Origin of the sequence: Mesorhizobium sp. B2-4-15 (assembly GCF_006658505.1) — a bacterium.
Classification (GTDB): Bacteria; Pseudomonadota; Alphaproteobacteria; order Rhizobiales; family Rhizobiaceae; genus Mesorhizobium.
In genome coordinates this window covers 166,111-386,490 of the sequence record NZ_VFUZ01000001.1, presented here as the reverse complement: position 1 = coordinate 386,490, position 220,380 = coordinate 166,111, and the positions used below count along the sequence as shown (strand labels likewise).

At 63.4% G+C, this 220,380-nt stretch carries 224 protein-coding genes, 2 tRNA genes, 3 pseudogenes and 1 riboswitch (2 of these 230 cut by a window edge); of the genes and pseudogenes, 107 read left to right on the top strand and 122 right to left on the bottom strand.

The genetic code is table 11. From position 1 onward, the window contains the following. From FJ930_RS02000 to FJ930_RS01990, 3 genes are all read left to right on the top strand, one after another. Positions 1-356, top strand: the final stretch of a protein-coding gene (locus FJ930_RS02000; RefSeq protein ID WP_141834195.1) for an electron transfer flavoprotein subunit beta/FixA family protein. 394 nt of this gene lie to the left of the window's left edge; the window shows 356 of its 750 coding nt (coding positions 395-750); its start codon lies off the left edge, out of view; its stop codon occupies positions 354-356. 24 nt (positions 357-380) lie between these two features. Next, positions 381-1,310 carry an electron transfer flavoprotein subunit alpha/FixB family protein gene (locus FJ930_RS01995; RefSeq protein WP_141834192.1) on the top strand — a complete coding sequence of 310 codons (930 nt, stop codon included), beginning with the start codon at positions 381-383 and terminating at the stop codon, positions 1,308-1,310. Between the two features lie 207 nt (positions 1,311-1,517). After that, positions 1,518-2,396, top strand: a complete 879-nt coding sequence (locus tag FJ930_RS01990; RefSeq protein WP_140610529.1) for a 3-hydroxybutyryl-CoA dehydrogenase — start codon at positions 1,518-1,520, stop codon at positions 2,394-2,396. Positions 2,397-2,463: 67 nt separating this feature from the next. Here the strand turns inward: FJ930_RS01990 and FJ930_RS01985 are convergent, their stop codons facing one another. From FJ930_RS01985 to FJ930_RS01975, 3 genes are all read right to left on the bottom strand, one after another. Next, positions 2,464-4,386 carry a PAS domain S-box protein gene (locus FJ930_RS01985; protein WP_246676786.1) on the bottom strand — a complete coding sequence of 641 codons (1,923 nt, stop codon included), beginning with the start codon at positions 4,384-4,386 and terminating at the stop codon, positions 2,464-2,466. 221 nt (positions 4,387-4,607) lie between these two features. Continuing rightward, positions 4,608-5,246 (bottom strand): NrsF family protein, encoded by a 639-nt coding sequence (locus FJ930_RS01980; protein WP_140742762.1) that lies wholly within the window; start codon positions 5,244-5,246, stop codon positions 4,608-4,610. A gap of 1 nt (position 5,247) precedes the next feature. Further along, positions 5,248-5,799, bottom strand: a complete 552-nt coding sequence (locus FJ930_RS01975; protein WP_140742764.1) for a sigma-70 family RNA polymerase sigma factor — start codon at positions 5,797-5,799, stop codon at positions 5,248-5,250. 345 nt (positions 5,800-6,144) lie between these two features. Between FJ930_RS01975 and FJ930_RS01970 the strand changes: the two genes are divergently transcribed. The 3 genes from FJ930_RS01970 to FJ930_RS01960 all read left to right on the top strand — a co-directional run bounded on the left by FJ930_RS01970 (position 6,145) and on the right by FJ930_RS01960 (position 9,985). Beyond that, positions 6,145-7,152 carry an iron ABC transporter substrate-binding protein gene (locus tag FJ930_RS01970; RefSeq protein WP_141834189.1) on the top strand — a complete coding sequence of 336 codons (1,008 nt, stop codon included), beginning with the start codon at positions 6,145-6,147 and terminating at the stop codon, positions 7,150-7,152. Positions 7,153-7,325: 173 nt separating this feature from the next. Further along, positions 7,326-8,906, top strand: coding sequence for an iron ABC transporter permease (locus tag FJ930_RS01965; RefSeq protein WP_181763251.1), 1,581 nt, complete (start codon positions 7,326-7,328; stop codon positions 8,904-8,906). Then, entirely contained in the window at positions 8,903-9,985 is a 1,083-nt protein-coding gene (locus tag FJ930_RS01960) for an ABC transporter ATP-binding protein (protein ID WP_141834183.1), read from the top strand. The genes FJ930_RS01965 and FJ930_RS01960 overlap by 4 nt, the downstream gene beginning before the upstream one ends. Before the next feature lie 138 nt (positions 9,986-10,123). On the opposite strand, the gene FJ930_RS01955 is transcribed toward FJ930_RS01960, so the two are convergent. From FJ930_RS01955 to FJ930_RS01940, 4 genes are all read right to left on the bottom strand, one after another. Continuing rightward, the gene (locus FJ930_RS01955) at positions 10,124-11,224 is read right to left on the bottom strand and encodes a sn-glycerol-3-phosphate import ATP-binding protein UgpC (RefSeq protein WP_141834178.1); all 1,101 of its coding nucleotides are present in this window, start codon (positions 11,222-11,224) and stop codon (positions 10,124-10,126) included. Positions 11,225-11,237: 13 nt separating this feature from the next. Then, positions 11,238-12,152 (bottom strand): ABC transporter permease subunit, encoded by a 915-nt coding sequence (locus tag FJ930_RS01950; RefSeq protein WP_141834175.1) that lies wholly within the window; start codon positions 12,150-12,152, stop codon positions 11,238-11,240. Positions 12,153-12,159: 7 nt separating this feature from the next. Continuing rightward, positions 12,160-13,044: a sugar ABC transporter permease gene (locus tag FJ930_RS01945; protein WP_141834173.1), complete on the bottom strand. Its 885-nt coding sequence runs from the start codon at positions 13,042-13,044 to the stop codon at positions 12,160-12,162. A gap of 153 nt (positions 13,045-13,197) precedes the next feature. Beyond that, a complete protein-coding gene (locus tag FJ930_RS01940; RefSeq protein ID WP_141834170.1) occupies positions 13,198-14,550 on the bottom strand; it encodes an extracellular solute-binding protein in 1,353 nt (450 codons plus the stop codon). Positions 14,551-14,818: 268 nt separating this feature from the next. On the opposite strand from FJ930_RS01940, the pseudogene FJ930_RS01935 reads away from it, so the two are divergent. Continuing rightward, positions 14,819-15,093, top strand: a pseudogene (locus tag FJ930_RS01935) (EAL domain-containing protein); the annotation flags it as partial. A gap of 8 nt (positions 15,094-15,101) precedes the next feature. Here FJ930_RS01935 and FJ930_RS01930 read toward each other — a convergent pair. Next, on the bottom strand, positions 15,102-15,779 hold the full coding sequence (locus FJ930_RS01930) for a TlpA disulfide reductase family protein (protein WP_141834167.1): 678 nt from the start codon (positions 15,777-15,779) through the stop codon (positions 15,102-15,104). A 36-nt stretch (positions 15,780-15,815) separates the two neighbouring features. Between FJ930_RS01930 and argH the strand changes: the two genes are divergently transcribed. The 5 genes from argH (at position 15,816) to FJ930_RS01905 (ending at position 22,668) form a co-directional block, all read left to right on the top strand. After that, positions 15,816-17,216, top strand: a complete 1,401-nt coding sequence (gene argH, locus FJ930_RS01925; protein WP_141834163.1) for an argininosuccinate lyase — start codon at positions 15,816-15,818, stop codon at positions 17,214-17,216. 116 nt (positions 17,217-17,332) lie between these two features. Beyond that, the gene (locus FJ930_RS01920) at positions 17,333-17,539 is read left to right on the top strand and encodes a lipoprotein (protein ID WP_140613079.1); all 207 of its coding nucleotides are present in this window, start codon (positions 17,333-17,335) and stop codon (positions 17,537-17,539) included. Positions 17,540-17,608: 69 nt separating this feature from the next. Then, positions 17,609-18,877, top strand: a complete 1,269-nt coding sequence (gene lysA, locus FJ930_RS01915) for a diaminopimelate decarboxylase (protein ID WP_141834160.1) — start codon at positions 17,609-17,611, stop codon at positions 18,875-18,877. A 47-nt stretch (positions 18,878-18,924) separates the two neighbouring features. Then, a complete protein-coding gene (locus tag FJ930_RS01910) occupies positions 18,925-19,863 on the top strand; it encodes a threonine/serine dehydratase (RefSeq protein ID WP_141834157.1) in 939 nt (312 codons plus the stop codon). A gap of 210 nt (positions 19,864-20,073) precedes the next feature. Then, positions 20,074-22,668, top strand: coding sequence for a TIGR02302 family protein (locus tag FJ930_RS01905; protein ID WP_141834154.1), 2,595 nt, complete (start codon positions 20,074-20,076; stop codon positions 22,666-22,668). A gap of 232 nt (positions 22,669-22,900) precedes the next feature. Here the strand turns inward: FJ930_RS01905 and FJ930_RS01895 are convergent, their stop codons facing one another. Next, positions 22,901-23,530: a glutathione S-transferase family protein gene (locus tag FJ930_RS01895; RefSeq protein WP_141834150.1), complete on the bottom strand. Its 630-nt coding sequence runs from the start codon at positions 23,528-23,530 to the stop codon at positions 22,901-22,903. Positions 23,531-23,637: 107 nt separating this feature from the next. Continuing rightward, positions 23,638-24,498 carry a LysR substrate-binding domain-containing protein gene (locus tag FJ930_RS01890; protein ID WP_140742794.1) on the bottom strand — a complete coding sequence of 287 codons (861 nt, stop codon included), beginning with the start codon at positions 24,496-24,498 and terminating at the stop codon, positions 23,638-23,640. A gap of 225 nt (positions 24,499-24,723) precedes the next feature. On the opposite strand from FJ930_RS01890, the gene FJ930_RS01885 reads away from it, so the two are divergent. Next, entirely contained in the window at positions 24,724-25,671 is a 948-nt protein-coding gene (locus tag FJ930_RS01885; protein WP_141834148.1) for a DMT family transporter, read from the top strand. On the opposite strand, the gene FJ930_RS01880 is transcribed toward FJ930_RS01885, so the two are convergent. The 3 genes from FJ930_RS01880 to FJ930_RS01870 form a co-directional block, all read right to left on the bottom strand. Beyond that, positions 25,672-26,043 (bottom strand): response regulator, encoded by a 372-nt coding sequence (locus FJ930_RS01880; protein WP_141834345.1) that lies wholly within the window; start codon positions 26,041-26,043, stop codon positions 25,672-25,674. It lies immediately after the preceding gene. Between the two features lie 118 nt (positions 26,044-26,161). Further along, positions 26,162-26,704 (bottom strand): hypoxanthine phosphoribosyltransferase, encoded by a 543-nt coding sequence (gene hpt, locus FJ930_RS01875; protein ID WP_140613087.1) that lies wholly within the window; start codon positions 26,702-26,704, stop codon positions 26,162-26,164. Positions 26,705-26,726: 22 nt separating this feature from the next. Next, complete coding sequence (locus FJ930_RS01870; RefSeq protein WP_141834145.1) at positions 26,727-27,371, bottom strand: hypothetical protein; 645 nt, start codon at positions 27,369-27,371, stop codon at positions 26,727-26,729. Between the two features lie 252 nt (positions 27,372-27,623). On the opposite strand from FJ930_RS01870, the gene ftsE reads away from it, so the two are divergent. The 3 genes from ftsE (at position 27,624) to FJ930_RS01855 (ending at position 30,107) form a co-directional block, all read left to right on the top strand. Further along, positions 27,624-28,283, top strand: coding sequence for a cell division ATP-binding protein FtsE (gene ftsE / locus FJ930_RS01865; RefSeq protein ID WP_027041732.1), 660 nt, complete (start codon positions 27,624-27,626; stop codon positions 28,281-28,283). Further along, positions 28,276-29,262 carry an ABC transporter permease gene (locus tag FJ930_RS01860; RefSeq protein WP_141834342.1) on the top strand — a complete coding sequence of 329 codons (987 nt, stop codon included), beginning with the start codon at positions 28,276-28,278 and terminating at the stop codon, positions 29,260-29,262. The genes ftsE and FJ930_RS01860 overlap by 8 nt, the downstream gene beginning before the upstream one ends. A gap of 122 nt (positions 29,263-29,384) precedes the next feature. Continuing rightward, on the top strand, positions 29,385-30,107 hold the full coding sequence (locus FJ930_RS01855; protein ID WP_141834142.1) for a YdcF family protein: 723 nt from the start codon (positions 29,385-29,387) through the stop codon (positions 30,105-30,107). 18 nt (positions 30,108-30,125) lie between these two features. On the opposite strand, the gene FJ930_RS01850 is transcribed toward FJ930_RS01855, so the two are convergent. Together FJ930_RS01850 and FJ930_RS01845 are read right to left on the bottom strand one after the other, a co-directional pair. Then, positions 30,126-30,755 carry a pyridoxamine 5'-phosphate oxidase family protein gene (locus FJ930_RS01850; RefSeq protein ID WP_141834139.1) on the bottom strand — a complete coding sequence of 210 codons (630 nt, stop codon included), beginning with the start codon at positions 30,753-30,755 and terminating at the stop codon, positions 30,126-30,128. A gap of 85 nt (positions 30,756-30,840) precedes the next feature. Continuing rightward, positions 30,841-31,311, bottom strand: coding sequence for a DUF1348 family protein (locus FJ930_RS01845; protein ID WP_141834136.1), 471 nt, complete (start codon positions 31,309-31,311; stop codon positions 30,841-30,843). A 119-nt stretch (positions 31,312-31,430) separates the two neighbouring features. On the opposite strand from FJ930_RS01845, the gene FJ930_RS01840 reads away from it, so the two are divergent. Together FJ930_RS01840 and FJ930_RS01835 are read left to right on the top strand one after the other, a co-directional pair. Next, entirely contained in the window at positions 31,431-32,333 is a 903-nt protein-coding gene (locus FJ930_RS01840; protein ID WP_141834132.1) for a LysR family transcriptional regulator, read from the top strand. Between the two features lie 122 nt (positions 32,334-32,455). Further along, positions 32,456-33,244, top strand: coding sequence for a 1-acyl-sn-glycerol-3-phosphate acyltransferase (locus tag FJ930_RS01835; protein WP_141834129.1), 789 nt, complete (start codon positions 32,456-32,458; stop codon positions 33,242-33,244). A gap of 22 nt (positions 33,245-33,266) precedes the next feature. On the opposite strand, the gene FJ930_RS01830 is transcribed toward FJ930_RS01835, so the two are convergent. From FJ930_RS01830 to FJ930_RS01820, 3 genes are all read right to left on the bottom strand, one after another. Beyond that, the gene (locus tag FJ930_RS01830) at positions 33,267-33,893 is read right to left on the bottom strand and encodes a LysE family transporter (RefSeq protein ID WP_141834126.1); all 627 of its coding nucleotides are present in this window, start codon (positions 33,891-33,893) and stop codon (positions 33,267-33,269) included. An 88-nt stretch (positions 33,894-33,981) separates the two neighbouring features. Beyond that, the gene (locus tag FJ930_RS01825) at positions 33,982-34,929 is read right to left on the bottom strand and encodes an aldo/keto reductase (protein WP_141834123.1); all 948 of its coding nucleotides are present in this window, start codon (positions 34,927-34,929) and stop codon (positions 33,982-33,984) included. Between the two features lie 125 nt (positions 34,930-35,054). Beyond that, positions 35,055-35,576 carry a gamma-glutamylcyclotransferase gene (locus FJ930_RS01820; RefSeq protein ID WP_141834120.1) on the bottom strand — a complete coding sequence of 174 codons (522 nt, stop codon included), beginning with the start codon at positions 35,574-35,576 and terminating at the stop codon, positions 35,055-35,057. Positions 35,577-35,726: 150 nt separating this feature from the next. Between FJ930_RS01820 and FJ930_RS01815 the strand changes: the two genes are divergently transcribed. Then, positions 35,727-36,725, top strand: coding sequence for a DUF2125 domain-containing protein (locus tag FJ930_RS01815; RefSeq protein WP_141834119.1), 999 nt, complete (start codon positions 35,727-35,729; stop codon positions 36,723-36,725). A 7-nt stretch (positions 36,726-36,732) separates the two neighbouring features. Then, positions 36,733-37,662: a sugar kinase gene (locus FJ930_RS01810; protein WP_141834117.1), complete on the top strand. Its 930-nt coding sequence runs from the start codon at positions 36,733-36,735 to the stop codon at positions 37,660-37,662. A 7-nt stretch (positions 37,663-37,669) separates the two neighbouring features. Here FJ930_RS01810 and FJ930_RS01805 read toward each other — a convergent pair whose 3' ends face one another. Then, positions 37,670-38,605 carry a prephenate/arogenate dehydrogenase family protein gene (locus tag FJ930_RS01805; protein ID WP_181763250.1) on the bottom strand — a complete coding sequence of 312 codons (936 nt, stop codon included), beginning with the start codon at positions 38,603-38,605 and terminating at the stop codon, positions 37,670-37,672. A 21-nt stretch (positions 38,606-38,626) separates the two neighbouring features. Next, a complete protein-coding gene (gene hisC, locus FJ930_RS01800; protein WP_140742820.1) occupies positions 38,627-39,736 on the bottom strand; it encodes a histidinol-phosphate transaminase in 1,110 nt (369 codons plus the stop codon). Positions 39,737-39,872: 136 nt separating this feature from the next. Then, positions 39,873-39,950, top strand: a riboswitch (SAM riboswitch). A gap of 90 nt (positions 39,951-40,040) precedes the next feature. Here hisC and FJ930_RS01795 point away from each other — a divergent pair. From FJ930_RS01795 to FJ930_RS01780, 4 genes are all read left to right on the top strand, one after another. Next, positions 40,041-41,210 carry a homoserine O-acetyltransferase gene (locus tag FJ930_RS01795; protein WP_141834111.1) on the top strand — a complete coding sequence of 390 codons (1,170 nt, stop codon included), beginning with the start codon at positions 40,041-40,043 and terminating at the stop codon, positions 41,208-41,210. A 58-nt stretch (positions 41,211-41,268) separates the two neighbouring features. Continuing rightward, positions 41,269-41,883, top strand: a complete 615-nt coding sequence (gene metW / locus FJ930_RS01790; RefSeq protein ID WP_141834108.1) for a methionine biosynthesis protein MetW — start codon at positions 41,269-41,271, stop codon at positions 41,881-41,883. A 76-nt stretch (positions 41,884-41,959) separates the two neighbouring features. Beyond that, a complete protein-coding gene (locus FJ930_RS01785; RefSeq protein ID WP_246676785.1) occupies positions 41,960-42,949 on the top strand; it encodes a glycosyltransferase in 990 nt (329 codons plus the stop codon). 350 nt (positions 42,950-43,299) lie between these two features. Beyond that, the gene (locus FJ930_RS01780) at positions 43,300-44,235 is read left to right on the top strand and encodes a glycosyltransferase family A protein (RefSeq protein WP_141834106.1); all 936 of its coding nucleotides are present in this window, start codon (positions 43,300-43,302) and stop codon (positions 44,233-44,235) included. 86 nt (positions 44,236-44,321) lie between these two features. Here the strand turns inward: FJ930_RS01780 and FJ930_RS01775 are convergent, their stop codons facing one another. Both FJ930_RS01775 and FJ930_RS01770 read right to left on the bottom strand, forming a co-directional pair. Continuing rightward, a complete protein-coding gene (locus FJ930_RS01775; RefSeq protein WP_141834103.1) occupies positions 44,322-46,148 on the bottom strand; it encodes an ABC transporter ATP-binding protein/permease in 1,827 nt (608 codons plus the stop codon). 129 nt (positions 46,149-46,277) lie between these two features. Further along, positions 46,278-47,066, bottom strand: coding sequence for a methyltransferase domain-containing protein (locus tag FJ930_RS01770; protein ID WP_140742836.1), 789 nt, complete (start codon positions 47,064-47,066; stop codon positions 46,278-46,280). 140 nt (positions 47,067-47,206) lie between these two features. Between FJ930_RS01770 and gloB the strand changes: the two genes are divergently transcribed. Together gloB and FJ930_RS01760 are read left to right on the top strand one after the other, a co-directional pair. Beyond that, the gene (gene gloB, locus FJ930_RS01765) at positions 47,207-47,974 is read left to right on the top strand and encodes a hydroxyacylglutathione hydrolase (RefSeq protein ID WP_141834100.1); all 768 of its coding nucleotides are present in this window, start codon (positions 47,207-47,209) and stop codon (positions 47,972-47,974) included. A gap of 124 nt (positions 47,975-48,098) precedes the next feature. Next, positions 48,099-48,539 (top strand): cupin domain-containing protein, encoded by a 441-nt coding sequence (locus FJ930_RS01760; RefSeq protein WP_141834097.1) that lies wholly within the window; start codon positions 48,099-48,101, stop codon positions 48,537-48,539. On the opposite strand, the gene FJ930_RS01755 is transcribed toward FJ930_RS01760, so the two are convergent. Genes FJ930_RS01755 through FJ930_RS01745 form a run of 3 tightly spaced genes read right to left on the bottom strand, consistent with a single transcriptional unit; the run spans position 48,536 to position 50,994 of the window. Beyond that, complete coding sequence (locus FJ930_RS01755; RefSeq protein ID WP_141834094.1) at positions 48,536-49,210, bottom strand: lysoplasmalogenase; 675 nt, start codon at positions 49,208-49,210, stop codon at positions 48,536-48,538. The two genes, FJ930_RS01760 and FJ930_RS01755, sit on opposite strands and share 4 nt — an antisense overlap. After that, positions 49,207-50,163 (bottom strand): EamA family transporter, encoded by a 957-nt coding sequence (locus tag FJ930_RS01750; protein WP_141834090.1) that lies wholly within the window; start codon positions 50,161-50,163, stop codon positions 49,207-49,209. Before FJ930_RS01750 ends, FJ930_RS01755 begins: the two co-directional genes overlap by 4 nt. A 42-nt stretch (positions 50,164-50,205) precedes the next feature. Then, positions 50,206-50,994 carry a DUF3108 domain-containing protein gene (locus FJ930_RS01745; protein WP_141834087.1) on the bottom strand — a complete coding sequence of 263 codons (789 nt, stop codon included), beginning with the start codon at positions 50,992-50,994 and terminating at the stop codon, positions 50,206-50,208. 259 nt (positions 50,995-51,253) lie between these two features. Between FJ930_RS01745 and rpmB the strand changes: the two genes are divergently transcribed. The 3 genes from rpmB (at position 51,254) to FJ930_RS01730 (ending at position 53,172) form a co-directional block, all read left to right on the top strand. Then, the gene (gene rpmB / locus FJ930_RS01740) at positions 51,254-51,550 is read left to right on the top strand and encodes a 50S ribosomal protein L28 (RefSeq protein ID WP_140500766.1); all 297 of its coding nucleotides are present in this window, start codon (positions 51,254-51,256) and stop codon (positions 51,548-51,550) included. A gap of 162 nt (positions 51,551-51,712) precedes the next feature. Beyond that, positions 51,713-52,393, top strand: a complete 681-nt coding sequence (locus FJ930_RS01735; protein ID WP_141834084.1) for a queuosine precursor transporter — start codon at positions 51,713-51,715, stop codon at positions 52,391-52,393. 80 nt (positions 52,394-52,473) lie between these two features. Beyond that, entirely contained in the window at positions 52,474-53,172 is a 699-nt protein-coding gene (locus FJ930_RS01730) for a spermidine synthase (protein ID WP_141834081.1), read from the top strand. 6 nt (positions 53,173-53,178) lie between these two features. Here FJ930_RS01730 and FJ930_RS01725 read toward each other — a convergent pair whose 3' ends face one another. From FJ930_RS01725 to FJ930_RS01710, 4 genes are all read right to left on the bottom strand, one after another. After that, positions 53,179-54,204 carry an esterase-like activity of phytase family protein gene (locus FJ930_RS01725; RefSeq protein WP_141834078.1) on the bottom strand — a complete coding sequence of 342 codons (1,026 nt, stop codon included), beginning with the start codon at positions 54,202-54,204 and terminating at the stop codon, positions 53,179-53,181. Further along, a complete protein-coding gene (gene cobT / locus FJ930_RS01720) occupies positions 54,201-56,099 on the bottom strand; it encodes a cobaltochelatase subunit CobT (protein WP_141834075.1) in 1,899 nt (632 codons plus the stop codon). Before cobT ends, FJ930_RS01725 begins: the two co-directional genes overlap by 4 nt. Positions 56,100-56,109: 10 nt before the next feature. Beyond that, entirely contained in the window at positions 56,110-57,096 is a 987-nt protein-coding gene (gene cobS, locus FJ930_RS01715) for a cobaltochelatase subunit CobS (RefSeq protein WP_056576002.1), read from the bottom strand. 123 nt (positions 57,097-57,219) lie between these two features. After that, entirely contained in the window at positions 57,220-57,849 is a 630-nt protein-coding gene (locus FJ930_RS01710; RefSeq protein WP_141834072.1) for a J domain-containing protein, read from the bottom strand. A gap of 178 nt (positions 57,850-58,027) precedes the next feature. Here FJ930_RS01710 and FJ930_RS01705 point away from each other — a divergent pair, with 178 nt between their 5' ends. After that, a complete protein-coding gene (locus FJ930_RS01705) occupies positions 58,028-58,330 on the top strand; it encodes a BolA family transcriptional regulator (RefSeq protein WP_141834069.1) in 303 nt (100 codons plus the stop codon). 41 nt (positions 58,331-58,371) lie between these two features. On the opposite strand, the gene FJ930_RS01700 is transcribed toward FJ930_RS01705, so the two are convergent. Both FJ930_RS01700 and FJ930_RS01695 read right to left on the bottom strand, forming a co-directional pair. After that, entirely contained in the window at positions 58,372-59,928 is a 1,557-nt protein-coding gene (locus tag FJ930_RS01700) for an acetolactate synthase large subunit (RefSeq protein ID WP_141834065.1), read from the bottom strand. 184 nt (positions 59,929-60,112) lie between these two features. Continuing rightward, complete coding sequence (locus FJ930_RS01695; RefSeq protein ID WP_141834062.1) at positions 60,113-60,913, bottom strand: alpha/beta hydrolase; 801 nt, start codon at positions 60,911-60,913, stop codon at positions 60,113-60,115. Positions 60,914-61,089: 176 nt separating this feature from the next. On the opposite strand from FJ930_RS01695, the gene FJ930_RS01690 reads away from it, so the two are divergent. From FJ930_RS01690 to FJ930_RS01680, 3 genes are read left to right on the top strand one after another with little or no spacing between them, the layout of a single operon-like run. Beyond that, a complete protein-coding gene (locus FJ930_RS01690) occupies positions 61,090-63,039 on the top strand; it encodes a PrkA family serine protein kinase (protein ID WP_140742879.1) in 1,950 nt (649 codons plus the stop codon). Positions 63,040-63,058: 19 nt separating this feature from the next. Further along, complete coding sequence (locus FJ930_RS01685) at positions 63,059-64,369, top strand: YeaH/YhbH family protein (RefSeq protein WP_141834059.1); 1,311 nt, start codon at positions 63,059-63,061, stop codon at positions 64,367-64,369. 11 nt (positions 64,370-64,380) lie between these two features. Further along, a complete protein-coding gene (locus tag FJ930_RS01680) occupies positions 64,381-65,925 on the top strand; it encodes a SpoVR family protein (RefSeq protein ID WP_141834056.1) in 1,545 nt (514 codons plus the stop codon). A gap of 33 nt (positions 65,926-65,958) precedes the next feature. Here the strand turns inward: FJ930_RS01680 and FJ930_RS01675 are convergent, their stop codons facing one another. From FJ930_RS01675 to FJ930_RS01665, 3 genes are read right to left on the bottom strand one after another with little or no spacing between them, the layout of a single operon-like run. Further along, entirely contained in the window at positions 65,959-66,849 is an 891-nt protein-coding gene (locus FJ930_RS01675) for an HlyC/CorC family transporter (protein WP_141834053.1), read from the bottom strand. 1 nt (position 66,850) lies between these two features. Next, complete coding sequence (gene aroB, locus FJ930_RS01670) at positions 66,851-67,987, bottom strand: 3-dehydroquinate synthase (protein WP_141834050.1); 1,137 nt, start codon at positions 67,985-67,987, stop codon at positions 66,851-66,853. Further along, complete coding sequence (locus FJ930_RS01665) at positions 67,984-68,592, bottom strand: shikimate kinase (protein WP_141834046.1); 609 nt, start codon at positions 68,590-68,592, stop codon at positions 67,984-67,986. The genes aroB and FJ930_RS01665 overlap by 4 nt, the downstream gene beginning before the upstream one ends. Positions 68,593-68,803: 211 nt before the next feature. On the opposite strand from FJ930_RS01665, the gene FJ930_RS01660 reads away from it, so the two are divergent. From FJ930_RS01660 to FJ930_RS01640, 5 genes are all read left to right on the top strand, one after another. After that, positions 68,804-68,956 carry a hypothetical protein gene (locus tag FJ930_RS01660; protein WP_027059000.1) on the top strand — a complete coding sequence of 51 codons (153 nt, stop codon included), beginning with the start codon at positions 68,804-68,806 and terminating at the stop codon, positions 68,954-68,956. Between the two features lie 55 nt (positions 68,957-69,011). Next, a complete protein-coding gene (locus tag FJ930_RS01655) occupies positions 69,012-69,929 on the top strand; it encodes a site-specific tyrosine recombinase XerD (protein ID WP_141834043.1) in 918 nt (305 codons plus the stop codon). 98 nt (positions 69,930-70,027) lie between these two features. Continuing rightward, positions 70,028-70,978 carry an acetyl-CoA carboxylase carboxyltransferase subunit alpha gene (locus tag FJ930_RS01650; protein ID WP_141834040.1) on the top strand — a complete coding sequence of 317 codons (951 nt, stop codon included), beginning with the start codon at positions 70,028-70,030 and terminating at the stop codon, positions 70,976-70,978. Positions 70,979-71,218: 240 nt separating this feature from the next. Beyond that, positions 71,219-72,538 carry a murein L,D-transpeptidase family protein gene (locus FJ930_RS01645; protein WP_141834036.1) on the top strand — a complete coding sequence of 440 codons (1,320 nt, stop codon included), beginning with the start codon at positions 71,219-71,221 and terminating at the stop codon, positions 72,536-72,538. A gap of 9 nt (positions 72,539-72,547) precedes the next feature. Then, positions 72,548-72,787 (top strand): sulfurtransferase TusA family protein, encoded by a 240-nt coding sequence (locus FJ930_RS01640; protein ID WP_140742895.1) that lies wholly within the window; start codon positions 72,548-72,550, stop codon positions 72,785-72,787. 232 nt (positions 72,788-73,019) lie between these two features. Here the strand turns inward: FJ930_RS01640 and FJ930_RS01635 are convergent, their stop codons facing one another. Both FJ930_RS01635 and FJ930_RS01630 read right to left on the bottom strand, forming a co-directional pair. Further along, the gene (locus FJ930_RS01635; protein WP_141834033.1) at positions 73,020-74,132 is read right to left on the bottom strand and encodes a GTP-binding protein; all 1,113 of its coding nucleotides are present in this window, start codon (positions 74,130-74,132) and stop codon (positions 73,020-73,022) included. 3 nt (positions 74,133-74,135) lie between these two features. Then, positions 74,136-75,299: a D-alanyl-D-alanine carboxypeptidase family protein gene (locus FJ930_RS01630; protein ID WP_141834030.1), complete on the bottom strand. Its 1,164-nt coding sequence runs from the start codon at positions 75,297-75,299 to the stop codon at positions 74,136-74,138. Positions 75,300-75,535: 236 nt separating this feature from the next. On the opposite strand from FJ930_RS01630, the gene FJ930_RS01625 reads away from it, so the two are divergent. The 3 genes from FJ930_RS01625 to FJ930_RS01615 all read left to right on the top strand — a co-directional run bounded on the left by FJ930_RS01625 (position 75,536) and on the right by FJ930_RS01615 (position 77,777). Continuing rightward, the gene (locus FJ930_RS01625; protein ID WP_141834028.1) at positions 75,536-76,699 is read left to right on the top strand and encodes a M20 aminoacylase family protein; all 1,164 of its coding nucleotides are present in this window, start codon (positions 75,536-75,538) and stop codon (positions 76,697-76,699) included. Positions 76,700-76,782: 83 nt separating this feature from the next. Beyond that, positions 76,783-76,859 (top strand) — tRNA-Arg (locus FJ930_RS01620). Positions 76,860-77,354: 495 nt separating this feature from the next. Further along, positions 77,355-77,777 carry a hypothetical protein gene (locus FJ930_RS01615; protein WP_141834025.1) on the top strand — a complete coding sequence of 141 codons (423 nt, stop codon included), beginning with the start codon at positions 77,355-77,357 and terminating at the stop codon, positions 77,775-77,777. Between the two features lie 380 nt (positions 77,778-78,157). On the opposite strand, the gene FJ930_RS01610 is transcribed toward FJ930_RS01615, so the two are convergent. Together FJ930_RS01610 and FJ930_RS01605 are read right to left on the bottom strand one after the other, a co-directional pair. Then, positions 78,158-78,511, bottom strand: a complete 354-nt coding sequence (locus tag FJ930_RS01610) for a cupin domain-containing protein (RefSeq protein ID WP_140691636.1) — start codon at positions 78,509-78,511, stop codon at positions 78,158-78,160. Between the two features lie 135 nt (positions 78,512-78,646). After that, positions 78,647-79,657, bottom strand: coding sequence for a sugar-binding transcriptional regulator (locus FJ930_RS01605; protein WP_141834022.1), 1,011 nt, complete (start codon positions 79,655-79,657; stop codon positions 78,647-78,649). Between the two features lie 157 nt (positions 79,658-79,814). Between FJ930_RS01605 and FJ930_RS01600 the strand changes: the two genes are divergently transcribed. Beyond that, a complete protein-coding gene (locus FJ930_RS01600) occupies positions 79,815-80,615 on the top strand; it encodes a hypothetical protein (RefSeq protein ID WP_141834019.1) in 801 nt (266 codons plus the stop codon). Positions 80,616-80,638: 23 nt separating this feature from the next. Here FJ930_RS01600 and ptsP read toward each other — a convergent pair whose 3' ends face one another. The 5 genes from ptsP to FJ930_RS01575 form a co-directional block, all read right to left on the bottom strand. Then, positions 80,639-82,624: a phosphoenolpyruvate--protein phosphotransferase gene (ptsP, locus tag FJ930_RS01595; protein WP_141834016.1), complete on the bottom strand. Its 1,986-nt coding sequence runs from the start codon at positions 82,622-82,624 to the stop codon at positions 80,639-80,641. A 159-nt stretch (positions 82,625-82,783) separates the two neighbouring features. Continuing rightward, on the bottom strand, positions 82,784-83,164 hold the full coding sequence (locus tag FJ930_RS01590) for a PTS glucitol/sorbitol transporter subunit IIA (protein WP_141834013.1): 381 nt from the start codon (positions 83,162-83,164) through the stop codon (positions 82,784-82,786). A 27-nt stretch (positions 83,165-83,191) separates the two neighbouring features. Then, on the bottom strand, positions 83,192-84,193 hold the full coding sequence (locus tag FJ930_RS01585) for a PTS glucitol/sorbitol transporter subunit IIB (RefSeq protein ID WP_140742913.1): 1,002 nt from the start codon (positions 84,191-84,193) through the stop codon (positions 83,192-83,194). A gap of 16 nt (positions 84,194-84,209) precedes the next feature. Further along, positions 84,210-84,977: a PTS glucitol/sorbitol transporter subunit IIC gene (locus FJ930_RS01580; RefSeq protein WP_140608745.1), complete on the bottom strand. Its 768-nt coding sequence runs from the start codon at positions 84,975-84,977 to the stop codon at positions 84,210-84,212. A gap of 52 nt (positions 84,978-85,029) precedes the next feature. Beyond that, complete coding sequence (locus FJ930_RS01575; protein WP_140742915.1) at positions 85,030-85,467, bottom strand: transcriptional regulator GutM; 438 nt, start codon at positions 85,465-85,467, stop codon at positions 85,030-85,032. Between the two features lie 190 nt (positions 85,468-85,657). Between FJ930_RS01575 and FJ930_RS01570 the strand changes: the two genes are divergently transcribed. Next, positions 85,658-86,299 (top strand): hypothetical protein, encoded by a 642-nt coding sequence (locus FJ930_RS01570; protein ID WP_140742917.1) that lies wholly within the window; start codon positions 85,658-85,660, stop codon positions 86,297-86,299. A 106-nt stretch (positions 86,300-86,405) separates the two neighbouring features. Beyond that, positions 86,406-87,080: an HAD family phosphatase gene (locus tag FJ930_RS01565; protein WP_141834010.1), complete on the top strand. Its 675-nt coding sequence runs from the start codon at positions 86,406-86,408 to the stop codon at positions 87,078-87,080. A gap of 4 nt (positions 87,081-87,084) precedes the next feature. On the opposite strand, the gene FJ930_RS01560 is transcribed toward FJ930_RS01565, so the two are convergent. The 5 genes from FJ930_RS01560 to FJ930_RS01540 form a co-directional block, all read right to left on the bottom strand. After that, the gene (locus FJ930_RS01560; protein ID WP_140742921.1) at positions 87,085-88,260 is read right to left on the bottom strand and encodes a DUF930 domain-containing protein; all 1,176 of its coding nucleotides are present in this window, start codon (positions 88,258-88,260) and stop codon (positions 87,085-87,087) included. Positions 88,261-88,473: 213 nt separating this feature from the next. Then, the gene (locus FJ930_RS01555; protein WP_141834007.1) at positions 88,474-89,889 is read right to left on the bottom strand and encodes a pyruvate dehydrogenase complex dihydrolipoamide acetyltransferase; all 1,416 of its coding nucleotides are present in this window, start codon (positions 89,887-89,889) and stop codon (positions 88,474-88,476) included. 3 nt (positions 89,890-89,892) lie between these two features. After that, the gene (locus tag FJ930_RS01550) at positions 89,893-90,891 is read right to left on the bottom strand and encodes an alpha-ketoacid dehydrogenase subunit beta (protein WP_140742925.1); all 999 of its coding nucleotides are present in this window, start codon (positions 90,889-90,891) and stop codon (positions 89,893-89,895) included. After that, positions 90,891-91,919: a thiamine pyrophosphate-dependent dehydrogenase E1 component subunit alpha gene (locus FJ930_RS01545; protein WP_140742927.1), complete on the bottom strand. Its 1,029-nt coding sequence runs from the start codon at positions 91,917-91,919 to the stop codon at positions 90,891-90,893. Before FJ930_RS01545 ends, FJ930_RS01550 begins: the two co-directional genes overlap by 1 nt. Before the next feature lie 2 nt (positions 91,920-91,921). Then, positions 91,922-93,250: an NAD(P)H-dependent oxidoreductase gene (locus tag FJ930_RS01540; RefSeq protein WP_140742929.1), complete on the bottom strand. Its 1,329-nt coding sequence runs from the start codon at positions 93,248-93,250 to the stop codon at positions 91,922-91,924. 298 nt (positions 93,251-93,548) lie between these two features. Between FJ930_RS01540 and FJ930_RS30270 the strand changes: the two genes are divergently transcribed. Next, positions 93,549-93,788, top strand: coding sequence for a phosphopantetheine-binding protein (locus FJ930_RS30270; protein ID WP_246676784.1), 240 nt, complete (start codon positions 93,549-93,551; stop codon positions 93,786-93,788). Here FJ930_RS30270 and FJ930_RS01530 read toward each other — a convergent pair. The 3 genes from FJ930_RS01530 to FJ930_RS01520 form a co-directional block, all read right to left on the bottom strand. After that, positions 93,733-94,488, bottom strand: coding sequence for a phosphodiesterase (locus tag FJ930_RS01530; protein ID WP_141834004.1), 756 nt, complete (start codon positions 94,486-94,488; stop codon positions 93,733-93,735). The genes FJ930_RS30270 and FJ930_RS01530 overlap by 56 nt on opposite strands. A 25-nt stretch (positions 94,489-94,513) precedes the next feature. Beyond that, complete coding sequence (locus FJ930_RS01525) at positions 94,514-95,584, bottom strand: LacI family DNA-binding transcriptional regulator (protein ID WP_141834001.1); 1,071 nt, start codon at positions 95,582-95,584, stop codon at positions 94,514-94,516. A 289-nt stretch (positions 95,585-95,873) separates the two neighbouring features. Beyond that, positions 95,874-96,662, bottom strand: coding sequence for a 3-hydroxybutyrate dehydrogenase (locus tag FJ930_RS01520; RefSeq protein WP_141833997.1), 789 nt, complete (start codon positions 96,660-96,662; stop codon positions 95,874-95,876). A gap of 258 nt (positions 96,663-96,920) precedes the next feature. On the opposite strand from FJ930_RS01520, the gene FJ930_RS01515 reads away from it, so the two are divergent. Both FJ930_RS01515 and FJ930_RS01510 read left to right on the top strand, forming a co-directional pair. Further along, positions 96,921-97,709 carry an acetoacetate decarboxylase gene (locus tag FJ930_RS01515; protein WP_140742935.1) on the top strand — a complete coding sequence of 263 codons (789 nt, stop codon included), beginning with the start codon at positions 96,921-96,923 and terminating at the stop codon, positions 97,707-97,709. Further along, positions 97,702-98,862 (top strand): patatin-like phospholipase family protein, encoded by a 1,161-nt coding sequence (locus FJ930_RS01510; protein WP_140742937.1) that lies wholly within the window; start codon positions 97,702-97,704, stop codon positions 98,860-98,862. The genes FJ930_RS01515 and FJ930_RS01510 overlap by 8 nt, the downstream gene beginning before the upstream one ends. A 412-nt stretch (positions 98,863-99,274) precedes the next feature. Here the strand turns inward: FJ930_RS01510 and FJ930_RS01505 are convergent, their stop codons facing one another. After that, complete coding sequence (locus FJ930_RS01505) at positions 99,275-100,885, bottom strand: inorganic phosphate transporter (protein WP_141833994.1); 1,611 nt, start codon at positions 100,883-100,885, stop codon at positions 99,275-99,277. Between the two features lie 105 nt (positions 100,886-100,990). On the opposite strand from FJ930_RS01505, the pseudogene FJ930_RS01500 reads away from it, so the two are divergent. Beyond that, a pseudogene (locus FJ930_RS01500) lies at positions 100,991-101,185 on the top strand (PfkB family carbohydrate kinase); the annotation flags it as partial. Between the two features lie 31 nt (positions 101,186-101,216). Here FJ930_RS01500 and FJ930_RS01495 read toward each other — a convergent pair. From FJ930_RS01495 to FJ930_RS01465, 7 genes are all read right to left on the bottom strand, one after another. Further along, on the bottom strand, positions 101,217-101,912 hold the full coding sequence (locus tag FJ930_RS01495) for an SDR family oxidoreductase (RefSeq protein WP_140742941.1): 696 nt from the start codon (positions 101,910-101,912) through the stop codon (positions 101,217-101,219). A gap of 1 nt (position 101,913) precedes the next feature. Next, entirely contained in the window at positions 101,914-103,317 is a 1,404-nt protein-coding gene (locus FJ930_RS01490) for a GH1 family beta-glucosidase (RefSeq protein ID WP_141833991.1), read from the bottom strand. Next, complete coding sequence (locus FJ930_RS01485) at positions 103,298-104,947, bottom strand: amino acid ABC transporter permease (RefSeq protein ID WP_141833988.1); 1,650 nt, start codon at positions 104,945-104,947, stop codon at positions 103,298-103,300. The genes FJ930_RS01490 and FJ930_RS01485 overlap by 20 nt, the downstream gene beginning before the upstream one ends. Before the next feature lie 65 nt (positions 104,948-105,012). Then, positions 105,013-105,759: a transporter substrate-binding domain-containing protein gene (locus tag FJ930_RS01480; RefSeq protein WP_141833986.1), complete on the bottom strand. Its 747-nt coding sequence runs from the start codon at positions 105,757-105,759 to the stop codon at positions 105,013-105,015. Between the two features lie 22 nt (positions 105,760-105,781). Beyond that, positions 105,782-106,852, bottom strand: coding sequence for a LacI family DNA-binding transcriptional regulator (locus tag FJ930_RS01475; RefSeq protein WP_141833983.1), 1,071 nt, complete (start codon positions 106,850-106,852; stop codon positions 105,782-105,784). A 219-nt stretch (positions 106,853-107,071) separates the two neighbouring features. After that, positions 107,072-108,085: an amino acid ABC transporter substrate-binding protein gene (locus FJ930_RS01470; RefSeq protein ID WP_141833980.1), complete on the bottom strand. Its 1,014-nt coding sequence runs from the start codon at positions 108,083-108,085 to the stop codon at positions 107,072-107,074. Positions 108,086-108,203: 118 nt separating this feature from the next. Further along, positions 108,204-111,260 (bottom strand): aminotransferase class III-fold pyridoxal phosphate-dependent enzyme, encoded by a 3,057-nt coding sequence (locus FJ930_RS01465; protein WP_141833977.1) that lies wholly within the window; start codon positions 111,258-111,260, stop codon positions 108,204-108,206. Positions 111,261-111,390: 130 nt separating this feature from the next. Here FJ930_RS01465 and FJ930_RS01460 point away from each other — a divergent pair, with 130 nt between their 5' ends. Further along, entirely contained in the window at positions 111,391-111,831 is a 441-nt protein-coding gene (locus tag FJ930_RS01460; RefSeq protein WP_140742955.1) for an Lrp/AsnC family transcriptional regulator, read from the top strand. Positions 111,832-111,959: 128 nt separating this feature from the next. Here FJ930_RS01460 and FJ930_RS01455 read toward each other — a convergent pair whose 3' ends face one another. After that, positions 111,960-112,493: a TetR/AcrR family transcriptional regulator gene (locus tag FJ930_RS01455; RefSeq protein ID WP_141833974.1), complete on the bottom strand. Its 534-nt coding sequence runs from the start codon at positions 112,491-112,493 to the stop codon at positions 111,960-111,962. 145 nt (positions 112,494-112,638) lie between these two features. On the opposite strand from FJ930_RS01455, the gene FJ930_RS01450 reads away from it, so the two are divergent. Next, positions 112,639-113,979, top strand: coding sequence for an efflux RND transporter periplasmic adaptor subunit (locus tag FJ930_RS01450; protein ID WP_141833970.1), 1,341 nt, complete (start codon positions 112,639-112,641; stop codon positions 113,977-113,979). After that, positions 113,976-117,059, top strand: coding sequence for an efflux RND transporter permease subunit (locus tag FJ930_RS01445; RefSeq protein WP_141833968.1), 3,084 nt, complete (start codon positions 113,976-113,978; stop codon positions 117,057-117,059). The genes FJ930_RS01450 and FJ930_RS01445 overlap by 4 nt, the downstream gene beginning before the upstream one ends. 210 nt (positions 117,060-117,269) lie before the next feature. On the opposite strand, the gene FJ930_RS01440 is transcribed toward FJ930_RS01445, so the two are convergent. Both FJ930_RS01440 and FJ930_RS29925 read right to left on the bottom strand, forming a co-directional pair. Continuing rightward, positions 117,270-117,725, bottom strand: a complete 456-nt coding sequence (locus tag FJ930_RS01440) for a L,D-transpeptidase (RefSeq protein ID WP_141833966.1) — start codon at positions 117,723-117,725, stop codon at positions 117,270-117,272. Between the two features lie 262 nt (positions 117,726-117,987). Continuing rightward, entirely contained in the window at positions 117,988-118,242 is a 255-nt protein-coding gene (locus tag FJ930_RS29925) for a hypothetical protein (protein ID WP_181763249.1), read from the bottom strand. A gap of 184 nt (positions 118,243-118,426) precedes the next feature. On the opposite strand from FJ930_RS29925, the gene FJ930_RS01430 reads away from it, so the two are divergent. Then, the gene (locus tag FJ930_RS01430; RefSeq protein ID WP_141833960.1) at positions 118,427-118,594 is read left to right on the top strand and encodes a hypothetical protein; all 168 of its coding nucleotides are present in this window, start codon (positions 118,427-118,429) and stop codon (positions 118,592-118,594) included. A gap of 70 nt (positions 118,595-118,664) precedes the next feature. On the opposite strand, the gene FJ930_RS01425 is transcribed toward FJ930_RS01430, so the two are convergent. After that, a complete protein-coding gene (locus FJ930_RS01425; protein WP_141833957.1) occupies positions 118,665-119,351 on the bottom strand; it encodes a response regulator transcription factor in 687 nt (228 codons plus the stop codon). A 45-nt stretch (positions 119,352-119,396) separates the two neighbouring features. Here FJ930_RS01425 and FJ930_RS01420 point away from each other — a divergent pair, with 45 nt between their 5' ends. Then, the gene (locus FJ930_RS01420; RefSeq protein ID WP_181763248.1) at positions 119,397-120,170 is read left to right on the top strand and encodes a response regulator transcription factor; all 774 of its coding nucleotides are present in this window, start codon (positions 119,397-119,399) and stop codon (positions 120,168-120,170) included. A gap of 77 nt (positions 120,171-120,247) precedes the next feature. Next, positions 120,248-122,335: a sensor histidine kinase gene (locus tag FJ930_RS01415; protein ID WP_246676783.1), complete on the top strand. Its 2,088-nt coding sequence runs from the start codon at positions 120,248-120,250 to the stop codon at positions 122,333-122,335. Between the two features lie 117 nt (positions 122,336-122,452). On the opposite strand, the gene FJ930_RS01410 is transcribed toward FJ930_RS01415, so the two are convergent. After that, on the bottom strand, positions 122,453-122,863 hold the full coding sequence (locus FJ930_RS01410) for a hypothetical protein (RefSeq protein ID WP_141833954.1): 411 nt from the start codon (positions 122,861-122,863) through the stop codon (positions 122,453-122,455). Between the two features lie 348 nt (positions 122,864-123,211). On the opposite strand from FJ930_RS01410, the gene FJ930_RS01405 reads away from it, so the two are divergent. Continuing rightward, positions 123,212-124,414, top strand: a complete 1,203-nt coding sequence (locus FJ930_RS01405) for an aromatic ring-hydroxylating dioxygenase subunit alpha (RefSeq protein WP_141833951.1) — start codon at positions 123,212-123,214, stop codon at positions 124,412-124,414. Between the two features lie 169 nt (positions 124,415-124,583). Here the strand turns inward: FJ930_RS01405 and FJ930_RS01400 are convergent, their stop codons facing one another. Then, positions 124,584-126,002 (bottom strand): aminotransferase, encoded by a 1,419-nt coding sequence (locus tag FJ930_RS01400; RefSeq protein WP_141834330.1) that lies wholly within the window; start codon positions 126,000-126,002, stop codon positions 124,584-124,586. A 268-nt stretch (positions 126,003-126,270) separates the two neighbouring features. On the opposite strand from FJ930_RS01400, the gene FJ930_RS01395 reads away from it, so the two are divergent. From FJ930_RS01395 to FJ930_RS01385, 3 genes are read left to right on the top strand one after another with little or no spacing between them, the layout of a single operon-like run. Beyond that, positions 126,271-127,188 (top strand): ABC transporter permease, encoded by a 918-nt coding sequence (locus FJ930_RS01395; RefSeq protein ID WP_141833948.1) that lies wholly within the window; start codon positions 126,271-126,273, stop codon positions 127,186-127,188. Next, on the top strand, positions 127,185-128,006 hold the full coding sequence (locus FJ930_RS01390; RefSeq protein WP_141833945.1) for an ABC transporter permease: 822 nt from the start codon (positions 127,185-127,187) through the stop codon (positions 128,004-128,006). Before FJ930_RS01395 ends, FJ930_RS01390 begins: the two co-directional genes overlap by 4 nt. A gap of 52 nt (positions 128,007-128,058) precedes the next feature. Beyond that, positions 128,059-129,132, top strand: coding sequence for an ABC transporter ATP-binding protein (locus FJ930_RS01385; protein WP_141834327.1), 1,074 nt, complete (start codon positions 128,059-128,061; stop codon positions 129,130-129,132). Here the strand turns inward: FJ930_RS01385 and FJ930_RS01380 are convergent. The 4 genes from FJ930_RS01380 to FJ930_RS01360 form a co-directional block, all read right to left on the bottom strand. Further along, a complete protein-coding gene (locus FJ930_RS01380; protein WP_181763247.1) occupies positions 129,096-130,406 on the bottom strand; it encodes a flavin monoamine oxidase family protein in 1,311 nt (436 codons plus the stop codon). The genes FJ930_RS01385 and FJ930_RS01380 overlap by 37 nt on opposite strands. A gap of 515 nt (positions 130,407-130,921) precedes the next feature. Continuing rightward, a complete protein-coding gene (locus tag FJ930_RS01370) occupies positions 130,922-132,004 on the bottom strand; it encodes an ABC transporter substrate-binding protein (RefSeq protein ID WP_140742979.1) in 1,083 nt (360 codons plus the stop codon). A gap of 25 nt (positions 132,005-132,029) precedes the next feature. Beyond that, on the bottom strand, positions 132,030-132,743 hold the full coding sequence (gene betI / locus FJ930_RS01365; RefSeq protein WP_141833939.1) for a transcriptional regulator BetI: 714 nt from the start codon (positions 132,741-132,743) through the stop codon (positions 132,030-132,032). Positions 132,744-132,749: 6 nt separating this feature from the next. Beyond that, positions 132,750-133,034 carry a hypothetical protein gene (locus tag FJ930_RS01360; RefSeq protein WP_141833936.1) on the bottom strand — a complete coding sequence of 95 codons (285 nt, stop codon included), beginning with the start codon at positions 133,032-133,034 and terminating at the stop codon, positions 132,750-132,752. Between the two features lie 200 nt (positions 133,035-133,234). Between FJ930_RS01360 and FJ930_RS01355 the strand changes: the two genes are divergently transcribed. From FJ930_RS01355 to FJ930_RS01340, 4 genes are read left to right on the top strand one after another with little or no spacing between them, the layout of a single operon-like run. Beyond that, positions 133,235-134,854, top strand: a complete 1,620-nt coding sequence (locus FJ930_RS01355) for an NAD(P)/FAD-dependent oxidoreductase (RefSeq protein ID WP_141833933.1) — start codon at positions 133,235-133,237, stop codon at positions 134,852-134,854. Further along, positions 134,841-136,406 carry an NAD(P)/FAD-dependent oxidoreductase gene (locus FJ930_RS01350; RefSeq protein ID WP_141833930.1) on the top strand — a complete coding sequence of 522 codons (1,566 nt, stop codon included), beginning with the start codon at positions 134,841-134,843 and terminating at the stop codon, positions 136,404-136,406. The genes FJ930_RS01355 and FJ930_RS01350 overlap by 14 nt, the downstream gene beginning before the upstream one ends. Positions 136,407-136,453: 47 nt before the next feature. Then, complete coding sequence (locus FJ930_RS01345) at positions 136,454-137,692, top strand: aminomethyltransferase family protein (protein ID WP_141833927.1); 1,239 nt, start codon at positions 136,454-136,456, stop codon at positions 137,690-137,692. A gap of 2 nt (positions 137,693-137,694) precedes the next feature. Then, positions 137,695-137,952, top strand: coding sequence for a hypothetical protein (locus FJ930_RS01340; RefSeq protein WP_141833924.1), 258 nt, complete (start codon positions 137,695-137,697; stop codon positions 137,950-137,952). Between the two features lie 6 nt (positions 137,953-137,958). On the opposite strand, the gene FJ930_RS01335 is transcribed toward FJ930_RS01340, so the two are convergent. The 4 genes from FJ930_RS01335 to FJ930_RS01320 form a co-directional block, all read right to left on the bottom strand. Further along, the gene (locus tag FJ930_RS01335) at positions 137,959-139,017 is read right to left on the bottom strand and encodes a dipeptidase (RefSeq protein ID WP_141833921.1); all 1,059 of its coding nucleotides are present in this window, start codon (positions 139,015-139,017) and stop codon (positions 137,959-137,961) included. Positions 139,018-139,162: 145 nt separating this feature from the next. Then, entirely contained in the window at positions 139,163-139,462 is a 300-nt protein-coding gene (locus FJ930_RS01330; RefSeq protein WP_141833918.1) for a GNAT family N-acetyltransferase, read from the bottom strand. A 2-nt stretch (positions 139,463-139,464) separates the two neighbouring features. Beyond that, positions 139,465-140,085, bottom strand: a complete 621-nt coding sequence (locus tag FJ930_RS01325; RefSeq protein ID WP_141833915.1) for an alpha/beta hydrolase — start codon at positions 140,083-140,085, stop codon at positions 139,465-139,467. Between the two features lie 4 nt (positions 140,086-140,089). Next, positions 140,090-141,022 carry a VOC family protein gene (locus tag FJ930_RS01320; protein WP_141833912.1) on the bottom strand — a complete coding sequence of 311 codons (933 nt, stop codon included), beginning with the start codon at positions 141,020-141,022 and terminating at the stop codon, positions 140,090-140,092. A gap of 228 nt (positions 141,023-141,250) precedes the next feature. On the opposite strand from FJ930_RS01320, the gene FJ930_RS01315 reads away from it, so the two are divergent. After that, positions 141,251-142,828 (top strand): alkaline phosphatase family protein, encoded by a 1,578-nt coding sequence (locus tag FJ930_RS01315; RefSeq protein WP_141833909.1) that lies wholly within the window; start codon positions 141,251-141,253, stop codon positions 142,826-142,828. Positions 142,829-142,922: 94 nt separating this feature from the next. Here FJ930_RS01315 and FJ930_RS01310 read toward each other — a convergent pair whose 3' ends face one another. After that, positions 142,923-144,203 carry a PRC-barrel domain-containing protein gene (locus tag FJ930_RS01310; protein ID WP_141833906.1) on the bottom strand — a complete coding sequence of 427 codons (1,281 nt, stop codon included), beginning with the start codon at positions 144,201-144,203 and terminating at the stop codon, positions 142,923-142,925. 281 nt (positions 144,204-144,484) lie between these two features. On the opposite strand from FJ930_RS01310, the gene FJ930_RS01305 reads away from it, so the two are divergent. Next, a complete protein-coding gene (locus tag FJ930_RS01305) occupies positions 144,485-145,405 on the top strand; it encodes a diacylglycerol kinase family protein (RefSeq protein WP_141833904.1) in 921 nt (306 codons plus the stop codon). 29 nt (positions 145,406-145,434) lie between these two features. Here the strand turns inward: FJ930_RS01305 and FJ930_RS01300 are convergent, their stop codons facing one another. Beyond that, the gene (locus tag FJ930_RS01300) at positions 145,435-145,608 is read right to left on the bottom strand and encodes a hypothetical protein (RefSeq protein WP_140608839.1); all 174 of its coding nucleotides are present in this window, start codon (positions 145,606-145,608) and stop codon (positions 145,435-145,437) included. Between the two features lie 138 nt (positions 145,609-145,746). On the opposite strand from FJ930_RS01300, the gene FJ930_RS01295 reads away from it, so the two are divergent. Next, positions 145,747-147,279 carry an HWE histidine kinase domain-containing protein gene (locus FJ930_RS01295; RefSeq protein WP_141833901.1) on the top strand — a complete coding sequence of 511 codons (1,533 nt, stop codon included), beginning with the start codon at positions 145,747-145,749 and terminating at the stop codon, positions 147,277-147,279. A 35-nt stretch (positions 147,280-147,314) separates the two neighbouring features. Here FJ930_RS01295 and FJ930_RS01290 read toward each other — a convergent pair whose 3' ends face one another. The 3 genes from FJ930_RS01290 to FJ930_RS01280 form a co-directional block, all read right to left on the bottom strand. Beyond that, on the bottom strand, positions 147,315-147,773 hold the full coding sequence (locus FJ930_RS01290) for a hypothetical protein (protein ID WP_141833899.1): 459 nt from the start codon (positions 147,771-147,773) through the stop codon (positions 147,315-147,317). Between the two features lie 11 nt (positions 147,774-147,784). Beyond that, the gene (locus FJ930_RS01285) at positions 147,785-148,111 is read right to left on the bottom strand and encodes a DUF883 family protein (protein ID WP_140608845.1); all 327 of its coding nucleotides are present in this window, start codon (positions 148,109-148,111) and stop codon (positions 147,785-147,787) included. A gap of 117 nt (positions 148,112-148,228) precedes the next feature. After that, complete coding sequence (locus FJ930_RS01280; RefSeq protein WP_141833896.1) at positions 148,229-148,987, bottom strand: Crp/Fnr family transcriptional regulator; 759 nt, start codon at positions 148,985-148,987, stop codon at positions 148,229-148,231. On the opposite strand from FJ930_RS01280, the gene FJ930_RS01275 reads away from it, so the two are divergent. Beyond that, on the top strand, positions 148,957-149,517 hold the full coding sequence (locus tag FJ930_RS01275) for a response regulator (protein WP_348642202.1): 561 nt from the start codon (positions 148,957-148,959) through the stop codon (positions 149,515-149,517). The genes FJ930_RS01280 and FJ930_RS01275 overlap by 31 nt on opposite strands. Before the next feature lie 29 nt (positions 149,518-149,546). Here the strand turns inward: FJ930_RS01275 and FJ930_RS01270 are convergent, their stop codons facing one another. Then, positions 149,547-150,098, bottom strand: coding sequence for a sigma-70 family RNA polymerase sigma factor (locus tag FJ930_RS01270; protein ID WP_013892668.1), 552 nt, complete (start codon positions 150,096-150,098; stop codon positions 149,547-149,549). A 4-nt stretch (positions 150,099-150,102) separates the two neighbouring features. Beyond that, entirely contained in the window at positions 150,103-150,306 is a 204-nt protein-coding gene (locus tag FJ930_RS01265; protein ID WP_140608848.1) for a NepR family anti-sigma factor, read from the bottom strand. 219 nt (positions 150,307-150,525) lie between these two features. Here FJ930_RS01265 and FJ930_RS01260 point away from each other — a divergent pair, with 219 nt between their 5' ends. From FJ930_RS01260 to FJ930_RS01240, 6 genes are all read left to right on the top strand, one after another. Then, entirely contained in the window at positions 150,526-151,320 is a 795-nt protein-coding gene (locus FJ930_RS01260) for a response regulator (protein WP_140743010.1), read from the top strand. A gap of 191 nt (positions 151,321-151,511) precedes the next feature. Next, positions 151,512-151,676 (top strand): DUF1328 domain-containing protein, encoded by a 165-nt coding sequence (locus tag FJ930_RS01255; protein ID WP_010911886.1) that lies wholly within the window; start codon positions 151,512-151,514, stop codon positions 151,674-151,676. 182 nt (positions 151,677-151,858) lie between these two features. Continuing rightward, on the top strand, positions 151,859-152,893 hold the full coding sequence (locus FJ930_RS01250) for a PAS domain-containing sensor histidine kinase (RefSeq protein WP_141833893.1): 1,035 nt from the start codon (positions 151,859-151,861) through the stop codon (positions 152,891-152,893). A 139-nt stretch (positions 152,894-153,032) separates the two neighbouring features. Then, positions 153,033-153,209, top strand: coding sequence for a hypothetical protein (locus FJ930_RS29920; protein WP_181176380.1), 177 nt, complete (start codon positions 153,033-153,035; stop codon positions 153,207-153,209). Positions 153,210-153,389: 180 nt separating this feature from the next. After that, positions 153,390-153,716, top strand: a complete 327-nt coding sequence (locus FJ930_RS01245; RefSeq protein ID WP_141833890.1) for a hypothetical protein — start codon at positions 153,390-153,392, stop codon at positions 153,714-153,716. A gap of 83 nt (positions 153,717-153,799) precedes the next feature. Then, complete coding sequence (locus FJ930_RS01240; RefSeq protein ID WP_140608856.1) at positions 153,800-154,045, top strand: YMGG-like glycine zipper-containing protein; 246 nt, start codon at positions 153,800-153,802, stop codon at positions 154,043-154,045. 92 nt (positions 154,046-154,137) lie between these two features. Here FJ930_RS01240 and FJ930_RS01235 read toward each other — a convergent pair whose 3' ends face one another. The 3 genes from FJ930_RS01235 to FJ930_RS01225 form a co-directional block, all read right to left on the bottom strand. Further along, on the bottom strand, positions 154,138-155,760 hold the full coding sequence (locus FJ930_RS01235) for a CHASE domain-containing protein (protein WP_141833887.1): 1,623 nt from the start codon (positions 155,758-155,760) through the stop codon (positions 154,138-154,140). 150 nt (positions 155,761-155,910) lie between these two features. Beyond that, positions 155,911-156,711 (bottom strand): ATP-binding cassette domain-containing protein, encoded by an 801-nt coding sequence (locus FJ930_RS01230; protein ID WP_141833884.1) that lies wholly within the window; start codon positions 156,709-156,711, stop codon positions 155,911-155,913. A gap of 11 nt (positions 156,712-156,722) precedes the next feature. Next, positions 156,723-158,078 (bottom strand): sugar ABC transporter permease, encoded by a 1,356-nt coding sequence (locus FJ930_RS01225; protein WP_141833881.1) that lies wholly within the window; start codon positions 158,076-158,078, stop codon positions 156,723-156,725. Between FJ930_RS01225 and FJ930_RS01220 the strand changes: the two genes are divergently transcribed. Continuing rightward, positions 158,077-158,307 carry a hypothetical protein gene (locus FJ930_RS01220; protein ID WP_141833878.1) on the top strand — a complete coding sequence of 77 codons (231 nt, stop codon included), beginning with the start codon at positions 158,077-158,079 and terminating at the stop codon, positions 158,305-158,307. The two genes, FJ930_RS01225 and FJ930_RS01220, sit on opposite strands and share 2 nt — an antisense overlap. A gap of 15 nt (positions 158,308-158,322) precedes the next feature. Here FJ930_RS01220 and xylF read toward each other — a convergent pair whose 3' ends face one another. Beyond that, entirely contained in the window at positions 158,323-159,363 is a 1,041-nt protein-coding gene (gene xylF / locus FJ930_RS01215) for a D-xylose ABC transporter substrate-binding protein (protein ID WP_140743024.1), read from the bottom strand. Between the two features lie 272 nt (positions 159,364-159,635). Between xylF and FJ930_RS01210 the strand changes: the two genes are divergently transcribed. Continuing rightward, a complete protein-coding gene (locus FJ930_RS01210; RefSeq protein WP_141833875.1) occupies positions 159,636-160,880 on the top strand; it encodes an ROK family protein in 1,245 nt (414 codons plus the stop codon). Positions 160,881-160,892: 12 nt separating this feature from the next. Here the strand turns inward: FJ930_RS01210 and phoB are convergent, their stop codons facing one another. The 7 genes from phoB to FJ930_RS01175 all read right to left on the bottom strand — a co-directional run bounded on the left by phoB (position 160,893) and on the right by FJ930_RS01175 (position 170,869). Further along, positions 160,893-161,582 carry a phosphate regulon transcriptional regulator PhoB gene (gene phoB / locus FJ930_RS01205; protein ID WP_032917568.1) on the bottom strand — a complete coding sequence of 230 codons (690 nt, stop codon included), beginning with the start codon at positions 161,580-161,582 and terminating at the stop codon, positions 160,893-160,895. Between the two features lie 108 nt (positions 161,583-161,690). Next, the gene (phoU, locus tag FJ930_RS01200) at positions 161,691-162,398 is read right to left on the bottom strand and encodes a phosphate signaling complex protein PhoU (protein ID WP_140608868.1); all 708 of its coding nucleotides are present in this window, start codon (positions 162,396-162,398) and stop codon (positions 161,691-161,693) included. Between the two features lie 25 nt (positions 162,399-162,423). Next, positions 162,424-163,227, bottom strand: a complete 804-nt coding sequence (gene pstB, locus FJ930_RS01195) for a phosphate ABC transporter ATP-binding protein PstB (RefSeq protein WP_140765961.1) — start codon at positions 163,225-163,227, stop codon at positions 162,424-162,426. After that, positions 163,224-164,075 (bottom strand): phosphate ABC transporter permease PstA, encoded by an 852-nt coding sequence (pstA, locus tag FJ930_RS01190; protein ID WP_140608872.1) that lies wholly within the window; start codon positions 164,073-164,075, stop codon positions 163,224-163,226. The genes pstB and pstA overlap by 4 nt, the downstream gene beginning before the upstream one ends. A gap of 3 nt (positions 164,076-164,078) precedes the next feature. Beyond that, complete coding sequence (gene pstC, locus FJ930_RS01185; protein ID WP_140743030.1) at positions 164,079-165,068, bottom strand: phosphate ABC transporter permease subunit PstC; 990 nt, start codon at positions 165,066-165,068, stop codon at positions 164,079-164,081. 64 nt (positions 165,069-165,132) lie between these two features. Then, positions 165,133-166,191 (bottom strand): phosphate ABC transporter substrate-binding protein PstS, encoded by a 1,059-nt coding sequence (gene pstS / locus FJ930_RS01180; protein WP_140608876.1) that lies wholly within the window; start codon positions 166,189-166,191, stop codon positions 165,133-165,135. 532 nt (positions 166,192-166,723) lie between these two features. Next, positions 166,724-170,869 carry a PAS domain-containing protein gene (locus tag FJ930_RS01175; protein WP_141833872.1) on the bottom strand — a complete coding sequence of 1,382 codons (4,146 nt, stop codon included), beginning with the start codon at positions 170,867-170,869 and terminating at the stop codon, positions 166,724-166,726. A 207-nt stretch (positions 170,870-171,076) separates the two neighbouring features. On the opposite strand from FJ930_RS01175, the gene FJ930_RS01170 reads away from it, so the two are divergent. Further along, positions 171,077-171,406, top strand: coding sequence for a hypothetical protein (locus tag FJ930_RS01170; RefSeq protein ID WP_246676782.1), 330 nt, complete (start codon positions 171,077-171,079; stop codon positions 171,404-171,406). Positions 171,407-171,474: 68 nt separating this feature from the next. On the opposite strand, the gene FJ930_RS01165 is transcribed toward FJ930_RS01170, so the two are convergent. Continuing rightward, positions 171,475-171,711, bottom strand: a complete 237-nt coding sequence (locus FJ930_RS01165) for a hypothetical protein (RefSeq protein WP_140608882.1) — start codon at positions 171,709-171,711, stop codon at positions 171,475-171,477. A 400-nt stretch (positions 171,712-172,111) separates the two neighbouring features. Between FJ930_RS01165 and FJ930_RS01160 the strand changes: the two genes are divergently transcribed. Further along, the gene (locus FJ930_RS01160; RefSeq protein WP_140699521.1) at positions 172,112-172,327 is read left to right on the top strand and encodes a hypothetical protein; all 216 of its coding nucleotides are present in this window, start codon (positions 172,112-172,114) and stop codon (positions 172,325-172,327) included. 139 nt (positions 172,328-172,466) lie between these two features. Here FJ930_RS01160 and FJ930_RS01155 read toward each other — a convergent pair whose 3' ends face one another. The 7 genes from FJ930_RS01155 to FJ930_RS01125 form a co-directional block, all read right to left on the bottom strand. Further along, a complete protein-coding gene (locus FJ930_RS01155; RefSeq protein WP_140743036.1) occupies positions 172,467-172,838 on the bottom strand; it encodes a cell envelope integrity protein TolA in 372 nt (123 codons plus the stop codon). Beyond that, entirely contained in the window at positions 172,835-173,065 is a 231-nt protein-coding gene (locus tag FJ930_RS01150; RefSeq protein ID WP_141833866.1) for a hypothetical protein, read from the bottom strand. The genes FJ930_RS01155 and FJ930_RS01150 overlap by 4 nt, the downstream gene beginning before the upstream one ends. A 60-nt stretch (positions 173,066-173,125) precedes the next feature. Beyond that, complete coding sequence (locus FJ930_RS01145; protein WP_141833863.1) at positions 173,126-173,956, bottom strand: glutathione S-transferase family protein; 831 nt, start codon at positions 173,954-173,956, stop codon at positions 173,126-173,128. 21 nt (positions 173,957-173,977) lie between these two features. Then, positions 173,978-174,559: a VOC family protein gene (locus tag FJ930_RS01140; RefSeq protein ID WP_140743042.1), complete on the bottom strand. Its 582-nt coding sequence runs from the start codon at positions 174,557-174,559 to the stop codon at positions 173,978-173,980. Between the two features lie 709 nt (positions 174,560-175,268). Next, a tRNA-Glu gene (locus tag FJ930_RS01135) sits at positions 175,269-175,343 on the bottom strand. A 90-nt stretch (positions 175,344-175,433) separates the two neighbouring features. Beyond that, positions 175,434-175,841: a VOC family protein gene (locus tag FJ930_RS01130; protein WP_141833860.1), complete on the bottom strand. Its 408-nt coding sequence runs from the start codon at positions 175,839-175,841 to the stop codon at positions 175,434-175,436. A 13-nt stretch (positions 175,842-175,854) separates the two neighbouring features. Beyond that, positions 175,855-176,238, bottom strand: coding sequence for a fimbrial protein (locus tag FJ930_RS01125; protein WP_140749143.1), 384 nt, complete (start codon positions 176,236-176,238; stop codon positions 175,855-175,857). A 26-nt stretch (positions 176,239-176,264) separates the two neighbouring features. Here FJ930_RS01125 and FJ930_RS01120 point away from each other — a divergent pair, with 26 nt between their 5' ends. Together FJ930_RS01120 and rpoH are read left to right on the top strand one after the other, a co-directional pair. Beyond that, positions 176,265-177,335 carry an RluA family pseudouridine synthase gene (locus FJ930_RS01120; RefSeq protein WP_141833857.1) on the top strand — a complete coding sequence of 357 codons (1,071 nt, stop codon included), beginning with the start codon at positions 176,265-176,267 and terminating at the stop codon, positions 177,333-177,335. 211 nt (positions 177,336-177,546) lie between these two features. Further along, positions 177,547-178,458 carry an RNA polymerase sigma factor RpoH gene (gene rpoH, locus FJ930_RS01115; protein ID WP_027053961.1) on the top strand — a complete coding sequence of 304 codons (912 nt, stop codon included), beginning with the start codon at positions 177,547-177,549 and terminating at the stop codon, positions 178,456-178,458. 172 nt (positions 178,459-178,630) lie between these two features. On the opposite strand, the gene FJ930_RS01110 is transcribed toward rpoH, so the two are convergent. The 4 genes from FJ930_RS01110 to FJ930_RS01095 form a co-directional block, all read right to left on the bottom strand. Next, positions 178,631-179,491 carry an MBL fold metallo-hydrolase gene (locus tag FJ930_RS01110; protein ID WP_246676781.1) on the bottom strand — a complete coding sequence of 287 codons (861 nt, stop codon included), beginning with the start codon at positions 179,489-179,491 and terminating at the stop codon, positions 178,631-178,633. Between the two features lie 156 nt (positions 179,492-179,647). Next, positions 179,648-180,307, bottom strand: a complete 660-nt coding sequence (locus FJ930_RS01105; RefSeq protein WP_140749152.1) for a peroxiredoxin — start codon at positions 180,305-180,307, stop codon at positions 179,648-179,650. Between the two features lie 213 nt (positions 180,308-180,520). Beyond that, positions 180,521-180,886: a cell division protein ZapA gene (locus tag FJ930_RS01100; protein ID WP_140608902.1), complete on the bottom strand. Its 366-nt coding sequence runs from the start codon at positions 180,884-180,886 to the stop codon at positions 180,521-180,523. Positions 180,887-180,896: 10 nt separating this feature from the next. Beyond that, positions 180,897-181,169 (bottom strand): DUF4164 domain-containing protein, encoded by a 273-nt coding sequence (locus FJ930_RS01095; RefSeq protein WP_006200774.1) that lies wholly within the window; start codon positions 181,167-181,169, stop codon positions 180,897-180,899. Positions 181,170-181,430: 261 nt separating this feature from the next. Between FJ930_RS01095 and tkt the strand changes: the two genes are divergently transcribed. From tkt to FJ930_RS01060, 7 genes are all read left to right on the top strand, one after another. Beyond that, positions 181,431-183,422 (top strand): transketolase, encoded by a 1,992-nt coding sequence (tkt, locus tag FJ930_RS01090; protein ID WP_140749155.1) that lies wholly within the window; start codon positions 181,431-181,433, stop codon positions 183,420-183,422. Positions 183,423-183,578: 156 nt separating this feature from the next. After that, positions 183,579-184,589: a type I glyceraldehyde-3-phosphate dehydrogenase gene (gene gap, locus FJ930_RS01085; RefSeq protein ID WP_141833851.1), complete on the top strand. Its 1,011-nt coding sequence runs from the start codon at positions 183,579-183,581 to the stop codon at positions 184,587-184,589. 196 nt (positions 184,590-184,785) lie between these two features. After that, entirely contained in the window at positions 184,786-186,669 is a 1,884-nt protein-coding gene (locus FJ930_RS01080) for a potassium/proton antiporter (protein WP_141833848.1), read from the top strand. 156 nt (positions 186,670-186,825) lie between these two features. Then, entirely contained in the window at positions 186,826-188,022 is a 1,197-nt protein-coding gene (locus tag FJ930_RS01075) for a phosphoglycerate kinase (protein ID WP_140749164.1), read from the top strand. Between the two features lie 282 nt (positions 188,023-188,304). Next, on the top strand, positions 188,305-189,330 hold the full coding sequence (locus FJ930_RS01070) for a class I fructose-bisphosphate aldolase (RefSeq protein WP_140749167.1): 1,026 nt from the start codon (positions 188,305-188,307) through the stop codon (positions 189,328-189,330). Positions 189,331-189,502: 172 nt separating this feature from the next. Then, positions 189,503-190,243, top strand: a complete 741-nt coding sequence (locus FJ930_RS01065) for a thioredoxin family protein (protein ID WP_141833845.1) — start codon at positions 189,503-189,505, stop codon at positions 190,241-190,243. A 62-nt stretch (positions 190,244-190,305) separates the two neighbouring features. Beyond that, positions 190,306-191,019 (top strand): SGNH/GDSL hydrolase family protein, encoded by a 714-nt coding sequence (locus FJ930_RS01060; protein ID WP_140749173.1) that lies wholly within the window; start codon positions 190,306-190,308, stop codon positions 191,017-191,019. 27 nt (positions 191,020-191,046) lie between these two features. On the opposite strand, the gene FJ930_RS01055 is transcribed toward FJ930_RS01060, so the two are convergent. Continuing rightward, entirely contained in the window at positions 191,047-191,208 is a 162-nt protein-coding gene (locus tag FJ930_RS01055) for a hypothetical protein (protein ID WP_140749176.1), read from the bottom strand. A 114-nt stretch (positions 191,209-191,322) separates the two neighbouring features. Beyond that, on the bottom strand, positions 191,323-192,276 hold the full coding sequence (locus tag FJ930_RS01050) for a ring-cleaving dioxygenase (RefSeq protein ID WP_141833842.1): 954 nt from the start codon (positions 192,274-192,276) through the stop codon (positions 191,323-191,325). Positions 192,277-192,598: 322 nt separating this feature from the next. On the opposite strand from FJ930_RS01050, the gene FJ930_RS01045 reads away from it, so the two are divergent. From FJ930_RS01045 to FJ930_RS01030, 4 genes are all read left to right on the top strand, one after another. Then, positions 192,599-192,766, top strand: a complete 168-nt coding sequence (locus tag FJ930_RS01045; protein ID WP_140613532.1) for a hypothetical protein — start codon at positions 192,599-192,601, stop codon at positions 192,764-192,766. 128 nt (positions 192,767-192,894) lie between these two features. Beyond that, positions 192,895-193,485: a DJ-1/PfpI family protein gene (locus FJ930_RS01040; RefSeq protein ID WP_141833839.1), complete on the top strand. Its 591-nt coding sequence runs from the start codon at positions 192,895-192,897 to the stop codon at positions 193,483-193,485. 66 nt (positions 193,486-193,551) lie between these two features. Next, positions 193,552-193,941, top strand: coding sequence for a hypothetical protein (locus FJ930_RS01035; RefSeq protein ID WP_141833837.1), 390 nt, complete (start codon positions 193,552-193,554; stop codon positions 193,939-193,941). Positions 193,942-194,115: 174 nt separating this feature from the next. Further along, a complete protein-coding gene (locus tag FJ930_RS01030) occupies positions 194,116-194,835 on the top strand; it encodes a YafY family protein (protein ID WP_140760859.1) in 720 nt (239 codons plus the stop codon). Positions 194,836-194,895: 60 nt separating this feature from the next. Here the strand turns inward: FJ930_RS01030 and FJ930_RS01025 are convergent, their stop codons facing one another. From FJ930_RS01025 to FJ930_RS01015, 3 genes are all read right to left on the bottom strand, one after another. After that, on the bottom strand, positions 194,896-195,588 hold the full coding sequence (locus FJ930_RS01025; protein WP_140748472.1) for a DUF1013 domain-containing protein: 693 nt from the start codon (positions 195,586-195,588) through the stop codon (positions 194,896-194,898). Positions 195,589-196,172: 584 nt separating this feature from the next. Then, on the bottom strand, positions 196,173-196,313 hold the full coding sequence (locus FJ930_RS01020; protein ID WP_064987068.1) for a DUF1127 domain-containing protein: 141 nt from the start codon (positions 196,311-196,313) through the stop codon (positions 196,173-196,175). 294 nt (positions 196,314-196,607) lie between these two features. Continuing rightward, positions 196,608-197,618 carry an NAD(P)H-quinone oxidoreductase gene (locus FJ930_RS01015; RefSeq protein ID WP_141833834.1) on the bottom strand — a complete coding sequence of 337 codons (1,011 nt, stop codon included), beginning with the start codon at positions 197,616-197,618 and terminating at the stop codon, positions 196,608-196,610. Positions 197,619-197,740: 122 nt separating this feature from the next. On the opposite strand from FJ930_RS01015, the gene FJ930_RS01010 reads away from it, so the two are divergent. From FJ930_RS01010 to FJ930_RS01000, 3 genes are all read left to right on the top strand, one after another. After that, on the top strand, positions 197,741-197,935 hold the full coding sequence (locus tag FJ930_RS01010; protein ID WP_141833831.1) for a DUF1192 domain-containing protein: 195 nt from the start codon (positions 197,741-197,743) through the stop codon (positions 197,933-197,935). A gap of 87 nt (positions 197,936-198,022) precedes the next feature. After that, on the top strand, positions 198,023-199,270 hold the full coding sequence (locus FJ930_RS01005; RefSeq protein ID WP_141833828.1) for an MFS transporter: 1,248 nt from the start codon (positions 198,023-198,025) through the stop codon (positions 199,268-199,270). A gap of 31 nt (positions 199,271-199,301) precedes the next feature. After that, positions 199,302-199,565: a metalloregulator ArsR/SmtB family transcription factor gene (locus tag FJ930_RS01000; RefSeq protein WP_027031521.1), complete on the top strand. Its 264-nt coding sequence runs from the start codon at positions 199,302-199,304 to the stop codon at positions 199,563-199,565. A gap of 35 nt (positions 199,566-199,600) precedes the next feature. Here FJ930_RS01000 and FJ930_RS00995 read toward each other — a convergent pair whose 3' ends face one another. From FJ930_RS00995 to FJ930_RS00975, 5 genes are all read right to left on the bottom strand, one after another. Continuing rightward, positions 199,601-200,062 (bottom strand): SRPBCC family protein, encoded by a 462-nt coding sequence (locus FJ930_RS00995; RefSeq protein ID WP_141833825.1) that lies wholly within the window; start codon positions 200,060-200,062, stop codon positions 199,601-199,603. Further along, positions 200,059-200,340, bottom strand: coding sequence for a hypothetical protein (locus FJ930_RS00990; protein WP_348642701.1), 282 nt, complete (start codon positions 200,338-200,340; stop codon positions 200,059-200,061). Before FJ930_RS00990 ends, FJ930_RS00995 begins: the two co-directional genes overlap by 4 nt. 13 nt (positions 200,341-200,353) lie before the next feature. Beyond that, positions 200,354-200,689: a metalloregulator ArsR/SmtB family transcription factor gene (locus tag FJ930_RS00985; protein ID WP_141833822.1), complete on the bottom strand. Its 336-nt coding sequence runs from the start codon at positions 200,687-200,689 to the stop codon at positions 200,354-200,356. A gap of 5 nt (positions 200,690-200,694) precedes the next feature. After that, positions 200,695-201,351, bottom strand: a complete 657-nt coding sequence (locus tag FJ930_RS00980) for a glutathione S-transferase family protein (protein ID WP_141833819.1) — start codon at positions 201,349-201,351, stop codon at positions 200,695-200,697. Positions 201,352-201,449: 98 nt separating this feature from the next. Further along, positions 201,450-202,304 carry an alpha/beta hydrolase gene (locus FJ930_RS00975; protein ID WP_141833815.1) on the bottom strand — a complete coding sequence of 285 codons (855 nt, stop codon included), beginning with the start codon at positions 202,302-202,304 and terminating at the stop codon, positions 201,450-201,452. A 91-nt stretch (positions 202,305-202,395) separates the two neighbouring features. On the opposite strand from FJ930_RS00975, the gene FJ930_RS00970 reads away from it, so the two are divergent. The 3 genes from FJ930_RS00970 (at position 202,396) to FJ930_RS00960 (ending at position 203,853) form a co-directional block, all read left to right on the top strand. Continuing rightward, positions 202,396-202,917 (top strand): helix-turn-helix domain-containing protein, encoded by a 522-nt coding sequence (locus FJ930_RS00970; protein WP_140748493.1) that lies wholly within the window; start codon positions 202,396-202,398, stop codon positions 202,915-202,917. Positions 202,918-202,994: 77 nt separating this feature from the next. Continuing rightward, positions 202,995-203,228 (top strand): hypothetical protein, encoded by a 234-nt coding sequence (locus FJ930_RS00965; protein WP_140748496.1) that lies wholly within the window; start codon positions 202,995-202,997, stop codon positions 203,226-203,228. Between the two features lie 193 nt (positions 203,229-203,421). Next, complete coding sequence (locus tag FJ930_RS00960) at positions 203,422-203,853, top strand: heme-binding protein (protein ID WP_141833812.1); 432 nt, start codon at positions 203,422-203,424, stop codon at positions 203,851-203,853. 3 nt (positions 203,854-203,856) lie between these two features. Here the strand turns inward: FJ930_RS00960 and FJ930_RS00955 are convergent, their stop codons facing one another. From FJ930_RS00955 to FJ930_RS00940, 4 genes and pseudogenes are all read right to left on the bottom strand, one after another. Then, positions 203,857-204,258, bottom strand: coding sequence for a hypothetical protein (locus FJ930_RS00955; protein WP_140748503.1), 402 nt, complete (start codon positions 204,256-204,258; stop codon positions 203,857-203,859). A gap of 152 nt (positions 204,259-204,410) precedes the next feature. Further along, a pseudogene (locus tag FJ930_RS00950) lies at positions 204,411-204,545 on the bottom strand (arginase family protein); the annotation flags it as partial. A gap of 59 nt (positions 204,546-204,604) precedes the next feature. After that, entirely contained in the window at positions 204,605-204,787 is a 183-nt protein-coding gene (rpmF, locus tag FJ930_RS00945) for a 50S ribosomal protein L32 (RefSeq protein WP_008834724.1), read from the bottom strand. 140 nt (positions 204,788-204,927) lie between these two features. Next, positions 204,928-205,689: a transglycosylase domain-containing protein gene (locus tag FJ930_RS00940; RefSeq protein ID WP_140748506.1), complete on the bottom strand. Its 762-nt coding sequence runs from the start codon at positions 205,687-205,689 to the stop codon at positions 204,928-204,930. A gap of 220 nt (positions 205,690-205,909) precedes the next feature. On the opposite strand from FJ930_RS00940, the gene FJ930_RS00935 reads away from it, so the two are divergent. From FJ930_RS00935 to FJ930_RS00925, 3 genes are all read left to right on the top strand, one after another. Then, entirely contained in the window at positions 205,910-206,827 is a 918-nt protein-coding gene (locus FJ930_RS00935) for a polyprenyl synthetase family protein (RefSeq protein ID WP_141833809.1), read from the top strand. 55 nt (positions 206,828-206,882) lie between these two features. After that, positions 206,883-207,638 carry an SDR family oxidoreductase gene (locus FJ930_RS00930; RefSeq protein ID WP_141833806.1) on the top strand — a complete coding sequence of 252 codons (756 nt, stop codon included), beginning with the start codon at positions 206,883-206,885 and terminating at the stop codon, positions 207,636-207,638. Positions 207,639-207,752: 114 nt separating this feature from the next. Then, the gene (locus FJ930_RS00925; RefSeq protein WP_141833802.1) at positions 207,753-210,089 is read left to right on the top strand and encodes a response regulator; all 2,337 of its coding nucleotides are present in this window, start codon (positions 207,753-207,755) and stop codon (positions 210,087-210,089) included. A gap of 6 nt (positions 210,090-210,095) precedes the next feature. Here FJ930_RS00925 and FJ930_RS00920 read toward each other — a convergent pair whose 3' ends face one another. From FJ930_RS00920 to FJ930_RS00905, 4 genes are all read right to left on the bottom strand, one after another. Beyond that, entirely contained in the window at positions 210,096-210,872 is a 777-nt protein-coding gene (locus FJ930_RS00920) for a Stf0 family sulfotransferase (protein ID WP_246676780.1), read from the bottom strand. Positions 210,873-211,053: 181 nt separating this feature from the next. Beyond that, on the bottom strand, positions 211,054-211,911 hold the full coding sequence (locus FJ930_RS00915; RefSeq protein ID WP_141833797.1) for a lytic transglycosylase domain-containing protein: 858 nt from the start codon (positions 211,909-211,911) through the stop codon (positions 211,054-211,056). A gap of 5 nt (positions 211,912-211,916) precedes the next feature. Continuing rightward, positions 211,917-213,170 carry a flavodoxin-dependent (E)-4-hydroxy-3-methylbut-2-enyl-diphosphate synthase gene (gene ispG / locus FJ930_RS00910; protein ID WP_141833795.1) on the bottom strand — a complete coding sequence of 418 codons (1,254 nt, stop codon included), beginning with the start codon at positions 213,168-213,170 and terminating at the stop codon, positions 211,917-211,919. 337 nt (positions 213,171-213,507) lie between these two features. Next, positions 213,508-213,687 (bottom strand): YdcH family protein, encoded by a 180-nt coding sequence (locus tag FJ930_RS00905; protein ID WP_140608175.1) that lies wholly within the window; start codon positions 213,685-213,687, stop codon positions 213,508-213,510. 240 nt (positions 213,688-213,927) lie between these two features. On the opposite strand from FJ930_RS00905, the gene FJ930_RS00900 reads away from it, so the two are divergent. Next, a complete protein-coding gene (locus FJ930_RS00900; protein ID WP_140748526.1) occupies positions 213,928-214,131 on the top strand; it encodes a YdcH family protein in 204 nt (67 codons plus the stop codon). Positions 214,132-214,142: 11 nt separating this feature from the next. On the opposite strand, the gene FJ930_RS00895 is transcribed toward FJ930_RS00900, so the two are convergent. After that, positions 214,143-214,931 carry an IclR family transcriptional regulator gene (locus tag FJ930_RS00895; RefSeq protein ID WP_141833793.1) on the bottom strand — a complete coding sequence of 263 codons (789 nt, stop codon included), beginning with the start codon at positions 214,929-214,931 and terminating at the stop codon, positions 214,143-214,145. Positions 214,932-215,099: 168 nt separating this feature from the next. Between FJ930_RS00895 and FJ930_RS00890 the strand changes: the two genes are divergently transcribed. The 8 genes from FJ930_RS00890 to FJ930_RS00855 all read left to right on the top strand — a co-directional run. Further along, positions 215,100-215,930 carry a transporter substrate-binding domain-containing protein gene (locus FJ930_RS00890; protein WP_181176553.1) on the top strand — a complete coding sequence of 277 codons (831 nt, stop codon included), beginning with the start codon at positions 215,100-215,102 and terminating at the stop codon, positions 215,928-215,930. Positions 215,931-216,008: 78 nt separating this feature from the next. After that, a complete protein-coding gene (locus FJ930_RS00885) occupies positions 216,009-216,674 on the top strand; it encodes an amino acid ABC transporter permease (RefSeq protein WP_141833791.1) in 666 nt (221 codons plus the stop codon). Position 216,675: 1 nt separating this feature from the next. Then, a complete protein-coding gene (locus FJ930_RS00880; protein WP_141833789.1) occupies positions 216,676-217,326 on the top strand; it encodes an amino acid ABC transporter permease in 651 nt (216 codons plus the stop codon). A gap of 4 nt (positions 217,327-217,330) precedes the next feature. Further along, positions 217,331-218,125 carry an amino acid ABC transporter ATP-binding protein gene (locus tag FJ930_RS00875; RefSeq protein ID WP_141833788.1) on the top strand — a complete coding sequence of 265 codons (795 nt, stop codon included), beginning with the start codon at positions 217,331-217,333 and terminating at the stop codon, positions 218,123-218,125. Positions 218,126-218,193: 68 nt separating this feature from the next. Beyond that, positions 218,194-218,655, top strand: coding sequence for a RidA family protein (locus FJ930_RS00870; protein ID WP_140748538.1), 462 nt, complete (start codon positions 218,194-218,196; stop codon positions 218,653-218,655). A gap of 25 nt (positions 218,656-218,680) precedes the next feature. Then, positions 218,681-219,886: an aminotransferase class V-fold PLP-dependent enzyme gene (locus FJ930_RS00865; protein ID WP_141833786.1), complete on the top strand. Its 1,206-nt coding sequence runs from the start codon at positions 218,681-218,683 to the stop codon at positions 219,884-219,886. Between the two features lie 137 nt (positions 219,887-220,023). After that, positions 220,024-220,284 (top strand): hypothetical protein, encoded by a 261-nt coding sequence (locus FJ930_RS00860; protein WP_141833784.1) that lies wholly within the window; start codon positions 220,024-220,026, stop codon positions 220,282-220,284. A gap of 46 nt (positions 220,285-220,330) precedes the next feature. Further along, on the top strand, positions 220,331-220,380 hold the 5' portion of the coding sequence (locus FJ930_RS00855) for a sigma-70 family RNA polymerase sigma factor (protein WP_141833782.1). It continues 490 nt past the right edge of the window; only the first 50 of its 540 coding nucleotides appear in the window; it begins with the start codon at positions 220,331-220,333; the stop codon falls past the right edge of the window.

The following is a 220,380-nucleotide window of genomic DNA, read 5'->3' as shown; positions in this document are numbered from 1 at the left end:
CGGCCCTGCTCGGCTGGGCCCAGGGCACCTTCGCTTCCAAGGTGGTGCTCGAAGGCGACAAGGCCAAGGTGACGCGCGAAGTCGATGGCGGCCTGCAGACGGTGGAGCTGAAGATGCCGGCGATCGTCACCGCCGACCTTCGCCTCAACCAGCCGCGCTACGCCTCGCTGCCCAACATCATGAAGGCCAAGAAGAAGCCGCTCGACGAGAAGAGCCCGGCCGACTACGGCGCCGACGTCAAGCCGCGCCTCAAGGTCATCAAGACCGAGGAGCCCGGCGGCCGCAAGGCGGGCGTCAAGGTCAAGAGCGTCGCCGAACTGGTCGACAAGCTCAAGAACGAAGCCGGCGTGTTGTAAGCGATCGGGAAAGGAACAGATAAAATGGCAATTCTCCTCATCGCCGAACACGACAACGCCACCCTTTCCGACCAGACCGCCAAGGCGCTCTCGGCTGCATTGCAGATCGGCTCGGACGTGCATGTGCTGGTAGCCGGCAAAGGCGCCAAGGGTGCAGCGGATGCAGCCGCCAAGCTCAAGGGCGTCAGCAAGGTGCTGCTCGCCGAGGCCGACGAACTCGCCGAACGCCTCGCCGAACCGACGGCGGCTCTCGTTGTGTCGCTCGCGGGCGGCTACGACACCATCATCGCGCCTGCGACTTCCACCGGCAAGAATGTCGCCCCGCGTGTCGCGGCGCTGCTCGATGTCGCGCAGGTGTCCGAGATCATTGAGGTCGTTTCGCCTGATACCTTCAAGCGGCCGATCTATGCCGGCAACGCCATCCAGACCGTGCAGTCCACCGACGCCAAGAAGGTCATCACCGTGCGCACCGCCTCCTTCCAGGCGGCTCCCGAGGGTGGCTCGGCCGCTGTCGAGACCGTCAAGGCCGCGGCCAATCCCGGCCTGTCCACCTTCGTCGAGAACAAGCTGTCGGATACCGACCGTCCGGAACTGACCTCGGCCAAGATCATCATCTCGGGCGGCCGTGCGCTCGGCTCCTCGGAGAAGTTCCAGGAGGTCATCCTGCCGGTCGCCGACAAGCTCGGCGCCGCCGTCGGCGCATCCCGCGCGGCCGTCGATGCCGGCTACGCCCCGAACGACTGGCAGGTCGGCCAGACCGGCAAGGTCGTGGCTCCCGATCTCTACATCGCTGTCGGCATCTCCGGCGCCATCCAGCACCTCGCCGGCATGAAGGACTCCAAGGTCATCGTCGCCATCAACAAGGACGAGGAGGCACCGATCTTCCAGGTTGCCGACTATGGCCTCGTCGGCGATCTCTTCGTTATTCTGCCGGAGTTGCAGAAGGCGCTTTGACGCTCTCTGCCAAAGCGTATTAAATTGTCAGGGGTGGGGTAGACTAAGTCGCCCCGCCCTTTTAGTTTGCGCTGCACAAAAAGCAGGCCAGAAAGGCTTAGTGCAATTCCAGCAAACGCGCAGCGGTTTGCGTCAGGGATTGCGGGAAAAACAAAAGATGGGGCGTTTTCGCGTTTCAAGCGGAAAGCTCCGGACGGGATCGGGGTAATGAGCAAGATCGAGACGATCGGCATCATTGGCGCGGGCCAGATGGGCGGCGGCATCGCCCACGTCTCCGCGCTTTCAGGCTACAAGGTGCTGATCTACGATATATCGCCTGACCGTATCGAGAAGGGCATCGCCACCATCAGCGGCAACATGGCCCGCCAGGTGGGGTCAGGCAAGCTTGACGAGAAGCTGCGCAACCAGGCGATGGCGCGCATTGCGTCGGCACCGGCCATGGCCGATCTTGCCGGCGCCGATCTGGTGATCGAGGCGGCGACCGAGGACGAGACGGTCAAGCGCAAGATCTACGCCCAGCTCTGTCCGCAGCTCAACCCCGAGGCCATCTTGGCGACCAACACCTCGTCGATCTCGATCACGCGGCTTGCCGCGCAGACCGACCGGCCGGAGCGTTTCATCGGCATACATTTCATGAACCCGGTGCCGGTGATGAAATTGGTCGAGCTGGTGCGCGGCATCGCCACCGAGGACCAGACCTTCGAGGCCGCCAAGACCTATGTGAAGCAGCTCGACAAGACGATCACCGTCTCGGAGGATTTCCCGGCCTTCATCGTCAACCGCATCCTTCTGCCGATGATCAACGAGGCGATCTATACTCTCTATGAAGGCGTCGGCACGGTCGATGCCATCGACACCGCCATGCGGCTCGGCGCCAACCACCCGATGGGGCCGCTGCAGCTTGCCGATTTCATCGGCCTCGACACCTGCCTGTCGATCATGCAGGTGCTCCATGACGGCCTGTCGGATTCGAAGTACCGCCCTTGCCCGCTGCTGGTCAAATATGTCGAGGCCGGCTGGCTCGGCCGCAAGACCGGGCGCGGCTTCTACGACTATCGCGGCGAGCACCCCGTTCCGACGCGCTAGTCAAAGTCGAGAAATGGAAGGTTCGGCGTTTCGGTGAAACGATGAACCGCTCCGACGCGTTCGCGTCCTACGATGCCACGGCGAACGGCTTGGGCGGTTCCGACCTGTCATTCACGAGGCTGCCATCCGGCGCCACGGAAAGGCATCCGCGGCCGGCCGCCTTGGCCGCATAGCAAGCGGCGTCGGCCCTCGCGATGATCTCATCGACTTCGCCGCTATTGGCGCGGATCGCCGCCAGCCCGATACTGGCGCCGATCGCATGCGGCCGGCCGTCCCAGGTGAAGTTCAGGCCGGCTATCGCATCGATTATGGAACGCGCCGCGATCCTGGCGCCCGCGATCGAGCCTGATTTCAGGATGACGGCGAATTCGTCGCCGCCCAGGCGTGCGACGATGTCTTCAGGGCCAAGCACGCCGCGCACTGCCTCGGCGACCCGCTTCAGCAGGGCGTCTCCAGCGGCGTGGCCGCCGGTGTCGTTGACCAGCTTGAAATGGTCGAGATCGATGAACATGAACTGGTGGCCGCCCCCAGCCATCGTGCCGTCCTCCTTGCGCGCCTGCTCGACCAGTCCTTCCATGGTGCGGATGAAGCTCGAGCGATTGGCAAGGCCGGTCAGCGCGTCATGCGCGGCGGCATGGGCAAGCTGCCTCTGCAACGCACGCGCATCGGTGAAGTCCTGGAAGACGATGACAAGGCCGCAGAATTCATTGCGCTCGTTCATGATCGGCGACACGACCTGACGGATGCTGCAGCGTGTGTGGTCGCGGCGGATCAGCACGGCCCGGCTGTTCTGGTCGGAGGGCGCCTCCGCGCCGATTGCGGGCCGCGTCGCGCCGATCCTGTGGCCCGTCTCCTCGTCAACCGCCCAATAGACATGACCGAGCGTCTTGCCGAGAGCGGCCTCGCCGGAAACACCGGTCAGCTTCTCGGCAACAGGGTTCATGAAGGTCACACGGTTCGCCGCATCGGTGCAGATGACGGCATCGCCGATCGACTGCAGCGTCACCCTCAGCCGCTCCTTCTCGTCGGCCAGCATTGCCGCCGACATCGTCAGGCGCTCTTCGGCCTCCTTGCGCCGGGTGATGTCGGTCAGGCTGCCAATCGCCCGGATCGGCCGTCCGTCCTCGTCGCGCTCGATGGCTTTGCCGAGGTCGAGGATCCATATCCAGTGACCGTCCTTGTGGCGCATCCTGAACTCGGCTTCGAAGAACGGCGTCTGGCCATTAAGATGCGCGCGGTCCGCTTCGGCGACGGTCTGGCGGTCGTCGGGATGGATCATCGTCAGCCAGCGGTCCGGATCGCCGTCGAGTTCGCCTTCCTCGAAACCGAGCATCTTGACCCAGGTCGAGGAATAGGTCGTGCCGCCCTTGCGCCTGTCGAAGTCCCAGACACCTTGACCCGCGCCGGCGAGTGCGAAATTCCAGCGCGTTTCGGCTTCGGCAATGCGCGCCTCGGCCTGCTTGCGCGCGTCGATGTCCTCGATCTGCGAGACGAGATAGAGCGGATGCCCGCCTTTCTCATCGCGGATGACGGAGCCGGCAAGGCGCGCCCAGACGGGTGTGCCGTCCTTGCGCAGATAGCGCTTTTCGAAGTGGAAGGCGTTGACGTTGCCCGCCCTCATGGAGTCCATCGTTTCCCGCCCGATATGCAGATCGTCGGGATGCGTGATCTGGAAGAAGGTCAGCGCCTCGATCTCCTGGCGGCTGTAGCCAAGCATGGCGGCAAAGGCTGGATTGGTCTGAAGGATGCGCCCGTCGAGCGCCACGATGGCGATGCCGATCGCCGAGTCCTCCATGGCCCGGCGGAAGCGCTGTTCGCTCTCCGCGATCTGGCGCCGGTCGTCGGAGATGCGAACGATAAACAGGTAAGCGAAGAACAGCGCGCATACCGTCAACGCGACCGATATTTGAAGACAAAGTCTCAGTGCTTCCGCGCCAAGGTTCAGCCTCGACACCACGAACGGGGCCCCCACCACGGCAAGAGCGGCCACAAGCAACGCCAGCGCTGCATGTTTGTGGAGCCTCGGCCCGATCAATCCCCGCAATATCACGACCCGTGCCACCCCCGTGGGCAATCGCTTTTTCCCGTCAAAACCCTGAAGGATCGATTTTAAGGAAAGGTTGCGCCGGGGTACTTGCGATGGGCAACCGGCAAACAATTGCCGGCATGATTAAGGATCAGTGTGCACGGCTTGCGCTTGCTTGGAGTGCGCTACCAGCGCACGAAAAAACGCCCGCCAAGCGCACCAAGCAAAGCGAGAGCCGCGATCGCGATCGTGTACCAGGTGGCGACAAAGAGCGGCGAGTCGTCGAAACAGTGTGCGGCATAGAAGGTCGCCGCCAGCCCACCGGCAAGCAACCCCGCCACCGCGCCGGCGAGCACCGGCCGTGTCGGCGCGCCATAGCGCAGCATCCACAGGAAGATGGCCAGCGGGCCAATGCCGATCAGCGGGATGAAGCTCATGCAGATCATCATGTTGGAGCCGATCATCCTGGTACTCCAATCGGCCTCGGGCACCGCGAACAGTTCCAGAACCACCGCCACCGCGACCAGCAACGGCGCGGCTATCATCCCCGCCATTGCCCGGCCTGTCGCCGCACCCGGCGTCGAAAGGGCGCGGATCGAGGCGAAGGCGCTGATGGCGAGCACGATGGTGAAAACAAACTTGGACAGGAAGCGTATCGTGTGCGCGGCCGCCATGAAATCGGGGCGCGGACCGATCGTCGACAGGAAAACGATTGCGGCGATCACGGCGGCCACGCCGGCAGCCAGCCACCAGGCCGGGCGCAATGGCATCGCCGTGCTGCGGGCATCGGCGTCGAGCGCCTTGATGAGATCGTCCGTCCTCATGTCATTCCCGCCCGAATCGCCCCTGGCCGAATCGCTTGGCGATCGCGGCGAGCCCACGGTGCAGCGACACGCGCACCGCCGTCTCGCTGATGCCGAACTTCGCCGCCGTCTCGCCGATAGAGCGGCCATCCACCGATATGGACGACACCACGGACCGCTGAGCTGGCGGCAGCCCGTCCAGCGCCCGATTGATATCGCGCTCGCTGACGGTCTCGGTCTCCGGTTCGGCGAATGTCTCGGCAATGTCGTCGACATCGATCTCGATGCGCCGTCCGCGGCGCCGGAATGCATCGATCAGCTTGAAGCGCGCGATCGCATAGACCCAGGGCAGCACCGGCGCGTCCTGGCGCCAGGTGTGCCGTTTAACATGAATGGCCAGCAAGGTTTCCTGCACGACATCCTCGGGATCGACCCCGCCCTGCACGATCTTGCGCCTGACAAAGCCGCGCACCAGCGCGGCAATTCGGTGGAGAAAGTCGGCATAGGCCTTTTCATCTCCCGCGATGGCGGCTCGCAACAGCCGGGAAAGCTCGGCCTCGTCCTTGCCGCTCACAAGAGTTCACTCCCCGGTTTTCGCGCCTCGGCGCTGATTTGTTACGTGGCCGGCGAAATAATGTCCAAGCCAAACTACGGGCAAGTCACGAAAGTGTGCGGGATAGCCCACCGGAATGCCAGGCCGAATTGTCGGACTCTCCGATCGCCACGGCCCGTTGACGCAAGGTAGACCCTAAGCGGTATTCCAGAGCGCGGCCACCGGTCCCCCGTATCGGGTGATACCCGTCAGTGACGTCTTGACACGCGAAACCGTGATCCGCCGGACGTCTTTCAATCTTGACTAGTGCATTCATGATTTGATACTCGGGCGCATCCGCAATGCGGGAAACCCGAGGAGCACCTTATGAAATTCCCCCTTCTTGCCCTTGCCGGCGCCACGGCACTTGCAATCGGCCTGATCGCCGGACCGGCGATGGCCGAAGATGCTGGCATTATCGTGTACAACGCCCAGCATGAAAGCCTCGCCAAGGAATGGGCGGAAGGGTTCACCAGGGAAACCGGCATCAAGGTCACCTTGCGCAATGGCGGCGACAGCGACTTCTCCAACCAGATCGTCGCCGAGGGTGCTGCTTCGCCCGCCGACGTCTTCCTGACGGAGAATTCGCCGGCCATGGCGCTGGTCGAGAATGCAGGCCTGTTCGCCCCGGTCGATGCCGACACGCTGGCCCAGATTCCGCAGGACTTCCATCCGGCAAGCGGCAAGTGGGTCGGCGTTGCGGCGCGCAGCACCGTTTTTGCATACAACAAGACCAAGCTGACCGCCGACCAGCTGCCGAAGTCGATGCTTGATCTCGCCGATCCGAGTTGGAAGGGCCGTTGGGCCGCCTCGCCGTCGGGCGCCGATTTCCAGGCCGTCGTCAGCGCACTTCTGCAGCTCAAGGGTGAGGCCGCTACCGCCGATTGGCTGAAGGCGATGAAGACGAACTTCACGGCCTACAAGGGCAACAGCACGGTAATGAAGGCGATCAACGCCGGCGAGATCGAGGGCGGCGTGATCTATCACTATTACTACTTTGGCGATCAGGCCAAGACCGGTGAAAACAGCAAGAATGTCCAGCTGCACTATTTCAAGAACCAGGATCCGGGTGCGTTCGTGTCGATTTCCGGTGGTGGCGTGCTCGCCTCGAGCAAGCATCCGAAGGAAGCACAGGCCTTCCTGAAGTGGGTCACCGGCAAGGGCGGCCAGGGCGTTCTCAAGAACGGTGACTCCTTCGAATACGCGGTCGGCAAAGGTGCCGAATCCAATCCGAAGCTGGTGCCGCTGGCCGATCTGCAGGCGCCCAAGGTGGATCCGACAACCTTGAACTCGAAGAAGGTCACCGACCTGATGACGGCAGCCGGCTTGCTTTAGTTATCGTTCGTCCTAAAAGGACACCAACCGTGCTCCCGCCGGAATTCATTTTCGGCGGGAGTGCTTTTGTTTTTCGAGATGGCATTCGTCGATGACGACACGCTGTATTCCCGACCGCGATTGCGGTCCTTCGATTGCTGCCACTGGGCGGCAACGGCGCGGTGCCTGACCTGATGCAGTCCGCGATCGATCTCGCACACTCGGGCCTGCCTGCGCGTACGGGCCGAAAGGCTCGGCGGCGGACGGCGCCGTGGCTCGTCACCGCCGCCATCTTCGTCTCCCTTCTGTCGCTGCTGCCGCTTGCCTTCATCATATGGGTCGCGGTGCAGACCGGCTGGGACACCGTATTGGCATTGGTTTTCCGGCCCCGCGTCGGCGAACTGCTGGTCAACACCGGCCTGCTGGTGCTGCTGGCCGTGCCGATCGCCATCATCCTGTCGGTGACGCTGGCCTGGCTGACCGAACGCAGCGACCTGCCCGGTGCCCGTTTCTGGTCCTGGCTGTGCGTGGCGCCCCTCGCCATTCCCGCTTTCGTCCACTCCTATGCCTGGGTCACCATGGTGCCCGGGCTGCACAGCCTGTGGGCCGGCGTGCTGGTGTCCGTGATCGCCTATTTCCCCTTCCTTTATCTGCCGGTCTCGGCGGCGCTGCGCCGCCTCGATCCCGCCCTGGAGGACACGGCTGCGGCACTTGGCCTTGGACCCTGGCGGGTGTTCTGGCGTGTCGTGTTGCCGCAGCTCAGGCTCGCCATCTGCGGCGGCTCGCTGCTGGTCGGATTGCACCTGCTGGCCGAATACGGCCTCTACGTCTTCATCCGCTTCGATACTTTCACCACGGCGATCGTCGACCAGTTCCAGTCGACCTTCAACGGACCGGCCGCCAACATGCTGGCCGGCGTGCTGGTATGTTGCTGCTTTGTGCTTCTGGGCCTCGAAGTGCTGGTACGCGGCGAGGAGCGTTATGCCCGTGTCGGCTCCGGCGCGGCGCGCTACCAGCAACGCAAGAGCCTCGGCCGCGCCACCATTCCGAGCCTCGCCTTGCTTATGGTCATCACGCTGCTGGCGCTTGGCGTACCGTTCATCACCATCGGCCGCTGGCTCGTCGCCGGCGGCGCCGATGTCTGGCGTCTCGATGAAATTGGCCTGGCGCTCGGCCAGACGCTGTTCCTGTCGCTTGCCGGCGCGTTGCTTGCAACGGTCGCCGCCATGCCGATGGCCTGGATATCGATCCGCGCGCCGGGACCGTTGCAGCGCCTGCTGGAGGGTTGCAACTACATCGTCGGCTCGCTACCGGGTATCGTCATCGCGCTGGCGCTGGTCACCATCACCGTGCGCGTCGCCCTGCCGCTCTACCAGACCCTGTTCACCATCCTGGTCGCCTATGCACTCATGTTCCTGCCGCGTGCCCTGGTCAGCCTGCGCGCATCGATCGCCCAGGCACCGGTCGAGCTCGAACGCGCCGCGTCCAGCCTTGGCCGGCGTCCGCTCGACGCGCTCTGGTCGACGACGATCCGCCTGTCGGCGCCCGGCGCCGCGGCCGGCATGGCGCTGGTGGCGCTCGGCATCATGAACGAACTGACCGCGACCCAGATGCTGGCGCCGAACGGCACCCGCACGCTGGCAATGGCGTTCTGGTCCTACAGCGGCGAGATCGATTACGCCTCGGCGGCACCTTACGCCCTCATCATGGTGGCGATGTCGCTGCCTTTGACCTGGCTGCTCTATGTCCAGTCGAAACGGATGGCCGGACGATGAGCTTTCTCGAAATCAGCGGCCTGAAAAAGCACTACGGCCCGGTCGCGGCCCTTGACGGCGTCGACCTCAATGTCGCCAGCGGCAGCCGCACGGCGATTGTCGGCCCGTCCGGCTGCGGCAAGACGACCCTGCTGCGGCTTATCGCCGGCTTCGAGGCGCCGGACCAGGGCCGCATCGTGCTCGACGGCGAGGTGCTGGCCAATGGTGGTGCGGCTGTCCCGGCGCATCGCCGCGGCATAGGCGTGGTGGCGCAGGACGGCGCCCTCTTCCCGCATCTGACCATTTCGGACAATATCGGTTTCGGTATGGACCGCGGCGCGGACAAACGTGCCGAGCGCATCATCGAACTCGCCTATATCGTCGGGCTGGACAAGGCGATCCTCAAGCGCCGCCCACACGAACTCTCCGGCGGCCAACAACAGCGCGTGGCGCTCGCCCGCGCCATGGCGATGAAGCCGCGGCTGATGCTTCTCGACGAGCCGTTCTCGGCGCTCGACACCGGTCTGCGCGCTTCGATGCGCAAGGCGGTGGCCGAGCTTCTGGAAGCGGCCGGCATCACCACCATCCTGGTCACGCACGACCAGGCCGAGGCGCTGTCCTTCGCTGCCCAGGTGGCGGTGATGCGCGAAGGCAAGTTTTCGCAGGTCGGCACGCCGCGTGAGCTCTATTTCAAGCCAAAGGACAGGATGATCGCCGAATTCCTCGGCGACGCCATCATCCTGCCGGCAAGCGTCTCGGGCGGCTTCGCCACCTCTCCGCTGGGCCGCATCGCCGTCGACACGTCAGACAACAGGGATGTCGCCCGCATCATGCTGCGGCCGGAGCAGATCGGATTGAAGAGGACATCGCGCGAGGGCATGTCGGGCACACCGGAGATGCTGTTTGGCGAAGTGGTGGAATCCGAATTCGCCGGCTCGATGTGCACCATCGCGGTGCGCCTGATGAACAATCCCGACCCGCCGGACGCCGCCGCCATCGGCAACACGCCGTTGATCCTGCGCAAGCCGGGCATGGACGCACCTGCGGTCGGAGAGATCGTGCGGCTCACCGTGTCGGGAAAGGCGCATGTGTTTACCTGAACGGCTGAAAGCTTGATGGCGCCGCGCCGGGCGTGCAGTGGCAAGATCAGTCGTTGAAGCGTTTACCGGGCTCGACCCGAGCAGATCGGCCACCGCCGGAGAGCCGGATCCGTCACGGCGGTGATGACGTTTCGCAAATCAGAGTGCCGGCTCGGGAATGGACGCCTTGAAGACATCGAGGCGGCTTCCCGTCTCCGGCGAGAAGAAATGCATGTCGTCGGGCGAAAGCTTCAGGCCGACCGTGCTGCCCGGCTCCGGGTGCACGGCTTCCGATGTCATCACCGAAAACGGCGCGCCGTCGAGATCGACATAGATGACCCTCCCGGCGCCCAGTTCCTCGACGAGGTCGACGGTGGCGTTGAGCGCGCCGGCGGTGCCCGGCGCCACCAGCCGTACGGCTTCGGGCCGGACACCCATCGCGACCTTCGAGCCGACCGGCAAGCCGGCGCGGGCGATCGTCAGGTGGCGGCTGCCGCCGAGCAGCGACAACCCGTCGAGTTCGACGGTGCCTTCCAGGATATTCATCGCCGGCGCGCCGACGAAGGTGGCGACGAAGCGGCTGGCGGGCCGGGTATAGATTTCACCGGGCGTGCCGACCTGCTCGACGCGTCCGGCATTCATCACCACCAGCCGGTCGGCAAGCGTCATCGCCTCGACCTGGTCGTGGGTTACGAAAACGGAAGTGGCGTTGAGCCGGCGGTGCAGCTTGCGGATTTCAGAGCGCATCTGGACCCGTAACTTGGCGTCTAGATTGGACAGCGGCTCGTCGAACAGGAACACTTTCGGTTCGCGGATCATGGCGCGGCCCATGGCGACGCGCTGCCTTTGGCCGCCGGAAAGCGCCATCGGCTTGCGGTCGAGCAGATGTTCGAGCTCCAGGACCCGCGCCACTGCCTGGATACGCTGGGTGCGTTCGGCCGCCGGAACGCCGGCGACCTTCAGCGAATAGCCGATGTTCTGGGCGACGCTCATATGCGGATAGAGCGCGTAGTTCTGGAACACCATGGCGCAACCACGCTCGCGCGGCTCGAGCTTGTTGACGACCGTATTGTCGATGGCGATCGTCCCGTCGGAAATCTCTTCCAGGCCAGCGATCATCCGCAGAAGCGTGGATTTGCCACAGCCGGACGGTCCCAGGATGACGACGAATTCGCCCGAGGCGAAGTCGAGGTCGACGCCGTGCACGACCTGCGTCTTGGCGTAGTTCTTCTTGACGCCGCGAATTGCGATGGAGGCCATTTCCTGTCTCCTGTTATTTCTCGGTGGCAATCAGGCCGCGCACGAACCAGCGCTGCATCAGCACCACCACGATCAGCGGCGGCAGCATGACGATCAGCGTGCCCGCCATGGCGATGTGCCATTCCGGCGCGCCGCCGACATTGGGGATGAGCTGCTTCAACTCGGTAACCGCAGTCGCATGTGACTGGTCGGTGGTGATAAGCAGCGGCCATAGATACTGGTTCCAGGCCCATAGGAACATGATGGTACCCAACGCGGCCATGTTGTTGCGCGACAGCGGCAGCAGGATATCGATGAAGAAGCGCAATGCGCCGGCGCCGTCCATGCGCGCGGCCTCGGTCAGTTCATCGGGTACCGTCAGGAAGAACTGGCGGTAGAGGAACGTGCCGGTGGCCGTGGCGATCAATGGCATGATCAGGCCGGTGTAGGAATTGAGCAGTCCGAGACTGAATGAGACCTGTACGCCCGACACTTTTTCGATCAACCAGCTCAGGCCCGTCACATCGAGGATGGCCTGGTAGGGCGACAGCACATTAGCGACGACCGCGTAGGTCGGCACGATGCGGACTTCGAGCGGCAGCATCAGTGTGACGAAGATCAGCCAGAAGATGAACGTGCGCCCGGGGTAGCGGAAATAGACGATCGAAAAGGCGGTGAGCGCCGAGATGATCACTTTGCCCGCCGCCACGCCGGCAGCCATGATAAAACTGTTCAACAGCTTGGGACCGAGATCGGCTGTCGTCCAGGCCGTCCTGATGTTGATCCAGAAGTCGCTGCCAGGCAGCAGCGACATCGGCACGTCGTTGACGTCCTTGAGGTTGTGCGACGCGGCGATCGCCACGACCGCGAATGGGGCGACGCAGAAGACGAAGCCGACGAACAGGATCAGATGCGTGAAGAAATTGAGAAACGGAGTGCGCTCGACCATATCTATCTCACCTGTAGTGCACGCGCCGCTCGATGAAGCGGAACTGGAAGATGGTGAGCACGATGATGAGCAGCATCAGTATGATGCTCTGCGCGGCGGCGCCCGAATAATCGAGGCCTTTGAAGCCATCGGAATAGATCTTGTAGACCATCAGGTTGGTCGCGTTTGCGGGACCGCCGGCGGTCATGATGTCAACGATGCCGAAGGAATCCTGGAAGCTTTCGGTGATGTTGATGACCAGCAGGAAGAAGATCGTCGGCGTGATCAGCGGGAACTGGATGTCCCGGAAGCGCCTGATGACGCCGGATCCATCCATCGCCGCCGCCTCGATCAGCGAACGCGGGATGGCCTGGAAGGCGGCGAGGAAGAAGATGAAGTTGTAGCCGACATATTTCCAGGAGAAGGCGACGATGATCGAAGCCATGGCATCGGCGCCGTCAAGACCGGGGTCCCAGAAACCGGGCCAGACCTGGTTGACGACTGCCATGAAGCCGGCCTCCGGCGCCAGGATGAAGCGGAACGCCATCGCCAGCGCCGGCGCGGCGATGCCATAGGGCCAGATCAGCACCACGCGATAGAGGCGAGAGCCGGCGAGCTGGCGGTCGGTCAAGGCGGCGAGCACCAACGCAATGAACATCGCAAGGCCGGTGCTGATCCCCGCAAAGACAAGGCTGGCGGTGATCGAGTTCCAATAATCGGCGTTGGCCAGGATCGAGCGGAAATTGTCGAGCCCGACCCAGATATTGCCGCCGCCCCAGGGCTGTTGCAGCGTCAGCGACCAGTACACGGCCTGGCCTGCCGGCCAGTAGAAGAACGTGAAGATCAGAAGGAGCTGCGGCACCGCGAACAGGATGCCGATCGTCGATCTGCTGAAGGTAACGCGTTTTTCCATCGGTCCGTCGATGCCGCTTCACAGCTAGCTTGGAGCAAGGGTGAGATTAATATGCGAAACGGCCGCCCGTCGACCCAAGCATGATCCCGAAAGTGGAAACCGTTTTCGGAAGTGATCACGCTCGGAGCACGGGCGGCCTTTGGCATTCGGCTATCAGGGCAGGGTCTTGCCCGGATAGGTCTGCTGGAAGCGATCGAGGATGGCGTCGCCGTTCTTGACCAGCGTGTCGAGGCCCTCCTGGACGCTGACCTTGTTGGCGAAGATCGCCTGCATCTGCGTGCCGAACTCGGCGCGGATCTGGGTAAAGTTGCCCAGGCGCACGCCGCGGGTGATTTCGGTCGGCTCCGAGGCGGTCAGGCTGGCGATCGCGACTTCACGGCCCTTATAGGGCGCCTTGTCGTAGAAGCCGTCGGCCTTCATGTAGTCGAAGCCCGACTTGGTCACAGGGATGTAGCCGGTATTGGTCGACCAGAACAAAGCGGTCTTGGGGTCGTGGATGAAGTTGAGGAAGGCGGCCGCGCCCTTGTATTCGGCGTCCGACTTGCCGGAGAGCACCCACAGCGAAGCGCCGCCGACGAGCGAATTCTTGCGCGCGGTGCCGGCATAGACCGGCAGTTCGGCGACATCCCACTTCATGCCTTCCTTCTGGGTCCTGCCGACGGTGCCGTGGTCGCCGACGGAGGTCAGGATCATCTGGCAGGTGCCGGAGGCGAAAGCCTGGACCATGTCCTGGCCGAGGTCCTTCGACTTGATCTTGATCAGGCCGGCATCATACCACTTCTTGAGGTCGGTGACGTACTGGACGAATTTGGTCTTGTTGACCTCCAGGCGGGCATCGAGCCCGTCATAGCCATTGTTCTTGGTGGCGATCGGCTGATTGTGGATCGCGGAGAACTGCTCCATCAACTGCCAGCTTTCGTTGGCCGAGATGTTGATCGCCATCGGGCATTCGTAGCCGGCGTCCTTCATCGCCTTGAGGTCGGCGCCGACATCTTCCCATGTCTTCGGCGCTTCGGTCTTGCCGATCTTGGCGAAGGCGTCCTTGTTCCAGTACATCAGCGCGGTCGAGGAATTGAACGGGAAGGACAGCATTTCGCCTTTCGAGGTGGCATAGTAGCGTGCGATGCCGGGGAAATAGTCGGCATAATCGATCTTGTAGCCGTTTTCTTCCATCAGCTTGTCGGCGGGCTTGTAGGCGCCCGACAGCATCATGGTGGCGGTGCCGACGTCATAGACCTGGACGATGGTCGGCTGCTTGCCGGCACGGAAGGCGGCGATGGTGTTCTGCAGCGTGGCGTCGTAATTGCCCTGGCTGGTGCAGACGACTTCGTAGTCCTTCTGCGACTCGTTGAAGTTCTTGCACATCGTGTCGACGACGCGGGCGAGGTCGCCCGAAAGGCCGAACCAGAAATCGAATTTTACCGGTTCTGCAAAGGCAGGCATCGCCAGCGCGGTACCGAGCGCACCGACGGCAAGGGCAGCGAGGCCCCGCTTGATCATGGTCATGGTTTTTCCCTCTTGAATGACTGGTGACAAGGGTCTTGCGCAAGTCCTTGCCCGCTCTCTTAGAGAAGGTATGTGACAGTTCTGTTGTGGCTCCCAGGCCTTTGCACAGCTGTTCGTTCCTTCCCCTCGGCGGCTTGGCCGGCATGAAAGTGTCACACCGGCGGCTTAGGGAGCCAGGGTGATCGTCGTGGACGTAAAGCCCAAGACGGATCACCATGATTAGCCGGCTAAATGGATGATGAAATGCTGCTGGTGCAGCAGCTGACGCACGAACGGCCAGCTCGCGGCAATCGTGCGCGCTGTGCTGAGGCTGGGACGTGGGCTCGGCATGCCTGTGCTGGCGGGGGCGTCGAAACGCTTGGCGAGTTGAAGTTCCTGGACGCGGAGCCCTGCGAGATCGGCCAAGGTTACTATCTTGGCAAACCGGCGCCGATCGAGGCGTTCGACGACCTGACCGGCAACGGCAAGCATACTCCGGTGCGCGCCGCTGACCAGCAGGACGGCAACCTTGTATTGCTCAAGCCAAGCGTGCGCTCAGCCTAGCTTCTTGCTCACGATCCCAGAGCCGTCTCGATCAGCCGCTTGGCGTCAGGTCCCGACCATTCGGCCGGACCGTTCATGTGGGCGATCAGGCAGCCTTCGCCGTCGATCAGCATGGTGACCGGAAGGCCGAGCGCCAGGCCGCGCGCCTTGAGGTCGTTGAAAAGCGTCATGGTCGAGTCCCGATAGTAGCCGAGGGTCTGGACGCCGGTATCCTTGAGGAACTTCTTCGGCTTCACATCGTCGCCGGCATCGACATTGACGGCGACGACCTGAAACGCGTCGCTGCCTTTCTCCTTCTGCAGTGCATCGAGCGCCGGCATTTCAGCCCGGCAAGGCGCGCACCATGTGGCCCAGAGGTTGAGCAGCACCGTCTTTCCAGCATGGTCGGCAATCGTCATCGGCTTGCCGTCGGGGCCTTTGAAGGCGAGGCTCTTCATCGATTGCGGCGGATCCGCGGGCAAAAGTGCCGCGACCTCGCCCGTGGCCGCGGCCGCGATCTTCTTGGCGCGGTCGCTCTTGGCGGCGCAGGCGACGTCGTTGCCATTGCTGGCGGCCACCTGCGCTGGTGCGTTGTTGCCAGACCGGCTCTCGCTGACATATACCGCGACCGCGCCGGCCAGCACTCCCGCCACCAGGGCGGCGAGGATCAGGCGCGGGGCCGGGAAAAATCTGTTTCCGTCTGCCATTTTCTCAAAACTGCTCCGAAGCACGGGTTTATAGCGATGAGCGACAAGAAGACCAGCAACCAGATGTGGGGCGGACGATTTGCCTCGGGTCCGGCCGCGATCATGGAAGCGATCAACGCGTCGATCTCGTTCGACCGCAAGCTCTACGCGCAGGACATCAGAGGTTCGATCGCTCACAGCGAGATGCTGGCGCAAACGGGCATTATTTCGGCGGCCGATCAAGAAAAAATCGCTCACGGGCTGAACACGATTCTGAAAGAGATCGAGGCCGGCACCTTCGAGTTCTCGACCAAGCTGGAGGACATCCACATGAATGTCGAGGCTCGCCTCGCCGACCTGATCGGTCCGGCTGCCGGCCGGCTGCACACCGCGCGCTCGCGTAACGACCAGGTGGCGGTGGATCTGAGGCTCTGGGTCAAGGACGAGTGTTTTCGCGTCGCCGAAGCGCTGAAAGGATTGATCAGGGCATTGCTGGATCGGGCCGAGGAGCATGCGGCGACCGTGATGCCGGGCTTCACCCACATGCAGGCGGCGCAGCCGGTGACGTTCGGCCATCACTGCATGGCCTATGTCGAGATGTTTTCGCGCGATCTGTCGCGCGTACGCGACGCCATCGAACGGATGGATGAAAGCCCGCTGGGCGCCGCCGCCCTTGCCGGCACCAGCTTCCCGATCGACCGCCACCAGACCGCCAGGGCGCTTGGCTTCCGCGAACCGATGCGCAATTCGCTGGACAGCGTTTCCGACCGCGATTTCGCGCTGGAATTCTTGAGCCTGGCGGCGATCTGCGCCACGCATCTGTCGCGGCTGGCCGAAGAGATCATCATCTGGTCGACGCCGCAGTTCGGCTTCATCAGGCTGTCGGATGGTTTCTCCACCGGCTCCTCGATCATGCCGCAGAAGAAGAATCCCGACGCCGCCGAACTGGTGCGCGGCAAGACCGGACGCGTCAACGGCCATCTGGTCGGCCTGCTGACGGTGATGAAGGGCATGCCCTTGACCTATGGCAAGGACATGCAGGAAGACAAGGAATCGGTGTTCGACGCCGCCGAGACGCTCGACCTGATGCTGGCGGCCATGACCGGCATGGTCTCGGACATGACGGTCAACACAGCGGCGATGAAGAAGGCCGCCGGCTCCGGCCACGCGACCGCCACCGACCTTGCCGACTGGCTGGTGCGCACGCTCGGCCTGCCCTTCCGCGAGGCGCATCATGTAACCGGCCGCGCCGTGGCGCTGGCCGAGGAGAATAAGGTGGGCTTGGAGAGGCTGTCGCTGGAGGACCTGCAGTCGATCAACCCCGGAATTACTTCCGATATCTTCTCGGTGTTGGCGGTGCAGAACTCGGTCAAGAGCCGCACCAGTTTCGGCGGCACGGCGCCGTCGGAGGTGAGGAAGCAGATCCGCGCCTGGAAAAGGCGCATCGCCAAGGCGTGATGCCGGATATTGCGACGAGCAATATCCGGATGTTGCGATCAGCAATATCCGGGGTGCAATGCGCTGAGAACTCGGCTAAAAGCGGCGGCTGGCAAACGTTTCGGACGGATGGATCGATGACCGGAAGCAGGATTTTGGTGACGCTGACGCTTCTGGCGGCTCTTGCCTCCGTGACCGCCTGCGGCCGCAAGGCCGGCCTCGACACGCCCTACGAGGCGGCCGTTCAGGCGCGCAAGGATGCCGAGAGGGCCAAACAGCCCCTGCCGCCGGAGCCGGAAAAACCGGTCCGGGACAAGAAGTTCATTCTCGATCCGCTGATCTAGAGCCGATGGGATCGGGTCAGGTCTTCCAAACCCGATGTCGTCGTGCTCCAACTTTCCGGAACCATTCTCGTGAACCATTTCGACTACCGCGACGGCGTGCTCCATGCCGAGGACGTGGCAATCCCTGATATCGCCGCTCAGGTCGGCACGCCATTCTACTGCTATTCGACGGCCACCTTGACCAGGCACTACCGGGTATTCGCCCAGGCCTTTGCCGGGCTCGACGCGCTTGTCTGCTACGCCATGAAGGCCAACTCCAACCAGGCCGTGCTGCGGACCCTGGCCAAGCTCGGCGCCGGCGCGGACGTGGTCTCGGAAGGCGAATTGCGCCGGGCGCTGGCCGCGGGCATCCCGGCTGGCAAGATCCTGTTCTCGGGCGTCGGCAAGACCGCGCGCGAAATGGACTTCGCCCTCGAAGCCGGCATTCTTTGCTTCAATGTCGAGTCGGAACCCGAGCTCGAATTGCTGTCGGCCCGCGCCACGGCGCTCGGCAAGGTGGCGCCGATCTCGCTGCGCATCAATCCCGATGTCGACGCCAGAACCCACAAGAAGATCTCCACCGGCAAGGCCGAGAACAAGTTCGGCATTCCATGGCAGCGGGTGCGCCAGGTCTATGCCCGCGCCGCAACGCTTCCGGGCATCAAGGTCACCGGCATCGACACCCACATCGGCAGCCAGATCACCGAATTGCAGCCCTTCGACGACGCCTTCGCCCTGCTGGTCGACCTGGTCGGCGCTTTGCGCGCCGATGGCCATGCTATCGAGCATGTCGACCTCGGTGGCGGCCTCGGCATTCCCTATCGCGTCGACAACAGCCCGCCACCTTTGCCCGACGCCTATGCCGAGATCGTCAGGAAGCACGTCGCCAAGCTGGGCTTGAAGGTGATGTTCGAACCGGGCCGGCTGATCGTTGGCAATGCCGGCATCCTCGTCTCGGAAGTGATCTTCGTGAAGGAAGGCGACGCGAAGAACTTCCTCGTCGTCGACGCCGCCATGAACGACCTGATCCGGCCGACGCTCTACGATGCCTTCCACGACATCAGGCCGGTCGTGCAGCCGCCGGCCGACACGCCGCGCATGATGGTCGACGTGGTCGGCCAGGTCTGCGAGACCGGTGACTATCTCGGCCTCGACCGCGACCTGCCCAGGCTGAAGGCCGGCGATCTCGTTGCCGTGTCCACCGCCGGCGCTTACGGCGCCGTGCAGGCCGGCACCTACAACACCCGCCTGCTGGTGCCGGAGGTACTGGTCGACGGCGACCGTTTCCACGTCGTGCGCCCGCGCCTGACCTATGACGACCTGATCGGGCTGGATTCGGTGCCCGGCTGGCTGAAATAGCCCAAAGACCTGCCCTACCCAAGACCTGCCCGATAGGGGAGAGAACCATGTCAGACAACACCGTTACACGCGAACGCATTGCCGCGATGGAACCGCGCATCCGACCCCATGTGCGCCACACGCCGGTGCTGCGCGTCGACATGGCCGATTTCGATCGCCCGCCCCTGGCGATCGACCTCAAGCTGGAATGCCTGCAGCATTCCGGTTCGTTCAAGGCGCGCGGCGCCTTCACCAATCTTCTGGAGCGGCCGATTCCCGAGGCCGGCGTCGTCGCCGCTTCGGGCGGCAACCATGGCGCCGCCGTCGCCTACGCCGCCATGCGGCTCGGCCACAAGGCGACCATCTTCGTTCCCGAAGTGAGCCCACAGGCGAAGCTGGAGCGCATTCGCGGCTATGGCGCCGACCTGGTCGTCGGCGGCGCGCGCTATGCCGAGGCACTGGCCGCCAGCGAACGCTTCGCCGAGCAAACCGGCGCCTTGCAGATCCATGCCTTCAACCAGGAGGAAACGCTGATCGGCCAGGGCACGCTCGGGCTCGAGATCGAGGAGGACCTGCCTGAGATCGACACGCTGCTGGTCGCCGTCGGCGGGGGCGGCCTGATCGGCGGCATCGCCGCCTGGTATGCCGGCCGCATCCGCATCGTCGCCGTCGAGCCCGAGGGCGCGCCGACGCTTCATCGCGCCTTCGAGGCCGGGCATCCTGTCGACGCGCCGGCGGAAGGCATCGCCGCCGATTCCCTGGCGCCCAAGCGCGTCGGCGAAATGATGTTCCCGATCGCCGAAGCCTTCGTCGAGCGCTCCATCCTGGTCAGCGACGACGACATCATTGCCGCGCAGAAGGCGCTGTGGAACCGGGTGCGCATCATCTCCGAGCCGGGAGGTGCCGCGGCCTTCGCCGCGATCCTGTCCGGGCGCTACACGCCAGCATCGGGCGAACGGGTCGCCGTGCTCGTCTGCGGCGCCAACGCAAACCCGGCCAATTTCTGAGCGCAACCATTTCGGCCGGGTTCACTTTTTTCAAACCGCCTCGTCTTTGCCGTGTTTGCTGGTATTCTTCGACTCGTGAGGCTTGGGTTATCCTGCCCGGCCCACAGCATGATCCCGAAAAGTGGACTCCGGGTTTCGACAACAGATCATGCTCAACGAGATGGGGCTCCATCCCGGTTCGTTACGGGAGGGACGCTCTTGGAAGGGCCGATGACGGAACGACCCACCTTCAGCAGCAATCGCGGACTGGCCGGACGCCTGGCCTTGAGCCGGCTGGCGACGCGGGTCTCGATGGTGGTCGAGCGCGGTTGGCCGCTGCTGCTTCCGCTGGTCATCGTCGCCTGCCTGTTCCTCAGTGCTTCCTGGTTCGGCATTTTCTCCCGGCTGCCGGATGCAGTACGCATCGGCCTTGTCGCCGCATTCGGCTTGGCAGGGCTTGCGGCACTCTATCCACTGCGCTTCTTCCGCGTGCCCGGTGCCGCCGAGGTCGACCGCCGCATCGAGGCCGCCAACAACCTGCTGCACAGCCCCGTCCTGACGCAGTCCGACCGGCCAAGCGGCCGGGAAAGCAGCTTCTCGCAAGCGCTCTGGCGCGAGCATCAGAAGCGCATGGCCGCAAAGCTCGACAGCCTCGGCGCCGACGTGCCGCGCACGCGGGTGCCGGAGCGCGACCCCTGGGCGCTGCGCGCTGTAGCCGCACTTTTGCTCGTCACCGCCTTTGCCTTCTCCTTCGGGCCGACGGGTGGCCGAATAGGCGACGGGTTCAGCGCCCGTGGCATGCACGACGCCCTACCGCCGCGCATCGACGCCTGGGTGACGCCGCCGGCCTATACAGGCAAGCCGCCGATCTTCCTGACCGCCGATGCCAACCAGGCGACGCCGACGTTTCATGTCCCCGAGGGCAGCGACGTCTCCTTGCGCGTCACCGGTGGCTCGGGCGAGGAAACGCTTGCCTATGCCGACAAGGATGGCAGCGCGCGCAGCATCGATCCGGCCAGCCCTCAGGCCGCCTCGGCCAAGCCGGCCACAAGCCCGGCGGTGCCGTCAAAGGTGCGCCAGTTCACCGGCAAGCTGACGAGCGACGGCACGTTGACGCTGAAATCGGGCGGGGACGAACTCGGCCGCTGGGCCTTCGCCGTGATCCCTGACAAGCCGCCGCAGATCCGCTTCGTCGGCGAGCCCAAGCGCGCCGCCAATGGCGCTTTCGAACTCAACTACCAGATCGACGACGACTATGGCGCCGCCACCGCCAAGGCGGTCTTCGCGCTGGCCGATCCGCAAGCGCCGGGTGCGCATCCGCTCTATGGCCCACCCGATATGCCGCTGACGCTGCCGCGCCGCGGCGGCAAGTCGAATGCCGCCAGGACCACGAAGGACCTGACCGAGCATGTCTGGGCCGGCAGCAGCATCAGGCTGACGCTGGTCGCCACGGACGACGCCGGACACACCGCGTCCAGCGAGACCAAGACGCTGGTAATGCCCGAGCGGCCGTTCGCCAATCCGTTGGCGCGGGCGGTGATCGAACAGCGCCGCCTGCTGGCGCTCGACGCCAATGCCAAGCCGCACGTGCTCGACCTGATCGACGCCATCACGCTGCGGCCGGAAGACACATTCGACACCATGTCCCACTACCTCGCCATCATGAGCGCGCGTAGCCGGCTGAAGCTGGCGGAAAACGACGATCAGCTGCGCGGCGAGGTCGCCTATCTCTGGGAAATCGCGCTCGGTATCGAGGAGGGCAATCTCTCGGCCGCCGAAAAGCGGCTGCGCCAAGCGCAGCAGGCGCTGCAGGACGCCATCAAGAACGGTGCCAGCGACCAGGAAATCGAGAAGGCGATGAAGGAACTGCGTGAGGCGATGAACCAGTTCCTGCAGGAATTCGCCGAACGCGCCAAGCAGAACCCGAATGCGCCGCAAATGCAGCAGAACGGCCAGGAACTGCGCCAGAGCGACATCGATCGCATGATGGACCAGATCGAGAACCTGGCGAAGTCGGGCGACCGCGACAAGGCGCAGCAATTGCTGTCGCAGTTACAGGACATGATGAACAATCTCCAGGCCGGCCGTCAGCAGCAGGGCGGCGAGCAGGACAGCCAGATGCGCCAGCAGATGGACAAGCTCGGCGAGATCCTGCGGCGCCAGCAGGAGATGATGAACGATACTTTCCGCATGGACCAGATGCAGCGCGGCGAGCGCCCGCGCGGGCAGACCCCCGACGAGCAGCTTGGACAAGGCAGTGGCGAGAATCAGGACAGGCAGGGTCTCGGCCAAAACCAGGATCCGCGCTCCAGGCAAAAGCCGATGACGCCGCAGGAATTCGCCGAAGCGCTGAAGCAGTTGCAGGAAGGCCAGGGGCAGCTGAAAAGCGATCTCGAGCAGCTGAAGAAGGGCCTCGAAGGCATGGGCATGGAGCCCAACGAGGGATTTGGCGAGGCCGGTAAATCCATGGGCAGCGCCGAGCAGGCGCTCGGCGAAGGCCAGGGCGACGAGGCGGTCGGTCACCAGGGCCGGGCGCTTGAGGCGCTGCGCAAGGGCGCCAAGGACATGATGAAGCAGATGCAGGCCATGCAGGGCGACCAGGGCGGCAGCCAGGAAGGCGGCCGCCAGCAGAATGCCGACCGCGATCCGCTCGGCCGGCCACGCGCCAGCCAAGGCCCCGATTTCGGCGATTCGGTGAAAGTGCCCGACGAGATCGACGTCCAGCGTGCCCGTCAGATACTGGAAGCGATCCGCAAGCGGCTCGGCAATGCGCTGAGCCCCGATATCGAGCGCAGCTATCTCGAACGGCTATTGGAGCTGAAGTAGAGCAATACCAGAAAAAGTGTGAGACCGTTTTCCGTCCGGAATTGCGTCAACAGCAAAAGAGATGGAGCGGGTCGGCATTTCCGTGAACGCTGACCGCTATGGGAATCGTCGCCCTCCATCCGGCCCGGGCCGTCCTTCAAGAAACACCACGGAAAACCCGCGAGGTGGTCGCCGGTCCATTCGGCAACCGGCTGCATTTCCATCAAGACGGATCCTGAAGCGGAAGAAGCCGTCAGCGGCTGTCGAGCATTCCGGCCGACTGCGCCATCTCATATTCCCTTCGCGAATAGCGCTGGAATGCCGGACGGGCGGCAAGGCGATCCATATAGGCTCGGAAGACCCGACGCTCGGGCAGCACGCGCAGCACGTTTGTCGCAAAATGGACGCCACTGCCGATTTGCGTGTCTGCCGCCGTAAACTTGTCGCCGGCGATATACGGCCGCGACGAAAGCGTCTTCTCCAGATTGGCAACCATCTCGGAGAAGGACCCGTAGGAATAGCGGCTGCCCATGAATTCTTTGCCATGTGCCTTGGCGGCCACCACTGGATCCAAGACGGAATCCGAATAGACCAGCCAGGTCAGATAGGTGGCCCGTGCACGATCGCCGATGGCGGGCGCGAGGCCGGCTTCGGCGAAGGTATCGGCGAGATAGATGGTTATCGCGGCGCGTTCGGTGATGATGGTGCCATCGTGGTCGATGGCCGGCACCTTCTTGTTCGGCTGGATTGCCCGGTAGGATTCGGGAACGCCCTCTTTCGCTCGGATGTCGACGCGCGAGAATTCGAACGGCACACCGAGTTCCTCAAGCAGCCAATGGACGCCGGAGGCACGTGACCAGGGGTTGTGGTAGAAGATGATCATTCATCATTCTCCAATTGGCGATGGGCCTTTCTATCATGCGGCTCCTGACACCTTTCCGTCAGGACGGACAACAGAGGACGCGAAGCGGCGGCGGTCGGCCGAAGCATTCAGACACCTTGCCTGAACGCTTCCCGGATCGCCTCTTGCATGCCGTCGATCGCCTCGCCGGATGCGTTCGGGTTGCGATGCATCACCACATTCGAGGAATCGATGGCGCCGAACCCATCGACGGATGACAACTCACGGCAGCCGTCCGGAATGTTGCTGCGCGAAATCGGCGCGATCGCCAACCCCGAGGTGACGGCAAGCTTCAACCCGCCATTGGTGTCGCTCGTATAGGCGACACGATAGGCAAGGCCGCGCTGCTCCAGCGATTTGATGGCGAAGTCCTTGCACCAGCCTGCCCGGTTGTAGAGGGCGATCGGCACCGGACGTTCTTCATGCATGTGATGCAGGTTCGAGGTCACCCAGACGGTCGGATCGTGCATCAGCACCTCGCCGCCGGACGGATCCTGCCATTCGAACACCACGCACAGATCGAGTTCACCGGCGGCGAGCGCCGCGATCTGTGCCCCCGAATGCGCGTAGCGGACGGTAACCTCGACCTGGGCGTGGCGTTTCGAAAACGCGCCGAGCGCGCGTGACAAGATGGCGAGGCCATATTCCTCGGGAATGCCGATGCGCACCGGCCCGCCCAGCGGCGCCGCGGCGATCGACGCCGCCGTCTCGTCGAGCAGCGAGACGATGCGGCGGGCATTGACGATGAGTTCGCCGCCCCGCCGCGTCAGCACGACGCCACGTGAACCGCGCTCGAACAGGCTGTCGCCGACCAGTCCTTCAAGCTTTTTCATCTGCATCGACACGGCCGACTGGGTGCGGCCCGCCTGCTCCGCCGCCTTGGTGAAATTGCCGACCTCGGCAATGGCCACGAAGGTGCGCAGGAGATCGCTGTCGAGGGTCGGCCGCATGGAAATCCGCCATGAGAAAATTTGATTGCTGGTATCATTCCAATTCGTTTGCAACATGTCAAACGCCGAACGATAGTCGCCTCACCCATTGGATATGCGGCTGCCAAACCAGCCGCGGACCAATCTAAAGAGTCCTCACTCGTGCCCGCTGCCCGAAACGGTGGCGGGTTCTTTTTGATCCGGAGTCGGACGCTTCGGATCGTACGCGCAGGAGCCTGAACGCAGATGCACAATAGGATGGTGGGTGGCATCCTGAGCCTGTGTCTGGGTGTGCTGGTCTTTTCGCTGCAGGACCCGCTGGTCAAATCCGTGTCGAGCGGTTACCCGGTGACCGAGGTGATGGCGATCCGTTCGGTCGTCGCCTTGCCTATCCTGATCGTTCTCGTCCACGCCGATGTCGGCCTGCGGGCGATCCTGTCGAAACGGTTCGGCCTGCTGACGGTGCGTGCCTTCATCCAGTTCACCTCCTACACGATGTACTATCTGGCCATCGCCGCCCTGCCGCTGGCCGACGCCGTTGCGCTCTATTTCATGGCGCCGCTGTTCATCATGGCGCTGGCCGGACCGTATCTTGGCGAGCGCGTCTCCTGGCAGACGCTGGCGACCGTACTGATCGGGCTGCTCGGCGTAGTCGTGATGGTGCGGCCCGGCGCCGGGCTGTTCGACGGGGCAGCGCTGTTGTCGTTGGGCTCGGCGGCGCTCTACGGCTTCTCGCAGCTGATGACGCGCAAGATCGGCGACACCGAATCGTCCACGGTCATGGCCTTCTATCAGAACGGCGCTTATCTCGCCGGCGCCGCCCTGGTTGCCGGCGCGTTTCATCTTGCCGGCGTAACCCACGCCGTTCATCCAAGCCTGGAGTTTCTGGTGCGGCCGTGGATATGGCCGATGCTGCCGGATTTCCTCAAGATGGCCGCTTGCGGTTTCGTCGCGTCGGCCGGCATGATCCTTTTGTCGCAGGGCTACCGGCTGGCACCGGCCAACCGCGTCGCCACCTTCGAATATACCGGCATCCTGTGGTCGCCGCTCTGGGGTTTTCTGTTCTTCGCCGAAGTACCCCGGCCGACCACCGTGATCGGTGCCGCCCTCATCATCGGCGCCGGCCTGCTGGCGCTCAACGCGGGGCGACGCCGGAGCACTGCACCCGCGCTCGCCGCCACCGATCCTGCCTGATCAGGCGAAGCAGATCAGCGCCTTATCCACGCGAGAACGGATCTCGGCCAGTGTGAACGGCTTCTGTACGACATCGAGGATGATGCCGTTCAGTTCCTCGGCGCGCTCGCGCTGGTCGGCATAGCCGGTCATCAGCATGATCTTCATCGCCGGGAAAAGAGCGGCCGCCGCGATCGCCATCTCGATGCCGTCCATCTCCGGCATACGGATATCGGAGACGACGAGGTCGTAAGCGCCATTCGCGGCCCGGATCAGCGAAAGGCCCTGAGCACCATCTGCCGCGATATCGATTTCGTGGCCGGCGCGTTCGAGTGCGCGGGCTGCGAGGGTGCGGACGGACTCATCGTCCTCGACGATCAGAAGCTTTGCCATGCCGGCATATTTGGCGGGCAAAAGTTGACTTTTCCTGAAAGCCCCGGCGCTCGACCGGGCTAATTTTCCTGGCGCCGTTAAGACCTTTTTCAGAATTCGACGGTGCGATGCACCGGCCTCACGCATCGCCTTTCACAACACCCACGAACGGCAGTTCGCGAAACGCGTGGGCGACGTCCATGCCGTAGCCGACGACGAAATAATCGGGGCAGTCGAAGCCGACATAGTCGGCATTGAGCGCTGTCTGGCGGCGCATGCGCTTGTCGAGCAGCACGGCGATGGAACAGCTCCTGGCGCCACGCGACAGCATCAGGTCGCGCGTGAAGGTCAGCGTCTTGCCCGATTCCAGGATGTCGTCGATCAACAGCACGTCGCGGCCGGCAACCTCGTTGTCGATGTCGCGCAGCACCCTCACCTCGCCACTGGTGGTGCCGGCGCCGTAACTGGAAATGAAGATGAATTCGACCTCCGGCGACAGGCCGACATCGTGCATGGCGCGGATCAGGTCCGCCGCGAAGACGAACGAGCCTTTCAGCACCGAGATCACCAGCAGATCATGGTAGTCGTGCTCGGCGATCTCCTTGGCGAGCTCGAGATTGCGCCGCGCGATCGCCGATGCCGAAAACAGGACTTCGATGTCCTTGTTGCGTACGATGGGCATTGATGGCCTTCCCGATGATCGCCTACTCGGCGAAAGTGACCAAAACGGTTCTTACGCCGTTCTTAGGCACGTCGAGCCGGCTGGCAAAGCCGAATCTTTCGCCCGAGGCCAGCGCGTGGCCGGATGTCCCCAACGTATAGCGGGTTGTGCGCCCGTCATTGCCCGTCACCCGGATTTCGAGCGGCGGCAGGGTCGCCGGACCCGTCCCGTCATTGGCGGCCTCGCCATCGACGAACAGCACAGGGTTCGCGCCGGAGGCGTCGACCCGCGAGGTGACGCCTGAAATGGTCAGTGCCGAAGCTTGCGCGCCGGTCAGGAGCGGCGCCTGGCGCACCAGCGCATGCCCACCGGAGATCCAGAAGGCGGCAAGGGCGGCGCCGATGCCGGCGATCCAGAAGATCGGCCCGCCGCGCGAGGCCGGCGGCCGCTCCGCCGGCGCCTCTGGCTTGCGTAGCATATCCATGCCCTCCACGGGCGGCGTGACAATCGGGCGCGGCTGCGGTGGTTTGGCTTGCGTGGCCGCGACTGTCCGCGGCATCACGACATAATCGGCATCGACGATATCGGGCGCCGGACCGCGCACGATCCGGTCCGCCACGGCAATTGCCAGCGGATCGGTCATGATTTCGCCGGAAACCGGGCGCGCGGTTCGCTCGTCAGCCGTCATGGCCCAGTATTGCACCTGTTCGCTTTTCGTTTCTTTTGCGTAAACACAAATGGTTAACGTTTCCCCACCGGAGCCCTCGTGACGCGCCGAAAGAGCATAGAAATTAACCGCCGGTTAACCATGCCGGCCGATGGTCTTTTCCCAGAATGGGCCGGCTCGCCGCCGGCAGAGCAAAGAGGTGGAGCATGATGTCGTCCGAGAGCCGCTTCACACTTTTCGGCATCATGCTCTAGGAATTTCAGGTCATCGAAATTGATTCGCTTCGAAAATGTCGGCCTCCGCTATGGCATGGGTCCGGAAATCCTCCGCGACATTTCCCTGCATATACCGGAGCGCTCCTTCCAGTTCCTGAGCGGCCCTTCGGGCGCCGGGAAGACGACCTTGCTGCGCCTGCTCTTCATGTCGCTGAAACCGACGCGCGGCCTGATCACCATCTTCGGCAAGGACCGCTCGCGCATCTCGCGCACCGAACTGCCGCATCTCAGGCGCCGTATCGGCGTGGTGTTCCAGGACTTTCGCCTGCTCGACCACATGACGACCTATGAGAATGTCGCGCTGCCGTTGCGCGTGCGCGGGCGCGAGGAAGCGAGCTACCGCACCGACGTCACCGAACTGTTGAAATGGGTGGGGCTGGGCGAGCGCATGCATGTGCTGCCGCCGGTCCTGTCGGGCGGCGAGAAGCAGCGCGCCGCGATCGCGCGCGCCCTGATCGAACAGCCCGAGATCCTGCTCGCCGACGAGCCGACCGGCAATGTCGATCCGCCGCTGGCGCGCCGACTGCTGCGGCTGTTCATCGAGCTCAATCGTCTCGGCACCGCCGTGGTCATCGCCACGCACGATCTTGGCCTGATGGAACAGGTCGACGCACGCCGCATGATCCTGGCCGGCGGAAGGCTGGATGTCTATGACTGAGCTGTCCGCCGAACACCTGGAAGACCGTGACGCCGAGGTGAGCGAGGCAAGGCCGCGCTCCCAGCGCCGGATGGCGCCGATCGTGCCGGCGCAGAACATCGCCGGCCGCGCGCTGATCCTGGTCATCGCCATCATGACCTTCCTGTCCTGCCTCACCTTCGGCGCTGTGACGCTGGTGCGCGACACCGCTTCGGTCTGGGAGAACCAGATCTCGCGCGAGGCGACGATCCAGATCAAACCGGTCGATGGCCTCGACATGGAGGCCGCCCTTGTCCAAGCCTCGCGGATCGCCGGCGAATTCCCCGGCGTGAAGTCGACAAAGATCATCGACCGCGAAGCCACGGCAAGGCTTCTCGAACCGTGGCTGGGTTCGGGCCTCAACATCGACGACCTGCCGGTGCCGCGCCTGATCATCGTCACCATCGACGAGAACAGCCCACCCGACTTCGCCGCCATGCGCGCCGCGATCGCCCCGAAGCTGCCGAGCGCATCGCTCGACGATCACCGCACCTGGGTCGACCGGCTGGTGGCCATGGCCCGCACCACGGTGACCATCGGCATCGCCGTTCTGGCGCTGATGCTGTCGGCGACCGTGCTGACCGTGGTGTTCGCAACCCGTGGCGCCATGGCCGGCAATGGTCACATCATCGAGGTGCTGCATTTTGTCGGTGCCGAGGCGCGGTTCATCGCGCGCGAATTCCGCCGGCATTTCCTGGTCACCGGCATGAAGGGCGCGGCCGCCGGCGGCGCGGCGGCGGTGCTGGTCTTCATCGTCTTTTCCTGGTGGTCGTCGCGCAACATGGCGACGCCCCAGGCCGATCAGGCAACCGCCCTGTTCGGCAATTTCGCCATCGGCTCGGCGGGCTATCTCGGGGTGGTCATGATGGTGCTGGTGATCGGCGCGCTGACGGCGGCGACCTCGCATGCCACCGTCGTGGCCTATCTCAGCGACATCGACGTTCGCCAACCCGATGCATGAAAAAGGGGACGCGTTTTTTGGGCCGACGGCCGGGATGAACGCAGAACGATCACGGATGGAGAATTTGCGTAACGCAAAGTGCGACTTTTACCTACCAAAGGCCGCATTTCGGGATTAACCATATGGCTATGGACGTGCGGGATTCGACCGGAACGGTTGGACAGATGCCGGTGGTGGCTCGTTCGCGCGCCCACGGCAGGGTCAGCCGTTTACGGAGCGCCCTGCGTGCCTCCGCCCTCTCCCTCCTGATCCTCGCAACATTGTTTGCCGGCGGCTTCGGCTGGTTTGCCAACAAGGTCAGCCACTTGACCACGCCAGCCAACCCGGCCAAGGCCGATGCCATCATCGTGCTGACCGGCGGCCAGTCCCGCCTCGACGCCGCGATGGACCTGCTGGCGTCCGGCAAAGGCGAGCGTCTCCTGATCAGTGGCGTGCACCCTTCCGCCAGCCGTCGCCAGCTGCAGGCCGCGACCGGTGGCGACAAGAAGCTGTTTTCCTGCTGCGTCGACATCGACCGCGCCGCGCTCGACACGATCGGCAATGCCGAGGAAAGCGCCAAATGGGTCGAAAGCCATGCCTACAACACGGTGATCCTCGTCACCAACAACTACCATATGCCGCGCAGCCTGCTGGAAATGGGCCGGTTGCTGCATGGCGCCAAGCTGGAACCTTATCCGGTGGTCAATGCCAATCTCGACAATGGTGGCTGGCTGACCAAGCCGCAGGCCCTGCGCGTGCTGTTCACCGAGTACAACAAATACCTGTTGGCGCTGGCACGCGGCATCGTACCGGTGAAGCAGACGCCCGACGGCCTCGCACTGGCCGAGACCGCGGCTGGCGGCTGAGCCCTCGGCGCTGCATCATCACGCTTCGTCTCTCCCTTTCGACGCCTTCAGGCGCATGACCTCCTGCTCGAGCTGTTGAATACGCCTGTCCCGTTCGCCGAGTGCCGCCGCCACATCCGCTGCCTCGAAACGCTGCGGAATATGTTGCGGGCAATTGGCGTCCCAGGCCGAAACCGTGAACAGGATGACCTGCTCGGGACGCGCCTTGTAATCCTGCGGCATCAGCCTCGCCGTCAGTTCGGCATCGTTTTCGACGACTCGAGCCGTGCCCCAGACCTTGATACGCTGGCGCAGCATATAGTCGATCAGGAACAGGAAGGCGCGTGGGTTGTCGGCTAGGTTGCCCTGCGTGATGAACTGCCTGTTGCCCGAAAAATCGGCGAAGCCGATCGTCTTCTCGTCCAGCACCTTGAGAAACCCCGCCGGCCCGCCGCGATGCTGGATGTAGGGCTGGCCATCGCCGTTGGCCGTCGACAGAAACACGCTGGTCTGCGCTTCGATGAAGGCGGCAAGGTCCGGCGTGATATCAGCCTGCCAGCCGCCGCGCTCCTCGACTCGGGCGTAAGACTGGCGCGACCCTTTGCGCGCCTGGATCGCCTTGACCGTCGGCGTAAAGGCGACGTCGCTGATGAATGCATGCGCGGTCATCGAAAGCCTCCTTGGCCCCAACGGAGCTTGCGGCAATTGACGCAACTCTGGACGGAAGACGGTTTCCAGACTTCCTGGAGTTGCTCTAAAGCCCCAGTTCAGACAATGCTGGATGGTCGTCCGGGCGGCGGCCGAGCGGCCAGTGATATTTGCAGTCGGCCTCGCTGATCGGCAGGTCGTTGATGCTGGCAATGCGCAGGCGCATCAGCCCGTATTCGTCGAACTCCCAGTTCTCATTGCCATAGCTGCGGAACCAGGAGCCGCTGTCGTCGTGCCATTCATAGGCGAAGCGCACGGCGATGCGGTTGCCGTGGAACGCCCAGACCTCCTTGATCAGCCGGTAGTCGAGTTCACGTGTCCATTTGCGCGTCAGGAAAGCTTGGATCGCATCGCGGCCCTGCAGGAACTCGGAGCGGTTGCGCCAGCGGCTGTCGGTCGTATAGGCGAGCGCGACACGTGCCGGGTCACGCGAGTTCCACGCATCCTCCGCCATGCGCGCTTTCAGCGCAGAAGTCTCAGCGGTGAAGGGCGGAAGCGGGGGGCGGCTCTCAGACATCGCGGTTCCTTCGTTAATAGGGCCGCCTATGCGAGCCGTCTCATCAGATGTAAGGCCTTCCATCATTTAAATGCAGATGGCATATTCGCAACCTATCCTTCCACTTTCTGGAAGCCGTAATGGATCGTCTCGAAGCCATGTCACTCTTTGTAGCCGTGGTGGAGGCCGGCAGCCTTTCCGCCGCGGCCCGCCGCTTCGGCATTCCGCTGGCGACCGTCAGCCGCAAGGTTTCGGATCTGGAGCGCCATCTGAACACCCGGCTCCTGAACCGCTCGCCGCGCCGGCTGACGCCGACCGATGCCGGCGAGGCCTATCTTGCGGCCTGCCGACGCATCCTCGACGATGTCGGCGAGGCGGAACGCGCGGCGGCGGGCGAGTACAGCGCGCCGACCGGTGAACTTGCCATCACCGCCCCGGTCGTCTTCGGCCGCCTTCATGTGCTGCCGGTCGTCACCGGCTTTCTCGCCGCTTATCCCGACGTCAACATCCGCCTTACCCTGGCGGACCGCATAACACAGCTGGTCGAGGACCATTTTGATCTCGCTCTCCGCATCGGCCAATTGCCCGATTCGAGCCTTGTCGCCCTTGGCGTCGGCGCGATCCGCCGCGTCGTCTGTGCCAGCCCTGGCTATCTGGCCGAGCACGGCACGCCCATGACCTTGGGCGATCTGGCCGCCCACAGTTGCGTCACCTTCGAGGGGCTTGCCTCCGCCGCCCAATGGACCTTCGCCAGAGGCAAGACGGAAGTCACGGTTCCGGTCCGCTCGCGGCTTCAGGTCAACACCGCCGAAGCGGCGATCGATGCCGCGATTGCCGGCGTCGGGCCGACGAAGGTGCTCTCCTATCAGGTCGATGCCGCGGTGCGGTCGGGCATGTTGTGCATCCTGCTGGGGGAATTCGAGCCGGAACCGTGGCCCGTCAGCCTGGTGCATGCGGGCCACGGCCTGCTGCCGGTCAAGCTGCGGGCCTTCCTCGACTTCGCCGCCCCGCGCCTGAAGGAGCGGCTGGCGCGATTGGGATAGCGGGACCCTATGCCGGCCACCCGGGCGGGCCTTGCTCCAGCTCGGTCGGGACACGCCTGGGCCATTTCCTTTTTCCCCCCGCTTGGTGTAACCAACGCACACTTCCTCACCGGACCTCGCCCATGCTCTATGTCAGATCGCTGGCGTTCAACTTCGTTTTCTACGTCAATCTGATCGTCCAGATGATCCTCTGGACGCCCTACTATTTCCTGTCGCCCCGTCACCGCGCCTGGTTTGTGCCGAAATTCTGGTCGCGCACCTGCATGTGGCTCTATGACAAGATCGCCGGAACGAGGAACGACATCACCGGGCTGGAAAACCTGCCCGAAGGCTCTTTCATCCTTGCGCCCAAGCACCAGTCGTTCTGGGACGCGATCGCTTTCTTCCCTTTCCTTCAGGACCCGCTCTACATCCTCAAGCGCGAGCTGACCTGGATCCCTTTCTTCGGCTGGTACATCATGAAGATGCGCATGATCCCGGTTGATCGCGGCAGCCGCTCCAAAGCCCTGAAGGCGGTGGTCGCGGCGACCAAGGAAGAGATGGCGCGCAATCCGCGCCAGTTGATCATCTATCCCGAAGGTACGCGCCGCGCGCCGGGCGACGAACCCGCCTATAAATACGGCATCGTCGAAATCTATACGCAGCTTGGCGTCCCGGTGGTGCCGGTGGCCCATGTCGCCGGCCTCTATTGGCCGCGCCGCAAATTCCTGCGCTATCCCGGCACCATCAAGGCACGTTTCCTGCCGCCCATACCGCCCGGCCTGAGCAAGGACGAGTTCATGGCGCGGCTGATCGGCGAGACGGAAGCCGCCTGCGACCAGCTTCTTGTCGAAGCGTCGCGCGCGTCCAACCCGCCGCCCTTGCCGCCGACGGCGGTGAAAAGGCTGCGGGATCTCGGCGCGAAAGCCTGAAGCGAAGGCTCCAGCCGAATAATCAGCCAAACACGGCCAGCGCCGTGGTCAGCACCAGCGTCGCGGCAAAGACCAGATTGATGATCCGCGAGGCCGCCGGCCTGCGCAGTATACCTGAGAACGCCGCCCCGGCGACGAGCCACAGGGCGTGGATGGCAACGATCATCAGCGCGAGAACACCGAGCCTCGTCCAGAGGCCAAGCCCGGCATCGCCCTCGCTCGAAGAAGCACCGGCGAACACGGCAGCGATCGCCACGAAGGCTTTCGGGTTGGCGACCGCCAGCAGAAACCCGGCCAGCCATGTCGGGCGCGACACCTCGGCCGCGCGTGCCGCCAGCGGCGGCGCCGTGGCGATCCTGAAGGCGAGATAGAGGATGTAGGTCGCCGACGCGGCGGCCAGCAACAGCGCCAGCCTCGGCATCGAGGCAAGCGCCGCCGTCACCCCGGTGGCCACGACCAGCAGCACGGCGATCGTGCCCAGCACGATCCCGCAGGTGTAGCGCAACGAGTGGCGCAGGCCGAAGGCGGCGCCAGCGGCGGTGACGCTTATCGTTGCCGGCCCCGGGCTGCCCATGACGACCGTGGCGGCAAGCACCAGTGTTATAAGCTGGCGCCAGGGGTCCGGCTGCAAAAGAAGCGGTTCGACCATTGCACCCTCCGTCCTGTCTCGTGCGAAGGACGGTATGGCAAGACTTGAGGGTGGTCTTGGACGTTCGTGCGCGGTGGCGCGGGAAACTTCAGCCGCTGGCCCTGTCGAGTTCGGCGATATCGTCGGCGGTCAGTTTCAGCGACGCCGCCTTGATCAGACTGTCCATCTGGCTTGGCTTGGTGGCGCTGGCGATCGGCGCGGTGACGCCAGGCCGCGCGATCGCCCAGGCAAGCGCGACTTCCGCTTGCTTGGCCGAATGCCTGGCCGATACCGCATCGAGTGCCGCAAGGATGCGCATGCCGCGCGGGTTGAGATAGTCCTTCACCCCGCCGCCACGGGGGCTTTGGTCAAGATCGGCCTCGCTGCGGTACTTGCCGCTCAGGAAACCCTTGGCGAGGCTGAAATAGGTAATCACACCGATATCCTCGGCCACGCACAAATCGCGCAGCGGCCCATCGAACGAAGAGCGATCGTAGAGATTGTATTCCGGCTGCAGCACCTCATAGCGCGGCAGGCCGCGCAGGCTCGCCACATCGAGTGCCGCCCGCAACTGGCCGGCATCGAGATTGGAACAGCCGATATGGCGGACCTTGCCCTTGGCGAGCAGCTTCTCATAGGCACCGAGGGTTTCCTCATAGGGCGTGGTCGGATCCGGCCAGTGCGACAGATAAAGATCGATGACATCGGTCCGAAGGCGTTCCAGCGACGCCTCGACGGCCTTTTCGATATAGGCGGCGGAGAGGTCCTTGTGGCCCTGCCCCATATCCGAGCCGACCTTGGTGACCACCACGACCTTGTCACGGTTGCCGCGGTCTTTCATCCAGTTGCCGATGATGGTTTCGGACTCGCCGCCCTTGTGGCCCGGGACCCAACGCGAATAGGCGTCCGCCGTATCGATGGCATTGAGTCCGGCCCCGACGAAGCGGTCGAGCAGGTCGAAAGAGGTTTTCTCGTCGGCGGTCCAGCCGAAGACGTTGCCGCCCAGGACCAGCGGCGCGATGGAAAGGTCGGTGCGACCGAGACGGCGTTTCTGCAAGGCGGATCTCCGTGATGGTTGGGGACGGGGCGGATGTCGCCCGCGGGCTGAGGGTTCGGAGCCTAACCTAGGTCTTGACCCATCGAGGTCAAAGCCCTGGCGGCCTTTTTCCGCCGAGCCAAGGCTCACAAAGGCGCGACCTGGTGCGCAACATCCTCCAGCCAATGATCGCGGATGCCCAGCGCTTCCAGATGCTTCAGAGTACTGAAGACATAATCCTCGTTGTTGCCGGATTGGCCGACCGCGCCGCGCACCACGGCCGCCGCATCGGCGGCTGCCAGCGCACCGGCATATTGCTCGTGCTTGCGGTCGACGATGTAGGTAACCGCTTCGACCATATCGCCGCCGTCGAGCCGAATCTTGAGCGTACGCTCGAGATAGACGCTTGTGACGAGTTCGCGCTCGCGCAGATAGGCAATGACCTCGTCGCGCAAATCGCCGGGCACACGGTATGCAAGGCCGACGCAGGAACCGCCATGGTCGAGACCGAGCACCAGTCCGGGCCGCTGGCGCGTACCGCGGTGCACGAAGGAATAGACACAGAGCGAGCGGCGATAGCCGTGCAGGTGCGCGCGCCGTGTCTCGATATGTGCGAAACCCGGCCGCCAGATCAGCGAACCATAGCCAAACACCCAAAAATCGCCCATATCGCCGCGCCTGATTGCAAAAAGAATGGCAACACCGCACTGGAGACCGGTGTTTTTTCCGCCCGTCTCCGTCTACCTATCTCTGTCTACCTACTGTTGTCGGAATCGAGAGTCCGTCCACAACAACCATGCGTTAATGAGAGCCGAAGCATGACGTCAAGTGACGAACGCCAACCTGGTAACCGTCGCCGCCTGTGGTGGCTTGCGGCGTTCGTCGTCGTGCTGTTCGCCATCTACAGCGCCGGCTGGTTCTACCTGGCCAACAGGGTCAGGACCGAAGCCGACAAGGCGGTCGCCACGCTCAACAAGAGCGGCATCCAGGCCGGCTGCGCCAATCTCCAGGTCAGCGGCTATCCCCTGAGCTTTACCGTCTCTTGCGATAACCTAGCCTACGAGGACGATGCCAAGAACATCGCGGCCTCGTCCGGCTCCTTCAATGCCGTCGCGCAGATCATCCAGCCCTTGTCCCCGGTCGCCGATCTGCGCGGTCCGCTCAGGACCTCCGCCCCCGGCATGGTGCCGCTGTGGATCGACTGGGACAATCTGCAGGCCAACGTCAAACTGTCATGGCCGCTGCCCCGGCGCATTTCGCTGCAGGCGGAAGGCCTGTCCGGCCAGACCGATCCGGCCGACGACACCGATCCGGTGGAACTGTTCAGCGCCGGCAAGGCATCAGGCCAGTTGCAGCCGAACGGCCAGGACGTCGACTACGTCGGCAGCTTCACCGATCTCGAGATCGACCCCGACGCGATCGGCGGGCGCGTGCTTCCGGCGCTCGATGCCAGCGGCGACGCCACGCTGAAGAATGGGGTCGCGCTGATCGGAACGCAGGTGAAGAGCCTGCGCGGCCAGAAGATCGAGATCCGCAACCTCGACCTGTCGTCGGGCACGGCGCGGGTTACCGTGTCTGGGCCGCTGTCGGTTGACGCCGAAGGCCTGGTCGATGCCGAGCTGATGATCAGGATCAAGGATCCGAAAGCCGTGGCGACCATTCTTGCCAGCGCCATACCCGAACAGAAGAACGCCATCGAACAGGGCTTTGCCGCTCTCGCTCTGCTCGGCAAGGAACCGTCGATGCCGCTGAAGGTGGTCAAGGGCAAGGCAGCACTCGGCTTCATCCCTCTTGGCAAGATCAAGCCGGTGCAATAGCGCTGCCATGGCAAAACCCGTGAAGCTCCTGAGTGTCGGAGCGCTGACCCTGGACATGATCCTGCGGGTCGAGACCTTGCCCGGCCATCAGGGAAAGTTCATCGCATCGGACGGCGTCCAGATCGCCTCCGGCATGGCCGCGAGCGCAGCCTGCGCCGCGCATCGCCTCGGCGCCGAAGTGTCGCTATGGGCGAGCACCGGCGACGATCCGGCCGGCGATCAGCTGATTGCCGGAATCGAGGCCGAAGGGGTCGATTGCAGCTACGTGCGCCGTGTCGGCGGCGCCCGCTCGGCGCTGGCATCGATCCTTGTCGACGCGCATGGCGAACGCATCATCGTGCCGTTCTATGACAGCCGGGCCCAGGCCGATCCCGAGACGCTGCCGTTTACCGACGTGACGGCATTCGATGCCGTGCTGGTCGACGTGCGCTGGCCGGGTGCGGCGGCACTTGCCCTCAAGGCGGCACGCGCTGCCGGCCTCCCGGCAATTCTCGACGCCGATACGTCGCCGCTGGCGGTGCTGGAGCAGTTGTTGCCGCTAGCCTCTCACATCGTCGCCTCCGAACCGGCGGTCCGCATCATATGCGGCCAGGCGCTGGACCTGGAGACCGCTTGCCATGAACTCGCCTCCCGCACCGATGCCTTCGTCGCCGTCACCGGCGGCGCGGCAGGCACATGGTGGTTCGACCGCTCGACCCGAATTGTTCGCCATGTCGCGACGCCAAAGGTCAAAGTGGTGGACACGCTGGCCGCAGGCGACGTTTATCACGGCGCCTTTACGGTGGGACTGGCGGAAGCCATGCCGATAGAGAACGCCCTGCGCTTTGCCAGTGCGGCCGCCGCGCTCAAATGCCAGCGCTTCGGCGGTAGGCTGGGCGCGCCGGAGCGAACCGAGACGCTGGCAATGATGGAGGCCCACTGGCCCGCCCAAGCCTGAGAACCTGCTATGTTTTCGCCGGGTGCTCGACCGCTTGACGCCCGAAGTCGGGCGCGTCGATGTCCTGGCCCGCTTCGATGATCGAGCGGCGCACGGCACGGGTACGGGTGAACAGGTCGAACAGCTTGTCGCCGTCGCCCCAGCGGATCGCCCGCTGCAGGAACGCCAGATCTTCCGAGAACCGCGCCAGCATCTCGAGGATGGCATCCTTGTTGTGGAGGCACACGTCCCGCCACATGGTCGGGTCGGAGGCGGCCAGACGCGTGAAGTCGCGAAAGCCGGAGGCGGAATATTTGATCACTTCCGTCTTGGTCACCGACTCCAGATCGTCGGCGGTGCCGACGATGTTGTAGGCGATGATGTGCGGCAAATGCGAGACGATGGCCAGCGTCATGTCGTGATGCTGCGGGTCCATCGTGTCGATGTTGGTGCCGCAACGGCGCCAGAATTCCGACAGCCGTTCCAAAGCACCCGCATCGGTGTCCGGCAGCGGCGTGAAGATGCACCAGCGGTTGTCGAACAGATCGGCGAAGCCTGCATCCGGCCCGGATTTTTCCGTACCCGCCAACGGGTGGCCGGGAATGAAATGCACGCCGTCGGGCACATGCGGCTGCATCTGCGCGATGACGGAGGCCTTGGTCGAGCCGACATCGGTGAGGATCGCACCCTTCTTCAGGGCCGGCGCGATCTCCTGCGCCACCGCGCCGGATGATCCGACCGGCACCGAGACGATGACCAGGTCGGCGTCGCGGACCGCTTCCTTCGCGTCGGTGGTGTAGGAATCGCCGAGGCCCAGTTCCTCGGCCCGCTCGAGCGTGGCGGCGCTGCGCGTCGAGATGGCGACATGGCGGGCCAGGCCCTCGCGGCGGATGACGCGGGCCAGCGACGAGCCGATCAGGCCGATGCCGACCAGCGCGATCTTTTCAAACATCGGTGATGTCATGGCGTTCCAGCTTTTGGCGTTCTAGCTTTTCAGAAATGTCGTGAGCGCGGCGACGACGCCGCGATTGGCCTCTTCGGTGCCGACGGTCATGCGCAGCGCGTTCGGGAAGCCATAGCCGGAAACGCGCCGCAATATATAGCCGCGCGCGGTCAGGTAATCGTCGGCCGCCGCCGCGGAATGCTTCTGGTCGTCCGGGAAATGGATGAGGATGAAATTGCCGACGCTGGGCGTCACCCGCAGCCCAAGCCCGGTCATCTCGTCGCTCAGCCAGGCGAGCCAGGTCTCGTTGTGCGCAACGCTGCGCTCGATATGGGCGCGGTCGCGGATCGCGGCGATGCCGGCCTCGATCGCGGTGGCGTTGACGTTGAAGGGGCCGCGCACGCGGTTGATGGCGTCGACGATGTGCATCGGCCCATACATCCAGCCGATTCGTGCCCCGCCCAGGCCGATCTTGGAGAAAGTGCGGGTCATCACCACGTTCTCGGCGCTGCCGGCCAGCTCGATGCCGGCTTCATAATCGTTGCGGCGGACGTATTCGGCATAGGCCGCGTCGAGCACCAGAAGCACATTCCTTGGCAGGCCGGCATGCAGGCGGCGCACCTCCTGGAATGGCACATAGGTGCCGGTCGGGTTGTTGGGATTGGCGAGGAACACGATTTTCGTGCGCGGCGTGACGGCGGCCAATATCGCGTCGATGTCGGCGCGTTCGTCGGTCTCCTTGACCACGACCGGCGTGGCGCCGGCCGATTGGATGTAGATCTTGTAGACCATGAAGGCGTGTTCGGTGAAAATGGCCTCGTCGCCCGGCGCCAGATAGGTCTGCGCCAGCAGGCCGAGGATCTCGTCGGAGCCGTTGGAACAGATGATGTTCTGGGGGTTGAGTCCATGCACTTCGGCGATTGCCTCGCGCAGCCGCCTCGCGGTGCCATCGGGGTAGATGTCGAGCCTGGCGGCAACCTCACGGGCGGCCTCGATGGCCTTTGGTGACGGGCCGAGCGGATTCTCGTTCGACGACAGCTTGTGGACCTTGGCGACACCGGCGGGTGCCGTACTCTTGCCGGGCACATAGGCATCTATGGCCATGATGCCCGCGCGCGGGGTTGGACGTGCCTGATCCGGTGTCTGGTTCATTTTTTGCAAAATCCGTCGAAAATGCCTTCATCGGAAGGCCGCAGCGGAAATACAAGTCGTGGCCCGCAATGTCGAGAGGCGGCAGTGGGGCCAGCGGCCGGCATTGACGGCAAGGCGGGCGAGTTCTAGAACAGCAGCGAACTTCCGTGGTGATTTGGCCGGTCGGCTTGCAGCCACGTTAAACAATTCGCTAAAGGGCCGTTTGCGTGACGTAACCGGCTTGCGAAGGCAATGCCGGTTTTTTGTTGTCCGTGACCGGCCGGACGAACGCATCGGCGGCGCTCGGTGCAGCAAGAGAGACGTGATGGCCGCTCAGCGCGCAGGAAAGACCAACAACGAGGCCGACCAGCCGTCGAGCCCGGTGTTGCGTTTCGGGCCCGACAAGCCGCTCAAGCTCGACGCCGGCACGCTGCTGTCGCCGTTCCAGATCGCCTACCAGACCTATGGCACGCTCAACGATGCCCGCTCCAATGCCATCCTTGTCTGCCATGCGCTGACCGGCGACCAGCATGTCGCCAACACCAATCCGGTGACCGGCAAGCCGGGCTGGTGGGAAGTGCTGATCGGCCCCGGCAAGATCATCGACACCAACCGTTTCTTCATCATCTGTTCCAACGTCATCGGCGGCTGCCTTGGTTCCACCGGCCCGGCTTCGACCAATCCCGCCACCGGGAAACCCTATGGGCTCGACCTGCCGGTCATCACCATTCGCGACATGGTGCGTGCGCAGCAGATGCTGATCGACCATTTCGGCATCGAGAAACTGTTCTGCGTGCTCGGCGGCTCGATGGGCGGCATGCAGGTGCTGGAATGGGCGTCGAGCTATCCCGAGCGCGTCTTTGCAGCGCTGCCGATCGCCACCGGCGCCCGCCATTCCTCGCAGAATATCGCCTTTCACGAGGTTGGCCGCCAAGCCGTCATGGCCGATCCGGAGTGGCATGGCGGCAAATATTTCGACTATGGCAAGCGCCCGGAAAAGGGGCTGGCGGTGGCGCGCATGGCCGCCCACATCACCTATCTCTCGGAAGCCGCCCTGCACCGAAAATTCGGTCGCAACTTGCAGGATCGAGAAGCGCTGACCTTCGGCTTCGATGCCGACTTCCAGATCGAAAGCTATCTGCGCCACCAGGGCATGACCTTCGTCGATCGCTTCGATGCCAATTCCTATCTCTATATGACCCGCTCGATGGATTATTTCGACATCGCCGCCGACCATGGCGGCAGGCTGGCGGACGCCTTCGCCGGCACCAAGACCCGCTTCTGCCTGGTGTCCTTCACGTCAGACTGGCTGTTTCCGACCGAGGAGAGCCGCTCCATCGTGCACGCGCTCAACGCAGCCGGCGCCTCGGTGTCCTTCGTCGAGATCGAGACCGATCGCGGCCATGACGCCTTCCTGCTCGACGAGCCGGAACTGTTCGCGGCCATCAACGGCTTCATAGGCTCGGCGGCGCGCGCCAGGGGGCTGAGCGCATGACCCAGGAGAATTGCGGGCTTGTCCGTCCGGGATCATGCGCCGCACAGGAGGCGACTTCATGAGCGTCAACGGCAGCCAGCGTGTCGACCTGGAGGTCGTCGCCAACCTCATCCCACCCCAGTCCCGCGTGCTCGACGTCGGATCAGGCGACGGCTCATTGCTCGAATTGCTGCAGGACACCAAGCAGGTCGACGGCCGCGGGCTGGAACTGTCGCAGCGCGGCGTCAACGAATGCGTGGCGCGCGGCCTCTCGGTCATCCAGGGCGATGCCGACAAGGACCTCGAATTCTATCCCGACAAGGGCTTTGACTTCGTCGTTTTGTCGCAGACCCTGCAGGCCACCCGCAACCCGAAGCTGGTGCTCGACGAACTGCTCAGGATCGGCAACCGGGCGATCGTGTCTTTCCCCAATTTCGGCCATTGGCGGGTACGCCTGTCGCTGTTCGTCAAGGGCCGCATGCCGGTGACCAAGGACCTGCCCTATTCCTGGTACGACACGCCCAACATCCATTTCTGCACCATCCGCGACTTCGTCAATCTGTGCGAGGAGCTTGGCGCGACGGTGGAAAAGGCAACCGCGCTCGACGCCAACGGTCAAAGGATCGGCCTGTCGATGCCCTGGTGGTTCTGGAATTTCTTTGGCCAACAGGCAGTATTTTTGCTGAAGCGATAATGGTTGATATCTGGATTTCTTCGTGCTCCTAAGGGGTTGCTTGAATTCTTGACGCTGTAACGGGATCTCTTGGATCGTGCCGCTAAATTCCCCGAGCTATTCCCTGGTCCTGGAAATGGAGAACGCCAGGTCGGTCGACCTGGAAGAGGTCAGCGTCGGGCTGACTGCCTTGGCGCGCGAAATCGGCGCTGTTTCTTCGCTGGGTTTTGCTAGGCCACAGGTCGTTATCTCCCATGGCGGAGACGATGCTGATACACTTTTGCTGAGAAGCAATATCGCATCTGCGGCATCGCAGCTGGAGCAGGTAGCCGACTTGATCTTCGCCGCATGCCCCGGCGGACGGTACTACGACCTTAAGAACAACGGCATTCCAGCAACCGATGGCGATGTCGTCATCTTTACAGACTCCGATACGGTCGTGGAATCTGGATGGCTCTCAGCCATGCTCGGTCCATTTCAAGATCCAGCGACCGTCGCTGTAAATGGTTACACCTACCTTTACTACGACGATTTCATGTCGAGAACGTTTGCGCTGATCTGGTTTTTCCCAATGGCGCAAAAGGACACCCGCTTTGCTTCGAAACGGGCGATAAACGCCAACAACGTGGCTTTTCGCCGCGACTGGATTGCCAATCACCCCTTTCCCGAAAACAATGGTTTCAAGGTTTCCTGTACGCTCCTGATGCGTGCGCTTGAGCGCGACGGCCACAAGCTCGTGAGCACCAATGCGCGCGTCTATCATCATCCGCCGCGCGGCTGGCGATTCTTCCGCTGGCGCGCATTGGTGACCGGCCGCGATGCCGACCGGAAATTTAGAGAACTGGGGAGTCCCCGTCGTGGCCGCCGGATCGCAAAGTCGTTCAGCCGGTGGCTGACCATGTCCTGGCGTACAGCACGGCGCGTCATACGGCATGCCCGGCAGACGGGAATGCCGGTCTGGCAAATTCCAATGTCGCTGCTTGTCGGCCTGGCATTCTACAGTTTGGCATTTTGGGGCCAGTTCAGCTTGGCCGCGGGTCTTGTCCGTGACGAGATTGAAGTTCTGCCCGACTTTGCGGGCGGATGAACACATTCACGCGCAAAACCGACGGCACCAAAACAGCAACCGCAATCGTTCCTATCCCAGAATATCCATGGCCTTGTGTGGATTTTCGAGCCAGCGCCATCTTCGCTTCGGCGGTTCGCAAGCATGGCGGGCGGCGATGGTGTTGCACTTGAAGCGCTCGGCACGGAATTCGTCACTCCTCGCGGATTGAGCCTCGGTGCGATGGGGGTGACATGGGCGGCTGGTTTTTGTACCCTTCGAACGAATACGAAGAGGATCACGGAAGGGGGACGTCCGATCCATTTGACCATCCTGAAGATCGAAAGAACTGGCAGGACGCGCATTGTTGCGCTGGAACCGGCTGACGCGGCATGACCGGGAAGATGGAATACTCTCCCCTCATCACGGTCATCACGCCGACCCACAACCGGCGCGAAACGGTGTTGCGTGCCGTGGAAAGCGTGCTTTCCCAGAGCATGCCGAAGCTTGAGCATATCGTCGTCGACGATGGTTCCACCGATGGCACGGAGGAGACGCTGGCCCGCATCAGCGATCCGCGGCTGATCTATGTCGGCGCGAAATGGCGAGGCGCCAACGCCGCGAGGAATGCCGGAATCGAGCGTGCGCGGGCACCGGTGGTGACATTCCTTGATTCGGACGACGTCTACCTGCCGCATCGGCTTGAGCGCACCCTGGCCCGGTTCGATGAAGATCCGGCGCTCGAAGTGCTGATCAGCTCATATGTTTCCGTGAAGGGCGGCCGCGCCACCAATTGCGTCAACCCCGAGGCCTTCGTGAGCCCCATGATGCTCGAGCGGACGCTTGTGGCGCAGACGATCTTCATCGCCGGATCCGCGATAACCGCCCGCCGCGAGGCCTTGCTGGCAATCGGCGGCTATGACAGCGACATTACCAGGATGCAGGACCGGGAGCTGCTGCTGCGCTTGGCGCGGCGGTGCGGCGCGCAATTGTCCAGGGATATCGACTGGACGAAATACAATTCGCAGAATTCGATTTCGCGCCGCCGCGGCGGCTATGTTGAAGCCTATGCGAACCTGATGGACAAGCATCCGTATATCGCCCACACCTATCCGCACATCCCGCCCTACATGGTTTCGCGGCAGATCATTGCCGATGTTCTCAGGGGCCGGATACCGGAGGCCTTCGATGGCTACATGGCCAACCGCTCGTCGAAGGCGCTTGGCTATTCGCTTCCGGAGCTGATCAACGGTTATGTCTGTGGCCGGCGTTGGCGCCGCGATCTCTATAATGAGTTTCGCGACACGTTTGGCGCCCGGCCTGCCTGATTGTCTCTCGCCCAAAAGGGCCAGCGGACTTTGAGGCAACGACATGCACGACAAGTCCCCGCGATCCTACCGGTTCCGAAAGCAGTCTACTTCTTGCGGCGGGTGGCGACAGGCGGCGGTTCGATGGCGCCAGCCCTGACGCGGGCAGGCTTCAGCGCAGGCGCGCCGGAATCCTTCACAATTGCCAAGCCGCGCGGAAAGAACTGATTGTTGTGCTGACCCCGCCCGATGTTAAGGATGGCCGCTTCCGGCAAATGCTTTTCCAGCACCAACAACACCCGCCTCAGCGTGGGGCCATCGAACGCGTCCATCGCTTCGTCAATGATCACCCATTTCGGTTTGCGCAAGGCGAGCCTTGCGAAGGCAAGCGAACGCTGTTCGTCATCGCCCAGCTCACGCTCCCAGCGGGCCGTCCGATCCAGCGAAGACGACAGTCGTCCGAGACCGACTTCGGCAAGCACCGCCGAAATCTCGGCATCGCTGGCCGGAGCAACCCCGTTCGGATGATCGAGGACCTCGCGCAGCGTGCCGGCCGGGAAATACGGGACGCGCGGCACGAAGATGGGGGCTTCTCCCGCCGGCATGCCGATCTTCCCGCTTCCCCAGGGCCACAGGCCGGCAATGGCACGGAAGAACAGCGTCTTGCCGGCGCCCGGCTCGCCGGTGATCATCACACGCTCGCCGGTTCGGATTTCGACATGCTGGTCGGCAAGCTTGGCGCATCCTTCCGGCGAGGCCACCTGGAGGTTCTCGAAAGTCATGCTGCCATTCGCGTTCTCGCTGAAGGTGATGCGTTTTTCCGTGCCATGCAGCGCATCGGTCTCGACGAGCGCGATGCGGAAGTCGGCGACGCGCATCAGCGTGGCGCGCCAGTCGGCGATGCTGCCGATGTTGTTGATGAACCAGCGCAACGAGGAGTGGACCTGGTTGAAGGCCCCTACCGCCATCATCAGCCCGCCGAAGCTGATGTCGCCGGAGAAATAGACTGGCGAGGCGACGAGGATCGGCGCCACCACGGTGATCCAGCCATAGGTGTCGGTCACCCAGGATAGGTTGATCTGGGCGGTATAGATGCGCCGCATGGCGCCCAGAACCGTGCCAAGGTCGAGTTCGAGCCGCCGCTTGGCGTCGGCCTCGCCATGGTACAGGGCGATGGCATCGACATTCTCGTTGACGCGCACCATAGAGGAGCGCAGCTCCGCTTCCCTTGTGTACCGGTCGCTGTTGAGATGGATCAGCGGTCGCCCGACCAGCCAGCTCAGCCAGGAGGCGGTGCCGGCATAGAGGAACGCGGCCCAGACCATGTAGCCCGGTATGGCCAGCGACCAGCCGTTGATGTGGAACACAAAGCCCGAAGACAGTTCCCACAGCACGCCGACGAAGGACACAAGCAGGATGAGCGACTGCAGCAGGCCGACGCCGAGATCCGTCGACAGGTCGGAAAGATGCGCCGCGTCCTGCTGCATGCGCTGGTCGGGATTGACCCCGATGGCGCCGGCATTGGCCAGCCGGAAGGCGCGCGCCGGCCGCATCCACTGGTCGATCAGGTCCAGCGTCAGCGCCTCGCGCAGCTTCAGCCGGATCATCTGGTTGAGCCACGTCTGGCCGATATTGAACACCAGAAGCCCGCCAGCGATCATTGCGAAGACAAGAAGCTGGTGCAGAAAGGCCGCCATGTCCCTGCGCGCCAGCGCGTCGTAGAAAGGCTGGTTCCAGCGATTGAGTAGCACCTGGCCGACCGATGTCGCGATGATGACGGCCATGATGCCGACCGAAGTCCACAGCAGCCACTTGCGAACCGGCGATCCCACCAGCGCCTGCTTGATCGTCGTCACCTGATCCCGCAGGCTGCTGGTTTCGACGGCCGCAACCACCGGCCGGGAGTGGACAGCGTTGTCTGGTTGATCAGCCATACCCAATGTCCTTGCGTTCAGAAGCGATGCTGAAACCAGATGAAGAAAAACGAAGACATCCGAATATCGACCAGGGTGCGCGTTGATCACGACAGATAGGTCGGGAAAGGGCGCGCGTTTCCACCATGATCACGAAGGTTTCACCCGGCGAGCCGGCGACGCCGCACCCTCCGCGCCGGCCCGGCGGCCAAGCCGCGTCGCGCCATGCGGCGACAGCACCGGCACGAAGACGCGGCGAGATGCGCGCTGGACCACCGGCACGCCCTGATAGAGCCGCTTCTGCGCCTCGACGACGATGACGCCGGAAAAGATCGGCCACAGCCGCCGACCGACGCGCTCCAGCACATTGTGGAAGCGCATCATGAAGTGCCGCCGCGACGGCGGGAAGAACAGCGCATCCGACCAGGCCGCGGGCGTGAAATTCGCCTCACGCAGCAATTCCGTCAGCTGTCCGCGTGAGAAAGGCCGTCCATTGCCGAACGGCGTATGCTCGAAGCGCGCCCAGACACCGCGCCGGTTGGGCACGACGATGACGACGCGGCCCGCCGGCGACAGCACCCGCCAGATCTCATTCAGCGTCTCGCGCGGATTCTCGACATGTTCGAGCGAATGGACGAGCAGCATGCGGTCGATGCAGGAATCGACCAGCGGCAGTTCCTCGTCGAAGACCAGGGCCGTCGCCGTCGGCCCCGTCGCCGGCCAGACCACGGCGCCCTGCGTCGCCGGCATGAAGGCGAAGACCCGTTCGGCATCGACGCCGAAACGCTCCAGCCAGGGCAAGGTATAGCCGAGGCCGACCAGCCGTTCATTGGGCACGGTGGCCCATATGGACGACAGCGCCATGGTGATCGAGCGCTCGGCGAACCGGCCGAGCGTTGTCGAATAGAAGGAACGGAGATCGACGATGTCGGAATGCATTTCAGGGATGTAGCCGTGATATCGGTCGGATTCAACAAAAGGCCCCAGGGCGTCTGGAATAGCGGATTTTGTTCGGTGCTTTCCACATGACATCGGCGCGCCGGCGCCCTATGTCTGCGGCAACAAAATGGAGAGATGCGATGGCGGTCGAAATCGAACAGTTCATGTGCCGCACCGACAATTTCGGCGTTCTGGTGCATGATCCCGAAAGCGGACAGACAGCGATCATCGATGCGCCCGAGGAAGCGGCGATCCTGGCCGCGGTCAAGCGCACCGGCTGGACGCCGACGATGATCCTGACCACGCATCACCATCTCGACCACGTCGAGGCCAATCTGGCGCTCAAGGAGCGCTTCAAGCTGCGTATCGTCGGCCCGGAAGCGGAAAAGGCCAAGATCCCCGGCATCGACGAAACGGTCGAAGAGGGTTCCGTGCTTCATCTCGGCGATGAACGCATCGAAGTGATCGCCACCCCAGGCCACACCGCCGGCCACGTCTCCTATTACCTGCCGGCATCGAAGGTGGCGTTCACAGCCGACACGCTGTTTGCGCTGGGTTGCGGGCGGCTGTTCGAATGCAAGCCGCCGGTGATGTACGAATCGCTAAAGAAACTTGCCGCACTTCCTGCTGCCACCGTTATCTATTGCGGCCACGAATACACCCTCGCCAACGCCCGTTTCGCGCTGACCATCGACCCGACCAATTCGGCCTTGAGGGAGCGTGCCGCCCGGATCGAGGCGCTGCGGGTCGACAACAAGCCGACGCTGCCGACCACGATCGGCGAGGAACTGTCGACCAATCCTTTCCTGCGCTGGCACGATCCGGCGATTCGCAAGCATCTCGGCATGGAAAGGGCTGGGGATGCCGAAGTGTTCGCCGAGATCCGCAAGCGCAAGGACAATTTCTGAGCGCCATGCTATGCATGCCGCCCAAAAATGACCTCGGCTTTGGGAAACGACATGCATAAAAAGCAAAGACCTAAAAGGCGCCGCATCGGTCCGTCTCAACGCCGCGCGCTTTAGCCTTCGACAGATGAACAGCTCAGCGGAAATCATCGCGACGCTCGGACTGAAGCCGCATCCGGAGGGCGGCTGGTACACGCAGACCTTTCGCGATGAAGCCGGCGGTGCGCGCGGCCATTCGACCGCCATCTATTTCCTGCTGGAGCAGCATCAGGTTTCGGCCTGGCATCGGGTCAGGGACGCCGCCGAGGTCTGGCATTTCCATGCCGGCGCGCCGCTGGCATTGTCGATGTGGGAAGAAAGCAGCCCGAGGGACAACCAGGTGATCGAGCAGGTTCTCGGCATCGACCTCGCGGCGGGCGAACGGCCGCAGATCGTCGTGCCGGCGGGCTGGTGGCAATCGGCGCGCAGCCTGGGCGAATGGACCCTGGTCGGCTGCACGGTCGCGCCGGGCTTTGATTTCGCCGCCTTCGAACTGGCCGAACCGGGCTGGCAGCCGAAGCCAATTTAGCCCAGCAGGAACCCGAGTGTGATCGCCAGTTGGGCGGCATAGTATAAAACCCAGACAGCAAAACGCATCCAGGCGCGATGCGGCGAGATGGCTGCAACCAGGAATTTTTCCGTGGCCAGCAGCCCGTCCGAGGCCATGAACAGCACGGCGCCGCCAATCACCCAGGCGTTGCCTGTCGTCAGCGCCGCCATGCCCATCGCCAGGATTGCCGCGACATAGACGGCGATCGGAAGACGCAAGCCGGGACCGACGCGGCGCCAGAGCGCGGCCAGCATGACGATCGCGAACACCGCCATTGCCAGTGCGGTCGCGCCCCGCCAGGATTCGGCGCCAAGCACATCCAGCCCGCCGCCGCTGCGCAGGAACAGCACGATGTAGACGATGTGGGCGACGAGAAAACTCGCCAACCCGCCGAGAAACGGCTTTTCGCCATCGCGCGACAGGAAGGCATCGCCCGCCGCGCTGAGCGCAAGCGCGGAGACCAGCATCAGCGGGCCGCCCTGCATTGCGGCGAGCACGGCAAGCATGGCGACGGCGAGCGTCTTTGCCGCCGAGCGGGCGAGCGTCGGCGACGTGCCTGATGTGAAGGCGTAGATCACCGCCGCCACCAGTGAGAAGATCAGCGTCGCATTGGCATTGGCGTCGATGCCGCCGGCAAACGGCATCGTCATGCCCCGGCTCCGCCTTCGGATGCCCGGGCTCCGCCTTCGGATGCCCCAGTTCCGCTTTCAGATGCCTTGGCTCCGCTCTCGGCCGCCGCCGGCTTGCGCAGGAACAGCGATTTTGCCGCCAGGGCCGCGCCACCGGTGATCAGCACGCAGGCGGCGAGGATGCGCAGCGACGGCTCGGCGACGCCGGCCGCGATCAGCACCAGCGTCGACAGCAGCGGCGCCGCATAGCTTGCCGCACCTAGCACCTGGATGTTGCCGCGCTTGACGCCGATGTCCCAGGCGTAGAAGGCCGCGCCCACCGGCATCAGGCCGAGCCCAAGCACGGCCAGCCACTGGCCGGCGCCGTCCGGCAGCACCGTCTGTTCCAGCGCCAGATGGCACACGAGCGACAGTACGGCGGTCGCCGCGCAGAACCAGGTGACGATGCTGGTCGGCACCGAGGGAAAACGCCGCGACAGGAGCGAATAGGACGACCACAGCACCGCGCAGACGGCGGCCATGGCATAGCCGAATGTGTAGCGCGCATCGAAGGCGAGGCCACCGCTTTTGGTGACGATGAGCACCGTGCCGGCAAGGCCGAGCAGCGCGCCGACGACATGGTTCCAGGCCAGTTTCTCGCCCGGCATCAGCGCCGAACCGAGCACGATCAGCAGCGGCCACAGATAGGCGATCAGGCTTGCCTCCACCGCCGGTGCGTTGCGCAGCGCCGTGAAATAGAAGAAGTGGTAGCCGAACAGGCCGGCAATGCCGACCAGCCAGACCTGCGGCGGTATCTTCCGGCTCTTGTCGGCGGCTGGCATGAACAGCCGAGCGACAAACCCGACCCCGGTGCCGATAGAGAATGTGATCGCCGATAGAAGAAACGGCGGCACCTTGCCGGACGCGTCGGTAAGCAATGCCAGCAGCGCCCACATGGCGACCGCCGAAAAGCCGATCAGTGTAGCGCGCGCCATTTCCTCTCCCGTGGCGCGCCCTCTTCCGTCGTGAGAGCGTGCCTATTGTACCGCTTCGAAACGCCTGGCGCTGATGGTCAAGGTGCCGATCTGCGTTCCAACCGTGGCGTGGATCGGCGCATATACCCCGGTTTGGCCGAGTGGCGCAAACGTCACCATCATCCGGCTTTTATCCTTGAGATAGTTGAGCGCCTTGCGACCCTTGCGGTAGCCTGCCACCGGCTCGAAACCCATCCGGCAGGTAACGGTGTCGCCCTTGTAGCCCGGCACCGAGATCGTTCCTTTCGAAGCGTAGCTGAGCGTCAGGTTGGCGCGCATCTCGCCGTCGTAAAGCCTCACGGTACGGCCGCAGACCTTGTCGAGACTGTCGGCATGGATGACGGTCGCGGCCATCGGGTCCAGCACCGATGCCAGATCGCCGGCCCCGAGCGGCACCCAGCTCTTGGGGTCGCGCTTGCCAGGTGCCGGGATGACCTGCGTCGAGGTCACGTTGCCATTGGCGAAGCGGATGTCGATCGCCGACACCTTCTTGCCGGAGGTGTAGTCGGCGCGGAACGCCTGCGGCACCATCTTCTGGCCCGAAATCGTGCCTTTGGACGAGATCGTGCCGCGCGTGTCGTCGAACAGCCTGGCCAGACCCGCCGCCGAGACGCTGCCGTTGATCGAATAGACGCCGTTCTCATAGCGGCTGGAAAAGGTCGATCTCGCAATCGACAGGCCGAGGAACGAGACCGTGTACTCGCCCTTGAAAGACTGCGGCGAAGTGGCGGACGCAGCCGATGGCAAGGCGGTGGCAAGCATGGCGGCAAGGGCGGAAGACGAACGAAGCATGGCGGGATCGGTCCTCGATCTTTTCGGCCGGAGGCGGGCAACTCCGGCTTGGCATGTCCCTATGGGACCGCTTATAGGGTGAATTCCGGCCTTAATGTGAAATGCATGCCGCATGGGCGAAGGACCGGAGCTTGACGCATTGGCGAAATGCAACTATGGAACGCCAACTTTTTCCATAAGGCCGCCTGACCAGAACCGCGCGCCACCCGGCGTGGGCACAAAGGTTTGGCAGGTCACGAGAGAACTGAAGGTTAGAACCATGTCCCGCACCTGCGAACTCACTGCCAAGGCAGTCCAGACCGGCAACAATGTGAGCCACGCCAACAACAAGACCAAGCGTCGCTTCCTGCCGAACCTCGTCAACGTGACGCTGATCTCGGAAGCGCTGAACCAGAATGTGCGCCTGCGCATCTCGGCCAACGCGCTGCGTTCGGTCGAACATCGCGGCGGCCTCGATGCCTTCCTGGCCAAGGCCGACGTCAAGGAACTGTCGCAGCGCGCGCGTCTCCTGAAGAAGCAGATCGCCAAGAAGCTGGCCGAGCAGGCCGCCGCCTGACATCGTTTAAAGGCGGGGGACGACCGCCCCGGCCAACCACTTGTTGGCCTTGGGCATCGGAACGAAATCCGCAAGGGTTCTGCAATCCGATGCTCAACTACGAAGCGAGCGATGCCCGCTTGGGCCTGATGCTCCGCTGGTTCCATTACCCAGGATAAAAAAATGACTTCCTTCTCGCGATACCTGCCCTTTGTGGCCGCCATGGCGCTTGTCGTCGTGGCATCGAACATCCTCGTGCAGTTCCCCATGCAGGGCCAGATCGGCGGCCTGTCGCTGGCTGACCTGCTCACCTGGGGCGCTTTCACCTATCCCTTCTCCTTCCTGGTCACCGACCTCGCCAACCGCCGCTATGGGCCTGCGGTAGCGCGCAGGATCGTCTTTGTCGGCTTCATGACGGCGGTGGTCTGCTCCATCCTTGTGCCGCCCTTCCTGTTCCGCCACGGCTTCATCGAATTCGAGACCGCCGCCGACCGGCTGGTGCGCATCGCGGCCGCTTCCGGCGCGGCGTTCCTCTCCGCGCAATTGCTCGATGTCACCGTGTTCAACCGGCTGCGTCGGCAGAGCTGGTGGCGGGCGCCGATCGTCGGCACGCTGGTCGGCTCGGTGTTCGACACCATGGTCTTCTTCACCGTCGCATTCTCGGCCGCTTTCGCCTTTGCTGGCCCCAACGATAGTTTTGCGCTCGAGACGGCGCCGCTGATGGGGGTCTTCCATGTCGAGGCCATGCGCTGGGTTTCCTGGGCGCTCGGCGACCTCAGCGTGAAGCTGATCATCGCCGTGGTCGCGCTCATACCCTACCGGCTGCTCGCCGCCCGCTGGAACCAGCCGGCGGTCGCGGTTTAAGAAATGATCCCGAACCGAAGGTCCGCGTCAGCGAGACTTGGCGTCCGGTTTTCGGAAAAGATCATGATCAGACAAAGCCGATCATCCCCTGGGTCCAGCTCGATACCGCAAAGACCCCGGATGGTGCGCAGGAGCTTCGCCTCAAGCGGCGTGGCGCCGAATTCTCGATCATGCTCGGCACCAACGAGCTGATGAACAGCCGCCTCAGCGGCTCCGAGCAGGCACTGGCGAAACTGTCTTGCCAGAAGATTGCGAGCCATCGGCGGCCAAGGGTCCTGATCGGCGGACTTGGCATGGGCTTCACTCTGCGCGCCGCCCTCGCCGAGCTGGCCAACGACGCCGAAATCACTGTCGCGGAACTGGTGCCGGCTGTCGTCGCCTGGGCGCGCGGCCCGATGGCCGAAATGTTTGGCGGCTGTCTCGACGACCCTCGCGTCACCATCCAGGAGACCGATGTCGGGCAACTGATACGCTCTAAACCTGCAGCCTGGGACGCGATCCTGCTCGATGTCGACAATGGCCCCGAAGGCATCGTCCACAAGGGCAATGACGCCCTCTACAGCCTGGCAGGCCTCGGCACCGCCCGCACCGCCCTTAAGCCGGGCGGCGTGCTGGCGGTGTGGTCGCAGGGGCCGGACGCTGGCTTCACGCGGCGGCTGAAGCAGGCAGGCTTCACGATCGAAGAGGTCAACACGCGCGCCAACGGCAAGCGTGGCGCGCGTCATGTCATCTGGATCGCGACCAATGGTCTGCGTATGGCCAACGAGCGCATGCCGTAACCAATCTCAATCCTGGTGCAGGATGAATTCCAGATAAAGGTTGCGCTGCAGGATCGAGTGGTTGTCGTCGGAGATCAGCGACACCATCAACGCGCCGTCATCGCGGGTCCACACGTCGAGCCCTTCCATATTGTCGATCTGGTAGCCCATGTCGGCTTCCAAAAGCACCGGCCCGTCGGCGATGGCACCCTTCTCCACGCTCTCGCCATGGATGCGTCGCAGCCGCATCTTGAGGCCGCCCGCCATGGTAAAACTGCGCTCCAGCAGCAACAGGTCGCCATCCGGCAGGAAGGCGCCATCGGTGATGTCGAAATCATCGTTGCGCTTGATGGTGAAGACACCCTTGTGCGGCCCTCCGATGATGGCGGCATAGATGTTGCCTGATTTGTCGAGGCTTTGCTCAGAGACCACGACCAGACCGCCCTGGTGTTGGCCGTTAGCATTGGCATGAGCGACGGTTTCGAAGCCGCGGTTCTGCCGCAACTCCTGCACCGGAATCAGGAAATCCAGCTGTTTGAATGGCGCCTTCATATCGCTGGGGTCGATGTTGAACTGGGCGACGCGATGATTGCGCTCGAAACCGACGGTGGCGATGCCCTCCTGGACCGCGAGGCCTTCTGCATCGACTTCCCATTTCTCGTCGATTGGCTGGCCGCTCTGGTCGACCATCTGCTGCAAACGGAAGTTCTGGACGCCCACGGGCCGTCTGTCGGCGTCGCGGGCCACCGTACCGAGGAACCAGTAACCGGTGTCGGCCACGCCGATGAAATCGCCCCCTGCTTTCAGGAAGCGGAACGCTGACAGCCCCCCGAAATCGCGCGATGGCGAGATCAGTTCCAACCCGCCGACGAATTCGAGCGGACCGAACTGTTTCTCGTCATGTCCTATTCTGAACTGGCTTATTGGTCTTGCCGAGACCGCGACCGGCTCGACCGAAGCCGGCCCGCTGGCAGTCGCCGGCGAAAGGACCACGCTGGCGAGCGCGCAAGCGGCGAGAACCGTTTGCCGAAAGCCGCCCGGTGAAAAGATCATCCGGCGCGCCGGATGCCGCCGCGCCGCGTGTCGCGCGCGCTTTCCTCGGCAAACAGCGAGGCCAGTTGCTCGGTCATGGCGCCGGCCAGTTCCTCGGCATCGACGATGGTGACGGCACGCCTGTAATAGCGCGTGACGTCATGGCCGATGCCGATGGCCAGCAATTCCACCGGCGAGCGCGTCTCGATCAGTTCGATGACGGCGCGCAGATGGCGCTCGAGATAATTGCCCGGATTGACCGACAGCGTCGAATCGTCGACCGGCGCGCCATCGGAGATCATCATCAGGATCTTGCGCTGTTCGGGGCGGGCGATCAGGCGGTTGTGCGCCCACAGCAGCGCTTCGCCGTCGATGTTTTCCTTGAGCAGGCCTTCGCGCATCATCAGGCCGAGATTGCGCCGCGCCCGCCGCCACGGATGGTCCGCCGATTTATAGATGATGTGGCGCAGATCGTTGAGGCGGCCCGGGTTCGGCGGCTTGCCGTCCTTCAGCCACTTCTCGCGCGCCTGTCCGCCCTTCCAGGCCCTTGTGGTGAAGCCGAGGATCTCGACCGAGACGCCGCAACGTTCCAGCGTGCGCGCCAGAATGTCGGCGCACGTAGCGGCAACCGTGATCGGCCGGCCGCGCATGGACCCCGAATTGTCGAGCACCAGCGTCACCACCGTGTCGCGGAACTTGGTGTCGCGCTCCTGCTTGAAGGACAGCGGCTGCATCGGATCGATGACGACGCGCACCAGCCGCGCCGGGTCGAGATAGCCTTCTTCCAGGTCGAAATCCCACGACCGGTTCTGCTGCGCCATCAGGCGGCGCTGCAGGCGGTTGGCAAGCCGCCCGACAACGCCCGACAGATTGGCAAGCTGCTTGTCGAGGAAGGCGCGCAACCGGTCGAGTTCTTCCTCCTCGCAAAGCTCCTCGGCGCCGACCGTCTCGTCGAAAGCGGTGGTGAAGACCTTGTAGTCGATTTCCTTCGGCAGGTTGGTGAAGGGATTGTCGTTGCGCCGCGCCTCGCCGGGCGTCTCGGCATCGGCATCATCATCGTCGGACAGATCGTCGGCGGTGGCGTCGGAGGCTTCCGTCTCGGCCGACTGCTCGTCATCGGCGGACGCCTCGGCATCCTCGGACTGCGATTGCTCGGAGCCGGAATCGTCCTCGCCGCCCTCCTCGCTCTGCTCCTCGCCTTGCGGCTGGTTGTCGTCATTGTCCTCGGAGTCTTCCGTCTCCTGGTCGTCGCCGAGTTCCTCGGCCATCTCCATGGAGGCGAGCATATCGCGCACGACCCGGGCAAAGGCTTGCTGGTCGTCCAGCTTGGCCGAAAGCCCGTCGAGGTCGGCGCTGGCCTTTTCCTCGACCCAGGGCCGCCAGAGTTCGACCAGCCGCTCGCCGCTCTTCGGGATGGGGCGGCCGGTCAGCTTCTCGCGCACCATGAGCGCAAGCGCTTCCTCGATCGGCGCGTCGGCCTTGTCCTTGACGTCAACGAGGTTGGCCTTGGCGTATTTGTCTTCCAGCATCGAGCCGATATTGTCGGCGACGCCCTGCATGGCGCGGCTGCCGATCGCCTCGACGCGGGCCTGTTCGACCGCGTCGTAGATCGCACGGGCCGCCTTGCCTTCCGGCGCCAGCCTGGTGTGGATGCGCACATCATGGCAGGCGCGCTTCAGCGCCATGGAATCGCCAAGCCCGCGGGTGATGGCGATATCGGTCTTCGACGCCTTCTTCGGCAACTCTGGCAAGCGCGCGCGGCTGCCGGCGAGCGCCGGCCTGTCCTTGGCGAAGCCGACTTCCATGTCCTTGTCGCCGGCAATGGCGCGCATGCAGACGGTGACGGCGCGCTTGAAGCTGTCGGCTTCAGACCCCGTCTTCGACTTGTTGCGCGTGTTGTCGCCCGGACCCGCCATCGAGGCTCGCTTAGCCCAGCACCACGTTGGCGGCGCTCTCGGGCAGATCCTCGCCGAAGGCGCGCTGGTAGAACTCGGCTACCACCGAGCGCTCGAGCTCGTCGCACTTGTTGAGGAAGGTCAGCCGGAAGGCCATGCCGATATTGCCGAAGATCTCGGCATTCTCGGCCCAGGTGATGACGGTGCGCGGGCTCATCACGGTCGACAGGTCGCCATTGATGAAGGCCGAGCGCGTCATGTCGGCGACGCGCACCATCTTGTTGACGATGTCCTTGCCCTTGCCGTCGCGATAGTGCTTGGCCTTGGCCAGCACGATGTTCACTTCATTGTCGTGCGGCAGGTAGTTGAGCGTTGTGACGATCGACCAGCGATCCATCTGCGCCTGGTTGATCTGCTGCGTGCCGTGATAGAGGCCGGTGGTGTCGCCCAGGCCAACCGTATTGGCGGTCGAAAACAGCCGGAACGCCGGATGGGGACGGATGACCCGGCTCTGGTCGAGCAGCGTCAGCCGGCCCGACGATTCCAGCACGCGCTGGATGACGAACATCACGTCCGGACGACCGGCGTCATATTCATCGAAGCAGAGCGCGACATTGTGCTGATAGGCCCAGGGCAGGATGCCGTCGCGGAACTCGGTGACCTGCAGCCCGTCCTTGACGACGATCGCGTCCTTGCCGACGAGATCGATGCGGCTGACGTGGCTGTCGAGGTTGACGCGCACGCAGGGCCAGTTGAGGCGCGCCGCGACCTGCTCGATATGGGTCGACTTGCCCGTGCCATGATAGCCCGAGACCATGACCCGGCGGTTATAGGCGAAGCCGGCGAGGATCGCCAACGTCGTCGCCTTGTCGAACAGATAGTCGGGATCGACATCGGGCACATGCTCGCTGGTGACCGAATAGGCCGGCACCACCATCTTGGAGTCGAAGCCGAATTTCTCCTTCACCGACACCGTCGTGTCGGGCAGGTTGGCGATGTCGCGATCGACCTTGTTCATATCTCTCAACGTCTCCACGGGCGAAACGTCCCGTTTCGCCGGCAATCGATTTTGTTCGGGGGCGGTCTTAAAGCCTTTTCCACCCTTATGAAAGTTGGAAAACGACACAAACCATAGGGTCGCTCAGCACAGGCCTGCCTGTTTGAGCACGCGATAGGCTTGCAGCACATCGCGGAACCGGTCTTCCGAACCTCTGTCGCCGCCATTCGCATCCGGATGGTGACGCTTCACCAGTTCCTTATAGCGCGCCTTGATATCCTTGCCAGTCGCCTTTGTATCAAGGCCAAGCGTTTCCAGCGCCTTGGCCTCAAGCGGCTTGGCCTTGCGCTCGCGCGCCTCGCGCGGATCCTTCGGTCCCTTGAACAGGTCGAACGGGTCGCGCATGCGGTTGTAGTACCCGGCGCGGCCGGACCGCATCTGCGCCATATCGGGCGACGAACGCGTCGAGGCGCCGTTGATGCCCATTTTCCAGGTCGGCCGGTGGCCGGTCATCGCCTCCTTCTGGAAACGCGCCACCTCGGTGTCCGGCACACCGGAGAAGTAGTTGAAGCCCTTGTTGTACTCGCGCACATGGTCGAAGCAGAAGCGGAAATATTCGCCCTCCTTCATGCGCCCGACCGGCGCGCGATGGGTGCCCGGCTCCTTGCAGCCATCCCATTGGCAGATCGGCGAGTGCGACTTCACCTCCGCGTCCTTCTCCTGGCGGATGCGAATCTTCTCGAAATATTTGGGATACGGCTTCATCTCACCCATTTATGGGGCGTTCGCAGATGCGAAACAAGAATTGACATTTTCTCGATGATCGCCCTAACCGCTGAATCGCGGCTTAAAAGCGGACGAACGATCCATTTTGTTCGAATGATCTATTTGTTGAAGCGTTGCAGCGGCCCCAGGCTGACGCACCAGCCATATGTGGTGAAGGGAGATGGCGATGTCCATACAGGCGACCATGGAAGACAAGCTCAACAAGGCATTTTCGCCCGAGCGGCTGGTCATCATCAACGAAAGCCACCTCCATGCCGGCCATCACCATCATGGCTCCGACCATCACGGCGCCTATGACGGCACTGGCGAGACGCATTTTCGCGTCCGCGTCGTCGCGTCCGCCTTTGCCGGCATGAGCCGCATCGACCGCCACCGCGCCGTCAACGAACTGCTTGCCGACGAATTGAAGGCCGGTGTGCATGCGCTGGCGATCGAACCGGCGGCTCCCGGCGAAAAGACCCGCTGGTAGGTCGTTCAGCCGGCGACCTACGGCTCGCCTTTCGCAAACGGTCAGATCAGCGCTTCGATGAGGAACGGACCGCGCCGCGACAAGGCGCTGTCCAGGAGCGCATCGAACCGCTCGCATGTGTCGGCGCGCGCCGCCTCCACGCCCATGCCTTTAGCCAGCGAAACCCAGTCCAGCGCCGGCTGGTCGAGGTCGAGCATGCGCCTGGCATTCTCGCCGATGGCATTCACGCCGACATTGCGCATCTCGCCATGCAGGATCGCGTAGGTCCGGTTCGAAAAGACGATCGTCACCACGTCGAGATTTTCCCGCGCCTGCGTCCACAGGCCCTGCACCGTGTACATGCCGCTGCCGTCGGCTTCGAGATTGATCACCTTGCGGTCGGGACAGGCGATCGCGGCTCCGGTTGCCATCGGAATGCCGCCGCCGATCGATCCGCCCGTGCCCATCATGTAATCGTGCGGCGCCGCGAATGCCGACAGCGCGAAGAAACGGCGCGCCGAGGTAACCGCCTCATCGCAGACGATTGCGTTGTCCGGCAGCTTGCGCGCCACCGACAGCGCGATGGCATCGTCCGTCAGCGTGCCGCTCGGCGCTGCCTCCTCCGGAAAGGCGGTCGCGAACATCGTCTGCTGTTGCGACGGCCGGACGCCGAGTTCATCACCCAGTGCCTCCAGCGCCGCATGCAGATCATCGCCATGGGTGGCCAACGTCAGCACCTGGCAGTCTTCACGCACAAGCCGTCCGGGCTTTCCCGGATAGGCGAAGAAGGCGACCGGCTCTCGCGCGCCGACCAGCACCAAAACGTCGATATCCCTCAGCAATGCCGTCGCCGCATCGATTGGATAGGGAATGCGTGTCGGCGCCACGCGCCCACGCCCGCGTTGCATCCGCGCGATAAGCACCTCGCTGAACAGACGGACATCGCAAGCTGTAGATATCTGGCCCGCGAGTTCTAGCGCATCGGCCCGTGCGGCCTGCCCGCGGACGATCATGCCGACACGGCCTGGAGCGCTCCGGATCGCGGCGGCGACCTTGCGCACGGCGTCCATGTTTACGGCCGGCGGCGGCGGAAGGACGACCTTGCCCGACGGGGCCAGGGCAGCGTCGCCCCAGGCAGCATCAGCCGGCAGGATCAGCGTCGTGACCCCCGGCGGCGTGAGCGAGGCGCGAAAGGCCGCCTCCGTCGCCGGTTGGACATCGGCCGGCCCTTCGATGCGGCGAACCCATTTGGACATCGGCGCCGCAAGGCCTTCGATGTCGCTGGTGAGCGGCGCGTCGAGCGGCAGGTGATAGGAAGCATGGTCACCGACGATGTTGATCATCGGGCTGAACGCACGCCGGGCATTGTGCATATTGGCCAGCCCATTGGCGAGGCCCGGGCCTGTGTGCAGCAGCGTCGCGGCGGGACGATCGGTCATGCGCGCATAGCCGTCGGCGGCACCGGTCACGACGCCCTCGAACAGTCCGAGCACGCAGCGCATTTCAGGCTTGCGGTCGAGCGCGGCCACAAAATGCATCTCGGAGGTGCCGGGATTGGCGAAGCAGACCGTCACATCATTGGCCAGCAGCACGTCGCACAGGACATCGGCACCGTTCATGCAATTTTCTCCCGCTCACAATCGAGGAGCAATTCCAGGAAAAGCGTGAAGCGGTTTTCCGTCCGGAGTTGCGTCAAGACAAACAGATAGCGCAATTGCACCCACGGACGTCGGCGCGGCAATATCCCGCCGCCGCTTTTGCCATGATCCAGTGACAGAGGGGGCGGACGGAAATCGGCAGGGATCAGCCGACCGTCGATTTCAGGAACGCCAGCGCGGCGGCGGTCAACGCGTCGCCGTCTTCGCCGAAATCGCGGTTGATCGACATATGCGTGTAGGCGCTGCCGTCGAACAGCGTCACTTGCGTGCCCGTGGCGCGCAGGCGCTCGGCGAAAGCCTTGGAGTCCCGGTCACGGCCCTCGGCGCGGGAGTAGGCAATGAAGGTCGGCGGATGCTTGCGGCCGTCGACATAGCTGGTCGGCGACAATGCCGCCCATTGCGAGGGATCGGAAAAGACCCGGGCATAGGCCCTCATCATGCCGCCGTTTTTCTGGAGCGCCGCAAGATCATAGGCCCTGGTGTCGTCGAGGATGAGCGCCGCCACGCCAGGCAATCCGCCGCGCATGCCGGTCAAGGCAATCAGATGGCAGCCGGCCGAATGACCCATGCCGACGATGCGGCTGGGATCGCCGCCAAGCCGGGCGATGTTGGCCCTGACATAGGCATAGGCCTTTTCGACGTCGCCGGCCTGGGTCGCGACATCGGCTTGCGGCAGCATGCGGTAGTCGATCGAGACGAAGCAGAACCCATTGGCGAGCAGGAAGGCCGGCTTGGCGTTCACCTGCGTACGTTTGCCGAACTGCCAGGTGCCGCCATGGACGAAAAAGACGACCGGCAAGCCCCTGGCGCCATCGGGCGCATAGATGTCGAGCTTGGCCGGCCCGTAGTCGAAGGTCCTTGGCACCGGGCCGCGCAACGCGGCCGACCCGCGCCGTGGCAGCATCGTCGCCATCGAAGCCAGGACAAATCTTCGTCGGTCAATCATTCATGTTCCCGCCATCTCTCCTGTTCCTGGCACGCGTTGCAACGCATGGGCCGCCTCCCGGTTTCATGCGCAAGCGCACGAACTCCCCTCGATGTGAAGGGAACAACAATGCGTTCCGACAGTTGAATAGGTAAGTGGCCGTTCGACAGCCGGAAACGGCTCTGAGGGTAAGCATCATGCGTGAGAACCAGTCTGACGTCTTCAATCTGTTCTCAGAGATTTATACCAAGGCGGCTCAGGAGGAGATCAGTCTCCAGCAATATCTCCTGGCCTGCCGCGAAGACAAGTCGATGTACGCCTCGGCCCCCGAGCGCATGGTCGAGGCGATTGGCGAGCCGAACCTCGTCGACACCAGCAAGGATGAGCGGCTCGGGCGCATCTTCTCCAACCGCACCGTCAAGATCTATCCCTCCTTCTCCGACTTCTATGGAATGGAAGATACGATTGAGCGGATCGCCGGGTATTTCCGCTATGCCTCGCAGGGACTGGAGGAGCGCAAGCAGATCCTCTACCTTCTCGGCCCTGTCGGGGGCGGCAAATCCTCTCTTGCCGAACGGCTGAAGAAACTGATGGAGGAAAGACCGATCTTCACGCTGAAGGTCGGCAACCAGATCAGTCCGATTTTCGAATCACCGCTTGGCCTTTTCCATCCTGACCGCATGGGCGACCTGCTGGAGGACAAATATGGCATAGCCCGGCGCCGCCTCAACGGACTTATCTCGCCCTGGGCGGCCAAGCGGCTCGACGAACTGTCCGGCGACATTTCCAAATTCAGCGTCGTCAAGCTGATGCCGTCGAGGCTGCGCCAGATCGCGATCGCCAAGACCGAGCCCGGCGACGAGAACAACCAGGATGTCTCGGCCCTAGTCGGCAAGGTCGACATCAGACAGCTGGAAAATTTCAGCCAGTCCGATCCGGACGCCTATTCCTATAGCGGCGGCCTGAACCGGACCACCCAAGGCCTGCTCGAATTCGTCGAGATGTTCAAGGCGCCTATCAAGGTCCTGCATCCGCTGCTCACCGCGACGCAGGAAGGCAGCTACAATGGCACCGAGAATTTCGGCGCCTTCCCCTATCAGGGCATCATCATTGCCCATTCGAACGAGTCGGAGTGGCAGCAGTTCAAGAACAACAAGAACAACGAGGCCTTTCTCGACCGCATTCTGGTGGTCAAGGTGCCTTATTGCCTGCGCATCACCGAAGAACGGCATATCTACGAGAAGCTGTTGCGCGAGAGTGAACTGGCGGGCAGCCCCTGCGCGCCTGAGGTGCTGGACATTCTCAGCCGGTTCACGGTCTCGACCCGTCTTGCGGCGCATGAAAATTCGCCGCTCTACACCAAGATGCGCGCCTATGACGGCGAAAACCTCAAAGAGGTCGATCCCAGGGCCAAGTCGGTCCAGGAATATCGCGACGCCGCGGGGGTCGACGAGGGCATGACCGGCGTAAGCACACGTTTTGCTTTCAAGATCCTGTCGCAGACATTCAACTACGACACCAACGAGGTCGCGGCGGACCCCGTGCATCTGATGTATATTCTTGAAGAGGCGATCAAGCGCGAGCAGTTCCCGAAGGAGACGGAAGCTGCCTATCTCGAATTCATCAAGTCGGAACTCGCGGCGCGCTATGCCGAGTTCATCGGCCATGAAATCCAGAAGGCTTATCTGGAATCGTACAGCGAGTATGGCCAGAACCTTTTCGACCGCTACATCGCCTATGCCGACGCCTGGATCGAGGACCAGGACTACAAGGATCCCGACACGGGACAGATCCTCAACCGTGAGATTCTGGACAAGGAATTGTCGCAGGTCGAGAAGCCGGCCGGCATCGCCAATCCCAAGGACTTCCGCAACGAAGTGGTCAAGTTCACGCTACGGGCACGAGCGCGTAATCATGGCCGCAACCCGTCCTGGACAAGCTACGAAAAGCTGCGCGAAGTCATCGAAAAGCGCATGTTCGGCCAGGTCGAGGACCTGCTGCCGGTGATCAGCTTCGGCTCCAAGCAGGACAGTGTCACGGAAAAGCGCCACAATGAATTCGTGCAGCGCATGGTGGAACGCGGATATACGGAGCGGCAGGTGCGCCGGCTTGTCGACTGGTACATGCGCGTGAACAAGGCGGGTTGAGGCAAGCCCGAACGCTTCCATGCCGATCTTTATCGACCGCCGCCTGAATCCGAAGGACAAGAGCCTGGGCAATCGCCAGCGCTTCCTCAAGCGTGCGCGCGAGGAACTCAAGCGAAGCATCCGCGACAAGGTCCGCGAGGGCCGCATCGCGGAGGTCGGCCGCGAGCATGCCGTGCCCATGCCGCATAAGGACACCAGCGAGCCGGTGTTCAGCGATGCCGGAAACAGCGGCCGACGCCAGCACGTCCTGCCCGGAAACAGGACTTACATTTCCGGGGATCTGATCCCCAAGCCCGGGCGGGGAGGCATGGGCTCCTCCGCTCCCGGAAACAAGGAATCCGAAGACGATTTTCGTTTCGTGCTGTCGCGCGAGGAGGTTCTCGACCTCTTCTTCGAGGATCTGGAATTGCCAGATCTGGTCAAGCTCAATCTCAAGCAGATACTGACGTTCAAGCCGAAGCGGGCGGGCTTCGCGTCCAGCGGCTCGCCGACCAACATCAATGTCGGCCGCACCATGCGCAACAGCCATGGCCGCCGCATCGCGCTTCGGCGTCCCAAACAGGCGCAGTTGGACGCGATCGCCATGCAGATCGCCATGCTGGAAGCACAACCGCCCGACACGGCAAGGCGCGAGCGGATCGCGGCTTTGCGCGAGGAATTCGACCGGCTGGAACGTCGCCGCAGGCGAGTTGCCTATGTCGATCCGGTCGACATCCGCTTTAATCGTTTCGACCCGCAGCCACAGCCCAATGCCAGCGCCGTCATGTTTTGCTTGATGGATGTGTCCGGATCCATGGGAGAGCGCGAAAAAGATCTGGCCAAACGCTTCTTCGTGCTGCTGCACCTGTTCCTGACGCGCCGTTATGAGAGGACGGACATCGTGTTCATTCGACACACTCACGAGGCCCAGGAGGTGGACGAACAGACGTTCTTCTATCACACCCAGAGCGGCGGCACCGTCGTTTCCACGGCACTTGAGGAAATGCATCGCATCATCAAACAGCGCTACCCGGCCACGGAGTGGAACATCTATGCCGCCCAGGCGTCCGACGGCGACAATTTCGCCACCGACTCCGAGCGCTGCATAGAGCTTCTCGGCGGCAAGCTCATGCGCCTGTGCCAGTATTTCGCCTATGTGGAGATCATCGATGAACGCGAGAGCCATATTTTCGGTTCGACCGAAAACGGGACCTCGCTCTGGCGCGCCTACAGCACTGTCGATGGAAAATGGCCAAATTTCCAGATGAAGCGCATTGCTGCTCCGAGCGACATCTATCCGGTCTTTCGCGAGCTCTTCGCCAGGCAGCCGGCACTGCGCAAAAGCGCATAAGGACAAGGCGGATGGGCACTCCAGCGCGCAAATCCGAATTGCTCTTTTCCGGGGCGGACTGGGACTTCAAGAAACTGTCGCGGGTCTACGACGAGATCGAAGCGCTTGGGATGGAAGAGCTTCGCCTAGACGTTTACCCCGTGCAGATGGAGGTCATTTCCTCCGAGCAGATGCTCGACGCCTATTCCTCGGTCGGTATGCCGCTGATGTATCAGCATTGGTCGTTCGGCAAGCATTTCCTCTACAACGAGCTTCTCTACCGCAAAGGCAGACGTGGGCTGGCCTATGAATTGGTCATCAACTCGAATCCCTGCATCGTCTACCTCATGGAGGAAAACACGATGGCGTTGCAGGCCCTGGTGACGGCCCATGCCGCGCTTGGACACAATCACTTCTTCAAGAACAATCATCTCTTCCGGCAATGGACGGACGCAGGGGGAATTCTGAGCTATCTGAACTTCGCCAAGAGCTATATATCCCGATGCGAGGAACAACATGGCGTCGCCGCCGTGGAGGCGATCCTCGATTCCGCCCACGCGTTGATGGACCAGGGCGTCTTCCGATATCATCGGCCACCGAAGCCGTCAGGCGAACAGCAGCGCGAAGAGCTTCGAGAGCGCCTCGAATACGAGGAACGCTCCTACAACGATTTGTGGCGTACGCTGCCTCCTTCGCAAGAGGACGACAAGACCGAAACTAGCGAAGACGGCGTGTCGGAGCGGAAGAAATCGCTCCATCTGCCGGAGGAAAACCTGCTTTATTTCCTGGAGAAAACCAGCCTTGTCCTTGAGCCCTGGCAGCGTGAGATTGTCAGGATCGTCCGCGTCATTGCCCAGTATTTTTATCCGCAGCGGCAAACCCAGGTGATGAACGAGGGTTGCGCCACCTTCGTGCACTACACGCTCATGAACACGCTTTTCGACCGTGGCCGCATCAGCGAAGGCGCCATGCTCGAAATCCTGCGCAACCATTCGAATGTGATCTTCCAGCCGTCCTTCGACGACCCGCGGTTTTCCGGCATCAATCCCTATGCTCTGGGTCTGGACATGATGCAGGACATCCAGCGCATCTCGACCGAACCCACAGCGGAGGATCGCGATTGGTTCCCCGACATTGCCGGCCGCGGCGATTGGCTTGAAACCTTGCTCGACGCCTGGGCCAATCACCGCGACGAGTCCTTCATCCGCCAATATCTCAGTCCGACCCTGATCCGGAAATGGCGGTTCTTCGTGCTGGGCGACGGAGCTGACCAACCGCACTACGAGGTCGCTTCGATCCACAACGAGCGCGGCTACAACAGGATAAGGGCCGCGCTCGCCCAGAGCTATGATTTGGGTGCAAGCCGGCCGGATATCCAGGTCGTGGACGTGGCCCTGCTCGGGGACAGGCATTTGAGGCTGCAGCACAAGGTGAAGAATGGCATCATGCTCGATAATGAAAGCCGCGACGCAACCCTTCGCCACATCCGAAATCTCTGGGGTTACGAAGTCAGCCTGGTGGCGATCGACGCCGAAACGGGGGCGACGCTCAGCGAGCGCTGGACCAAGGACTGCTGAGCGTAAGCATGATCCCAATCCGGCAATCCGGCTCTAAGCGTCGGCCGCGGGTCTGATTCTGAGCCTGGCGATCCGGTTCTTGTCGCGCTTCATGACGATGAAGCGCTTGCCGTGGAAGGTGAAAGCCTGCTTCTCCTCGGGGATCGATTGCGTCTCGTGGATGACGAGGCCGGCAATCGTGGTCGCCTCCTCGTCCGGCAGGTTCCAGTCGAGCGCCCGGTTGAGGTCGCGGATCGGCACAGTGCCGTCGACGACGACCGAACCGTCGGCCTCCTGCTTGACACCCTGGATGTCGACATCGTGCTCGTCGGCGATCTCGCCGACGATCTCCTCGATGATGTCCTCCAGCGTCACCAGCCCCTCGACCTCGCCATACTCGTCGACGACGACGGCGAAATGCGCCTTGCGGCGCAGGAAGGCGTTGAGCTGTTCCTGCAAGGTCGTGGTGTCGGGCACGAACCACGGTTTCGAGGCGATCTTCATCACGTCGATTTGCGAAAAATCATTGCCGACTTCGTTCAGCGCGCGCAGCAGATCCTTGGCGTGCAGCACACCGACAATGTTGTCGAGCGAGCCTTTCCACAAAGGCATCCGGGTGTGCGGGCTTTGCAGGATCTCGCGCACCACCGCTTCCGGCGCATTGTCGGCATTGACCGAGCGCATGTTGGTGCGATGCACCATGATGTCGGAGACTTCGAGCTCTGCGAGATCGAACAGGCCGCCCACGCGGTCGCGATCCTCGCGCACAACCTGGCCGTCGCGGCGGAAATCGTCGACCGCGCCGCGCAATTCGGCCTCACTCGAGCGCTGCGGTTCGATGCGCGACAGCTCGTAGCCGAGCACGGCCAGCAGGCTCTTGCGCAACACAAGGGCCAGCAGGACTAGAACGGCAAGGATGGCGGCAACGATCCAGCCGGTCTCCATCTCAGCCGGCTTTCCTGCTGGCCGGATGGTTTTCCCGGAGGAACGACAGCACTTCCGAGGCTGGCACGTCCTTGGCGATGAAGGCTTGGCCGATACCGCGCGTCAGGATGAACGTCAGCGCGCCCCGCGACACCTTCTTGTCCTGGGTGATGAAGGCAAGCAGCGCCTCGGCATCGGGCAAGTCGCCCGGGATGTCGGCCATCCGCCACGGCAGGCCGACGGCGCGCAGATGCGTCTCGACGCGCGCCGCGTCGTCGGGGCTCGCCAGATTGAGCCGTGACGAGAACCGATGCGCCAGCGCCATGCCGATCGCGACACCTTCGCCGTGGACGAGACGGGTGCCGTCATACTGCGTGGCGGCCTCCAGCGCATGGCCGAACGTGTGGCCGAGGTTGAGCAGCGCCCGGTCACCGGTCTCGAACTCGTCGCGGGCGACGACATCGGCCTTGGCGCGGCAGGCCTCGGCAATCGCCTGCGCCCTCTCCGGACCGCCGGCGAATACCTGTCTCCAGTTCGCTTCCAGCCAGGTGAAGAATTCCGGCCGGTCGATAAGCCCGTATTTGGCAAGCTCGGCATAGCCGGCACGGAATTCGCGGACCGGCAGCGTGTCGAGCGCTTCGGTGTCGGCCAGCACGAGCTTCGGCTGGAGAAAGACGCCGACAAGGTTCTTACCGCGCGGGCTATTGATGCCGGTTTTGCCGCCGACCGAGGAATCGACCTGCGCCAGCAGCGAGGTCGGGATCTGCACGAAATTCATGCCGCGCCGCACAATGCCGGCGGCAAAACCGGTGAGATCGCCGATAACGCCGCCGCCAAGCGCGATGACGACGTCGCCGCGCTCCAGCCTGGCTGCCAGAACGCCATCGACCACCTCCTCGAGATGGGCAAAGCTCTTGGTCTTCTCACCGGCCGGCATCGTGATGATGACGGGTTGGATTCCGCCCTTCTCGAGCCCGGCCTTCAGCGTATCGAGATGCGCGGCGGCGACATTCTCGTCGGTAACGACAGCGGCGCGCGTGCCCGGCAGGCGGCGCGCGATCTCGGTGCCGGCGCGCGAAAGCAGGCCGGAGCCGATCAATATATCGTAGGCCCGGTCGCCGAGCCCGACTTCGACGGTGACTGGCTGATCCGCGCTCACGATTCGACCTCGCCCGTCGCGGCGATCGCATCGATGCCGAAATGCCGGCACAGCGCCTCCACCACCTCGGCCGCGATGACCTCCTTGCGGTCGTCGCGGGTGAGCACGGTGACATCCGATGTCGCATAGACCGGATAGCGCTCCCCCATCAGTCGCTCCAGCACGGCGCGCGGATCGGCGCTTTTCAGGAGCGGCCGGTTCTGCTTCTTGGAAACGCGGTCCATCAGAAGGTCGAGCTCTGCCTTCAGCCACACCGACACGCCATGGGCGGCGATGGCCTCGCGCGTCTGCGCGTTCATGTAGGCGCCGCCACCGGTGGACAGAACCTGCGGGCCGTTCTCCAGAACGCGCAGGATGACACGCTGCTCCAGGGCCCTGAACTCGGTCTCGCCGTAGCGCTCGAACAGTTCAGGGACGGTCATGCGCGAAACGCTTTCGATCTCATGGTCGCTGTCCATGAAGGGCAACGCCAGCATCGTCGCCACCTTGCGGCCGATCGCCGTCTTGCCGGCGCCCATCAGCCCGACAAAGACGATGGACCGGCTGCCCAGCTGGCCAAGCAGCGCGGCATGGGTCTCGCCTGGAGGATTTGCCTGTGCGTTCATCGGCTGTTTCTTGGGCCCTCTTTGCCGGCGTATCGACATGAAAAGCCGGTTTGCGTCAAGCGTGCCGAACGCCCTGAGGCCGATATGGGCAGACGGACGCCAGCATCAGAAGTTGCTAACAGGCCTCCGCTTCTTCCTTGAATTGGCCCGACTGGCGTCCCATAAGGGCACAGGGTTTGGAAACGCAGAACAAGAAGACGAGCGAAAATTGATGCCGACACTGTTTCGCTTTGTCGTGACTCTCGCGATTCTGGCCGGCATTGCCTATGGTACGATGTTCGCGCTGGTGATGTTCGTCGAGCCGAAAAAAGCGGAGATGAGCGTGCGCATCCCCCAGGAAAAGCTGAATCCCAAGAAAAACTGAGCTCCAAGAAGAAACTGAGCTTCAAGAAAACTGATCTCGGAACCGCCTGACGGAAATGAACAGCGCTGCCCGCATCGAGGCCTTCCTGGAAATGATGAGCGCCGAGCGCGGCGCTGCCGAGAATACGCTTTCCTCCTACCGCCGCGACCTCGAGGACGCCTCGACCGAAATCGACGGCGGGCTTGCCGGTGCGGCGGCCTCCGATATCCGCGCCTATCTCGACGAAATCGCCGCGCGCGGCTTCGCGCCGACATCGCAGGCGCGCAAACTGTCCGCGATCCGTCAGTTCTTCAAGTTCCTCTATGCCGAGGGTCTGCGCGGCGACGACCCGACCGGCACGCTGGACAGCCCGAAAAAGGGCCGCCCGCTGCCCAAGACGATGAGCGAGGCCGAGACCGGCCGGCTGATCGACCGCGCAGCACTCGAGGCCGGCGATGCCGGGCTCGGCCTTGGTGACAGGCTGGCGGCGCTGCGCCTGCATGCATTGGTCGAAGTGCTCTACGCCACCGGACTGCGCGTTTCCGAGCTTGTCGGCTTGCCGGTGACGGTGGCGCAGCGGGACGACCGTTTCTTCATGGTACGCGGCAAGGGCGACAAGGAGCGCATGGTGCCGCTTTCGGGCAAGGCGCGCGCGGCCATGCGTGCCTGGCTTGCCGCCCGGGCCGGGGTGCCCGCTTTCGCCGAAAGCCCGTTCCTGTTTCCGGCAGCATCCGACAGCGGCTATCTCTCGCGCCAGGTCTTTGCCCGCGACCTCAAAGGACTGGCGGCGCGCGCCGGCATCGCCTCGGCGAAGATATCGCCGCATGTGCTGCGCCATGCTTTCGCCAGCCATCTCCTGCAGAACGGCGCCGATCTCAGGGCCGTGCAACAGCTGCTTGGCCATGCCGACATATCGACGACACAGATTTACACCCATGTGCTGGAAGAGCGGCTGGTGCGGCTGGTCAACGATCATCATCCGCTTGCCGACTAGGCCTCATATCGCTATGTGAGGACGACATTCCACTGCCCGGAGCCTTGGTTTCAAGGGTTCCGCGGTCCTTGCCTTCCGACGTATCGGTCCGCCCAAGCATGTACAATTACCTCGATTTCGAAAAGCCGGTGCAGGATCTTGAGCTCAAGATCCTCGAGCTGAAGAAGCTTGCCGAGAACGGCGAGGCGGTAGATGTCGCCGATGAGATCACCAGGTTGGAAAAGCGGTCGCGCGATGCCTTGCGCGATCTCTACAAGGCGCTGACGCCGTGGCAGAAGGTGCAGGTGGCGCGCCACTCCGACAGGCCGCATTGCGTCGACTACATCAAGGGCCTGTTCAGTGACTTCACGCCGCTCGCCGGCGACCGCAATTTCGGCGAGGACCAGGCGATCGTCGGCGGTTTCGCCCGCTTCCGCGGCGAGCCGGTGGCGATTATCGGCCAGGAAAAGGGTTCGGACACGACAAGCCGCCTAAGGCACAATTTCGGTTCTGTGCGCCCCGAGGGTTATCGCAAGGCCGTGCGGCTGATGGAGCTTGCCGACCGCTTCAAGATTCCGCTCCTGACGCTGGTCGACACCGCGGGCGCCTATCCCGGCGTCGGTGCCGAGGAGCGCGGCCAAGCCGAAGCCATTGCCCGCTCGACCTCGGCCTGCCTTGCGATCAAGGTACCTTCGATTTCCGTGGTCATCGGCGAAGGCGGCTCGGGCGGCGCCATCGCCATTGCCACCGCCAATCGCGTCTATATGCTCGAACATGCCATCTATTCGGTGATTTCGCCGGAGGGTGCGGCTTCGATCCTGTGGCGCGACACCACGCGCTCCAAGGACGCGGCGACCAACATGAAGATCACCGCGCAGGATCTTCTGGAACTGAAGATCATCGACGCCATCATCCCCGAGCCGATGGGCGGCGCCCAGCGTGCGCCCGAGAAGGTGATTGCCGCGACCGGCGACCTCATCGCCAAGACGATGAAGGAATTCGCCGGCGCCAACACCGATTTCCGCGAACAGCGCCGCGAGAAATACCTGGCGATGGGCCGCAGCCTCTGACCGCCTGACGGCGCAAAGAGACCATCGGAAGCTGCCTGCCCACCGCAATGTGGCGGCAATGAGCGCTTTCGCCACAAAAATGCCGCCGGATTCGGTTCAATGAAATTGCCGTGAGGGGTTGGTCGAAGCTTGCGGTAAGGAATTTTCAAGGTTAACGGGCTTACGGTCCGTCGGTGTTCAGCATGCGGGCTTGGCTGTTGCGAAGCCATTGGCCCGAGGAAAAAAGACATAGTCGTATCCATGTTTGCCAAGCTCGCCCGCACCGGAATCGTCGCCGCCTCGATAGCCATCGCCGGCTGCAATGATTCGTCGATGAAGGATTTTGCCCCTGAGGCCAACAAGCCGCTGCCCGACAAGATCCTCGCCGACATGAGGGCCAAGGGAATGGTGCGCACCTCCTCGGTGATGGCGCGTATCTTCAAGGAAGAGGGCAAGCTCGAGATCTGGAAGGCCAAGACCAACGGCCGCTACGACATGGTGGCGAGCTACGACATCTGCAAATGGTCGGGCAAGCTCGGACCGAAATACACCGAGGGCGACCGCCAGGCGCCGGAAGGCTTCTACACGGTCCGCCCGGCGCAGATGAATCCGCGCTCGAACTACCATCTGTCCTTCAACATCGGCTTTCCCAACGCCTATGACCGCGCCAACGGCCGCACTGGCCAGAATCTGATGGTGCACGGCGCCTGCTCGTCGTCGGGCTGCTATTCGATGACCGATGCGCAGATCGAGCAGATCTATGCCTTCGGCCGCGACGCCTTCCAGGGTGGCCAGACCGAATTCCAGGTTCAGGCCTTCCCGTTCCGCATGACCGCCGCCAACATGGCGCGCTACCGCAACGACCCGAACTACGAATTCTGGAAGATGCTGAAGGTCGGCTACGACAATTTCGAGATCACCAAGGTGCCGCCGAAGGTTGATGTCTGCGAGAAACGCTATGTCTTCAACCAGGTCGCTCCCGAAGGCACGACCTTCAATCCATCCGGCCCCTGCCCGGCAATGTCGCAGCCGGATTCTCTCAGGACGGCCTACGTCGACTACGAGAAAAGCTATGACGCGGCATTCGGCAGCGCGCTGAAATCCAGTACGCCCGCCCCCAAGCCGACCATCGCCGGCATCAAGGAAGCCAGCATCGTCTCCGACTGGTCGAAGCGCCGGGCGCGCGGCGAGCGCGTGCCGATCGACCCGCCGTCACTCAATGCCGACGGTTCGGTGACCGAGACGATGCGCATGGGCCGCATCGATTCGCCCGCTGGCCGCAAGATGGCGGCACTTGAGGCCGAAAAAGCCGCCAAGCAGAAGGCCCAGGAACAGAGGCTGGCCGCCATAGAGGCCGCCAAGCAAGCCAAGGAAGCCGCCAAGGCACAGGCTCTGGCCGAAAAGGAAGCCGCTAAGGCGCAAGCCGTGGCGGCAAAGGAAGCAGCCAAGCAAGCCCCTGTCGCCACGGCGACCATCGCTGCCCCCACCGAGGCGCCACCGGCCGAAACGCAGGCGGCGAGCGCCGACGAGAGCCGGGTTACCAAGCTGAAGAACAAGCTGCTCGGCATGTTCGGCGGCTGAGGTTTCACCTTGGCCGAACTGACAGCCATCTACGACCTCAAGGGGCTGAACTGCCCCCTGCCCGTGTTGAAAGCGAAGAAGCGTCTGGCTGGGATGCAGCCGGGCAGCCGGCTCTGGCTTGAGACCACCGATCCGCTGGCCGTCATCGACATCCCGGCATTCTGCGCCGACAGCGGCCATCAACTGATCGAGACAGCGGCGATGTCCGGCGGCCACCGCTTTCTGGTCGAGCGCGGCGAGACGATCTGAAAGCGTTTTCTGCTGCGGTTGGCGCTGCCTCTATTGCCCTGCCGGGCATTTCTCCCCGTATAGTAACACGGAGAAAGACGCTGTCGCCGACCGCTTCGCCAACCGCCAGCGTTTTAGGAGAAGCACCGGCGTTGCGGCCATCTCCCTTCTTCCCGTGACTGTACGCGGAGAAGGTGGCGGCAGCCGGATGAGGGCGGCGCGACGTTACGCGAATTGAATCGGACTGAAAGCGCTACCGCCCGGCGATCGCCAGCGGATTGTTTTCCAACGCCGCGCGGTCGGGCGTGTCGATCGATGGCTGGTTGGTGAAGGCGGCGAACAGCCGGCGCACATAGTCTTCCGGCATGTCCAGCGTGATCAGCACCAGCCGCGTGCCGCGCTGGCCGTCCGGCCAGGCAGGCAACCGGGCCGGGGGATGCAGGATCTTCTGCACGCCATGCACCACCAGTGGCCGCGAGGGATCCTCCTTGAGTTCGATGACCCCCTTCATGCGCAGCAGGCGCTCGCCATGTGTGGAGCGCAAAAGGTCGAGGAACATCTCGATCGCCGAGAATGGCACCGGACCGTCATGCACCAGCGAATAGGAGCGCACGCGCTGATCATGACGATGACCATGGTCATGACTGTGATCGTGATCATGGTCGCCATGGTGGTGATGGTCGTGATCGTGCGCCGCCTCCTCGCCGAGCCAGCGCCGCACGTCGGCGGATTTGGTGGCGGGATTGTAGAGGCCGCAGTCAAACAGCGCCGCCACGCCTGTCCCGGGATCGGCGGCATCAAGCAGTTCGGCACCCGGGTTGATCTGCCGCAGGCGCGCCCGCAACCTGTCGAGGTCGCCGGGATCGGTCACCAGTTCGGCCTTGCTCAAGACGATGCGGTCGGCGACCGCGACCTGCTTGACCGCCTCGACATGGACGTCGAGCGTGGCATTGCCATTGACGGCATCGACCAAAGTGATGACGCCGTCGAGCCGGAAGGCCTGGACCAGCGCTGGATGCGCCATGATCGACTGCAGCACCGGCGCCGGATCGGCAAGCCCCGTGGTCTCGACAATGACGCGCGCGAGCCGGGCGATGCGGCCGGTCTGCAGCCGGTCGACCAGGTCGGCCAGCGTGTCGACCAGTTCGCCGCGCACCGTGCAGCACAGGCAGCCGTCGGAAAGCTGGATGATGCCGTCGGACGCCTGCTCGACCAGCAGATGGTCGATCGCCACCTCGCCATATTCATTGATGATGACCGCCGTGTCGGACAGCGCCAGGTCCTTCAGGAGCCGGTTGAGCAGCGTCGTCTTGCCGGCGCCGAGGAAGCCGGTCAGCACCGAGACGGGAATGGGGAAGCCGCTCATTGGCTAATTCGCGGCTTTGACCGGCTGGTCGCCCTGGGCAGCCGAACCCGCCATGGTCGGACCGGCGCCGGCCGGCACCGGCATGTCAGGCCGCCAGCTTGGGATCGGCACGTCGGCATACTGCTGCTCGCCCTCGTCGAGCATCGCCTTCGGTGCCGGACCGGTGGCGCCGCCGAGGCCGACGGCAACCAGCGTCGGCACATGATCGAGCTTCTCCCGGTAAGGCGATTTCGACCCGTCCTTGGCGGCCGCTGGCGGCGCCTCGGACTGCTCCTCCCGCTTCCGCTTCTTGCAGATCTCGTCATGCATATCGTTGGGCGAGACGGTGTCGCCGTAAGGCGCCAGCGTGGCGACGGTGGCCGAGCCGGCGGCCGGCGTGTCAAAACCCTGGTCGAGCAGCCTGGCCGTGGCTTCGGCACGGCTGACCGCCGATTTCTCGCCGAGCACCACCGCCACCAGCGTTCGGCCGTTGCGGGTCGCCGAGCCGATCATGTTGAAGCCGGAAGAGCAGACAAAGCCTGTCTTCATGCCATCGGCGCCGGGATAGCGGCCGATCAGGAGATTGTAGTTCGGGATCGCTTTCTTGCCGACCGCAAGCCCCTCGATGGAGAACCATGGCGCATATTGCGGAAACTCACGGCGGATGGCCATCACCAGGATCGAAAGGTCGCGCGCCGTCGTGTACTGGTCGGGCGAGTAGAGGCCGTTCGGATTGACGAAATGGGTGCCGTTCATGCCGAGCCGGCCCGCTTCGGCGTTCATGCGTTCGGCGAAGGCGCCCTGCGAGCCGCCGACATTCTCGCCGACAGCCATGGCGATGTCGTTGGCCGACTTGACCAGCATCATCTTCAGCGCATTGTCGAGCCGCATCACCGAACCCGGCTTGAAGCCCATCTTGCTCGGCGGCTCGGCAGCGGAATGTTTCGTCACCTTGATTGGCGAATCAAGCTGGACTTCACCGGCCGCGATCGCCCGGAAGGTCACGTAAGCGGTCATCAGCTTGCTGAGCGACGCCGGATACCAGCGCTTGAACGCATCCTGCTGCTGCAGGATCTGGCCGCTTTTCAGGTCGAAGACAACCACCGGATTGGCCAGCGCCGGCCCAGCCAGGACCGACAGCACGATTGCGCCGGCCGAGAATAGTTTGAGGAAATGCCTGTGCCGCATGATCTAATCCGAAATCGCCTCTTGCCCTAATTGCCCCTGGCTCCGTAAGATTTCGTTACGTGACCGCCAGCATGATGGGTCCGCCCCTCAAAAAAACGGATCGCATCGTCGCGGTGCTATTTACCCTATGTGACGCCAACATGGCAAAGTGCCTGACATCACAATTGCAAAACACCGGCCACAATTGCAAAACACCAGGCTGAAGCCGGCTGCTCCAACAACGAAATGGAACCATCATGCCAATCCTGAACCGCGCCGCCGAAATGCAGGACGAAGTTGCCGGCTGGCGCCGGCATCTGCACCAGACGCCGGAGCTGAACTTCGACGTCTTCAAGACGGCGGCCTTCGTCGCCGAAAAGCTGAAAGAGTTCGGCTGCGATGACGTGGTGACCGGCCTTGGCAAGACCGGCGTCGTCGGCATCATCCGCGGCCGTCAGGGCGAAGGCACCACCGTCGGCCTGCGCGCCGACATGGATGCGCTGCCGCTCAACGAGATATCGGACAAGCCCTACGCCTCGACCGTTCCAGGCAAGATGCATGCCTGCGGCCATGACGGCCATACCGCGATGCTGCTGGGTGCCGCGAAATACCTTGCCGAGACGCGCAATTTCGCCGGCTCGGTGGCGGTGATCTTCCAGCCGGCGGAGGAAGGCGGCGGCGGTGGCAACGAGATGGTCAAGGACGGCATGATGGAGCGCTTCGACATCTCCAGGGTGTTCGGCATGCACAACATGCCGGGCCTGCCTGTCGGACAGTTCGCTATCCGCCCAGGCCCGATCATGGCGGCGACGGCCGAATTCACCATCACCGTGAGGGGCCGGGGCGGCCATGCCGCGATGCCGCATGGCACGATCGATCCGATCGTCATCGCCAGCCAGTTGGTCGGCGCGCTGCAGACGATCGCCTCGCGCAGCACCGATCCGGTCGAGGCGGTGGTGGTGTCGGTGACCAAGTTCCATGCCGGCGACGCCTACAACATCATTCCCGAATCGGCCGAGATCGCCGGCACCGTGCGCACCTTGCGCAAGGAGGTCGCCAGGAAGTCGGAAGAGCGCATCCGTGCCATCTGCGAGGGACTGGCGACCGCCTTCGGCGCCAGGATCGAAGTCGAATACGATGCCAACTATCCGGTGACGTTCAACCATGCGGAAGAGACCGTCTTCGCCAGCGACGTTGCGGCCGGCGTGGCGGGCGACGCCCATGTCCACCGGAGCATCCAGCCGGTGATGGGCGGCGAGGATTTCTCCTACATGCTGGAAGCCCGGCCCGGCGCCTTCATCTTCATCGGCAATGGCGACACGGCCGGCCTCCACAACCCGGCCTACGACTTCAACGACGAAGCCATCCCGCACGGCATGAGCTACTGGGTAAAGCTGGCGGAAACGGCGCTGGCCGCCTGACGGCTGCCCACAAGGGCCGGCCGAATTGCCTTCGGCCGGCCTCTTGGCGAAACGATCCGAAGCGGCTATGTGTCGGGCCGCGTGGTCCCGTAGCTCAGTAGGATAGAGCGGCAGATTCCTAATCTGTAGGTCACAGGTTCGATTCCTGTCGGGATCACCACGCAATTTCAATTGTTTACGAAGTGCTGCCGTACTTTTCTCCGGGTTAGTGTGGCGAATTCCGCCGTCAGCCGGCGAGCAATGCTCGTCAAGGAACTCCTCGGAAGACGGCAATCAGGACCACTCACCCAACATTCCGCAAGCTGGGTTTCGTTTCGCGGAAAGCCTCGGTCTCGCCAACAAAGCGAGCTTTGCCTGATCCCAACGGCGATTCAGCAGCGGCCAACGAACCGAACGGCGAGCGCTGAATTTTGCCTCCAGGGCTGTCGCAGGAGAGGCGGTTGAGCCCCGCCGTTCCAGAACTTGTGGCGCGATGATCCAGGCGTCGGCAGCCTTTCGTGCCAGGGGAATCCCCCAGTCCTGGCCACGGCGACATTCAATTTATCGACACCATGGAACTTTGGCGAGAAAGCGGGGTTCAGAAGCGTGGCGATGGCGACCGGGCCTGTCGTTATCTCGGAAAATGAGGACAAACTGGCTCAACAGGAGCTTGACCATGAAACACCAGACACTCGAACAACTGAACGTTATCGCAGAGGTGAACGCGGAATTTCCAACAATGACGCGCCGACAGCGCCTGGAGCGCTGGGCAAATCTCCTCGAGCGCCAACCGGAACGATGCCTGAGCGCGCTTCCCGGCACCGAATATATGAGTGCCAGGGAGCGCAACGAAGCGCATTGCCTGGCATCGCCGATCAGCGTTGCGTTCGAAGACCCGATCCTGCGGGCGCAGGGCCTGGAAGACGACACCTACGGCGCGGCGCGGCGTTTTTTTGAACTGTCCAACTGGCAATTGCATCGCATCGTTTGCCATTGTCATGTCGGTGCGACGATGAAGGCCGGATGGGTCGCACTTGGTGTGCGGGCCGCCATGAATGACGGTGTCTTTGCCAAGCTTAGAGCCCTGTTTAGGGGTTGAGACAAAGCAGGTCGACGGGCCGGTCTCATGGCGGCGACAACGGGCGCCATGGTCCCTTCAGTTGACCTGCTACGATCGCTCGACCGAGTGTTTACTTGTTGCGTCCGGTGCGTCCAATCCTTATCGCCGCGGCGGCGCATCCTCATGTCTGCTCGCGGCCTCCGAATGCGGTGCGGTCCGTTCTTCCTGAACCACGGAAACGGAGGAAGCGTAATCAACCTACTGAATGCAACCGGGAGTCAGGACGTGGCTTCATCGCGAGCATTCGGTCGTTGAACGGGGGCACTGAAGTAACCTCTCGAAACCAATGAGACAAAGAAAAAGCCCGCCATGGCGAACCATGACGGGCTTCTTCATGTCTCGAATGCGATCGGGCCGCCTCAGCCGACCCTGACCACGAAATGCTTGGTCACCGGCTCGATGATCTTCCAGGTGCCCTTGAAATCGGCTTCCACCACGAAGGCATCGCCAGGACCCACTTCGACCGGCGTGCCGCCATCGGGCGTGATGATGATGCGGCCGGCGATCATGTGCACGAACTCATAGTCGGTGTAGGTCGCGTGATAGGTGCCGGGCGTCGCCCGCCAGGTTCCCGACATCACCTTGCCGTCCTCTGTCGTGTGCTGGACGGCGGTTTGCATGGTCGGTCTGCCTTCGACCACGATCCAGCCGGGCAGATCGCCGGCGTCCGCGTGCTCCACCGCGCCAAATTTAAGGATCGTCTTGTTCGTCATGCCGGGCTCCGTTTGCTTCATCTGTCCGACAGGTCGGATAGCCGATGCACATGACGGGAGCAATGCGTGCACCGCGAAAACCACTGGGGTTAGACAGCACAGCTGGGCCTGGCCGGACTGTGCACCTCGGCTCCTTCAGCTTTCGCCGACCGCGTCGAGCATGCGCCTTGCGCTCTCCTCGTCGGTGATCAGGATTGTCGGCGCGATCAGGTTCATGGCGCCGAGCAAGGCCTCGACCTTCTCCTCGCCGCCGGAGGTCAGGATACGGATCGGCGCCTTGCGCAACCGGTCGACATCCACCGACATCACCAGGGTGTTGATCGGATGATCGACCAGGTCACCATTGCGGTCGAAGAAATGAAACAGGAGATCGCCGACAGCCCCGCGCGACACCAGCGCCTCGCGCTCCGCCTCCTTGAGGAAGCCACCGCGATAGAAGGTGGTCGCCGAAGCAATGCCGCCGATGCTGACCAGCACGGCATCGAGCGTGTCGGCCATCTCGAAGATCTCCTGCAGGCCGCAACGCTCGACCAGCGCGATCTTGGTCTCGACACTGTCGACGACAGCCGGCGTCGGGATAAGGTAGCCGTCGCCCTGGAAGACCTGGGCGAAACGCCAGGCGAACTCCGCCGGATTGTAGCGTCGCGCGACGCCGACGCCGCCCAGCAGTGAAATGACCTTGAAATCGGCAAGCGACTTGGCGCTGATGAACGGCAGGCTCGAGAACAGCGTCCGGCCCCAGCCGACGCCAACGCGCATGCCCGACTTCATCGTGTCGGACAGGAAAATGCCGGTCTTGGCGCTGATCGCGGGGATCGGGTCGGCATTGGGGGCGGTGAGCGGCGCCACCAGCGCCTGCTGGAGGCCGAACGTCCGCTCCAGCGCGCGCTCCAGCCGCACGATCTCCGACAATTCGCTCTCGATGGTGATCTTCACCTCGTTGCGCGAGCGCGCCTCCGCCAGCATGCGCACGATGGTGACGCGGCCGACGCCGAGCACATCGGCGATCTCGTTCTGCGTCATCTGCTCGACGAAATACATCCAGGCGGCCCGAACCCTGAGACGATCCGTCCGGCTTTCGGCGACGACCTGCTCCGTCGCCTCGGCCTCTGTCCGCCCCTCGTCGGTCTTTCGTCGCCTGCCCAAATCATCCCTCCCCCGCGGCGCCGGACATATGCGCCGTTGCCGATTCTGCACGCTGGTCTAGTATCGCCTATTGATCTACCAATCGATAGGAACAATGTAGGGTGCGTGGCCGGCCCCTTGCTGGCGGCCCTCCACGGCACTTTCGAGGCAAACCGCGATGCTGCGACAAATCTCCGAAGACGTCCGCGTCAACCTGAAGGACCGGTTGCGGGAGATCCGCGATCTCATCCGCCAGAGCCGTCATGACGGCCGCGGCGACGCCAGCATCCTGCGCGAAGCCACCAGCCATTTGCCGCCGTTTCCGGGCAAGGGCATCGAAGGCTTGCTTAGCCATGCCGCGAGCGCCGTCGACGACGCGCTGTCGATCGCCGAATCCTTTGTCCTGCACGAGCGCCCGATCAAGGTGGACGGCACGACCGTAAAAGGCCTTGGCACCTATTTCCCGACCGGAAACGAAGAGCGGCAGTTGAGCGCCGAGCGCCTGTTCCGGCGCGACATGTACTACCTTACCAAGGCGGTGCTCGCCGGGCTGAAGATCGACAATGCCCGCATCCATGAAGCCGATTTTGCCGCCGCCCACACCGCCATGCGTAAGCGCCATGGCGATCTCCTGGCCGCCCTGGCCGCGCCCGATGCCGGACTGCAGGCGATCGCGGCCACCTGCGCTGCGCTGCTGGTCGAGTTGCTCAACCAGCGTCCGGTCCACTTTGACGAAGCCGCGCCGGAAACGACGGCTACTGGCGGCTGGGCACTCGACATAAGCTGCCTGGCGCCGGTCGTTCTGGCCTGCGGCCTGGCGACGACCGGCCGCGACGGCGCGCCGGAGCCGGACATGCTGGAGATCGCGATACTGGCAGCCGATATCCGTCACGACCGCATTGTGCAGGCCTGCGCCAAGGCAAGCCCGGTCGACGAACTGAGACCTGTCTTCGCCACCTTGCTTGCCCACTTGCCGTAAGCTCCAGCAGCGGTTCCGGAACTCTATTCCCCGGCCACCATGGCCGTGATCGCCTTCTTGGCGCGCTGGATCGAAGCCGGGCTCATCGAAAGCTCGGTCAGGCCCATCTTGATGAAGGCCGGGATCAGATCCGGCCGGCCCGCCGCCTCACCGCACATGCCCACCATGATGCCGGCGGCGACCCCTGCCCTGGCCGTCAGTTCGATCGCCGACAGGACAGCCGGATTGGTGACGTCGTTGAGCTTCGCCACGGTCGGGTTGAGCCGGTCGGCGGCCATGATGTATTGGGTCAGGTCATTGGTGCCGATCGAGAAGAAAGCCACCTCCTTGGCCAGCGCCGGCGCGATCAGCACCGCCGCCGGGGTCTCGATCATCACGCCGAGATCGAACGTCGCGTGCGGCACGTCTTCCGCCTTCAGTTCGGCGGCGCATTCATCGACCAACACCCTTGTTCGCCTCACCTCGTCAATGTCGGCGACCATCGGCAGCATCACCTTGACGTTGCCATGCACGGTTGCTCGCAGCAGCGCCCTGAGCTGGCGCTTGAAGATATCGGGCCGGTCGAGGCACATTCGGATGCCGCGCCAGCCGAGGAAGGGGTTCTCCTCGTCGGGAAACTCGATGCCGGCGATCGGCTTGTCACCGCCGATGTCGAGCGTGCGCACGATGACAGGATATGGCGCGAAGGCCTTGGCCAGCGCCGCATAAGTCTCGGCCTGCATGTCTTCCGAGGGAAGGTGCATATGGCGCATGAACAGAAGCTCGGTGCGGAACAGGCCGACACCCATGGCGCCGGCCTCCTGGGCGGCCTCGATTTCTTCGAGCGAGCCGATATTGGCCGCGACCTCGATGACCCTTCCGTCGGCGCGCTTCGGTGTCACCGTCTTGAAGGCGGTCAGGCCGGCACGCTCCTTTGCAGCCGCTTCGACGCGGCCGGCGAAGTCGGCTCGAGTCGCCGCGTCGGGGTCGATGATCACCTGCCCGGTATTGCCGTCGAGCGCCACATGGTGAGCCGTGCGCAAGGCGTTGATCTGGTCGCCAAGGCCCAGCACCGCCGGGATGCCGTGTGAGCGGGCGATGATGGCGATATGCGAGGTGGCGCCGCCATGGCCGCACACCACGCCGCCGATGCGTTTCAAGGGCGCGCGCGCCAGGTCCCAGGCGCCGATGTCGTCGGCGATGAGGATGGCGCCCTCGGGGATGTTCTCGAGGCTGACGTCGTCCTGCCCGAGCAGCACCAGGCAGATCTGCCGTCCGACCGCATGGACGTCGTCCGCCCGCGCATTGAGATAGTGATCGTCGACGGCGCTGAAATCGGCGGCGATGGTGGAGGCGGCAGTAATGATGGCCGAGATCGCGTCATTACCGCCCTTGATCGCCTTCTCGGCCTCGCCGGTCAGGCTATCGTCCACGGCAATATCGCGAAGCGCCGCGACGATGCCGCGGTCGCCGGCCGACAGGCTGTCCTGCGCCAAGGCCCGGTCCATGCGCGCCTGGACGGCGGCGACGGCGGCGCGGAACCTGTCGATCTCAGCGGCGATCTCGTCGGCCTGCAGCATGCGGCCCTGCCCGGCGATCTCCGGCGGGAAATGCGCGAAGGCCGGCCCGATGGCGACGCCCTCGCTCGCGGCGACACCGCGCAGGCCATTTGCCTGGCTGGGTGCGGAAGATGCCGATTGGGGCGCTGCTGCGGGTGCCGCCGCCTGGCCGGCGTCCTTCGCCGGGCTCTGCGGCTCCGCTTCGTCCTCGAGACCCGCCTTGGGGTTCTCGAGATAGCCTATCAGCGCTTCGATCGCCTCGATGGCGTCGGCGCCGTTCGCCCGCACGGTGACTTCCTGGTTTTCCTTGACCGCCAGAAGCATCAGCTTGACCGAACTCTTGGCGCTGACCGCCTTGCCGTCCTTGATCAGCTCGACATCGGACTCGAACCCCTTGGCGAGCTTGACGAACCGCGTGGCGGGACGGGCGTGCAAACCTTCATGCACTCTGACGATGGTCGAGCGTTCCATGGCAAATACTCTGCTTTTCCTAGAGCAATTCGGCGTTTCAAGGGAACGGCGAACTGCTCTAACTCTTTGTTTTGACGCAATTCCGGACGGAAAACCTTTTCGCACTTTTCCTGGAATTGCTCTGGCGCCGTGACCAGACAGGTCGTGGCGCGCGTGCTTTCAGGCGGCGATGGTGATGATCGCGTCTCTCTTCAGGGCGGCCACGAGCGCTTGGGTGTCGACCTGCGATGCGCAGATCTCGCCCGGCCTCTCGGCCTCGGTGGCGCCGTTGAATGAGATGACGACGTGGCCCATCTCGAGGACCTTGCTCCAGGCGCTGGAGCCAACCGCTGTTATAATGGCTGAAACCGGACCGACAGTGATCGAAGCGCCCTTGGCGGGCGCTCCGTCACTTGGTCCCTGCTCCGTCTTGTGCAGGACGGAGACTTCGGCAAGCTCCGGCGGCGAGCCATCCGCAAACAGGATGACCACGCCTCCTTCGGCAAGGTCCGCCACTTCGGGCCCGATGGAAGTGACCCGTGTTCTCAACAGAACCGTCATGTGGCGAACCTCATTTCCTTGCTCTCTTTAAAACACGATCAGGCTGACGACCCAGGCAATCAACACCGAGACCGGGCCCATGATCTGGCGGCTGATGAGCACCGCCGGCACGCCGATTTCGATCGTCTTCGGCTTGGCTTCACCGAGTGCCAGGCCGACTGGCACGAAGTCGCAGCCCACCTGGGTGTTGTAGGCAAACAGCGCCGGCAGGGCCATTGCCGGCGAAATCGTGCCGTTGGCGATCTGCGGGCCGATGATGGCAACACCGATGACCTGCGCGATCACAGCGCCTGGCCCGAGGATGGGCGACAGGAACGGCAGGCCGCAGATGGCCGATATGACCAGCAGGCCGACGATGTTGTTGGCCAGCGGACCCATCGGCTGCGCCAGCACGTCACCGATGCCGGTGTAGAGGATCAGGCCGATGAGCATCGTCACGAAGGCCATGAACGGCAGCACGTTGCGCACCACCTGGTCGATCGTGCGCCGGCCGGCATTGAAGAAGATGCCGACCACACGACCCATGGCACGGCCGATCGTGCTTATGAAGCCGATCAACCCGCCTTCGCTCGGCAGCGGCTGCGCCGCGGCCGCTTTGGTGTTGCTTGAACTCATCGATGCTGCTCCCCCCGCAGTGGTGACCGCCTCGGATCCGTCCGCCATTGTGACGTTGGCCGGCTTCACGCCCGAAACGTAGATGTCCTCCGTGATGAACTGGGCGAGCGGCCCAGCCTGTCCGACCGGCGTCAGATTGACGGTCGGGATGCGCTTGCGCGGATAGACGCCGCATCTGGCGGTGCCGCCGCAGTCGACGACGACGACAGCCATCTCGCCTTCGATCGGCGGTGCCTTGAAGCCGTCGACGGCCTCTGCGCCGGTCATTTCGGCAATCAGCTGCGCCACCGGGTGAATACCGCCGCCGGTGACGGAGACGACCTTGTTGCGCTGCTCGGTCGGCTCGATGACGAGCGGACCGCCCCAACCTGTGGAGCCTCGGGAGATTTTTACGGCTTTGTATGTCTTGGCCATGATGTCCTCCCCGCCCTTACAGCTCGACGCCCTGGCGGCGTGCCATGATGGCGGTGATGCGCTCGGTCAGCATGCCCTTGAGCAGGATGACGACGAGGCCGACGATGGCGTACCAGATCGCCACCTTGACGTGGTAGCCGGCGACGACGACGCCCCGCTTCTCAAGATCGAGCAAGGCCACAAGCATGCCGCCCCAGACGAAATATTCGCCAGGGTTGATGTGCGGGAAAAGGCCGAGCGGCGGGTGCACGTAGGATACGGCCGCGTCATAGAAGGCCGGCTTGTGCTTTTCTTCCAGGAACGAGCCGAAGGTATAGGCCATCGGGTTGGTTAGGAAGAACACCGCCAGCAGCGGCAGCACGGTGTAGCGGGTCAGCGCGATGCGGCCGGCACCACGCGCCAGACCGTGGACACGCTCTTCGCCGACCAGCTCGGTGACGGCGTAGAAGGCTGTCATCAGCACGACAAGTGTCGGGATGATGCCGGTGACGAAGCCGGCGAAAACCTCGCCGCCCTTCTGGAAGATGCCGATGAAGTACTTGCCGATTGCAGTGAGCCAGCCAAGCTGCTCTTCCTGCTGCACGTTTTTCAGCTGTTCCTTCAGCTGATCGGCGGTGACCGGGGCGCTGTCGGTCTGCGCCTGCGCCAGAACCACGAGATGATCGGAAGCATGCTCGACGGCGAGCTTGCCATGCAAAGCAGCATCCGAGACCATGGCACCCGCGACATGCAGATTGTGCACGGCCATGTCGGCATGCTGCGCCAACAACGAAAATACAGACATTTCTCCTCCTTATGCCGCCCGCCGGTTGAGCCCAGTCGGTGCGCGGCGTCCTCTAAGCCCTTGCTACATTCAAGCCGGACAGGCCCGGCTTCTTCCCCGGCTCTGACCGTGCTTTGTCGATCTGTTCGATCGCCCGCTTCACGGCCTCGGCCACACCGGGTTCCCCCTCCCCCATGATCGCAGGGTTGGACCGGAGTCGATCGAGGGGAACACCCTCGAATTCTTCATGTCGCTTGAATTTCGTGAAGACGGATCGCCCGCTCATCACCATCATGCGGCGCACCGTCAGGTCGGGCGTCACCACGACGAGCGCGATGGTCCCCTTGGCCAACCGGCCGCGAAAATTGCCGGCTCCGACGAAGCCATCCCTGTACTGGTCGGTGACACCGCGGAACACATCCGAATAGTGCCGCATCTGCAGCCAGACGCCGAGCGACTGCAGCGCCCACACAATAACCAGCAGAAGCAGTCCCCACTGCCAAATCGCCATTCGGTTCTCCTCCCGAAGCCTTCGTCGAAGCGCACCTTGGACCGACGCGCGGCAACAGCAAAGTGAGAACATTTGTTTCCGCGAATGTCAATATGTATGATATTGACCGCATCAGCTCATCCACAGGGCCGCCGGCCGATTTCGGCGGCGGCACGGCTGTGCTAGCCTGTCACCAAACGGGATGCATGCAATGGAACTGCCCTTCAGGGACGAACTGGTCCTTATGCCCGACCTGCGCCACCGGTTGCGGCAGTTGCGCTGGTTCCGTGCCACCTTCCGCGGCAGTGCCAAGGTGGTTTCGGACACGTTCGGCGTGCGTTTCGAGATCGACGAGGCGAAGCTCACCAGGGCCTTTCTCGACTGGGTCGAGATCATGGAAGCGCAAAAGCGCTTCGCCGAAGTCGACCGTGCCGACTTTATCGTCTTTGCCGCCGGCCTCGTGCTGCGCGAACTGATAAAGCAGGCGCCGGCCAGGGAAATCTCCGGCCTCGCGCAACTGACCGAAACAGAGCAGAATGCCAGCACGCTGGAGATCATCCGCTTCTGGCCGGAGGGCTTCCTCTACACCAACTACTGCGTCTCTGCGATTTCAGCCATCTACGAGCAGGAATTCGGCTCGGCACCCAGCATCGACAAATGCGCCGACGATCTGCGTACTTGGTGGTCCTATCGCGAGAACGTCACCGAGATGCCCGCCTATGCGGTGGCTTTCCTCGACCGCTTCCTCGGCGCCGAGCCGAACTGGATCACGCCGGACCGCGCGCAGTCAAGGCAAGCCATGCAACGGGCGCTCGGCTCCTCCCGCGCCAGCGATGCGTTGCGCCGGCTTTGAAGGCCCTTCGGCTTTATGCTCCAAAAGTCCTCAAACCACCGCGCTATTGAACATTTGACTTTTTGCCGATAGCGATGTGCGAAATCTGACTTGAGGAGACAAGCGCGTGGCGAGACCAAGGCCTATCATTTTCGATTGCGACGGCGTTCTCGTCGACAGCGAGCCCCTGGCCGCCCGCGCTTATGAACGGGTCTATGAAAAACATGGCATGCCCGGTGTTCACGGCGGCATCATCGCCCAGTGCATCGGCATGAAGCAGTCGGACATCATCGTCAGGATCAAGGAGTTGACGGGCCATCAGTTTCCGGCCGCGGCCGACGGCGACATCTGGGCCGAGACCAAGGTCCTGTTTTCCGAGGAGTTGAAACCAACGCCCGGAATTTCCGCCTTTCTCGAGGCGCTTGCCGGCGACCGCTGCGTGGCATCGTCGTCGTCGGTCGAGCGCATAAACCACAGTCTGGCGGCGACTGGGCTGGCCCGCTTCTTCGGCGATGCGATCTACAGCTCCTCGATGGTCAAGAACGGCAAGCCCGCGCCGGACATCTTCCTGTTCGCCGCGGCAAAAATGGGCGCCAACCCGGCCGATTGCATCGTCATCGAGGATTCGCCCTTCGGCATCCAGGGCGCGGTCGCCGCCGGCATGAGGGCGATCGGCTACACCGGTGGCGGCCACACCTATGCCGAGCATGGCGCACGACTAAAGGCGGCCGGAGCCGACTTCGTCTGCGCCGACTGGCGGGAAGTCAGCCGGCAACTATCCGGACTCGGTGTGCCGGCCTGATCCGTTACCGGTTAGGCAGTCCAAGGCGGGTCCATTCTTCGGGCGGGATCGTAGGCCCGACACGGAAGGTGAAGGACAAGACCCTCGTCGCATCGGGGTCGACCTCGCACCGGAAGCTCAGATGGTACCATTTTGTAGTTGTGCGGAAAGCGACATCCGGGGCGTCGAGAATATTGCCGGCCTTCAGCGGAACACTTGGGATCAACTCGGGAAAATAAGAGGCGTCCACCAATTGCTGGTCCAACGCGCTGGCGCAAAGTCTGGCAGCACGCTGACCGCGAGGCATGCCGTCCATTGAGGTCACGGCCAGCGCATCACCGGTCGCGCCCTGCGAATAGAGCCTGCGAACACCCGGAAGACCCGAGTAACTCGGCGATGCGGCAACAGCTGCGTCCTTGGAACTTGACCTCCCGGCGCTCCCGCTTCGGGAGTTCGAAACCTTTGCAGGATTGGGCTTCGGCGCGTCCGCGGGTTTGGGCGTAGGCGCTTCCGCCGATGTGGGAAGCTCGATCTCGCCGTCGCCGCCAACGGCAGCCAACGGCGTTGGCGGCGTCGCCGCCTGCTTGTCGGCGTCGTGCGCTTCCGCCTCTTGTTTGTCTGCCTGCTGTTTAGCTAGGTCCTGGGTTGAAGTTGCCTGCTTCTCCTGTGCGGGCTCGGCATCCTTCGGCGCGGTTATCGGCTTCTCGCTGGCCTTGGCTGAATCTGCCCGCTCTTCGGGGGCTGCCGGCGCGGCGGTTTTGTTCTCTGCATCCTTCGGCGCGACAGGCGGCTTCGCATCCTCGGCCGGCGACGGCGAGTTGTCCTGAGCGCTGGCCCCATCCAGGGATTTCCTGGGGCCGGTGTCCTTGGCGCCGAACTGAAAAACAGGTTTCAGCACCTCGATTGGCGAGGGCTTGCGAGGCAGTTCCGGCGGAGGCGGCTTTTCAACCTTCTGCTCGGGTGGTTTTTCAACCTTCGGTTCCGGCGGCTTTTCCTTTGGCGACGGCGCAGGGGCAGGTTTCGGTTTGGGCTGATCGGGCGGAGGGACGATCGCGATGTTTACCGGTTGCTCCTGCTGCGGCTGTTGGGGAGGCCTCGGCAGGCTGTAGACCAGGAGCGCTGCGATCAGCGCATGCAGGACCAGCGATGCGGACAAGCCCCATAGCAAATTCCGACGCCACTCTCGTGTCTCGTCCTTCATGCTGACCGATGTGGAATGAAATGGCGGCGGCTTCAAGCATAGGCATCGGATTGGTTTAATTTAACCGCTGACAGCTTGGTGATCTGGATGGACACTGGCAGGGCCGCGCCCCCGGAGACGGGCGCCACTCGACGATCCGTTGCAAGTGACGCCGCCTGGCCGGCAACGCGCCCAATTCCAGGAAAACCGCTGCGCACCTTTCCTGGAATTTACCTAGACCAGCATGCCCATCGGGTTTTCGATCAGCCGCTTGAAGGCGACGAGCAGTTCCGCACCCAGCGCTCCGTCGACGGCGCGATGGTCCGTCGACAGCGTCACCGACATCACCGTGGCGATTTTGATCTCGCCATTCCTGACCACCGCCCGCTCCTCGCCGGCACCAACCGCCAGGATCGTCGCATGCGGCGGGTTGATGACGGCGGCGAAGTCCTTGATGCCGAACATGCCGAGGTTCGACACCGCCGTGGTGCCGCCCTGATACTCTTCCGGCTTCAGCTTGCGGCTGCGGGCACGGCTGGCCAGATCCTTCATCTCGTTGGAGATCACCGACAGCGTCTTTTCGTCCGCCCTGCGGATGATCGGCGTGATCAGCCCACCGGGGATCGACACGGCGACGCCGACATCGGCGTGCTTGTGCTTGACCATGGCGCCCTCGGTCCAGGAGGCATTGGCATCCGGCACCGCCTTCAGCGCCATGGCCATGGCCTTGATCACCATATCGTTGACCGACAGCTTGTAGGCCGGGGCCTCCCCCTTGTCGGTCTTCCTCGTCGGCGCTGCAGCATTGAGCTGCGAGCGCAGCGCCAGAAGCGCGTCGAGCTCGCAATCGAGCGTCAGGTAGAAATGCGGGATGGTGGTCTTGGCCTCGACCAGCCGCCGCGCGATGGTCTTGCGCATATTGTCGTGCGGGACGAGATCGTAGGAGCCTTCCTCGAACAGACGGAGCACGTCCCCCTCCCCCTTGAGGGGAGGCTGGCCGGCCAGAGGCCGGTCGGGTGGGATCGGTTCGACCGGGCTCGGCGCTAGGGAGGTGCCTTCTGAGGCGACCCCCTCCGTCCGCTTCGCGGACACCTCCCCCTCGAGGGGGGAGGAGATCGCCGCTTCGACATCGGTCTTCGTTATGCGGCCATAGGGGCCCGTGCCTGATATGGCGGAGAGACTCATACCCGCCTCACGGGCAAGGCGGCGGGCCAGAGGCGTAGCGCGGGTTCTCCCCTCCCCCTCGAGGGGAGGGTGGCCGGCCGCAGGCCGGTCGGGTGGGGTCGGTTCGACTGGGCTTAGCGCAATAGCAGTGCTCGGCGCCAGGGAGGTGCCTCCCGCGGCGACCCCCTCTGTCGACTTCGTCGACGTCTCCCCCTCGAGGGCGGAGAGCGGCGCCCCATAAGCCTCGCCATCGGCATAGATCCAGGCCACCGGCGCGCCGACAGGAATATCGATGCCTTCCTTGCCGGTGACATCGCGCAGGATGCCGCTGGCCGGCGCGTCGATCTCCATCGCCGCCTTGTCGGTCTCGATCTCGAACAGCACGTCGCCCTTTTTGACCTGCTGGCCTTCCGTGGCGAACCAGCGCGAGATCTGTCCGGTCGCCATGTCCATGTCGACCTTGGGAAGAATGACTTCGGTCGGCATCTTTCAGCGAACCCCTTTCACGAGGTCGCGCGCGGCGGTGATGATGTCGGGAACCTGCGGCACCGTGGCCTTTTCGAGCTCCGGATTGTAGGGGATCGGCGTCTCCGCGCCGCCCAGCCGCACGATCGGCGCATCGAGATAGTCGAACGCCTCGCTTTCGGCGATCATGGCGCTGACCTCGGCACCGATGCCAAGCGTCTTGACCGCCTCGTAGACGCACATCAGTCGCGACGTCTTCTTGACGCTGTCGACGACGGTCTGCCTGTCCATCGGCCGGATGGTCCTGAGGTCGACGACTTCGACGTCGATGCCTTCGGCTTCCAGCGTGGCGGCGGCGTCGAGCGCCTTCTGCACCATGATAGAGGTGGCGACGATGGTCAGGTCCCGGCCCTCGCGGCGGATGTCGGCCTTGCCGATCGGCACCGTGTAGTAGCCTTCGGGAACCGGCCCCTTCGCCTTGTAGAGCAGCTTGTGCTCGAAGATCATCACCGGATCGGGATCGGCGACCGCCGCCAGGAGCATGCCCTTGGCATCATAGGGCGTCGCGGGCTGGATGACCTTCAGGCCCGGCACATGGCCGAGCCAGGCCTCGAGGCTCTGGCTGTGCTGCGCGGCGGCACCCGTGCCCGAACCGGCTGGGAAGCGCATCACGACAGGCACCGAAACCTCGCCGCCCAGCATGAAGCGCATCTTGGCGGCCTGGTTGACGATCTGCTCCATGGCGAGCGTGGCGAAATCGGAAAACTGGAACTCGAAGATCGGCCGCATGCCGGTAAGCGCCGCACCGACCGCGACGCCAGCGCCACCCAGTTCCGAAATCGGTGTGTCGATCACCCGCTCGGTGCCAAAACGATCGACCAGATCGCCCGTCACCTGGAAGGCGCCGCCATAGACGCCGATATCCTCGCCCATCAGGAAGACGCGTTCGTCCATGTCCATGGCGACCGCCATGGCCTCCTGGATCGCCTGGGCGTAGCTCAGTTCACGCACCATCGCGTCCATCACGCCTGCTCCGTATACACGTAATTTCCGGTCTCGCGCACATCCGGCGACGGGCTCACCTTGGCGAACTCGATGCCATCGGCGATTTCCCGCGCCACCGCCTCACGAATGGCCTCGATGCCCGGGCCATCGATGAAGCCGAATTCCCGCAGCTCGTTCTCGAACAGCGTGATCGGGTCGCGGTTCGACATCCAATCCTCGATCTCCTCCTTGGTGCGATAGCGGTTGCGGTCGCTCTTGGAGTGGCCGCGATGGCGGTAGGTCTTGGATTCGATCAGCGTCGGCCCCTCGCCCGCCCGCGCCCGCTCGACGGCCTTGTGCGATGCCTCGGCCACTTCGGAGAAGATGTTGCCGTTGACGATGACGCCCGGCATCGAATAGGCGGCGGCACGGTCGGCGATGTTCTTGACCGCGGTGGAGCGGGCCGTCGATGTCGACATGCCGTAGCCATTGTTCTCGCAGACGAAAATAACCGGCAGCTTCCACACCGCCGCCATGTTCAGCGCCTCGTGGAAGGCGCCCTCATTGTTGGCGCCGTCACCGAAGAAGGAGACAACGACCTTGCCGGTCTTCATCATCTTGGACGAGAGTGCCGCGCCGACGGCGATAGGAATGCCGCCGCCGACGATGCCGTTGGCGCCGAGATTGCCCTTGGCGACATCGGCAATGTGCATCGAGCCGCCGCGCCCCTTGCAGTAGCCGGTGGTCTTGCCGAAGAACTCGGCGAACATGCGCTTCACCTCGGCCCCCTTGGCGATGCAGTGGCCGTGGCCGCGATGTGTCGAGGTGATCTGGTCATCCTCGCCGAGCGGCATGCAGATGCCCATGGCGCTGGCTTCCTGGCCGATCGACAGGTGCATGGTGCCGTGGATCAGGCCACGCATGTAGCTTTCCTCGGCGCCCTCTTCGAAGCGGCGGATAAGGTACATCTTGTAGAGCACCTGCTTGAGCTGTTCGGCGCTGTACTGGCGATAGACGAAAGGCAGGTTGGCGCGGCTGTCCGCGACGGCTTTGCTGGCTCCGGCCATGATCAGGCTCCCACGGTTCCATAGACAAGCTTGTCCTGGCGGGCGCGCAGTTCGGCGATCTTGGAGCCCGCGGCCGGGGCCGCGTTCGCATAGGTGATGAGCTCGCCCTTCTTGATCGGCGCCGTCACCGAACCGCCCTGCAGCAGGCCGCAAGGAATGGCCTTGGCGGCATGCGCCTCGGGCGCCGTCATGATCCAGGCGCGGTAGCAATATTCGCCGATCGCATCGAGCTTTTCGCCCGGCTGCATATCCTTCTTGGCCACCGCGCAGACCTCGGCCACCGGCTTCGCCAGCGGCACCATGTCGGCCTTGCCGTAGAGCACGACGCGGGCGCAGGTCAGCGGCACTTCCAGCGACGTCAGATGATAGGGGCGATGGAAGGTGAAGTATGGGCCCTTGCCCATCTTCAGATCTTCCATGCGCTCCGAGATACGCGGATGTGACATGTCGGCGACGACGAAAACGCCGGGCGCGACGCCCTTGCCGATCGAATAGTCGACGACGCCAACCCTGGACAGCACGCCGCCATCCTTCTGCGGCACCAGCACCTTGTTCAGTTCGCCGAGCGTCGCCGCCGGGCCATGCATGCCGGCCTTGTCCGGCACCAGTCCCGTGGCATTGGCGATCGCCGCCATCTCGACCATGGTCTTCGAGCCGTCGACGAATTCGACCAGCATACGCACATTCATGTGCCGGCGCCTGGCCTCTTCCTCATAGTCGGGCGGCGTCGCGTCGATGTTGAGCGGATTGTTCTTGCCCTTGCCGGCGGCGACGATCGGGTGGCCCATGGCCGAAACGAATTCGATCAGTTCCATGCAGGAGGACGGCTCGTCGCCGGCGCCCAGCGAATAGGTGACGCCGAGCCGGTCAGCCTCGCTCTTGAGGTAGGCGCCAATCGTGACGTCGGCCTCGACATTCATCATCACCAGATGCTTGCCGTGCTCCATGGCGCGCAAGCCGATCTCGGCGCCGACGGCGGGAACACCGGTCGCGTCGATGACGACGTCGATGAGATCATTGTTGATGACCAGGCTGGCGTCGTTGGTCACCGCCACCTTGCCGGCCTCCATGGCGGCCGTCATCGCCGAAGCGTTCGACACTTCGCGTGCATGCCCGGTTTCCTGGAAGGCGATGTCCACCGCCTTGCTGGCGGCGGGCAGGTTGAGCTCCGAGATGGCACCGATCTCGATGCCGGACATGTGGGCGACGCGGGTGACGATGTCGGTTCCCATTTCGCCGGAACCGATCAGGCCGATGCGGATGGGCTTGCCCGACTTGCCGCGTTCATCGAGATCGCGGGCAAGGCCCGTCAACGAAACATTGGAAGCCATACCGCTCGTTCCTCCCACATTGCAGGCTTGTTCAATCACCTGACGGGTATTGAACATCTGTATTTCTGTCAAGACTAATGTCCAAATTTGTGTACTTTTGCAGCACTTTCCCGGAGGGCTCGGGGACGTGAAAGAGAGGCCCGGGAAAGCCGGTAAATAGGGCGATCCGCCGCCTTGCTCCAGGCGCCGCGGACAGTTCGCGGCCACACCTCCAGGGATGCACGGCGCAAGGGCTTGTTAGGGGCCGGTCCGCCGCGTAAAGCGCTTGCAGTGAACTTCCGTCGGTCAGGCTTTTCCGATGAACGTCCAACAACGGATTCGGCCTGCCGGATTGCCCGGCGACGGACCGGCACATTCGATTGCCGGCATCTTCGCCGCGGAATTGCAGGTTCCCTCCATCGGTCTCGACGACAATTTCTTCGATCTCGGCGGCGACTCGCTAAATGAGCGTCAGCACCGCGGTCCTGTCGGTGCCCCGCGCGTTATCCGGCGATCGGAAACTCGTGGAAATGCACGATCACTCCATCCGCGTCGATGAAGATGACGGCATAGGCGGGCGGCTCGTGGCCCAGGCTCCAGCTGTCGGAAAAATCGAGCGCGGTCTGGTGGTTGGTGCTGCGCAAAGTGCTGACCGGTATGCCGCGCCAGCTGCCGGCGATCAGCCGATGGACATGGCCGGCGAAGATGTGGCGGACATTGCCATGGCGCGCCAGGAGGTCGTGGAAGGTATCGGCGTCGGCGAGCTTGACCGCGTCAAGCACCGGCATGTGTATCCGGAACGGCGGGTGATGCATGAAGAGGAAGAACGGCCGACCATGCGCCTCTTGCAGCCGTTCGTCGAGCCAGTCGAGACGCGCCGCGCACAGCCTGCCCTCGACATGGCCACTGTCCAGCGTATCAAGCAGGATCAGCCGGCCCTCGCTGCCGTCGAAAACGCTCTGCACGAACCCTTGCTCGGCGGCATAGGGGAACATTTCAAGGAAGAGCGCACGGTCGTCGTGGTTGCCGAGCATCAGCCGGCAGGGCGGAGAAAATTGCGCCAGCCTCTCCTGCAACGCCGCATAGGCGGTGCGCTCGCCATCATTGGTCAGGTCGCCTGATATCACCACTAGATCGGCATCGGCATGGTTTTCGCCGATATCCGCCAGGCAGGCGTCCAGTCTGGCAAGCGGATCGGAGCCGTAGAGAAGGCCGCCCGGTGCCATCAGATGCGGGTCGGAGAGCTGGATGATCTTCATGGGCATCGACCTTTGGCTGACGATTTCAGGAGGAACTGTCTGGAAATCGGCCCGCATGATGCGGGACAAAACTGCCGCGCACGACCAGCGGCACGCTCAGACGCTGGCGAATGGGCGCCAGATCCGGTTCTCGTTGTCGCAGGTCAAGTAACGCGACGGCCCTGGCGGCCATGGTCTCCGGATCCTGGCGGAAGGTGGTCAGCCGATAGGCAAGCCAACCGGCCTCGGGAACATCGTCGAAGCCGACCACGCAGAGATCGCTGGGAATGTCGAGCCCGGCCTGACGGGCATGGTCCATGACGCCGAAGGCAATGAGGTCGTTGACGCAGAAAATCGCCTGTGGCCGGCTCTGGCCGTCGATCAGCGCCCTGCCCGCCTGCAGTCCGCCGGCATAGTCCGTATCCCTGCCTCGCGCGATCACGACCTCGGCGCCCAGGCGCGCCGCCTCGGCGCGGAAGGCGTCCTCGCGCTCGGTGATGGTGGGCGTGCCCGACAGCGATCCCGCCAGGCCAAGCTTCGTCATGCCGCGCGCGACGAACATCGCTGCCGCGAGCTTCGCCGCCGCGCCGCCGTCGGTCTGGATGTGGTCGGCTTCCGGCTCGGAACGGCCGATGACCACAAGCGGCTGGCCGTTGCGCCGCGCAAGCTCGAAGAAGGATGATGGCGGCGAGCCGGACAGGATGATGGTCGCCTCGGCGCGATGGCCGAGCAGCGTCTTCTGGGCCGATATCAGCTCCTGTTCGGTCTGGCCGGTGTTGATCATCACCGGAACATTGCCGCGATGGATCAGTGCCTTGGTGAGCGCGGCGGCGAGATGGGCGCGAAAACCGACTTCCGGCTTGGTCACCACCAGCCCCACCAGCCGGCTCTGGTTGGCGAGCAGGCCGCGCGCCAGATCGTTGACCTGATAGCCGAGTTCCTCGGCCGCGCGCATGATTTTCTCGCGCGTCTCCGTGGCGACGCTGGCGCCCGGCGTGAAGGCACGCGACACCGCCGAGCGCGAGACGCCGGCCTGGCGCGCGACATGCAGGGCGCTGACCGAACGGAGCTTGTCCGAGATCTTGTCCCCCGTGGTCGAGTTCTTGTCCGCCGTCATCGGTTGACGCCCATGCTCGCGCTTTAATTCGCCAATCCGCGACAAGCGCTTGCACAGCTGTGCATTGCAGCATGCAAGCTGCCCGCTCTCCGGGTTCCGGATAGGAGGTCCGGGTAACGGCTTGATGACGGTTTGAAGGGAAAAGCCTCTCTTCCTTCGTTGGCCGGTCACTCCACACGGCGCATCGCCGCGGATAACTCCCGATCCTCCGCCACCGCCGTCAGGATACAACCATCCCGCGGCGACGGGGGAACGCCTTTCAGGCCCTGGCCATGAAGCCGGAATTACTCTACTGCGCCGTCCAGCCGCCATCCATCGGCAAGGTCGTGCCGGTGATCTGCTTGGCCGCGTCCGAGCACAGGAACAGCGTCAGCGCGGCGAGTTCCTCGACGGTGACGAATTCCTTGGTCGGCTGTGCGGCGAGCAGCACATCGTGCTTGACCTGCTCCTCGGTCATGCCGCGCGCCTTCATCGTGTCGGGGATTTGCTTCTCGACCAGCGGCGTCCAGACATAGCCGGGTGCGATGGCGTTGACGGTGATGCCATCCTGCGCCACTTCCAGCGCCACCGTCTTGGTCAGGCCCGCAATGCCATGCTTGGCCGACACATAGGCCGATTTGAACGGCGAGGCGACCAGCGCGTGCGCGGAAGCCGTGTTGATGATGCGGCCCCATTTGCGCGCCTTCATGCCAGGCACCACCGCCTTGATGGCATAGAAGGCCGCGAGCAGATTGATGCGGATGATGGCTTCCCACTTGTCGTCCGGGAATTCCTCGATCGGCGCGACATGCTGGATGCCGGCATTGTTGACCAGGATGTCGAGGCTGCCGAACGCGGCCTCGGCGTCATGCACCATGGCGCTCACCGCCGCGCCGTCCATCATGTTGGCATCGGAGTAGCGGCACTTGACGCCGAAATCCTTCTCGATGCCGGCGCGCTCCTGCTCGATCGCGGCGGCATCGCCAAGGCCGTTGATGGTGACGTTGGCGCCCTCGGCGGCGAAGGCACGGGCGATGGCCAGGCCGATACCGCTGGTCGAGCCGGTGACGAGGGCATTCTTCGAAGACAGGGAACCCATGATGATCTCGCGAGAGGAGGGAGGAGAATAGGAGCATATAATTGTGCGTCGCAGCATGACAATGACAGAGCCATGTGTCGATGCGATTACAGCCAGACGACAGCCCTGGTATTGCCCCGCGCGGTCCGGGACCGCGGTCGTGAGGCTGACACGGCACTGTCATGGTGCCGTGCAACATAATCGTGCGCATTCGCGCGGTCATTCCTGAACGCAATTCGCCTGACGAAACTTCACCTGACAAAACCTTGGGGGCGCAGCTTGGAAATCGCCGATGTCTTGAAGCGCGCCTATGCGATGCCGCTGACCAACCCGTCTTTTCCGCCCGGTCCCTACCGTTTCTTCGACCGCGAATACATCATCATCACCTACCGCACGACGCGCGAGGCGCTCGAAGCCGTCGTGCCGGCGCCGCTGGAGATCGACGAGCCGCTGGTCAAGTACGAATTCATCCGCATGCCCGATTCGACCGGCTTCGGCGACTACACCGAGACCGGCCAGGTCATCCCGGTGCGCTACAAGGGCCAGCATGGCGGCTACGTCCATTCGATGTATCTCGACGACGACGCACCGATCGCCGGTGGGCGCGAGCTGTGGGGGTTTCCAAAGAAGCTGGCCAATCCCAAAATCGTCCATGAGGGCGAGGTGATCGTCGGCACGCTGCACTATGGCAGCGTTCTGTGCGCCACCGGCACGATGGGCTACAAGCACCGCGAGGCCGACCACGATTCCGTGCTTGCCTCGCTCGCGGCCCCCAATTTCCTGATCAAGATCATCCCGCATGTCGACGGCACGCCGCGCATCTGCGAGCTGGTGCGCTATTACCTGACCGATATAACACTGAAGGAAGCCTGGACGGCGCCGGCCGCGCTCGATCTGCGGCCCCACGTCATGGCCGACGTGGCGAAGCTGCCGGTGCTCGACATCGTGTCCGCCGTCCACTTCAAAGCCGATCTGACGCTCGGGTTGGGCGAGGTGGTCCACGACTATCTTGCCGGTCACGGCCAGCTCGCGAACAGCACAACCCTGCCGGAGAAAATTCGTGCTTGAACGCAACCGAAACAAAGAAGCCGCCGCCACCATCGAGGAGATCTCGGCGCAATACGACCGCGTCGCGCTGGTGTTCCAGGGCGGCGGTGCGCTCGGCGCCTACCAGGCCGGCGTCTACCAGGCGCTGGCCGAGGCCGGCTGCGAGCCGAGCTGGCTGTCCGGCGTCTCGATCGGCGCCATCAACGCCGCGATCATTGCCGGCAATGAGTCCAGCCGCCGGCTGCAGCGGCTGGAGCAGTTCTGGCAGACGATCTCGGGCCGCAAGATCTGGTCGTATACGCCGGAGGGCGACATCTACCGCGACATCCGCAACCGCACCTCCTCGTGGATGACGATGACCATGGGCCAGCCCGGCTTCTTCAAGCCGCGCAGTCCCAATCCCTGGTTCGAGCATGCCGGCGCCGAGGGCGCCACCAGCTTCTACGACACCGCCGAACTGAAGGACACGCTGGAGAGCCTGATCGACTTCAATGTCCTGAATGACGGCAGGAAGCGGCTAAGCGTCGGCGCCGTCAATGTCCGGACCGGCAACTTCGTCTATTTCGACACCGACAAGGTGCGCATCGGGCCCGAGCACATCATGGCCAGCGGCGCGCTGCCTCCCGCCTTCCCGTCGGTCCGCATCGAGGGCGAGTACTACTGGGACGGCGGCATCGTCTCCAACACGCCGCTGCAGTATCTGCTCGACCAGGAAGAGGACCGCTCCTCGCTGGTGTTCCAGGTCGATCTGTTCAGCGCCCGCGGCGTCCTGCCACGCGGCATGGCCGACGTGCTGTCGCGCCACAAGGACATCATGTATTCCAGCCGCACGCGCCAGAATACCGACAATTTCCAGCGCATCCACGCGCTCAAGATGAAGCTGCTCGAGGCGCTGAAGCGCGTGCCTCCCGAATTGCTGAAAGACGGCGAGAAGGAGCTGATCGCCGACTATTCCAACGCCGGCGTCGTCAACATCGTTCACCTGATCTACCAGCACAAGGGCTACGAGGGACACGCCAAGGACTATGAATTCTCCGGCACCTCGATGCGCGAGCACTGGGAGATGGGCCTGGAGGACACGCAGCGCACCTTGCGCCATCGCCAGTGGCTGACCCTGCCGACCAATGTCGAGGGCGTCGCCATCCACGATCTGCACCGCGAGGACCCGACCTAACCAAACCCGCGCGGTGATTTTTCACCGGGTATCTCGGGTATCTGTTGTCAGCGAGATTCCAGTCGCTCGATCGAGCGGGTCGCCGTCCAAGATTTGTCGGGCCCCCTCGTGTCGTTGGGCAACGCGAAGCGGAACGAAGACCCAGGGATCCATGCCGTTACCTTGATCGAAGAGTGCGGCGAAGCAGATTTCTGCACCGTAGCAACGCTTTGAAGTTTTGGCATGGATGTTGGGGGCTGCGCCGCGACGCGTCGCTCCAGGATGACGAAGCAATGGGCGTTTCGCGCCAATCTCCAAGGCATGCGCCGGTCAACGCAAATGCACGCACTCTCTTCAAACTTGCCCCTCGCTCAACGAAAAAGGCAGCGCCGGTCGCTGGCGCTGCCTTTGTGTTCGAGAACTTTCGGCTCGCTCAGAACACTTGGCGGAAGACGATGAACAGCACGAAGGCGAGCGCGATCGAGCATGGCAGGGTCAACACCCAGGCCAGCAACAGGTTGCGTACCGTCGACCATTGCAAGCCGGACCCATTGGCCGCCATCGTTCCGGCGACGCCCGACGACAGCACATGGGTGGTCGACACCGGCAGGCCAAGCCGGTCGGCCATGCCGATGGTCACCATGGCGACGAGCTCGGCGGCGGCGCCTTGGCCGTAGGTCAGGTGGCTCTTGCCGATCTTCTCGCCGACGGTGACGACGATGCGCTTCCAGCCGACCATCGTGCCGAGCCCGAGAGCCAGCGCGACAGCCACCTTCACCCAGAGCGGGATGAACTTCGTCGCATTGTCGACGGCCTTGTGGTAGTCGGTCACCGCCTTCAGGTCGTCGTCTTTCATCGGCAGCAGCTTCTTCTTGTCGATCAGCTTCAGCGCTTCGCCGATCAGGTAGATGTCGTTTCGCGCGTTGCTGACCAGATCGGTCGGCACCTTTTCGACCGAAGCGTAAGGCTGCAGCTCGGCAGTTGTGTTGTGAATATAGGCCTGCAGAGCAACGGTCGTCTGATCGTTCCACGTCTTGCTGCGCACGGCTTCCTGCACGGCTGCCTTTGCAGCATTGGCATCGGCAACGGTGACGCCGGGCTTGACATATTTGCCCAGCGCCGTCTCGACGTTGACGGAAGCCGACTTGTAGGCCTCGAGATAGTTGATGTCGGGCGTGCGGTTGAGCGCGTAGGCGGTCGGCACGACGCCGATCAGGATGAGCATGATCAGGCCCATGCCTTTCTGTCCGTCATTGGAGCCGTGCGCGAAGCTGACGCCGGTGCAGGTGAAGATCAGCAAGGCGCGGATCCACCAGGGCGGCGGGGCATTGCCCTTCGGCGCTTCATAGAGAGCCGGGTTGCGCACCAGCAACTTCATTACATAGAGCAGGATGGCGGCGGCGAAGAAGCCGACGATCGGCGAGACGAGCAAGGTGGTGCCGACATTGGTCGCCTGCCCCCAATCGACGCCGCTGGTGGCGCTGCCGGCCGGCGCCATGAACTGGTTGGCGAGGCCGACGCCGATGATCGAGCCGACCATCGTGTGCGAGCTCGACGCCGGCAGGCCAAGGAACCAGGTGCCGAGGTTCCACAGAATCGCCGCGACGAGCAGCGCGAACACCATGGCGAAGCCCGAGGAGGAGCCGACCTGCAGGATGAGCTCGACCGGCAGCAGTGACAGGATGCCGAAGGCGACCGCGCCGCTCGAGGTGAGCACTCCGAGGAAATTGAAAACGCCCGACCACATCACGGCGAATTCGGCCGGCAGGGAGCGCGTGTAGATGACGGTCGCCACCGCATTGGCGGTGTCGTGGAAACCGTTGACGAATTCGAAGCCGAGCGCGATCAGCAGGGCGATGCCGAGCAGGATCCACGGCACGGTCTTGGCTACCGCCAGATCCTGGCTGAGCGCGTAACCGACATAGACGATGCCGACCAGCACCAGCACGCCGAAGGCAGGCAGGAACCACTTCGCACTGCCTGATTGCTCGAGCGGATGCTCCGGTCTCGGGATGCCCGCTTCACTAGAAACTATGTCCACCATGTCCCACTCCTTTTGCATTGCAGCAAAGACCTGGGAAGGACGCTATGTCCGCACGATGAACCCTGTGTGACGCGAAGAGGCGGCTTTGCGCCTATGCGGACCAGCCCGGAGCAGGCCGCGCGAGAAATCCGCTCCAGCATGCGCGAAGGCGCGACCTTCGTCGTCAAGCGCGGACCGCGAGGCGCCATCTCCATCGGCCCCGATAGCACGCTTGTCGAGGCCGTCGCATCCGATGTCCGCGTTGTCGACACGATCGGTGCCGGCGATGTCTTCAACGCCGCTTTCCTGGCAGCCATGGCGGCATCCAGCGTGGAGACCGGGTGCTTTTCGACTACCACCCGATAGGCACGCCGTCGAACGTCTGGAAGGAGCCGCTATCTCCAGGCGTCGCGCTATCGATGATCGTGCGCAGGCCCCGCGCACTGTCCTCGACCGCCAGAACCGCCTGATCGCCTCCCATATCCGTCTTCACCCAACCTGGATGGAGCGACAACACCGTTATCCCGTCGACGCGCAAATCCTGCGCCAACTGGGCGCAGACCATGTTGAGCGCTGACTTCGAGCAGCGGTAGGCATAGTCGTCGTCATAATCATCGAGCAGCCCCTCAGCCATCGACCCGGCCCGGCTGCCGATGTTGGCGATGACGCGCATGCGCCCCGCAACCAGGTTCGGGCGCAGCGCCCTCGCCAGCAACAACGGACCGAGCGTGTTCGTCCGCATGACCTTCAGGAATTCATCCGGGGCAAAGCTGTGCAGGCCAGGGATCTCGCTGCGGATGGCGGCATTGTTGACAAGCACATCCACGGGTCTGCCGGTGAGCCGCGTGGCAAGGTCGCAAATGGAAGCGGGATCGGCGACATCGAGCGGCTGGAACTCGATTCGACCCGTGCAACCTTGAGCCGGATGCGTGCGCCCGCAACCGATCACGCGCCAGCCATGGTGGGCGTATTGCAACGCCAGCTCGTGGCCGAGCCCGCGCCCGGCGCCAGTTATAAGGACCGTGCCGCCATGCCCTTCCGCAGCCAAGTCAGGCGCTCTTGGCGACCGGCACGGTTTCCTGCCGGGCAATCATGGCGTAGACCTCGCCGGAATATTTGATGTGGCGTTGCTGCGTGGCGAAATCGACATGGGTGATGCCGAACGGTGTCGTATAGCCATAGGCCCATTCGAAATTGTCGGTCAGTGTCCAGGCGAAATAACCCCGCACCGGCACGCCCTCGCCCGCCGCCTTGGCCACTTGCTCGAGATGATCGACGTAGTAGGCGGCGCGCAGATCGTCCCAGACACGCCCGTCGTCGCCAACCTTTTCCGGCGTCGTGGCGACGCCGTTCTCGGAAATGTAGATTGCCTGCGGCGCATAGCGGTCGTTCACATAGCGCAGGATGTCGTACATGCAGCGCGGCCATATCTCGTAATCGACCGCCGAATAGATGCCTTTCGGTTGCACCCGTCGATAGCTTAGCGGCGCGAGTTCGTCACCCGCCGCGATCACCGAGCGACGGTAGATGTTGATGCCCAGATAGTCCACCGGCGCGGCGATGATCTGATTATCCCGGGCATCGACCGGCGGCAGCAGATCGCCGTAGAGCTCCAGCATGTCCTGCGGGTATGTGCCCGTGAAGACGGCGTCGAGAAACCAGCGGTTCTGGGCGCCGTCGAAGCGCCGTGTCGCCGCGACATCGCGCGGATCATCGGTAGCGGCCTCCGCGACGTTGAGATCGAAGACGATGCCGACTGACGCATCCGCTACCTCGGCCCGGATGACTGGAACAGCCAGGCCATGACCCAGCAATGCATGATGACTTGCAGTCACGCCGCCTTTCACACCATCCCGCAATCCCGGCGCATCCTCACCGGTCGCGTGTCCCGACCAGCAGAAGGTCCAGGGCTCGTTGAGCGTCGTCCATTTCTTGACGCGATCGCCGAAGCTGCGGGCGGCAAGCCCGGCATAATCGGCAAAGGCGGTGGCGGTTTCGCGACTGTACCAGCCGCCACGGTCTTGCAACGCCTGCGGAAGGTCCCAGTGGTAGAGCGTTGCATAGGGCTCGACGCCGGCTTCAAGCAGATCGTCGACCAGCCGATCGTAGAAGGCGATACCCTTGGCGCTGGCGTCGCCTCGACCTTCGGGAAGAAGCCGCGTCCAGGCGAGGGAAAAGCGATAGGCGCCAAGGCTGAGCGCCTTGAGCACAGCGATATCTTCCTTCCAGCGATGATAGTGATCGCAGGCTATATCACCGCTCGAGCCATCCACGATCACGCCGGGAACACGGCAGAACCGGTCCCAGATGCTTTCGCCCTTGCCGTCCGCGTCATGCGCGCCCTCGATCTGATAGGCCGCGGTCGCGGCGCCGAACACGAAGCCTTGCGGAAAGACCAGACCGGCGGCGCGGGCTTCAAGGGTCCGGCGTGCGTTATCGATGCTTGATGTCATATTTTCTCTCGATGGTGCTGACGAGGCTTGCCGCCGCCAGCGTCAGAAAAATGTAGAAGATGGCGGCTGAGTTGTAGGGCGCGAACGGCAGGAAACTTGCCGACTGGAATTCCCGCATACGCTGGGTGATGTCACGGATCGACAGGATAGAGAGCAGGGACGTGTCCTTGAGGATGGCGATCAGTTCGTTGCCGAGCGGCGGAATGATGATGCGGAAGGCTTGCGGCAGCACAACCAGCCGGGCGGTACGCCAGCCATTGAGGCCGAGACTGTGCGCTGCCTCGATCTGGCCCGCAGGGATTGCATTGATGCCGGAACGAAATATTTCGGCGAGATAGGCCGAATAGGCCAGCGCCATGGCGGCAATGCCGCGCACCAGGTTCGGCGGATCGACCACGCCCTGCGTGGCGTCCTTGAGCGCGCCGGCGAGCGGCAGGCCGACATAGAGAACGATAACCAGCATCGGGATGCCACGGATCGTGTCGACGATGAATTCCGAGCCGATCGAGAGTGGGTGTCTGCGGTGGATATGACCGCCGAAGGTCAGCAGCCCAAGCACGATCGCCAGCACCGCGAGCGTAATGCCGAACGCCTTGTCGCGATCGTTCAACGCCTCCGCTTGCCACAGCACGGGCAATGCGCCCGGCGCCGTTGCGGCGGGGACAAGTGCCGCGCTGATATCGGGAGCCTTGCCGATCGCATCGAGCGCTTCCGGCGCGCCACGAAAGGTGCGCAGCGGCACATCGCGGTCGGGACCCCCGGGAAATTGCCCGTAGCGGACGGGGCCAAGTATCCCCGACGGGGTCCCGGCCGTGACCGCGACTTTCCCGGCGAGAGACCCCACAAGCACATAGCTGTCGCGCGGCTGGAGCAGGAACCACGCGGCAGCGCAGATCATGAGGATGGTTGCCGCGATGCAGGTCACGTCCGCCCGCCAGCTGTATTTGAGCTTGAGGAGCCCGACCCAGAGCAACCCCATCATTGCAGCCAGCATGTAGGCGGCGATGGCCGCCCGGATCGTCGTGGCGACACCCGCCGCGAATGCGATATGCGCGAAAAGCAGGATGAAGGCCAACCCGGCGCCGTTCACCGCCGCAAGTGCGAAGCGGGCACAACGGTGCGTCGCGTTGCCGGCGCCATTGCGGGCGGCGATGAAGAACGCACCGAGGAGCACGATCGTCAGGCCGAAATAGGCTCGCAACAGGAGTGCGGCCTGGCCGCGCACCATGAGGTCGGCGGCATCCGTCAATCGCCGCGGCGTAACGCCCTGAACCACCAGATTGGAGGTGAACGGATCGACGGCGTTCGCCACGACCGAGGCCACGAAGGGATAGGCCACGCCGGTTGTCGCAAGCACCATCGCGGCGGCAAGGTTGACCCCGGCGGCGACGATCGCGAGACGCGGTGACCTGGACGAAGCGCGCGAGAACACGACCACGGCAAGGCCGGCGAAAAAGGCGACAGCCAGCGCCAGAAAGCCAGGCACGAAGACCGACGAGCCGTTCTCCACGCCCAGGATGGCGCGAAGCGAGCGCTGATAGTTAATCGACGAAGCGAAGAGATAGACGATGAACGGCAAAGCCGCGACGATGATCAGATTGCTGGGCCGCAGGCGCATCAGAAACTGCATCCGGTCCCGTCCCTCCCTCACGGCGGCTCCGGTGCCCGGCACCGGAGCCAAAGCCTTTCAAGCAGTTATTTCACGCCCCAGTATTTGGCGATCAGCGCGTCGAGGCTGCCATCGGCCTTGATGGCCTTCAGCCCTTCGTTGAAGGCGGCGACATTCTCGTCACCCTTGCGGAAGACCAGCCCCAGGGGATCGGATTGGAGATTCCTGATCGGCACCACCAGTTCGCCCGCGAATTCCTTTTCATACGCGGCGGCATTGGCGCCGTTGATCACGACGCCGTCCACGTCCTTGTTCTTCAGCGCTATGACGGAGGCGGCGAAACTGTCATACGCGACCACATTGTCCTTGCCGACAATGCTTTCGGCGACCTGTGAGTCGGTGGTGTTGGCTTGCGCCGAGAGCTTCTTGCCTTTCGCCTTGAAGTCATCGAGGGACAGGCCCTCGTCTTCAACGCGCATGAGGACGGCCTGACTGTTGATGATGTAAGGGTCCGAGAAATCCATCGCCTTCTTGCGTTCGTCGGTGATGGATACACCGGAGGCGACCAGGTCGAAACTTCCCTGGTCGAGAGCGGCGAAGATACCATCCCAGCCGGTGGTGACGAATTCAGCCTTGCAGTTGATCTTGCCGCAGACCGCCTTGATCACATCGACGTCGAAACCGACGACCTGGCCGCTCGCCGCGTCGACGCTTTCCATCGGCGGCGAGGTGGTGTCGGAACCCACCTTCAGGACCTTGCCCCCGAGGTCGGCAGCGCCGGCAGTGCCGGCCGTCAATACCGTCAGCGCAAGTCCGATCAGAATCTTCTTCATGTTCTTTCCTCCCATGTCATGATTAGCGGCGGTTTCGCCCGCCGAGATTGTCCGGCTGCCGGCCGATGAGCTCGGGTCTCGAGACCATGGTGAGCTTTGCCGCATCCTCACCCGCCATGCGTCGCAGCAGAAACTCCCCGAGCTTGCGGCCGAGGAGTTCGATTGGCTGGTAGAATGTCGTGATCGGCGGGGTGAAGTACGCACTGACGTTGATATCGTCATAGGCGATGACGTCGACATGCACCCCGACGCGCCGGTCGAGGCTGCCCAGCGCCGACAGGACGCCCAGGGTGGTGGATTCGTTGATGCACACCAGGGCGGTGGGCGGGCTGGGCAAGCCAAGAAGTCTGAGCGCGCTGTCACGGCCGAAGCGGGTGGACAGATCGCCGTCGGCCACAAGGTCCATTGATGTGGCAAGCCCTGCCTCGTCGAAGGCGCGCGAAAAGCCGTCAATCCTGTCCAGGGCATAGGAAAGACGGCGATCCGCGTTGATCAGCGCTATCCGCCGATGTCCGCCCGCTATCAGCCGGGCCGTGGCGGTGAATGCCGCCCATTCATTGTCGACATCGACATGGGCATAGGTGAGCGGCTTGCGGCATCGGCCAAGCGACACGAACGGAAAATCGCTTTCGACCAGCATGTCGATACGCGGATCGTCGGCTTGCACGCCGGAAAAGATCAGGCCGTCGGCCGCGCTCTGGTCGACTATGCGGCGGGCTGTGTCGAAAGCGTCGCCGAAATCCCGGAAACCGTGAACGGAGAGCTGATAGTCGCTGTTTTCCAGCGCCTGGCTTATGCCGCTCAGGATCTGTGTGTATTCAACGCCGTCCCACTCATAGCCGGCAGCGGACGTTATCGGCATCAGCACCGCCGCCCGATAGGTCTTGCCGGTCCTCAGCGCCATGCCTCGGATGTTCGCCTGATAGCCCAGAGTCCGCGCTGCGGCGACGATGGCGTCCCTGGTCTGCTGGGCGACCACGGGGGAACCGCGCAGAGCCTTCGAGACGGTGGCGATCGAAAAACCCGTGTGGGCCGCCAACGTCTTGATCGTCGGCGAAAGTTCCCGATGCTCGGATTTTTTGCTCGCTGCCATGGACCGCTGCTTCTCAAGGGTCAGCATTCGTAACATCGGATAAAAACGTTTTCAAGAAGGATAAAAACGTTTTTATGTCCAAATTCCGGACATCGATCGAAGAGCGGCGATGATGCGCGACGGCACACATCACCGCTCCGTTCCGTGAAGTGGAATGGCCGGGCAAGGAGCCTGGGCCCGTTGCCGGCCCGGCACCAAACAAGCGTTCGGCTTCAGGCCTCAGCGCGCGGGTGGCGCATACATCAGGCCGCCGGCATTCCACAGCGCGTTGATGCCGCGCGCGATCTTCAACTGGCTCGACTGGCCGAGATTGCGTTCGAAGATCTCGCCATAATTGCCGAGCTTGGCGACGATGTTGTAGGCGAAGGCCGGTTCGAGCCCGATCTGCTTGCCGTTGTCGCCCTCGACACCGAGGAACCGGCGGATCGTCGGGTTCTGCGACTTCAGCGAGGCTTCCGCATTGGCTTGCGTGATGCCGTCCTCTTCCGCCTCGATCAGCGAGAACAGCGTCCAGCGCACGACATCGAACCACTTGTCGTCGCCCTTGCGTACGGCCGGACCCAGCGGCTCCTTCGAGATGATCTGCGACAGCACCATGAAGGCCGCGGGATCGGTCAGCTTCAGGCGCTGCGCATAGAGCGCCGAAGCGTCCGTGGTGTAGACGTCGCAACGGCCGCTGTCGAACGCCTTGATGATGCTGTCGGCGGAATCGATGGCGACCGCCTCGTACTTCATCTTGTTGGCGGTGAAGTAGTCGGCGACGTTCTGCTCGGTGGTGGTGCCTTGTTCCGCACACACCGTTGCGCCAGAGAGCTTCAGCGCGCTATCCACGCCGAGGTCCTTGCGCACCATGAAGCCCTGGCCGTCATAATAGGCGGCGCCGACGAAGTGGATGCCCATGCCCGTGTCGCGCGACAAGGTCCAGGTCGACTGCCGCGACAGGATATCGACGGTGCCGGCCTGCAGCGCCGTGAAGCGCTCCTTGGTCGACAGCGGCACGTAGCTGACCTTGTCGGGGTCGCCGAAAACGGCGGCTGAAACCGCGCGGCAGAAATCGATGTCGAAGCCGCTCCATTTTCCCTGGTCGTCGGGTGCTGAGAAGCCGGCCACCCCCTGGCTGACGCCGCACAGGATCGAGCCCCTCTGCTTGACGATGTCGAATGTGTCCGCCTTTGCCGGAGCGGCCAGCGTGGCCGCTCCGAGGGCGAGCGCGGTGATCAATGCATGTCTCATGGTTCCTCCCTTGATGAGGCAAAGCCTCTCCTGCCGCCGGCACGTGAAGCACCGGACTTCGTGAAAATCGCTGTCGTTCTGTCAATTCACGCACCGCCAGACGGTGCGCTGGTCTGTCCTAAGCCTCTTGCGCCAGAACCGCCGTCAGCGTCTCGTCGAGAACGCCGACAAGATGATCGGCATTGGCCCGGCTGAAGATCATCGGCGGGCGCATCTTCAGGACATTGTCATGCGGTCCCTCGGTGCCGATCAGCACGCCGCGTGCCCGAACGCCGTCATTGATGCGGCGGGCAAGCGCTGTCGCCGGCGCCTTGGTTTTGCGGTCCGCGACCAGTTCGATGCCGAGGAAGAGCCCCTGGCCACGCACGTCGCCGACGATCTCGTAACGATCCTGCAAGGCCTTGAAGCGCGCCATGAGATAACAGCCTATCTCCTGCGCATTGCGCCTCAGGTCGTCGCGCTCGATGACGTCGAGCACCGCGAGCCCTGCCGCGCAGGACACCGGATTGCCGCCGAAGGTGTTGAAATACTCCATGCCATTGTTGAACGAGGCGGCGATCTCGGCGGTGGTCACCACGGCCGCCATCGGGTGGCCGTTGCCGATCGGCTTGCCCATGGTGACGACGTCTGGCGTTACCCCCTGGGTTTCGAAAGCCCACCAATGGCTGCCGACGCGGCCAAAGCCGACCTGCACCTCGTCGGCGACGCAGATGCCGCCAGCGGCGCGCACCATCGCGTAGACTTCCTTGAGATAGCCATCGGGCAGGAACACCTGGCCGGCAACGCTGGGGATCGATTCCGCCAGGAACAGGCCGGGCGCGCGGCCTTGCCTCGCCATGTCGGCGATCTGCTCGGCGACGCTTTCGGCAAAGCGCCTCGCATGCTCGTCATCAGGCCATTCAGCCGGTGCACGGTAGCTGTCTGGAATGGCTGCCTCGAACACATGCGCCGGGCGCCCCTTGCCGCCCTTGCGCTTGTATTTGTAGGGGCTGAGGTCGATCAGCTCCTGCGTCGTGCCGTGATAGGCCCAGTCGAGCACGATCGCGTCGCTGCGGCCGGTATGGGTGCGCGCCATGCGCAGCATCAGGCTGTTGGCCTCGCTGCCCGAACAGGCGAAGGAGGCCACGGACAGCCCGGCCGGCAGCGTCGCCGTCAGCCGCTCCGCATAGGTGACGATCGCGTCGTGCAAATAGCGTGTGTTGGTGTTGAGCTTTGCCGCCTGCCTCGCGATCGCGTCCACCACGTCAGGATGGGCATGGCCGAGATGGCAGACATTGTTGAAGCAGTCGAGATAGGCGCGGCCGCGATCGTCGATCAGCCAGGCGCCTTCGCCACGCACGAACTTGATCGGCTCGGAATAGGAGATGGAGAGATTGGGCAGCAGCGACGCCTTGCGCGCGGCAACGATCTCCGGGCGTGACCGGCCACTCTGCTGGAAGGTTTCAGGCGGGATGCCGGCGAGTTCGGCGGCATCCGGAAACAGTTCCTTCCACACGTCGAGATAGCGCTCTTCACCCACCCCAAGGATGTCGCGTGCGGCAAGACTGGTATCCGTCGATATCTGGAAATGCAGATGCGGCGCCCAGCCGCCATTTTCCGCAGGTAGGCCCATCTCGCCGACAAGCGCGCCCGCTTCCAAGCGGTCGCCGGCCTTCAGCCGCCGTCCAGCCTCATGCGCCATGTGGCCCCACAGGGTGATGAAGGGCGGGCAGCCTTGCGGCGCATGCTCCAGCGCCACCAGGCAGCCATAGCCAAGTGGATCCTCCTCGATCTCGACGCTTCTGACCGTGGCGGCGAGCGGCGTGTAAAGCCTTGTGCCCGCCGGCATGAAAAGGTCGAGACCGAGATGGTTGGCGCGCCGCGCGCCCTCCACGAAACGCGACTGGAAGATGTCGCTGGTATAGACCGTGCGGGCCTCGCCCCATGGACCGATGCCGAGCGCAATGCCATGTTCAGCGCAATAGGCATCCCACCATGCTGTCGCCTTGTCGGGCTGTTGCGCGGCCGATGTCACCGTCATCGGATTTTGCGGATCGCCGTAGGGCACAAGCGCCTTGGCAAGCGTCGCCGGATGGCGGTCGAGGATTGGCGCAAGATGCGCGCGGTTTGCCGCGATCCAACCTGTCACGGCGCGGGCTCCGGGAGCGGCTTCGAAGCCGCAGGCATGGCGCAGGATCGCCGTGGCGAAGCGCCGGTTCATCCTGCCCAGACGATTGAGCAGCCGCCAGGCCGGCGCTTCCGAGATCGACAGGTAAGGATTGTCGGCGGTCCGCTCCTTGCGCGCCGCCGACAGCGTCACCGAGGTGACGAGACGCATCGCGATGAGGTCGAAGAGCAGGTCGAGTTCCTCTTCGCGCAGCGGATATTCGGCATGGAAGCCGGCGGTCAACCGTGCGGCCGCACCAATCGGATCCTCGACATCGAGGATGGCATAGGCGCAGGCGACGGCGACCTCGGCGATCAGCACGCTGTGCAAGGCATCGCCGAAATCGATCAGCCCGGCGACACGCTCGGGCTTTTCGGGATCGACGAGCACGTTCCAGTCATTGGCGTCGTTGTGGATCACCTGTGCCCGCAATGCCGGCAGGCGAGGCGCGACCTCGGCGTCGAAATGATCGAGCAACCGCTCCACCAAGGCGCGATCCCGGTCATCACCGATGTGGTGAAGGCGCTGCCGCGCGCGACCGGCCTGGCGAATGTCCCAGTCGAACGAGCGCAGCGCGCCGGGATGAATGAAGCCCTGCAGGGCGCGGTCAAGCCGGCCAAGCGCACCGCCGAGGCTTTCAAGCAGCACCGGCGTGGTCTGGCTCTCTGCCAGCGGCTGTCCGGCGAGCCATGACACCATGCGCACGGCATGATCTTCGCCGCCCGTGCCCTTGGCATGCGCGAGCGAAGCGCCCCGTGCCGTCTTCCTGAGATGCGGTACGGCGAGATCCGGGCTGTTGCGCTCGAGGTGGTCGAACAACGCCGTCTGGAATTCGCTCTCGGCCAGCGGCTCGCTGGCGTTGACGATTTTCAGGATCCAGAGCGAGCGGTCGGGAGCAGCCAGCTTGAAATTCTGGTCGCGCTCGCTGTCGAGCGGAGTGACGCTGCCGGCAATGCCGAAGTGCCGCGTGGCGAGATCGACGGCCTCGCCTTGCGAGAATTGAGGTGCTGGGTGGGAGACGTTGGTCATCTGAAATCCGCATCTGCTTTGTCAAAGCTTGGCATGGGTCAAAAAATCGGGCATCCGGCAAAGCGTCGGTTGCGCCGGCACAATGACCGCATTGGCCGGCACATTAACGGAGCCAGGGGAGCGTGGCACGATGAGGGAACTGGACGCCAAGGATCGGGACATTCTGGCCATCCTGTCGAAGGAGGCGCGCATCCCACTGAAGACACTTGCCGGGCGCATCGGTCTGTCGCGCAGCGCGACGAGCGAGCGGGTGGCGTCGCTGGAGAAGAGCGGCGTTATCAGAGGTTACCGAGCCGATATCGGTCAGATGGACAAAGGCCTGGTCCGCGCCTTCCTGTTGGTCACGCTGATCCGCACGCCCTCCATCGGCATTCTCGACCAGCTGGCGCGCTATCCGGAAGTGCGGCGGGTGTCATCGGTGAGCGGCCAGCTCGATCTCATCGTCGAGGTCGAGGTGCCGTCGATCGACAGGCTGAATACGGTGCGGGACCTCATTGCCACGCTCGGCGGCGTCGAGGACCTGACGACCGCGATTGTCCTGCGCAGGGATATCGAACGCGCCGTGGAGTGATCCCTAGAGCATGATGCCGAAAAGTGTGAAACGGTTTTCGGACGACATCATGCTCTATCCGGCTCTAGACAGCGATCGTCTCTCTCGCTCCGTTTTCGCCACGCTCAAGCTCTATCTATCGGCTCTATCTATTTGGCGATTTCCAGCAGGGAAGACACCAGCAGCTCGCGTTCGTCTTTCGACAGCACATCGGAATCGAAGAGGTTCATGCTGCGCAGCCCCTCGATGGCGAGGTAGCAGACCAGCAGCGATCTGAGGTCGTTCGTTTCGCCCTTCAGCCGTTCGAAGAGCTGTCGCTTGAATGTCTTTATCGGCGTCATGAAATCGGGATCCTCGGCGATCGCCGAAAATATCCAGGAGGCAGAGGGTTGCTTTTCCTCGCAATCATTGGCCGACAGCCTGATGTAGACGGCGAGCGGGTTTTTGCCATTGTCATTGCTGTTGGCCGCCTCCAGCGCTTGCTCGAATTCGCGCAGATAGCCCTCGACCAGCCCTTGCATCAGTTTGGCCTTGGTCGGGAAATTGTAGAGCAGCCCGCCTTTCGATACGCCGGCGCGGCTGGCGACGGCTTCCAGCGACAGGCTTCCGGGGCCGGACTCCCGTGCGACGTCAGCCGCCGCGGCGAGAATTTTCTCGCGCGAATTCGTTCTTCGGGCTCTCATGGCGCCTCCCATCGCAAGCTTAGGCCCAATTGACAAGACCGTCCAGACGGTACAGTAAGACCGCCGCTATTTGAAATCGGGACCTGCAGTCGATATGTGTCCCGATGTCCGTGCTTCGCGCCGGATTACGACTGAGGGGTCTTTCTTGTTCAAGCGCATACTTCGTATCGTCATCGTCTTCCTGGTTCTGCTCGTCCTCGTGGTCGTGGTCGGTGGCATTGTCGGCTTCAACTTCCTGCGCGACAACGGCATCAAGCAGTATTTCGCCACGATGAAGCCGCCGGCGGCGACCGTTTCGACGACCATCGCCAAGCCGTCGAGCTGGACGCCGGGCGTCGAAGCGATCGGCACGGTGAGAGCCGTGCGCGGTGTGGACCTGACGGTTGAGACCACGGGCATCGTCAAGGAAATCCTCTTCCACGCCAACCAGAAGGTGCCGGACAACGCGGTCCTGCTGCAGCTCGACGACGCCGTCGAGCGCGCCGATCTCGAGGCACAGAAAGCACAGGCCGTGTCCGACCAGGCTGCATTCGCGCGCGCCATCGAATTGCAGCGGCGCGGCGTCGGCACCGATGCGACGCTGGACGCCGCGCGGGCGGCCGCAAGCGCATCCGCCTCGCAAGTCAACAGATTGCAGGCCGTGCTCGACCAGAAGCAGCTGACCGCGCCTTTCGCCGGCACGGCGGGCATTCCCAAGATTGACATCGGCCAGTATCTGGCGCCCGGCACCGCCGTGGTGACACTACAGGATCTCGATACTATGCGGGTCGATTTCTCTGTCCCCGAACAGCAGCTTCCACTGCTCAAGATCGGCCAGACGGTTCGGCTGGGCCTCGGCGGCGGCGGAGACATGCCGTTCGCCGGCGCCATTCGCGGCATCGATCCCAAGATCGATCCGTCCAGCCGGCTGGTGAACATCCGGGCGGAGGTCGCCAATCCCGATGGCAAGCTGACCCCGGGCCAGTTCGTGCAGGTGCGTGTCGAACTGCCCGAGGAGCAGAACGTGCTGGTGCTGCCGCAGACGGCACTGACCACCAGCCTCTATGGCGACTACATCTTCGTGGTGCAGCCGGCGAAGCCCGCCGCAGCCGCACCCACGCAGCCTGCCAAGCCGGAGGAAAAGCCCGCGGCAGCCGCCGACAAGCCGGTGGATAGCAAGCCGACGGACAACAAGCCGGCGGACAGCAAGGCGGCGGATGCCAAGCCGGCGGATGCGATGAAACCGGCGGCCGATGCAAGCAAGCCGGCCGACGCCGCGAAGCCCGAAAAGGCCGCGGACCCGGCCAAGCCCGCGCTGGTGCTGTCGCAGGTCTTCGTCAAGCCCGGCCGCCGCAATCAAGGCATGGTCGAGATCGTCGAAGGGCTGAAGGCCGGCGACGAGGTCGTCACCGCGGGCCAGAACCGCCTCTTCAACGGCATGTCCGTCAACGTCGACAACACGATCGACCCGACCAAATCGGCGAACAAGCAGGCCGGCCAGCAATGAGCTTTTCCGATCTTTTCATTCGCCGGCCCGTCCTTTCGACGGTTCTTGCCTGCATGATCCTGCTCCTGGGCTTCCAGGGCATCTTCAACCTGTCGATCCGGCAATATCCGAAGGTTGACGAAACCGCGATCACCATCACGACCGCTTATCCGGGCGCCAGCGCCGACCTGATCCAGGGCTTCATCTCGGCCCCGATCGCGCGCGCCGTCGCCTCGACCGAGAACATCGACTACGTCACCTCGTCGAGCCGCCCGTCTTCCAGCACGGTGACGGTGCAGATGAAGCTCGGCTCCAATCCCGACGTGGCCCTGACCGAGGTGCTGTCGAAAGTCCAGGGCGTGCGCGGCACCTTGCCGGATGCGTCCAAGGATCCCGTCATCGTCAAGGGCACCGGCCAGCAGTTCGCGATGATGTACATCTCGATGCAGAATCCGAACATGACCAAGGAGCAGCTGACGGAGTATATCGAGCGCGTCATCAGGCCACGCATGTCGACCGTCGAAGGCGTCGCCGACGTACAGATTTTCGGCGCCCAGCAATATTCCATGCGCGTCTGGATCGATCCGGTCAGGCTTGCCGCGCGCGGCGTGACGGCCGCCGAAGTTCTGGCGGCGATCAACAACTCCAACTTCCTGTCGGCGCCCGGCAACACCCAGAACGAATATGTCGTCTCGTCGATCACGGTGCGTTCGACGCTGCAGACGCCGGAGGCGTTCGCCGAATTGCCGCTGCGCTCGACCGAAGGCAATGTGGTGCGGCTGCGCGACGTCGCGCGCGTCGAACTCGGCGCGGAGAATACCGACACCAGGGTCAGCTTCAACGGCAAGCCCGGCACCTTCCTCGCCATCTTCCCGACGCCGGCCGCGAACCCGTTGACCACGGCGGCCGCGCTCACCAAGCTCGTGCCGCAGATCCAGGAAACGCTGCCGAAAGGCATGACGATCGAGATCGTCTACGATGCCACCGGTCAGATCAGCGCCTCGATCGACGAGGTGTTCAAGACCATCGCCGAGGCGGTTGCCATCGTCGTGGTCGTCATCCTGCTCTTCCTCGGCTCGTTCCGTTCGGTGATGATGCCGATCATCACCATCCCGCTGTCGCTGATCGGCGTCTGCTTCCTGTTGTTCGCGGTGGGCTATTCGATCAACCTTCTGTCGCTGCTGGCCATGGTGCTGGCGATCGGCCTTGTCGTCGACGACGCCATCGTGGTGGTGGAGAACATCCACCGCCACATGGAAGAAGACCACATGTCGCCGATGCAGGCGGCCTTCAACGGTATGCGTGAAATCGCCACCGCCATTGTCGCCATGACCATGACACTGGCTGCCGTGTTCGCACCTCTGGCCTTTACCGGCGGCCTCACCGGCTCGCTGTTCCGCGAATTCGCGGTGACGCTGGCCGGGTCGGTGGTGCTGTCGGGCGTCATCGCCATCACCATCACCCCGATGATGTCGGCGCGCCTCCTGAAGCCCGGCAATGCCGGCCGTTTCCAGCGCATCGTCGACGGCACCTTCTCGCGGGTCGAGCACGTCTATGAGCGTGCCGTCACCGGTTCGCTGAACTATCGCCCGCTGACGCTGATCATCGTGCTGGCGCTTGTCGGCGTGACCGGCTTCATGTTCACCAAGACCTCGACGGAACTGGCACCGGAAGAGGATCAGGGCTTCCTGCTCTCGCTAGTAACGGGACCGCGCTATGCGACCTCCGACTACACCGAGACCTACGTCAACCAGATCCTGGGCCTGGTGAAGGACATTCCCGAAACGCGGGCGCAGTTCTCGGCCGTCGCCTTCGGCGGCACGACCAACAGCGCCTTCGTCGGCTTCGCCTTCAAGGACTGGGCGGATCGCAAGCGCAATTCGAAGCAATTGCAGGCCGATATCACGGCCCGCATCGCCAAGGTTGCCGGTGTCCAGGCCTTCGTCTTCGCCCCGCCGACGCTTCCCGGCTCCGGCGGCGGCCTGCCGATCGCCATGGTGGTGCGCTCGACCGGCAGCTCCGCCGAAGTCTACGAGGCGGCCGAGCAAATCAAGAACAAGGCGCAAGCCTCCGGCCGCTTCATCGTCGTGCAGAACTCGATGGCCTATGACGCGCCGCAGGTGACGGTGACCATCGATCGTGACCGCGCCGCGGCACTCAATCTGCCGATCGCCGATATCGGCCGGACGCTGACGCTGCTGGTCGGCGGCGCCGAAGTGGCGCAGTTCGACCGCGACTCCAACAGCTACGACATCATCCCGCAGGTGCCGCAGGAATTCCGCGACAATTCCGAAAAGCTCGGCGAATATTTTGTCCGCAGCGTCACCGGCGAGATGGTGCCACTGTCGGCGGTGGTGAAGATTTCGAACAATGCGGCGCCGGCGGCGATCGAACAGTTCAACCAGCTGAACTCCTCAACCATATCAGCGCTTCCGCTGCCCGGCGTCACCACGGGCGACGGCCTGAAAGTGCTTGAGGACATCGCCCGGGAAAGCCTGCCCGATACATTCTTCATCGACTATTCCGGCCAGTCCAGGCAGGAGAAGGAGCAGGGCAACACGATCCTGATCGCTTTCGCGGCGGCTGTCATCGTCATCTATCTGGTGCTGGCGGCGCAGTTCGAAAGCTTCCGTGACCCATTGATCATCATGATGGCGGTGCCGCTGTCGATCTTCGGTGCGATCGTGCCGCTCAATCTGGGCCTCGGCACACTCAACATCTACACGCAGGTCGGTCTGATCACCCTGATCGGCCTGATCACCAAGCACGGCATCCTGCTGGTGGAATTCGCCAACCAGCAGCGTGAGATCCATGGCATGCGGCGGCGGGACGCCATCATCGCCTCGGCCAAGGTGCGCCTGCGGCCGATCCTGATGACGACGGCGGCGATGGCGCTCGGCGTGGTGCCGCTGATCGTCTCCAGCGGCGCGGGTGCCGCGGCCCGCTACTCGATGGGCCTGGTGATTTTCACCGGCATCCTGGTCGGCACCATGTTCACGCTCTTCGTCGTGCCCATGTTCTACACCTTCATCGCCAGCAAGGATCTGCCTCAGCTTGCCGAGAAGCCTGATCCCAAGCTGATGCCGGCATTGCCGACCTGAAGCAATTCCAGGAAAGTGTGTAACGGTTTTCCGATCGGGATTGCGCAAACAAACAACTGAAAAAGAGGCCGGAGATTTTGCGGCCTCTTTTTTGGCTGGGCTCGATGCCGCCGGTTTGAGTTGAGCTCATTATCACTATCACTGGAGGGCATTCCGGCGGGAGCCTTGGACGGGTGCACGGCGACGAACGGACAACCCGTTCCCGGCCTGCTACTTGACGATGACTATGCTGGTATTGGCCGGCCCGAAGGTCTCGACCAACTGATAGAAATCGGCGGCGGCGGCGGGATGCAAGCGCACGCAGCCATGCGAGGCCGGCTGGCCTAGACGCTTGATGGCAGAGGTCGCGTGCACCGCGTAGCCGCCGCTGAAGAAAACCGAGTGCGGCATCGGTGCGTCGTCGTATTTCTTCGAATACCACATCTCATGCATTCGCGTCGGCTTGAACGAGCCGGTCGGCGTCACATGCGCCCTGTCGCCGGTGGAGACCTTCCAGGCGAAGGTCGGCCGGCCATCGACCGAGACCTCCATGACCTGCTGCGAAAGCGAGACCCGCGCCACGATCTTGTTGGCGGCATGAGCAGCGTTGGCGCCGAACAGAAGCGCGGTACCCGTGAGCACGGCGGCGGTGATGTTGATCAACTTGGCGGCAATGGTGGTGTGCATGACGTCCCTCTCTCTGCCGGTCCGGCCGGCTCCAATTAGATGCAGGGCTTATCGCCACGCACTGTTTCGGATTGATTTCGTTAGATGCGCGGTTATGTTTCGATAACGTTTCCTAACAAGGCGTGCGTCTGCCGCTCTGTGGCGCTGCCACGATGATTGGCGATTGGCCGACACGCCTGAATGCGCGAAACGAAAGCGCGTATTATCCTTATATGAAAGAAATTCCACCGATTTCGAAACCAATCTGCAACAAAGCGCGGCTTCAGGCGGCATGATGCGGATACAGGCCGCCAGCAAGGTTGATGCAACGAAAGCAGACGGCAACGGTCATGGGAACGAAAACGAACACGCGGTCCTGGCTTCTCAGGATCAGCATCGCGCCGGCAACGGTCGGCGGCGCTGGCCCGGTTGCCGGCGGCCCCATGTCACGGCTGGCGGCAATGGCCTCGAGCGAGATCTCGACCCTGAATGCCGCGCTGTTTTCCGCCACGGTCTGGATTGTTTCCAGCCTGCGCATCGTCCGGCTCTGGGCCCTCTGGCGGGTTGGCCCTCGGCTGCTGGCATTGCGCGGCCCCTCCGGCAACTTGCTGCCGAGAGGACCGAAGGCCCGCGCCGCGACGGGGGGCTCCGTGGGCGGCGCGGGCACTTCGGGAGTTTCCTGAAGCGACCCGCGACACATCCATTTCTGGGGAATTGGTCCGATGAAAACGAAATTCGCAGCCTCGGTGCTTTCCGCACTGCTTTATGCACAGGGCCTGCTCGGCTTTGCCGCTCTTGCCACCGTGCTCCTCAAGGAGCGTGCCCACGCAGGTGAGTTCGTCATGGGCAACGACATGCCATCGGGCCCATCGCTGCTGGTGGTACGCTGAACCTCGAAGCATCGGTGCGAAAATGGAAGATCCGATGCTCAGCTGGAAAGACAGACCGGGTTCCCGGCCGTCAGTCGGCGAATTGCCGTGGCGGATCGAACCGGTAGCCTGCGCCGCGTATGGTGGTGATGGTCTCGGTGTCGAGCTTGCGGCGCAGCCGCACGATGCGCGAATCGATCGAACGATCGAAGGCGTCGGCATTCTCGGCCGGTGCGGCGGCGATGATGTCGTCACGCGTCAGCACCTTGCGGGGGCTCGCCAGGAACAGCCTGAGCAGCGCCACCTGACCGGGCGAAAGCTGTTCCTCGGCACCGGAGCGGTGCATGACGATCGCCGATCGCAGATCGACGGTCGCATTCTCCAGCACGATCAGTTCCTGGGTGCCCCTGCCGCGCCGCGAAAGCAAGCGGCCGACACGGGCGGCGAGTTCCCTCACATTGAGCGGGCTTTCGACAACGTCGGCGGCGCCAAGTTCGAGCGCCAGCACCTTGTCGACGAGATCGGCCGGCCGGCAGATCAGGATGAAATCCGGCCCATCCTCACCGCCATGGCGCCTGAGCAGATCGCGCCCTTCCGTCTGACTGAGACTGTCACCGACGACGACGACATCGATGCCCTTGCCCGCCAGCAGCGATTCCGCCTCCCAGGGCTGTCGCGCCTGGCGCACATCATGGCCCCGCCGTTCAAGATGGTCGGCAAGCTCGGTCGCGACCACGTCGGCGACGTAAACAAGCGCGATGACGGCTCGTGCGGCCATGTTCTCCAACCGTTCCCTGGCAACCATATATGAGTGCTGGACATCATGTTTATACCCAATCTACTTTCCACTGAAAGTGGGAGCGAAGGCGTCGTGCGGGCAAGAATTGTCATCGTCGAGGACGAGCCCGACCTGAGGGACGCGGTCGCCGAATATCTTGGCGCCGCCGGCTATGACGTTGCGACCGCCGAAACCGCGGCCGCGGCACGCAGCCTGATCGAAGCGCAGGCGTTCCATCTGGCCATCCTAGACATCGCCATGCCGGGCGAGGACGGGCTGTCGCTCGGCCGCTGGCTGCGCTCTAAAATGCCGATCGGCATCATCTACGCGACCGCCGCAGGCACCGCGCTCGACCGCATCGTAGGGCTGGAACTCGGCGCCGACGACTATATCGTCAAGCCATATGAGCTGCGCGAGGTGCTGGCCAGGGTTCGCAGCGTGCTGCGCCGTGTTCCGCAGCCGACGGAGCTGGGGGACAGGAAAGCCAGGACGGAGCGCCGCTCCGTCGCTTTCGGCCCCTTCCAGGCCGATCTCGACGGCAGGCTGGTCACCGGCGCCAACGGCGCGGTGATCGACATGGCCAAGAGCGAGTTCGATGTACTGGAGGTTTTCCTGACCCGCGCCAACCGGCTGCTGACACGCGCCGCGATCTCGGAAGCGATCGGCTTCACCGAGGATCCGGAATCGTCACGCGCCATCGACATCCGCATCATGCGCCTGAGGAAGAAGATCGAGACGGACCCGGCCAACCCGAAATTCCTGCGCACGGTGCGCGGCGAAGGCTATATCTTCTCGTTGCCGGCCCGCGATGGCAATTGAACGCCGGCGTAGGTGGCTTCCTTTCCGGCGCCTGGCCCGGGCCGGATTCGACATGGGCAGCGCAATGACGGCTGAAGATGACCGCTGAACCAGCAGGCACGGGTACACAGGGGGACCGGCAGGGCGCGGCGATGGCGGCCGTGCGTGTCGTGCGCCGGTTGCGCGAGGCCGGCGACTGGCAACGCGAGATGGACGGCATATTGGCGACGCTCTGCCACGCCATGGATTGCCAGCGCGGCATCCTGTTCCGCTTGCGCGAACTGCCTGGCCAAGGGTTCGCCCAGTCGGTCGCCGCCTACTGGATCGACCCCGCCTCCGGCGGCGAACTGGCCTCACCGACCGTCATCGTGCAGTCCATCGTCAACTCCGATCCGCTGCTGGAGCGGCTGGCCGAGGATGAGCGGCAAGGCAAGATCTTTGCCGGCCATACGCGCAATCTCGAAGGCTTTCTGAGAGGCGATTTCGAGAAGCAGAGCATCAAGTCGTTCCTGTCGGTATCCGTCTTCGCGCACGGCCATCTATGGGGCACGCTGGCGGTCAATGATTGCGTCGAGGAGCGCGAATGGACCGACGAGGAAGAAGCGACGCTGCACATCATCGCGCTCGCCATTGGCGATGCCATCGAACGCTCGCCCTCCGACGCCCATGCCAGCGAGGTCATTCGCCGCACCATGCTGCAGGCCTCGCTCGATGCCATCGTCGTTATCGACGAGACCGGCTCGATCATCGAATTCAATCCCGCGGCGGAAAAGATGTTCGGTTTCCTGCGCAGCGACATCCTGGGCAAGGATCTGCTCGACACCATCGTGCCGATCTATTACCGCAAGGGCTATTCCTCGGGAGCCGAGTACATGTCCGGCCGCGGCGCGCCGATGGTCGGCCAGCGGCTGGAAACGGTGACCCAGAACGCCGCCGGGGAAGTGTTCCCGATCGAACTGACGGCGACCGAGATGCGGGTCGCCGACCGCCGCCTGATTTTCGGCTCGATCCGCGACCTGCGCGACAAGCTGCGCGCCGAGGAGGAGATCAACCGGCAGCGCGAAAAACTGCATCAGAACGAAAAGATGGCGGCGATGGGCTCGCTGCTGGCGGGTGTCTCGCACGAGCTCAACAACCCGCTGGCCGTGGTCGTCGCCCAGTCGACGCTGCTGCATGAATTCGCGTCCGACCCGCAGACCAAGATCCGCGCCGAGAAGGTGCGCGCCGCCGCCGAGCGCTGCGGCCGCATCGTCAAGAGCTTCCTGTCGATGGTCCGCCTCCATCCCGCGGCACAGGCTGAGACCGATCTCAACCAGGTGATCCGCGCCGCCCTCGAGGTAACCGCCTATGGCGCGCGCTCCAGCGGCATCATCATCGACACCGATTTCGCGCCGGGTCCGCTGCTGGCCATGGCCGATGCCGACCACGTGACGCAGGTGGCGGCCAATTTCCTGATCAACAGCCAGCACGCTTTGGCCGGCGTTGCCGGCGATCGGCTGATCAAGGTGCGCACATTCCGCAGCGACCGGGGCAATCCCGGCTTTTCGGTCGAGGACAACGGGCCCGGCATTCCCGAAGCGATCCGCGACCGCATTTTCGAATCCTATTTCACCACCAAGCCGGTCGGCGTCGGCACCGGCATCGGCCTGTCGATCTCGAAATCGATCATCGAGCGGCACAATGGCAATGTCTGGTTCGAGGAGGTGCTGCCCAGAGGCGCGCGTTTCGTCGTCCAGTTGCCGGCCATCTCCGCGGGCATCGCCGCCGCCGGCGAAACCCAGCCGCGCTCGAGCGGCCTGCGTCATGCCCTGATCATCGATGACGAGCCTGACGTCGCCGGCTCGCTGTCCGACATTCTCGAGTTGATGGGCATCAAGTCGCGGGTTGCGCTCATCTGGGAATCGGGCGCCGCCACCTTGAGCGGCCACATGCCGCCGGACATTGTCTTTTCGGACCTGCGCATGCCCGGCATCAGCGGCATTGCCATTTATCGAGAATTGCTGGCCGAACGGCCTGACCTCGCGCGGCGCTTCGTGCTGGTCACCGGCGACCTGATCGGCGCGAAGGCGGAAATCGAGGCCTTGCCGGCGCAGCAGCGGCCGCAGATCCTGGAAAAGCCATTCAGTACGCTGGATGTACGAAGCGTGCTTTCGAGCATCGCCGAGCAGGCGGCGTTGAAAGGCTAAAAAAGAGGCTCCCGACCGACGGTGCGGCGGGAGCCGAAGGGAGCACTGGAGGGAGCGCTCGGGGAGATCGCGGCATGACCCCGGCCTGGAAGCCGGCTTCGGGATCAAGCCTGGAAATCAGAAGACGTTCGGCGTGTTGGTCAGAGGCGCGGCGTTGGCGATCATGCGGATCGCGCGGGCCTTGTGCGTTCCGGACTGCTCGGCGATGGCGCGCAGACAATCCACGCTCTCGGCGCCCCAGGCCTGCCCCTTGCATGCGAAGTCGACCGCCGGCATCGGCAGGCGTGCGGTCCTTGTGGTGGTCAGCGCGCCTGCGACGATGTTGGCTGGGGGATTGAGCGAAGCGAAGGCCGGGCCGGCCGCCGGCGTGAACGCCAGGCAGGCGAAGGCGCAAGCAGCCAGCGCCATGAACATTGCCATCGGGTGGTCGCTGGCGCGCTGACGTAGGGCCAGTTTCGGGCGGCGGTCAGCGCGCTCCGGAGCCTGGAGCCGACGACCGCCGTTGGGGATCTGAACTTTCGCATGCATCGTAGTTCCATTCGTTGATTTTCTTTTTTTCAATAAAGTGAACCTAATCGCGCCTTGTAACAGCTGAACGATGACGTAAAGTCAGGCTTGTAACAGTTTTGAAACAGAGCTTCGGGCAGAACCGGGCAAAATCAGTCATTCCGGGTACGTCAAGGCGGGAGGCGGCTTCGAAGCCGCAGGCTAACACCCGGATTCTCCGGGGTTTTTCAGGCCGGCGGCAGCACTGGATTCAGCGACGGATAGCGCGCAAACTCGGCGCCAGAATCATACCGGTTTTCACAAGCCATTGCATTTCAATGAAAAATATGCTTTTATTGAATGAGTATTCAACAAAACGACGAGACTTTTATGAACCCGCACCTGCGTGACGTGGCGATCCCTAACGATTGGGACCGGCGGGGCCTACCGGGCTGGAGTTACCATTCCGACGCCCTTCTCGAACTCGAGAAGGAGCATGTCTTCCGCACCCATTGGCAGATCGCCGGACACGTCAGCGACATCCCGGATGCCGGCGACTACCTGAACATGGATGTGGTCGGCGAACGCGCCTTGATCGTACGCGGCAAGGACGGCGTCGTGCGCGGCTTCAACAACATGTGCCGTCACCGCGGCAGCCGCGTCGTCGCCGACAGCAAGGGCAATTGCAAGAACGCATTGGTGTGCCCGTTCCATGGCTGGGTCTACAATCTCGACGGCACGCTGCGTGGCGCCGCGCGCCCGCGCTCCTTCCCCGATCTCGACAAGACCGAGTTCGGCCTGATGCAGCTCGATCTGGAAATCTGGATGGGCTTCATCTTCATCCGCTTCCGCAATGGCGGGCCGCAGCCCTCCGTCGCCGAACTGATGAGGCCGATCGAGACCGAATTCGCGCATTACAAGGCCGCCGACATGGTGCCGTCCTGGGGAATCTGGACCCAGAAGACCCCGGTCAACTGGAAGTCGGTGCGCGACGTCGACAATGAAGGCTATCACGTCGCCATGGCGCATCCCGCCCTGCAGGACCTCTATGGCGCGACCTATTTCGACGAGCCCTTCATCAATGGCGTGTCGCGGTCCTTCGCCACCTATAACCCGCATGCCGGCCGCCGCTGGAGCGTCAGGAACTACGTCAAGATCGCGCCCGAGCCGACACACCTGCCCGAACATCTGAAGAAGGCCTGGGTCTATTACGGTATCTTCCCCAACGCCGTCCTCTCGGTGATGCCGGAATCGGTGCAGTTCTATCAGGAATTCCCGCTGTCGACGGGGGAGACCCTGCTGCGCGGCGCCATCTACCGCTACCGCGACGAAAGCCGCGAGCAGGCCGCCGCCCGCTACCTGTCCTTCCGCATCGACCGCGACACCATGTCGGAAGACGTGCAGCTTTCGGTCTGGTCGAACGAATCCATGCTGTCCGAAGCCTTCGGCGGATTCTATCTCTCCGACCTCGAATATGGCGTACGCACCCACCACGACCATCTGCGCAAGATGCTGCCGGTGCTCGGCCTGGAGACAGCTCCCGAGGAGAAGGACATGTGGAATTTGAACGACGCGCTCAGGTCGCGAGGGTAAAGCCGCCAATCTCCCCCCTTGAGGGGGAGATGGCCGCGAAGCGGCCAGAGGGGGTCGCTGCGCGTGAAGCGCCAACACTTCGGAACGATAGATAGCGCTGGCGATTTACGTGAGACGACCCCCTCTGTCGCCTTTGGCGACATCTCCCCCTCAAGGGGGGAGATACTAATCACCCCCGCCAAACACCCTCTTTCCTCAAATCATCCATCGTCCGCGAAATGCCTTCGCGCAGGATGCCGACCATGTCATCGATCTGCTCGCGTGTGATGACCAGTGGCGGCGACATCACACACATGTTGATCAGCGGCCGCACCAGCAGGCCGAGCTCGTGGCAATGGGCGTCGATGCGCTTGCCGACATCCTTGTCGAGCTGCAGCGGATCCTTGCTTTCGCGGTCGGCGACGCATTCGACGCAGCCCATCAACCCCAGGCCACGCACCTCGCCGACCAGCGGCAATTCCTCCAATGTCTTCAGCCGCGCCTGGAAATAGGGCGCGACGTCTCGCGTATGGGCCAGCACGCCTTCTTCCAGCAAATCGAGATTTTTCAGCGCCACGGCGCAGCCGACGGGATGGCTGGTGTAGGTCAGCCCATGGCCGAACAATGCGTCGGGATGGTTGGAGCGGCGCAGTTCCTCCAGAAGCCGTTCCGAGATGATGACGCCGCCGAGGGGGAAGTAGCCTGAGGTGACGCCCTTGGCGAAGGTGATCATGTCGGGATCGATGCCGAAGACGTCGCCCGAGGCGAAGACATGGCCAAGCCGGCCGAAGCCCGTCACCACCTCGTCGGAGACATAGAGGATGTCATTGTCACGGCAGAGTTCACGGATGCGCTTGAGATAGCCATCGGGCGGCACCACGACGCCCCCGGACGCCTGCACCGGCTCGCCGACAAAAGCACCGATCTTATCGGCGCCGATGCGCGCGACCGTGTCGCGGAACTGGTCGACGAGGAAATCGGTGAAGGCGGCAAGGCTCATGCCTTGCGGACGGCGGAACGGATCGGGCGAGGACAGCTTGATCACCAGATCGTCGGCGCCGTCCATCCAGTCACGGTCGCGCGGGCGGCCGTTGAGCGAGGCCGCGAGATAGGTCGAGCCATGATAGGCGCCGCCCCGGCTGAGGATCAGCTTCTTTTCCGGCCGGCCGCGCACATTGTTGTAGAACTGCATGAAGCGCAGCGCCGTCTCCACCGCCGAAGAGCCGCCAGTGGTGTAGAAGACGTGGCTGAGATCGCCGGGCGCGTGGCCGGCGATGCGCATGGCAAGTTCCGCCGACGGCGCGTTCATCGTGTACCAGGGCGTGTTGTAGGACAAGGCCATCGCCTGGTCGTACATCACCCTGGCGAGTTCCTCGCGGCGGTGGCCGACATTGACGCACCACATGCCGGCCGGCCCATCGATCAGCCGCTTGCCGGCATTGTCGGTGATGTAGATGCCATCGCCCTCGCCGATCAGCGCGCGCGCTTCGGCACCGACGGAACCAGCGTAGGGCCAGGGCTGGATGAGATGGCGCTTGGCCAGGTCGACGACATCGTCGCCCCCAGGCGCTGCCATCTCGGTCGCCTTCAGATCCCGCACCGCCGCCATCGCCGCCTCCACATCTCTCATTTTTCCCAGAGCATTCAATCCGGTGCCGAATGCCCGAAACGAAGGCCTTCTTCGCCTTATTTTGAATGTCCGTTCAATCAATATCTCAGAGATGGCGCTTGATTTCAATCCACGGATGCGTGCATGATGAAAGAAAGCCGGCAAGGGGAACAAGCAGTCGGCGTCAGCACAATGGGATGCCGATGGCGGAACAATCCAGGCCAGCAACCGAGATCACGCCCGGAGCCCTGCTCCCCGGAGCCTGGCAATGACAGTGGCCGCGGAAGGGTCGCCCCCGTTACGCATGACGCGGGCCAGACGAAATGCCCTTCTGCAATCCGAGCCCGTACAGGGTTTCGCCCTGATCAGCCCGACCTTTCTTTACGCGCTCGTCCTGCTCGTCCTGCCCATCCTGGTGGTCATCGCCCACTCCTTCTGGACGCAGCACTACCTGACCATCGACGGCACCTTCACGCTGGAAAACTACCGCGTCGCGCTGACCGAGCCGATTTACCGCGATCTGTTGTGGCGCTCGCTTTACATCTCGCTGACGGTCAGCTTCTTCACCGTCGTCCTGGCCTATCCGATCGCCTACTTCATTTCTTTCCATGGCGGCCGTCACAAGAGCCTGTGGCTGTTCCTCATCACCATTCCATTCTGGACCAGCTATCTCCTGCGCGTCATGTCGTGGAAGGTCATCCTCGGCTATAACGGCGTCTTGAATTCCGGCCTGATGGGCCTCGGCGTCATCGACGAGCCGTCGACGGCCCTGCTCTACAATTCGAGCGCCGTCATCATCACGCTCACCCATGCCTGGGCCGCCTTCGCCATCCTGCCGATCTTCATCTCGCTGGAAAAGGTCGACCGCACGCTGGTCGAAGCAGCCACCGACCTCGGCGACGGTCCCCTGCGTTCGTTCCTGCGCGTGACCTTGCCGCTGTCGGCGCCCGGCGTCATCTCGGCGGCGCCGATCGTCATGATCCCGACCGTCGGCGACTATGTCACGCCGAAACTCGTCGGCGGCAAGGACGGCGTCATGATCGCCAACGCCATCCAGGCGCAATTCGGCAAGGCCGCCAACTGGCCGCTGGGCGCGGCCCTTTCCGTCACCACCATGGTGATCGTCACCCTGATGGCTGGCGCCACGGTGCTGATCATCCGCGCCCTGCAGAGGCTGGCGCGATGAGGGCGCGGCGCTTCCTGCCGGGCGGCTGGCTGTCCCTCTATGCGTTCCTCTATATCGTGTTCCTCTATCTGCCGGTCGTCTTCCTGCCGATCTTCTCGATCAACACCGCCCCGACGCCGAAATTCCCACTCACCGGCTATACGCTCAAATGGTACGAGGACCTGCCCAACACGCCGGCCCTGCTCGACGCCGCCTGGAACAGCCTGATCGTCGGCGTCTCCGCCTCGGTTCTCGCCACCGTGCTCGGCATCCTCGCCGCACGCTCGATCACCCGCTACCGCTACCCCGGCCGCCGCACCATCAATGGCCTGATCATGGCGCCGCTGGTGCTGCCCGAGGTGATCGTCGCCATCTCCATGCTGCTGGTGATGCTGCAACTGGGCCTCAGCCTGTCGCTGTTCACCGTCGTGCTCGGCCATGTGCTGATCTGCATTCCCTATTCGATGACTGTGCTGACCTCCGGCTTCGAGGGCTTCGACCGCAGTCTCGAGGAAGCCTCGGCCGATCTCGGTGAAAGCGCCTTCGGCACCTTCCGGCGCGTGACGCTGCCCATGGTGGCGCCGGCCATCATCTCCAGCCTGCTGGTCTGCTTTACCATCTCGCTGGATGAATTCATCATCGCCTTCTTCCTGACCGGCACCGAAGCGACGCTGCCGATCTACATCTGGGGCCAGCTGCGTTTCGCATCGAAACTTCCCGGCGTGCTGGCGCTGGGCACGCTGCTTTTGATCGCCTCTTTCCTTTTGATGACCGTCGCCGAAATCCTGCGTCGCCGCGCGGCCAGACGCACCCAGAACGAGGGAGGCCTCTATGCCTGATCAGTTGCAGATCGAGCGCTCCCAACCAGGCCGGCCGCAATCCGACCGGCCGATGATCGAGATCCGCAACGTCATCCGCAGCTACGGAGCGTTCAAGGCGCTGGACGATGCCTCCCTGACCATCAGGGAAGGCGAATTCTTCTCGCTGCTCGGCCCGTCCGGCTGCGGCAAGACCACGCTGCTGCGCATGATCGCCGGCTTCGACAATCCGACCAGCGGTTCGATCGCGGTCGGCGGCCAGCCAATGGAAGGCATCCCGGCCAATCGCCGGCCGACCAACATGGTGTTCCAGAGCTATGCGATCTTCCCGCATCTCGATGTCGAGCAGAACGTCGCCTATGGGCTGAAGCGGCTGAAGCTGCAGGGCGGCGAGGAGAAACGCCGCGTCGAGGAGGCGCTGACGCAGGTATCGCTGACGGGCCTCGGCAAGCGGCGCGCGACCGAGCTTTCCGGCGGCCAGCGGCAACGCGTGGCGCTGGCCCGCGCGCTGGTGATGAGGCCCAAGGTGCTGCTGCTCGATGAACCGCTCTCGGCACTCGACAAGAAGCTGCGCGAGCAGATGCAGATCGAGCTGCGCCGTCTGCAGCAGGCGGTCGGCATCACCTTCGTGCTCGTCACCCACGACCAGTATGAAGCGCTCGCCATGTCCGACCGCATCGCCGTGATGTTCGGCGGCAGGATCGCCCAGGTCGCGTCGCCCAAGGAAATCTACCAGCGCCCGGTCAACCGCCAGGTCGCCGACTTCCTCGGCGGCATGAACTTCGTCAAGGCGGAGATCGTCGAGGAGAACGGCGCCTCGCTGGTCGTCGACACGCTGGGCTTCGGCCGCGTCAAGACCGACAAGCCGAAGGCCTTCGTGGGCACTGGCGGCGGCGCCACGCTCGGCATCCGGCCTGAGCGCCTGCGTGTCCTGTGGGACAATGCGACGGCCAAATTCGAGGTTGCCGGCAAGGTTGTCGAGCGCCATTATTTCGGCGAGATCACCCACCTGATCGTCGAGATACCGGGCCTGGAAAAGCCGCTGTCGGTGACGGAGACCAACGATTTTGGCGCCGACGACATTCCGGTCGGCACCTCGATCCGTCTTGCCTACGATCCCGAGGCTCTGGTGGCGATGGCGGACTGAAGTCCGGAGATGATCTTGCGCGCCGCGATGCGCCCCGCAATGATGGCGCCCTCGACATAAGCCGGGAATGACGGCGACAGTTCCGAAGCGGCGAAATGAACTCGTCGCGCGCCGCCGAGAATTGTGCGCTCGGCATCCCTCGCCGTCACATCGACAATGAGGTCACTGTAAGCGCCGCCGCTCCATCGGTCCTCTATCCAGTCGCGCCAGCTGAAGTCGGCAATGGCCGCCGCGTCGGGGCCGAGCGCAGCTGCGAGCCTGGCCGTCACTTCCGCACGCAGCTCCGCCTCGCCCAGCGCTCGCCAGCGCAACGCCAGCGGTCCACCGACGAAAACGACGAGCGCTGCGTGCTCCGCGTCCTTGCTGACGTCGCAGGCAAACAGCCCCGGCAGATCGCGCCACATCACCATGCCGCTCAGACCCCGCTGCCGCCAGAAAGGCCTGGCATAGCGCACCAGGATCTTGATCACCGCGCCGCTCTCCCAGGCGCCAAGCGCTCTCTGGAGAGCCGCTGGCAAAGCGGGCGCGAAGTCGAGCTTCGCGGCCGTTGCCGGGGGCAGCGCGACGAGAACTTCGCTCGCCTCGATTACGCGATTGCCTGAGACAACACGAACGCCATGCGGCCCGTGCTCGATTCGCGTGACCGGTTCGCCGAGCCGCACCCGGTCCCCGACGTCGCCAGCCAGATCCTCGGCCAGTGATTGCATGGTCTCGCGCAGGAAATACTGCAGCTCAGGCACCTCGTTGGTGATGCGCCGGTCATTGTCGATCAGGTACCAGAGCGGCACCTTGTCCGCCGCCAGGCACCACAAGCCTTCGATCATCGAACGGAAGGCCGCCTTGGCATCGGCGGGATCGTGCTGATGCTCCAGCCAGGTGGCGACGCTCATGCCGGCTATCGAGGGGTTGTCCGGCTCGATCCCGTTCATACGCTCGCGGATCGCCATTGCGCCGTGATAGGTCCGCTTGGCGCCCCTGGCCGACATCGACGGATGAGTGATGAACTCGCCTTCGACATAGGTCTCGACGAATGTCTTGCCGCGCGCCCTGGCCAGCGCCATCACTTCCGGCATGTCCTCGCAGAGGAACTGGCCGCCGCTGTCGACGCGTTCGCCGAGCCCGTTCTGTCGGGCTTCGACCCGCCCGCCGACGCGGTCGCGCGCTTCGAGCAGCAGGAAACCGATGCCGGCTGCCTTCAACTCAAGCGCCGCCGACAGGCCGGTGAAGCCGGCGCCGACGATGATGACGTCGGTTCTTTCCGGTTCGTCCGTCAACAGCCGGCCTTGATCTGGCCGCCACCGCCTTCGGCAAGCGCATAGGCGGTGCCCGCGCCGGCGGTGACGACGGCGGCGAGCGCAAGGCGGCGAAGCATGGATGTCATGGCCGAGTACTCCCCCCATCGCGAATGTGAGGGGAGGTTAGGAGAATTCAAGGGCTTTGGCGAGCCCGACCGGTTCGGCTCCAGACAATGGCTTTTCTGACTTGTCTCCAACCATCGATTGCCGAAGTCAGCGCTGCCCCTCATTGCCCTGCCGGGCATTTCTCCCCGTATAGTGACGGGGAGAAAGACGCTACCTCAGCGGTTCGCCAATCACCAGCGCTGCAGAATGAGCGCCAAGGCCGCGGCCAGCCCCTTCTCCCCGTCGCTATACGGGAGAAGGTCCCGTCAGGGGGATGAGGGGCAGCGCCGATATCGGCGATCTGCACCTGCCAAACAACCACAACCCGCCATTGAAGCCATTGCGCCACGCCGTTTCAGTTCAGGAGCGACCGGTCGTTTCCGCAGCACTCAATAGCCGGCTTTGATCTTCTCGAATTCGGCGATCATCTTCAGCTTGAGATTCGACGGCAACGGCGACTGGAACAGCGTCTTGTCGACGAATTTCTGGACATCGTCATAGCCTTTTTCCTTCAGGATGGCCTGATCGACGCCAGTCATGCCCTTGGCGTTGGCCTGGCCGTAGCCCCAGTCCTTGACCAGCACCTTGGCGATCTCCGGATCGTTGACGGCGTTCAGGTAGTCATAGGCCTTGTCGGTATTGCCGGGCGCGTCCTTGAACAGCACATAGCCGCAAACCCAGGTCGATATGCCCTCCGCCGTGTCTTTCTTCGATTTGATCGGCACGCCGGCGGCGACCGACTGCACGGTCGCGTCGTTCCAGGCCCAGGCGAGGTCGACCTCGCCGCCGGAGAGCAACTGCACGATATCCGTCGTGTCGGTCCAGTAGGAGCGGACGTTCTTGTGCACCTGGCGCAGGAAATCGGACGCCTGCTTGAACTGGTCGTCCGTCATCTTGGTCCAGTCCTTCAGCCCGATGGCGAGGGCTGCAAGTGCATAGGCGTCGTCGACATTGTCGCCGATCGACACCCGGCCCTTGTACTTCGGATCGGCGAACGCCTTCAGCGACTGGACGTCCTTCTCGTCGATCTTGGAGGAGTTATAGGTGAGCTGGGTATTGCCCCAGTCCCACGGCATGAACCACGCCTTGCCGTCATCGGTCATGGCGAGATTCTTCATCGCCATGATGCCGGGATTGAGGTCTTTCCAGCCCGCGATCTTCGACGTGTCGAGCGGCTGCAGCAGCCCAGCCTCGCGCCATTTCACCACGCTCTGCGAGCAGGGATGGCCGATATCGGCCTTGAAGCCTGAACGCACCTTCTCGAACGCCTCGTCCTCATCGCCGAAGAAGGCGAACGTCGGCGAATCGCCGTTCTTCTCGACATATTTCGGATGGAAGTTGGGGGCTTCGTATCCGGACCAGTCGAACACGATCAGGTCCTTGTCGGCGGCGATCGCCAGGGCCGCGGCCGAAGCCGCCAGTGTTCCGGCAAGCGCCAATGTCAGCGTCAGGCGTCGAGTGAATCGCTTCATTGCTGTTCCATCCTCTGTGGTCTTCTTATGGTTTCGTAGCCCCGGCGGCCTTGCGCGCGTAGTGTCTCGGGAAAGCCGCCGACAGGAATTCGTTCGCCGCCTGCAAGGCGGTCTCGCGAGTGGTGTCCTCGGTGCCCATCATCAAGCGCAGCCACAACCCCTCCGTCATGGCGCTGAGCGCCAGCGCCATGACCTGCGGCTCATAGGCGTAGCCGCCGCTTTCCTTCAGGGCCGCGCAAAGCTCGATGAAGATGTTCTGGTAGACGGCGTCCCGCGCGCTGCTCAACGCCTGGTAGGTCGGCCGTGACTTGGCCTCGCCCCAGAAAGCGCACCAGGCTGCAAGCTTGCGCTTGTTGCAGATGGAGCGGTCGAAATCGGCGGCGACCAGGGCCTGGAGCTGGCGGGCCGGGTCATCCCCCGCCTTCTGCAGCGCGTTGCGCCAATGGGCCGAATATTCGTCATACATGTGCTGCAGCGTCGCTACGAGCAGCTTTTCCTTGCTCTCGAAGTGGAAGTTGACGATGCCGCGCGACAGGCCTGCGCCGTCGGCGACATCGGCCATGGTCGTCTCCGAATAGCCGCGTTTGGCGAGTGAATCGATCGTCGCCTCGATGAGCTGAAGTTGCCTGACCTCCTTCGAGGCCTTGCGTCCGCGCTTCTCGGATTCAGCCTTTTGTGCCGGTTCAAGGAGGGCGTCCCTGGCGTCTGCCGTCTTCATGCGTGTGATGGTCTCCAGCATCGCCGGCTATCCAATCGCATCCGGCTTCCACCCGCGAAGATGAGTGGGACGGTGCTCGCCAGTGTCAAGCACCTTCTGCATGGCTTCCCAGCTTCGTATGTTCCTGTCGACACAGGCAGCGCCGACCATGGCGGCGGCAGCCCGATAGAGCGGCCCCCTGAGCTTTTCGAGTTCCCGCGCGACGACCTCGTCCAGGCCGCCCGGCGACAGGTAACCATCGCCCCATAGCGCCTCGAGAGAGCGAATGGCGGTGTCGTCATACTCCGTTTCGGCATCAGCCGCTTCGATCATCAGCCCTCGACCCCCAATCGATGAATGCTCACTTCGAATGCCGGCAAAGCGTAGCGCATACGCGTGGAAACGCAATATCATTTGTTGAACATTCATTCAGAATGGCTGGACAGAATGGCTGATACCATGCCAAATTCCGCGCATCCGGGAACAGATCACGCAAAAATGAAGAGCGGGTCGCAGATAAGAACTGGGCCACAATGAAAGCTTGGGATGCGATCGTCATCGGCGGCGGACACAACGGCCTGGTCAACGCCTGCTATCTGCAACGGGCCGGGCTCGACGTGCTGGTGGTGGAGAAGAATGACTGGGTCGGGGGTGCGGCCACCAGCCGCGAACTGACGCCGGGCTTCCTCTACTCCAACTGCTCCTACGTCTGCTCGCTGTTTCGGCCGGAGATCATGCGCGACCTCGAACTGCCGCGCTTCGGGCTGCAGGTCATCTCCTATGAGGGCGGCGCGGTGTTCACGCGCGACGGCGACTACCTTGCCAATTACCGCGATCATGATGCGCACCGGCGCGAATTCGCCCGCTTCTCCAGGCGCGATGCCGAGGCCTATGACCGATACGCCCGCGACGTGACGCGGCAGTGCCGCTTCATCCAGCCGCTGTTGATGCGCACGGCGCCCGACCCGACGAGCTTGCGCCCCCGTGACGTCGGCGAGTTGCTTTACCTCGGCAGGAAATTCGCCGGCCTGTCGGCGGAGGAAATGGCGCTGACGCTGCGCTTCTGGACGATGTCGATCTCGGACTTCCTGGACGAGTATTTCGAGACCGATGTCATCAAGGCGAACTTCGCGCTGTCCGGTATCATCGGCACCGCGCTCGGGCCAATGTCGCCCGGCACTGCTTACGTGCTCCTGCATCATTATATGGGCGAGGTCGACGGCTCGGTCGGCGCCTGGGGCTATGCGCGCGGCGGCATGGGCGCGGTCACCAGGGCGCTGGCCGCGTCCTTCAAGGCTTCCGGCGGCACGATCCGCACCGGCGCCGAGGTCGACCATGTGCTGGTGAACCGAGGCAAGGCCAAGGGCGTGGTGCTGGCCGGCGGTGAGGAGATCTACGGCAAGCTGGTCGTCTCCAACGCCGACGTGAAGCGCACCTTCCTGAAGCTGGTCGAAGAGAAGGAACTGCCCGACACCTTCCTGCGCCGGGTGAAGAACTTCAAGATTCGAGGCTCCTCCGGCAAGGTCAACATCGCGCTCGACTCGCTGCCGGAATTCCCGGCGTTGCCGAAGGATTCGCCGGTCTATCGCGGGGACATGCATTTCACCGATTCGGTTGAGCGCATGGAACGCGCCTATGACGATTGGAAGGCGGGGCGCTGGTCGGCCGATCCGTTCCTCGACATGATGATCCCGACCACGCTCGACCCGACCATGGCGCCGCCCGGCAAGCATTTCATGAGCTGCTTCGTGCAATACGCGCCGCCCAAGGTGAACGGCCGCGAATGGACCGATGCCGATCGCGACGGCTTCGCAGAAAGCGTGATTGCACACATCGCTGATTATTCACCGGGCTTCCGCGACCGCATCGTCCACATGGAGGTGCGCACGCCGCGCGAGATCGAGACCGAGGTCGGCCTGACCGAGGGCAACATCTTCCAGGGCGAACTGACCTTCGACCAGTTGCTGTTCAACCGCCCCGTGCCGGGCTACGCGCAATACCGTTCGCCGGTGGGCGGGCTCTACATGTGCGGCTCCTCGACCCATCCCGGCGGCGGCGTGATGGGCGCGCCCGGCCGCAATGCAGCAGCCGAAATCCTGCGTGATCTCGCCAAATCCACCTCACATATGAGCCCGGCCCATGACGTCATCTGATGCAATCGTCATTGGCGGCGGCCATAACGGCCTCGTCGCCGCGGCCACGCTGGCGAAAGCCGGCCGCAAGGTGCTGGTGCTGGAGGCCGGCGCCGAAGTCGGCGGCGCCGCGCGCACCGAGGAATTCGCTCCGGGCTTCCGCGCCTCCTCGATCGCCCATCTGCTGAACAGGCTCCACCCCGATGTGGTGAAGACGCTGGATCTGGAAAAGCATGGGCTGCAATTCGCCCGCACGGACTTCCAGCCGTCGGTCGCACTGTCGAAAGATGGCCCCTCTCTGGTCCTGCACGGCGCCTATGGCGAGGTGCTGACCGGTGCCAGTTCATCCGAGCAATCGGCCTGGAAGGACTTGCGCGCGCAACTGCTGCGCTATGCCGGGATCCTGAAGCCGTTCCTCTCCCGACGCGCGCCGGACCTCGCCGGCATGTCGCTGCTCGAGACCGCTTCCCTCGGTCAAACAGCGCTGGCCCTGAAAAAGCTCGGCAGGGAAGACATGCGCGACTTCCCGCGCGTCCTGCTGATGAACGTCGCCGACCTGCTCGACGAGCAGCTCACCGACGACAGGCTGAAGGGACTGCTGGCCTTCGACGCCACGCTCGGCAGCCACCTTGGCCCGCGCTCGCCGACCTCGCTGCTCGGCCTCTATTATCGCTTGGCTGGAGAAGTCGGCGGGACCGCCGGTGCGCAATTGCTGCCGCGGGGAGGCATGGGCGCCGTCGTCGCCGCCATCCGCGCGTCGGCGGAAAAGGCTGGCGTCACCATCCGCGCATCGTCGCCGGTGACAAAGATCATCGTCGAAAAAAGCCGCGCCGTCGGCGTCGTGCTCGACACCGGCGAGGAACTGCGCGCCAGGACGGTGGTCTCTGCCATCAATCCGGCAACCACCTTTCTCGACCTTGTCGGACCGCGCGCGATCGACACCGGCTTTGTCCGCAAGGTGAAAAATCTCCGGATGAAAGGTGATGTCGCCAAGCTTCATCTGGCGCTCGACCGGCCGCCGCAATTCACTGGCGCCGATGCCGCCGTCCATAAGGGCCGTCTGATCATCGCGCCCTCGCCCGATCATGTCGAGCGCGCCTTCAACCCGTCCAAGTACGGCGAGTTCTCGCCCGAGCCGGTGATGGAGATCACGCTGCCCAGCCTGGCCGATCCGTCGCTGGCACCAGATGGCGCCTGTGTTCTGTCGGCGGTGGTGCAATACGCGCCCTATGCGCTGAAGGAAGGCTGGGATGCCGGCAAGCCGAAATTCCTCAAGGCGATCATGACGCAGCTCGAAGCCTACGCGCCCGGCATCGGCAAGAGCGTTGTCCATGCCGAGCTTCTGACGCCGGCCGATATCGAGACACGCTACCGCATGCCGGGCGGCCATTGGCACCATGGCGAGCTGCAGGCCGACCAGATGCTGGTCTCGCGGCCCGTCTCCGGCTGGTCTGGTTACGATACACCGCTGGATGGGCTGTTCCTGGCCGGCGCCGGTTCGCATCCCGGCGGCGGCGTTTCGGGCGCACCCGGGCTTAACGCCGCGCGGTGCATTATTGCGATGAAGGGGTAGGCCATGATTTCGCAATTCGGCAAGGGTGCGTTCTACGGAACGCCGTCATGAATCATCATCCCACCATAAAGCCGTCGACGAACGCCCGCGCTCTCGTCCAGACCCATTTCCGCACGCTGCGCCTCGGCACGCCGTTCCAGCCGCGCATAGACGCGTTGGCCAGGACGCAGATCTGGTACAATTGGGCCGGCTACCGCGCGCCGCATTCTCTGTGGGACGAAGAGCTGGAATACTTCGCCATCCGCAGCCAGGCTGCCCTGTTCGACATCTCGCCGATGACCAAATACCGGATCGAGGGTCCGGACGCCGAAGCCTTCCTTGACCGCGTCACCTTGCGCGATGTCAGCAAGCTGAAGCCCGGTCGCGTCCACTACACCGCCTGGTGCAACGATGAGGGGTTTGTGCTGGACGACGGCACCCTGTTCCGTCTGTCGCCGACACTCTTTCGCCTATGCTCGCAGGAACGGCATCTGCCATGGCTGCTGGATAGCGCCATTGGTTTCGACGTCCTCGTCGAGGAGGAAACCGAGGCCGTCGCCGGCTTGGCACTGCAAGGGCCGACCTCCTTCGCCGTATTGCGCGACGCCGGCTTCGCCGGTGTCGAGGGATTGAATATCTTCGACCTTGCCGAGTTCGCCAATGAGGGCGGCACGGTTACCATCTCGCGCACCGGCTTCACCGGCGATCTCGGCTACGAACTCTTCGTCGCAGCCGAAAAGGCGTTGAGCCTCTGGGACCGGCTGATGGCCGCTGGCGAACTGCGCGGTATCCGCGCCATCGGCTACACCGCGCTCAATCGCGCGCGGCTCGAGGCCGGACTGATCGTTGCCAATGCCGACTTCACCACCGCCGAGCATGCCATCCGCGCCGACCGTCCGCGCATGCCCGACGAGATCGGGCTCGGCTTCATGATCGATCCGGAAAAAGGCCACTTCAACGGCCGCCGCGCCATTCTCGAAGCGCGCGCCAAACGGAAGGTCCGCCATGTGCTGGTCGGACTGGAGATCGAAGGCAACATCCCAGCCGAACACGCCATCGTCTACCACAAGAAAAGCCGGGAGGTCGGTCTGGTCAGCGCCGCCATGTGGTCGCCGATGGCCAAGCGAAACATCGCCATCGCCTCGCTGGCGCGGCCATACGGTGATACTGTCGTGGAAGACCTCTGGGTCGAAATCTACGCCATGCGCGAGCTGCAATATCAGAAGCTGATGAAGCGGGCCAAGGTGGTGGCACGGCCCTTCATCAAACTCGACCGCCGCACCGCCAATCCGCCGGCGGATTTCTGACCATGGACGAAGCCGACAAGCCGCCGGAAGATGGGGAAGCCGCCGAACAGTGGCAACTGGTCAACACGCCGCTCGGCGAGAAATGGTCCGGACGCACGCGCTACGCCGCCGCCATGTTCTTCTACAAGCGTGATGAGATGAGCGCCGAGACGCTCGAGGTCTACCGCATCTGTGCGCGGCTCGATTCGGAGAACCCGCTGCCGATCATCAGGGATCGCGGTGTCGGCAAGGATTGGCTGAAGCGCATGGGCTTCGAATAGGGTGCTCTATCCTATCGTTCTTTCCAGCATCCCCAACCAGTTGCGATAGGCGATTTTCTCGATCAGTGCGCGGCCGAAACCGCGTGCCGCCAGCGCATCGATCAGCTTCGGCAGGCCGGCGACGTCACCGATCACGGCCGGGATCATGGCGCCGTCGAAATCCGAACCGAGACCGACACCGTCCTCGCCCAGGGCCTGCAAAAGGGAATCGATGTGGCGCACCATGAGATCGAGGCTGGTATCGGCATTCATGCGGCCGTCCTCGCGCAAAAATCCGGTGGCGAAATTCAGCCCGACCATGCCGCCGGATTCGCGGATCGCGCCGAGCTGCCAGTCGGTGAGGTTGCGCGAATGGCCGCATATCGCATGCACGTTGGAGTGGGTGGCGACCAGGGGCGCGTCGCTGAGGCCCACGACATCGCGAAAGCCCTTCTCGTTGAGGTGCGAGAGGTCGATCATGATCTTGAGTTCGTTGCAAGCCTTGACCAGCGCCTTGCCGGCATCGGTCAGGCCCGGGCCGGTGTCGGGCGAGGACGGAAAGCGGAACGGCACGCCGTGGCCGAAGGCATTCGGCCGGCTCCAGACGATGCCCAGCGAGCGCAGGCCGGCCGCATGCAGCACGTCGAGCATGGTGAGTTCAGGATCAATCGCTTCGACGCCCTCGATGTGGAACACGGCGGCAATCGTGCCTTTGGCCATGGCGTTGTGGATATCGCCGGCACTGCGGCAGACGGCAAGCGCTCCCGCCCGCTCCAGCCGGAACAGGATCGAGGCCATGGCGATCGTCGAATTGAGCGCATCGGCGCGCGGCACCTCTGGCGGCAGCGGCTCGCTGGCGCTCGGCGCCGAAGGCACGGCGCTGCGCCTGGCCTTTTCGACCGGCGGCGGGAAGATGGCGAACATGCCGCCGGCGAAGCCACCGGCCTTGGCGCGCGGCAGGTCGATATGCCCGCCCGATTTCCCTTCGATGAACAGCTTTTCGACGTCCGTGTCCTTCGACTGATAGAGTCTGAGCAGCGTGTCGTTGTGGCCGTCGAAGACGGGGACGAGATCTGTTTCGGTCATCGGGGGATCATTCAATTCGTTTGTCGGCGCGGCGATATATCCTATCTAGGCAAGATGCGCGGTCGGCGCAAATTACAATGCCGGCCGGCAGCGGGGACTGCCCCTTTGTCTCCCGGCTGCTGCCTGTCAAAAAGTGCCTGCGCGCCTACTGCTTCAACACATCGGCCCATTCCGGGTGTCGCCGGAACTGGGCATTGGCGAACGGGCAAAGCGGGATGATCTTCTTGCCTGCCGCACGCGCGTCCTCGACGGCGCGGGTGACGAGCCGAAGCCCGGCACCCTGGCCGCGAAACGCGTCCGGCACTTCGGTGTGGTCGATGATGAGCTGATGCTCGCCGATCTTGGTGAAGGTCATCTCCGCCTCGGCGCCGCCTAGACCACGCAGCACGTAACGACCCTTTGAGCCGCGATCTTCGAGTTCGATTTCCGGCAGTTGGTCGGGCATCTCTACACTCCTTGGGCGACACCGGCAAAAAGCCGCCGCGCCGCCTCGACTTCGTTTGGCCGCACCTCGTGCCCGCCTTCGTGCCACTCCACTGTGACATCGGCACCGTCGGCACGCAAATAGGCTTCAAGCCGCGCCGTCAGGTTCGGCGGGCAGATCGGATCGCGCTTGCCGGCGGTCAGCAGGATGTGGCGGCCGGCAAGGCTGCCTTTGACCTCCGGCTCGAACGGGATCAACGGATGCATCAGCACCGTGGCGTCGAACAAACCGGGGGCCTCGAACACCAGCGAGGCCAGGATGTTGGCGCCGTTGGAATAGCCAAGGCCCAGCACGGCCGACGGCTTCGCCGCCCCGACATGCGCCTTGACGAAGCCCGTCATCTTGTCCGTCGCCCGCGCCAGATCATCCATATCGTAGACGCCCTCGCCGGTGCGCCGGAAGAAACGCGCCGCACCGTGTTCGGACACATCGCCGCGCGGCGAGACGATGGTGCACTGGGGCGCGAGATCGCGCCCCAGTGAGACAAGCTGATTCTCGTCACCGCCAGTGCCGTGGAAGACGAACAGCAACGGACCGCCCGGCGAACCGGGCAGGCCCTTGTAGGTGTAAGCGTCCTTGCCCATCGCTTCAGCCCTCCAGCTTCTGCAAATGCTGTTCGAGATAGGGCCGCAGATGCTGATGCTGCGTCGGCAGCTTCAGCGTTTCGCCCAGATGCGCGGTGTCCTCGTCGCGGTCGAAACCCGGCTCGTTGGTGGCGACTTCGAACAGCACGCCACCCGGCGTGCGGAAATAGATCGCCCAGAAGTAATCGCGGTCGATCACCGGCGTGACCCCATAGCCTGTGTCCATCAACGCCTTGCGCACTTCCAGCTGTTTGGCGCGGTTCTCGACCGCGAAAGCGACATGGTGGACGGAGCCGGCGCCGAGATCGGCGAAGGCCGCGGTCGGCAGCGATTCGATATCGACGACATCGGCGCCGTTGCCGTTCCTCACGGCGAGCCGCCTGACATTGCCTGATTTCTCGATCTCTTCGTAGCCCATGAATTTCAGGAGCTCCTCGGTGGCGCCGCCATCCTTCAGCCTGAGCGAAACCGAGTGAAAGCCACGGATCGCTTCGTCAGCGGGAACACCGCCCTTCACCCAGGGCGCGCGGCCGTCGGCCTTATTCTCGACGAGCGCGAAACCATCGCCATCGGGACCGGCGAACCTGAGCCGCTTCTCGCCGAAGCTCTCCTCGCGGGAAACACCGGTCACGCCTTCGTCGGTGAACCGCTTTTCCCAATAGGCGAGCGTGCCCTCCGGCACGGAATAGACGGTGGTGCCGACTTCCCCGACGCCATGACGGCCCTTGCCGATATTGGGGAACGGAAAATAGGTCATTACCGAGCCGGGCGTGCCGACCTCGTCGCCATAATAAAGATGATAGACGTCTGGGGCGTCGAAATTGACGGTCTTCTTGACCCGGCGCAGGCCGAGTTTATGGGTGAAGAAATCATTGTTCTGTCGGGCATCCCCAGCCATCGAGGTGACGTGATGCAGACCCTTGATCTGGTCGAGCATTGTCTTGGCTCCTTCCCTTGTGTTCGCGCGGCGCTCGCCGCTGTCCACGCCAATATGAGGACAGGCCGGCTTGCGGCAAAGGCGGCAAACACAGAATGGACTGTGCTTTAAAAGTGAACAACTGAAAGAGTTTTGTTCACCAATCAGCTAACGCAGGTGGTCTTGCGTTGGTGCCGGAAATCGGGTCCATGAATGGTACTCGGCCATGTCGGGAGAAGGGTATCGCGAGTGACAGGAAAAGCCAGGCGCCCGAACGTTCTCCTGATCACCTGCGACCAGTGGCGGGGGGATTGCCTGTCGGCCGTCGGCCATCCCGTAGTGAAGACGCCGAACGCCGACGCGCTGGCCGCCGAGGGCATGTTGTTCAAGCGGCACTATGGCGGCGCGGCGCCTTGCTCGCCGGCGCGCGCCTGCCTCTATACCGGCCTTTATCAGATGAACAACCGCGTCTGCCGCAACGGCTCGCCGCTTGATGCCCGTCATGGCAACATCGCGCTGCACGCCCGAGCCCTCGGCTATGATCCGATGCTGTTCGGTTATACTGACATCGCGCTCGATCCCCGCCTGCTGGCGCCTGATGATCCAAGGTTGAAAAGCTATGAGGGCGTGCTGCCGGGTTTCACGGTGCGCCAGCTGCTGCCCGAACATCAGAAGCAATGGCTGTCCTGGCTCACGCTGCAAGGCATCGATGCCAGCGCTGGATTTCCCGGCATCCACCGTCCCGTGGACGAGGAAGACGGCGCCGATGCAGTGACTGAGGCACCGCCGATCTATTCGAAAGACCATACGCCGACGGCTTTCCTTGTCGGTGAGTTCATCCGCTGGCTCGGCGAGCAGGAGCAGGCCGCGCCCTGGTTCGCGCATGTCTCCTTCATCAGCCCGCATCCACCCTTCATCGTACCGGAGCCCTACAACACGCTATACGATCCGGCCGATGGCCCCGCTTTTCATCGCGCGGCGAGTTGGCGGGCTGAAGCCCAGAGCCATCCCTATCTCGCCTATGATCTTGCCCGGCGGAGACGCGCGAAGTTCCGCCCCGGTGCTACAGGCAAAGTGCACGACTGGAGTGAGGATGATTTCCGCACCATCCGGGCGATTTACTACGGCATGATCTCGGAAGTCGACGCACAGCTTGGCCGCGTATGGCAAGCGGTCAGGGCATCAGGCGCATGGGACGATACCATCATCGTGCTCACCTCCGATCACGCCGAGATGATGGGCGACCATTTCATGCTGGGCAAGGGCGGCTATTTCGACGGCGGCTACCATATACCGCTGATTATCCGCGACCCGCGTCACGGCAAGGCCGCCGGCAGCACCGTCGATCGCTTCACCGAAGCGGTGGACATATTGCCTACGCTGACGGATCTGCTTGGCGGGGCTCCCGAACCGCATCTCGATGGGTGCTCGCTGAAACCATTCCTGAGCGGCGGAACCCCCGCCGTTTGGCGCGACGCCGCGCATTGGGAGTTCGATTTCCGCTCGATCGCGGACGGCGCAGCCGAGCAACACTTCGGCGTGTCCTCGCGTCAGTGCAACCTCGCCGTCATCCGCACCAAAAAATTCAAATACGTGCATTTTGGCGGCGGCTTGCCACCCTTGCTTTTCAACATCGAGGCGGACCCTGGCGAACTGACCAACCTCGCCACGAGCCCCGCACATCTGTCCACCCGTCTGGAATTCGCCGAACGGTTGCTTGCCTGGCGGGCTGAACATCTCGACCAGTCTCTGGCGCTGGCGGAATTGACGGAGAATGGCGTTGCTGGGCATTTCGGAAGGGCGTGGGCAGTAGGCAGTAGGCAGTAGGCAATCCCAACAAAACGCTGCTGCGCGCCAGACTTTCTCCACCTACTGCCCTACTGCCCTACTGCCCTACTACTACTGCCTACTGCCTATTCCCTTACTTCACAATCATCCGCTGCTGGTCGCGCTTCTGCGCATAGCTGCCCTTGTCGTACGCAGTCTGCGCCTGAAGCTGCTCCTTGGTGAAAGTGGTGTAGAGGTATTTCTTGCCATTCTTGTCGGTCATGAATTTCAAATTGTCCATGCCAACCGCCACTTCCTTCGCACCGATGCCAAGGAAACCGCCGACATCGACGATCACCGCATCGGGCTTCTTGTCTGGCGTGAGCACGACATCCCCGATTGTTCCGACCTTGGCGTCGTTGGCGCCGTAGACGGTGGTGCCTTTCAGGTCGTCGGCCCTGATCTCGCCGACCGGCATCGCGGTCAACGTCGATTTGTCGATGGCAGCGGTCTGGGTCTGGTCGGGCGCCGGCTGAGCCTCGGCTGTCTTGTTCGCCGGAGCGGTGGCAGGAGCCGTAGTGGTAGCCGGCGCAGTTGCCGCCGGTGCGTTGGAAGCGGTCGTCGCCGGTGCCGGATCATAGGCCTTGCGGTTGAAATCCGGCTGTGCCTGCAGCTCTTCCTTGGTGGTCTGCGCCACCAGCCAGCGCTCGCCGTTCTTTTCCGCCCACTGCGCCTTGTTGAAATCGTAGGTTACGTTCTTTGCACCGAGCCCAAGGAACCCGCCTACGCCGATGACCAGGGATTGGGCCTTGCCTTCCTTGGACAGCACGATGTCGTTGACACTGCCGATTTTCTGCGCGTCATCGCCGGTGCCGTTATAGACGGCCTTGTCGATGATGTTGGTCGCAAGGTTGCCGTCGGCGTGCTTCACCGGTTCGGCAGGCGCGGCATTCGTGCCGGCGGAATTTTGCGCGGTTGTCGCGGGCGCTGCCGCATCCGTCGAAGCAGGGGCCGGGGCATAGGCCTTGCTGTCGAATTCCGGGTGCGCTTTCAGTTCGTCCTTGCTTGTCTGTGCGACCAGCCAGCGGTCGCCGTTCTTCTCGGCCCACTGCAGCTTGTCATAGTCGAAGGCGACATTCTTCGTGCCTACGCCCAGAAAGCCGCCGACGCCGATGACGACGGACTTCGCCATGCCGTCCTTGTCGAAGACGACATCGCTGACCTTGCCGATATTCTCGGCGTTGTCGCCAGTGCCGTTGTAGACGGATGCGCCAATGATGTTGGTGACGATGCTGCCTTCGGCGCGCGGCACCGGAGTTGCTGCCGGCTGCTCAGCGGCGGGTGCGGCGGGTGCGGGAGTAGTCGCGCTCTGCGCGAAAGCGCCGGTCGCGACCAATGTCGCGAGGGCGGTGGTGGCAAAAAGGGTGCGGATCATAATGGTCTCCTCGTGCATGATTTCGTGCACACCGCGTCCGGATTGAACCGTCGCTGGGGAGGCCCGGGCGCGGCGTCTTCTACAGGTTCACAACGTCGTGACCATGCTGTTGTTCCAAAAGACGCCTTGGCATTCGTGACCAACACGACGCTCGTGGATGACAGCCACCAAATGCGGCCGCAGGTCCCCGGCGCTGCCGGGAACCTTTCCCGTTTCGCCGCGTTTTTTGCCTTGGCTGGGCGCGTCCCGGTCGGCTTTTGGTTGAGCTTACGGAGCGGGGCATGAAATTTGCTGCGGTGCTGAACCAGGACGGCGGCACCTTGCGCACCATCGACCTCGCCGCTTTTTCCGACAGGGTGCGTCAGACGCTTGAAACGGCAGGCCACACTCTCAGCATAGATGTGGTCGCCGGCAAGGACGTAGCGGAAACTCTCGACTATGCCGCTTCGCGCCGCACCGTCGATGTCGTGCTGGCTGGTGGCGGTGACGGAACCATTTCAGCCGCGGCGGCCAGGTTGATGGGCAAGAAAAAAGCGCTTGCCATATTGCCCGCCGGCACCATGAACCTGTTCGCACGTGGTCTGGGCATTCCGCAGTCGCTCGATGCCGCGCTGAAGTCCTTCGCCGACGGCGAAATCATCGCGGTCGACATGGCTACGGCCAACGGCCAGCCCTTCATCCATCAGTTCTCCATAGGCATGCATGCAAGGATGGTGCAGCTGCGCGAGAGGATGGAATTCGGTTCGCGCCTGGGAAAGATCGGCGCTTCGGCCAAGGCGGCCTGGGCGACAATCAAGAATCCGCCGGCCATGAACGTCACGCTCAGTATCGGCGAGGCCGAGATGACGGCGCGCATATCAGGTATCGGCGTCACCAACAACCTGTTCGGCGAAGGTCACCTGCCTTATGCGGACAATCCGGCGGGCGGCGTGCTCGGCATCTATGTCACGGTGGCGCAGCAACGCGCCGAGCTCGTCAAGTTCTTCTTCAACATGGCGCGCGGCAAATGGCGCGACAACGAGCATGTCGAAATCCATCAATCCGATCGGACGGTTCTGAAGATTCATTCCGGCAGCAGGAAGTTCCGTGCCGTCATGGATGGCGAACTGGTCAGGCTCGATCGTGAGACGATCATTGAAATCCAGCCTGGCGCGCTCAACGTCCTGGTGCCGGCCAGCATTGCCGAGGCAAAGGCCGCCTGATGCGATCTCGAACGATGGCGGCCGAAAATCTAGCCGCTTGGCGCGCTTCCTTGCTCTGTCGCCGGGGTCTTGGCCACCTCGCCATAGATTTCGGCAATGCCCCAGGCCGCGAAGGCCAGAAGCAGCGCAGCGATCAGAATACGCAAACCGTGCCAGCCCCATCGCCCTTGACGCGCTTTGTTTTCGGGAATGATCTTGGTCATGGTCGGTCCTTGTCTCGTTTTGCACTACCGGGGTGCATCCGGCAAATCATGGTCGGGTAACGGTTCCTTGCTAGGATGGTTCCGGAAACGCCGGGCCTGGCGGGTAAGACGGCGAAGGCCGGGACATTGGGGACTTGGGTGAATAGCAGGACCGAAACAGCGCCGGGTCTGCCGGCCAAGGTTGCGCGCGCGGTGAGGGACGAAGACCGGCTGGCCGTGCTGCATGGGCTGGAGATGCTGGATACCGCGGCCGATCCGGATTTCGACCGCATCACCAGCCTTGCCGCGGCCGTGATGCACGTGCCGGTCGCGCTGGTCACGCTCGTCGATCTCGAACGGCAATGGTTCAAGTCCTGCTTCGGCCTGGACGAGACCGGGACCGCGACCGACATCTCCTTTTGCGCCCACACGATCGCCGCTGGCGACGAACCCATGGTGGTGGCGGACGCAACGACGGATCCACGGTTCAAAGCCAACCCGCTGGTCACCGGCAAGCACCATGTGCGCTTCTATGCCGGCGCTCCGATCATCGTCGCAGGCGCCAGCATCGGCACGCTGTGCGTATTTGACCGCAAGCCGCACGCCTATCCATCCCGGGCCAGGCTCGACCAGTTGAGGACTCTCGCCGGCCTTGCCGGCAACCTGTTCACCTTGAAGGATGCGACCCGCAGCGGTGCTATCGCCGAGGCCGCACTTGCGCGCGAGGAAAAACGGCGCGCCATCGCGCTCGATGCGGCCTCGCTCGCCAGCTGGGCATGGGATATCCGCAGCGACATGATCGAATGCGATGTCCGGCTGTCGGAACTGTTCAACCTGCCGCGCTCGACCCGCCTGCGAGCACGCGACATCCTCGCCGCCATCGACCCGCGCGACGTCTACCTGACCGAAACCCGCTTTCGCGATGCCTTGACCGGCAGCGACGACTATTTCGGCGAATATCGCGTGAAAGGTTTTCATCCGCCGCGCTGGGTGGCGACACGCGGCCGCGTCATCGAGCGCGATGGCGACGGCAAGCCGACACTGATCTTCGGCGTCAACTACGACATCTCCGAGCGCAAGCTCGGCGACGAACGGCAGAGGCTTTTGCTGCGCGAGCTCAACCACCGCGTCAAGAACACGCTGGCGACCGTCCAGGCGTTGGCGACCCAGACCGTGCGTCATGCCCGTCAGCCGAGCGAGTTCCTCGACGCTTTCGGCGCCCGGCTTCAGGCCCTGGGCATCGCCCACAATCTCTTGTCCGACCGCGAGTGGCGCGGTATCGGCATCCGCGAACTCGTCCAGATCGAGATCAGGCCGTTCGACACGGCCGATCGGCCGCGCATCACCATCTCCGGCGCCGATCTGCTGCTGTCGCCCGATCAGGCCGTCGGCCTTGGCCTTATCCTGCACGAATTGGCCAGCAACGCGCTGCAATATGGATCTCTGTCGGTTGCATCCGGCAAGGTCGATCTCGACTGGAAGACACAGGGCAAGAAGGGCGCCCGGCGCCTGGTGCTGACCTGGCGGGAAAGCGGCGGCCCGCGGGTTGCCCCGCCCGAGCGCCACGGCTTTGGTTCAATCCTCATCCGCCGCAGCCTGGCCAAGGTCATTTCAAGCGAAGTGACCCATGAATTCCGGCCCGAAGGCGTATTCGCCGAAATATCGATGCCGCTGGAAGATCTGTCCAAGTGACTGACTGGCCATGATCGCGGACCAGAGCGGCGGCGTCATTTCCGCCCCCCGGCCTCCGGATCGTCGGGCTTCACGTTCTCGCGGTAGATGGCATAGGCCACGAGTGCCGCGGCCGGACCCAGAATGACGCCGAGGCCGCCTTTTCCCTTAATCAATGCCGGCAGCACCGCGAGTGCGGCGGAGATCCCGATCGCCTTCATATCGGCTTTACGCCGCATTGCCTCGCGGCGGGCGCGGGCACCGGCCATCAAGCGATGGCTCAGAAGCACGAGCCCGGCGATCACCAGGAAGCCGATGCCGAAGCCAAGTGCCGTCACCTGCGATCCATAGCGGGCGGCGACCCAGATATAGGCTGCCCCGACCAGAAAGCCGAGACCGCAGAGCGCCGCCAGCGCGGCAAGCGCATAGACGATGGCCGCCGTACGCGCGCGGCGTATGGCGGCCATGGTTTCACCGGAGGCGAAACCCGAAAGCAGGGATGCCAGCAGTCCCATCTGCGGGGGAACTAGCGGCGCGCGAGCAGCGCGAAGAGGAAGCCGACGCCGGCGGCGATCGCCAGGGACGTCACGGGCTTTTCCCGAACGCTTGCAACGATCTGGGCCTCGATGTCCCTTGCGTTGCCGCGCAGGCTGTCGAAGGCCGCTTCACCCTGAGCGCGCAACTGCTCGACACCTTCCGCCGCCGCACGGCGCGCTGTGCCGTAGCCATCTTCGCCGGTCTTGGCCAACTGCTTGGTGAGCTTGTTGATATCGGCCTTAAGCTGCCTGATGTCGGCTTCGAGATCCGAATTCGCCCGCGCCTCGTTGGCGGTCTTCCCTGCGGCGGTTGCCATTGCTTAACTCCTTGTGATTGCTCGATTTCAAACGCGCCGTGCGTCTCAAGGTTCCGACGTCGGGACAAACTAGCCGAAAACCTGCCGGCGCGCATCCATCTGCCGGGATTAGCCGCATCAGATCAGTGGGCGGCGGCCCTCGCCCAGCCCTTCCCAGCCAGCGAGCTGCTTGAGCGCTTCATTGTCGACGACCTCGCAGCCGCCGTCGCGCCAGACGATCAGCTTGCGGTCCATCAATCTGCGGATCGTCTTGTTGGTGTGAACCAGCGACAGGCCAAGCGTGTCGGCGATGTGCTGCTGCGTGATCGGTATCCGGATGGACTGCTTGCCGCTCAGTCCGACAACTTTGGCGCGGCTGCCTATGAAGGCGATAAGATAGGCGGCGCGCTCGATCGCACTGCGTCGGCCGACACTGAGCAGGTTCTCGTCCAGCATCCGTTCTTCGCGCGACGCGATCCACGTGATGTCGTAGGCGAGACCCGGATGGTTGCGGTAGAGCTCATGCAGGTTGTCGCGTTCGAAGACGCATAGCAGCATTGGCGACAGGGCCTCGACGGAATGCTGCATTTCTCCCATGACGCTGCCTTGCAGGCCAATGAGATCGCCGGGCATGAGATAGTTGAGGATCTGTCGGCGACCATCCGGCAACAGCTTGTAGCGGAATGCCCATCCCGACAGCACGGTGTAGAGATGGGCGCTATGGCTTCCTTCCACGAGGACCGTGGCCCCCTTGTCGACCGCGAGTTCCCCCTTCTTGAACCGGCTGATGAAGGCCAGCTCCTGTTTTTCGAACTCCCGGAAGACCGGCAGGGGCCGTAATGGGCAATTCTCGCAGGGATATTGGCTTGAAAAAGAATGCGCATTCTGGCCTGGCATTTCGACCCCTCTTCGAAAGCCTGCCAGCTGGCAGGTCGGGTTTCAATCGCTTGCCAGGGATCGATCCCGCCGCTGGCGGCATGTCTTTTTTAAATGACAATGCGCCAAATAGCGATCATGACTCACGATGTTTCATGGAGCGATTGCCTGTGCCTCACTTGCTTGACGGATTGCGAATTCTTGTCCTGGAGGATGAATTCCTCATTGCCATGGATGTGGAGCAGCTTTGCCGCGACCATGGTGCCAATGAAGTGGTGGTTGCCCGCAACCTGACCGAGGTCGATGGCCGAAAGATCGCACTGCAATTCGACGCGGCCATCGTCGATCTGATGCTGGGTGGCGCCTCGACGCTCGAATTCGCCGCCGGCTTGCGGGAAACAGGCGTCCCGTTCGTGTTTGCCTCCGGCTATTCGGATGCGCACGAGATCCAGGCATCCTTTCCGGGAGTGAGGCTGGTCTCCAAACCCTATTCAGGCCAAGATCTCGTCGAAGCGGTGGCCCAGGCTTACGGACGAGGCTCCCCTGGTTGAGACCGATGCGGCCGCGTCCGGATCGCGCTTCAATGCGCAGCCGTCCCGGTGACCTGAGTTGAGATCGCATCGGGGCCATATTCGTCTTCACCGGAGATTTTCAGGATTTCCTGCAGCCGTGTGCGGGCTCTGCTGACGCGGCTCTTGATCGTTCCGACCGCGCAGCCGCAGATTTCGGCGGCCTCCTCATAGGAGAAGCCCGATGCACCGATGAGGATGATGGCTTCACGCTGGTCCTCCGGAAGCTGCTCGAGAGCGCCCCGAAAATCCTTGAGGTCGAGTTGGCCGTGCTGGGCCGGATGCACCGCGAGCCTGGCCGTCATGATGCCGTCGCTGTCCTGCACCTCGCGGCCACGCTTGCGCATTTGCGAATAGAATTCATTGCGCAGGATCGTGAAAAGCCAGGCTTTGAGATTGGTGCCGGGCTGGAAGCTCTCATGCTTGTCCCAGGCTTTGACCAGCGTTTCCTGAACGAGGTCGTCGGCCTTGTCGGCATTTTGCGTCAGCGACACGGCAAACGCCCGCAAGCTTGGTATTGCCCCAAGCAGATCGGTCTTGAAGCCTTGGGAGACCGCTGCCATGCCCTCAGTCCTTTTTCTGCGCGGGTTCGGTCTGCTCCAGTTGGCTGAGCAACCGGGCAAAGCGATCCGGCACATCGTCGGACACCAGCTCGTCATAATACTGTTTGAGTTTGCGCCCGATTTCGGAATTCGGCCCCAATGGATCGCCGACCCCGTTCCGGCGCCTGCCCGCGGCGCCAGCCAAAATATCTTTCGTCATATTTTTCATTTTGCCCTTATATTCCAGCACCGAAGCCGCCCATATTCAACTCAACACAAGGCAAGCGGCCCCTCGTCTGGTTGCCCATCCCGGGTCTCAACGCCGTCGCCGCCCATTCGTTCCATATCACGCGGAACTTTTTCGGAAAGGCCGCGTTGTACCTGTGGGGCTTGCAAGCAGCTTGACCTGCGATTCAGTCAAACACGTCATGTGAGGGAGACGTCCATCATGAGCTTATCCGCCACCATCGCTCCGCATCTGCCATTCCTGCGCCGCTTCTCGCGTGCCGTCTCGGGATCGCAAGAGAGCGGCGACGCGCTGGTCGCCGCGATGCTCGAGGCCATCATTGCCGATATCGACATCTTCCCGGAGGCATCGAGCGACCGCATCGCCTTGTACAAGGTTTTCGCCAAGCTCTTCACCTCGGTCGCCATCCGCGTGCCGCAGGAGCAGGCACAATCGGCGTGGGAACAGCGCGCGGCCGCCAATCTCAATGCGATCGCGCCGCTTCCCCGCCAGGCCTTCCTGCTGGTTGCCGTCGAAGGCTTCAGCGAGGACGAGGCCGCCGAGATACTCGACGTCGGCGAACAGGAGTTCTCCGACTTGCTTGCCCAGGCAAGCAATGAGATTTCCCGCCAGGTGGCAACCGACGTGCTGATCATCGAGGACGAGCCGCTGATCGCCATGGACATAGAAGAGATGGTCGAGAGCCTCGGCCATCGTGTCGTCGGCACGGCGCGTACCCACGCCGAAGCGGTGACGATGTTCGGCAAGACGCGGCCGAAGATGGTGCTGGCCGACATCCAGCTCGCCGACGGCAGTTCAGGCATCGAGGCGGTCAACGAAATCCTGTCGTCGACCTCCGTGCCGGTTATCTTCATAACCGCCTTTCCGGAGCGCCTCCTGACCGGCGAGCGCCCGGAACCGGCCTTCCTGGTGACCAAGCCGTTCAATCCCGACATGGTCAAGGCGCTGATCAGCCAGGCGCTGTTCTTCGACCGTCAGGCGAAGGCCGCCGCATAGGCTCAGGGCTTTCGCGGATCTGATCGGACAGTATGACTTCGGGGCCGCCCGATGCGATGCGTCGGGCGGCCCTTTGCGGTCCTTATCGGCGAATTGATCCGAACCATTGCATGCGTCGTCTTTTTCGGCAAAGGGTGGAACAAACCGCAACCACCCACGTTTTGTCAGCATCATTCGGAAGGAGAAGAACCATGCTTTACTGGGCGCTCGTATTTCTCGTCGTAGCAATCATCGCCGGCGCGCTTGGTTTTGGCGGCATCGCCGGTACATCTGCTGGGATCGCGCAGATTCTGTTCTTCATCTTTCTCGCCTTCCTGGTCATTTCGCTTCTTGCCGGCCTGTTCAGACGGGCGTGAACGCATCCAAGCGAACACTGGAAGCCGCACCCCTCAAACGGTTTCCAGCCACCGCCGGGCGGTATCCTTCAAAGGGACACCGTCCGGCGGACCGCTTTTGAAGGCTGGCTTTCCAAGAAATTTCATTGGGAACCCATTTGACAGTGAGCCGTTCAGCGTGAGTTGGGTGGACAGATTGACCGATGCGCTCCAGGACTCCAGATAAAACGGAAGGCGCACGGACCGACGAGGTCATCGCCCTGCATCCGGCTGAAAGCGGCATGCAGCTTGGCCGGGCTCTGCTCCACGCCCTCTACAATGCCGGAATCTCGGTTCTTTATCAGGATCGCGAGATGAAGACCGTCTGGGCCCGCAACATGCGTGCGCCCTGGGTTTCGGACAATACCGATGGCAATGGCATCCTGCCGTTGGCGCAGGCCGACCGCATCAGCGCCGCCAAGCACGATGTGGTCGTGACTGGCGATCCTCAGCACCTTGAGATCAGTATGCCGGTCGAGAACGGCGTGCGCTGGTTTCAGGTTTGGGTTGATGCCGACCGGGGCGACGACGGCGACGTGCAAGGTGTCGTCACCACCATGGTCGAGACGACCGAGCAGAAACGGCGCGAACAGACGCTGACAACGCTTCTGCGCGAAGTCAGCCACCGCTCGAAGAACCTCCTGGCGATCATCCAGAGCATCGCGACCCAGACCGGTCGCTATTCCGATGGCATCAGCGACTTCCTGACGCGCTTTCGCGGCCGACTTCAGTCGCTGGCTTCTTCCCAGGATCTGGTGACATCCTCCAACTGGCGCGGCGCGGCGCTCCATGAGTTGGTGGCGAGCCAGGTCGGCCGCTACGAGACGAACACACCGCATAGCCTTCGCTTCCGGGGCGCCAATCCCTACCTCAATCCAAACGCCGCGCTGCATATCGGCCTGGCGATGCATGAACTCGCGGTCAATTCGGTCAGCTACGGTGCCCTGTCCCGGCCGGATGGTTTCGTCGAGGTGACCGCCGATCTCAACACTGCCGCCACCGGTGAAGTTACCCTGTCCCTCATATGGGCCGAAACCATCGGCACCAACGGCGGCCGAGGCAAGCAAAAGCGTTTCGGCAGCGTCGCGCTGGAACGGGTGGTGCCGGCATCCCTGAGTGGAACCGCGAGCCTCGACATCGCCGATGGCCATCTTGAATACCGCCTTGTCGTTCCGCACAGCAACTTCGATACGCAATGAGCGGGCCACGACAAGCAGCGATTCTTAACCGGCTATTCACCATAAGAGTGAATGCTGTTTTTCTCGGATACCAGCGGAACCTGCGGCCTTTTTGGACATTTCCGCAGTAGCATTTACAGCTCGGTGCGGGAGGACGCCCTTGACGATTGCCGACATGAACAGACTGGAACAGGCCGCTCGAATTTCCATGGGCGAGTTCCTGGATCCCGAGGCGTCCGCGCAATCGCTTCCCGCTGCCCGTAACCGGTTACCGGGCATTGTTGTATTGGCGCTGGTCGCCGCAATCCTCCTGACAGCGCTGTTCCAGTTCACCTGATCGCGATCGGCGTCCTGGCTGTGGGCCGGCTGCGATATGGTCTTGGCCGCCGTTCCAACTGGTGACGGGGGCCATTGCGGAAATCTGTTCCCGGCGGGCCGGCATTATTCGCCTGTCCCTGGATGGAAAAGGAACTTTCTGGCGATGCGGTCCGTTGTTGTGGCGAGAGGATATTTCCCCATGGAACACATCGCCGCGTTGCTGCTGGTCATTGGTTGCACCAACTCGATGGCCGAGTGCCGTGAACTGCAGGTTCCCGTGAGCGTTTTTGCAACCGCCGATGAATGCACCGCCGAACGTCCCTTCGCCATGAGCGACGTTCAGGGGCAGGCGCAGCATGTCGTTGCCAAATGCCTTCCTGTCGATCCCGCGCTCGAGGACGACTACGACCAGATCGTCTGGAATGTGCGCCCCGATGGCAGCCTCGACGCTTCGCTGGCGATTTCCGGCCCCGTCATGGCATCGAACGCGGCGCGCCCAGAAAAAGACTACCTTAGCCAACAATAAATTCGAGCAGCAAAGACCGTTGTTTCATGCTAAATGGCGGTTGGAGTTTACTAAAGTGAGGACACAAAGTGAGGAGTGACTCTATGCGGAAAATGATTATTGCCATGGTTGCGGTGGTCGCGGTCAGCGGCTGTACCAGCACCGAAAAGGATGTGGCTGGCGGTACCTTGATTGGCGCCGGTATCGGCGGCCTGGTCGGCGGCGGCAAGGGCGCACTGGTCGGTGCGGCTGTTGGTGCCGGTTCCGGCCTTTTGGTGCGCAACCTGCGCAATGGCTACTGCCAATACCGTGATCGCCACGGCCGCATCTACACGGCGCGCTGCAACTAGTCAGCGACAACGGAATGCAGATCCGGAGGCCGGTATCGTGCCTCCGGATTTTCTTGACCGGCGATCTGTTGCTTGGCCTGGTAACGGCAGATTTAGCCGACCAGCGGAATTCTGATTTCCACCTTCAGACCATCGGCCTGAAAATCGCGTTTGATCGTGCCGCGCAGTTCGCGCGTGACATTGAGGTCGATCAGCTTGGTGCCGAAACCGGTTTCGGCCGGCGCCTCGACTTTCTTCTTTCCGACCTCCCGCCAGTTCAGGGCCAGCGTCCGCTCCCGCCCGCGCCCCTCCAGCAGCCAGTCCACCTTGAGCGCGCCAACGGAATTGCCGGCTTCGCCGTATTTGAGCGCATTGGTCGCCAGCTCATGGAAGGTCAGGCCAAGCGCCTGCGTCGTGGTCTCGTCGAGCAGCACCTCCGGCCCCGAGAGGAGCTCGTCGGGCAGTTCCTTGCCGAACACCTGGCCGAGCTCGATGCGCAGGAGGTCGGCGAGATCGGCCTTCTGCCAGCGCGAGCGCGTCAGCATATCCTGTGACGCAGCCATGGCCTGCAGCCTGGCCGAGAAGGATGCGGAAAACTCGTTGACATCGGTCGCCCGCGAAGCCGTCTGCCGCGCGATCGCCAGCACCCTGGTAATCGAATTCTTGATGCGGTGTTTCATCTCCTGCAGCATCAGGTCCTTTTCAAGCAGGCTCTTTTCGGTCGTTTCGTGCAGGCGCGATGCCGCCTCGTAGGCCCGCTCCTGATAGCGGGCCACCAGCGCGATGGCGCCCGCCAGCAGCAGACCAAACAGCCCCAGCATCACCGGGATGGCGCGCGACGACGGCTGCGAGAAGGCGCTGGTCGGCCTGAACAGCACGGTCCACGGACGGCCGGCCACCGTGATCTTTCGGGTGACCAGCAGCCGGTCACCAAGGGCCGAAACCGGTGGCGTCTCCGACCGGAACAGCAGATTGTCGCCATTCACCGCGCCGTCATAGATCTCGGTGTTGACCGGCAGCAGCGGCGCGCGGCTGAGCGCGATCTGGAACAGGTCGCGGGCCCGGAAGGCGGCGTAAAGAAAGCCCGCGGTCGAGGATCGCGATGCGTTGATGACCTCCGGCGCGGTTTCGACGTTGAGCCGCACGAAGACCAGGAAGCCGGTGAAGGTCTGCGCCACACCCGTGCCCTGGCCCAGTTGCACCAGCCCGCTCGCGTGCTGCTGGTCATCGGCCATTGCCTTCTCGATCGCCGCGCGCCGCACCGGTTCGCTGAACATATCGTAGCCGATGCTGGACTGGCTGGAGGGATCCAGCGGCTCGAAAAGCGTGATGGGCGCGCGCCAGGGCTGCGTCGAGTCCGGATAGACCGGATGGCTGGCGCCAAAATCGTGCAGGATATCGCGTTCGACCGCCGCTTCGTCGCCCGTCTTGACAAGCTGGAGGAAGCCGATGCCGCGCAGGCCGGCGAAGTTGTGGTCGATATCCAGCGCATTGAAGAACGCCTTGAACTCGTTCTGGGAGATGTCGCCGTTGCGGGCGTCGAACAGGGCCTGCGTCGACCGCAGCAGCGACAGATGCAGGTCGATCCGGCTCTCGATCCGGTTGAGTGCATCGTCGGCCGCCGCTTCGAACTTGATGCGGGCGGCTTCCTGCGTCGCGAAATAGGCGAACCCAGCCATGGTCATGCTGATCAGCGCAACGGCGATGAACGCAACGATTGGAAAAAGTCTCTTCAACGGATGATGCGGTCCATGGGCAATACCGGACCTTTATGGGCAAGTCGCCGGGCCAACACAATGGCCAGGCCAAGCCATCGCGATCACTGGCATATCACATGAGCGGCAACGCGGGCCCGGTCCGCCAATGCCGGGCGCGACCGACAGGCCTCAGGCGGCGATCTTCAGCGCACCCGGTCCGGGAATGGCGCCAGGAGGACATTTGCCCAGGATGATCATGCCGAGCACCTCGTCCTGGGTTACATCCGTGGTGCGCGCGGTGCCGACGACCTGGCCGTTCTTCATCACGCAGACCCGGTCGGCCAATTCGAACACATCGTGGATGTCGTGGCTGATCAGGAAGATGCCGATGCCATCGGACTTGAGCTGCCTGACCAGTTCGCCGACCTGTGCCGTTTCCTGGGGCCCAAGCGCCGCGGTCGGCTCGTCCATGATCAGGATGCGGGCGTTGAACAGGATAGCGCGGGCGATCGCCACCGACTGCCGCTGCCCGCCCGACAGCTTGATGACCGGCTCCTTGAAACGCTGGAAGCGGGGATTGAGCCGCCCCATCACCTTGCGCGCCTCGGCCTCCATCGCCACGTCGTCGAGCGTGCCCCAGGCGGTCATCAGCTCGCGGCCGAGGAACAAATTGGCGGCGGAGTCGACATTGTCGGCCAGCGCCAGCGTCTGATAGATCGTCTCGATGCCGTATTTCTTGGCATCGCGCGGATTGGTGATCGTGGCTTCCTCGCCATTGACGAAGATCTGCCCGGCGTCGCGCTTGTAGGCGCCGGAGAGTATCTTGATCAGCGTCGACTTGCCGGCGCCGTTGTGGCCGAGCAGCGCCACGACCTCGCCGGCGAAAAGATCGATCGAGGCGTCGTCGACGGCCCGGATGCCGCCAAAGGCAATCGAGATGTTGCGCATGTCGACCAGCGGCGTGCCGGCGGGAGCGGTTTTGTCAGCCATGATCGTATCCTCTAAACCCGCTTGCGATAGACGGTGTCGAGCCAAACGGCGATGACCAGCACGGCGCCGACGACGATGCTCTGCAGCGGCGAGTCGACACCGAGCAGCACCATGCCCGATTGCAGCGACTGCATCAGCAGCGCGCCGAGCATGGCGCCGATGATCGTTCCCGAACCACCGGCAAGCGAGGTGCCGCCGATGACGGCGGCGGCGATGACGAGCAGCTCGTCCAATGTTCCAAGCACATTGGTGGACGAGTTCTGCCGGGCCGACGAGATCGCGGCGGCGATCGTGGCCAGCACGCCCATGATCATGAACACCTTCATGGTGATCCAGCGCGTGTTGATGCCGGCGAGATTGGCGGCCTCCGGATTGCCGCCGATGGCAAAGACATAGCGACCGAAACGGGTGCGGTTGGTGATGAAGGTCATGATCAGCCCGACCGCAACCGCCATCAGCACCGGAATGGCGATGCCGTGAGCGATGAACAGGCCGCCCTCGGGCACGGTGATGTTGTTGGCGGCGGCGTATCTGTTCACGATGCCGATCGGCCACGGATAGGAGTTGGCCAGCCACACCGCGCCCATGATGGCGGCGCAGGTGACGGCGCCAAGCAGCGTCTCGGCCCAGATCGGGCGCAGCGGGAAGCGGAAACGCTTGCGCTGCACCCGTCCGTTGAACAGCGCAAACACCACGGCGAGGCAGGCGACGATGCCGACGATCCAGCTCCAGGTGGCGCCGATCGATCCGGCCGGCCCGCCTCCCATCAGCTGGAAGGTGGCGTCGAGCGGCGCCACGGTCTGGCCGCTGGTGACCCACCAGGCAGCGCCGCGCCAGACCAGCAGGCCGCCAAGCGTGACGATGAAGGCCGGCACTTCGAGATAGGCGATGATGAAGCCCTGGAAGGCGCCGATCAGCAGGCCCAGCACCAGGCCGATGAGCAGCGCGAGCACCCAGATCCACGGATTGCCGAGTTCAAGCCCGACAAACCGCACCAGGAAATGCACCTGGGCAAAACCCATGACCATGCCGATCAGGCCCTCGGCCGAGCCGACGGACAGGTCGATGTTGCGCATGACGATGACCAGCACCATGCCGCAGGCCATGATGGCAACCGCGGAGCTTTGTACTGAAAGGTTCCATAGATTGCGCGGCGTGAGAAAGGTGCGGCTGTCGAAATCGAGCGGATTGACGCCCAGACGCAGGCTCGAAATCACGTGCAGTCCGACCCAGATCAGCAACAGAGCGCCAATCATGCCGAGCATGCGGGTGTCGATCTCGGTTGCCTTCAGGAAGCGGGCAACCGCGCCGAGTTCCGAGGCGCGTGCGGTATCGACCTGCGGCGGGTTGGACGTCGTGTCGGTCATGATTTCCTCCCACTGGCCGCCGTCTGGCGCGGACGCCGGAGCCCAGCCTAGAAGCTATCCGCCTGATGCGGAAACACAAATCTTTTTGAGAAAACGCCGCGGCTTTGAAGCAATTCCAGGAAAAGTGCGTGGCGGTTTTGCATCCGGAATTGCGGGAAACAATGGGCTGGAACGGTTCAGCGATTCAAGAAACACTGAACCGTTCCAGGGCCGCGGCGTCTATATCTGAGAGAAACAGGCCAGCTTAGTTGCAGGCCGCGACGGTGCCGGCGGCGACGCCCGCGCAGACTTCGTCCTTCTTGATCCAGCCGGCATCGATGACGACGTTGAGATTGTCCTTGGTGATGGCGACCGGGGTCAGGAACAGCGACTTGACGGTGTTGCCGCCAGGCGTCGTGAAGTCCTTCACGCCGGCGATGTCGGTCATCTTCTTGCCGTCAGCCAGCTGCGAGGCGATCTCGGCGGCATTCCTGCCGAGCTCACGCGCGTCCTTCCACACCGACACGGTCTGCGTGCCGAGCGCGATGCGGTTCAGCGCGGCATGGTCGCCGTCCTGGCCCGACACCGGCACTGTGCCGGCAAGGCCTTGCGCGGTCAGCGCCGCGACGACACCGCCGGCGGTGCCGTCATTGGCGGCGACCACGGCATCGACCTTGTTGTCGTTGGCGGTCAGGAACTGCTCCATGTTCTTCTGGGCGTTGGCGGGCAGCCAGCCGTCCGTATAGGCCTCGCCGACATTCTTGATCTTGCCGCTGTCGATGGCCGGCTTGAGCACTTCCATCGAGCCCGAGAACAGGAAGTCGGCATTCGGATCGGCGCCCGAGCCCTTGATGAAGACATAGTTGCCTTCCGGCTTGACCTTGAACACCGCGCGGGCCTGCATGCGGCCGACTTCCTTGTTGTCGAAGGTCAGGTAGAAGACGTCCTTGTTCTCGATCAGGCGGTCATAGCCGACGACCGGAATGCCTTCGTCCAGCGCCTTCTGGACGGCCGGGCCGATCGCCGAGGCGTCCTGCGCCAGGATGATCAGCGAATTGGCGCCCTGCGAGATCAGGCTCTCGACGTCGGTGAGCTGCTTGCCGGGATTGGACTGCGCGTCGGCGGAGATGTATTTGTCGCCGGCGGCCTCGATCGCCTTCTTCATGGCGGCCTCGTCGGTCTTCCAGCGCTCTTCCTGGAAGTTGGACCAAGAAACGCCGATGACCTTGCCCTTCGCCTGGGCGACCGACGCGAGCGTCAGTGACATGGCGACACCCGCCAGGATGGCGACTGCGAATCTCTTCATGATTATCCTCCCTGCGCCGCGTATGGCGCGACCAAACGGGCCCGAAGGCCGGCACAAAGGCTCTATTTTTTCGAGCCTCAAAAAAAATAGTGATGCATCGCCGGAAAGCTGTCAACAATGATTCTGATGGATTTCGAGGGGCCGGGAACTTTTTTTCGAGCCCCGCAATAAATAAATGACAGCATCGGCCGCTTCTGCCAGTATTTAGTCGTGTTGCCGACAGTGTTCGAGGGCAGGAAGAACCGCGACGACCGGGAGGATATGGGAAAAACATGTCGGTCGGAATCCGCCACGACGATCTGCGCCGGCGCAACCGCGCGATGGTGATTGCCGCGGTGCGCCGGGCCGGCCAGCCCTCGCGCACCGAAATCGCCGCGACCACCGGCCTCAGCCACTCCACCATATCGGCGATTTCCTCCGATCTGATCGGCGAAGGTATCCTGGCCGAAGGCAAGCCGAGCGAGGCCGGCGCGCTCAAGCGCGGCAGGCCGCAGGTCGGCCTTGGCCTCAATGCGGAAGCCGCAACGGTGATGACCGCTGTGCTGTCGCTGAATTTCCTGTCCGTCGCCGTTATCGACTATGCCGGCCAGGTCATATCAGAGGAACAGCGCCGGCTGGACACGCTGACCATGTCGCGCGATGCACTGATCGGCGAATGCGTCGCCATCGTGCGGCGGCGCCTGGAGGATCCCGACATCGACGTGCGCAGCGTCGCCCGCGTCGCGCTGGCCATCCAGGGCATCACCGACACCGATGCCCGGGCAATGCTGTGGTCGCCCATCACGCCGCAGACCGACATCGCCTTCGCCGACATACTCGAAGCCGAGTTCGGCATCCCCGCCACCGTGGAGAATGACTGCAACATGATGGCGGTGGCGCTGCGCTGGCGCGATCCCGAGCGCTACCGCGACGACTTCATCGCCATTCTCCTTTCGCACGGCATCGGCATGGGCCTGGTGCTGAAGGGCGAGCTCTTCACCGGCACCCACTCCTCGGGCGGCGAATTCGGCCACATGATCCATCGGCCAGGCGGCGCGCTCTGCCGTTGCGGGCGGCGCGGCTGCGTCGAAGCCTATGCCGGCAATTACGCCATCTGGCGCAACGCCAGGCAGCTCAGCGAGGACACCGAGCCGGTCGCCGATGTCAGCGACGCGCAGATGCGGGCGCTGGCGGCGACGGCGCGGCAAACGGACGGGCCCGAGCGCGAGGCCTACCGCAGGGCCGGCGAGGCGCTGGGCTACGGCCTCGGCAGCCTGTTCGCGCTGATCGATCCCGCCCCCGTCGCCATGGTCGGCGTCAGCGCCGCCGCCTTCGACCTGATCGAGCCGGCCTTGCGCGAGGCCATCGCCCAGACCGCCGGCGGCCAGCACTCGAAATCGATTTCCTTCGACACCGAGCCTAACGAGTTGCCGCTGATCCGCGAGGGCTGCGCCATGCGGGCGCTGACTTTCGTCGACCAGGAGATTTTCGCGCCGGGCATGCAGGCGAAAGCCGGCTCCGGGGAGAACGTGGCCTGAATAACGTCGCGCTCAATCCTCGCGGATCGCATACCCTGCACCACGAATGGTGCGGATGACGTCGGGCATGCGGCCGTTGTTGACCGCCTTGCGCAACCGGCCGACATGCACATCCACCGTGCGCTCGTCGATATAGATCGTCTCCCCCCAGACATTGTCGAGCAGCTGGCTGCGCGAAAACACCCGGCCGGGATGACGCATCATGAACTCGAGCAGGCGGAATTCGGTCGGCCCGAGCCGGATTTCGCTCTTCTTGCGGTAGACGCGATGTGATTCGCGGTCGAGCACGATGTCGCCGACCTTGAGCACACTGGACAACACTTCCGGCTTGGCGCGGCGCAGCAGCGCCTTGACCCTGGCCATGAATTCCGGTGTCGAGAACGGCTTGACCAGATAATCGTCGGCGCCGGTCGAAAGGCCGCGCACGCGGTCGCTTTCCTCGCCGCGCGCCGTCAGCATGATGATCGGCAGCCGCTCGGTCTCGGGCCGCATCCTTAGCCGGCGACAGAGTTCGATGCCGGACACCGCCGGCACCATCCAGTCGAGCACCAGCAGGTCGGGGACATTCTCCTGCAGGCGGATCTCCGCCTCGTCGCCGCGCGGGACCACCTCGACCTGGTAGCCTTCCGATTCCAGATTGTAGCGGAGGAGCACGCCGAGCGGCTCCTCATCCTCCACCACCATGATGCGTGGCGCGATCATCGACTGGTCACCTCTAAAGCAATTCCAGGAAAAGTGTGAAGCGGTTTCCGTCCGGAATTGCATGGAAACAAGAGCGGTTTTCCGTGAAACGGTGAACCGCTCTGACGATCAAGCCGCCGGCGCCGACATCGCCGTTTCGTCCTGCTTTGGACGATTCGCTGGCAGCTGCGTACCGGTCAGCACGTAGTAGGCATTCTCGGCGATGTTGGTCACATGATCGCCGATCCGCTCGAGATTCTTGGCGCAGAACAACAGATGCGTGCAAGCGGTGATGTTGCGCGGATCCTCCATCATGTAGGTGAGAAGTTCGCGGAACACGGAGGTGTATTTGACGTCGATGCGTTCGTCGTCGGCGCGCAGCTTGGCAAGGGCCTCGGCATCGTGCGCCGCATACTCCTCGATCACGCCCTGCACCTGGATCAGCACCAGCTGCGCCATGGCGTCTATCGAATGCGACAGGTCGCGCGGCGTGGTGGACAGGCCGACCGTACCGACGCGCTTGGCGATGTTCTTGGCAAGATCGCCAATGCGTTCGAGGTCGCCGGCCATGCGGATCGACCCGACGACATGCCGCAGATCGTCGGCCATCGGCTGGCGCTTGGCGATCAGCGTGATGGCGCGATCGTCGAGTTCGCGCTGGCGCGCGTCCATGATGACGTCGTCGGAGACAACGCGCTGTGCCAGCGCGTTGTCGGAGTTCAGCAGCGCCTTGGTGGCGCCGCCGACCATCGAGCTGGCGAGATCGCCCATGTCGCTGATCAGCCTGCTGATCTGTCCGAGATCCTCGTCGAAAGAAGCGACTGTGTGTTCGGCCATGATCCTGGTCCTCGTATGCGTGAGATCAGCCGAAGCGGCCGGTGATATAGTCCTGCGTGCGCTTCTCGCGGGGCGATGTGAAGATCTTCTCGGTACGGTCGAACTCGACCAGCTCGCCTAGATACATGAAAGCCGTCTGACGCGACACGCGCGCCGCCTGCTGCATGTTGTGGGTGACGATGACGATCGTGTAATCGGCCTGCAGCTCGTCGATCAGTTCCTCGATCTTGGCGGTCGACAGCGGGTCGAGCGCCGAGGCCGGCTCGTCAAGCAGGATGACCTCCGGCTTCACCGCCACGGTGCGGGCGATGCAAAGACGCTGCTGCTGGCCGCCCGAAAGGCTGAGGCCGCTGGCGTTGAGCTTGTCCTTGACCTCGGTCCACAGAGCCGCGCGCTTCAGCGCCTGCTCGACACGGCCGTCCATCTCGGCCTTGCTGATCTTCTCATAGAGCCTGACGCCGAACGCGATGTTTTCATAGATCGACATCGGAAACGGCGTCGGCTTCTGGAACACCATGCCGATCTTGGTGCGCAGCAGGTTGAGGTCCTGCGAGCGGTCGAGAATGTTCCGGCCGTCAAGCAGCACCTGACCCTCGGCGCTCTGCCTCGGGTAGAGCTCGTAGATGCGGTTGAAGACGCGCAGCAGCGTCGACTTCCCGCAGCCCGAAGGGCCAATGAAGGCGGTGACACTGCGCTCGGGCAGCGACAGGCTGATGTCCTTCAGCGCCTTCGACTGGCCATAGTAGAAATTGAGGTTCTTGACCTCGATCTTGGCCTTTTCCACGGCGGCCTCGGCCACGTTCAAATCGGTGGACAACATCGGTTTCATCTGTCCTCTCTGCGTCCGGTAAGGCTGCGGGCGAAGATGCTCAGCCCGAGAACCGTTAAGGTGATTATGAGTGCGCCGGTCCAGGCCAGTTGCTGCCATTCCTCGTAGGGGCTGAGAGCGAACTGGAAGATGGTGACAGGCAGGCTGGCCATCGGCGCGTTGAGATTGCTTGACCAGAACTGGTTGTTGAGCGCGGTGAAGAGCAGCGGCGCCGTCTCGCCGGAAATGCGGGCGATGGCCAGCAATATGCCGGTGACGATGCCGGAGAGTGCCGCACGATAGGCGACAGAGCGGATGACCACCCAGCGCGGTGCGCCGATCGCGGCGCCTGCCTCGCGCAAGGCGTTCGGCACCAGGTTGAGCATGTCCTCTGTGGTGCGCACCACGACCGGGATGACCAGGATGGCCAGCGCGACGGCGCCGGCGATGGCGGAGAAGTGCCCCATCGGCCGCACCAGCAACTCATAGACGAACAGGCCGATAACAATCGACGGCGCCGACAGCAGGATGTCGTTGATGAAACGCACCACCGTGGTCAGCTTCGAGAAGCGTCCGTATTCGGCCATGTAAGTACCGGCCAGCACACCGATCGGCGTGCCGACGATGACGCCGATGACGGTCATCACGATGCTGCCATAGATGGCGTTCAGCAGGCCGCCGGCATCGCCGGGCGGTGGCGTCATCTCGGTGAAGACCGCCAGCGAAACGCCGGACAGGCCCTTGTAGACCAGGGCGCCGAGGATCAGCGCCAGCCAGGCAAGGCCGATGCCGGCGGCGACGACGCAGAGCGCCATCATCACGCCGTTCCTTCTCTTGCGTCTGTTGTGGAGTGCCAGGGACGTCGACATCGGTCAGGCTCCCGTGCGGGCGTCGATGCGCATCAGCATATAGCGTGCGATGGCAAGGATAATGAAGGTGATGACGAAGAGGATCAGGCCGAGCGCCACCAGTGAAGAGGTGTAGAGTTGGCCGTCGGCTTCGGTGAATTCGTTGGCGATCGTCGCGGAGATCGTCGTCGCCGGCGCGAACAGCGAGGCGCTGATACGATGCGCGTTGCCGATGACGAAGGTCACCGCCATGGTTTCGCCGAGCGCGCGGCCGAGGCCGAGCATGACGCCGCCCATAATGCCGACACGGGTGTAGGGAATGACCACGCGCCGCGTGACTTCCCAGGTTGTGCAGCCGATGCCGTAGGCCGATTCCTTCAGCACCGCCGGCACTGTGTCGAACACGTCCTTGGTGATCGAGGTGATGAACGGCAGCACCATGATGGCCAGGATGAGCGACGACGTCAGCAGGCCGATGCCGTAGGGCGGGCCGGCGAACAGGCTGGAGAGCCCGGGCACGTTGTGAAAGATGTCGATGATGAAAGGCTGTACCGTCGTCTGCAGGAACGGTGCGAACACGAACAGGCCCCAGATGCCGTAGATGATCGAAGGGATACCGGCCAGAAGCTCGACGGCGATGCCGATCGGGCGCCGCAGCGGCCGCGGGCAAAGTTCGGTGAGAAAGACGGCGATGCCGATGCCGATGGGAACGGCGATCAGAATTGCGATGGCTGACGTGACGATGGTGCCGTAGATCGGCGACAGGGCGCCGAAATTCTCGGTGACCGGGTTCCATGCCTCGGTTGTCAGAAAGGAAAAGCCGAACTTGGACAGGGCTTCCCATGAGCCGGCAAACAACGAGACGGCGACGCCGCTGAGGATGAGCAGGACGAGAACGGCGGAAGAGCGCGTCGCCTCCCGAAACACCGTGTCCGTGAAGGCGAAGCGCCGCACTGTCGCATCCCTGGACCGCATGGCGCTCGATAACGGCGTGGCTTCTGAAACGGTGGTCATCTAGCCCCTCGTATTCGAAAGAAATGGGAGGACGCCAAAGGCGTCCTCCCTCCGACAAAGAGAGTTACTTGGCGGCGTAGAGCGACTTGCCGTCGCTGCCGACGATGTCCTTGCTCCACATTTCCTCGACGCTCTTGACGACCTTGTCCGGCATCGGAACGTAGTCCAGTTCACCCGCCATCTTGTCGCCCTTCGCATAGGACCAGGCAAAGAACTTGAGGGCTTCGCTGGTCGCCGCGGCGTCATCGGGCTTCTTGTACAGCAGGATCCAGGTCGCGGACGTCATCGGCCAGGATTCGGCACCCGGCTGATTGGCGAGAATGACGCCATAACCCGGCTGTGAGTTCCAGTCGGCATTGGCTGCCGCGGCCGAGAACGCCTTCGCGGTCGGCTCGATCTTCTTGCCGTCCTTGTTGATCATGTCGGTGTAGGTCAGCTTGTTCTGCTTGGCATATGCGTATTCGACATAGCCGATGGCGCCGCCGGTCTGCGACACGTTGTTGGCAACGCCTTCATTGCCCTTGGCGCCGATACCCACCGGCCACTCGAGCGCGCTGTTGACGCCAACCTTGGACTTCCAGTCGGCGTTCACGTCGGCGAGATAGTAGCTGAAGTTGAACGTGGTGCCCGAGCCGTCCGAACGGTGGACGACGGCAATCGCCTGGTCTGGCAGCTTGGCCTTGGGGTTGAGCTTCTTGATCGCCTCGTCGTTCCAGTTGGTGATCTTGCCGAGGAAGATATCGGCCAGCGTCGTGCCGTCGAGAACGAGTTCGCCCGGCTTGATGCCTTTGAGATTGACGACGGGCACGATGCCACCCATCACCATCGGGAACTGGGCGAGACCGGTGGAGTTGAGGTCTTCACCCTTCAGCGGCGCGTCGGAAGCGCCGAAGGTAACGGTCTTGGCCTTGATCTGCTTGACGCCGCCGCCGGAACCGATCGACTGGTAGTTGAGGCCGATGCCGGTCTCTTTCTTGTAGGCGTCGGCCCACTTCGCGTAGATCGGGTAGGGGAAAGTGGCGCCAGCGCCGGAGATATCAGCCGCAAACGCTGCGGACATGGTGAAGGTGGACGCCGCAGCCATTGCAATCGCAACGGCCGCCGAGCGGATGAAATGTCTCATGTGGCCTGCTCCTGTTCGGAAGATGGTCTCTCGGCGCCCTTTTTGCCGGCGCCCGCTGAGGCCAATAGCCTTCGATTATAACAGTCGCATGACAGTTTCGTGTCAACCGGGTAACGCGTCGCCGGCGCGGGGAAAGGCGGTGGCTTCGGATGGTTGCGGCCCGGTCCGGGTTTGCCCCGGGAATCAGTGGCTTGAGCCATTGCTGGCTCGGAGCCGGCGTTGGATTCGCCGGGCCGGCTCGGATGAAGAAAATCCGGACGGGAGCGCGTTGCTCGAGGCCAGAGCGTGTCGTGGCCGGGCCATCGCCGAAAACAGGTCCGTTGGGGTAGAGTGACGCTGTTCCTTGCCGGCGGTCGCTGCTCCCGCCCGTAACTGAGAAGAGCGGAATTCGATGTTGCCATTGTCCCGGCTAAGCACCGCCTTTGATATGGTGCGATCACACCATAGTCTTTGCACGCAGGGGTAGCAGCAAATCCCGACTGATTCCCTCCGGCAACGCCTCTTCGGATTGCTGGAACCGGCCGACGCGGTGCTATCCCGCGTTGCGCTGGACCTGTTGGCCGGCGCTGATCCAGCGCTCGACTTTCTCCAGCAGGGCCCTCGGGCTGATCGGCTTGGGCAGATAATCGTCCATGCCCGCCTCCAGGCATCGTTCGCGATCGCCCTTGAGCGCGTGCGCGGTGACGCCCACGATCGGCACATGCGTGCCGATTTCCTGTTCCAGCCGACGGATCGCGGCGGTCGCCTCCAGCCCGCTCATCTCCGGCATCGAGACGTCCATCAGGATCATGCACGGATTGAGCCTGCCGAAGGCGTCGAGCGCCTTGCGGCCATTGCCGACAATCTCGAAACCATAGCTGGTCTCGCCGAGAATTTGAGTGAAGACCATCTGGTTCACCTCGTTGTCCTCGGCCACGAGGATATCCAGCCGATGTCCGCCACCGCCCGTGGCGGGAAGCCTCGGCCGGACCGGCGGCGGCTGCAATTGCGAGCGTTGTTCGGACGCCGCCAGCGGCGGCCGCTGGGAAGCGCCGAGGCCCTCGTCTGCAGGCGGCTGGGCGTTGCCGTTCGTCGTATGGCGATGGCGCTGGATGGTCCCGACCAGCGTTTCCAGAAGCGCCGAGGAGCGCGCCGGCTTGATCAACTGGGCGTCTATTCCGAGATCGCGGTAGCTGGTGTTGGCGAGCGACTGGTCGACCGAGGTCAGCATGATGATCGGTGTGTCGGCGAGGCCTTCGGTGTTGCGCACGATGCGGGCCATTTCGGCGCCGCTCATCCCGGGCATCTGGTAGTCGAGCACGACACAATCGACGGGCACGCCATAGGCGGCCGCGGCGATCAGCACCTTCAGCCCCTCGGCGCCGCTTTCGGCCGCGCAGGAATCGAACGTCCATGACGTCATCTGCTCGGTCAGGATTGCGCGGTTGACGGCATTGTCGTCGACGATCAGCACGCGCGCGCCCGTGACGTCCACCGGCATGATGCGCTGCCCATGCTGTTGTTCGGCCCTGGGCAGCGTCACCGTGAACCAGAAAGTCGAGCCCTTGCCCTCGGCGCTCTCGACACCGATTGTGCCGCCCATCAGCTCGACCAGCCGCGAGGTGATGGCAAGGCCGAGCCCGGTGCCTTCGTGCCGCCTTGTCGAGGACGTGTCGACCTGGCTGAATTTTTCGAACACCTGCTTCAGCTTGTCCTCGGGGATACCGATGCCTGTGTCGGTGACGGAGATCGTCAACCTGGTTCCGGTCGGGATCCTCTCGCCGGTCACATCGACCAGAACATGGCCTTCGTCGGTGAATTTCACCGCGTTGCCGACCAGGTTGGTGACGATCTGCCTGATGCGGCCGACATCGCCGATGAACAGGCTTTCGAGCCCCGGCTCGATGCGCACGATGAGCTCGAGATCCTTTTCCTTGGCGCGTGTCGACACCAGCGTCGCCACGTCCTCGATCGCCTCGGCAAGGTTGAAGGGCGCCGGGTCCAGCACCAGCTGGCCGGCATCGATCTTGGAGAAATCCAGAATGTCGTTGATGATCGTCAAAAGCGCGTTGCCCGATTTGACGATGATGTCGGTGAACGTCTTCTGCTTCGCATCGAGATTGGATTTGGCAAGGAGTTCGGCCATGCCCAGCACACCGTTCATCGGCGTGCGGATCTCGTGGCTCATATTGGCGAGGAATTCCGATTTGGCGCGGTCGGCGAGCACGGCGCGCTGGCGCGCTTCGCTGAGTTCCGCCTCGCGCTGCTTCAGCTCGGTGATGTCGGTGGTCGAACCGATCAGGTAGAGCGAACCGTCGGAGGCGATCATCGCGCCCTTGCGGGCGAACTGGTGCCTGACGCTGCCGTCGGCAAGCCGCACCGTCTCCTCGATCTCCTGGGTTTCGCCGGTGCGCAGCACGGCCAGATCGCCGGCCACGAAGGCTTCGCCATCCGGCCCGAAGATCTCGACATCGGTCTTGCCGATCGCTTCTTCCTTGCTGAAGCCGGTGAGATCACACCAGCCCTTGTTGACGTAGAACTGCCTGAGATCGGAGCGCTTGGCGTAGATCGACACCGGCACATTGTCGATCAGGCTGCGAAACACCTCGTTCTCGCGCATGCTCTCTTCCAGAGCCTGCTCGCGTGCCTTGACCTCGGTGATGTCGGTGCTGGAACCGACCAGATGCACCGATCCGTCGATGGCCACCAGGCGGCTTTTGCGCGTCATCAGCTGCCGCACCGTGCCGTCGCGATGGGTGACGGGCTCCTCGACCTCGCGCACGCTGCCGGTCGCCACGACATCGCTGTCGTCATGGCCGTAGCTTTTCGCCGCCTCGGCGCCGAACAGCTGGCGGTCGGTCCGGCCGATGACGTCTTCCTTGGCCAGGCCTGTAATAGCGCACCAGGCCTTGTTGACGAATTCGATGCTGAGGTCCTGGGCCTTGATGAAGGCTGCCACCGGCAACTCGTCCATGACGTGCCGGAAAAGATCGATCTGTCGCATCGAGTCGCGCAGCGCCGCCTCGCGGCTCTTGATGCCTGTGATGTCGACGCGCACGCCGATGAACGTGCCGTCATCGGTGCGCATGTCGTAGACCTGATGCCAGCTGCCGTCGGGATTGACGCGCTCGAACGACGCGCTGGGCAGGCGGCACCGCGCGAGGACCCCATCGACCCAACGCTGCGGATCGCTGTCGTAGAGCTTGTCGAGCTCCGGATCGCCGCTCTGGCGGAAATGACCGGCGGAATTGCCGGATGCCAACGCTTCCCGGAAGGTGCGGCCGGGTTGCCATACCGTCTCCAGTTGCGGAACCGCATCCTTCATCTTGCGGTTGGCGAAGACGAAATTGTCATCGCGATCGTAGATGATCACGCCGGCCGGTAGCGATTCCAGCACGCTGGCCAAATGCTTGCGCGCATCCTGCGCCTCGGTCTCACGCCGCTTCATCTCCGAGATGTCGAAGAGAAAACCGGCGACATAGTCGCGGCCGCTTGCCATGCGGACGCGGTTTTTCCGGACGATACGCGAGCGGGCAACACCTTCGTCCTCGAAATTTTCCTCGACTTCGTAGATTTGTCCGGTCGACAGGACTTCCCGCTCGCTGCGTTCAAAGAGCGCGGCCTCGGCCGGGCTCAGGAAATCGTCGCCAGGCTTGCCAAGCATGGCTTGCGGCGTCTGGCCAAACAGCGCCGCGAACGCCTCGTTGACGAAGACGAACCTCAGATGATCGTCCTTGACGAAAATCGGATTCTCGACCGCGTTGATCACCGCCTCCGCCAGCCGCGCCTTTTCCAGCGCGTCGGCGAGCTCGGTTTCACGGCTCTTCATGTCGGTGGCGTCGACATAGGAAATGAGCCGCTTGCCGCCGGCCAGCGGTGCCAGCGATGCGACCAGCGTGCGCCCGTCATTGTGGCGCAATCGTCTGGAACCGGGGACACCGGCCCTGATTTCGGCTTCGCGCTCGGCGGTGTGGCGTTGCCAGGCAACTTCATCGGCGCCGTAGGGATCGAGGGCGCGGCTGGCCTCCATCAGATCGCGGAAGGCCGAGCCGACGCCGGCGCGAGTGGGATCGATCTTCCAGAATTCATAGAAGGCGCGATTGATCACCTCGGCACGCATGTCGGCATCGAGGACGACCACGCCGATCGGCATTGAATCGACCATCGCGCGAAGGTTGGCGAGGCTTTCCGAAGAAAATCGTTCGCCCTGCTTCGGCTCACTGTCTCCGAAGGCGCTGGCGAGCGCGGTGACATTGCGGCCTATGCCGCGATAGCCGGCAAACTTTCCTTCACTGTCGAACCGTGGAAAGCCCGACGTCAGCACCCAGCGGCAGTCGTCGCGGCCTCCCTTCAGTTCGTAGATGAAGTCGCGGAATGGCCGGTGCGCCTGCAGATCTTCCAGATGCGCTGCCGCGCTGCGCTTGCCCTTCAGGACCTGGTTGAGGAAATCGAAGCGGAACCGGCCAAGCACATTGGCTGGATCGATACCGGTGGCAGCCTGATAGTTCGGCGAAAGCCAGGAAAAGCGCAGCTCGTCGTCGGTTTCCCAGACCCAGTCCGAGCCCAGCTCGACAAGTTGGCGGAGCGCGTCGGCGCAATCCAGGTCGGGCGTGCACGATGACCTGTCGCCGCCGTCCGCTGTTGCCTTGCCTGCCCCGCCCTTGCCGCGCGCGCCGATTGCTTCGTCCGCTTCCGCCATGCTGTCCCCACCCCGAAAACCAAGGTCGAACCCTCCCTCCGCGGTTCGTCGGCGGAATGTGCCCGACAAGCATTAACGATCCGCTAACCTTAACGGAGCAACCGAGCGGTTCCTGCTGCGTTATTCCGTCCGGTTGTCTGGTGGACCAAGGCCGCGTTATAAGCCCGCGCAGGGGTGTTGCTAATGTATGGACGGATAGGGCCTTTCTTGCTGGGCGTTACGCTGCTTTTCGGCGGCGGCTGCTCGCGAAGCTATGACGGCACGGTCATCATCCCGCGACCGCTGGACGCCAGGCGTTTCTGGGATCGGCCGCCGCCCAATGTCGATTACCAACCGCAGGTCGACAATGGCGCCATTCCGGTGCCGCCACGGCAGCCCGGGCAGTTTTCCGAACGCAAGGTCGTGAAGCCGGCCATGCAGGGACGTCGCCAGACGAGGCTTTCGCCGCCGTCTCCGCCATCCTCCGGGCCGGAAAGGCAACTGGCCTGCAGGAATGTGAGCGCGCCAGGCGAAAGGGTTCGCATGGTCTGCGACTAGAGCAATCCTCGCAAAGCTGCAAAGCAGCTTTCCGCTCGGAATTGCTCGATTTGTGGCAAACAGCGCACCTATAGCGATGCCGCGCCCTTCTTCGGCTCCTTTGCCCCTAGTTTGTCGAGCGCAAGCCGAACCTGGCGCAAATCGTCCTGCCAGCCATCATCTTCGCCCATCGGGCTTTCCGACGCGGCTCGCTGCAGCCCGCGTGCCTCGGATTCGATCTTGCGCAGTTCAGCGATCTTCTCATCCTTGGTCAGTGAGCCGTCCTCGACAATCTCCAGAACCCTCATTTCCCTGAACGTGGCCATGGCGTCTCTCCCGGCTGGTGTCGATCACAACGCCGCAAGCACGCGGCTGTTCCAGGCAGATCACGGTTCTATCGGGGCAAGCGGCAGGCTCCTTGCTGCCGGTCAACCGCTGAATACGAGACGCCGATGGTCATTCAGCCGGGAAGTGCCGGGCCGACCACGCGCACCGGCCGCTTGCCGGCCTCGATCGACTGCCGCTGGGCGATACCCGGAGCGTAGGGCGCTGCACCTTCCGTCCAGTTACTTGCAGGGTCCGCGCAAGCGTTGAAGAAGCCGGCCGTGGCACTTCGCGCCGTGCATTTGCGCTGTTTACCGGGCGAACGATCAATCCGTCGTTACCGGGGCCTGCTCCTGAAACCTTGCCCGGGTTGCGGCGTTGAAGGGGCAAAGGAGAACGCGGATGTCGATCCACTTCACGGTATCGGAACTGACAAGGAACCTTTTTCATTCCCTGGGGCTGGATCACGAGCGCGCGCCAAGGCCGCTCACTCCCGAGCAAAACCTGTTGCTGGAGTGCTATCTGGCCGGGCAAATCCCGGAATCGGCGTGGAGCGACTATGTCTTCGAGACACCGGACCTGGCACGGCATGCCAAGGTACGGCGCTTGAGCCATTGACCGGGGGCTCCCCCGAAAAGCCGACCCGGCAGAGCTGGAAGCCGTCGCCGGAGCGTTGATATATATGTGAGCTTTCCCGGCCCCATCGGCGGCAGGCTATGCCGGCCACTCCCGCAAACCGGAAAACCTGCGAGAACGGCTATTTCTTCGGCGAGACGAATTGCAGCGTGAAGACGTTGCCGCCTATGCCTTGAGCCAGCGTCGGCGAAAAGGTCAGCGGCGTGCAATTCTTGACCGCCGCGACCGCCGCGTCGATGAACGACTTCCGCGCCTTGTCGTCGCCGGCCACCTTGGCGGCGGTCGGCCGCGGCGCACCGATCAGCGTGCCGTCACGCTTGAAACTGAAGCTCAGGGTTACGGTCGAATCCCCGGCATCGGGCGGCGGCGTCCAGCACGCCTGAATCGCTGCCCCGACATCATCCATCGTGTTGAGCGTTGCGGCATGCGACGGGAGGAGCGTGCCAACCAGCATTCCGCCGGCGATGATCAGCGTTGCCGCCATGCTTTTCATTGCAAGCCCTCATCTCGCTCCCAGCCGACATTCCTTGGCCGACATTCCTTGCCGGACCCGCTGGAAGGGATGTTAGAGCCAACGCCGGCAATGACAATATCCCGGCGCAAAAAGTTGATGTTCTGGCGTTGCCTGATCGCTGTCCCGTGATGTTCCGGCATGAGGCCGAAAAGCAAAAGGCCGGCAATGAGCCGACCTTTCCTTTCACCGATATTGCGCCAGTACATCCGTGGTCGCGCGGTGAATTCCCGACAGTAGACAGGGCCTTGGTTAACGAACCCTTAACCTCAGGCCCTCGCCTGCGACCTCACATGGGCGATATAGCCACGCACGTCGCCGGCCGGCTCGGCATAGGCCTTGCCGAGCTTCTTCTCGATCGTCGCCATGTACTCTTTCGCCCATTTGGGCAGCGGGTAGTCGATGACCGCCAGGAATTCGAGCGTCGCCGCCAGCCGGATGTCGGCGATCGACGGATGCTTGCCGCCGATGAACGGCTTGCCGTCCCTGAAGAAGCTGTGGAAGACCTCCAGCGGCTCGGCGATAGCGGCCATGGCGGCCTTCTGCGCTTCGGACTTCTTGTCCGGGTGGGCGTCGCTGTGGCCGACCTCGCCGGCATATTGCGGGAAGCCGAGCAACGGATAGGTGGCGCGCGCCACATACGGGTAGAGCGTACCCACCAGGTAGAACATGGCGCTGTCGACCATGGCCCGCTTGGCCGGCGCCTTGGGGTAGAATTTCTCCAGCCCGTGTTTGTTTGCGAGATACTGCATGATGGCGCAGCTTTCCCACAACACACCTCTGGGAAGGCCCTTGTCCTCGATCATCGGCGTCAAATGGGACGGGTTTCGCGCGGTGAATTCGGGCGAGCGCGTATGGCCCCAGGCATCGGTCTCGGCGGCATCCAGCCCGGCCGCGCGCGCGAACACCCGTACAGTCATGTTGTTGACGCTGGGTTTCAGCATGCTGAGCTTCACGGCAGGTTTCTTCGCCGGTTTCGCTTTGGCCTTCGCAGCGGGCCTGGCAGTGGCCTTGGCCGCCGGCTTTGCCGCTGATTTCACCGCCGGCTTGGCCACTGCTTTCGCCGCGGGTTTCTTCGCACTCTTCGCTGTCTTCGCCATTTGCTCCTCCCTCTGATCCGTTCAGTATGGATTCTTCGGTGTCCGGTCATTCGACAAGGTTGCTCGGGAACGCTCGACGAGCACCTGAACCGCGTCTGCGAGATGCGCTTCCGCGATATTGTAGTCGCCTCGCGCCAAGCGCAGCCTGTGCGCTTCCATCAGGACGTCGGCATGGGTAAAGCCCGCCGGCGGCTCGAAGCGGTAGGAGGCGAGTTCGATCAGCAGGCCGAGCGGATCCTCGAAATAGATCGAATCCATGAAGCCGCGATCCTTGACGCCGCTGTGCTTGATATCGCGCTCGTCGAGCCGGGCGACCGCCTGCAGGAAGGTGACGCGCGACACCGCAAACGCGATGTGATGGACGCAGCCCGGATCGGTCGGCGTGCGCCGCTTCTGCGGCGTACGGCTCTCATCGGTGAAGACGGTGATCAGCCGGCCGTCGCCCGGGTCGAAATACAGATGGCTCTCGCTGGCCTTGTCGAGGTTGGGCTGTTCGAAAATGAACGGCATGCCAAGCACGCCTTCCCAGAAATCGATTGAGGTCTGGCGCCCGGCACCGACCAGCGTGATGTGATGAACGCCCTGCGATTGCAGTTTCTGCATTGGCCTCTCCCGCGGCATCAGCTGCCCGTGCGGACCTTGCCCGGCATCCGACGTTCTGCGCGCCGCCTGAGCCGGGCTTCAAGATCCATGACGTGATGCTAATGCAATCAGCCCCGCGGCGCCAGAAGCAACGATTCCTGGCGATGCGCGGCGGTGCAAGGGCCTTGGCGTGAAAGGTCGAGGGCTTTTCCAGATGATGCAGGGCACAATCGCAACGCGAAACCGCCCTCATCCCTTCCGGACCGAAGCCAGGCTATACGACAGCCCTAAGCTCCGTTTCCGCCAGCATCCCCAGGCCGTCACACTCGGTACAGGCGAGGGTCTTCCCGGGGCAACCGGTCTGATGCGTCCCTGGCGGACAGCAATGTCCTTTTGAGGCACACCATCTTGAGCAATCGAAAACCTTGCCGCAGCCATGGCAGCGCGGGCATATCATCTTCACCGAGGCCATTCCAACTCTACCCCAACCCAAAATCCGCGCTGCCGCGGATGCAACCCCGCACCGCAACTAACAGAAATCGCTATGCTTTCAAGCATTGCGGCCTGACTTAAATTGGGGGGATTCGGTCAATTGATGACACCGGGTTGACGGGTTACGAATCCGTTCGACGATCGGCCGGCTCGCTGCACCGAGGGTGGTGGGGGCGCAAGCTTTTAACCGCTATTTTGACGGTTTTCCGCTGGTCAGAGCTAAGTGCTTGATATGTCCTGGTACGCCCAAGGGGAATCGAACCCCTGTTCCCGCCGTGAGAGGGCGGTGTCCTGACCGCTAGACGATGGGCGCGCTCAAGAACCGGCGATATAGGCTGACGGCCGACAAAAAGCAACTGGGGTTCGGCCGCTTTACCGCATCGAACAAAAAGCTGCTCGCGCGTTATCGCTTGGGCTCGATGAGGTCCCAGAGATTGCCGTGCAGATCGGCGAAAACCGCCACCGTGCCATAGGGCTCGAAACGCGGCGCCTCGCGGAATTCGACGCCCTGTTCCCGCATCGCCGCATGGTCACGCGCGAAGTCATCGGTTTCGAGGAACAGGAAAACCCGCCCGCCGGTCTGGTTGCCGATGCTTTTCCTCTGCGCCTCGTCCGATGCCTCGGCCAGGAGCAGCCTGGCGCCCTGCCCGTTGGCCGGCGCCACCGTCACCCAGCGCTTGCCGTCGCCGAGATCGACATCCTCGGCGAGCCGGAAGCCCAGCCGCCCGACATACCAGGCAATCGCCTCGTCATAGTTGGCCACGACCAGCGCAACGGTCGCGACACGGCGGTGTTCGGCAAACCCGGTCATTGTTGCGGCCGGCCTATTTGTTGCGAATTGCAAAACGGCCGATCAGCCGGCGCTCCGCCGTGTCGTAGACGAAGATCGTACGACCGCCGTCGGCAAGCTCGGCATCGATCGAGATGCGATTGCCGGATAGCGACTGGCTGACCACCTTGGCGCCGACCGGTAGCACGATGTCGCCGCTGATCGGCTCGCCCGCGGGTGCCTGGACGTCGCCGGCCAGCGACGGGTTCGCCGGCGGTGTGTTGCGCGCTTTGTAGACAAGGGCTCCGATCACCACCATAAGGGCAAGAAACAGCAGGCCGAGATTGATCCCGACGAAACGGACGAGTTTCCTGCGAACCTTTTCGACTTCAGGGTCGAGCGGCTTTTCCTGATCTTCGTCGGCGATTGGCCTGACCATGGCAAACAGTTCCGGAACTTTTTTCGATGAGCGCTCATAACGAAGAGGCCCCCGAATTAATAGAGGACCAATTGATAGAGGACCAAATCATGGCGGCCGCGCCGACCGTGCTTGTGGCGGGCGCGGATGCGGCCGGCCAGCGCCTGGATCAATGGCTGGCCGCCCAGCTCGGCCCGGACATGTCGCGCAGCCGCGTGCAGATGCTGATCCGGCAGGGCGCGGTGATGATCGACGGCAGGCCGGTCGACGAGACCAAGCGCAAGATGACACCAGGCGAAAGCGTATCGGTCGCCATGCCGGAACCGGAGCCGGCCTCGCCACGGGGTGAAAACATTGCGCTCGATGTGCTCTACGAGGACGATGCGCTGATCGTCGTCAACAAGCCGGCGGGGCTCGTCGTGCATCCCGGCGCCGGCAACTGGACCGGCACGCTGGTCAATGCGCTGATCCACCACTGCGGCGACAGCCTGTCGGGCATTGGCGGCGTGCGCCGGCCCGGCATTGTCCATCGCCTCGACAAGGAAACCAGCGGCGTCATGGTGGTGGCCAAGACCGACCGCGCCCACAAGGCACTGTCCGAAGCCTTCGCCGATCACGGCCGGACCGGCGATCTCGAACGCGCCTATCTGGCTTTGGTCTGGGGCATACCGCAAAGGGCGACCGGAACGGTCGATGCACCGCTCGGCCGTGCCGCCGACCGGGTGCGTCGTGCCGTGGTGCCGGAAGGGCGTGACGACGCACGCCATGCCGTCACCCACTTCGCCGTGCAGGAGCGCTTCGGCGAGAACCAGCGGGAATTCGCCACCGCAAGCCTTGTCGAATGCCGGCTGGAAACCGGCCGCACCCACCAGATCCGCGTCCACATGGCCCACGTCGGCCACCCGGTGATCGGCGATCCGGACTACGGCCAGGCCTTCCGCACCAAGGCCAATCGGCTGCCGGAACCGCTGAAAAGTCAGGTCAAGGCATTTTCCCGGCAGGCTTTGCATGCCTGGCTCCTTGCATTTCGCCATCCCGATACCCATCTAACGATGAGGTTCGAGGCGCCGATGCCGGAGGACATGGAGGAACTCGTCGGCGGCTTCCGCGATCTCTGAACCTGCCATCAACAAGCTCGAAACCAGCCATCAAAAAACCTGACTGGCATTGTTCACTTCAGCGTGACACACTGTTTCGTGTTGAACAAATGCCTGTCTTTTCTGGTTTTGTTCCTGTATACATCCGATGTCGCGAGCGAGCCTTTCGGTGCTCGCGTCACATGCCTGCCGCGTTTCGGGGGCATCACTCCAATAGAGAGGGGGCGCTATCATGGCCCAGTCACTACCCAGTATCGTTTCCGGCGAAGGCGGCCTCAGCCGCTACCTGGAAGAAATCCGCCGCTTTCCCATGCTTCAGCCGCAGGAAGAGTACATGCTCGCCAAGCGTTATGCCGAGCATGAAGACACTTCCGCCGCGCACAAGCTCGTCACCAGCCATCTGAGGCTCGTCGCCAAGATCGCCATGGGCTATCGCGGCTACGGCCTGCCGATCGGCGAAGTGATCTCGGAAGGCAATGTCGGCCTGATGCAGGCCGTCAAGAAATTCGAACCCGAGCGTGGCTTCCGTCTCGCGACCTACGCCATGTGGTGGATCAAGGCCTCGATCCAGGAATACATCCTGCGCTCGTGGAGCCTGGTCAAGATGGGCACGACCGCCAACCAGAAGCGTCTGTTCTTCAACCTGCGCAAGGTGAAGGGCAAGATCCAGGCGCTGGACGACGGCGACCTCAAGCCCGACCAGATCGCCGAGATCGCCACGCGGCTGAACGTTTCCGAAGCCGAAGTCGTGTCGATGAATCGCCGCCTGTCGGGCGACGCCTCGCTCAACGCGCCGATCCGCGCGACGGAAGGCGAGTCCGGTGAATGGCAGGACTGGCTGGTCGATGACCACGAAAGCCAGGAAGAGATGCTGATCGAGCAGGACGAGCTGGAGAACCGGCGCGGCATGCTGTCGGGCGCTCTTGCCGTGCTCAACGATCGCGAGCGGCGCATCTTCGAGGCCCGTCGCCTCGCCGAGGAGCCGCTGACCCTGGAAGAGCTGTCGGCCGAGTTCGACATCAGCCGCGAGCGCGTGCGCCAGATCGAGGTGCGCGCCTTCGAGAAGGTGCAGGACGCGGTCAAGGCCGCCGCCAAGCGCCAGACCCAGGCGCTGCGCACCATCGAGGCGCAGCCGGCGGCTTAACTTCGGGTTCGGTTAGAAACAGAAAGCGGTGTCAGGAAACTGGCGCCGCTTTTTTTGTGTTCGGGTGGTAGTTGGCGAAAACGAGGCGACAGCTAATCTCCTCCCTTGCGAGATCAGCAGTTTCACTGACGGCATCTGCCTTAGAGCCTCGAGTGCCGGCATGTAGCGCTACCTACAGCCCATCCAAGGGAAACTTCAGATACCGCCGGCCATTGGCCTCGGGTTCCGGCAGGCGCCCGCCATTCATGTTGATCTGCAAGGCATGCAGGATCAGTCGCGGCATCGGCAATGTCCGGTCGCGCGCCTCGCGCAGGGCGACGAACTCGGCCTCGCTGTGTGCGGCAACGAGATGGATGTTGCTAGCCTTCTGCGCGGCGACTGTACTTTCCCACAGGGGCTCGCGGCCACCGGCCTGATAATCGTGGCCGACGAACACGCGCGTCTCGTCGGGCAGCGCCAGGATTTCCTGGATCGAGCGCCACAGCCGCACGGCACTGCCGCCGGGGAAATCCGCCCGCGCCGTGCCGCTGTCCGGCATGAACAGCGTGTCATGCACGAAGGCGGCATCCCCAACCACATAGGTGATCGAGGCCAGCGTGTGTCCGGGCGAGAACAGCACCTTGACCGGGATGGTCCCGACTCGGAAGGTCTCGCCTTGCCCGAACAGCCTGTCCCATTGCGAGCCGTCGGCCGGAAAATCCGGCCAGTTGTAGATCACTTTCCACAGTGCCTGGACGTCGACGATCCTGTCGCCGATCGCCATCGGCGCTCCTGTCTTCTCTCTCAGATAGTGCGCGGCCGAGAAATGGTCGGCATGGGGGTGGGTGTCGAGGATCCACTCGAGTTCCAGCCCGTTTTCCCTGACAAAATCGAGCACCGCGTCGGCGCTCCTTGTTGCCGTTGCGCCGGATCTCTCGTCGAAATCGAGAATCGGGTCGATAATGGCGCACCGCCTCGTCGCCGGATCGGCGACGACATACTGCACGGCCCCCGTCGGCTTGTCATAGAAACCCCTGACCTGCGGTCTTGCCAAAGCCACGTCCAAAGCGAGCTTCCCCAACCCATTACCGGCAGGAACGATTTTCTCCGCCGAGCTCCGATAGAGGCATGGTTATCCACCCAGGCGGGCCAGTCAAGCATGACTTGGCCCGCGAGGAAGGAAAAGGCAAAAACCCTTCCGGCGGCGGTTTCAGGCGGACGGCTGCTTGGTCTTCCTGAGATAGGGTAGGATGGTCTCGTAGGCGCCGAAGCGCTTGATCGCATCCTCGTTGGAAACAGCGGCGGTGATGATGACGTCCTCGCCCTGCTTCCAGTTCGCCGGCGTCGCCACCTGATGCTTGGCGGTCAGTTGCATGGAATCGACCGCGCGCAGAATCTCGTCGAAGTTGCGGCCCGTGGTCATCGGATAGGTCAGCACCAGCTTGATCTTCTTGTCCGGCCCGATGACATAGACCGAGCGCACGGTGGCGTTGTCGGCGGGCGTGCGGCCTTCCGACGTCTCGCCAGCGCCTGCCGGCAGCATGTCGTAGAGCTTGGCGACCTTGAGGTCCTTGTCGCCGATCAGCGGATAGTGAACCGAATGGCCGGTCGCCGTCTTGATGTCGGCCTGCCATTTTTCGTGGCTCGCGACCGGATCGACCGAAATGCCGATGATCTTGACGTTGCGCTTCTTGAACTCGCCTTCGAGCCCCGCCATCGTGCCAAGTTCGGTCGTGCAGACCGGCGTGAAATTCTTTGGATGGCTGAACAGGATCGCCCAGCCGTCGCCGATCCAGTCATGGAACTTGATCGTCCCTTGCGTGGTCTCCGCGGTGAAATCCGGTGCAATGTCGTTGATACGAAGGCTCATGGCTTATCCCTACCTTGTGACAAATGCCGCCAACCCACTGCCGCGGCTCGGCACCCTTTCTAGCACCCTCGGCAGCGACCTACAAAATGCTTAAAGCCGCCAGCGACAGCGCTGGCGGCGAAAAATCTCCGTCCTTCATGGCAGGGACGGCAAGAGTTTTCAGATATACGCTGAACCCATAACGCCCAGAGGGGTTCGACTTTGGAAGAGCGATCAGGCCTTGTTGATCGCCAGCGTCACCGTCAGATCCTCCATGCGTTGCGCCAGCGCCCCAAGCGCGTTGGTCAGCACGCTGTCGTTCCTGTCAGCCTTGGTCAGCGCCTCGTCGCGGGTCTTGCGCAAGGTCAGCACTTCGCTTTCCATACCCTTGACGCGTTTCTGCAGTTCCGAAAGCTCGTCCATCACCATGATCCCGGCCATCACGGTCAGGCGCTGGTCGCCGATCTCGCCAAAAGAATCCTTCAGATGCGAGACATATCGGTCGAAGCGCTCGGCAAGGTCGATCAGATGCTCTTCCTGGCCCTCGTCGCAGGCCATGCGATATTGCTTGCCGTCGATTGAAACCGTGACCTGTGCCATGGGCCAGCTCCTATCTGTCCAACACGGCGCGGATGGTTTCCATGGCGGTCACCAGCCGTCGCGATACTTCCTTGTTGGCATCTTCCAGCCGTTCGGCGCGCGCTTCGGAATTGTCGAGTTCCTGCGCCAGCCGCGAGCGGTCGGCATTCATCCGCTGCACCTCGGCCTCGGCTTCCGAATAGTCGCGTTCATGCTCCAGCTTGGCCGCGACGGCATTTTCCAGCCCTTCAATGGCCTTGCCCAGCCTTGCGATCACTTCCTTGAGCGTGGTTTCCCCGGTCATGGCCTTCGTCCTGTGCCCTGCCCATCACCGAATCGTTCGCGTTCAGAACGCGTTATCCCCGAAACATTAGGCACCGGGTGAAGGCGACGTCAACAAAGCTCTCGCGACTGTCCCCCGCTAACGCTAATGTAGGCCCGCCGCCGGCAGCACAAGACCGGCAAATGTGCACCCGATTTGTTGACTAAAAACCCGCGCCTGCTATGTGTCGCGCACCCTTTTCAAGGGCTCTCCCAAGTCCCAAACCCTCACTCCGGAGGAACCATGACGTCGCGTGAACAACATGACCGGATGGCCAATGCGATCCGTTTTCTCTCCATGGACGCCGTCGAGAAGGCGAATTCCGGGCATCCCGGCCTGCCCATGGGCTGCGCCGACATCGCCACGGTACTGTTCACCCGCTTCCTAAAATATGACCCCAAGGCGCCGCACTGGCCCGACCGCGACCGCTTCATCCTGTCGGCTGGCCATGGCTCGATGCTGCTCTATTCGCTGCTGCACCTGACCGGCTACGAAGACATGACCATCGACCAGATCAAGCACTTCCGCCAGTTGGGCTCGAAGACCGCCGGCCATCCCGAATACGGTCACGCCACCGGCATTGAAACCACAACCGGCCCGCTCGGCCAGGGCCTCGCCAATTCGGTCGGCTTCGCCCTCGGCGAGCGCATCATGAACGCCGCCTTCGGCAACGACCTCGTCGACCACTACACCTATGTGCTGGCCGGCGACGGCTGCCTGATGGAAGGCGTCAGCCAGGAAGCCGTCGCGCTTGCCGGGCACCTCAAGCTCAACAAGCTGATCGTCTTCTGGGACAACAACAACATCTCGATCGACGGCCCGGTATCGCTGGCCGACAACACCGACCAGGTCGCCCGCTTCCAGGCCTCGGGCTGGAACGCCAGCCATATCGACGGCACGGATCCGGAAGCGATCGCCTATGCCATCGAAGCCGCCCGCCATTCCGACAAGCCGACGATGATCGCCTGCAAGACGACCATCGGCTTCGGCGCGCCGACCAAGGCCGGCACCAACAAGGCGCACGGCTCGCCGCTCGGCGCCGACGAGATCGCCGGCGCCCGCAAGTTCTTCAACTGGGACTCGCCGCCCTTCGAAATCCCGGCCGATATCCTCGACGCCTGGCGCACCGCCGGTAAGGCTGGCGTCAAGGCCCGCACCGACTGGGAAGGCCGCCTCGCCAAGGCCGACGCCAAGCTGAAGGCCGAGTTCGAGCGCCGTCTCGCCGGCAAACTGCCGTCCAACTTCGACGCCGTCATCGCCGACTACAAGAAAAAGCTGTCCGTCGACAAGCCGAAGGTCGCCACCCGCAAATCGTCGGAAATGGCGCTGGAGGTCATCAACGGCGCCGTGCCCGAAACCATCGGCGGTTCGGCCGATCTGACCGGCTCCAACAACACCAAGACCAGCCAGACCAAGAACATCACGCCTGATGACTACGGCCAGCGCTATGTCCACTACGGCATCCGCGAGCACGGCATGGCCGCCGCGATCAACGGCCTGACGCTGCATGGCGGCCTCATCGCCTATGGCGGCACGTTCCTCTGCTTCTCCGACTACGCCCGCCCCGCAATGCGGCTTTCCTCACTGATGGGCATCCGCTCGATCTTCGTCATGACCCATGATTCCATCGGTCTGGGCGAAGACGGTCCGACCCACCAGCCGGTCGAGCATCTGGCGGCATTGCGTGCCATCCCGAACCACAATGTCTTCCGCCCGGCCGACGCGGTCGAAGCCGCCGAATGCTGGCAGATCGCCATCGAATCCGAAAAGACGCCGTCAACGCTGGCGCTGACCCGTCAGAACCTGCCGACCGTGCGCACCGAGTTCACCGAAAAGAACCTGAGCAGCCAGGGCGCCTATGAGCTCGCCGCCGCCAGCGGCGAGGCGGCGGTGACCATATTCGCCAGCGGCTCCGAGGTCGAGATCGCGCTCGGCGCCCGCGACCTGCTGGAAAAGCACGGCCACCCGACCCGCGTCGTCTCCGTTCCCTGCTTCGAACTGTTCGACAAGCAGAGCGACGACTACCGCAAGAAGACGATCGGCAACGCGCCGATCAGGATGGCGATCGAAGCCGGTATCCGCCAGGGCTGGGATCACTTCATCGGCTCCGACGGCATCTTCGTCGGCATGACCGGCTTCGGCGCCTCGGGCACCATTGAACAGCTCTATCCGCATTTTGGCATCACCGCCGAGGCGGCCGCCAAGGCAGCCGAAGCTCGCCTGCACGGCAAATAAGGCTTGGTCCCACCGCGAGGTCGCCTGAGGCGATTTCGCGGGCCTGGACCAACCTAATCGATTTAAATCCATGCCGCTGCGGCTGGATTCTTTGCCCGTCCGCCGCTATGAAGCTGCGGACCAATTGTCCGCCCTCCAGCTCCCCGGGAGAGAAAAATGACTGTCAGAGTTGCCATCAACGGATTCGGCCGCATCGGCCGCAATATCCTGCGCGCCATCCATGAATCCGGCCGCAAGGACATCGAGGTCGTCGCCGTCAATGATCTTGGCCCGGTCGAGACCAATGCGCATCTCTTGCGCTTTGACAGCGTGCATGGCCGCTTTCCCCATGAAGTGTCCGTTTCCGGCGACCAGATCACGGTCGGCAAGGAGAAGTTCAAGGTCACCGCGATCAAGGATCCGACGCAGCTGCCGTGGAAGGAACTGGGCGTCGACATCGCGCTCGAATGCACCGGTATCTTCACCGCCCGCGACAAGGCCGCCGCGCACCTGACCGCCGGCGCCAAGCGCGTCCTCGTTTCGGCTCCCGCCGAAGGTGCCGACCTCACCGTCGTCTACGGCATCAACCACGACAAGCTGACCAAGGACCATATCGTCATCTCGAACGCGTCCTGCACCACCAACTGCCTTGCGCCGCTGGCGGCCGTGCTGCACGAGACGGTCGGCATCGAAAAAGGCATGATGACGACGATCCACTCCTACACCGGCGATCAGCCGACGCTGGACACCATGCACAAGGATCTCTACCGCGCCCGCGCCGCGGCCCTTTCGCAGATCCCGACCTCGACCGGCGCCGCCAAGGCGATCGGCCTTGTGCTCCCCGACCTCAAGGGCAAGCTCGACGGTATCTCGATCCGCGTGCCGACCCCGAACGTCTCGGTCGTCGATTTCAAGTTCATCGCCAAGCGACCGACCACGGTGCAGGAAATCAACGACGCGGTCATCGCCGCCTCGAACGGCAAGCTGAAGGGCGTGCTGTCGGTCACCCATCATCCGAACGTCTCGATCGACTTCAACCACGATCCGCATTCCTCGATCATGGCGCTCGACCAGACCAAGGTGATGGACGGCAACTTCGTCTCCGTGCTGTCGTGGTACGACAACGAGTGGGGCTTCTCCAACCGCATGTCCGATACCGCCGTCGCTTTCGGCAAGACCATCGCCTGATCGCAGGCCAGTCTTCGACAGATCAGAAACGCCCGGCTTCGGCCGGGCGTTTTCGTTTGCCGAAGCAACAACTCCAGAACCGTCGAAAATCAGCGGCATTGGGCAAAAAACCATCCGCCCGCCTTGCACTGGCCATGCCTTCGCCCCACTCTCCCGTAAAGCGAGAAAGCAGAGGAATTCGAGGGGCAAATCACGGATGGAGCACGCGATCTATCTCGTTACGCTGGTCGGCACGGCGCTCGTTGTCGCCGCCGCGTTTTCGAGCCTGATCGCCTTCCGCTTCGGCGCCCCCCTCCTCCTTCTGTTTCTCTGCATCGGGCTCGCCACCGGAACCGACGGCCTCGGCATCGAATTCGACAATGCCCGTGTCGCCTATTTTGCCGGCTCACTGGCGCTGGCCATCATCCTGTTCGATTCCGGCTTCGGCACGCCGCTCAACGCCTTGCGGCAGGCCGCGGGGCCGGCCCTGTCATTGGCCACGGTCGGCGTGGTGCTGACCACGGGCCTGTTCGGAGCCGCCGCCCGCTACATGCTCAACCTCTCCTGGCTGGAATCCTTCCTGCTCGGCGCCGCCGTCGCCTCGACCGACGCCGCGGCGGTGTTCTTCCTGCTGCGCGCCGGCGAGATCAATCTGCGCGAGCGCGTGCGCTCCACGCTCGAGGTGGAGTCCGGCACCAATGACCCGATCGCCATCTTCCTGACCATCACGCTGGTCGAGATCATCGCCGCGCATGCGAACCCCGAAGCCAATGTCCTGGTCACCAACCTGATCCTCGGCTTCGTCATCAATATGGGTCTCGGCGCCCTTGTCGGCGTGCTGGGCGGCCTTGCCATCGTGCGCCTCGTCGACCGGCTCAATCTCGATCATGGCCTGCTGCCGATCTTCGTGCTGACCCTGTCGCTGATGGTCTTCGCCGCCGCCGGCGCGATCGGCGGCTCGGGCTTCCTGGCGGTCTATCTCGCCGGCCTCATATCAGGCAATTCCGACATCCGCGCCGTCACCATCCTGAAGCGCTTCCAGGACGGCATGTCGTGGCTGGCCCAGATCATCATGTTCCTGATCCTCGGCCTGTTCGCGACGCCCTCGCAATTTCCGGCGATCATGGTGCCGGCGGTGCTGCTCGGCCTGTTCCTGATGTTCGTGGCGAGACCGGTCGCGGTCTGGCTCTGCTTGATCCCGTTCCGCCTGCCGCGCCCCGAAGTCGCCTTCGTCTCCTGGGTCGGCCTGCGCGGCGCCGTCTCGATCCTGCTCGCCATCACCCCGCTGCTCGGTGGGCTGGAGAACGGCCGCACCATCTTCAACGCCGCCTTCATGATCGTCCTGGTTTCGCTGGTCATCCAGGGCTGGACCGTTGGCCCGCTGGCGCGCCGGCTCGGCCTCATCGTGCCGGCGCGGCTCGGGCCACTGGACAAGGTCGAACTGGAGCTTCCCGGTTCCGCCCATCACGAGCTTCTCGCCTATCGCGTGGCTCAAGGCAGTCCGGTGGCGCGCGGCGAACGCATTCCGCGCTGGGCCCGTCCCTCGCTGGTCCTGCGTGACGGCCGGTCGATGCGTTTCCAGGACATGGGGCGGCTGGCCGCCGGCGATCAGGTCTACATCTTCGTGCCGGACCGCTATCCTCGCCTGCTCGACAAGCTGTTCGCCAGCCGGGCCGTGGTCGATCCCGAGGATGCCGATTTCTTTGGCGCCTTCGCCGTCGACCCGGCGCGCTCCGCCGCCGAACTGGAAGCCGCCTACACGCCGGGCCTGACCGAGGCGGAGCAGAAGCTCACCGTCGGCGCGCTCGTCACGGCGCGGCTCGGCGGCCATGCCGAATATGCCGACCGCGTGCTGCTCGGTCCAATCGAGCTGATCGTCAGGGATGTCGACGACAAGGGCAGGATCACGGGCCTTGGCCTTTCCTTTGAGCCGACCGCGCCGGTGGCGCGGGTGCCGGTCTTCCTCAGCGCCGGCGAGATGGGCGACCGTTTGAGCGCCTTTATCCGCAACTGGCGCAAGCCGGCGCAGACGCGGGCAGCGCCGGCACGGACTGACGACGCCGCCGAGCCACCGGTTGAAAAGGCGACGACCGGGAACTGACGACGGCGCTCGTTTCTCCGCCGCCGTCCGCCCTGAGGCGGTCTTCACGGACTATGTCCACGCCGGCCTCAAAATTTCGCGCTCCGCCCTGTCAAAGCCTTGCATCGCCGCCGATGCGGGGTATGGTCCCGGCGATTTCCAAGGAAAGGGACCGGCATGGCTGCCTTCAAGACACTGGACGATATCGGCAACATCAGCGGCAAGCGCGTGCTGGTGCGCGTCGACCTCAACGTTCCCGTCGCCGACGGCAAGGTCACCGACGCCACGCGCATCGAGCGTATCGCGCCGACCATCGCCGAACTGTCCAGCAAGGGCGCCAAGGTCATCCTGCTCGCCCATTTCGGCCGCCCCAAGGATGGCCCCTCGCGCGAATTCTCGCTGGAGCCGATTGCAAAAGCCACGGCTGAAGTGCTTGGGCGCCCAGTGGGCTTCGCCAGCGATTGCGTCGGCGACACGGCAGGCAGCGCCGTTGCCGCCATGAACAAGGGCGACGTGCTGCTGCTCGAAAACACCCGCTTCCATAAGGCCGAGGAGAAAAACGACCACGCCTTCACCGATCGGCTCGCCGCCAATGGCGATATCTTCGTCAACGACGCCTTCTCGGCGGCCCACCGCGCCCACTCTTCCACCGAAGGGCTGGCGCGCCTGTTGCCGGCCTTTGCCGGCCGCACCATGCAGGCCGAACTCGAGGCGCTGGAGAAGGGCCTGGGCAATCCGGTCCGGCCGGTCGTCGCCATCGTCGGCGGCGCCAAGGTCTCGACCAAGATCGACCTGTTGATGAACCTGGTGAAGAAGGTCGACGCGCTGGTCATCGGCGGCGGCATGGCCAACACCTTCCTCGCCGCGCGCGGCACCGATGTCGGCAAGTCGCTGTGTGAGCATGATCTGGCACCAACCGCCAAGCAGATCATGATCGAGGCGGCCGAGGCAGGCTGCGCCATCATCCTCCCGGTCGATGGCGTCGTCGCCAAGGAGTTCAAGGCGGGTGCCGCCTGCGAGACCGTCGCCATCTCGGACGTGCCGGCGGACGGCATGATCCTGGATGTCGGCGCAAAAACCGTGACGACGATCGGCGAATGGATCGACCGCGCGGCGACGCTGGTCTGGAACGGCCCGCTCGGTGCCTTCGAAATCGAGCCCTTCGACCACGCGACGGTGGCCGCGGCCAAGCACGCGGCGGCGCGCACCAAGGCCGGCAAGCTGGTGTCCGTCGCCGGTGGCGGCGATACGGTGGCAGCGCTCAACCACGCTGGCGTCGCCGACGACTTCACCTATGTCTCGACCGCCGGCGGTGCCTTCCTGGAATGGATGGAAGGCAAGCCTTTGCCCGGCGTCGACGTGCTGAAGCGGTAGGCTTCCGGGAAAAGTGTGAAACGGTTTTCCGTTCGGAATTGCGTCAAGACATAGAAATTGAGTGGTTCAGCGTTTCCACGAGGCGATGGACCACGCAAGAACATTTTGCACCAGGCAGAAATGCCTTGCGCCGCGGAAATGCGCCCGGAACCAGCAAATAACCGACTCGCCGGGAGCAAACGAGGGCGCCTGAGACTTTCAATCGATTCGAGCTTTCCGACGCCATTCCTTTGGCGGTAGACTTCCGTTAAGCGCGGAACGAACCCCTTCAGGAGAAGCAGAATGAGCGAACGTCTCGAAGACATTGCCGCCGCGATGGTGGCCAACGGCAAGGGCCTGCTGGCCGCCGATGAGAGTTCTGGCACCATCAAGAAGCGCTTCGATGTCATCGGCGTCGAATCGACCGCCGACAGCCGCCGCGATTACCGCGAGATGATGTTCCGCGCCTCCAACGCGATGACCAGGTATATCTCTGGCGTCATCCTCTATGACGAGACCATCCGCCAGAAGGCGGCCGACGGCACGCCGCTGGTCGATATCATCAAGGCGGCCGGCGCCATTCCCGGCATCAAGGTCGATGCCGGCGCCAAACCCCTCGCCCGCTTTCCCGGCGACACCATCACCGAAGGCCTCGATGGCCTGCGCGAACGGCTTGCCGACTATTACAAGCTCGGCGCCCGTTTCGCCAAATGGCGCGCGGTGATCGACATCGACACGGCCAAGGGCGTGCCTTCGGTCAATTCGATCGCCTCGAACACCCATGCGCTCGCCCGCTATGCCGCCCTGTGCCAGGAAGCCGGCATCGTGCCGATCGTCGAGCCGGAAGTGCTGATGGACGGTGCCCACGACATCGACACCTGCTACGAGGTCTCGAAGGCCACACTGATGAAGCTTTATGACGAGCTCTACGCGGCGCGCGTCGTGCTCGAAGGCTCCATCCTGAAGCCGAACATGGTCATCGCGGGTAAGAAGTCGGGCAAGACGAACAGCCCCGAGGAAATTGCTGAAAAGACGATAAAACTGTTCCGCGAGACGGTACCGGTGGCGGTGCCGGGCATCGCCTTCCTCTCCGGCGGCCAGGAGGACGAGGAAGCGACCGCCAACCTCAACGCCATCAATGCCATCGGCCCGCATCCGTGGAAGCTGACCTTCTCCTACGGCCGCGCACTGCAGGCCGCCCCGCAGAAGGCATGGAGCGGCAAGGCCTCGAACGTCGCCGCCGGCCAGGCCGCCTTTACCCATCGCGCCCACATGAACCATCTTGCGGCATTGGGAAAATGGAAGCCAACGCTGGAAAGCGCCGCCTGATCGCAATTCGTCCGTCCTGCTGCGAACCCGGGCCGACGTGCCCGGGTTTTTGTTTGTGGCTGTCGGACTTGGGCCAAGGTCTCCCCATTCCTATTTCCTCAAGGCGTCACTGGCGGCGATGTCGGTTTGCGCCCATCCCGAACGTCCTTGGGGTGCAGACAGGGAGAGGTTCATGCATCGCAACAAGGTCGTTTCACGCGAAGACTGGTTCCAGGCGCACAAGGCCCATTTGATCCGCGAGAAGGAACTGACGCGGTTGCGCGAGCGCATCGCGGCCGAGCGGCGTGAATTGCCGTGGTTGAAGATCAGGAAGGACTATGTTTTCGAGACCGCGCAAGGGCCGAAGAAACTGGCCGACCTGTTTGGCGCCAGCAGTCAGCTGATCGTCTACCACTTCATGTTCGGGCCAGGCTGCGTCAATCATTGCGAGGGTTGCTCCTTCCTTGCGGATCATATCGACAGCGCCAATCTGCATCTGAGGCATCACGACGTGTCGCTGGTCGTGGTCTCGCGCGCGCCCCTGGCAGAACTCCTGCCTTACAAGCAGCGCATGGGCTGGAAATTCGATTGGGTGTCCTCCTATGCGTCGGATTTCAATTTCGACATGCAGGTTTCCTTCACCGACAGGCAGATCGCCACCGGCGACACCACCTACAATTTCGAGACTCGTCCCCGGACCTCGAAGGAGCTTCCGGGCACCAGCGTCTTCCACAGGGATGAGAATGGCGATATCTTCCTCACCTTCCTGTCGCGTGCCCGCGGCGGCGAGGCGCTGATCGGCACCTATGCCTATCTCGACATGACGCCGAAGGGGCGCAACGAAACTGGTCCCTATCATGGCCTGATGGACTGGGTCCGCCTGCATGACGAATATCAAGACCGTCAGCCGGCGCAACCGGGCTGCTGCGACTGAAGATCGTTCACCTCGGCCGAAACTTGCGCTAAGGCTGACGCGGATCGTTGCACGGTATTGCCATGCGTTTCCCGGCCCTTCTCACCTGGCTCGCCTTCCCCGTCTATGTCTGGCAGGGCTTGGGCGTGCGCCGCCGCACTACGCGTATGCTGCCGGCGCAGGGCCCGGTCATGCATGAGATAGCAGGCAGCGCGCCGGCAATTTCGCTGCTGGTGCTGGGCGATTCCTCCGCCGCCTCGGTCGGCATCGGCAATTCGGAAGACGGGCTTGCCGCGCAACTTGCCGCGCTGATCTCCCAGCGCACGGGCGGCGCCGTGCGCTGGCGCGCCGCCGGCTTCAATTCGGCGACGTCGGGCCAGATCCGCGACCATGTCCTGCCCAATCTGTCGGCCGATCCGTGGACGCATATCGTGCTTGCCATCGGCACCAACGACACCAAGAATTTCCACTCGGTGCCGCGCTTCAAGAGGGAGTTCGGCGGCCTGCTCTACGCGTTGCGCGCCAAATGGCCGGAGGCGCGCGTCGTGTGGTCGCCGGTGCTGGAGTTCACGCGGGCGCCGGCCATGCCGCCGCTGCTCGGCAAGATACTGGAGATCCGCGCCACCGCAATGAACCGGATGGGCGAACGCCTCTGCCTGGAGCGGGGCGCGATGCCGGCGCCGCGCCTGCCGATCACCAATCCCGAAGCCGGTTTTGCGTCGGACGGCTTTCACGCCTCGGAAGCCGGCTACAGGGCCTGGGCGGAACACCTTGCCGGCCCTGTGCTTGGTGACTGAACGCCGACTGCAGGTGGGTTGCCAGGGCTATGCCAAATGCCCGAGCACGGCCGCCAGCGAGATCGCGGCCATGGCGAGCAGCGCCAGCTTCCAGAAATCACCGCGTCGCTTGAGCCCGGGCCAGCCAAGCGGCTTGATGAGCTGGATCACCATGAAACCGACAATGACAAGGGCGAGGAGTTTCGTCATGCCGCCTTTGACCAGCAACGCGGCCAACTGTCAAAGCGCCTTCTTCGATCTCTGAGAAACAAACAGGCGCCGCGTCCCGGACCGGAACGCGGCGCTGCCTCCCAGGGGAACGATCTACCTCAGCGGCTTGAGGCCGGCCTCGATCGAAGCGCGTTTTGCTTCGAGAAAAGGCGGCAGGGCAAGGCTTTCGCCCAGCGTCTCCAGCGGCTCGTCGGCGGTGAACCCCGGCCCGTCTGTCGCGATCTCGAACAGGACGCCGTTCGGCTCGCGGAAATAGAGCGAGCGGAAGTAATAGCGCTCGACCTCGCCACTCGACGGCAGCCGGAATTCGGCCAGGCGCGCTGTCCATTGATGCAGCGTCTCCTGGTCGGGCGCCCTGAAGGCAACATGATGGACCGCACCGGCGCCTTGCCGCGCTGGCGCCAGGCCAGGCTGGACGGCAACATGAAGCTCCGCTGCCGGCCCGCCCGCGCCCATTTCGAAGACGTGGACCTGGCCCTCGCCGTCCGGCGAGGCATAGTCGCGGACTTCGCGCATGTTCATCACCTTGGTCAGCACCGCCTCGGTGCTGGTGATGTCGGGGACACTGATGACGATCGGCCCGAGCCCGCGAATCTGATGCTCGGCCGGCACCGGGCTTTGCGCCCAGGGATGGCTACCGCCCCCGCCGCCGTCGTTGACAAGCCGCAGACGCTGGCCTTCGGGATCTTCGAAATCCAGTGACGGGTAGCCGCCTATATCGGCAATCTCCCCTGTCACGACGCCTTCGCCGGCCAGATGCTGCTTCCACCAGGCAAGACTCTCCTGGCTGCCGACCCGGAGGCTGGTCCGCGCGATGCTGTGGGTGCCGCGCTTTTCGCGGCCAACCGGCCAGTCGAAGAAGGTGAGGTCGGTGCCCGGCGTTGCCTCGCCGTCGGCATAGAAGAGGTGGTAGGCCGAGGTATCGTCCTGGTTCACCGTCTTCTTGACCAGCCGCAGGCCCAGCACCTTGGTGTAGAAATGAAGATTGCCCGGTGCATTGGCGGTGATGGCGGTCAGATGGTGGATTCCCGTCAGTTGCAAGCTCATGGTCGCCTCCCTTTTTTAGCTATTTTTTGGGGAACAATTTTCTCATTTCATATCAGAAGTGCGGCCCCTTCGCTGAAGGCCGATTATCCCAACAGTCCGTCATCACACGATGAACAATGTTGTCTGGATTGGTGTCTTACTGGTGAACAATTGGCGACAGTCGGACCTGTTGCGGCGGCATGGCGCCATGCAGCGAAAAACAACGCTTTCCGTGAGGATACACGCCGAACGGATCATCGTTCTGCGCCCTGCCATGCTCCTGACAGACTGCTGTCAGGAGGGGTATGCGATACTGCCTCCAGTCAGAGAGAGGAGAATAGCCATGAACGGTTTTACCATTCTGCGCGGCATGCAGCACTATGTCGGCAAGGTCCGCACGATGCGCAACGAGATCCGCACGCAGCGCTTCATGAACTCGCTTCCCGCCGACATCCGCAAGGACATCGGCTGGCCGGACATGTATGCCGACCGTCGCCTTCGCGGCAATTGAGACAAAAAATTCGACGCAGCAGTTGGATGCGGATGCGTCAACGCCCAGATATCAATGCGTGTCGCCCAAAGTGGCCCCGGTTTCGGGGCACGACACGCGTGAAATGAGACCCGGCGCGCGAGGGATTTATGCCCGATCAGAAGACAATCGGCTTCCTGTTCATCGAAGGTTTTGCTGATTGGGAATATGGGCTGCTGGCGGCCTCGGCGGTCGAATGGTTCGGCGCGCGAGCCGTGTCACTGACGCCGCACGGCAAGCCGGTGACGGGAGTTAGCGGTTTTCGGTTGGCGCCGGACCGCTCGGCGAAAGCCGATGAAAACATCGATCTCGATGCTGTCGCCGTCATCGGCTCGGATCAGTGGGCTGGCAAGGCACCGCCGGACGCCGCCGAACTGCTCACGGCCATCGCGTCGCGCGGCGGTGTCGTTGGCGGTATCTGCGCCGGAACGCTGGCGCTGGCCCGGGCTGGCATCTTCGAAAAAGCCCGGCACACCAGCAACGGACGCGATTGGATCAGCGGTCATCAGGCCGGCTATCCGGGCAACGGCAACTATCAGGATGTGCCGCATGGCGTGGCCGACGGCAAGATCGTTTCCGCGCCGGGTTCGGCGCCCGGCACCTTCGCCCTTGCTTTTCTGCAGGCTCTCTATCCCGAAAAAAGCGGCGATCTCGCGCAAATGCGGACGCTGTTCGTGAGGGAGTACGCGGAAGCCTCCTGACACTATGCTGTCAGGAGGGGCGTGCGATGGTGACATAATGCGCATGGCCGGCCGAGAGGACGATCGATGAAGAGCTGGAACGACAGGCTGAACACATCTGGCATCAACGGCGTGAAACCGACGCCCCGCACCATGGGAGACGTCGTCGAGGGCCAGCTGATGCTGGTGCCGACCGCGCGGCAGGTCGACGATTTCATCCGCTCGATTCCCCCAGGCATTGACATGGATGTTCGCGCTTTGCGCACCGCGCTCGCCATCGAACATGGCGCCGAAGTGACATGCCCCCTGCGCACAGTCGCCGAAGCGGCCAACGAGGATCTCGGGCGCGGCATGACGCTTGATGACATCGCACCCTTCTGGCGCGTGCTCGATGCGACGACGCCGACAACGAGGAAATTGTCTTTTGGCGCGGAATTCGTCGCCGCGCAGCGCAAGCGCGAAGGGCTGAAACCATAATGCATGCCGCCCCAAGGTGGGCGCCGGGCTGGGACAGCGGCATGCCCACAGCAATTCCAGGAAGAGTGTGCTCCTGTCTTCCGCCCGGAATTGCGTCGAAACAGAGAGATGGAGCGGTTCGCCATTTCGGTGAAACGGTAAGCCGCTCTGGAAACAACACCGAGGGACGACACGATGCGCCGCGCCGACAGGCTCTTTCAGATCGTGCAGCATCTGCGTGGTGGCCGTCTGGTCACCGCCCAGAAGCTCGGCACGTGGCTCGAGGTTTCCGAGCGAACGATCTACCGCGACATTGCCGACCTGCAGTCGACCGGGGTGCCGATCGACGGCGAGGCTGGCGTTGGCTACATGATGAGGGAGGGGTTCGACCTTCCGCCGCTGATGTTCACGCGTGACGAGATCGTGGCGCTGGTCGCCGGCGCGCGCATGGTGCGCGCCTTTGGCGGCGCCGCCATGGCGCGGGCCGCCGACGAGGCGCTGGTCAAGATCGGCGCCGTGTTGCCCGACGCCGAGAAGGACCGCATCGCCCGCACCGAGATCCACACCCCGATGTGGGTGGTCAGCGACGCCGCCCGCGAGGCGATCGATCTCATCGAGCGCGCGGTCGAGAAGCGCCAGGTGCTGACCATCGACTATTGCGACGAGGCCGGCCGCGGCACCGCGCGCGACATCCGGCCGCTCGGCCTGTGGTTCTGGGGCAAGGTATGGACGCTGGTTGCCTGGTGCGAGATGCGCGACGATTTCCGCGCCTTCCGCATCGACCGCATCGCCTCGGTGGTCATCGCCGGTCGTATCTTCAAGCCGGAGCGCGGCAAGCAGCTTGCCGACTTCTACCGCGCGGTGGAACGCAGCGAGGATTACGGCATGGCGCCGGACCGTGCGGCGCGAAGCTGAGAAAAGGATCCCAATAAAAAGCCCGCGCGAAGCGGGCCTTTTATTGATCTGTCGCAAACCCTATTCGTCGTCGGCGTCTTCGTTCTTGGACTTCAGCGCCGAGAGCTTGGCGAACACGGCATTGGCGTCAAGCTCGGCATCCTCGTCCTTCGGCTTTTCGGGAGCCGGCACCAGCCGCTCGGTCAGAGCCGCCGGCAGCAGCGTGTCGCCGACCGGCTGCGCCTGTTCGCGGCCGCGCGAGGCGCGGTTGACTTCCATGTCGAGGTCGATCTGCGAGGCGAGACCCAGCGTCACCGGGTCCATCGGTTGCAGATTGGCCGAATTCCAGTGCTTGCGTTCGCGGATCTGCTCGATCGTCGACTTGGTGGTGCCGACGAGGCGCGAAATCTGCGCGTCCTTGAGTTCGGGATGGTTGCGCACCAGCCAAAGGATGGCGTTCGGCCGGTCCTGACGCTTCGACAGCGGCGTGTAGCGCGGCCCCTTGCGCTTGGATTCGGGCACCCGCACCTTGGGGTCGGAAAGCTTCAGCCGGTGGTTCGGATCCTTCTCGGCGCGCGCGATCTCGTCGCGGGTCAGCTGGCCGGTCATGATCGGGTCCATGCCCTTGATGCCTTGCGCCGACTCACCGTCGGCGATCGCCTTGACCTCGAGCGGATGCAGCCCGCAGAACTGCGCGATCTGCTCGAACGAGAGCGCGGTGTTGTCGACCAGCCAGACGGCGGTCGCCTTGGGCATCAGCAGCGTATTGGCCATTTTAAAAAATCCTTCTCGTTCGCCCGCGTTCCCGCGCGGGCGGTGGTTTAGAGCCACCAAAATGGGAAATTCGCGGCCTGTATAACCGTTCCCTTGCTGTTTCGCAACGTTTTTGGATGCACCCGCCTGAAACCACAACCGAGCGGCTACCGGAATGGCGCCGTGCTCTCGAGAAGCGCGACAAGCTGGCTTTGCTGGCGCGTTTCCGGTCTTGGCGAATATCCGTTCGAGATAGGTTCGCCGGCCTTATGGTGATGTTGGCGCTTGCCGCGGCCTCCATAAGGGCTCGTCCCGTGAAAGAGCCGAAGCCAGGGCGCCTCGGCTGGCGCCAGATCGAACAATCCGCCGAACGGCGCAGCGGCAGGATATGAGGGATCAGGGTGGCGGCCTGTGAGCGGCAGCCGGAACGGAATGAACCGGACCGGGATTCGGGTGTTGCTGGACAAAGGCCACTGAAACAGCCATTCGCAAAAAACAAACCCGCTGGACGATGTCCAGCGGGCTCGGAACCGGAGACGAGAAACGTCTGCTACAGCTCTACTTCCCGGCATGAGACCGGCCCTGCGGCCGGGTCACGCTTGAAATCAGATCGCCTGACGGGCGATCCTTTCGATGTCGGCACGGTTGATGCCGAGATCGCTGAGCTGACGTGCGTTGAGACGGTTCAGTTCGCGCACGGTCTCGTTGTACATGCGCCAGTTACGGAAAGCGCGGATCGGGTTCATGATAGTCCTCCAAATTGGGGTGTTCGTTTCGATGCTGCTCAGATAGTCATCATCGATCGGGACTTGAATGGCCGATTTTGCATAGCAATGATGCAAATGCTGCATTGCACCATTAAGCTTCTGTTCACTTTGTGAGCGAGGACGTGACGCCGAGTACGCATGGCGATTCAGGTCAGGCCGAGCCGAAAACGGCAGGCTCTGAGAACCGGAGCGGAGCGCACTAAAAGTCCGTGAGCGCCGGAAGCACGGGAGACTGCCGTTTGCAGGCCGGCCTCGCCTGAATATCGATGCATCCTAGCCGACGTCGAGCACGATCTTGCCGATATGGTCGCCCTCCTCCATCCGCTCATGCGCCCGCCAGGCATCGGTGAGCGGGAAGATCATGTCCATGACCGGAGCAACCTTGCGCGTGCCGAGCAAAGGCCAGACCTGCGCCTCCAGCGCCGCTGCGATGGCCGCCTTGAATTCGACGGTGCGCGGCCTCAGCGTCGAACCAGTATGGGTCAGCCGCTTGACCATGATCTTGGAAAAGTCGGCGGTCGCCATTGCGCCGGCCTGAACGGCGATCTGGACGATACGGCCCTCGACGGCGGCGGCCTCGTAGTTTCGCTGGACATAGTCGCCGCCGACCATATCGAGGATGACATTGGCGCCCTTGCCGCCCGTCGCATCCTTCACCGCCGCGACGAAATCCTCCTCGCGGTAGTTGATCGCGCGGTCGGCGCCGAGCTTCAGGCAGGCGTCGCATTTCTCCTTGCTGCCGGCGGTGGTGATGACATAAGCGCCGAAGGCGGAGGCAAGCTGGATCGCCGTCGTGCCGATGCCCGATGAGCCGCCATGGACGAGCAGCGTCTCGCCTTTCTTCAGGCCGCCGCGTTCGAACACATTGTGCCAGACGGTAAAATAGTTTTCTGGCACGGCGGCCGCTTCCGTGTGGGTGAAGCCGGCCGGCAGCGGCAGCACGCTGCCAGCGTGAACCTTGGCATATTCGGCGTAGCCGCCACCGGGGGTGAGTGCGCAGACCCGGTCGCCGATGCGCCAGCGCGATATCCCGTCGCCAAGGGCGGCCACTTCTCCCGATACTTCGAGGCCCGGCAGATCCGATGCTCCCGGCGGAGGCGGATAGGCGCCCTTGCGCTGCTGCACGTCGGGCCGGTTGACGCCGGCGGCATGCACCTTGATCAGGATTTCACCGGGGCCGGGCTGTGGTACCTCGCGCGTTTCCGGTTTCAGCACCCGTGGGCCGCCCGGCTCCGAGATCGCGATCGCCGTCATTCTCGCCGGAATTTTCTGTCCGCTCGCCATGAAGTTTCCCGTATTTCCTCGCCGCACTCTTACCGGCTGTTTGCATCGACGCCCTTGCCCTATGTATGCTCATTGCCAAATCAGGCAAATGGCCAATCTGGTGTGGCGGAGGAGGAGCAACGATGGCGATCTTCGACGACGAACCCAGGAAGAAGGCGCGCCCGCACGAGATCGGGCAGGACCTGGCGTTGCTTTCCGCCGGCGAACTGTCAGAGCGCATCGGCACCCTGCGCGACGAGATCGCCCGGCTCGAGGCCGAACTCAAGGCCAAGGACAGCACCAAATCGGCCGCCGAGGCGCTGTTCCGCCGCGGATAGGCTGCAGGTCGAAGGTCCGCCGCCGAAAAGCCCGAATGGGACTGTCTTCAGACCTGCCTCCCTCCCAGAGTCCAGCCGGATCAACAAATGCTCGCAGCCTACAGACCGATCCTTTCCCTGCTTCGCGGCACCGCATTCCTGCTGGCGGCATCCGGCCTGCACGGCCTGCTGCTGCCACTGCGCGGCCAGGTCGAAGGCTTCTCGACCGCCTCGCTCGGCCTGATGGGCACGGCCTGGGCCGGCGGCTTCGTCACCGGCTGCTTCTTCGCCCCGCGCCTGGTGCGCCGTGCAGGCCATGTCAGGGCGTTTGGCGCCTTCGCCGCGGCGGGCGCGATCATTGCGCTACTGACTGGCCTCGTCATCAATGAATCTGTCTGGATCCTGCTGCGCGCCTTCACCGGCTTCACCATGGCCGGCGCCTTCATGGTCATCGAAAGCTGGCTGAACGAGAAAGCCACCAACGAGAACCGCGGCACCGTCTTCGGCCTCTATATGATGGTCACCTATGCCTCGATCATGGGCGGGCAGATGATCGTCGCCGGCGGCGACGTGAAATCGGCTTCGCTGTTCATGATCACCGGCATCCTGTTCTGCCTGTCGCTGATCCCGACCGCGGTATCGACGGCATCGTCCCCCAAGCCATTGCAGGACGTCAAGTTGGACGTCAAAAGCCTCTATGCGAATTCGCCCGTGTCGGCGATCGCCTGCCTGCTGATCGGCATCGCCAACGGCGCCTGGGGCACGCTTGGCGCGGTTTATGGCGCCCGCATCGGCATCTCCACCGCCGAGATCGCCTTGATGATGAGCCTGGTGGTGGTTGCCGGTGCCGCCATGCAGCTTCCGGCCGGGCGCCTGTCCGACAAGACCGACCGGCGTTTCGTGCTGGCCGGTGCCGCTTTCGGCGGTGCGCTGGTTGCGGTTCTCATCTTCCTGTTCGAGCCGCGCTCCGCCAGCTTCGTCATCGTGCTGACTGCCGCCTACGGCGCTTTCGCCTATACGCTCTATTCGATCGCCGTGGCGCATGCCAACGACCACGCCAGTGCCGAGGATTTCGTCAAGGTCTCGGGCGGCCTGCTGCTGCTCTATGGTTTCGGCACCATGATCGGCCCCTTGCTGGCGGCGGCGCTGATGGGCTGGATGCGACCGGAGGGCCTGTTCCTGGCCACCGCCTTCGCGCATTTGTCTCTGGCCGGCTACACCCTGCTGCGCATCAGCCGCCGCGCTCCGGTGCCGATCGAGGATCGCGACGCCTTCAAGACGCAACCGGCGGACCGCTCCGTGACCCCGGAAGCATTGCGGCTCGATCCAAGAAGAAAAGCAGAAGCAAGCAGTTGAGATTTGAAAAACTTTGCCTCACAAATGAGGCATGATGTTTTCCGACGCCTTCATGGCGATCGCCGACCCTAATCGGCGCCATCTTCTGGAAGAACTTCGACGCGGTCCGAAGACCGTCAACGAATTGGCGGCCGGGCTACCAGTCTCGCGCCCGGCCGTATCACAGCATCTGAAAGTGTTGCTCGACGCCGGACTGGTCAACGCCAAGGCTGAAGGCACACGGCGTGTCTATACGGTAAGCAACGCCGGTTTCCTGAAGCTCAACATCTGGCTCGATCAGTTCTGGGAAGCCTGATCCACATCGCCTGATCAGCAAAGCCATCACGATGATCAGGCTTGCGCCAGGAAGGCACCGAGCGCGTCGAGCAATTCGCCCGTTCCATGCTCGCGCGGGGCTGACGTGTCGTGGCCGTCGAGGAAGGCGCCCTGCTCCGTCATCACAAGCCGCGTGCCCCCGCTTTCCGCGACAAGCTCGATCGTCGCCAGCGACACCGAGACGCGGGTTTCGCCGAACAACAGCTCGTAGCTGTAGACGATGCGCCGGTCGGGTACGATGTCCTGATAGACCGCATTGAAGAAATGCATCTGCCCATCGCTCGGGCAGCCGGCATTGACCTCCTTGCCGCCGACGCGGAAGTCCATTTCGTGGCGGCTGGGCGTCGGGTCGTGGGGATCGACGAACCAGCGCCGCTTGGCGTCCGGATCGCTGAACGCCGAAAAGACTTTCGCTGGCGCCACCGGGTAGCTCAGCTCGACGACAAAGGTGGAATGGACAACGGATCGTTCGGTCATGGAGCGGGTCCTCGTTGATCAACTCGACTGGTTCTGTGGAATGAAGACACCGTCACGATAGGCAGCGCCGAAATAGACCTCCACGCTGCGCGGGCGGTCGCCGCGAAACGAGTGTCCGGCCAGCACCGGGCGAAATAGGTCGCGCGGTCGATGGCATCGTCATAGGGGCTGGTGAACGTGAAGTCGTCCGCCAGCACCGTCTCGGCGACATCACGCTCATTTGCCTGGCAGGCGGCAAAATAAAAGCGGATCAATTCCGCTCTGCTTTTGGCGGACATGGCCATTCCCCCTTCAGCTTTCGTCCTTGGTTTCCGCGAGGAAATCGCCGAGCCGATCCAACCGGCGCTCCCAGGAGAGGCGACGCTCATTGATCCAGTGCTCTGCCGCTCTCAGCGCCTTGGGCTCGATCTGGCAGGTGCGTACCCGTCCAACCTTCTGCGTGCGCACCAGGCCGCTCGCCTCCAGGAGGTTAAGGTGCTGGACGACCGCTGACATCGACATCGCCAGCGGCTCGGCCAGTTGGCTGACCGATGCGGGGCCGCGCGACAGCCGGTCGACCATCTGCCGCCGCGCCGGATCGGCGAGCGCCTGGAACATCAGGTCGAGCTGGGCGGGATCGTGCAGCATCGCGGTCAGCCATTGTTGTAGGGAAAGAGCTTGAAGTAGGGCTGCGCCTCCTCGATCACCCTGCTGAAGGCGGGACGCTGCAGCAGGCGGTCATGGTAGCGCTTCACGGCCGGATATTTGTCGCCGAAAGGCTCCACCTTGTTGGCATAGAAAAGCGCGGGAGAGGCCGCGCAATCGGCCATTGTGAAGGCGTCGCCCACCGCCCATTTCTTCGACTGCATCTCATCTTCGATAATGGCATAGGAAGTGCGCAGTTGCCCTCGCGCTTGCTCGACGCCGAAGGGATCGCTCTTGTCCTGCGGCCGCAACCGGTCGCCGACGATCTTCTGCATAGGCTCCTGCACATAGAAATCGTAGAAGCGGTCGGCCTGGCGGACGGTCAGCGCCATGTCGATGGCGGCCGGAACGAGCTCGACCGGCCCCGAATAGTGCGCGGCCAGATATTCGACGACAATGGTGGATTCCAGCACCGTGCGGTCGCGCGCATCGTCGCGCAGCGCCGGCATCTTGCCGGTCGGCGATATCTTCAGGAAGGCCCCGCGCGATTGTTCATCGCCGAGATCGACGATGACCGGCACGAAAGGCGTTGCGTTCTCATAGAGCGCGATCAGCGGCTTCCAGCAGAAAGAGGCCAGGGGATGGAAATGCAGCGTCAGGGACATTCTTTGCTCGTCTGTTTCTGGTTCATCGGTGGCCGGCCGGCGCGTTCGCGGGATCAACACTGAAGCATTTACTTAACTATTGCGGCGAACTTCACTCGTCAAGACCTGCCGTCGCCTCGGTTGGCCCGGACGTGGGCGACGATTGCCGCCAATATCGTCGTCCAGTCGTCCGGATGCAGCTCATGGCCGCCGCCTTCGACACGAAGGAGTTTCGCACCGGCGACCCACCCTGCCAGCGCCTCGCCATGCTCGATCGGAAAGATCGGATCCGCCGTGCCGTGGATGACAAGCAACGGCGCCCTCATCTCGTGCAGCCAGCCATTCCATCGGTCGGTGCCCTTGAGCAGGAAATGATTGGTTGCGCTCAGGAATCCGCCGGACCTGATATAATCCTGTTCGATGAATGCGCGCATCCGGGCCGCGTCGAAGGGATGCGCGGTGCTGGCGATCGCCCTGGTATCCCTGACCATGAAGTCGATCACCTGGCGGCGGTCCGACCAATCGACATCGGCGCCCTCGGCCGAATGCTCGGTATAGGCATCGCTCGGTCGCGGCAGATGCGAGCTGTCCATCCCCATCGGCGAGCTGCTGATCGCGGTCAGCGACGCAACGCGGGAGGGATGCTTGAGCGCCACGAGCTGCGCGATCATACCGCCCATCGACATGCCGGCGACATGGGCCTCGCCGATGCCGTGGCTGTCGAGCACACCAATCGCATCGCCCGCCATGTCGTCGAATGTGTAAGGCGGCGCGCCCGGCGGATATTTGGTCGAGCGGCCGGTATCGCGATTGTCATAGCGGATCACGTGGAGCCCGGCACCCGCCAGCTTCCGGCAAAAGGCCTCCGGCCACCACAGCATCGAGGCCATCGCGCCCATGATCAGGAGCAGCGCGGGATTTTCACGCTCGCCGAAGGCTTCCGATACGATCTCGGGGCGATCGATCGCAGTCATTTAGATCCTCCCATACTGATTGCATTTTGAAATCAGTTGCACGATAATAAAACTGATACGATAATGCAACTGGTTTTGCGGAGAGAATCGAATGAGCCTCGATCGCCGGTCCGGCTGCCCGATCAACCTGTCGCTGGAAGTGTTCGGCGACCGCTGGAGCCTGATCATCCTTCGCGACATGATTTTCGGCGGCAGGCGCCATTTTCGCGAACTGCTCAATGGATCGATGGAAGGCATTGCCTCCAACATCCTCGCCGACCGGCTGAAGCGGCTGATGGAGCTTGGCATGCTGACCAAGGCCGACGACCCCAGTCACAAGCAGAAGGCGATCTACAGCCTGACCGAGATGGCCATCACGCTGGTGCCGATCCTGGCCCATCTCGGCGCCTGGGGCCGGGTCTGGCTGCCGACCAGCGATGAACTCTCGATCCGCGCCGAACTTCTGGAAAAGGGCGGACCGCCAATGTGGGAGAAATTCATGGGCGAACTGCGTCACGAGCATCTCGGCACGCCGCTCGACACACCGTCCGGCCCCTCTGTCCGCGCGACGCTGCGGGCCGCCTATGAAGCCGTGGTCGCCAGCAAGACTCTCAGCGCCGGCCCTACCACGTGACCAACTATTTTCCCCGCTGAGAGGCCGGCTCTGCTACAAGTGTGGAAAATCACACGTGACGGGATTGGATAAGGCTCTTGGTTGAGAACTCTAGGGATACTGCCCGCGCGCGCGCCGATCTGCGCTTCAAGAAGCAGGAAGAGGCGGCGACAGTCCGCCAGAAAGCGATGGCGGAATACGCCGCGGAGAGCGACGCGCGCAAGGCCAAGACCGACAAGCTGAGGGCGCTGCGGCTCGCCAAGGAAGCCGAGGATCTTGCCAACGCGCCGGCAGTGCCCGCCAAGAAGCCCGCACGCGCCAAGAAAAAGTAACACGCACTTCCCGGCTGCCTAGCCAATGGCCTTGAGCCAGTGGCCCTCGACTGCATTGAGATCACAGCATCGGCGCGATCCAGATAGGGCAGTCCTTCATCCCGCCTTCTCGCAAGAAGCATTTTCAACCCAAACCGGGATTGCTTCGTCCGGCCGGTCGCCGATGATTGTCCATTTCAAACAGGAGACTGCCATGACCGCGCTGCCGCTCGAAAAGGCCATCGAGATCATCGACGCCGCCTTCACCAAGGGCGCCGACCTCAAGCTCAAACCGCTGGGCGTCTCCGTGCTCGATGCCGGAGGACACCTGGTCGCCTTCCAGCGCCAGGACGGCGCCTCGTTCCTGCGCCCGCAGATGTCGGCCGGCAAGGCCTATGGCGCGTTGGCCATCGGCATGGGGTCGCGCCGTGTCGAGGCTTTCGCCAAGGAGCGCCCGCATCTCATCGCTGGCATCTCCGACGTGTCGGGCGGACGCGTGCTGCCGGTGGTCGGCGGCGTCCTGATCCGCGACAAGGCCGGCGCCATCCTTGGCGCCGTCGGTATTTCCGGCGACACATCCGACAATGACGAGGCAGCCGCCATCGCTGGCATCGAGGCCGCCGGCTTCACCGCCGATCCGGGCTGAGCCTCAATTCAAATTGATGTCCCGGCTGGCTGATCGCATCGAAACCGCGAATCCGGCCAGCACATCGAACAGCGCGATGATCATCAGCGTGAAGAAGATCGAGTGCGCGGCGCCCTTGACCAGCAGGAACTCGACCAGGAAGGCGACGAAGACCAGCGTCGAGAGAAGATGGTCCATGATCGAGGCGGTGGTCGTGCGCGTCGACTTCACCATTTCGAGGAACAGGAAGATCAGCCCGATCAGCACCATCAGATCGCCGAGCGTCATCGAGAATACCCCGCCCGACATCATGCGGAATGAGAAGACATCGCTCGCCCACGGATCGTCACCGCCGCCGAATATCCCGAGCAGGCCGAGATTGTAGAGCACGAAAGGCACGATCAAAAGCGGGACGGCACCGAACATCTGGCGTCTCCATATGGGGGCACCTTCTGTAGAATGCGCCACAGGCACGCCGTCAAGATTTTTCGTGCGCGGCCGCAAACACGGTCGAAGACCGGATGCAACAACCATGTCAGCCGGTTGCCCGGCTGACATGGGAGCAGCCGACAGAGGCCTCAGCGCCTGAAGTAGCCGGCGCGCACGGCGGCACCGATGACATTGAGGATGACATGGCCCGCCGTCATCGAGGTGATCTCGTTGATATCGCGCGCCGGCGCGATCTCGACGATATCCATGCCAACCAGCCGCCCAACGCAAAAAGACCGGCCAGAGGCCGGTCTTTCGCAACTCAAACCTTAAAAAGCTGGTCTCAGCTTTCCTTGGGCGTCAGCACCTGGCGACCGCGATACATGCCGGTCTTCAGGTCGATGTGATGCGGGCGGCGCATTTCGCCGGAATTCTTGTCCTCGACATAGGTCGGGGCCTTGAGGGCGTCGGCCGAGCGGCGCATGCCGCGCTTGGACGGAGAGGTTTTGCGTTTCGGAACGGCCATGGATATGCTCCACTACATGGTCAAAAGCCCCGCCCGCCCTCGTGAAAGGGCCATGTCGGGGCCTAAATCTGAGAAAGTCGGGTGCCTATACACGCCTGACATCGTTTTGGCCAGCACTGCGGCGAATTTTTTTGAGTCGGCTACTCGAGACAGCCGACATAGGCGCCGGAACGGCCGGCACGCCGCTCGATCAGATTGGCGAGTCTCCGAAGGCCCGGCCCCGGCTTTGCCGGATTGCGGGCGATCGGATTGGGCAAGGTGACGGCCAGCAGCGCCGCCTGCCGTCTGGACAACTGCTTTGCCGGAATGCCGAAATGATGCTGCGCCGCCGCCTCGATTCCATAGATGCCCGGCCCCCATTCGGCGATGTTGAGATAGATTTCCATGATGCGCCGTTTCGACATCACGGCGTCGAAATAGACGGCCAGCGGCAGTTCGACGACCTTGCGCACCGAGCCCAGCGGCCGCGACCACAGGAACAGGTTCTTCACCGTCTGCATGGTGATGGTCGAGGCGCCGCGCGTGGCCTCGCCTGCCAGCGCATCGTCCACGACCCCCTTGAGTTCGCCGAGATCGACGCCGCGGTGGAAGCAGAACTGCCCGTCCTCCGACATGATGACGGAATGGGCCAGCACCGGCGCCACATCGTCGATCGACACCCAGCGCCTGTCATAGCCGGAGAACGTCGCCAAATCCTTCAGCATCAATGTCGAGACCGGGTGCACGAAGGAGGGCAGATAGAGGAAGGTCAGCACCACCGGGATAAGCGCCAGCACCACGGCCACGACGATGCCTCGCCGGACCCAGCGCCTGAGACCGCGGCGGTTTATGCCGCGCGATCTCGTCGCCATGTCCAGCTTTTCGGTTTCATGATCGACGATCGGTTCCGCCAAGCCGCCCAACCCATGCTGTCGAGCGCGCTGCGAACTTGCTTCTGTCAGTCATGCGCGGCATTTTCGAGAACCGGAGCGCACCGTACGGTCGCGTACGTGAGCACCGGAAGCGCGGGAAACGCCGTCAGATGACCGCAGGATCGGAGTTTCCCAACGGGCTCTTACCGCTCCGGCATAATGGCGCTTGGCTTCTTGCGCAACGTCTGAGTGTCGGCTACCGCTCCGGGCCATGGCGAATGATGACGAAATGGCGTTTGAAATGGCGCTCATCAGGCGGGCAGCCGCCGTCGAGGTGCTGCTGCGGCGGTTGCTCGACGACCGACCGCTTTCGGGCGAGATCACGCGGCCCGATCGCCTGATGGCGGCGATGCGCCACGGCGTGCTGAACGGTGGCAAGCGCCTGCGCCCGTTTCTGGTCATGGAAAGCGCCGCCCTGTTTTCCGCCGATGGCGAAGCGGCGCTGCGCGTCGCGGCGGCCCTCGAATGCGTGCACTGCTACTCGCTGATCCATGACGACCTTCCGGCGATGGACGACGATGACCTGCGCCGCGGCCAGCCGACCGTGCACAAGGCGTTCGACGAAGCGACAGCCATCCTGGCCGGCGATGCCTTGCTGACACTGGCCTTCGACATCCTGGCCGGCGAGGCGACCGTGCTGCCGGCCGAACGTCGGGTGGCGTTGGTGCTGGCGCTTGCCCGAGCCGCCGGTGCCGGCGGCATGGTCGGCGGCCAGATCCTTGACCTCGAAGCCGAGCGCATCCCGCCCGACGAAACCGGCATCATACGGCTGCAAGCGATGAAGACCGGGGCGCTGATCCGCTTCGCCTGCGAGGCGGGTGCCATCGTTGCCGGCGCTCCGGCGGAAGACCGTGAGCGGCTGGCCGAATTCGGCTCGGCCATCGGGCTCGCCTTCCAGCTTGCCGACGACCTGCTCGATCTGACCGCCGACGTCAAGCAGATGGGCAAAGCGACCGGCAAGGACGCCGCCGCCGGCAAGGGAACGCTGGTGGCCCTGCACGGCGCCAACTGGGCGCGCGGCCAGCTGCACGGCCTTGTCGGCCAGGCGCACGCACTGCTCGAACCCTATGGCGACAAGGCGGCCCTGCTGAAGGAAGCCGCGACCTTCGTGGCAACGCGCAACAGCTGACGGCGAGCCCTGTGCTCGTGGTACATGGCAAGAGGCAAAAGGGAGATCAGCTTCGATGTCATCAAGTCTGTTCGATCTCAGCGGACGCCGGGCGCTTGTCACCGGCTCCTCGCAGGGCATTGGGTTCGCCTTGGCCAAGGGCCTGGCGCAAGCCGGCGCCGGTCTGATCCTCAACGGTCGTGATGCTGAAAAGCTTGGCGCCGCGGCGTCACAGATTCCCGGCGCGGAAACGCTCGCCTTCGACGCGACCGATCATGAGGCGGTCCGCTCGGCGATCGACAATTTCGAGCTGTCCGGCGGTCCGATCGACATATTGGTCAACAATGCCGGCATGCAGTTCCGCACGCCGCTCGAGGACTTTCCCGCCGATGCGTTCGAGCGCCTGCTGCAGACCAATGTCGCCAGCGTCTTCCATGTCGGTCAGGCAGTCGCGCGCCATATGATCAGGCGGGGCCGCGGCAAGATCATCAACATCGCCTCCGTGCAGACCGCACTTGCCCGCCCCGGCATCGCACCCTACACGGCAACGAAGGGCGCGGTCGGCAACCTGACCAAGGGCATGGCGACCGACTGGGCCAGACACGGCCTGCAATGCAATGCCATTGCGCCCGGCTATTTCGATACGCCGCTCAACGCGGCCCTCGTCGCCGATCCAGCCTTCAGCGCCTGGCTCGAAAAGCGCACGCCGGCCGGCCGCTGGGGCAAGGTGGAGGAGTTGGTCGGGGCCTGCGTGTTCCTGGCCTCCGATGCCTCGTCCTTCGTCAACGGTCATATCCTTTATGTCGACGGCGGCATCACCGCATCGATCTGATTCGCGGCGCCGCCGCACGGGACGAGCAATCGCGCCGAGCGCGCGAACGAAATCTTAATGTAAATGAAGCGTAATCCCGATCATTAGAATAATGCGTATGTGTTGGGGTTGCGCATGCCGGAATATTCTTCCTTCATCCGGTTTGTCCGGATTCGTTATCTTTCAGGATTGCTGATTTTCGCGCTGGCTTCCACGGCCATCATGGTTGCGCTCGACCGTGTCAATTCCTTTCGTCATGACGTCGATGCGCTGAGCAGCAATCTCGTCGTCTTCACCCGCGACCTGCGCAACGCGACCAGCTTCGCCGAAACCACCGGCTCCGCCTGGCGCAACGAAACGCGCGATGCGCTGACTGCTTCGGCGCGCGCCCATTCCGAACGCCTGACCAGCGAGATCGGCACACTGACCGCCCAGCTCGCCGCGGTACATCAGCGCCTGTCGGCCAAGACCATCGACGAACTCGAAGCCTCCTCGGTCAACGGCGACCTGTTCTGGTCGCCGCGCGACATGGTGCGCAACCTCAACCTGATGTCGGTGGCGCAGAAGGCGGATGAATGGAGCTACCGGGAAATCCGCAACCAGAACGACCTGTTTGTCCAACCGATGCTGGTGCGGGTCCGCACCGCATTGGATGAGGAGCGTCATTTGGCCGACGCGTCCAGCGACCGGCTGCTTTTATGGGCGAGTGGGCTGTTGTTCGGCGTCCTGGCCATCGTCGCCTTCTGGATCTTCCGGCCGATGGAACAGGCGATCCGCCGCGCCTTTGCCCAATCGGCCGAATCCCTGTTCAAGGCCGAGGCCGCCGACCGCGCCAAATCCGAATTCCTGGCCAATATGAGCCACGAGATCCGCACGCCGATGAATGGCGTGCTCGGCATGGCCGAACTGCTAGCCAAGACCGAATTGACCCCACGCCAGAAGACCTTCACCGACGTTATCGTCAAATCCGGCAATGCGCTGCTCACCATCATCAACGACATCCTCGATTTCTCCAAGATCAATGCCGGACAGTTGACGCTGGCCCCCGCCCCGTTCCGTCTCTCCGAAGCGGTCGAGGATGTCGCGACACTGGTCTCGGCGCGCGTCGCCGAGAAGAACCTCGAGCTGATCGTGCGCGTCGACCCGCGCCTGCCGGCCTATGTCGTCGGCGACGCCGGCCGCTTCCGCCAGATCGTCACCAATCTGGTCGGCAACGCGGTGAAGTTCACCGAAAAGGGCCATGTGCTGATCGATGTCGGCGGCGAAACCGTCAACGATGTCGTCCAGCTCAAGCTGCGCGTGGAGGACACCGGCATCGGCATCCCGGCCGAGAAACTGCAGAACGTGTTCGAGAAATTCGCCCAGGTCGATGGCTCTTCGACCCGCCGTCACGAAGGCACCGGCCTTGGGCTTGCCATCGCCGCCCGCCTCGTCGACCTGATGGCCGGCAAGATCGGCGTCGAGAGCGAGATCGGGCGCGGCTCCGTCTTCTGGTTCGCGGTGCCGCTGCCCGTGCACCATGCCGAGGCGCGCGACGCGATCGTGCCGGTCGATGTCACCGGCGCGCGTGTGCTGGTCATCGACGACAATCCGGTCAACCGCGAGATCCTGCTCGAGCAGCTCAGAAGCTGGAGCTTTGACTGCGCCGCCGCTGAAAGCGGCGCCGTGGGGCTGGCCTTCCTCGATCGCGCCTGCCAGTTGGGCGCCAGCGTCGACTGCATCATCCTCGACTACCAGATGCCCGGCATGAACGGCGCCGATGTCGCCCGGGCCATCGCCGCCGACAGCCGGCTGTCGGCCATCCCGATCGTCATCCTGACCTCGGTCGACCAGGTCGATTTCGGCAAGATGATCATCGACTTCGGCATTGCCGCGCACCTGACCAAGCCGGCGCGCTCGGCGGTGCTGCTCGGCACGGTCATTTCGGTCATCCAGAAGGCCCGCTCGCAGGTCGGCAAGGCGCAATTCGTTCGCGAGCCGATCCAGCCACCGCCGGCGGCCCCGCCTGCCTTCACGGTCATCCGGGGGCCAGCCGTGCCGGTCGTGACAGCGCCGGAATCGACCGTCACGCCGAACGGCCCGATAGACATCCTCATTGCCGAGGACAATGACGTGAACCAGCTGGTGTTCGGCCAGATCCTCAACGGGCTGGGCCTGAGCTACCGCATCGCCGGTAACGGCCGCACGGCGGTCGAGATGTACCGGTCGCTGCACCCGAAGCTGATTCTAATGGATGTCTCGATGCCCGAGATGAACGGTTACGAGGCGACCCGCGCCATCCGCGCGATCGAGGCTTCGTCGGGCGGCCGCATCCCGATCATCGGCGTCACCGCGCATGCGCTGAAAGGCGATCGCGACAAGTGCATCGAGGCCGGCATGGATGACTATTTGCCCAAGCCGGTCTCGCCCGATCGCCTCGGCGCCAAGATCGGCACATGGCTCAGTGAAACAGTGGTGGCCAAGACGGCGTGATCCGCATCATTGCGTGATGCCAGATGCGTCCGAATGGAAGCGGCGCATCCAGTCCAGGCTTGTCTCGTCGGCGAGCTTTGCGACACCTGGCCGGATATCTTCGCCGTCACGCGGCTGAACTCCAAGGGCTTCGCAGATACCGAGCACTGTGGCGGCCGGATCGGCGGAAAGGCTCTCATAGCCAACCCGTAGCGGGATGACACCTTGCGCCGCGAACCATGTGTTCCAGGCCGCGTCATACGCCTCCAACTCGGTGAGCTCAGCCTTGATGCGCTGAAAGTCATACTGGGGTTGCCCCGGAGGCCCGACCCTCTCGATCTCGGTCCCATCGGGAGCGACATGCCAAAGCCCGGTTTGCCGTGCCTTCACCAGGGAGACAGCCTGCGCGAGCTTGTCCTCGCGCGACAAATGTATGTAGAGAATACGGCCAAAGGCCATTTCGAAATGCGCTTTGTCCGATGCATGCCCGGGGAAAATCTGGTCGAGTATAGCTGAAAGCTCGTCCAGGTTTTCGCGCATCAGGCGCAGGCCGAAGACATCCGTCCCGCCCTTGCCGGCCCCGCCCTTGCCGGCAATGATCGCCGCATTGAGATAGGCAACGTTGAATTCGATCTCGCCGATCGTGTCGCGGCCGGGCAGTTTCCAATCCTCGGCCCACTCCGACACGTCCTGCCGCCGATAAAAGGAGTGAGGATCGCCGGCCGTCCCGGTGGCTGCCAGGAGCTTGCACAGCAACGTGCTGCCGGTTCTCGGCGTTCCGCAGATAATGTATGCGTCGAACATCCCGCTGCCCTTGTCGTTCATCGCAGGCAGGGCAAACCCGGCCAGTCCACGTCCCTATAGGCGAAATTGTTGGCTGATGCGAAGGGCGCATTCCAGCGGGGTGAGCAGGCTGGTGTCGAGTTCGATAATTCGACCACCTGCTGGCCGGAAATCAATGTGGGATTCGGCCGCTAAAGTGTCATTACCGGTTGCGCACCACCACGCAGGCGCCGCCGACACTCTGCAATTTCTGGCAGATGACATTGGCGGCGGCGCGGTCGTCCACCCCGATCCTGACGGCGTAGATGCCGCGCCGGCCCATCGGCGTGCGCACCCGGCTGACCACCGGATCATGGCTGGCGAGCAGGGCCGGAAACCGGCTTCTCACGCGCAGCCACTGGTTGATCGCGGCGCCGCGGCGAAAATTGCCGGCAACCTGGATGCCCCATGGTTTGACGTTGATCGAGGCCATCGCCACGGTCTGCGACATGATCACCGGCAGCTTGCGGCAGGCGACGGCAAAATCCGTCTTGGCGTCGAGCGGTTCGACCTTTCCGGCATAGGAACGGTCGGAGAACTTGTCGACCGCTTCGCCCATGATGTCGAAGACATAGCCCTCGGTCTCCATCGGCAGGAAGCCGCCCGAAGCCAACCAGCGCGACACCCGGTTTTCGCCGGCATTGTAAGCGGCGGCGGCGAGGCCAAGATTGCCATAGCTGGTTTTCATTTCAGCCAGGTACTTCGCCGACGCCGGGATCGCCTGGTTGATGTCGAAGGAATTTTCGAGCCCCCGCATCTTGGCCGTGCCCGGCATGAACTGGGCAATGCCCTCGGCGCCGACCGGGCTGACGGCGTTGGGGTCGAAACGGCTCTCCTTCCAGATCAGCCGGGCGAAGAAATCCCTGGGCAAGCCGTTCTGGTCGGCATAGGCCTGGATCAGATTGCAGACCTTGTCGATCAGCCTCTGCTTGGCCGATTGCGGCGGATCGGCCTGAACGAGTGCCGGCCAGCCCAGCGCGCACAACAGGATCAGCGTCGCCCAGGGGAAACGCCGCCGCATTGGACTTACTCTGCCGCGGCCTTGCCGCCGCGCCCGAACCTCTGCTCGATATAGTCGGCGACCATTTTCTCGAAATCCGCAGCGATCGAAGGCCCGCGCAGCGTTGCCGCCTTCTTGCCGTCCACGAAGACGGGCGCCGTCGGCGTCTCGCCGGTGCCGGGTAGCGAAATGCCGATATCGGCGTGCTTGGATTCGCCCGGCCCGTTGACGATGCAGCCCATCACGGCGACCTTGAGGTTCTCGACGCCGGGATATCTTTCGCGCCACACCGGCATGTTTTTGCGCAGGTCCGCCTGGATGTTCTGCGCCAATTCCTGGAACACGGTGGAAGTCGTGCGGCCGCAGCCGGGGCAAGCCGCGACAATCGGCACGAACTGCCGGAAACCCATCGTCTGCAGCAATTCCTGCGACACCTGCACCTCGCGCGTGCGGTCGCCATTCGGCTCCGGCGTCAGCGAGATGCGGATGGTGTCGCCGATGCCTTGCTGCAAAAGGATGCCCATGGCGGCCGAGGAGGCGACGATGCCTTTCGAGCCCATGCCGGCTTCGGTGAGGCCGAGATGCAGCGCGTGGTTGGAGCGGGTGGCGAGTTCCGTATAGACGGCGATCAAATCCTGCACGCCGCTGACCTTGGCCGACAGGATGATCTTGTCGCGGCCAAGGCCGATCTCCTCCGCCATCTCGGCCGACAGGATCGCCGACTGCACGATCGCCTCACGCGTCACTTCCTGCGCCGTCAGCGGAAAGCCCTTGTCCTGGTTGTCGTCCATCAACCGGGTCAACAGCTCCTGGTCGAGCGAACCCCAGTTGACGCCGATGCGCACGGGCTTGTCATGCTTGATCGCCATTTCGACGATCGCCGCGAACTGCCGGTCCTTCTTGTCCTTGAAGCCGACATTGCCCGGATTGATGCGGTATTTGGCCAGCGCTTCGGCGCAGGCCGGATGAGCGGCCAGGAGCTTGTGGCCGATATAGTGGAAATCGCCGACCAGCGGCACGTCGATGCCGAGCCTCTGAAGCCGCTCATGGATGCGCGGCACGGCGGCGGCGCTCTCGTCGCGGTCGACGGTGATGCGCACGATCTCGGAGCCGGCGCGGTGCAGCGCCGCCACCTGCGCCACCGTCTGGTCGATGTCGGCGGTGTCGGTGTTGGTCATCGACTGCACGACCACGGGGGCGCCGCCGCCGACGACCACGCCGCCGACGTCGACGCCGACCGAGGTGCGGCGGGGAAAGGGAAAGGAAAAATATCCCGTCATGCCGGCAGCCTTTTGTCTCTGGAGCGCTACGCGTCTCTCTGAAGCCCCGTGCGTCCGCTTGGACGCACAAGCACTCCCGGGGGCCGATGCGCTGAAGTCCGGGCATGAGGTGGAGGAGCAAAGACGGCTTGTCAATGGCGACAGGTCGCCACTGGCAGCATTTGATCCCGCGGAGGACCTAAAAAGGATGCATGGCCCGTTGGCGGGCAAGACCCACAACAGGACTGAAAGGATATTAGCTGCGGCCTGCGGCGTGGAAATCAAAGCCAACCGCACCGGCGGCGATTGCCGCCGGTAAGCAAGACCGCGAGAGGTGAGCGGCTATATCAGGTGAGGGTCAATGCGTGGTCGGCTGCGCCCTCAGTTTCTCAATCGCATCCTTGATTGCCAGCTTGCGTCGCTTGAGATTCACGATTTCGAGGTCGTCCACCGACGGGTGGTTCATCGCGTCATCGATTTCACGTTCGATGTCGCCGTGTTTCCGCTGCAACTCATCAAGATGGGATGCAAGAGACATGATTGGTTCTCCCTTTCATGGTTTCCTCGATTGCAGCCGCCAAAGGCACGTCCACCGCAGGTCGTTTCTGTGACGGCACAATGACACTGTGCCACCTTCCGCCGGGGATGTCGAATGCTGCTTGGTAGCATTCCACGACAATGTGAAATGTGATATGGGCTGCGCGCCAGTGGCAGAAATTGCCGCCCCCGCCCAATCACGCCCCAGTTTTGGGCGCCGCAGACGTGCAGACGGTAAAGAATGTCCGATCAGGAACAGGCCGATATTCGCCTCGAATTTTCCCGGCTGAAGCAGGAACACGCCGATTTCGACGCGGCGATCAACGCGATGATCGCCATGAGCTGCGACCCGCTGCAGATCCAGCGCATGAAAAAAAAGAAGCTGGCGCTGAAAGACCGGCTGATGAAGCTGGAAGACAAGATCATTCCCGACATCATCGCTTGAGGCGCGTTCGCCTATCCTGCGATCGAGAGCCTGGCCGCGCGGTCGCGCAGCAGGCCGATGAGGCTGCCGGTCCGCTCCTGCGACGTATCGATGGGGACCACCAGGCACATCGTCGCCTCGACCTTGCCTGGCGCTGAAAAGACCGGCACGGCAAGACATTTGGTGTAGGCATCGACCAGACCCGAGGTCACGCAGTAGCCGGTGACGCGCGCCTTGGCGATATCGGCGATAAAATCGTCGAGCCGCAACTTGCGGCCGTCGGGCAGCACGAGATCGTCGTCCGATACCATGCTTTCGATCGCGGCCCTCTCCAGCCCCGCCAGAAGCAGCCGGCCGGACGCGGTCCAGGGGAGCGGTATCTGCAGGCCGGTGGCCGAGCTGATGCGGAACGGCCTGGTGCCCGGGCTTGAGTGGACGATTGTGTAGCGGCCGCTCTGCAGCATGCACAATTCCGAGGTCTCGCCCGTCTCGCGCGACAGATTGTCGACCTCCTGGCGCCCGCGCCGCAACAGGTCGTTGCCGCGCACATAATCCATTCCATAGAGATAGAGCTTCTTGCCGAAATAAACGCGGTTGCCATCGCCGGCCATTTCCAGCAGGCCGGCATCGACCAGCGATCGCACCAGCGTGTAGGTCGTCGAGCGGGGTGCGTTCACCCCCTTGGCAAGATCGCCGATGCCGATCGCCCTTTGCGTCGTGTGCAGAAACTCCAGAATCTCGAGCACCCGGTTGAGGCCCTTTTCACGGGAGCCCGAGATCTTCTCGCTGTCTGAAACAGCCAAGGCATTGCCATCTTGCATTGTCGATTCCTGGTGTTAGTATCTGTCTTGTACAGGATACATGCGTCCCTTGTAAGAGACAATCGGAATGATCACTGTCGCGTGTATGACCTGTGCGTAGGGAACACAACACGAAGGGAGGTCGCCGTGAACGACACATCCGGAAGACGTGATTTTCTGAAATTGGGAATGGCGGGACTTGCGACGGCCGGCGTGCTGGCAACCGTCGATGCCCAGAAGGCCGCCGCCCAGGCCGCGTCCGAAAGCCTGCTGCGCACCGTGCTCGACCGCGGCAAGCTGATCGTCGGCACCGGCAGCACCAACGCGCCCTGGCATTTCGAGAACGACGCCGGCGAACTGGTCGGCATGGACATCACCATGGGGCGGATTCTGGCCAAGGGGCTTTTCGACGACCCGACCAAGGTCGAGTTCGTCATGCAGGATCCGGCGCAGCGCATTCCCAACGTCACCACCAACAAGGTGGATATCACCATCCAGTTCATGACGATGACGGCGCAGCGCTCGCAGCTGATCAATTTCACCAGGCCGTACTATGTCGAAGGCGTTGCGCTGCTGACGCTTCCTACCGCCGAGAACAAGACCTTCGACAAGCTGCTTGCCGGCGGTTCGGCGACGCGCATTTCCATCCTGCAGAATGTCGACGCGGAGTCCTCCGTCCATTTCGCCTTGCCGCAGGCGCAGGTGATGCAGATCGACACCCAGGCCAACGTGCTGCAGGCGCTGGAATCCAAACGGGTCGACGCCGCCGCGGTCGATCTCTCCACCGTGCGCTGGCTAGCCTCGCGCAATCCGGACAAATATTTCGATGCCGGCAAGAGCTGGTATTCGATGCTCTATGGCGCCGCGGTCCGGCAAGGCGATCTGGACTGGCTGACCTTCGTTGACCAGACCTTCACCATCGCCATGTTCGGCCATGAGACGGCGCTATATGACGCCGCCTTCAAGCAGTATTTCGGCCAGGAGCCGCCGCCGCGCCACCCCGGCTTCCCGGTCATCTGATCCAGCAGGCGGAAGGGGCGGCATTCGGCACCCTTTCCGCCTGGCTTCTTCCGATGTCCTTCACACCGAGGCGGACGCATGGGCTATGCCCTCAACTTCAACCTGATCTGGCGGCACTTCGACAAGCTGTGGGGCGGCCTGCTGCTCAGCCTCGAGCTTGCCGTGATCTCGATCGCCGTCGGCATCGTCATCGGGCTGGTGCTGGCGGTCTGGTATGTCTCGGCCGGGCGCGTCGTGCGTGCGACGATCGCCGCCTATGTCGAATTCATCCGCAACGTGCCGCTGATCCTGCTCGTCTATCTCGTCTTCTACGGCCTGCCGACCGTGGTGGATCTGGCCTACAGCGCGCCGACCTCATTTGTCTTGACGCTGTCGGTCTATAGCGGCGCCTATCTGGTCGAGGTGTTTCGCTCGGGCCTCGAGGCTGTTCCGCGCGGCCAGCTCGATGCCGGCAAGGCTATCGGCCTGACGCCCTGGCAAAGGCTGCTCCACGTGCGCCTGCCGACCATGCTGCGCATCACGCTGCCGGCGCTCTCCAACACCTTCATCTCGCTGTTCAAGGACACCTCAATCGCCTCCGTCATCTCGGTGCCGGAACTCACCTACGGCGCCCAGTGGATCAACTTCAACACTTTCCGCATCGTCGAGGTCTATCTGGTCACCACGGCAATGTATCTGGTGACCGGCTATGCGCTGCTTTTCGCGCTGAGACTCGTCGAGCGCCGGTTCAGGGCGGCGCGCTGACATGCTGAGCCAGATCCTCTACGCCCTGCCCTTCCTCGCCCAAGGCTTCGCCGTGACCCTATGGGTGTCGCTGCTGGTCGTGGTGCTCTCGCTCATCGTCGGCGTCCTGCTCGGCGTCGGCCTGGTCTATGGCCCTGCCCCGTTGCGCTGGGTGGTGCGCATCTTCTCCGACACGATCCGCGGCATTCCGATCCTGGTGCTGATGTTCTTCGTCTATTACGGCCTGCCGGCGACCGGGCTTCATCTGCCGTCCTTCTGGGCCGCCGTACTGGCGCTCACTCTGTTCAAGACCGCGCAGGTGGTGGAATATGTGCGTGGCGCCGTCGCCTCCATTCCCAAGGGCCAGTCGGAAGCGGCGATGGCCATCGGGCTGACCTTCTCCCAGCGGCTCACCTCGGTCATCTTTCCGCAGGCCTTCAGGCGCTTCCTGCCGCCCTGGATCAACGGCGTCACCGACGCGGTCAAGGGCAGTGCGCTGGTCTCGCTGCTCGGCATCACCGACCTGATGCAGGCCATCAACCAAGTCATCGGCCGCACCTATGAGGCGATGCCGCTCTATATACTGGGCGCGCTCATCTACTTCGCGGTCAATTACGCGCTTTCGCTCGCCAGCCGGCGGCTCGAGCGGCGCTTTGCCTTCATCCGGGAATAGCACCATGTCCGACGCCACAAACGCCAGTTCCGCGCTGCTCGACGTGCGCGATGTCTCCAAGGCCTTCGGCGCCGTGGAGGTTCTGCGCTCCGTCAGTCTTCAGGTGAAGCGCGGCGAGGTGGTGACGGTCATCGGCCCCTCGGGCAGCGGCAAGACCACGCTGCTGCGCTGCGTCAACTTCCTCGAAAGCTACGACAGCGGCTCCATCCGCATCGACGGCAGGGAGGTCGGCTATCGCGAGGCTGGAACACGCCAGCGCCGCAGCGAACGCGACCTTGCCGCCATGCGCGCCGAAACCGGCATGGTGTTCCAGAGCTTCAACCTGTTTCCGCACCTGACGGCGGCCGGCAACATCATGCTTGGGCTCACCAAGGTGCGCGGAAAGAGCCAGTCCGAGGCGCGCAAGGCCGCCGAACACTGGCTCGGCCGCGTCGGCCTCGCCCACAAGGCCGACAGCCTGCCGGCGGAGCTGTCCGGCGGCCAGCAGCAGCGTGTCGGCATCGCGCGCGCCGTGGCGATGGAGCCGAAGATCCTGCTGCTCGACGAGATCACCTCCGCCCTCGACCCCGAACTGGTCGGCGAGGTGCTGGCCGTGGTGCGCAGCCTTGCCGAGGACGGCATGACCATGCTGATGGTGACGCACGAAATGGCCTTTGCCCGCGACGCTTCGAGCCGCATCGTATTCATGGCCGATGGCGGCGTCAGCGCCGTCGGCCCGCCGAAGGAGATCCTCGCGGCGGAGACCAGCAACGAACGCCTCCGCACCTTCCTGGCGCGCTTCCGCGCCTCGCATTTCTGACATTGGACGGCCGACGCCGCTCATTTTGAATATCGGATGGCTGAAGCCAACCAAGGGAGCCTTCTTCCATGACGCCTTATACCCGGCTTGCCGAACTCGGCCTGACGCTGCCCGAGCCGCCGATCCCCATCGCCAATTTCGTCACCCATGCCGAGAGCGGCCGGCTGATCTTCCTGTCCGGCCAGGGGCCGCTGCGCGCCGACGGCACGCTCTGCACCGGCAAGGTCGGCGAGGATGTGAGCGTCGAGCAGGCGTATGAACATGCCCGCCTGACCGGGCTCAATCTGCTTGCGGTCATGCATGCCGCCGCCGGCGATCTCGGCCGCATCGTGCGCGTCGTCAAGCTGCTCGGCTTCGTCAACGCGACGCCGACCTTCAGCGATCACCCGAAGGTGATGAATGGTTGTTCGGACCTGTTCGCCGATGTCTTCGACAAGATCGGCGGCCACGCGCGCTCGGCGATCGGCGTCGGCTCGCTGCCTGGAAACATCACTGTCGAAATCGAGGCGGTCGTCGAGATCGCCGCCTGACCTGCCACACACGGGATCCACTCACATGAAGACCTATTCCGACACCGGCTCCAACACCACCATCCGCGAACGGCTCGGCTTGCGGCCGATCATCAATATCTCCGGCACCATGACCGCGCTCGGTGCATCGATCATCGTCCCCGAGGCGATCAGCGCCATGGCGGAAATCGCCTCGCAATGGGTGGAGATGGACGATCTGCAGCGTGCCGCGAGCACGGTCGTCGCACGCCTCACCGGCGGCGAGGCCGGCTTCATCACCGCCTGCTGCGCCAGCGGCATCACCATGGCGATCGCCGGCGCGATGACGGGTACCAGCCTGCTCGCCATCGAGCGCCTGCCTGACGACACCGGCGAGCTCAAATCGGAAGTCGTCATCCAGCTAGGCCACATCGTCAATTACGGCGCGCCGATCGACCAGTCGGTCCGCCTCGCCGGCGCCAAGGTGGTGCCTGCCGGCACGGTCAGCGTGACGCAGGACTATCACGTGCGCGAGGCGATCAACGACCGCACCGCGGCGGGCCTTTACGTCGTTGCGCATCACACGGTGCAGTACGGCATGCTCTCGCTGGAAGAGTTCTGCGAGATTTGCCACGCCAAGGGCGTGCCGGTGATCGTCGATGCCGCTTCCGAATACGATCTGCGCGGTTTCCTGGCACGCGGCGCCGACATCGTCATCTACAGCGGCCACAAATTCCTGAGCGGGCCGACGAGCGGCATCGTCACCGGCAGCAAGGACCTCGTGCGTGCCGCCTATCTGCAGAACCGCGGCGTCGCCCGCGCCATGAAGGTCGGCAAGGAAAGCATAGCCGGCACCATGGCGGCGCTGGAGGCCTGGGAGAAGCGCGATCACGCCGGTATCCGCCGGCGCGAGGACGCCGCGCTCACTCTCTGGAAAGGCGCTTTGCAGGGCATACCCGGCATATCAGCCGAGACCATACCCGACCCCACCGCCAATCCGCTCGACCGCCTGCAGGTTTTCGTGCGGCCGGAAAGCCGCTTCACCGCCGCCGGCCTCGCCTCGGCGCTGGCCGCTGGCTCGCCGCCGATCATCGTGCGCAACCACGAGGTCGAACGCGGCCATTTCTTCCTCGACCCCTGCAACCTTCATCCCGGCGAAGCCGACATCGTCGCCGAACGGCTACGGGCCATATTGACCGCGAAGGATCGTCCAGCCGATGCGATGAAAGCCGCCCGCAAGGATTCATCAGGCGTTTTGCGCTGGCCGGATTGACTGCCAGACACGGTCCACCGGTAGAATTCACCGGCTGCATCAGGCTGATCACGCGACTGTGAACCGGCGACGGGAATAAATTGGGGTCGCGACAAGTCTCCTCGGCATGCGCCACTGCTGGCGCTGAGGAGATCGGCATGGGCCATCATCGCGCGGACGGCGGCGAACATGGTAGCGGCTTCAGCCGCCGCCACGTGCTGGCGCGCATGAACGTCACCGCTCTTTCCTCCATGGCGCCCCGCCTTCTCGTGGCGCCCCGCTTTCTCGTGGCGCCCCGCCTTCTCGTGGCGCTTGACACTGGTGACGCAGATGAATTCACTTTCGCCACAGCAGGCGACGTTGCCTGTTTCGGCGGGTTTCGCCCGCGCAGGCAGGACGAGATCACCGTCCTTGCTTGAAAGCGCACGGCCTGTTCCTCCCGGAGTGTCGGATCATGGTGCTGCTTTGAGCGAGAGGGCCTTGGCACAACGCTTCAACGAGGTGGTGCTGCCGCA

What these genes read in the sequence shown, in the direction of transcription:
- FJ930_RS00975 (WP_141833815.1), bottom strand. Translation starts at nt 202,304, where the DNA reads ATGACTGCGATCGATCGCCCCGAGATCGTATCGGAAGCCTTCGGCGAG.
- FJ930_RS01175 (WP_141833872.1), bottom strand. Translation starts at nt 170,869, where the DNA reads ATGGCGGAAGCGGACGAAGCAATCGGCGCGCGCGGCAAGGGCGGGGCA.
- cobT (WP_141834075.1), bottom strand. Translation starts at nt 56,099, where the DNA reads ATGGCGGGTCCGGGCGACAACACGCGCAACAAGTCGAAGACGGGGTCT.
- FJ930_RS01750 (WP_141834090.1), bottom strand. Translation starts at nt 50,163, where the DNA reads ATGGCGCGCGCTACACTGATCGGCTTTTCGGCGGTCGCCATGTGGGCG.
- FJ930_RS01340 (WP_141833924.1), top strand. Translation starts at nt 137,695, where the DNA reads ATGGACGAAGCCGACAAGCCGCCGGAAGATGGGGAAGCCGCCGAACAG.
- rpmF (WP_008834724.1), bottom strand. Translation starts at nt 204,787, where the DNA reads ATGGCCGTTCCGAAACGCAAAACCTCTCCGTCCAAGCGCGGCATGCGC.
- FJ930_RS01480 (WP_141833986.1), bottom strand. Translation starts at nt 105,759, where the DNA reads ATGAAGAAGATTCTGATCGGACTTGCGCTGACGGTATTGACGGCCGGC.
- FJ930_RS01065 (WP_141833845.1), top strand. Translation starts at nt 189,503, where the DNA reads ATGCATCGCAACAAGGTCGTTTCACGCGAAGACTGGTTCCAGGCGCAC.
- gap (WP_141833851.1), top strand. Translation starts at nt 183,579, where the DNA reads ATGACTGTCAGAGTTGCCATCAACGGATTCGGCCGCATCGGCCGCAAT.
- FJ930_RS00960 (WP_141833812.1), top strand. Translation starts at nt 203,422, where the DNA reads ATGACCGCGCTGCCGCTCGAAAAGGCCATCGAGATCATCGACGCCGCC.
- FJ930_RS01270 (WP_013892668.1), bottom strand. Translation starts at nt 150,098, where the DNA reads ATGGCAGCGGTCTCCCAAGGCTTCAAGACCGATCTGCTTGGGGCAATA.
- FJ930_RS01540 (WP_140742929.1), bottom strand. Translation starts at nt 93,250, where the DNA reads ATGGCTTCCAATGTTTCGTTGACGGGCCTTGCCCGCGATCTCGATGAA.
- FJ930_RS01600 (WP_141834019.1), top strand. Translation starts at nt 79,815, where the DNA reads ATGCTGCGACAAATCTCCGAAGACGTCCGCGTCAACCTGAAGGACCGG.
- FJ930_RS01250 (WP_141833893.1), top strand. Translation starts at nt 151,859, where the DNA reads ATGCGCTCCAGGACTCCAGATAAAACGGAAGGCGCACGGACCGACGAG.
- FJ930_RS00990 (WP_348642701.1), bottom strand. Translation starts at nt 200,340, where the DNA reads ATGTCCGCCAAAAGCAGAGCGGAATTGATCCGCTTTTATTTTGCCGCC.
- FJ930_RS00970 (WP_140748493.1), top strand. Translation starts at nt 202,396, where the DNA reads ATGAGCCTCGATCGCCGGTCCGGCTGCCCGATCAACCTGTCGCTGGAA.
- FJ930_RS01330 (WP_141833918.1), bottom strand. Translation starts at nt 139,462, where the DNA reads ATGCCCGACCAACTGCCGGAAATCGAACTCGAAGATCGCGGCTCAAAG.
- FJ930_RS01555 (WP_141834007.1), bottom strand. Translation starts at nt 89,889, where the DNA reads ATGCCGACCGAAGTCATTCTTCCCAAGGTCGACATGGACATGGCGACC.
- FJ930_RS01525 (WP_141834001.1), bottom strand. Translation starts at nt 95,584, where the DNA reads ATGACGGCGGACAAGAACTCGACCACGGGGGACAAGATCTCGGACAAG.
- FJ930_RS01225 (WP_141833881.1), bottom strand. Translation starts at nt 158,078, where the DNA reads ATGACCGACACGACGTCCAACCCGCCGCAGGTCGATACCGCACGCGCC.
- FJ930_RS01145 (WP_141833863.1), bottom strand. Translation starts at nt 173,956, where the DNA reads ATGGCGAAGACAGCGAAGAGTGCGAAGAAACCCGCGGCGAAAGCAGTG.
- FJ930_RS01335 (WP_141833921.1), bottom strand. Translation starts at nt 139,017, where the DNA reads ATGACCGAAACAGATCTCGTCCCCGTCTTCGACGGCCACAACGACACG.
- FJ930_RS01560 (WP_140742921.1), bottom strand. Translation starts at nt 88,260, where the DNA reads ATGAAGGACGAGACACGAGAGTGGCGTCGGAATTTGCTATGGGGCTTG.
- FJ930_RS01355 (WP_141833933.1), top strand. Translation starts at nt 133,235, where the DNA reads ATGAAAGCTTGGGATGCGATCGTCATCGGCGGCGGACACAACGGCCTG.
- FJ930_RS01585 (WP_140742913.1), bottom strand. Translation starts at nt 84,193, where the DNA reads ATGGCCAAGACATACAAAGCCGTAAAAATCTCCCGAGGCTCCACAGGT.
- phoB (WP_032917568.1), bottom strand. Translation starts at nt 161,582, where the DNA reads ATGATCGCGCCACGCATCATGGTGGTGGAGGATGAGGAGCCGCTCGGC.
- FJ930_RS01645 (WP_141834036.1), top strand. Translation starts at nt 71,219, where the DNA reads ATGTTTGCCAAGCTCGCCCGCACCGGAATCGTCGCCGCCTCGATAGCC.
- FJ930_RS01660 (WP_027059000.1), top strand. Translation starts at nt 68,804, where the DNA reads ATGCCGACACTGTTTCGCTTTGTCGTGACTCTCGCGATTCTGGCCGGC.
- FJ930_RS01150 (WP_141833866.1), bottom strand. Translation starts at nt 173,065, where the DNA reads ATGTACTGGCGCAATATCGGTGAAAGGAAAGGTCGGCTCATTGCCGGC.
- FJ930_RS01230 (WP_141833884.1), bottom strand. Translation starts at nt 156,711, where the DNA reads ATGGCTGACAAAACCGCTCCCGCCGGCACGCCGCTGGTCGACATGCGC.
- FJ930_RS01240 (WP_140608856.1), top strand. Translation starts at nt 153,800, where the DNA reads ATGCGGAAAATGATTATTGCCATGGTTGCGGTGGTCGCGGTCAGCGGC.
- FJ930_RS01400 (WP_141834330.1), bottom strand. Translation starts at nt 126,002, where the DNA reads ATGGCGGCGGTGCGGGATCTGAAGGCGACCGAGATGGCAGCGCCTGGG.
- FJ930_RS00885 (WP_141833791.1), top strand. Translation starts at nt 216,009, where the DNA reads ATGGGCTATGCCCTCAACTTCAACCTGATCTGGCGGCACTTCGACAAG.
- FJ930_RS01570 (WP_140742917.1), top strand. Translation starts at nt 85,658, where the DNA reads ATGGAACTGCCCTTCAGGGACGAACTGGTCCTTATGCCCGACCTGCGC.
- pstA (WP_140608872.1), bottom strand. Translation starts at nt 164,075, where the DNA reads ATGTCGACGTCCCTGGCACTCCACAACAGACGCAAGAGAAGGAACGGC.
- FJ930_RS01990 (WP_140610529.1), top strand. Translation starts at nt 1,518, where the DNA reads ATGAGCAAGATCGAGACGATCGGCATCATTGGCGCGGGCCAGATGGGC.
- FJ930_RS01260 (WP_140743010.1), top strand. Translation starts at nt 150,526, where the DNA reads ATGAGCTTATCCGCCACCATCGCTCCGCATCTGCCATTCCTGCGCCGC.
- FJ930_RS01100 (WP_140608902.1), bottom strand. Translation starts at nt 180,886, where the DNA reads ATGGCACAGGTCACGGTTTCAATCGACGGCAAGCAATATCGCATGGCC.
- FJ930_RS01440 (WP_141833966.1), bottom strand. Translation starts at nt 117,725, where the DNA reads ATGCACACCACCATTGCCGCCAAGTTGATCAACATCACCGCCGCCGTG.
- FJ930_RS01475 (WP_141833983.1), bottom strand. Translation starts at nt 106,852, where the DNA reads ATGGCAGCGAGCAAAAAATCCGAGCATCGGGAACTTTCGCCGACGATC.
- FJ930_RS01665 (WP_141834046.1), bottom strand. Translation starts at nt 68,592, where the DNA reads ATGAACGCACAGGCAAATCCTCCAGGCGAGACCCATGCCGCGCTGCTT.
- FJ930_RS01245 (WP_141833890.1), top strand. Translation starts at nt 153,390, where the DNA reads ATGGAACACATCGCCGCGTTGCTGCTGGTCATTGGTTGCACCAACTCG.
- FJ930_RS01445 (WP_141833968.1), top strand. Translation starts at nt 113,976, where the DNA reads ATGAGCTTTTCCGATCTTTTCATTCGCCGGCCCGTCCTTTCGACGGTT.
- xylF (WP_140743024.1), bottom strand. Translation starts at nt 159,363, where the DNA reads ATGAAGAGATTCGCAGTCGCCATCCTGGCGGGTGTCGCCATGTCACTG.
- rpmB (WP_140500766.1), top strand. Translation starts at nt 51,254, where the DNA reads ATGTCCCGCACCTGCGAACTCACTGCCAAGGCAGTCCAGACCGGCAAC.
- FJ930_RS01880 (WP_141834345.1), bottom strand. Translation starts at nt 26,043, where the DNA reads ATGGCAAAGCTTCTGATCGTCGAGGACGATGAGTCCGTCCGCACCCTC.
- FJ930_RS01970 (WP_141834189.1), top strand. Translation starts at nt 6,145, where the DNA reads ATGAAATTCCCCCTTCTTGCCCTTGCCGGCGCCACGGCACTTGCAATC.
- FJ930_RS00860 (WP_141833784.1), top strand. Translation starts at nt 220,024, where the DNA reads ATGGGCCATCATCGCGCGGACGGCGGCGAACATGGTAGCGGCTTCAGC.
- FJ930_RS00935 (WP_141833809.1), top strand. Translation starts at nt 205,910, where the DNA reads ATGGCGAATGATGACGAAATGGCGTTTGAAATGGCGCTCATCAGGCGG.
- FJ930_RS01980 (WP_140742762.1), bottom strand. Translation starts at nt 5,246, where the DNA reads ATGAGGACGGACGATCTCATCAAGGCGCTCGACGCCGATGCCCGCAGC.
- FJ930_RS01300 (WP_140608839.1), bottom strand. Translation starts at nt 145,608, where the DNA reads ATGACCAAGATCATTCCCGAAAACAAAGCGCGTCAAGGGCGATGGGGC.
- FJ930_RS01305 (WP_141833904.1), top strand. Translation starts at nt 144,485, where the DNA reads ATGAAATTTGCTGCGGTGCTGAACCAGGACGGCGGCACCTTGCGCACC.
- FJ930_RS01410 (WP_141833954.1), bottom strand. Translation starts at nt 122,863, where the DNA reads ATGCATGCGAAAGTTCAGATCCCCAACGGCGGTCGTCGGCTCCAGGCT.
- FJ930_RS01755 (WP_141834094.1), bottom strand. Translation starts at nt 49,210, where the DNA reads ATGACGATGCCGTTTGCCGGCGGCATCGACGCCAATGCCAATGCGACG.
- FJ930_RS01370 (WP_140742979.1), bottom strand. Translation starts at nt 132,004, where the DNA reads ATGAAGCGATTCACTCGACGCCTGACGCTGACATTGGCGCTTGCCGGA.
- FJ930_RS01045 (WP_140613532.1), top strand. Translation starts at nt 192,599, where the DNA reads ATGAACGGTTTTACCATTCTGCGCGGCATGCAGCACTATGTCGGCAAG.
- FJ930_RS01930 (WP_141834167.1), bottom strand. Translation starts at nt 15,779, where the DNA reads ATGGCAGACGGAAACAGATTTTTCCCGGCCCCGCGCCTGATCCTCGCC.
- FJ930_RS01815 (WP_141834119.1), top strand. Translation starts at nt 35,727, where the DNA reads ATGACGTCAAGTGACGAACGCCAACCTGGTAACCGTCGCCGCCTGTGG.
- FJ930_RS01070 (WP_140749167.1), top strand. Translation starts at nt 188,305, where the DNA reads ATGAGCGAACGTCTCGAAGACATTGCCGCCGCGATGGTGGCCAACGGC.
- FJ930_RS01385 (WP_141834327.1), top strand. Translation starts at nt 128,059, where the DNA reads ATGATCGAGATCCGCAACGTCATCCGCAGCTACGGAGCGTTCAAGGCG.
- FJ930_RS01890 (WP_140742794.1), bottom strand. Translation starts at nt 24,498, where the DNA reads ATGCGGCCGACCCTCGACAGCGATCTCCTGCGCACCTTCGTGGCCATT.
- FJ930_RS00955 (WP_140748503.1), bottom strand. Translation starts at nt 204,258, where the DNA reads ATGTTCGGTGCCGTCCCGCTTTTGATCGTGCCTTTCGTGCTCTACAAT.
- FJ930_RS01945 (WP_141834173.1), bottom strand. Translation starts at nt 13,044, where the DNA reads ATGGAAAAACGCGTTACCTTCAGCAGATCGACGATCGGCATCCTGTTC.
- FJ930_RS01630 (WP_141834030.1), bottom strand. Translation starts at nt 75,299, where the DNA reads ATGCGGCACAGGCATTTCCTCAAACTATTCTCGGCCGGCGCAATCGTG.
- FJ930_RS00995 (WP_141833825.1), bottom strand. Translation starts at nt 200,062, where the DNA reads ATGACCGAACGATCCGTTGTCCATTCCACCTTTGTCGTCGAGCTGAGC.
- FJ930_RS00980 (WP_141833819.1), bottom strand. Translation starts at nt 201,351, where the DNA reads ATGTCCCTGACGCTGCATTTCCATCCCCTGGCCTCTTTCTGCTGGAAG.
- FJ930_RS01820 (WP_141834120.1), bottom strand. Translation starts at nt 35,576, where the DNA reads ATGGGCGATTTTTGGGTGTTTGGCTATGGTTCGCTGATCTGGCGGCCG.
- FJ930_RS01050 (WP_141833842.1), bottom strand. Translation starts at nt 192,276, where the DNA reads ATGAGCTTGCAACTGACGGGAATCCACCATCTGACCGCCATCACCGCC.
- FJ930_RS01745 (WP_141834087.1), bottom strand. Translation starts at nt 50,994, where the DNA reads ATGCTTCGTTCGTCTTCCGCCCTTGCCGCCATGCTTGCCACCGCCTTG.
- FJ930_RS01265 (WP_140608848.1), bottom strand. Translation starts at nt 150,306, where the DNA reads ATGAAAAATATGACGAAAGATATTTTGGCTGGCGCCGCGGGCAGGCGC.
- FJ930_RS01580 (WP_140608745.1), bottom strand. Translation starts at nt 84,977, where the DNA reads ATGTCTGTATTTTCGTTGTTGGCGCAGCATGCCGACATGGCCGTGCAC.
- FJ930_RS01425 (WP_141833957.1), bottom strand. Translation starts at nt 119,351, where the DNA reads ATGGCCGCACGAGCCGTCATCGCGCTTGTTTACGTCGCCGACGTGGTC.
- FJ930_RS01080 (WP_141833848.1), top strand. Translation starts at nt 184,786, where the DNA reads ATGGAGCACGCGATCTATCTCGTTACGCTGGTCGGCACGGCGCTCGTT.
- FJ930_RS01680 (WP_141834056.1), top strand. Translation starts at nt 64,381, where the DNA reads ATGGGCACTCCAGCGCGCAAATCCGAATTGCTCTTTTCCGGGGCGGAC.
- ispG (WP_141833795.1), bottom strand. Translation starts at nt 213,170, where the DNA reads ATGACGGGATATTTTTCCTTTCCCTTTCCCCGCCGCACCTCGGTCGGC.
- FJ930_RS01060 (WP_140749173.1), top strand. Translation starts at nt 190,306, where the DNA reads ATGCGTTTCCCGGCCCTTCTCACCTGGCTCGCCTTCCCCGTCTATGTC.
- FJ930_RS01220 (WP_141833878.1), top strand. Translation starts at nt 158,077, where the DNA reads ATGATTTCCTCCCACTGGCCGCCGTCTGGCGCGGACGCCGGAGCCCAG.
- FJ930_RS01325 (WP_141833915.1), bottom strand. Translation starts at nt 140,085, where the DNA reads ATGGGCAAGGACGCTTACACCTACAAGGGCCTGCCCGGTTCGCCGGGC.
- FJ930_RS01575 (WP_140742915.1), bottom strand. Translation starts at nt 85,467, where the DNA reads ATGGCGATTTGGCAGTGGGGACTGCTTCTGCTGGTTATTGTGTGGGCG.
- FJ930_RS01345 (WP_141833927.1), top strand. Translation starts at nt 136,454, where the DNA reads ATGAATCATCATCCCACCATAAAGCCGTCGACGAACGCCCGCGCTCTC.
- FJ930_RS01695 (WP_141834062.1), bottom strand. Translation starts at nt 60,913, where the DNA reads ATGATTGACCGACGAAGATTTGTCCTGGCTTCGATGGCGACGATGCTG.
- FJ930_RS30270 (WP_246676784.1), top strand. Translation starts at nt 93,549, where the DNA reads ATGAACGTCCAACAACGGATTCGGCCTGCCGGATTGCCCGGCGACGGA.
- FJ930_RS00900 (WP_140748526.1), top strand. Translation starts at nt 213,928, where the DNA reads ATGTCCGATCAGGAACAGGCCGATATTCGCCTCGAATTTTCCCGGCTG.
- FJ930_RS00895 (WP_141833793.1), bottom strand. Translation starts at nt 214,931, where the DNA reads ATGCAAGATGGCAATGCCTTGGCTGTTTCAGACAGCGAGAAGATCTCG.
- FJ930_RS01485 (WP_141833988.1), bottom strand. Translation starts at nt 104,947, where the DNA reads ATGCAGTTTCTGATGCGCCTGCGGCCCAGCAATCTGATCATCGTCGCG.
- FJ930_RS01775 (WP_141834103.1), bottom strand. Translation starts at nt 46,148, where the DNA reads ATGGCTGATCAACCAGACAACGCTGTCCACTCCCGGCCGGTGGTTGCG.
- phoU (WP_140608868.1), bottom strand. Translation starts at nt 162,398, where the DNA reads ATGGCCGAACACACAGTCGCTTCTTTCGACGAGGATCTCGGACAGATC.
- FJ930_RS01285 (WP_140608845.1), bottom strand. Translation starts at nt 148,111, where the DNA reads ATGGCAACCGCCGCAGGGAAGACCGCCAACGAGGCGCGGGCGAATTCG.
- FJ930_RS01420 (WP_181763248.1), top strand. Translation starts at nt 119,397, where the DNA reads ATGTTTATACCCAATCTACTTTCCACTGAAAGTGGGAGCGAAGGCGTC.
- FJ930_RS00890 (WP_181176553.1), top strand. Translation starts at nt 215,100, where the DNA reads ATGGCGGGACTTGCGACGGCCGGCGTGCTGGCAACCGTCGATGCCCAG.
- FJ930_RS01545 (WP_140742927.1), bottom strand. Translation starts at nt 91,919, where the DNA reads ATGGCCGGAGCCAGCAAAGCCGTCGCGGACAGCCGCGCCAACCTGCCT.
- FJ930_RS01310 (WP_141833906.1), bottom strand. Translation starts at nt 144,203, where the DNA reads ATGATCCGCACCCTTTTTGCCACCACCGCCCTCGCGACATTGGTCGCG.
- FJ930_RS01610 (WP_140691636.1), bottom strand. Translation starts at nt 78,511, where the DNA reads ATGACGAACAAGACGATCCTTAAATTTGGCGCGGTGGAGCACGCGGAC.
- FJ930_RS01035 (WP_141833837.1), top strand. Translation starts at nt 193,552, where the DNA reads ATGAAGAGCTGGAACGACAGGCTGAACACATCTGGCATCAACGGCGTG.
- FJ930_RS01105 (WP_140749152.1), bottom strand. Translation starts at nt 180,307, where the DNA reads ATGAGCCTTCGTATCAACGACATTGCACCGGATTTCACCGCGGAGACC.
- FJ930_RS01030 (WP_140760859.1), top strand. Translation starts at nt 194,116, where the DNA reads ATGCGCCGCGCCGACAGGCTCTTTCAGATCGTGCAGCATCTGCGTGGT.
- FJ930_RS00875 (WP_141833788.1), top strand. Translation starts at nt 217,331, where the DNA reads ATGTCCGACGCCACAAACGCCAGTTCCGCGCTGCTCGACGTGCGCGAT.
- FJ930_RS01005 (WP_141833828.1), top strand. Translation starts at nt 198,023, where the DNA reads ATGCTCGCAGCCTACAGACCGATCCTTTCCCTGCTTCGCGGCACCGCA.
- FJ930_RS01455 (WP_141833974.1), bottom strand. Translation starts at nt 112,493, where the DNA reads ATGAGAGCCCGAAGAACGAATTCGCGCGAGAAAATTCTCGCCGCGGCG.
- FJ930_RS01155 (WP_140743036.1), bottom strand. Translation starts at nt 172,838, where the DNA reads ATGAAAAGCATGGCGGCAACGCTGATCATCGCCGGCGGAATGCTGGTT.
- gloB (WP_141834100.1), top strand. Translation starts at nt 47,207, where the DNA reads ATGGCGGTCGAAATCGAACAGTTCATGTGCCGCACCGACAATTTCGGC.
- FJ930_RS01590 (WP_141834013.1), bottom strand. Translation starts at nt 83,164, where the DNA reads ATGACGGTTCTGTTGAGAACACGGGTCACTTCCATCGGGCCCGAAGTG.
- FJ930_RS01705 (WP_141834069.1), top strand. Translation starts at nt 58,028, where the DNA reads ATGTCCATACAGGCGACCATGGAAGACAAGCTCAACAAGGCATTTTCG.
- FJ930_RS01280 (WP_141833896.1), bottom strand. Translation starts at nt 148,987, where the DNA reads ATGCCAGGCCAGAATGCGCATTCTTTTTCAAGCCAATATCCCTGCGAG.
- FJ930_RS01390 (WP_141833945.1), top strand. Translation starts at nt 127,185, where the DNA reads ATGAGGGCGCGGCGCTTCCTGCCGGGCGGCTGGCTGTCCCTCTATGCG.
- FJ930_RS01655 (WP_141834043.1), top strand. Translation starts at nt 69,012, where the DNA reads ATGAACAGCGCTGCCCGCATCGAGGCCTTCCTGGAAATGATGAGCGCC.
- FJ930_RS01430 (WP_141833960.1), top strand. Translation starts at nt 118,427, where the DNA reads ATGAAAACGAAATTCGCAGCCTCGGTGCTTTCCGCACTGCTTTATGCA.
- FJ930_RS01830 (WP_141834126.1), bottom strand. Translation starts at nt 33,893, where the DNA reads ATGGTCGAACCGCTTCTTTTGCAGCCGGACCCCTGGCGCCAGCTTATA.
- FJ930_RS01845 (WP_141834136.1), bottom strand. Translation starts at nt 31,311, where the DNA reads ATGTCTGAGAGCCGCCCCCCGCTTCCGCCCTTCACCGCTGAGACTTCT.
- FJ930_RS01780 (WP_141834106.1), top strand. Translation starts at nt 43,300, where the DNA reads ATGACCGGGAAGATGGAATACTCTCCCCTCATCACGGTCATCACGCCG.
- FJ930_RS01465 (WP_141833977.1), bottom strand. Translation starts at nt 111,260, where the DNA reads ATGACCAACGTCTCCCACCCAGCACCTCAATTCTCGCAAGGCGAGGCC.
- FJ930_RS01895 (WP_141834150.1), bottom strand. Translation starts at nt 23,530, where the DNA reads ATGATCATCTTCTACCACAACCCCTGGTCACGTGCCTCCGGCGTCCAT.
- FJ930_RS01805 (WP_181763250.1), bottom strand. Translation starts at nt 38,605, where the DNA reads ATGACATCACCGATGTTTGAAAAGATCGCGCTGGTCGGCATCGGCCTG.
- FJ930_RS01460 (WP_140742955.1), top strand. Translation starts at nt 111,391, where the DNA reads ATGAGGGAACTGGACGCCAAGGATCGGGACATTCTGGCCATCCTGTCG.
- FJ930_RS00865 (WP_141833786.1), top strand. Translation starts at nt 218,681, where the DNA reads ATGAAGACCTATTCCGACACCGGCTCCAACACCACCATCCGCGAACGG.
- FJ930_RS01905 (WP_141834154.1), top strand. Translation starts at nt 20,074, where the DNA reads ATGACGGAACGACCCACCTTCAGCAGCAATCGCGGACTGGCCGGACGC.
- FJ930_RS01700 (WP_141834065.1), bottom strand. Translation starts at nt 59,928, where the DNA reads ATGAACGGTGCCGATGTCCTGTGCGACGTGCTGCTGGCCAATGATGTG.
- FJ930_RS01490 (WP_141833991.1), bottom strand. Translation starts at nt 103,317, where the DNA reads ATGACATCAAGCATCGATAACGCACGCCGGACCCTTGAAGCCCGCGCC.
- FJ930_RS01675 (WP_141834053.1), bottom strand. Translation starts at nt 66,849, where the DNA reads ATGGAGACCGGCTGGATCGTTGCCGCCATCCTTGCCGTTCTAGTCCTG.
- FJ930_RS01735 (WP_141834084.1), top strand. Translation starts at nt 51,713, where the DNA reads ATGACTTCCTTCTCGCGATACCTGCCCTTTGTGGCCGCCATGGCGCTT.
- pstB (WP_140765961.1), bottom strand. Translation starts at nt 163,227, where the DNA reads ATGAAACCGATGTTGTCCACCGATTTGAACGTGGCCGAGGCCGCCGTG.
- FJ930_RS00930 (WP_141833806.1), top strand. Translation starts at nt 206,883, where the DNA reads ATGTCATCAAGTCTGTTCGATCTCAGCGGACGCCGGGCGCTTGTCACC.
- pstC (WP_140743030.1), bottom strand. Translation starts at nt 165,068, where the DNA reads ATGACCACCGTTTCAGAAGCCACGCCGTTATCGAGCGCCATGCGGTCC.
- FJ930_RS00920 (WP_246676780.1), bottom strand. Translation starts at nt 210,872, where the DNA reads ATGTTCGACGCATACATTATCTGCGGAACGCCGAGAACCGGCAGCACG.
- tkt (WP_140749155.1), top strand. Translation starts at nt 181,431, where the DNA reads ATGACGTCGCGTGAACAACATGACCGGATGGCCAATGCGATCCGTTTT.
- FJ930_RS01025 (WP_140748472.1), bottom strand. Translation starts at nt 195,588, where the DNA reads ATGGCCAATACGCTGCTGATGCCCAAGGCGACCGCCGTCTGGCTGGTC.
- FJ930_RS00870 (WP_140748538.1), top strand. Translation starts at nt 218,194, where the DNA reads ATGACGCCTTATACCCGGCTTGCCGAACTCGGCCTGACGCTGCCCGAG.
- FJ930_RS01505 (WP_141833994.1), bottom strand. Translation starts at nt 100,885, where the DNA reads ATGGTGGACATAGTTTCTAGTGAAGCGGGCATCCCGAGACCGGAGCAT.
- FJ930_RS29925 (WP_181763249.1), bottom strand. Translation starts at nt 118,242, where the DNA reads ATGCGCAGGCTGGAAACAATCCAGACCGTGGCGGAAAACAGCGCGGCA.
- FJ930_RS01615 (WP_141834025.1), top strand. Translation starts at nt 77,355, where the DNA reads ATGAAACACCAGACACTCGAACAACTGAACGTTATCGCAGAGGTGAAC.
- FJ930_RS01520 (WP_141833997.1), bottom strand. Translation starts at nt 96,662, where the DNA reads ATGGGTTCCCTGTCTTCGAAGAATGCCCTCGTCACCGGCTCGACCAGC.
- FJ930_RS01950 (WP_141834175.1), bottom strand. Translation starts at nt 12,152, where the DNA reads ATGGTCGAGCGCACTCCGTTTCTCAATTTCTTCACGCATCTGATCCTG.
- FJ930_RS01075 (WP_140749164.1), top strand. Translation starts at nt 186,826, where the DNA reads ATGGCTGCCTTCAAGACACTGGACGATATCGGCAACATCAGCGGCAAG.
- FJ930_RS01125 (WP_140749143.1), bottom strand. Translation starts at nt 176,238, where the DNA reads ATGGTCAGGCCAATCGCCGACGAAGATCAGGAAAAGCCGCTCGACCCT.
- FJ930_RS00915 (WP_141833797.1), bottom strand. Translation starts at nt 211,911, where the DNA reads ATGCGGCGGCGTTTCCCCTGGGCGACGCTGATCCTGTTGTGCGCGCTG.
- FJ930_RS00985 (WP_141833822.1), bottom strand. Translation starts at nt 200,689, where the DNA reads ATGCTGCACGATCCCGCCCAGCTCGACCTGATGTTCCAGGCGCTCGCC.
- FJ930_RS01635 (WP_141834033.1), bottom strand. Translation starts at nt 74,132, where the DNA reads ATGAGCGGCTTCCCCATTCCCGTCTCGGTGCTGACCGGCTTCCTCGGC.
- FJ930_RS01685 (WP_141834059.1), top strand. Translation starts at nt 63,059, where the DNA reads ATGCCGATCTTTATCGACCGCCGCCTGAATCCGAAGGACAAGAGCCTG.
- FJ930_RS00925 (WP_141833802.1), top strand. Translation starts at nt 207,753, where the DNA reads ATGCCGGAATATTCTTCCTTCATCCGGTTTGTCCGGATTCGTTATCTT.
- betI (WP_141833939.1), bottom strand. Translation starts at nt 132,743, where the DNA reads ATGCTGGAGACCATCACACGCATGAAGACGGCAGACGCCAGGGACGCC.
- FJ930_RS01650 (WP_141834040.1), top strand. Translation starts at nt 70,028, where the DNA reads ATGTACAATTACCTCGATTTCGAAAAGCCGGTGCAGGATCTTGAGCTC.
- FJ930_RS01020 (WP_064987068.1), bottom strand. Translation starts at nt 196,313, where the DNA reads ATGAACCCGATCCGCGCTTTCCGTAACTGGCGCATGTACAACGAGACC.
- FJ930_RS01965 (WP_181763251.1), top strand. Translation starts at nt 7,326, where the DNA reads ATGCAGTCCGCGATCGATCTCGCACACTCGGGCCTGCCTGCGCGTACG.
- hisC (WP_140742820.1), bottom strand. Translation starts at nt 39,736, where the DNA reads ATGAACCAGACACCGGATCAGGCACGTCCAACCCCGCGCGCGGGCATC.
- FJ930_RS01405 (WP_141833951.1), top strand. Translation starts at nt 123,212, where the DNA reads ATGAACCCGCACCTGCGTGACGTGGCGATCCCTAACGATTGGGACCGG.
- FJ930_RS01910 (WP_141834157.1), top strand. Translation starts at nt 18,925, where the DNA reads ATGTCAGACAACACCGTTACACGCGAACGCATTGCCGCGATGGAACCG.
- FJ930_RS01725 (WP_141834078.1), bottom strand. Translation starts at nt 54,204, where the DNA reads ATGATCTTTTCACCGGGCGGCTTTCGGCAAACGGTTCTCGCCGCTTGC.
- FJ930_RS01885 (WP_141834148.1), top strand. Translation starts at nt 24,724, where the DNA reads ATGCACAATAGGATGGTGGGTGGCATCCTGAGCCTGTGTCTGGGTGTG.
- FJ930_RS01210 (WP_141833875.1), top strand. Translation starts at nt 159,636, where the DNA reads ATGTCGGTCGGAATCCGCCACGACGATCTGCGCCGGCGCAACCGCGCG.
- FJ930_RS01690 (WP_140742879.1), top strand. Translation starts at nt 61,090, where the DNA reads ATGCGTGAGAACCAGTCTGACGTCTTCAATCTGTTCTCAGAGATTTAT.
- FJ930_RS01760 (WP_141834097.1), top strand. Translation starts at nt 48,099, where the DNA reads ATGAACAGCTCAGCGGAAATCATCGCGACGCTCGGACTGAAGCCGCAT.
- FJ930_RS00905 (WP_140608175.1), bottom strand. Translation starts at nt 213,687, where the DNA reads ATGTCTCTTGCATCCCATCTTGATGAGTTGCAGCGGAAACACGGCGAC.
- FJ930_RS01870 (WP_141834145.1), bottom strand. Translation starts at nt 27,371, where the DNA reads ATGACGGCTGACGAGCGAACCGCGCGCCCGGTTTCCGGCGAAATCATG.
- FJ930_RS01395 (WP_141833948.1), top strand. Translation starts at nt 126,271, where the DNA reads ATGACAGTGGCCGCGGAAGGGTCGCCCCCGTTACGCATGACGCGGGCC.
- FJ930_RS01795 (WP_141834111.1), top strand. Translation starts at nt 40,041, where the DNA reads ATGGCCGCTCAGCGCGCAGGAAAGACCAACAACGAGGCCGACCAGCCG.
- FJ930_RS01130 (WP_141833860.1), bottom strand. Translation starts at nt 175,841, where the DNA reads ATGACCGGGTTTGCCGAACACCGCCGTGTCGCGACCGTTGCGCTGGTC.
- FJ930_RS01840 (WP_141834132.1), top strand. Translation starts at nt 31,431, where the DNA reads ATGGATCGTCTCGAAGCCATGTCACTCTTTGTAGCCGTGGTGGAGGCC.
- FJ930_RS01960 (WP_141834183.1), top strand. Translation starts at nt 8,903, where the DNA reads ATGAGCTTTCTCGAAATCAGCGGCCTGAAAAAGCACTACGGCCCGGTC.
- pstS (WP_140608876.1), bottom strand. Translation starts at nt 166,191, where the DNA reads ATGAGACATTTCATCCGCTCGGCGGCCGTTGCGATTGCAATGGCTGCG.
- argH (WP_141834163.1), top strand. Translation starts at nt 15,816, where the DNA reads ATGAGCGACAAGAAGACCAGCAACCAGATGTGGGGCGGACGATTTGCC.
- FJ930_RS01940 (WP_141834170.1), bottom strand. Translation starts at nt 14,550, where the DNA reads ATGACCATGATCAAGCGGGGCCTCGCTGCCCTTGCCGTCGGTGCGCTC.
- FJ930_RS01055 (WP_140749176.1), bottom strand. Translation starts at nt 191,208, where the DNA reads ATGACGAAACTCCTCGCCCTTGTCATTGTCGGTTTCATGGTGATCCAG.
- FJ930_RS01855 (WP_141834142.1), top strand. Translation starts at nt 29,385, where the DNA reads ATGGCTATGGACGTGCGGGATTCGACCGGAACGGTTGGACAGATGCCG.
- FJ930_RS01000 (WP_027031521.1), top strand. Translation starts at nt 199,302, where the DNA reads ATGATGTTTTCCGACGCCTTCATGGCGATCGCCGACCCTAATCGGCGC.
- FJ930_RS01015 (WP_141833834.1), bottom strand. Translation starts at nt 197,618, where the DNA reads ATGGCGAGCGGACAGAAAATTCCGGCGAGAATGACGGCGATCGCGATC.
- FJ930_RS01810 (WP_141834117.1), top strand. Translation starts at nt 36,733, where the DNA reads ATGGCAAAACCCGTGAAGCTCCTGAGTGTCGGAGCGCTGACCCTGGAC.
- FJ930_RS01530 (WP_141834004.1), bottom strand. Translation starts at nt 94,488, where the DNA reads ATGAAGATCATCCAGCTCTCCGACCCGCATCTGATGGCACCGGGCGGC.
- FJ930_RS01920 (WP_140613079.1), top strand. Translation starts at nt 17,333, where the DNA reads ATGACCGGAAGCAGGATTTTGGTGACGCTGACGCTTCTGGCGGCTCTT.
- FJ930_RS01415 (WP_246676783.1), top strand. Translation starts at nt 120,248, where the DNA reads ATGACCGCTGAACCAGCAGGCACGGGTACACAGGGGGACCGGCAGGGC.
- FJ930_RS01290 (WP_141833899.1), bottom strand. Translation starts at nt 147,773, where the DNA reads ATGGGACTGCTGGCATCCCTGCTTTCGGGTTTCGCCTCCGGTGAAACC.
- FJ930_RS01095 (WP_006200774.1), bottom strand. Translation starts at nt 181,169, where the DNA reads ATGACCGGGGAAACCACGCTCAAGGAAGTGATCGCAAGGCTGGGCAAG.
- FJ930_RS01470 (WP_141833980.1), bottom strand. Translation starts at nt 108,085, where the DNA reads ATGAGACATGCATTGATCACCGCGCTCGCCCTCGGAGCGGCCACGCTG.
- cobS (WP_056576002.1), bottom strand. Translation starts at nt 57,096, where the DNA reads ATGAACAAGGTCGATCGCGACATCGCCAACCTGCCCGACACGACGGTG.
- FJ930_RS01165 (WP_140608882.1), bottom strand. Translation starts at nt 171,711, where the DNA reads ATGGCCACGTTCAGGGAAATGAGGGTTCTGGAGATTGTCGAGGACGGC.
- rpoH (WP_027053961.1), top strand. Translation starts at nt 177,547, where the DNA reads ATGGCCCAGTCACTACCCAGTATCGTTTCCGGCGAAGGCGGCCTCAGC.
- FJ930_RS01160 (WP_140699521.1), top strand. Translation starts at nt 172,112, where the DNA reads ATGTCGATCCACTTCACGGTATCGGAACTGACAAGGAACCTTTTTCAT.
- FJ930_RS01625 (WP_141834028.1), top strand. Translation starts at nt 75,536, where the DNA reads ATGCCAATCCTGAACCGCGCCGCCGAAATGCAGGACGAAGTTGCCGGC.
- FJ930_RS01550 (WP_140742925.1), bottom strand. Translation starts at nt 90,891, where the DNA reads ATGGACGCGATGGTGCGTGAACTGAGCTACGCCCAGGCGATCCAGGAG.
- metW (WP_141834108.1), top strand. Translation starts at nt 41,269, where the DNA reads ATGAGCGTCAACGGCAGCCAGCGTGTCGACCTGGAGGTCGTCGCCAAC.
- FJ930_RS01010 (WP_141833831.1), top strand. Translation starts at nt 197,741, where the DNA reads ATGGCGATCTTCGACGACGAACCCAGGAAGAAGGCGCGCCCGCACGAG.
- FJ930_RS01140 (WP_140743042.1), bottom strand. Translation starts at nt 174,559, where the DNA reads ATGCAGAAACTGCAATCGCAGGGCGTTCATCACATCACGCTGGTCGGT.
- FJ930_RS00880 (WP_141833789.1), top strand. Translation starts at nt 216,676, where the DNA reads ATGCTGAGCCAGATCCTCTACGCCCTGCCCTTCCTCGCCCAAGGCTTC.
- FJ930_RS01835 (WP_141834129.1), top strand. Translation starts at nt 32,456, where the DNA reads ATGCTCTATGTCAGATCGCTGGCGTTCAACTTCGTTTTCTACGTCAAT.
- FJ930_RS01320 (WP_141833912.1), bottom strand. Translation starts at nt 141,022, where the DNA reads ATGCTCGACCAGATCAAGGGTCTGCATCACGTCACCTCGATGGCTGGG.
- FJ930_RS01860 (WP_141834342.1), top strand. Translation starts at nt 28,276, where the DNA reads ATGACTGAGCTGTCCGCCGAACACCTGGAAGACCGTGACGCCGAGGTG.
- FJ930_RS01255 (WP_010911886.1), top strand. Translation starts at nt 151,512, where the DNA reads ATGCTTTACTGGGCGCTCGTATTTCTCGTCGTAGCAATCATCGCCGGC.
- FJ930_RS01955 (WP_141834178.1), bottom strand. Translation starts at nt 11,224, where the DNA reads ATGGCCTCCATCGCAATTCGCGGCGTCAAGAAGAACTACGCCAAGACG.
- FJ930_RS01995 (WP_141834192.1), top strand. Translation starts at nt 381, where the DNA reads ATGGCAATTCTCCTCATCGCCGAACACGACAACGCCACCCTTTCCGAC.
- FJ930_RS01350 (WP_141833930.1), top strand. Translation starts at nt 134,841, where the DNA reads ATGACGTCATCTGATGCAATCGTCATTGGCGGCGGCCATAACGGCCTC.
- hpt (WP_140613087.1), bottom strand. Translation starts at nt 26,704, where the DNA reads ATGCCCATCGTACGCAACAAGGACATCGAAGTCCTGTTTTCGGCATCG.
- FJ930_RS01710 (WP_141834072.1), bottom strand. Translation starts at nt 57,849, where the DNA reads ATGGGTGAGATGAAGCCGTATCCCAAATATTTCGAGAAGATTCGCATC.
- FJ930_RS01040 (WP_141833839.1), top strand. Translation starts at nt 192,895, where the DNA reads ATGCCCGATCAGAAGACAATCGGCTTCCTGTTCATCGAAGGTTTTGCT.
- FJ930_RS01360 (WP_141833936.1), bottom strand. Translation starts at nt 133,034, where the DNA reads ATGATCGAAGCGGCTGATGCCGAAACGGAGTATGACGACACCGCCATT.
- ptsP (WP_141834016.1), bottom strand. Translation starts at nt 82,624, where the DNA reads ATGGAACGCTCGACCATCGTCAGAGTGCATGAAGGTTTGCACGCCCGT.
- FJ930_RS01770 (WP_140742836.1), bottom strand. Translation starts at nt 47,066, where the DNA reads ATGCATTCCGACATCGTCGATCTCCGTTCCTTCTATTCGACAACGCTC.
- FJ930_RS01850 (WP_141834139.1), bottom strand. Translation starts at nt 30,755, where the DNA reads ATGACCGCGCATGCATTCATCAGCGACGTCGCCTTTACGCCGACGGTC.
- FJ930_RS01120 (WP_141833857.1), top strand. Translation starts at nt 176,265, where the DNA reads ATGAGCGCTCATAACGAAGAGGCCCCCGAATTAATAGAGGACCAATTG.